This window comes from Stygiolobus caldivivus, from assembly GCF_019704315.1.
GTDB classification, from domain to species: Archaea; Thermoproteota; Thermoprotei_A; order Sulfolobales; family Sulfolobaceae; genus Stygiolobus; species Stygiolobus caldivivus.
In genome coordinates this window covers 978,749-1,209,434 of the sequence record NZ_AP024597.1, presented here as the reverse complement: position 1 = coordinate 1,209,434, position 230,686 = coordinate 978,749, and the positions used below count along the sequence as shown (strand labels likewise).

Here is a 230,686-nt window from a genome sequence, read left to right as displayed (position 1 = left end):
CGTTCACAGCCGACACTAATATACCAGCGTCTGATGAGTACCATATCGTGTATAGTAGCCCAGTACTAGGGTCATAAACTATGGAGCAAATAGTGGAACCATTAAACAGCGTCCCGATTTTCTGCCAATTCTGGTTGAGTACCTCTACATTACAACTATAGACAACGTATATGTAGCCGTACTTAGATAAGAATACTTTTATCGGGGAACCGCCAACGTAAATCGTCTTCACCACCTTGTTAGTACCTGGGTCTATCACGCTAATCGTCCCTGAGCCCTTATTAACTACGTAGAAGTAACCGTTGAAGTACGTAATGTTTGCTGGGTTGACGCCCACAGTTATTGCGCCTACAAATGAGTTGTTATAAGGGTCGAATATCACCACGTCGTTCTGGCTTGGATTAACGGCGTAAATGAAGCCGTTGCTTGGGTCAACCGCGGCCGAAACTAATGAACTAATTTCTGGGCCCGCGTAGAGCTTGATAACTTGTACTGGAACAGTCTGCATAGTCTGGGAAGTTACTTCGATCGTAGACGGTGCCAATACAGAGAGCAACAATAATATAGATAATATAGTATTCCTCATCTTAAGCTATATAACTTGGTAAGCTTTATAAGTTTTTCGCTAAGAGTGTGGACAACAATTTAGTTAATCTGAAATAAATTATATTAAACGTGGTTTCTCTTCTTGAAGAAGAGGAAAATTCTTCTTGAGGAGAAACTACATAATACTTTTTTAGGGTGAACACGGGAGTAATACTCGAGGTGAGGACATGGGGACTAGGTGGAAAGTCCCAGTGCTCACCCAAATGATATTGAATGGAGTATATTAACCTTAACCCGAGGTTTTTCTCAAGAGAGACAATAGCTCACGCCCTTGCCGAGTACTTAGCAGGGCTCTCCTCATGGAGGACACACCTACCCCACTCGACACTGCTCTACTATTTCAGGAGGTTGAGCTACGTGAAGTACGTCGTCCCCTTGAGCGGGAAATATGCGATTGACGAGACTGAGGTGAGAACCGTGAAGGGCGAATACTATTACGTGTGGGTGGTGAGGGACGTTAATACCAAGGTAGGGACGTTAATACCAAGGCTATACCCTTCTTCATGGTCACTAGCTTGAGGAGCGGTGTACACGTACTCGTTGTGCTCGCAAGCATGGGTGGGGTCGAAGAGGAGGCGAGGAGGGTATTTAACGTGAGGGTCGACAAGGTCGTCTACCTGCACGACGGTGCCACGGTATATAACGCTTTCTCGTGGCTTAATGTGGAGCACAAGAGGGTGAAGTTCGGGGAAAGGGATTATGCGGAACAAGGGTTCAGGAGTTTGAAGCATAGGTTGTCGCCCATGGACTCCCACTTCCCTTGGGACGCAAATAAGTACACGTTGGTGAGGTGGTTGTCTGTGTTTTTCATGGTGTATAATGTGCTTTACGCTCCTGTGTATTTGTTAGGCAAGGGGGTGATGATAAATGTAAATATTTCAAATTAATGAAATTGTTATCCACGCTGATAGTGTCGTTATTAAGCTATAAACTAAGCATGAAATGGACCTCATCCAGGACCTGCGATGCGGGACAGGGACTTAACACGCCTTAAGCAGTATAAAGAGACTTTATAGCTCAGTGACGACACTATCTCCACGCTCATTATAAATAACTAAATATTGTAATATGACTCTATAATGAATATTTGTTTTATGTTTATGTCCTTTTATGAGAGAATTTTTGCACTATACTAAAAAGTTTTTATGTATTATGTTTTATACTTTGTCAGGAGCCAAAGGGCAACGTCAATTTCACTCGCTCAGCAAATTTTTACCTTTACACTAACGGCACTGTTGCCCTTCATTAACTGACGGGGTATTAAAAAATAAAAGCTGTTTATAGTCTATAATAATTTAAGTGATGTAATATGGTAGTGAAAATAGATAATCTTCCTGCCGAACTATTATGCCCGTATGAAGCTGCTAGAAATAATGAAAATATTATTAGTCTAGGGATGGTGATATATGAAAAATATGGGAAAGATTAGAGAAATTATTAAGGCTCTTGAAGTGCTAAAACAAAACGATACAGTAAAGGTTCTTTTTATAACTCAACTATTACCCGTTAATTTAATACTTTATTATTTGCTGGTAGGCTATATCTATCTTTCTTCTAAGAGTTTAGTAGATATAGGGTTAATTGTTGTTACCTCATTAAGTGGAATTCCATCTTTTTTACTCCCATTTTCCTCTGCAATAAATAATTCTGTAAAAAATTTGAAGAAATACGATCTTACAGTAATTTTATTACAAATTATTACTTTGGCATTTGTTGTAGGCCTAGTTATGGCTAATTATATTTTTGCTCCTATTTATGCAATACTTCAAGGAATATTTGCTTCCCTATTTATACTTAGAGAACCGGTCAACTTATATTTATTAAAAAGTACAAATATTAATTTTGATAAACTAAGAAATCTTGAGGGAATCTTAAGCTCCTTACGCCAAATAAACCAGGCTATAATAGTTATAACTATAATTTTGCTAGAGAATATATACGGGTTATTAATTTTTAGCGTGGGATTTGCATTATTACTAATTTTTATGATAATTACTCTTTTCTTTAAATTAAAGTTACGTTATCCTACTGTAGAAAGTTCCACTATTATTTCTTCATTTATAAGCCAGTTTAAGTCACTACAGAAGATGAACAATACTGAAAAACTTTTCCTTGTGAGCGATTATATAGTATATCCTGTTATAACTTCAGTATCTCCTATCATTTTCTATCTATTGGGTATTACAAATATGTTCAATTTTAGCTATTCTATCTATCTTATATTCTTATCCATATCAATGATTTTAGCTACATATATTTCCAATATATTAAACGTTAAGACATTTAGCGAATATATATTATTTTACAGAATTAGTATATCTATATTATTTATATTATTATCTTTAGTTATCTCTGTCTTCCCCATATTCATGATAGGAGTATTTACAATACTTACATTAGAGAATTCCTCGTTTATTTATCTAAACTCCTTTTTAATTACGCTCATCGAAAAGGAGAAGATACGCACCATAATACCATTTATGGAGTTTATTTTCTCACTAGTATATTCGATAGCAGTAATCACTGTTTCGGAAATAGGCTCAGAAATTGGAATATTAAACATTTTAAGATATATAGGAATTTTAGGTGTAATAATTTATACAATGTTGTTCGTGAAGGCTAGGAATATTAAAGTAATAACTAAATAAATGTTATCTTTTTATATTTAGAAAGATTTAACGTGCTATTATACCCGGTCAAAGTTTATAAGGCAAGGTAGCTCAAGAATATCAGTTATATTTACGAGAAGACCAATGGGAAGACCTTTGCCCTTTAATACCTGACGAAGTACCACTATTAACAACTTTACTGTGATAACTTGTTCCCCTAGGGAAATCACTGAAAGGCCTTTGTGACGTTCCCTGAGGCACTAACGGGGGACATACGCGGAGTAACGGGCTATGCCCATAAGAGTGGAGGTGACGGGGTGTGTGCTACCACCAGCCAACCTCTGAGGGAGAACCGTGACGCTCCCTCAGCCCGTGTATACCTTTACTCGGTTCACACAAGGCGGTTGGAGCGAGAGCGTAGAGACAAACGGTAAGACGCAGATAAATTCGGTCGGGGAGATACCTTCACATACGATGACGTGCTTATTTGTCTTAATAACTCATTATAACTTATGAGGTATAGTCACGATGAGGTACTCATCCATGTGGATAGGGCTTTGTTAAAAGTCCTTGAAGAGGTAATAGACGAAGACAAGTCGACGGAAATTAAAGTACTGTTAAAGCAGAAGAGATACGAACTGGTGAGGAGGGTTAACGTATCTCCCAAGAAAGACACCAGCTTAGACAGGCCCGATATATGGTACTTTAACGGGCAGGTCATAGTTGAAGTAAAGACCAGTCAAGCCGAGTTCGAACAAGCCCTGGCCCAGCTGAGGAAATACGTCCAACAGTTCTTTAGAGAGACTGCGAGGTACTGTATAATTACAGACGGGCTCAACTGGGACATAAGGGACGCAAACCTGGAGAGGGTAGCGTTTGTAAAGGTGGACGAGAAAGCTTACGAGGCCGGCGCGCTTGAAGAAGCCATAGCGTCATCGGAGGAGTTAAGGGGAGTCCTAACGAAAGCCTTCAGCGAAATAGACTTAGGTGTCGAAATAGACCCGCCTTCAATAAGTAAAGTCTTTTCGCCCGTCCTAGGCTACACTGACTTTATAGCCCGTCTCCTTGAGGGGTATAAGGACCACCCCCTCTACTTGTCATATAAGGACATAATGCTGAGGTTATACTCCGGGCTGAAAGAGGAAGAGGTGACTAAACTCTACGCTATACACACACTCCTCCAAATGGTAGTTAACTCCGTCTTGTCCAAGACTTTAAACAAAGACATAACAGACACTTTAAAAGTCTGTTCGGGAGAACTACTCCAGCCATATGAGACCTCACTCCCCCAACTGGTCTGGTGGAACTACGGGGAGACCAAGGAACTGGTAAAACCTGTCTGCGACGAGATAGTCTCCTACCTCTACATATTTAACTGGGGGAGTAAGCCCAGTATAGACGTCTTCAGCCACCTCTACGAGGACTTTGTGGAGAAGTCCCTCAGGTATAAAGTGGGGGAATACTATACTCCTTGGTGGTTGACGGAGTTAGCCCTAAAAGAGCTTAAGGAGATGGGTGCCCCCATAAGGGGCGGGATAGTCTTAGACCCCTCTTGCGGTAGCGGTAGGTTCCTGGTCTCAGCTTTTTATAAGAAAGTGAAAGAGGAGGGTAAAGACCCTGACGAAGCTTATTACGAGATAGTTGGTATAGACATAAACCCTTTAGCAGTAGCCCTAGCTAGGGCTGAGCTTATCATATCGTACATCTACTTACAGAGGGAGAAGGAAGGTATCTTTAAGTTCTCTCAGCCCAAATTACCGCCCGGTACTCCCTTAATATTCTGGGGGGACTTCATAGGGCCGGTAGTAAAGAGTTATACAGAGGTAGTCAAGGAATTAAAACAGATCATGTCATCGGTTACAAACCCCCTGTTGAGGACTGCCCTTATTGACAAGGTGAGGAAATTGAAGAAGAGCGACGCGCTAAAGGCGGTGATGCTCTTTGAGATGGTGATTTCCGAGTACCTGAGTAAGGGCGAGTTAAGGGCTTGTAAAAAGGTAGAAGAGGGAGATAAGCCGTTGGCTACAGCTTGTGAAATAGCGTCAAACTTCACTTCAGGTAAGGTCTCAAACTACTTGAAGGAGCTAGTAGAGAAGTACGGCGACCACGTGTGGGGGATCCCGATAACCTCCAGCCTGTTTATTGACGTCTTTCTACCCGCTATACAGCCGGAGGTGGTGGTCACAAACCCCCCTTGGATAGTCATAAACACCCTACCTAAGGGGTCTAAGTGGGCTGAAGGCGTAAAGGACTACGTGAAGAAGAGCATGTTAAGCGGTATTAAGATCCCGGGTACGGCAATCTCAAAGGGTGACGTGTCAGCGGTCTTCTTGGACGTAATACTTTCCTTAATGTCGGGCGGGGGGTATGTAGGTATAGTCTTACCTGCGGGGCAATCTTACAGCGGGTTTTCCACGTCGCACGGTGCCGGAAAACTCCTGACATTTAGGGTAATGAAGAGGTGGGACACTAAGGGCGAAATAGTCTATCTAGGAGACGTATTCGGCCACGGGGTCCCCGCCAGCCTCGCAGTCCTGAAGAAGGGGGAGGGCTTCGACGTCAGGTGTAAGAGCGTCTCGGTCAGGTTAGACAAGGACTCACACTTAGACCAAGACCCCAACTTGAAAGACGACGGCATATCTATTGAGGACCACGTATTAAACGTGGACGAGTACTTAGAAAAGAGCAGGGAAATACGCCTCAACGGGGTAGAAAATATCCGGTTAGAAGGTGACGTGATTTCTCCTACCTTTTCCGGTGGCCCTACCGGCTCCACTAAGAAGGACGTTATCCCGCTGACCGTTACGGTCAGGGGGTACGACGAGACCACCAGGAGGGCAGCGATCTCTCCCTTAGGGTTCAAGGGTTCGGTGACCTATTTCGGTAAGGTAGAGTGGGTCACCTCTTGGTATATCCCGTTGAAAGTGATCTACCCCTTTGCTATCATAAGGGCCTTTAAGCTCATAACTAGGAGGGAGACCCTAGAAGAGCTATATAAAGGGTGGGAGGGGCTTAACGATACCCTCCGTGTACTGAAAATACCTAAGAAGCCAACTATAAGCTGTGAGGAAAAGGCTAACCTACTACTGTACAGGAACCAGAGGACTTTCGTCTCTGCCGTCATAACGCAGGAGGTACTCGAGGACATGTGTAAAAAATCCGACGGGGTGTTTATCGACCACCACGTAGTTGTCCTGGAGAGTAAGGACAGTGACGTCGTGTACTATTATTCGGCAGTGCTGAACTACATGGTACATAAGGTAAAGGAGTTGGAGTTAGGCGGGTTTAACAGGGACCAGTTCGGGAGGCCTATAAAGGCGGTGTTAGAACTGGGGCTGGAGTGGAGAGGAGAAGAGTGGCAGAAGAAGGTCTCGGAGCTCTCAAAGTCAATTTCGTCGAACTTCAGGGAGAAAGTGTTAGTAAAGATGAAGCTTAACCCTAACTTACCCGTATACGAGGTCGTAGACATGGGGCGGGACGAGGTCGTAAACGAGGCTTTAGGCCTTAAGGTGGAGAAAGTCTTGGAAGACCTGAGGCTGTTAAAGGAGTTCACGGAAATCGTCAAGGAGCTCGACACCAAGGTTTCAGGTAATGTCAGGGAAGTGTTGTCCAGGAACGTTATTGAAAGCAGGAGGGGTTGAAATAATTGGCGCGGTGTAATTAACGGGCTAGCCTACAACGCCGTCGACAAGAGAAGGAGGGCTAGTCTGTAGCCACGGGCAGACGGTTATACTTCAAGTTATGGCTGGTGTTACCCTCGTTTGTGGGCCCCCAACTCTAAGGCACTTAATATAAAACGGGGTGTAAATAGGACTTAAGCGTTTAGTGTAATACCCTTCCCCCCCCCCCACGGCTTTCAACACATCGCGATTTCCCAAAAACCCCTTAAGCCTTACCGGTTATGCAGGTGATCCTTTCCAGTTCAGCCTTCATCCTAACCCTTATATCGATCTCGGAGGGTAACTGGAGGGTATTTATAAGGGTCTTAAACCTAGAAGTTATCCAGTTAAGGTAGAGGAGGGAGTAAAATACCTTGGACTTGTCCTCTTCAGCTACTATGCCCTTTACCTTGTCCAGTATGTCGCCGTACTCCTCACATACTAACTTAAGCCCGTATTTACTGCAGAACCCTTTAGGGTCTTCTACCATTTCCCTTAGGGGGTTTACTTCGCCCCCTATTAACGCCTTAAAGGGGAACACGTCTTTACAGCTCCTCCCGCCACAGTCACCGTCGATGATGAACGATACCTTATCCATTACATCGATCAGGCCTTCTACCCCGAGCGACTCGACCTCCTTGACCAGCCCGTCTTCCATCATCAAGTTCCCCTTTACGTCCTCCGCCAACAGTACGTCTACCAACTTTATTATTTCAGTATACTCTTTCCTTATCTTGTCCGTCTCTTCTAAAACTTCACAGTCACTACCGGTGTTTGGGGAGTAAGGGAGGTCACACAAAGCCTTAATTATATCTTCAAGGAACGCCTCGTAGTTCCTAAACCGCTCCTCGTTCACCCTCAGGCTCTTTAAGTCCCTTAACAGCCTTTGTACCTTCTCCCTGAAGTCACTGAACTCCTCGGGTTTAGAGAACAAGTTGTGGACGTAAGTCATGCAGGATATAGGTGAGGAACATAACTTATTTATCTCTTCCCTGAAGTTGTCTATTTCGTTTACCTCATCGACCATCAACGGAGTTAAGACCTCGTGTAGCCTTATCGTCGAGTCCCTCAGCTGTAGACACTCTTGGACTGAGGACTGTCGTTTCATTTCATCAATCTGCGTCTTTAATAACTCAGTCTGTTTTCTGTAATAATATATAGTCCACACTAATGCTACCGTAGAGACTAACGAGCTTAGGCCTGACGCTAGACTTACCACCTGCCCTATCACTGACATAAGAGTATATATCGTAGCAAACAAGAAAAAAGTTGACTATATGGACAGTGAGCCTGCCCTCCACGTTTAACCCCGTAAACCACATTTTACATAAGGTCGAGGTTCTCACCCTTTTTAAGGCGGAGATCAACATTTAAATTACCCTTTCTAACGGTAGCCCAACGGCTGGGGTGGAGGGGGAGCGGATAAAAAAGAACCCGATCAGGGCCACAGTTCCCACGGAGGTCGGTGTGTCAGACCCCTTTAGCCCTTATTAATAAATATGTGGGTTGACAAATGTGTGGGCTTAAGCGTATGAGGTATACTTGACGACTTAACGGTTTTCCACGAACACTATACAAAGTCTCCGCCTATGTCCTCCCTCTCTCCGCTGCTCCCAATGCGGGTTTGATCCCTAAGGAAAAAGCCGGGGCGCTCACGGCTTGTACTATATATCCTCTATATGTCTATTATTTTTATTGTTCATTAAATAGACTATATACGTTATATTTTTAAAAAGAATCTCGCATTATGTAAGCGGGTAAACATGGACTTAAGGGACTTGTTCAAACCCCTAGACTATTCTAAATTTAACATATACCATGCAAGGAGCTTGCTGATAACTACTCTGGGAATGTTTACAATAAGCTACAACACTACCTTCGTGTCCATAGCACTGCATACACTGTCAAAGCAGTTCCACATCCCGGTAGGGTCACTACTATTCGACCTCTTAGGTACAGCGTCCCTCTGGACAGCGGTAGCTGGTGCACTGTTTTTCGGCATAACAGCTAACTTCAAGGGTAGGAAGTCAGTATACGGGTATGAATGCCTCCTATTGGGGATAGGCTCACTGTTAGGTGCGTTTGCCCCCAACGTTTACTGGCTGATCCTCACCCAGATGATCTTCGGCGTAGGGATAGGCGGGGACTTCGTCCTGTCACCTATAGTCCTAGGCGAGTTCTCTAACGCTAAAGACAGGGGGAAACTGCTGGCGTTTGCTGTAGGAGTTACGGGGCCTTTAGGTTCAATAGCCAGTGCCCTGACTTTCTTAGGCTTAGACGCGGTTGGTATTACCGGGTCATTGCAATGGAGGTTGGTGTTAGCGTTAGGCTCAATAATACCCTTGTCAGTAGTGTACCTGAGGAGGAAAGTGCCCGAGTCACCGAGGTACTTATTGAGGATTAAGGGGGACACAAAGGAGTATTCGCAAGTTGTAAAGACGGTAACGGGGAAGGAAGAGAACGTTAACGTCAACGCAAAGGACAACTTCCCGGTAATGAAGTACCTGAAGAAGTACAGTTTCGCGATATTTATTGCAGGTCTTCTCTGGTTCCTGGACCACATGGTGAACCCCGGTGGGGTATTCGAAGTAGACTTGATAGGTAGGGCATTAGGCTTTACTAACGGTGCGATATTCAGCCTCCTGATCACCTTAGTTGCCTCCATACCGGGCGGGATAGTGGCGTTACTGCTGATAGACAGGTGGGGGAGGAAGCCTTTAGAGTCCGTTGGTTTCTTAGGTATGGCCGGGTCCCTGATACTCTTTGCCTACTTCTTCAAGATAGGTAACTTCCCCACCTCGCTTTTGGACTCCTTGGGTTTCCTGCTGATCTTAATGTACCACTTCTGGCACAACGTGGGCCCCGCTAACGTTAGTGCGGCCGGTGTATTTAACGTAGAGCTAATCCCCACGAAGATCAGGGGTATAGGGTCTGCTATAGTAGTGGCCATAGACAGAAGCGGTGCGTTAGTTAACTCCGCCATATTCCCGTTCCTTTTCACTAATTTCGGCCTCGGTGTGGCAGTGGGTGTAGGGGGTATGATGGGCGTCATTGCGGTCATCGCTACACTGTTGCTGGTCAAGGAGACGAAACAAAAGCCGTTAGAAGAATCTTCGGAAGAGTTCATGTTCTTCGGAGTAGAAAACCCAGAGTAATTTTTCCTAATACTACTTTTATCTGAACTGAGAAAGTGACCAAGCTTTTTTGGGCCTTCACGGCCCTTGTGTGAGCCCTATTTGTCCAAATAAGTAGGTTTTATATTAAGAAAGTAAAGTTATACTAGGTCAGTCTGGGAAGAACAACAGTAACTTAGCGGATACGTCCCTTGGCCATGTGAGAATAAACTTTCTGGCAATAAGCTTTCCCTTTAGTACCTCACAGTGTATGACAAGGGGTTTCAATACGCAGTTAATGTTCCTTACCCAACGACTTCTTATATTTTTCTAAGGCAGACAAGTATTTTTCTACTATTTCCCTGCCCTTATCGGTTATCATTATCATTTGTTTAGGCCTGTGCTTGTCTAATTTGTATTTTATTTCTATCAGGCCTTCAGCTTCTAACGTTTTTAGGTTCACCGAGAGCGTCGACTTTTTTATATCCAATGCCTTCTGTAGCTCTGTAAAGTTAACTTCTTTAAACCCCATCAACGCCAAGAGTATAGTCAACCTGACTGGTGAGGAGAAGGTAGAACTCGAGTACGCTAACTTTAGTATTTCGCTTAACTCTTTCGTTATTTCCCCCTCACTCATATGCCCTCACCAGCGAAATTACCCCCGCGACTATCCAATTCGCACTAAAGTATATGGCTGCCAAGTCGAAAAAGGGTATGAAAGGTATGCTCAGTACGGAAATGACGGCTAACCTGTCTTCAGGGCCCATTCGCACCCTATTATACACGAATACACGGTAGAGGTAATACTCCAAGAACACCGTCGGTAGTATAAAGACGATAATGGAGTCTACGGCGACCTCTATCACGGCGACCGTTATTATCACAATGGACAGCACCATGAGGTCAACAGGGTAACCCCCGACCGTCAAGTAGAACGGGTATTTAGGCACGTCACCAGACGTTATACTGTGTAGCCTACGTAATAGTACCGACGCCTTACTGAGTTTCAGTTCCGCATAGACGCAGAACAGCACTATGGAGAGGAACAGTGTGTTTGTAGTTAACCCGGTGTCCAAAAAACTGAGGTCGGATAGTGACAAAATGATCACTATCGGGAAATATACCCCCACCGCCAAGTATATAGCCCCTAAATATTTCCTCATTTTCAGGGAGTACAACCTCGTAAGCCCTTCCTCAGCTCGTCTGACTACCTCATTAGCTTCCATTACTAATAATAATGGGGAGACTTCTAATATTTTTTTCCTCAGTCAGGAAGAAGGGGTCCAGACTTCATAGGGCTTCATAATACTTCATATTAACCCTTAACCCCTTGTACCAGAGTAGCGTGGTATATAGCATAAAACGTCAGTGTCTACGGAAAAAACCGTGACAGTTAGGATTACCGCAAATGCTTACGCACACTCACGTTTCGTTTCACGCTAAGTTTTTGAGCCCTAAGCCTTTAATTGTGATATGTAATAACACACGACACGCCTAAACCGGTAAAAACACGCCGATACGAGGTTTTGGGTAAAACGGTGTCGGGGCTCCGGCTCTCTTATACCAGGATCGTCGGGGCGATTAAAGTCCTGCTGTGGACATAGGCCAGACCCTTAAGCAGCTTAGCTAGATCACCTTCTACATAACTGTCTCCCAAGTCCCCGAAGTATTCGCTACCTATCCTCAGTATTGTCGCTATCCTCTTCGGTTCAAACTTGACGCTGTCACCCAAGGCGTTCTTCATCGCCGTCTTGCCCATATTGATCGCAACGTCAGCGGACATGGGGACCTCGCCGTCTTCAAAAGTGGCACAGTCACCTGCCCCGTACACGTCCTTATGGTCAATAGACCTCAACTCCTTGTCCACTATCATCCTGTGGTTTTTATTAGAATGGCCGAACTCGTCTATAATTTCGGGACCTTTAAGACCTCCAGCAAAAATTGTGAGTTCTGAGGGCACTTCACCACGGTTAGTCACCACTGACCTAGCCTTCACCTCTTGTGCTTCAGTCTCGAGCATCACGTTAACACCTACCTCCTCGAGTACCTTCTTAGCCTTTTCTGACGAGGAAGTGGTCATAGTAGGTAATAGCCTATTCCTCCTCTGGACTAAGGTCACATTTACGCCCCTGTTGAGCTTTAGGTTACCCGCCAGCTCTACACCCGTAGCTCCCCCACCGATGACCACCACGTCCTTGACTTTCGTGACTTCTTCTCTGATCTTCTTAGCGTCTTCAAAGGTCTCTATCTTTAACGCGTAGTCTTTAGCCCCTTTAACCCTAGGTAAGTTCTGCCTATGGCCCAAGCAGATCAGGAGCTTGTCGTAGTTAAATTTCCCTTTATCCGTCAGTATTACCTTGTCCTTAAAGTCGGGTTTTACCCAGTTAATTTTCACCGCGTTATACCTCCTTATCACGTAGTCCTCACCCACACTACCGCAGGCATAGTCAATTATCCAAGGTGTTAAAGTAAAATACTCTTTCCTATCGAGGACTACAGCTGACGGGAACTGAGACAAGGCTGATAAGCCCGCAAACCCCCCGCCCAGCACGACGATCATTTATTATCGCCCTCTGTTATTTCCTGCCATTTCTCCCTGAAGATCGATATCACGTACCCTTCAGCCTGTTTGAACGTAAGCTTCGGTGGCATCGGTCTCTCATCGGGGTTGACCACTGCATCGAGGACTGCCCCACCTTCTGTACTAAGGAACTCTTCTATCACGCTTTCGTCTCTAGGGTCTTCCATCCTGTACCCTTTAAACCCTACGGCTTCAGCTATTTTCACGAAGTCCGGGTTATAGAGGTCCACACCCCATTCAGGGTACCCCATCACTTCCTGCTCGAACTTTATCATACCCAGTTTTGAGTTGTTATACACGACCACTTTGATGGGTACACCGTACTTCTTTGCGGTTATTAACTCCATCATTGTCATGGTAAAGCCCCCGTCGCCTGCGAACACTATAGTCTGTTTACCTCTAGCGAAATAGGCACCTATCCCGCCCGGTACCCCGATACCCATTGAACCTAGCCATGACGAAAACACGAACGCTTGCCTACCGCTAGCCCTGAAATGCCTCGCAGTCCACATGGTGACGTTGCCCACATCGGTGACTATAGTAGCGTCGTCGTCGCACTTTTGGGACACTAAATATGCTACCCTTTGGGGCCTCATGGGCTTAGACAAATCGTTCTCCTGCTCTGATAATTCTTTTAACCAGTCTTCCTTACTACCCCTCATCTTATCGTAGTACTTTTCAGCCTTCTCATTAACTTTAGACCTTATCTTTAGGAAGTCCTTGATCGGTACCGGGAAGGCCACGTCCACTTGGACTCTTTTACCTATATTTGAAGGGTCGGTATCCACCTGGATCACTTTTGTGTCTTTAGGTAGAAAACTGACGTAAGGGAAAGAAGTGCCTAAAAGGATTAACAAGTCTGCGTCGTCTATAGCCTTTACTGAGGGCTTACTGCCTAATAGTCCCAGCCCGCCCATGACCTTTGGGTCTTCGTCGGGTAAGACGCCCTTACCGTTTAGTGCGTATATCACCGGTGCGCCTATCTTCTCTGCGAAGTCGTTGAGCTCCTTAGCTACCCCCCTAGCTCCTCCACCTATCATTATGACTGGCTTCTTACTCTGGTTTATTAACTCTATAGCTTTAGAGAAATCAGGTAAATAGTCTATTGGGGGAGTGAAAGTCTCTTTCCTACCCTCATATTTAGCGTCTTTTCTCAGGACGTCCACGGGTAAGTTAATGTGGGCTACTCCCCGCTTAGCCCTCGCTTCCCTGATAGCCCTCCTTACTAAATACTCAGCACTTTCAGGGTTCACCAGGACTTTGTTAAAGACTGCGACGTCGTCGAAGAGCCTAACTAGGTCGACCTCCTGAAAGTAGTCCCTCCCTAACATATCGCTTTCCACTTGGCCGGTAAAAGCGATGACCGGTGCGTGGTCCATCTTGGCGTCGTATAAGCCGTTCAGTAGGTGTATCGACCCTGGGCCCGATGTACCCATACACGCTGATGGCTTGTGAGAGAGCTTGGCCTCGACTGACGCTTCAAAAGCCGACCCTTCCTCATGTCTGCTCTGGACGTACTTTACGCTCTTAGACTTCCTTATTGCGTCTACTAACGGGTCTATTGAGTCCCCCGGTATCCCGTATACCCTTTCTATCCCTTCATCTTCTAATACTTTTACTATTACTTCAGCTACTGATGGCATATAATACTTGGTAGTTTGAAAGTAATATTCGCAATTTATAATAACACTTAGGTAGTATAAGCACCTATTTTTTAATAGTTCTATAAAGAAAAAGGGTATACATATGCAGGCTCCTCTACGAGAAAAGTACTTAAACGCCCCAAGGACTGACGTCAATGTCGTAGAGCCTTTTACCCAAAACCGTTGCGTATACACGTTTGAGGGCGGACACAGTACCGTTACTAAGCTATAAAGTAAACGTGATAGGGGCCTCTACCCCGACGCTACGGTGAGAGATAAGGACTTAACGTGTCCCAAGTTAGCAGTCTATTCCGCTTTATCGTGACTTAAAAATTTTTATCAGAGCCCGTGCATCTTATAAACAATTTTCAACAAACTAGAGAAGCTCCTACACGCTCTTCAGGTTAGTGAGCTCCCCAATGCTGAACTCGCCCTTTGCAGTATCCAGCTCCTTTTAGTACTTCACATTTTTTAATAAAACCGATGTGGATCTAAAAATTTTATCAGCAATACCGGTAGTTTGGTATTACCAAGGAAAGGTAGAATAACTGTTGCTCAAGTAATATAAAGAGACTTTGTAGCCCGGTGACGACACCATATGCCCTCTCTCACAAGCTTCTATAAACTAGACGCATAATTTTACATTATTTACGATCGAGGCTCCAGGTTTTGAGTAAAATAAAGTGGAGCGCAGCTATAATAACAAGGATAGTATTCATTGGAAAAATCGTGACAGCTGGGTATTACCCTAAACATTTACGTGAATACTTATACACAACCTTCAATGAACGTTAATCATATCTGAGACCCGAATCGCTTAAAGGTTTCCCCAATCGAGTCATGATAAAAAATGTAGCCATGTAGAGTAGTGGGGGGCCTTACCCAGTAATGAGTACGGTATTTAATGTCACCCCTTTCTGACGGTTATTTTAAAAGGAGGAAACGACCTTAAAGAGCGACTATTTTCATAGAGACTGATACCTTTTAAGTTTAAAAAAAAGCGGTTTGGCGTAAAGGAGTTACTTCCTCTTCCTTAAAACGAAAACTCCTACAGCTATTACTACCACTATAACGACCGCTACTACGGCCAACATAGTAGTGGGGATACCCGAGGTGGTAGGAGGTACCGTTGGAGTAGACGTTTTGCTCGGAGCGGTAGTAGTTGTAGGTACTGCCGGCTTGGGGAAGTTTACTTCATAGACTTGTACCTGAGTCTCACCTTGTGTGGGCTGTACTATGTTAGTACTCGTCGTGCTAGAAACACTGAAGTTTGAGTGGGCTTTAACTACATAATACGTGTAGGGGTCTTCCTCTACCACGTACACGTTAGGCGACGTTATGAGGCTAAACACCGAAGACACGCCTATTTGCCCTATACTCACATTACCCCTGACCGTGCCGTTATCGTTTAGGAACACTAAGGCGTAACTGTTACTGTCATTTACTAATAAGGCGTAGTTTTCAGGCGTGACATCGAAGTCGGTAAGGTTACCGCTCAGGGTATAAGTCGTAACCCCCCCAGCGTATATGTCTGTCACATTAATTCCCTTTACAGTAGGGTTAGCCACTAAGAAGTATTTCCCGTAAGTGTAGAAGAAGTCAGTCTCTACTTTCGTTAGGTTCCTTGTGATATTTACCGGGCCGGGTATGGTTATCTGCTTTACTTGTACGGTTAACGGTATTTTAGCTACCGGTGTCAGACTACTACCGTTATATCTCTCTACCGTTACTTCCTTACTACCCATTATAGTAACGTATAACTGGCCCCCTATGTTCTGTACCAGTATTTCGGGCGAGACATTTGACAAGTGTATGGTAGTAGTTACTTCACCGTTAGACAAGTCTATCCCCAACAATGTCGCGTTGACCGTAAGGCTCTGTGCGGGCTGTTGTGAAAGCGAAGTTAACGGTAACGGTGTAGTATTGACTACGAAAAGCTGGTCACCCACTACTGAGGCAGACCCTTGTAAATATAGCGTCAAAGAACTGAGGCCATTAGACATGCCAACAAATGCACCGGGTATAAAGCCTAATTCTAAGTAATTAAGCAAGGGGTAAACTTTACTCCAGACTATTTTACCGTCGTTGCTATACAAGGTGAAATTGAAAGGTACGGCAGATGGAGACATGGATATATTAGAAATGTTTTCTACCCCTATTAGGTCACCTTGTGGTAGCTGTAGCTGGATCACCGGTATTGCGTCCACCAGAGTGATGTTCGTGTTGTTAAGCATGATCGTGAAATTATAAGAAAGGCCAAGTGCCGTAGGCATTGACGATGTAGGTGCTGAAAAACTCACTCTCTCAATTTCCAGTGCTGACAAGTTCATAGGTGGGGCGTGTCCGTCTTCATTAGCACTTACCAGTAAGCCGTTGACTGTGTACGTGTTCACCAACCTCAGACCGCTGAACACGTATACGTAAGCCTCGTACGATGGGGTAACTGCCAACGGTTGCATGGCATAAGATGGAAATGACACGGTATCAACTATCACGTAGAGGTCCCCGTTTTCAACAAGTGCGTAAACTTGTGATATACTCGTCAGTGTTGACTTATATAAGATAGTGCTAGTGGTGCTGTTGAAGAAGTAGATGTACAGTGTAGATGAAGGCTTGGTATTGAAATTCCCTAGGGAGAAGGAAAAGTTAATGTAACTCATCGCTACTACTACTCCATGGTCGTAATAAGTCACGCTATTTATATTCAACCTAGGTGTGTCGATTGTCGTTGACGCTACCTGTTTGACCTGAGGAGTTGATTGTGCAGTAGTTACTATTATACTCAGGAAAAATAGGGAGAAGAGCAGCAGAGCAATAGGTGTGTATTTTTTCATAAAAAGATGTTATTGACGTAGTTTAAAAATCTTGTCCAAATAACGGGATAGGGGCCCTAAGCACTAACCGAGTGTGGTGATGCAACACGTCTGAGAGGTAAATATGTTTAGGGTGTAAAAATACCGTTTATTGGTATTATACGTGTAAATTCGAGTTAGAAAGTGACATTGAGTTAAGGCTAAGGCTATAATGAGGACATATCACGTCTAAAGACGAGAAACTTTCCACCTGAGCGGAGGCACTGCTATACCCGTTAACGTTTGGTAAAAACCTTTGATAGCTAGGTGTTATCCTGCACATTTACCTTTACATCTGGGAAGGCCCCATGTTAAGTGCTTTAGACCTCAAAGCCCTGGTCAAAAAAGCCAATTTTATAACGTGCGGTTTATAAAAAATGAGAAAAGCGGGTATTGGGTTTTCACGGCCCATTTACACGTTATATACAATATACAAAGGCTATTCTGCATTAACCTAGTTATTAACACGTCACTTTACGTCTTTACACGTACTACGTATTAATATTACTTAGTGTAAATTTAATGTGATAACCTCACTTTGTTTAGACAAATATAAATCGCAACGTAGACGTAACCGACCACCTTTACTCGCTAAAAATTTTTAACATTTTATGCAGATTATATCACAAAGGAGACAATAATGGACGACTCAGGAAAAGACGACCGTGGGGAAAAAGGCGGTAGTGAAGTCAATACGACGGGAGATAAAAGGGACGGCTGTGACGATAACTCAAGACCCAAAGTGGGGTGGCATAAAAGGACCCCCTGCACCCATGCACGTGTAGGACTGGAAAGTACCGACCGCGGGCTCGCCTTAATAATTGACGGCTTTACGAAGTTTACGGAGCGAGACGAGTATGTCTACCATGAAGCGCTGGTACACCCCGCCATGTCAATCGCTAGAGAGCCCAAAACAGTACTCATAATAGGCGGAGGGGACGGGCTGGCACTCAGAGAAGTCCTGAAGTGGGACAGCGTCAAGTTAGTTTACTTGGTGGACACAGACAAGTGCGTAATACGTATAGGTAAGGAGCTTTCCCTTAACGACCGGTCACTACACGACAGGAGGGTACGAAAGGTAGTAGGTGACGGGAGGGAATTCCTCATGAAGCAAAACCGGACGTTTGACGTCATAATCGTAGACGTCATAGACCCCAGTTACGACTTCAACGCACTCCACCTCTTTACACTCTCATTTTACGAGCTTGTGAGGAGCAGGGTAAATAAAGCGTTCGTCACGGTGGCGGGAGAACACGGTTCCGAGGAGGCCCGGAGGGTTTACGTTACGGTCTCAAAGGTGTTCCCTTACACTTCAGCCTACCACGTCAGGCTACCCTATACGGGGTCAGACCGCGCCTTAGTGTTAGCCTCCTTAAACCGGCTTTTCCCTACATCGTTACCGGAGGGGCTGAAGTTCGTCAACCGTTACTTCCTCTACCAAGCTACCGAAGGCAAGCCCTTTATTGACAGTGCTGACGTGATCACTGAAGAGTACCCCTTGAGGCTTAGGTACTTTGCAGGGGTAGGACTCGACGAGGACGAGGACTTAGTAAAGGGTATTGTGTTAGGGCCACAAATAGTGGGGGTCATGAATAAGAGGGTCATAGTGGTAGAAAAGGGAAGCGGTGACGTGAAGAGCGCAGTACCTGAGCGGGTCTATACGACGGACGTGAATGTGATGGACAAGTTGAAGGTAGCTATGGCCGTGCCGCTACTCCCATTGGGGCTGTTCAGCCCAGTGTTGCTGGGGATATTACTAAACGACATGAACTTAGGGTTATTAACACTACTTACCTTTTTCCTCTCTATCTTCGGGATGGCTGTCATAGAGAACAAATATGTGTATAAGGCTGAATACATTGATGTGAACTGCGGTGAGTTAGAGATATTAGACGACACCGGTAAGGTATTCGGTGCTATAAGGGAGGTATTCGATTAACGTGATGTCCGAAAAGGCCTTACGCCAATATTTTTTAACCGAAACCATATTAATTTGTAAATACGTGACATATACCTACAGTGTTTTACGTAAAACCTTTTGCCTACACGTTTTTATTAATTAGATGCGTAAATTGCATGTCTCACCACTAAAAGTGAAGGGCTATAGAGTATTTAACATGAGTTAAGCATAAGTCCTTACGTAAATGTTTATTCTAATACTCAGTTACCACGGTTTTTCAACAAACGCTAATATGACATGGGCACGGGGGTGATAGTTTAGCGTAGTACTCGTCCTTTAACTTTTCTGGCCACTACCTTGGATTTGGGGGTTTTCCCTCTACAAGCTTTATTACTCACCTAACTACATGACGACCTTATGCCCTAGGTCACAAAAGAAAATATCTTATAAAGTGGGGTTACCCCTCACGGGAGGGACTCCACCTCACCTTGTTCTGTTAAATGTCCTCCTTCTTGAAAGCCAAATACCCTATGAGCAGAGGTACCACTACCCACAACACCGACGAGGCTATACTTAACGGTAAACTTACAGTCGGTATACTGATAGGGACGCCTTGGCCTAAACTGAAGACCGGCACACTAGTCAATAAGTAACTGGATATGTATTCCCCTAATGCTGAAGGTGTCAAGTAAATCAGCCAAAACAGGGAAGGGTTAAAAGCGGTCACTGCCCCTATCGACACGGACACGAAATACATCGCTATAGGGATAGCTATACTTAGCTGTTTATACCTAGATATCCCTCCTCCCATGTATGTCAAACTGAGGAAAGCCGCCATATACGCTGACAAGCTCACCACCTCCAGTGTCATGACCGTATAAAGGGGAGGTAGGCCAATGAAAGACGTAAACACCAGTAGTGCCGCCAAGTTGACTAACAAGGAGGCTATAACTACAGTGAGTAAGTTAGACAAGTAGCGGTTGAAGTACAGTTCCCTTTTCGTTATAGGCCTCGCTAGGAGGAACTCAAGGGAGCCGTTATTCCTCGGGGTAGAAAACATTGAATAGCCCAAATATGCTACTACAAACGGGAAGAACGACGAGAAGAGGCCCAACGCAGTAGGGTACTCGCGCACTACGTAGTCCCCTAACAGCGTGTAGGGGTAAACTGTGATGTTATATGCCATACCCGGCTTCCCGTCCGGCAAAGTGACGGAGCACGTCACGTATTTTGTGTTATGCGGGACGGGTAGTGTGAGCACCTCGGGCTTTAAGGCCGTGACCTCGACAGTGCGGTTGGCGAGGAGCCCCGAAGCCGAGTAGTACTCTAAGTGCACTGTCGCGTTCTCCATGGGGACTATCACCAAGTGGTCTCCGAATTGGGCTAAAGCCCCCAGGCTCGATAGGCTAAAAAAGTAGTAGAGGTTGCTGATACTATCGATAGATGAAAACCCCGTGTTAAATGAGGGCGGTAGTCTGAGGTGGAACTCCCTAGAGACCCCGCCGTACTCTACCTTACCGGTAAGACGCACTGAAGGACGGGTTATGTGGACCAACACTGCTCCGTTACTACCTGAGGTCGTAGAGGCGACCGTCTGGCCCCCGTTAGAGACAGTGACCGTAGCGCCCGGGATAGGTTGCCCTTGGTTGTTGAACACTACACCGGTGATCGTGGCTGAGCCGTTGACGACGTAATAATAGCCCATAAAGTTGAGGTCAATGTAAGACCCGCTCGAGACCCCTAAGAACTGGAGTGTGAAGAAGCTAAAGGCGACCCCTCCCGCGGTGAACAGTATGAGCGTGAGGAGTACGCTCAACCTTATAAAACTCCTCTTAAAGTCGTAGAGTATTACTGAAACCGTCTCAGGTCACCCTGAAGTGAGTTTAAAGAAGTAGTCCTCCAAGCCCCCGGTCACCCACCCTATTTCGAGGACTTGGAAGTTACTGAGTGCCATAGATACAGCCTGTAGGTCAGCCTTACAGTCCCTGATCACGAGCGTGTTACCGTTTACCTCTACAGTACCGAACTTCTCGGCTTCCGAGATGGCCTCTTTCGTCACTTTACCGAGGACTACCCTTAAGTTACGGGTCGATATACTGTTCCTTATCTCGTCCATTGTCGCTATTTTAACGACCCTACCTTTGTGGATGAACACTACCTTGTCTGCGATCGCCTCTACCTCAGACAGTATGTGGGAGGAGAAGAGGATCGCCTTTTTCTCCTTTTTCATCTTCAGTGCGACTTCCCTGAAGAACTGTATACCTTGGGGGTCCAGGCCGTTAAGCACTTCGTCAAATAAGAAGTTATTCGGGTTTGAAATGAGGGACACAGCGAGGGCGAACCTCTTCTTCATGCCCTGCGAGTAGTTCCTGAGCTTGTCCTTTTCCCTGCCCGACAGTCCTACTTCTTCAAAGAGCCTCTTACCCATTTCCCTCGCCTCTCCGCCCGGTATACCGTAATAGCCAGCAATATAAACGAAGTAGTCCAGTGCCTTCACGTCCTGTTCAAAGATGGGCAGTTCGGGCACCCAGCCCAAGTACTTTGAGGCGACCCTCTTTTCCTTTGTGACGCTGTGACCGTTTATTAATACGTCCCCTGAGTTGGGCTGTATCGTGCCCGCGGCTATCCTTATTGTCGTGGTCTTCCCCGCACCGTTTAAGCCCACAAAGCCCACTATCTCGCCGTCCTTGACGTCAAAAGAGACGTCTTGGAGGACTTGTCTTTTACCAAATCTTTTCGTGACATTTTCTATGCTTATCATATGGGGCTATGTTTTTTAGGGTTTTTAAGTTTTTTCCGAAGCTCTTCTAATACCCTCGGTTTACCTACCGGTCCGATCAATCCCTTTAGCCTCGGTCAGCTTTCCGAACACCCGTCTTACACCCCTTCCAAGTTAACCGGATAACAGTAGTAATGCCTCTAACGGGTCTAAATTATAGTGTGCTCCAGAGGGGTCATAGCGTCGTTATTAAACTATAAATTGCACACGAGAGGGACCCTGTCCTGTAGTAACGGTGTGTGATAAGGACTCAAGACGCCTTAAGTTCAGTGAACGGTCTTTATAGCTCAGTGACCACACTGTGTCCACTCCCATAGTGTAGTTATAGAGCTATTTACACTTCCAAAAATTTTTGGCAAAATGTAAATATACTCAATATTTATACTGCTTATGAAGAAAGATCATCAGTAAATTTATAGACGATAATGTTAACGGGAATTCCGCCCAAGTTTTTACGTTTTTATATGTTTATAACCGGTCTAACGCAGTAAAATACCCTACCGTTGGTAATATGGGAGGTAACATAATGGGATATAATTACAGTTTCGTTATTAGCAATACAAAGAGTAAATATCAGTCTACACTTATCGCTTCTAATGGAAAAGACCTAATCTATATTTCTACAAAGGGGCTATTGGTTAACCAGCCTCTATTGATAGAATTGCTTAAGACTGAAATTATTAATTCAGATAGTTTTGTTCTAGAATTTTTTATGCAACATTTGCTCTCATCGGACTGGTTAGGGTCTTTCATGTGTCTTTTGCGAATTGTGAGATCCTCTGCCAAATTAGTACCATGTATAATTAACAGTTAAAATACCACTTCAATAAGGCGAATAGAAATTGCAATGGACCTGTGAATAACCCTAATATTTGCGAAGCTCTAAGAAAGCTCTCCTTAGGTGACCGGCTCTAACATGGAGCGAGGTTAGCGGGGCACCAAAACCCGTTCTAGAAATTTAACGGTCCACTATTAGATGCGCCTTTCATATAATTGTTCACATCATAGGTTAGTTGTAACAGTATATTGACGGGGTCTTTGTAGTAATACATGATATCGTTCCCCTTGTCCTTACTGGGGTAGTTTATTACGACTATGATGTGGGAACCGATTACGTCTACGAACTCCGCGTAAGTCCCGTTATTGGCGTAATAGTAATAAACTTTTCCCGAGTTTAGAACTGCTACACTAGCGTCCTTAAAAGTCGCTAGGATCACGTCTTTTAACTCACTCTGCGTGAGACGTGTAGTGTAATAGCAAATAACCAGTGTCTGAGCCGGGACGTCAATATGGATACCGTACACCGAAGTTATGTTTACGACCTCGTAACTACTATACTCGTAGCCAGGGTAGTAGTAAGTCCAATAATAGGCTTTACTTATTTGCCTTGGGTCCATGTGTGACAGGAACGTTATGTTAAACGAGTTATAAGGTAACACTGTGGCAGAGCCGTTGTAGAAGTATATGACGCAGTAACCTAAGACGTCGTAGGTAAACTCTCCGGACCCCACAAGAGATATTTGCCACTGTGGCTTTACGGTGACATAGCTATTGGTCCCAAGTCCACTTGTAAAATTAATTGCTGGGAGGTCTATGACGTTATTCGGCAGAGTCACCAAGGGGTACATTAGCCCTGAAGGGGCTACTATTTGAGATAACGCTATTAGTATTACCGCGAACAAGACCGCTATCAGGGCCTTACCGTACATCCAGACTACCCCATTGCTAACTCGTATTAACAAAGATAAAGTTATCAGCCCCTTTTATAATACTGTTAATAAAGTCGAGCATGAAGTCAGTCTTTGCGAGTTTTCTACTCCTAGGTAAATAGATGTCATATATAACCCCCACGTTATACTGATTAAACTCTTGCCCTAAATAGTATATTTTTAATACAAGGAGTGCTGTTACACCTTCGGATCCAAGGACAAAGCCTGCTACTGCTTCGTATGGGTCTGTATTTACCTTAAGTAATGGTTTCTTGACGTAACCGTACCCCCTGCGCCGCCTACCCGACATCCCCCCTCCTAATAAAACTGCAGGGCCTCCAGTCCCACCGCCACCACCATGACTGCCACCGTGGGCACCACCGTGATGGCCCCCGTGCCCACCGCCACCATGTCCCCCTCCGTGGTTAATAATTGGGACTCTTAGTGCACCCATCCCTCTCCCCCGTTTATTTACCTTCTTAAAACTGTCCTCACTGAGCAGGCCACACCTCATAGGGAGAAAATATTGGCCCAGCTCCCCGTGACTGTAATGCCTCCAAGAAAGTATAACTTGGGGGATTTTTTTCTCACAAAATATGCTCACCCATACCTTGGGCCTCCTAGACCTCCCGACACTTATTGAAATAAAGCCACCTATAAAGCCTATAACGTAGAATACCCAAAAATTCACGTTATTATAGCCAATTATTGCCACCGCTGGGCCCAGGACAAAAAATAAGACCAAATATAAGGAAAGAATCAGTTTAGAGTTATCTACCACTAAACCAAAATAATAACTAATAATAAAAAACATTAAGAGGAAAACTATCTGGAACGGGACAAAAGGCGATATAACGCCTAGTGACCCTAAAAACAATATCGGGTAGAACAAAGTCACTAGGGTCTTAGTCAGTAAACCGGCACTCGTCTTTTCATACCAACTCTTATACAGCGGGGGTATTGATGATAAGGAATATATCGAGATAGCACGCCTAGCTTGTGACTCAAACATAACTCTACTCTTATAATCGGCTAGGAGGGCCGTATTCGGGACTGAAGGGAGTTTATTACCACAATTCGTGCAAAAATTAGCGTTATCTGCGTTCGCAGACCCACACACAGTACAATATTTTACCATAATTAACTTATTTTATTACTAAAATATAAAGATTAAATATAAAGGTTCACATAAATAACGCAAGTGAGGTCAACAATTCCATTGTCCTAGTCAGTTAATAAAGGGCAACAGCACCATTATGTAAGGCCAAAAAACATGTTAAACAAGAGGATAGTGTGTTCAGCAGGGTATAAATTTATTAATTGATAAAAACCTCTACATAGAGAGGACGCTGAGAAAAGGCTTTATACGCTATATCGCGAGAACGGAAATATAAATACATAGTGGCGACATTATGAACAGGAGAATGATCGTTACCCTTTAGTACTTGACAAATATAACTGACAGAGTTTTAGTTCCAGGTCTTTTTTCTAAGAATTCGATGGCCCGTTATTAGGCTCTTTTTCCATGTAATTGCATACGTTATATGTTAATTGTGGCAGGACGTTGACGGGGTCTTGATAATAATATACGATGTCATTACACCTAGCAGAGTAGTTTATTACGACTACGGTGTGGGGCTCAGTTACGTCTACGAACTCCGCGTAAGTCCCGTTATTGGTGTAATACTGACTTCTTCCCCACCTTGGAAGGGTGAGGTCGTTAAGTAATAAACCTATATGTGTTCCCATCCAGAAAGCGTTATAAGTCCTGTTGTCCCATATGAGTCCAATATTGTCCTTTTGGTAATTATTTTTGCTAGTTAGGTCTTAGACTGACCGTTAAGGTAGGGGAGTCAGGTAAAGTGTAGGCAGAAATCTGGGTATGTAACGCCTTTGACCCAGACCCGGTTGAACCGAAAAGTTTTAATATTAACTTTACTAAACTAAAGTTAAGTGAAGTAAAAATGAGTGGAGAAAACCCGTTCGACAACGCGTTCAATAGGGTAAGGGATATGCTTAACAGGGTTGACCTCCAAAACCAAGTGGTCAAAGAAGTCACCGGGGACGGCTGGAGGGTGAGGGTCATAGAGACGAAAATAAAGAAAAATAACGGCGAGGAGGCAGTATACGAGCTATACGGGATTTACCTCGGGGACAAGTCGGTAGCTATAAGCGTTTCCAAGGAGGGGAAACTGAAGCGCGTGATATTGAACGGGGCTATAGTAATGGAAGAGACTGACCAGACAGTGAAGAAGCGAAATAGCGGGCTGATACTGGACTATGAAAACCGTAGGGTAACCTACACTGAAGGTGAAGTGGAACTATGGAAGGGCAGGACGGGGTTCGACGCGATAAAGTCCTTTAAGGTCTTAAAGAACGAGAGCAGGGAGCTACAATGAACGCGAGTAACTCCCGTAGGCCTCATGCCGCGAAGAGGGACCTAATCCTTGAACAGTGTAAGACTCCCAAGTCCTTTACCGAACTAAAGAAGTCTACGGGTATGTCAGACGCGGGGCTTTCCAAGGCACTTAACGAGCTCGTAAAGGAGGGGTACCTACAGAAGACTTCGGACGGGAGGTACGTGATCACCGATAAAGCGTTACAAGGCTATAAGGAGAGGACAATAAACGGGGTGTGGTTTAGGTACCAAGGGGTCCCAGACGAAAAAGTCGAGAAGATAGCCGAAATACTGAAGGACGAGGGGGAATTTTATATTATCGCGTCTAAAGGTGGGGACAGGACGGAAGACTTAACACTACTACTCCAGTACCTACTCCTGCTTACGTAAACCCCGTGCACGGTAAGTTAGGGAATAGAGGCCACTGGCCGTAAAACCAGAGAGCGGACAACAATTTAGTTAGTGTGAAAAAAAGTTATATTAAATGCCGTTTCCTCTATTACGGACAAAATCATAATCCACAAAGTACGCGTGAAAGGCTGTAGGAACCGGTCGCTATATATTGTCTTGAAAACCAACCTAGTAGTGTTACCGCTAGGTATTAGTATTCCCCTATTCGCATTAGGACTTATAAAACCTCCTCTCAGCATATTCTTTTTGTGTAAAGATTTTCACTAATTAAAAATTATACCTCTTAGAAGGCACTATGGCTACCCTAGGAGTATTTAATTAAATTAAAATAATAATGTATAACTTATTAGTATTACCATAACATTTACGTCAGCGCTTATATACTCCGTCTCATGGTGAGTACATAAGGTTTTGGGCCTAGCCGTGAAGTATTTAGTGACGCACGTCAAATTAGTAAAAACATGTCAAACGTGGAGGGTTTTGTGCAAACGTTTTATGATAGGATAGACTAGAAGACCCGTCGATAAAGTTAGGGGCTGGGTACCGGTGACGGGGACTAAGTGCCGCGTCTTTACCGGCCTTTCTTAGTTCTTTGCCCTAACGGTCTGACCGCAGACCTAGTACATGGCTAAAGGATACACACGTATTTTGCCATATTTACGAACCTGAAACCTAGCTGAGCGTTTCCTCGTGTAAAAAGTGCTTGTAAGACTGTACAGCGAGAAGATGTCCTGAGAACATGTCTAGAGCTCGCGTCGGATTAAAAATGATTATTGAAGATTACAATAATCACGGTGACTACTAGTAATGGTCTCTTTATTGCAAGCCAATCTAGAAATATTGCTGTAATAACTTAACCATTACATCAGAAGACTAAAGCGGAGTTTTTCTAAAATATTCTTTCCCAGCCCATAACTAAGCCATATCGGAGTATAGTTAAGGCGACCGATAAGGCCGTTATCTGTGCCTCTTAATAGTTAGTCTTTAGACCGTGAAGAGGTATTCACATATTAGCCTTGATAGTCCTTAGCCGCAACTGTACCGGACTATAATATATGACGATTTTTTAATTAATAATTATATACACACAATATACATAACATATACAAACAATGAGATATAGACTATAATAACAATAAAAATTTATTCAATTAGATAACGTGTTTCATTAGCCGTATAATGTCACCTCTTAGTTAGAAAAAGCCCTAGACAAAGAGGGATAAAAAACACCTTTGAAAAACGTAGTAGGGTAAAATTACTAAAGGAAAAAAATTTTATAGTCTGACTTTTACTACGACGCAGCCGTGCTATTCCCTACGTAGCTTACCGCAACTTGTACTACCGCACCGTCTGACAGTCCAATCGATACTTGGTAGGTCGAGCCTGGCTGCGGCGTGAAACTGTTGGAAGGTGGGAAGTATAGTGTTATGGTATTATAGCCTGCAGTGAGGGTATAATTAGAGACACTTGTAGCTGAGGCTGTAGTACCTACTATATTAGCACTCTCTATCGATACGGTGGCGGTGGAGTGGAGCACAATTGTAGCGACGTATTCTCCCGAAGTACTGTTATAGAAAAGTGTCCCCGTACCTACTTGGGTCACCGTAGGGATCCCACCGGGGGCCGACCCTTGGTACTTCACCGGCACTATTACGCTCTGCCCGTTGCTCAACTCTAGCACGATATCATATGTGTGCCCCGGGATCGGGGTAAACGGGTTGTTGACCGGGAAGCAGATCGTCACGAGATTCCCCCCGGGGTTTAAGCTTGGGTCATAGATCGCCGTGTCCTTTACGTTAGTCCCGTATATGTATGCGGACAGTACTTTAGTGTAAATACTCGAGTTGAGGTCTACTGTCACTTGGTACTCCCCGTTAATACACTCCATTTGTCCCACTCCTATCGGTTTAACAGAGGTGCTACTTGATAACCCTCCGGGCGGCATGGTATAGTTACTACTCGACACCGTAGGTGTAACAGAGGTACTCGCGCCCTTACCTGAAAGCAACACGACCGCCAAGACCGCGATGATGACTATTGCTACTACGGCTACAGTTATACCTATAATGCCGGTGGTGCCGAGGCCTTTGACTAACCTTCTGCTACTCTCCATCTCTAAGGTACAGAACGCAAAAACATTAATATGCATTTCGCGTGTCCTTACTACGCGGGTGGGAGTGCCGTTCACTAAGTGCCGAGGGCGGATATTACCCTAAACACTTACGTCAATACTTATACTCAGTTTTACGTTAAGGTCTAAAGAAATAAGGTATCAATTATAAAAACGTCATATTGTACCTTACACTCTTCAATAAAAACGTCGTACAGAAAAGCAAAACGTTACCTATTACCCGGCCTTCTCCGAAGCGAGGTAGGTTAGAACAGACTGGCTAACCTTATCAGCTGGTTTTGTGGTATTTTAGAAGGCCCGAATACCTGCACTTCCTTTATCACACTACCGTTCAGTACCATTACCTCCGATACATAGGAGTGGAAGAAAGGGCTGACGTAGTACTTTATGAACTCGTGACTCGATATTATAACTACAGATAGTTGGTGCTGGGGGAGTGTACACCTCATGCCCGTAAACCCCTTCATGTTAAAGTAGACCAGTGCGTCATAAGAATTGTTAAAGTATTGCAGGCTAAAGGTAACGTTATATACGCTCCCGTTTATGACGCCGGTCAAGCTCTCTGTAGGGCCTTGGGCCCCCAAAGTCTGTATAGTGGGGCCACCGACTAACTGGACCACCGAATAGTTAGTGCCGAGGACTATCACAACAGGGTCCCTTATACTGAGGCCTAATATCTTGAACCCAGTCGACCCTACCATCTTTACCTCCCACTTACCTCCTAGAACCGCTGAGACCTGCGACGGGGTGACCAATACCTCATTGGGGGACATATAATAAGAAAGCACAGATAAGCTTATGAGTGATAGGAGGGACACCCCGAAGATGACCCCGGCGATGAGGGATAGATGAGACGGCTTTTTAGAACTGTCGGGGGGAGACGCGCTAAGTGGCGTACCGCATTTACAGCAATAGGCTGATTCATCGGGGTTTTGTGAGCCACACCGGGGGCACCTCTTCATATGCTATACTACTCCTATTCGTATAATAAACTTTTCTGTTCCTAGGTAGAGAATATAATAGGGTTCGGGTTTAGGGCATGTAGTCGCTCATCGCCATCACCCAACTTGTTAAGTGAGAAAAAAGCTGGAGGGCATTGGCTACAGTCAGGGTGTTAATGGAGTCACCGTAACTGGGTTGATGGGCAAGTACTGCGGAGGCCAGATAATACATTATCTCGGGAGTCAGGGGGTAAAGTCGACATGTGTCTCGCCCGCTAAGCCTGATATAGCGTGAAACTTATGTATAAAACTTAATAACAAGTTATTTTATAATTAATATATGTTTAAGAAAACGTCAATACTTACCATAATTTTGTTAGTCATAGTAGTTTTAGAACTAGTTGTCATAGTCTCCTTTAAAGTAAACTCTACAAGTAATTTAGACGTGACCGCTCAGGAGACAAAGTACGTCTACCCTTACGGTTACGCGGTGCTATGGCTGGGTAACGTAATATGTGTCATACCCCCCAATACTGTCGCACAGATAGACGGGAAGAACTACACTACGTTTAACGTCACGCTTATGTTGTTAGGTACAAAAGGCTTTGCGTTAAGTGTTGACGGTCACACACAAGGGGTGAAGTTGTTCAGTAAGGGTGTAAAGCCGTTTTTCGTGGTCTTCGGCCCCACCACTCTATCGGTAGAAAACGTGAGTTACGGCGGTTTTAACGGGGACGCGTTCGTCGGCGTCAACCCGGGGCAATTACAGCACGTCTTATACGGCGACGGTGTGTTAGCCCTCTTGAACGTGACTTCGACCGGTGTGTGGGAGTTCGTGACGTCACAAAAACCTTTCGGTTCACCGCCTAAGGAGGTAAACGTCCCGGTATCAGACTACGGTAACCTGACCCCCATAAGTGCTAAGTCATTTGAGATCAACGGTAGTGACGGGGGAGTGACCGTAGACGGTAACCTGATAGTCATAGTCCAACCCGGTACATTACAGAAGTTCCCTAACGAGACGCTGTCCGTGTATAACCTCTCACTGGTCTATTACTCTCCCTATGACGTCCCCTTGCCACCTATATATAACCAATACCCCGAAGTGGTGTTTGCTTATGCTGTAAACGGGATAATAACGCCCGACGAGAAGTCCACTAAACCCTATATCACGCTAATACTAGCACCGTCTTCCCAGCACGGCTACATGTGGGACTACTACATCATTAACGGGAAGTTACAGTATAAAGAAGACCCTGCCGTGTTAGTAGGACAAAAGGACGACCTCAGCGTGATAATAAACCTGACCTTTAAGAGGCCGGTGCCCTGGGTCTATTCTATACCGTCGGTCTGATGGCTATGAAGTCTCCAGTGCGATAAGCGTGATCAGAGACTTCTAGCCCAGTAAGTCCACTAAGACCGTAGTTTACAGTCTGCGTGTACAGATTAGATCCTAAGGTGTCTCTCGGTGTCGAGTATTTACGTTATTTGATTAGGCGTGAGTGTTGTACCTTTTCAATGTAGTACGGTGTCAAACATGTTTCTGTTTCGTTAGGCCCTACTTTGTAGACGCTGTCCTAATTGCCGTATACGTATTATGATAAGGCTCTATACCCGGCAGGCCAATAAGGGGGAACAGTTCTGTTATTATATTTAGGGAAAAATTTGCTAAGTAAGGGGGTTGACACTGTCCTCTAGTCCATGACCGAGTATAAGAACCTTTACGGGAACGTGTTTAACGAGAGGTGTTTCGAAAGAAAAAACGTAGGTGCCTTTAACGTGTTCATAACTTTGACTTAGGACTGAGCCACTATACGTCCTAAGGCTTTTCTACACTGATATTAGAGGCAAGGGGCTTTGCGTAAACCTCACAAAGGGTACAACGCAATTAACTTTTATTCCCCCTCAATTAAGGATCATTTATGGAAGAGCTAATAAGAAGGGCTGAAGAGATGGGGATAAACGTGGAAGATGTACTGATAGGCCTTATAAGCAAAAATGATCCAAAAGAAGAGGTCAGGCTAAGGCTTGAGGTAGCTAGGAAGTATATGGCTGAATGTGACAAGTATTTAAAAGGAGGTGACCCGGTACAAGCATCAGAAAAAGCTTACAAAGTGGCTGAAGAACTGGTCAAAGCTTTAGCAGAGAAATTTAACCTTGAAGAGTACCAAAAGGCGTTAAAAGAAGGCAGGTGGTACGTCTACTCGTTGGGCTCTGCCGCGGCCAAGCTTTCCCAGGTAGTAGGGGACTGGGTCATGGCCGGTTGGGACTCGGCTTATGCCCTCCACGTCTGGGGGTTCCATGAGGCTAAGTGGACTATCAACGACATACGAAGCCGGGTAGAGAGGGTGAGGAAAATGCTGGAGGAGGCTGAAAAGGCCCTCAACACCTAGTCATTTTGTCCGTTTTCATTTCCACCGTCAGTAGTTATTTTACTCTAACGTGTCTTATAGGTTTTCACCAGAATGACGCATCTTCTAAACGATTTCTAACAAATTTGAGGGGACATCGTCCATATCCATTAAGGTAGGTGAGCTCCATGACCGTTGGGCTGGCCCTTAGCAGTGTTCAGCTCCTTCTGGTATTTCATATCTTTCAATAAAACCGACGTGAGTCTAAAAACTTTACTATAAATGTGAATATCTTGGGTTACTAAGGAAAAGTTAGGATAACTGCTAGACCGTCTTATCTCCGTTCGTGACCGAGAGCGTGACCCTAGCCCTTAACTCCCTCCCACGGTTACAGACATAAGCCTTTTAGAGGCATCAGTGTGCAGTGCATTACCAGGAGCCCCCTCCGCGGGCTCTTACGGGCTCAGGGCATGCTTATGGATGGTCACATATGAGAATTCGATAATTACCCGGACCGCACGGGCTCCCCCGCCCAAGGCGTACGTTTTAAACTATTGCCAATCAAAAAAGCTTTAACCCGACTTAAAACAGAGGCTTATGGTCGGTTTTGTTAGCGAGCACTACCTCAGCGTGTGGGCTAAATAATTCACAGAGTGACGTCACCCGCCCTTAGTGTCCTCTAACTTCTTCAGGAACAAGGCTGCTGGGAAAATAAGGTTGACGATGTCGTAGACTGTGTATATCAAGTGGCCCATATCCGGTATTAGGTGCAACTCGTACCTCTTCCCCAGTTCTTGTAACCTTAAACAGTACTTCAGTACCGGGACCGCGGGAGTCCTGGTGTCGTTTTGCGATTGTATAATACAGAGGGGTGCTTTGACCTTCTCCACATAAGTTACCGGCGACCTGTCTTTCATAAGGTCTACGTTATGTCCGTTAAAGAGGACGTCTATGAAGCCCTTGAAGAAATCGTCACCTAGCTCATACATCTCCACCCAGTCAGCTACAGCAGCACCTGCGACACCGAACTCCCATTTATCCGGTTCCTTACCTACCGCAAGGAGGGTCATATAACCTCCGTAGCTGTACCCCATGACCCCCACCTTATCTACGATCCCTTTCTCGATGACATAGTCCCTGACCTTAACTATGTCGCTCAAGTCCCCGCCCCCCACGTCCCCTATGTCCATGAGCATAAACTTATTACCGTAGCCTGTAGACCCCCTGAAATTAGGGGCTATTACCGTATAACCTAAGTACAAGAGTGATGAGATAAATCTGTCCCAGCAGTTGTCTATTTCAGACCAGGGCCCGCCGTGCACGTAAACTACCCCCTCTTTCTTACCGTTATTAGGGGTTATGATGAACGTAGGGACTTCAACATCACCGTTTTTGACTTTTACAAAGTCCACCTTACCGCTTATAGGGCTCTTAGAGTCTATTACGACTTCCAATGAGTTGCCCCTTAACTTATATACTTTATGTGGAGAAGTCAGGGAAGAGTGGGAGAAGTAGACTTCATCACCGATTACCGTGGCACCGTTCACTACTCCCTCAGGAGTGTCCAGCATCTTGTCACCTAAAAACAGCCTAGTCTCCCCGTCTTTCATAGCAAATACCAGTTGGGTGTACGGGTCGTAATATAGGTCTGTAGGGCGGAATTCCTCCAGGTTTTTGAGGACTACTTTTTCAATATTCCCGTCCTTTAACGAGTAACTGTAGATCCAGCTCCTTTCCCCTGAGAACTCATAATCGCTTGTAAAGTAAACTTTACCACCGTAAATTAAAGGTAGCCAGTTTACACTACCCTCTTTAGGTGTCACGTACTTGACCTCACCGTCTAAGGTAAACAGGACGATCTCACTTGCCCTTAGCCCCCCTCTGAAAGCCTCTGCCCCCACGACATATTCCCCGTCCACGTCAGAGATATATAAGAAAGGAGGAACGTCGGCGAGCTTCCTTTCCTTTCCCCCTTCTATTACATAAAGGGAAGTGGACTCGGCTGACGACGCCGTGTACACTATAGTCTTTTCGTCATAAGCTATTGAGGTGACCCTCTTCCTCGGAGAAGAGACCTCAGACTCCTCCCCTTTTAAGTTAACAGTGTATACCGAGTGGACTTCTTTCCCTTTCTCGACGTCACGGGTAAACGGGACATAGTCCAATTGGGGTTTAGGGGACGCTACATCTATAACACTTTTAGCAAGGTTTTCAAGCTTGCCTCCCTTAAGTACTGATAAGTTAATTGTACCTTCAAGTGTAGTGATGAGTACCGGTGTCTCCTTGAGCTTCCCCATGACCTTATAGTAGTGGGTCTTAACTATCTCTTCTAGCCCTTTTACCAAATCTTTATAATCCATACTATACTGTCATTAAAGTAGACTAAATATTTTCCCTAAAAATCCCTTTAGTTTGTTAAAATTTACGGGAAAATAGGGCGAGGCTGCCCACGGATCCGTTGCGATTTATGTTTGTCTAACTATGGTGAGGTTATAACATTCAACATACACTTAAACAATTAATAAATAGTATGTGCAAAATGGTATATCTGTATACTATATTATTTATCCACGAATTATATTAATTTAATAAAGAAAATTACAATTCGTAATGGAGCCGTGAAAGTCCTTGACAAAGTTTATCACTTTTTAAAAATAATTTAATTAAGTTAAAAATTATAAATAAATCAACTGAATATTCTTGAACTATAACACTATTATCGGGAGGAGAGGGGAAACGGGTATTGTCACAGCTACCGTAGTAAGAACTTCCAGAGGGGCTCAATTTCCACCTTTTTCCCTTCAACTTTGACCTCCCCCTCGCTGTCCCACGTGACGACCTTCAGCCTCCCGATCCCGAGCAGTGATGAAGCCTTTACCAACCCCCTGATTTTCCTGTCCCTTATTTCGTCATCGAAAGTGACTTGTATTAACTCGCCGTTTACCTCATCGTAAAAGTCCACTTCGTAGTCCTCCCCCTTTACGTAGTATATTCCCTTAAATTGGTTCTTCCTAAGTAGGTGGACGGCGACTAAGTCCTCTATTATCCTCCCCTTGTCCTTCTTTACCACTACCTCGTGGATGATCCCCGGGTCTGTGACGTATACTTTCTTGTTTTCACCTAAAGAGCTTACCTTCGCCGAATACCTCTTTACAATATGGACTAAATAGCTCTCTACGATACCCGAAAACCACTCGTCCGCAGTCTTATAGTCTACTTTAATGATCTTAGCCAGCCTGTTTATAGACACCTCTGACGAGTACAGAGATACGACAGCCGAAGCAAAGTCCTTAAACCTCTCTACCCTCTTTACCTTGAGCCTGGACACGACGTCCCTAAACAATATGTCGTTATAGATGCTGTTTAACATTACCCTGCTCCCCAACATCAGTGCTTCCGGGAAGCCCCCTAACTCCAAGTACTTCTCTAAGTAGCCCTTAACTAACGCCCTTTCCCTGGTCGTCATTACGTCTCCGGTTACTACCCCGTTAAACCTGAGGTACTCCTTAAACGAAAAGGGGAACAGGAAATAGTCCACGTGTCTGCCCGTAAGTGATGTGGCGAGCTCACCGGAAAGTAACTTGGAGTTACTCCCGGTTATTATCACCCTCTTACCTCCCCTCCTGAGCCTACTCACAAAAGGCTCCCAGCCCTTAACGTTCTGTACCTCGTCGAATAAGAGGTAGTTTATGTTTCCGTAGAGGGAATATATCGCCTCCTCGAGCCTACTGAGGTCTTTGAGCCCCCTGAGCCTCTCGTCGTCGAAATTTACGTATGCGAAGTCCTTCCCCCTGAGTAATAAGAGGGAGAGGGTAGACTTACCCGACCTCCTCACCCCCAGTATTGCTAACACGTTGGGTATTGACAGAAAGGACAGGAGGTCTGGGACCTCCCTCAGTATTATCCTCTCGTTCGAGATGAGCTCGGTCGCCTCTTCCCTCAGCTCTTTTAACACCGATTTGACCTCTTCCACATTCATTGGAGTATACTCCATAAGCTGAATAATAAAATCTTGGAGTATACTCCTAAACTAATTTGAGGTAATTCTTCTATAAAAACCTCAAATTATGACGTCCCGCCTTTAGAGGCCTGATGACCGGGGACAGTAAGAGTGGCCCCTTTGACGACGCTAGTGACACCATTCCTGACCCTTTACGGTTTGGGAGGCTATAAACCGTGTGTTAAAATATAAGGCTACCCTTACTACCCTTTCGTGAAATAGGTGAGACCCACACCTTACGTCTAAGTCCTACCCCGGGTGAGCACACGTCCCCCGAGTTCAAAGGACTTTCAAGCATGAGGGGTTCTGTCACCTCAGACGGGTGGATAAACCGCTGAATATATTCCTCTAAGTTCACCGTAACGTAACGCCTGTGGTCGAGTGTTAGCCAAGGTCGTCCCGTTAGGGGAGAGAGTGGGGAGAGCCACGGGACTTTAATGAAGCTAGAGGGGTGAGGACTAACATGGAATATTATGAAGTACTACGGGCTAAACGCCTTGAATAGGCTGTGACGTGAAGCTAGTCCTTACCCCGTCACGCTACCAACTTCGTCATGACGTCACTAACCTCTTTAGCAGTAGGCCTCGTTATGGGGTCGGGGTCCAGCATAGACTTAACGATAGGCTTTACTTCTGCCGGGACGTTGACGTCCCACTGCCTTAGCTTCTCTTGGGCGAGCCTTACCTTATCTTTAACACAGTAAGCATCGTTTTTCAGGTAACAGTCGAACGCGTCGTTCATCTCCTGCACGTCAGGCCTGTCCATCTTCCTCGTCAGGAGGACATAGGTGGTCATGCCCAAAGCGAAGACGTCCAAATAGGGCTTGGCAGTACCTAAGTACACTTCTGGGGGCGCGTACTCTACAGTAAGCTGTGTTACCTTCCCCCCGACCCTCACCGCACTACCGAGGTCGCCCAGCTTAAAGTCGACGGTAGGTAACTGGTCGGGGTGCTTAGGCTTATTCGTCAAAAATATGTTGTGGGGTTTTACGTCCATGTGTACGTAGCCCGCTGAGTGCATGTGGGCAAGTGCCCGGGCTACAGTAGCTACAGCCCTATATACCGTCTTTACCCACCTTGAGGAGTAAAAGAAGGCGTCGTCCTCGAGCAGGTCATGGAGGGTCCCCCCTTTCATGAGCTCCATCACTATCATGGGCGGGCTCATCGTATATAATGCCAGGTTACCGCTGAGGATACCGTTCAAGACCAGTCTGTCCACGTAGATAGCGTAGATCTTAACGAAGTCCGGGTCGTTGGACACCGAGGTGAGGTTATTCGCCTCAGCTACCAAAGTGTCGAAGTAGTCGTCAGCCACTCCGCTCTGTACCTTCAGGACCTTAATCGCCACTTCTTCCCCGTTTGGGCCTACCCCCTTTAATACGTACCCGTTACCCCCTTCCCCTAATAGGTCGGTCACCTTATACACAGAGAACGTACTCCCTACCCATATTTTAGGGTCCCAAGAAGTGAGTTTAAGTTTGCCTAAGGTCCTTGAGGGGGCCTTCTGGACTTGTCTTTGGGGTAGTTGGCCGTATTGGGGCTGTAAGTTCACCTGAGGTATTATTAGTCCCGAGAGCTTTGTTTTCACGAGGGGGCTATAGACCACTTTGTCTATGGCAGTATAGACGATAATAGCGTCTTTCCTCCTCTTCTGGAGCTCTAAGACCTCTGCTATGAACAGCATGGCCAAGGTATTGTATCTGTCCACCTTGACCGCGCTTTCTAACGTGAGCAGCGCGTCGCCGTATAGCCCCTTCCCCTTCAATATAAGCCCTTTCTCGATCAGCGCGTCCACGTTATAAGGCTCAGCCTGTACGATTGGGTCTATATCTGTCAGTGCTTGGTCAAACATGTTCCTGAACCTGAATATGTGGGCCCAGACTAGGCGGGACAAGGGGTTTGCGTGACCGATTGTGCCCACCAGCCTCTCAGCTTCGTTTAGCTCCCATAGCTCGGTGTGTATTAACGCCTTGAGGGCCGTTACTTTTGCCATGTCTACCATAGGCCTAATATTTTTAAGTCCCTCTAATGCCGCCATAAGTGTCGAGGTCTTATAGTCTAGGAAGAATGAGTAGTAATACCTTGCTAGGGAGAGGTAATAGACTACCTCAGGGGGCTTCTCGTTTGTATTGTCGAGGACTTGCTTCAAAGTCCTTATGGCCTCGTCGTACCTACCCAGCTTGACCTCTGTGACCCCCTTCCACCTCATCGCGTCGATGTATACGTAAACCCCTTCGGGGGAATTTGCCTCATCGCTCTGCTGGTAGAGGGCTGTGGCGTTGCGGAACTGTTCGTGGGCCTTTTCGTAGTTACCGTAACGGAAAAGCTGGACCCCTTGGATAATGAAAGGCTTTATAGACGCCATTATACATGATCAATACGGTCGGCCGGGCTATTAAATTATTGTATTATCGTGGCAATGACCCAGCTTTACCAAAGCGATCACCCCTAAAGTGCCTATGTCGCCTCGAATAACGTTTTTGAGGGTGTATCGAGGCGGGCGGGACGTCATTCTGGTGTTTTGGGTAATACCATTACGTCCGGCATGTTTTTATTTAGCGGAGATGACGTATACGTCTTCTGTCTTAACCTTAATATTATGCATTTAACATCAGGTGAAGTATGTTATACTCAGTCAAGTACTAAAGGTCACGCCTATCGTCGGGGACTCGTGTTGGTTAAAGCTGCTGTTACCCATTATAGGCTGACCTAGCATAATTGACGCTGTGCTCTACGTAAAGCCCTTGCATCGAGGTGCTCTTACTGGCTTAAGTATATGATATAACGTTCTTTACGGTCAAGGCTTTAAACTCTCTGAGTTTTACGTAAAATAGGTAGGTATTAACGTAAGAGTTTAGGGTAATACTTAACTGCCATGATTTTGAATAACTGTTAATTTAGACGAATATTTTAAGGGGATTCTCCTCTCCCGCCACGGTTTTCTCGTAAATGCCGTGTGTAGCGTTTAACGTCTGGAACGTATTGTATACAAGGGTTTTCAAGCCAACCTATTGCACATGCTAAACGTTAAGAACGTGAGCGTCTCACAAAAGGGGGAGTCTAACATAACGTAGGGTCTACCCTTTTTATCGCGTCGATTACCTCTTTAGCTGTAGGCCTCCTCCTCGGGTCGTCTGAGAGCATCAGCTTAAGCAAGTTGTCTACTTGCGGGTCTACGCTCACGTCCCAGCGAGACAGCTTCGCCTTAGCCATAATCACCTCGTCTTTTACACAGACAATGTCATTTTTTACGTAACAGTTAAAGGCGCTCTCCATCTCGTTCAAGTCAGGCCTGTCTATTTTCCTCGTCAATAAGGTGTACATAGTCATACCCAGTGCATAGATATCGAAATAGGGCTTGGCCTTCTCTACGTAGACCTCAGGAGGGGAATATTCAACGGTCACTTGTTTTACATCACCGTTCACCCTCACCGCACTACCGAGGTCGCCAAGTTTAAACTCGACGTTGTCGAGACCTGAAGGGTCTTTGGGCTTTTCGTTAAGGAAAATGTTTTGCGGCTTCACGTCCATGTGTACAAAACCTTGGGAGTGGACGTAGTCCAGCGCTTGTGCGACTTCACACACGGCCTTTAACACGCTCTTCTGCCACTTGGAGCTATAGTAGAACATGTCGTCGTCTAATAAGTCCTTTAACGTACCCCCGCTCATGAACTCCATGACTATCATCGGCGGGTCCTTTAGGTATAAGTCAGCCCTCCCCCTTAATACCTCGTTAATGACAAAAGTGTCGACTTTTACAGCGTAGACTTTCACGATGTTTTTGTGGTTGGACAAGTTTACGAGGTTAGACGCCTCAGTGGCCAGTTCCTTGAAGAAGGCCTCGGGGTTACCGCCGTAGAGTTTAAGGACTTTTATGGCCAACTGCTTCCCTGAGTAGTTAGCCTTAAGGACGTAACCGTTACCTCCCTCCCCTATGACTTTCTTTACGTTATAAACTGAGAGAGTGCGGCCCACCCACACGTTCGGGTCCCAGTTGCCCAGGCCCTTGTTTGTCAGGGGCCTTGAGGGGGACTGAGGTATGGTCTGGCTAGGGCCGTGTCCTTGAGGTGCAGGTCTGTAGGTTATTATCACGGAGCTACCTAAATCGGCTTTACCCCTCTGTCTGTCAGGTAAATACGTGGTCGCCCCACACGTCACTGCCCCAGCGTTCCAAGTACAGCCCTCGTGGAAGTAGAACACGTAATCTCCTTGGAAGTACTTTTTAGGCTGGTACCTCTTACCGTTTACGTGGATTACGGGGTAACACCCGGCCGGTAAGCCCCTAAAGATGAAAGTTACGGAAAGCGAGCCGGTGTTTGAGGGCTGGTAGGGCATTTGCGTGTAGCTCGGGTACTGCTGTACTTGGGGGTAACTGAGCTGTGGTGTGTATTGCGGTTGGGCGGCGTAGTGTTGAGGTGTAGATTTTTGGCTCCTCGGTATGCCGTAGCCTAGGGACCTCAGGGTCGAGAAACTCGCGGGTATAAATAAAGGGTTTAGGAGCAACGACCCGACGGTCTGTCGGAAGGAAGCCGGGGCCGATAACCAAAGGAATATACTAAAGGGGAGGTACAATGATACTAGGAGGATGCCTATTACGTTAGCGACTTCTTTTCCTCTGCCCCTATAAATGATTAAAACGGAGGGTATGAGCCCCAATAAGGAAAGCACTATTTCACGGATTATTATGGATGTAGAGGCGTGTCCGCTATAAAAGTATTCATAAAAGGGGTAGTACAAAAACGTGATTAACGGGACGAAGGATGAAGCCCTGCTCTGCTTGAGGTAGAGTACTGTAAACACGACCGTGCTGAAGAGGTAGAGTGATGAGAGGACAAGTTGGGAGGCGGAAAGTCTCATGGACAAAATATATATTAGCCCGGTGAAGGAGAGGTTCAGAATATAAATACCTTTACCCACACTATCCATTACACGTGGACTTAAATAAGGATTACGTACGGGTATTCCAGAGTTTATCTACAAACGGTTCGATAGGGTTGTGTCCTTTGGGAATTGAAATATTTCCTCTCGGATAATGTAATTCGTGGGAGCAGTACAGTGTTGTCAATATGGTATTTGTGTATCTCTGTTCACATTAGGGCGTATAAAAACTCCTCTTAGCGTTTTTCCCTCTAGAGATTTTGTTAATGGACAAATTTACACCCTATTGAAGACATTATGGGAAATAACATAGTGCCGTTATTAAGCTTAACTGGACATGAAAATGAACTTATTCAGGGCCACGGTACGGTACAAGGGCTTATTATGCTTTAAGTACTGTGGAGGACTCTATAGCTCGGTGATCGCGTTATGGGAAATACTACACCACGCGTAAGTTAATTCTGTGTTAATTTAGTAAAAATTTAAGTCCCTAGCAGGTTGTTTACATCTGATAAAACTCAAGTCGCTGTATTGTGCGGTCACGCCATTAATAAAGCTCAGGTAACAGCTTAAAAAAAGAGTTATAATACTTTTAGCACTTTAAGAGTACGTGACTTGTGCGCTTATTGCTTGCCCTGTTGATAAATATAGCTGTATCGTGTACGTGTTGTAAGGCTTAAGGTCAGGCCCAATTGAGAAATAGATCCTTATATTATTATTACCTACTTCGAGGTAATTTGGCGTTATACTGCTCGTAGCATAGCTAGTCCCTACTATGCTAGCTTGGATAACCTGTACTCTATAGGGAGAGTATATAGTGAGTTCGGCAACGCCGTTACTATAAAGCCTTCCCGTACCCGTTTGGTATGGTAAAGAAGTAGGCTGTTGCCCCGTAGGCGGAGGATAGTTAGGTTGTGTTGGTGGGTAAGTTGGTGGAGTAGTACTCTCCGGGTTATAATAGGGTTGCCCGTAAGGTTGTTGCGTATAACCTTGTGAGTACCCGCTAGGGGGCTGGTAAGTCTGACTGTAAGGTGAAAAACCTCCCCCTAACTTGTTTATTATCCTACCCAAGCCTATGACGTTGAGTATAGCGCCAATGAACGGTATGAATATCAGTAAAATCCCACCTATACTCACTAGGTTATCGTCGTATTTACCCCCTACTCTGTGGAACCCTATACCCATCATAATTACTCCTATGAAATAGAGTATACCTGCTATTGGTGCCAAAAACAGCATCGGTAATATCAAAGCTATAATACCTATGAAGGCGAGTATCAGAAGTATGGAAGCTACTAGCGCTATCAATGCACCAGTGCCGCCGATACCGAACTGCGGGTCAAAAGCCTTTAGTATACCGAAGCCTTTCCTTATCAAATATATTGCAAAAATTTCCAATACAATACCCACAATTGCGACTACTCCTACTATCGTCACACCTGCTAGAGCACCCGTTGCGGAGCCGCTAACAGACCCTGAAGCAGCACCAGCTAACGCACTACCTAGCCCAACAAATACTCCTACCAGAATTAGGATAGGTGCTAGTATTATTATTAAACTACCCGTTCTTAGTTTTTTTAACCCGTCTATTTCTGTACTACTCATAATTGTAGTATGATGAGGGCTTATTTATAAAGATTTGGGTTTTATTTAGGTTTTAAACATTGGTCATCTATAAGTAAAATCTGTTTATAACAGAGAAAGTTTCTATATCACATTCTGTCGGTAAGAAATTCTATACTCAATATTTGCTCTGGCCTAATCGTCGTGGTGTTAGGAAAGAAATCCCCTTCACCGAGTTGAAAAATCGTGGCAGAGAGTTTTTTACCCTAAACACTTTCCTCAAAATACTTATAACTTATCTTACGTTAAGTGTTTGGGGATAACTGTCATTTCGGAAAAATACACCGCATACACTCAATAAAGACCAGACGTGACGATTTTACATAAAATGTCGTAGACTGCGCGGAGTAATACTAACCGTAAATCAACGTAATAGAACCTAAGCTTACCGAGAAGATACAAATAACCCCCGTAAATCCTCCTCAAACAAACGGTGAAAAAACGGTTAGGGTTGAGACCTACCTTCTATGTCTATGACGTAGTTGCCCTTTCTACCCCTTATGAAGAACACCTGCCCGTTAACAGTGTTGACTTCTATCTGGTAACCGCTCTGCACCAAGACGTTTACGAGCTGCGTGTGTTCAGGGCTCCCTCCTTGTGGGGTAGGTTGGTAGGGTTGCTGAACTTGGGGCTGTAACGTCTGTGGGACTTGCGGTGGGGGCTGTACCTGAGGGGGCATAGGTGGGCGTTGGATCTGTTGTTGGGGTTGGTAAGGTTGCTGTGGAAACGGTGGTTGCTGTGTAGGAGGGTACTGCATAGGCGGAGACTGTTGCTGTGTGAGTTGAGGCGGTGTTTGCACAGGCCGTTGGTAAGGTGCAACTGTGCCCTGGTTTACTACCGGTTCGGCTATGTTCATCAGCTCCCACTCCAGTGCACCGTGGGTTATCAGCCTTACTGTACCCCAGTCGTTAAATAGTTCTACTTCCCCGTGCTCTTCTCCCCTCCTTACAAATATCTTAAAACCGTTGTCTCTGGGTTCGTCTCTATGTATTTCGAACCCGTTATTTTGGAGCTCGCCCACTAACCTGTCGTGTATCGTATATACATCTACGTTGTCCATCTGGAAGGTCTTTTCCATTGCCGATCACTGATCTTTCTCAAGACCTATTTTAAACCTTTCTTGTAATTATATAAAATGGCTGTGTTTATTGAAGAATTAATTGAGATGAGAAGAGAAAATTACAACATTGCCTTGAGTTATGCCTACCGCAAACGTTATTGGTACACGCAGATATGCACATAGGGTAATTCCCGTGTTAGTCCTTAGTCTAAACCCAGTCTGCTGCTCACTAAAAACGACCTCATTTTATCACAATTGAAAGTATAGTTAGGTAATATCTAATATAATATATAATTAGGTATACGTCATGTTATTTATACATAGTACCGTACAAAGCCGTAAAGTAAGGGATTAGTAACGCAGTTTATCTAAATGGATTTGCGCAATACTTTACTACTCGCCCACGGGTTATACGACGGGAGAGAGTGGCAATTTACGACGAGTGCCTTACTGACTCCCTCTCAGTTCCCCGTAAATTTTAACAAACTAAAGGGATTTTTAGGGAAAATATTTAGTCTACTTTAATGACAGTATAGTATGGATTATAAAGATTTGGTGAAAGGGCTAGAAGAGATAGTTAAGACCCACTACTATAAGGTCATCGGGAAGCTCAAGGAGACACCGGTACTCATCACTACACTTGAAGGTACAATTAACTTATCAGTACTTAAGGGAGGCAAGCTTGAAAACCTTGCTAAAAGTGTTATAGATGTAGCGTCCCCTAAACCCCAATTGGACTATGTCCCGTTTACCCGTGACGTCGAGAAAGGGAAAGAAGTCCACTCGGTATACACTGTTAACTTAAAAGGGGAGGAGTCTGAGGTCTCTTCTCCGAGGAAGAGGGTCACCTCAATAGCTTATGACGAAAAGACTATAGTGTACACGGCGTCGTCAGCCGAGTCCACTTCCCTCGGGTTTTCCATAAATATTATACATCAAAGACGTAATGAGGTTTGAACACAAGGTGGTCTCATTATGAAAATGCCTAAGGAAATAGGGAGTGTAATACTTTTGGTCACTCTCCTTAGCTTCGTAGACGTATTTATAGGGTATTATTTCGTAATAAATACCTACCTAGTTTATAAAAACCTGATACTCTCGGCGTTAATATTGACTTTATTAAATGCCTCAAATGTCCTCTCACTACCTCTGCCCTATATTTATAAAAGGCTCAAAAGTGTAAAGGTTAATGTAATAATATTCTCTATATTATCCTTCCTTATAATTTTCACTTTAAGTCTAGACTTAACACCTTTAGGACTGGTCCCCTTAATAGCCCTTTACGACTTCCTAATTGTAGCAGTATTCAGGTCATTAGGGTATTATGCGAGGACTTTACTAGACAAATATGGTGAATTCATAGATTATAATTCTATCCGGGAAATCTCCTTTTCAGCCACTTCTATCATCGCATTAGTACTGGTGGGGTTATTTAATGCGTACTTGTCAAAGACTTATCTACCGATTATAGGAGCCCCTTTGTTAGTAGTAGCACTCCTGTCCATAAAATTAAATGACGTTAAGATGACCCTCTCCGCTACTAATCCCTTGAAGGTGTGGTCGCAATACATAAAGAGTAACCGCGTGTTCAAGTTCATGGAAACACGGATATACCCAGTTATAGGCTTAGCCGGTGCGTCGTCTGTTTTGTTCCTTAAACTCGTTTATGTAAATGAGGGGACTTTCCCGGAGTACATCAGTACTGTCTTAATAGTGAGTATATTAGCCCAGATAATTGGTGCCGTTATTGCCCTGAAGTGGAAGTCAGAGACCGCGAAGAAGTTCCTGCTCTTATCGCTCCCCGCCATATTAATCGAATACGTGTTCCCCTTCATCCGAGGCGACATAATACCTATTTCTGTCCTAACTTTCTTACAGACGGTGCTAGTAGCTTACGTTTTCGTCCATATTAATTCTGTCTACCAATACATCGTCAGCAAAGACGCTTACATTAACGTCACGATCACACAATCAGTTTTAACACAGCTCTCGATATTCATAGGTAGCGTCTTGGTATCGGTAATAGCTACTCTCGTGGGGATTACATACACTTATGTAGGTGTTGCATCATTAATGCTATTCATAGTGTTATTTACAATATCCTCCGACACGACAAAGGACATAAGGGCGGGCCAGTAAGGTAGGCCAATTGCTAGTGTCTTTACTAGCCATCTGACCCCTCCACGTCTAGGAAGGGCTCACAGAGAGTTCATTGTCCCCGCCCCCGGTTCGGAGATAAGGCGGTCGAGTGTGGCGGAGTACCGCTACCTGCCTGAAAGGAGAGGGGCTTTCACCCATAACATCCAGTCCCTTAAGGGAGGGGAGTGAGTCCCCTCTGACACCCACATTAAGCCATCAGTGGAACCAGGGAGGAGCGTCATTAACACCGCTGAAAGGTATATCGCAAAGCGGCAATTAATATAAACTGTTTATCCCCTCAGCGGGGCTTCCCACCCCTCCCCCTTAAACTCCGTTTTGTAAATACTCGACTACTACTGCGAGGGTTTTTAAGTAGACGCTAAGCGTTAAACTGCCCTCATTTAACATGGGAGGTGCGTAATACCCCCTCAGATCCTCTTACCCTTAGTCTCTTTTATAAGGGTCAAACTCACAACTGTGACTACCACGTAGGGTAAGGACACTTGCAATACCCCGTAACCGCTTAACCTAAGTACCACGGGAGCTAACGTACCCCCCAAAAGGCTCGCCACTTGGTAAGAGAAGTTAGACGCAGTGAAACGGTATTCCCTGTTGAAGAGCTCGGTGAATATTGAGGACTGCGGTGCGTAGAGCGAAGCGTCCGATATGGAGAGGACTACCTCTCCCAGAGTGAGGTTTGAAGAGAAGAGAAAAGAACCGAGGGCCATTAGGGCTGCCCCTAAAAACACGACGGACTTCCTGCCTAAGACATCGCTTAGGTAACCGAAGAGGGGTAGGAGGAGTAACTGGATAGCGACCGCGATCGCCACTAACGTAGAGACCTCATTAGTCCCGACGGGCTCTGAGAACACAAAGGAAGTGAATATGTAAAAGTTAGCACTTTCACTAACTTTTATACCTATTGCTTTAACGATGTCTTTCCAGTCATCCCTTATAGCGTTAATTATGGGGATACCGGTACCACCCTTCACGCTTTTTACGTCCTTTATAAATAACGTGGAGAATATAGAGAGGACTACGGGAAAGACCAAACAGAACCTCCAGTCCGAAAGGGAGTAGAAGGAGAGGAGGAAGAGGGAAAAAGAGGAGAGTATCACCGAGATAGGGACGGCTAACTGTACTAGTGAAGCGAAAAACCCCCTGAGTCTGGACTCGCTGTACGCCTCTATTACAACTGTGCTCGCACCACCCCACTCACCGCCCAGGCTCAGGCCTTGTAAGAGCCTGAAAGCGAGGGTAGTGGGGTATGTATAGTAGAGTATTACCATTACCGACGAGAGGGCCAAGACCACAGTGGTGAGGGTTAACGACAGCTTCCTGTCTACTTTATCACCTATATACCCGAAGAGGACACTACCCAGGATTCTCCCTACGAAACCCAGAGCAAAGACCAGTACCCCGTATTGGGGAGGGTAGAGGAATAAGGACAACTGTGAGAGGAGGAAGAAAGCGTACCACTGTGAGACGGTCAACAACACGTTTCCTAAAACGGTCTTCACAAAGTATAAACATAAATAGCGGTTAATAAGCTCAGGCAACGGAAATACGGCGGGTAACAAGACGAGGCGGAGTCTGGTCACGTGTCAGTGCGCCATTTAAGCCCATAAAGCGAGACATCAGAGGGCGTGAAATTGGCCCGCATATCCATCGCTTAATACTGAAGCCGGATGTTACGGAGGTCAGAGGCAGTGTTCCCCGTAAACCCTCATGTCCTTTTTCCCCGTGGCTATAATGTTTAATATCGTGACAATGTTAATTACGTGTTTTATGTAAAGGGGATGTGAGACGACCGAGGAGTCTACATTTTCATAGTTACGAAGGGTAGTTTAAGAGACGTCGTCTTAAAGTATTGGCTCGTCTTCGGAGAGACTGTCGTTGAGAGTCCGGCTTAAGGAAAGTTTAATTTGACTCGGTTCATGGCTATTTTTCATAACAAATGCGGAGGCAACCCTCTTTGACTTAACAGATGTGTCCATATGGCACAAATTACAAGCTCCGACACGGTTAGGTACATGTGTCCCCCCCCCCCATTATGGCTTAGAGGAACCCAAAGTCAGATAGAAAATAGTGTGTAAGCTCGACTTTTCATTCGAGGGTAATGCCCTACTAATGATGCGTTTTTTAATACGATGTCACGGTGCAGCTGTGGGAAAAAAGGCGAGGTGAAGATAAAGGACAAATAAAAAGAAAAATACAACCCCCCGTCTTTTCTCTTTTTTAAATAAAAAACTTCACATTTATCTTTCCTTCTTCCTCCTCTTCTTTCTTTCTTTTTTTCTTAATTAATTTTAGAGGTAGCCTCTCTCCTCTCTAACTGCTCACAGTGACTCTCTCTTCTTCGCTTACTTCTTCCAGCGGTTTCCCTTTAGTTTCAGGTACCCCGAACCATGTTAACGCAGTAGCGATAAACATCAATACTGCAAAGAACATCATCGCTACCTCTTTACTTACTGAAATGAATAGCACCGGGAACACAAACGAAGCGATTGCCGCACCCGTCCTACCAGAGGCGACCGTTATAGCTTGTACTATCCCCCTTACTTTAGTCGGTGCCAGTTCCACTCCTAACATACCTGCTGTGCTAATTATACCGGGCCCGAAGCTACCCATAAACTCGTGCAACCCGTATATCAACAGTAAGAGGCCGGCTGGTAAATACGGCTCGCTGGGTAACAGTAAAGCAAATGCTGCCAAGAACACACCTTCACCCAGAGACCCTACTGCTTGGAGGAACTTTCTACCCATCCTATCTACTTGGGCTATACCGAAAGCCTTACCGGGGAAGCCAAAGACGGCCGCGATTATTAAGGAAAATATCGCCGGGTTATATATCCCTATAGACCTTGCTATCAGAGTAGGGCCGAAGAGCCCGTTAGCATAACCCGTTAAGTCGTAGAGGAACCATAATATCGCCGCTACAGCGAAGACCCTACCCGCTGTCCTTAAATAAAGGGTCATAGGGTTACAGTCCTTCAATTTACCTTGGACGTTAACCTCCTTACCAGTGACCTCTTTCACTACCCTAGTAAAGTGGGTATTATCACCTTTTATCCTTAATAAGTAGCGTGGTGTCTCAGGTACCTTCCTCCTCAAGTATATCACCGACGCTGCGGGGACAGCACCAGCCGCGAGGATGACCCTCCACAGTAGGTCATAGTTGACTATGGGAGAGAGCGCTAAGTACAAGAGCGACGCCGTAACTGCTCCCAAGCTCCACATGAGCCCGAAGCCCACCGCTATTAGCTTCCCCCTGTCCTTCGCGTTTGAGTGCTCTGCCATTATCAGGGGCGAGAGCACATAGTCTGCCCCAGTACCTATCCCCACCAGGAACCTGACTACAGCCAGCTCTGCTGGAGACGTAACAAACGCTTGTAAAAGTGCACCTACGGTCATTAAGGCGACGTCTACACCATAAAACGTCTTCCTACCCTTATTGGAGAGGATACCGAAGACTATTGCGCCTAAAGCAGCACCTATAAACACTGTCCCTGCTAGGACGCCTAACCAGAAAGTATAGAGCGGACTACTCTTGGTTATATTAAAGGTCTTTAAGACGTCCAGCAGTACCAGGCTAATGGAAGACAATAGGTAGCCGTCTGTAAATACTCCCATCCCGGTAGTAAACAAAGCTTTTATGTGGAACATATCGAACTTTTTATCGTCTACGGGTTTGAAGACATCACTTAACTTCATAAGTGTCTTATAGGTCTCATGTTTTTTAAGAATTTTGAATATAAACTATTTATTACTAAATATTACTAAATAGTTTACAAAAGATTGAAAGTCTCGCCCTTTATGGTGCTTCGCACCCTATTTAAGGGACTAGACGTAACGGTTAAACGTCCTCTTCGGGGGAGTCCTCTAGGCCTCTCGACTGACCCTCAAATGTAGCCCCGAACCTATGGGGGACGGTGAACCGTTCCGGACGTGAACACATATAGGTTGAAAGGGACCACGTGGTGACCTTAGCTGGTACTATGTTTCAGATTCAACAGAAAGGTCTATTACTGAACACCCTCACCCTTCCAGTGTGGGGAGGGAGTCTGGCCTTTGCTAAAAGCGATTCCTTAACACCGGATTATTATACACGGCGCTAGTGACCTGTGTACTACCCCCCCCCCCGTTCTTCAACCCCCGTGGAAAACTGTCTCCAACACCTCGTGCCCCCCACCTCATTTCCCTAGGTAAGTTTTATATATTATGGCAATTTTTTCTCAACTTATGATAGATATAACCCTTCAGGGGTTTAACGTACTACACGACCTATGGGGCAACGCACAAGGTTTAAAGGTCTTTATGGCCGGGAACCAGTGGTTTGTAGTCCCGGAACTTTTAGACCTCTTAAGCAAAAACGGTATCTCGGCGTATGTCGAAACACTCCCCCCGGGCATAGTAAAAGAACACTCAAAAGGTAACCCGATAAAAGTCGGTAACTTGGTAATAGATTTTAAGCCCGAGCTGGTTTCCCTTCCGCCTTCAATGGTCAAGGAACTAGACGTAGTAAAGGCTTTCGACTACGTCAGTAACTCTATTGCAATAGTATATAATAAGGAGAAGGTGGAGATAACCGGTTGGTGCTCTTTAAAGGGTCTAAAGGTCGCAATACCCAACCCTATTACTGAGGGAATAGGACAATTATTTAAAGAGATATATGAAGAGGCCTGCGGTAATTATGAAGAGTTGACAAGAGGAGTATACCTCACTAAGGTACACCATAGGGAAATACCTGAGATGTTGAAGAATAATGAAATAGACGCCGGTGTGGTATGGCTTACCGAGGCCCTCTACTGGGGGTTCAAATATTCTGTCCCTTCTCCCAACAAGGAGGGCAGGCTAACTTTCGGGCTCATGAGAGAACACACCGAAACTGCCGAGAAGGCTTTTTCGCTCCTGAGGTCTGAAAAGGTAAAAGAGATCTATACAAAATACGGTTTTAGGTGGATCGCGTGAAGGTGGTGGTCCAAGTATCTGACAGTGATAAGGTAGCACAAGCTGTCAAGTCAGTGGTAAACCTAGTGAACGACTTAGGAGAGGAACTGGAAGAGGTCGAGGTGGTATTTCACCAGTCAGCAATAGTTGCCACGACGTCAGCGGAAAGTGTTAGGCCCCTCCTAGACCGTGAAAGAGTAAAAGTAGTCGCGTGTCGTAATTCGTTAAAAGCTCAGGGGATAAGCGAAGACTCTCTACCTAGAGGTGTAAAAGTAGTTACTTCAGGAGTAGGGGAAATAGTTAGGAGACAGAAGGAGGGCTGGATCTACCTAAAACTATAGGCGATGACCCCCTCCGGACATATACGGTAAGGGGAGTTAGACCCGGTATAATACCTTAGACAGTGTAGGAGTAGTTAGGGCCGTGTTTAATGTTTATAGTGGACATAGTTTCCTTAGGACGAGGCCTACACACGTCGTTCATCACCCACGGCTTCACCATAACATAATGTGTTATCGTAGAGGGGTTCGTTTCAACACTTTACCTAAAACCCCTAAAACCTCTGGTATTCTTTCCAATAAGACGTTTAATACATTTTGCTATTATATCGGTAAGCTAATATGGGCGAGAGGACTTTGGTATAAAACGTACACGTCTTCCGGGCAGGAAGACGAGGTCTCGCCCTATAGTGTCTGACAGAGTATATTAGTAGCCAAGCCGAAGAGTTGACCTACGAGTCGTCGCGTACCTACGAAACCTTAAAAATACTCACAAAGTAAAAAAATATTATGTTGGTCTTAAATGAGAAAGTCCCTGAAAAAGTAATCCTAGTAGAGGAGCCCGAAATCGCCGAGTTAATTTCTAAGTACATGACGACAGTGAAGTCCGTGAAAAGGCGGGGCTATTCAGTCTATATCGGGATTTACGGGGGCTCACCGATAGCTATAGCCTCACACGGTGTAGGAGGGCCGTCCCTAGCACTGATCCTTGAAGAATTAATACAGTACGGGGCAAGAATAGTCCTCAGGTACGGTACAGCTGGAGCTACGGAATGCAGTAACGTGGGTAAATACCTGATACCGGTCGGCGTATCACACCACGTCTATAGCTCCCTATACCAGAGGTCGAGGGGTGACACCTCGCTCTCCCTCTACCCGGACTTGGAAATGGCTTACAAGCTGTACAGTTTCCTGAAGCAGAGGAGGAGGAATGTGATCTACGGTTCTGTATTCCAGAGCGACGACTTTTACGCAGAATCGCACATAAGCAGTGACGACGCCGTAGACATGGAGACGGGGACCCTCTTTTTGGTCTCACGCCTTAAGAAGGTCAGGTCGGCCTCCTTAGTCATCCTCGCTAACTGTAGGGGGAGGGACTGGATAGATTACGAAAAGCTATATGAGACTGACGCACAACTAGTCCTCGACTTTATGTCCTCGTTTGAAGGCGAGGCTGAACGTATCTAAAAACCCTCTCGTAAAGACCTTTCAGTAACCGCCGCTGAGAGTATAACCCACTCTGTGAACTACCCCTGCCTCACGGACGGGACACCTCGCGTTAAAACCTCAACTCCCACGGTTGCAAACCCAAGTCTGTTAGAGGCGAAGCATGTGGAGCCTACTTATTGGTCGTGTAAAAATTCCGCCAACGAAGAGGCAGAGGTACGTTAAGTAAAAATAGGGGTGATTAAGGGCCTCGATAAACTGCCCCCTAAAAATTACTCAAAGAAGGCCCACTCAGGGCTCAGCTGGTGAGGCCTCATGGGAAAGCCGTCGCTTACAGTAGTTGGCCTCGGAAAAAGTGCCGGTGGGACAAGAAAGGAAAGGAGTGGTATAGGAGGACGGCTTTCCACCCCACTACAGCCGGACTTAAGGTCATCACACGGAGGTTTAACCTGACGTGGGGTTTCCATATAATACCTTTAGGGCCCCACAGGTTATGTCACCTAAGGGTTTTAATACCCATACCGGTTGTTTAACTCTACATAGAGTGTGTGATGGGCCGTATCACCGTAATTATCAGCACTTATCTCGGGCAGAACGGTCTCCCAATTACTCCTCGTCTCGGAGGACACAGATGTTAACTACCGGACACCTAAAATCCCGTAAATGTACCGACAGCCCAATGACGGCTTCCCGTAGCGGAAATACTTCATGTAGTGTATATATATGTTTTTATATTTCGTAACTTAATAACAACGGATGGGGCTCGTCCACCAATCCTTGGCTACGGTCTCAGTCCTCCTGTTCGCCCTCTCTGTATCGTTCCTTTTAGCTAGGAGTTTAAAAAGGAGGAAAAGAAAAAGATAATATATGGACTTAGAAAAGCTAAAAAAGGACGCACTTGAGGTCGAAGATAAAATAGTCCAGATCAGGAGGAAAATACACGAATACCCTGAACTGTCTTACAAGGAGTATAACACGGCAAAGCTGGTAGCTGATACACTCAGGGAACTAGGGTTGGAAGTTAAAGTAGGTGTGGGACTACCCACAGCGGTAGTCGGGACTTTAAGGGCCTCGAAGCCGGGTAAAGTCGTAGCGCTGAGGGCCGATATGGACGCCCTCCCGGTGGAAGAGATGACCGACTTACCCTATAAGTCTAAGGTAAAGGGGGTGATGCACGCTTGCGGTCACGACGCACACGTAGCCATGCTACTCGGTGCGGCTATGCTCTTGGTGAAGAATAAGGACATGCTCTCAGGGGAAGTGAGGTTCCTATTCCAACCTGCTGAAGAGGACGGAGGACTGGGCGGTGCTAAACCCATGATCGAAGCGGGGGTCATGGACGGGGTGGACTACGTGTTCGGGTTACACGTCTTTACAAAATACCCTGCAGGTGTGTTTGCGACAAGGAAAGGGCCACTCATGGCTACTCCGGACGCGTTTAAAATCAGGGTGCACGGGAAAGGGGGCCACGGTTCAGCCCCCCATGAAACCGTAGACCCAATATACATATCACTCCTGATAGCTAACGCTATCTACGGGATCCCCTCGAGACAAATAGACCCGGTACAACCATTCGTGATCTCCATCACCTCGATCCATTCAGGGACAAAGGACAATATAATCCCCGACGACGCGGTAATGGAAGGGACTATAAGGAGCCTGGATGAAGGGGTTAGGAAAAAGGCGTTGAGTTATATGGAGAAAATAGTAGAGTCCATCTGCGGTATCTATAACGCTGAGTGTAAGGTCGAGTTCGTCCAAGACGTCTACCCCATCACTGTTAACGACCCGGAGGTCACGGAGGAGGTAATGAAAGTCCTAAGCGACATCTCCAAGGTGGAGGAGACGGAACCGGTGTTAGGGGCTGAGGACTTTTCACGGTTCCTACAGAAGGCTAAGGGGACATACATCTTTTTGGGGGCTAGAGACGAGGTATCGGGCTGTGTTTACCCCAACCACAGTTCGAGGTTCTGTATAGACGAGAGCGTGTTAAAACTGGGGGCCCTAGCCCACGCAGCCTTGGCGATAACTTTTACGAATAAGAAATAGGGACTGTCCCCGAAAAGGCCACTAAAAGGCTCATGTCCTTCTCGACACGGGCTCTTTTTGCTCAGGACTACAACGTGAAGTGTTTATTGAATGACAAGGGTAAGTTTCCCTAAACACTCATGGTAATACCCCGCTTTATGCTACAAGTGAAGACTTAAAACCCTAACAGTAGTCGCACTAACATGCACCTAGTCAGGGGCTGAAGGGCGAGGTACTGTCCTACTGCATATCTAATTTTTTAGCCATTTACGGCACTATCCCATAACTGGATGTGCAATAACACGCCATCGTGTGTGTTATAGGTAGAAAAACACTTCGTTCAGGTCGTGCGACTTTTTACCGAAAGAGTAAACTGTGACCTACGAAGCACCTTACATAGCGTGAAAGAAATCAGGGCCACACCACGTTATTTTCACACCTCTCGGTACACGTCGATAAACTTCGAATACCACTCCTTGTACTCCTTTTCGTTCACCACGTGGACCTCAAAGGGGTTCGGGTTACCAATAGCTTTATTGACCTCATGGTAGACCTTGAGCCTGTCCCACTCGTCCTTCACATCAGTAATAACTAGGACGTCAATGTCACTGTCCGGTCTGAAGTCCCCCCTGACGTAACTTCCGAAGAGTATTACCCTAGCGTGCGGGTCGATACTCGTAGCTACTTCTTTTATCTTTTTCAGATAATTGTCGACGTCTTTTAGGTACTTTTGCCTAGCCCTCATGTTATCCTCGAGGATGTCGACTATAGACATTTTAGCCACCTCATTAAGTCCTCCACGAACTTTAATGCTTTTTCGGCACTTTCTTTTGAGAAGGTGTAAGGGAGGTAACGTGAGGAAATATAGGACTGGGTTAAGAAGTCCAGCATTAGCTCGTCGACCTCTACCGGTTCGAATTTCTTTAGGTCGGTTATTAACTCCTTAAGGTTATGGGTCTTAGGAAAATCACCTAAGTGAGTATAAAGCTTATATTTGATACAGAGCTGGAGTGCTTGTTCTGAGTGGAACACTGAGAGGTTCCAAATGCCCTCTTCGAAATCCCTTTTAGCGTCGTGTAAGAAGGTCTTAGCGTTGTTTAAGAGGAAGCTCATAAGATAAGATGTGGTCACCAGTATATTATGTGTTAATGGGTCATCAGCGTATGTCTTGTCACCCATTATTATTCTCTGACTTAACAGAGGCGGTACTACACCTCGTTGTAAGGCATTCACGTCTAGCGAGTCAGGGACATTTAGAGCTAAACAAGGCTCGGTATGCCTATTGGTGAGGTCTGTTAACCGCACTTTCTCGTACTGTGCCCTCTGGTAGCTGGTACTGCCTAACGTGCACGCCCCAAGGAGTTCTCGAGGTGTTTGGGGGCCTATCCACGAGTAGACCATTGAAGTAAGGTATGCAAAACAATTCCCCGTCACTTATACTTAGTCAAGCGCTAAGGGGGCAAGCCCTTCATCGCATTCACAGCGAATGTGTATACTTTAGGCTAAAGCACCTGTCGTCCTTTACGAACTGACCGGGCATAAGCCCCACGCAAACACCATTGTAAGTCACAGCTGACGAGGTCACTCACCTTTCCCGTCACGACCTCAACTTCTTCGTGACTTCGCTGGTTACTTCTTTCGAAGCTCTGTTCAGGTCGCTGTTTCCTCCCAAAGTCTGCTGTAACTTTCGGGTAGTTTCAATGAGGTTGGTCTTCCTCGTCTGTTGGGCAATTTGTTGCATCTGCTGTAGTGCCTTAGTCGCACCCGTAAGGTCGTTTGTGTTCAGGTCAGACACTAGTTTTTGCATCAGGGAGTAATATTGGTATTCACTCAACAAGTCGTTGTTCACCCCTCTCAGGAAAGTGTTTTGGTCGTTAGTGGGGCTTATGGCGACCTCCCGAGTAATTGAGTCTTTCTTACCGGTCACCGGGTCTTCATATTCTACACTCACTACCATCACTATCCCGTTATATTGAGGTGGGACTGTCAGTTCTCCGAGTATTTTTACTACGCCCTCAATAGCCCCCAGCCTTACTGGCGGCCCAGGGTAGTTTAATAACCTGACGGGGGACTCCGAGGCTATGGTGACAGTGACGTTCTTGGCCCCTACGTTGGAGACCACAAACTGGGGTAGTACGTTTACTACTTCACTAGGGTAGTTGATGTGGTTTACCACACCCCCTGTCTTGTCGGCTAAAAGCTTAAGTATCTCTTCGATATAGTCGTCCCCTATACCGAACGATATCACCTTAAACCCCGGGGGTATGGTTAGCGCATCGAAATACCTCAGTACCTTGTCCCTGAACATCTTGTAGTAGATGAGGTAATTTCTACCGGTCAAGTTAGCCACGGAGTTGAGAGGGGGCACGTCTGTGGGCTGACCGTCCGTTAAGAGTATGATATAGCCCGGTGCGTCGTACTTACCCGCTATGTTTATTGCCTTTTTCAGGGCCTTGTACAGTGATGTGCCTCCTTCCACGCTTACGTCCCTCACTAACGGGATCAAGAGACGCGGGTCTGTAAACTCCCCCAACACTCTGACGTAATCTGAAAAGGTAATGAGAGTAACGTAGTTACCATCAGGGATCCTGTTGAGCAACTCTATTACCCCGTTCTTTGCCGTGTCAATTTTTTTCCCTTTCATTGAGAGAGAGTTATCCAGTAAGATTATGTAGTGGAAACCGGTAGCCTTTGCCAGTTTTTCGGGTACAATTATCGCCCTGAAAACGGCCCTTATTGGTGAGGTAAAGGAGTACCTATGGCTGAACTCTACCTTAGCCGAAATAACCATTGAGTAGTGGTATGTATAGAAGTATTTATGTTTTTACGTGATGTGGTATCGTACTCTTTCCAAGCACTACGACCGTTACGGTGCCACTGAGAGGACATGCGTGTAAAAGTACAAATGCGTTTGGAGGACTTTTTAGCTCCGCCTTAAGACGGTCGTAAACCGGGTAAGGTTATGCGGTCCAGCCCTATTGCCGGTCGCATTTAAGGTAAAACCGTCGAAATAAAAGTGTAAGGATTACGGCGCCAGAACTACCTCACTGTTTGTTCTCCTTTTCCTCATAAAGTTTTTTAGAGTAGTCTAAGACTTCCTCCGCCATCTTGACGGACTGCTGGGCGTCGTAGTCGGAGTACAGCATTTCAGGCGGAGTACCAGTCTCCTCGTCGCCGTACATTGACAGTTCCCTCTCTTTGCGCAAAGACCTTGAATAAGACGCAAAAACGTCTATTTTTTGTCTAAACCATTCAGGGAACTTTTCAGCATTGGCCTTGAGCAGTGGCCCTACGTCGTGAAATTTGGGCGGTTCGATATTGACTAAACGTAGGCAAGCCTTAAGAGCCAACCCGACAGCTTCTTGGCAAAGCCTTACCGTGATATTATACTTCTTCCTCTCATACTCCAGCTTAGCCAGCACTACCCTCTCCTCTGCCTGCGAGATATACGAATACGCTATAGTGTCAAAGTTCAACAGTCTCACCGAACTTCGAGCCTTTCTTTAGCACCCAGTACCACCTCTTACCCATCTTCACCCTTTCAGCCCCCAGTTCTTCTAGCCTCTCCCTTAACTTCTGCAATATTCTGGTGAAAAATAGGTCTTTGTCGTAGAGTATTATAGCGTCGTACACCATGTCTAAATAGAGGGGAGAGAACTTCTCTGCCTCCTCCGGTGTCTTTAAAACAGGAGAAAGGGAAATATAATACCCCTTACTCCACAGCTCCTCTAAGCCTAACCGGTCCTCTACCTTAGTCTCAAATAGCCTTATCCTCTTCAACATACTGTCCTTAGGTAGGCCCTTTATCACTACCAATAAGTCAACGTCACTATCTCTCCTGTTGTCCCCCCTAGCCACGCTACCGTAGAGTACCACAGAGACGAGGTCGTCCCCGAACTCCTCTTCCAATATTTTTACCATCTTGTTGAGCAAAGTAGCGTAGGGCTCCTTTAACATTAGGAATAAAGTGGTCTTGAGGGGTAAATAATGTTGCGATGAGTCCACGGCTCGATACAGCAGGATTTATCGGAAAGATCGTGTATCAGCGTATTACCCTAAATATTTACGTGAATACTTATACACGACCTTATGTTAGTAGTCAAAACTCTTAATTTCCGACCGTGGAGTACGCGATGGCACACATGTAATCGGTAAAAACACGTCAACGCAAGGGTTTTAGGTGAACCCAAGAGGTTTTATACAGCTTTACCCGGTTACTGACAAAATCCACTACCCCCGTTAAGCCCTTCAGTGAACGGTTTAACTGCGTATAGTACGGAGGGCTGTGACACCCCTCAGGGTAGCGTAAGGAATACCGCGTTACCCTTGTACCAGACCTGCGTTTATATATTACTATTAAGTTTTAAATTCGTCCAATATAAATTTAAATACAATAATTGCGATTATAATGTATAGAGAGAAAATGGTCAGGATCATTGTCTCTATAAAACAAGTCCCTGACGCTGACGATTTGAGGATAGATCCGGTGACAAACAACCTCGTCAGGGAAGGAGTACCTTCCGTGATCAACCCGCCAGACTTACACGCGATCGAGGAAGGTGTTAGGTTAAAGGAGAGGTACGGAGGAAAAGTAACGGTATTAACAATGGGCCCGCCCCAAGCTGAAGCTTCCCTGAAGGAAGCAATAGCGATGGGCGCTGATGAAGCGTACTTAATAACGGACAGGGCAATGGCAGGAGCTGACACGTGGGCTACTTCTTACACACTCTTTAGGGCAATCGAGAAAATAGGGAAGGCAGACATATACTTGTTCGGGAGGAGGGCCGTAGACGGTGAGACCGAGCAAGTAGGGCCACAGACAGCGAAGTGGTTAGGGATACCCGTAGTAGGTTACGTAAGCGAGATCAGGGAGGTATCGGACGGGAAGGCTACAGTAGTGAGGACTACGGAGGAAGAGCAGGAAGTAGTAGAGACGCCCCTCCCGTCAGTCTTCACGGTAATGGAGACCATAAATAAGCCCAGACAGCCTACAATAGACGACCTGATCAGGGCAAAGTGGGCTAAAGTGGTGAAGCTCACTAAGGACGACATAAGGGCTGAGCCCGACAAGGTCGGCTTAGCAGGTTCCCCCACGCGTGTCATAAAAGTGAGCCCTCCACCGAAGACCAGGAACGCCGAGTTATATAGGGGTAACGACGCCGGGGAATGGCTGTACGGTAAGATAGTCAAGTCACTGAACGAGGTAAACGAGGTGAAGTACGAATACACTAGGCCTGCACCTAAATACAAAGCTAAAGGCGAGGTGTGGGTCTACATAGACCACCTTGGGGAGGAGGTCAACAGGGTCTCATGGGAAATTGCCTCTGAGGGGAGGAGGATAGCGGACTCTATGGACGTCAAGTTAGCGGGAGTAACCGTAGGGGATGACGTCGAAGGGGTAGTCAGACAGGCCTTCGAGTTCGGCTTTGATAAGGTCTACCACGTTAAAGTCACGGGGTATGACTATTACGTGAACGACGTTTACACTAAAGCCTTGTCAAATGTCATAAAGAAGTATAGGCCTGAGGTAGTCCTCTTCCCGGGCACCAAGAACTCCAGGGAATTGGCCTCAACAGTAGCTATAGAAGTAGATACGGGTTTAATAGCTGACTGTGTGGACTTCCAAGTGGACGAGAAAGTGGGGCTCCTATCTATAAGACCTGATTTCGGGGGCAAGGAGATGAGTACCATAATCTGTCCTAACCGCAGGCCCATAATGGTGACCGTCAGGGGAGGAGTGTTTTACCCTACGAGGTTAAAGGGAGGTGATGAGGTAGTAGTAGAGAAGGTCGACGTGCAGGGTAGCTGGTATAACGTGAAGTCCCGTTCCAAACTGGAGAGACACAACTTGTTAGCAGAGGCCGACATAGTCGTCGGTGTAGGTAGGGGGATAAAGTCACCTGAAAACATAAAGCTGGCGGAGGAGTTAGCGGGGGTCCTCCACGGCGTAGTGGGCGTGAGTAAGCCCCTAGCTGACATGGGCTGGTACCCTAAGGACAGGCAGATAGGACAGACCGGGACGAGCATAAGGCCCAAACTGTACATCGCACTAGGTATATCCGGTGCCGTACAGCACTTAGTAGGTATCTCAGGGGCGAGGAGGGTCATTGCAGTCAACATAGACCCGGAAGCGCAAATATTTAAGAACTGTGACTACGGGGTGGTCGGGGACATATTTGAAGTCGTGCCCGACTTGATCAGGGTGATAAAAGAGAGGGGAGGTGTCACTCCATGAAGTTCGACGTGGTAGTAGTGGGGGCCGGGTGTTCGGGTTCCGTAGCAGCCCTGAACTCTGCAAAGAAGGGCTATAAGACGTTATTGGTAGAGAGGGGGCCGGAGCCCGGTTCTAAGAACGTGTCAGGCGCTATGATAAGGGAGTCAGACATATCAAGGTTTGTCGACATTGACGGCCTGCCCTTCGAGAAAGTGGTCAAGAGCGTTAAGCTGGTGTTTTCCACAAAGGCTAATTCCGTCGAGCTGAGGATAAGGCCTAGGGACAAGTTATACACGGTCTCAAGGCTTAAGTTTGACAAATGGCTCGCCCAAAAGGCCGAACAAGCAGGGGCTTTATTAGTGACCAAGACTACAGTGACCGGCGTGGAGGGTAATAAGGTCATAACTGAGAGGGGAGGAGTTGAGGCAGATTACGTCATCCTAAGTGAAGGTGCTAACGCGTTACTCTCCATGAGCTTAGGTATGAGGAGGGAACTCAAGCCTGAAGAGGCCGTGTTAGGGCTAAAAGAGGTATATTCCATGACTAGGGACGAAGTGAACAAGAGGTTTGGCCTTCAGGGCGATGACGGAGAGGCGTGGCGTGTGATAAGCGATAACCCTATACCGTTTGCAGGTTTCGTCTACACATATAAGGACTCCGTGTCACTAGGAGTAGGCGTCCCCCTGAGTAACGTAAAGGGGTTGAAGCCGTATGAAGTCTTAGACTCGTTTAGGTCTAGCTTGTCTGAGCTGGTCAAAGGCTCTTCTTTAAGGGAGTACTCAGCTAAGGTAATACCAGAAAACGGCTTCCCGTCCTTTAAGGCGTGTAACCAGAGGGTATACGTGACGGGGGACGCGATAGGCTTGGTAGACCCGTTGACCTTTAACGGTATAGGGCCTGCCATAGCCTCGGGCTACTTGGCTTCTGAAAACTTAGGGCAGTGTGAGGGTTACGAAAGGGCGTTACTCCAAGAGGAGGAGGTCTCGAGGATAGTGAGGTCGAGGACGTTAGTGAAGGAATTGTTAAAGGAGGAGAACTTCAAGTTCTATGTTAACCTCATTGTAGACCTCTTTGAGGGGTGGAGTAGCGGTGACTTATCGAAGCTCAAGTACTATAAGTCTAACTTATGGGCTATGTTAAGGCACTTGACCTTAGGGTTAGGGGTGGTAGGATGAGGATAGAGGAAAGGTTATACACTTTAAGGTATAAGAGGGACGAACAGCCCCACTTAATGGTCAAGGACCAGGAGCTCTGTAAGAGGTGTAATGAGGAATACGGTAGCCCTTGTATAGGAGTGTGCCCCGCTAACGTGTACTCTTTTGTCAAGGACAGACTGGTGGTCTCATATGAGAACTGTGTGGAGTGCGGTGCTTGTAAAATAGTCTGCCCGTTTAATAACATTATATGGAAATACCCGAGGTACGGGTTGGGTATCGCTCTGAGGTACGGATAAAGGTAAGCTATCTTTTATTATCTAATGTTTTTTGTAAAGTAAAATTTAATATCTTATGTTTCGATAATATATATTATGATTGTAGGCCAATTGGTGGGTGAAAAAGAGTTAGTGTCCCTTTCTCACAGCTCGAGTATAAGGGAAGTAGCTAAGGTAATGGAAGAGAACGCTGTAAGCTCTGTAGTCTTAAAGGAAGACGATAAGATAGTGGGGATAGTGACAGAGAAGGACATAGTCAAGGCTGTAAGCAAAGGCCTAAGCTACGACTACCCGGCTTATGAGATCGCAAGTAAAAACATCATAAAGATCGACTACCACAAGAGCGTCTACGACGCTTATGACATGATGATGAGGAACAACATAAGGCACCTCGTGGTGGAAAAGGACGGTAAGTGTGTAGGGGTCTTGTCGATCAGGGAGCTGAGTAAAGCCTTATCACTTATGTTAGCTGAAAGCATGAGTTATTAGGGAAAAAGCTGTTCACTTAATTTCTCTTCCTTTTTTTTTGTCCCCTTCTTTTTTCCCATTTGACCTCCTTCTGAGCCTTTCCGTTTCCTTCCCGACAAGGTCTCAGGGAACTCATTAGGGGTTATGTCTTCCTCCACCTAGGACTAGAGGCGAAATAAGCTGCCCGTAGACCTAAACGAGACACTTGGGGCCACAACTTGACCCTTTTTTACCTGAAACACAAAAAAGAGGGATGGGATGGAGAAAAGGGGTACATGGCTTTAAAACGCCTTTTCCTTTTATATTGTCACGAACGCGTCTACCTTGTCGGCGACCTCCTTATAAAAGTCAGGGAAACAACCCACCTTGGCCTCTTCGATTAAAGACCCGGCTAAGTTCCTCATGTACGTACATTGGTCGCAAGCTTGTAAGTATATCTCCTTCTCTCTGTGTAATTTAGCCAGCCTGTCAGCCGTATCTGTGCCTTTTACCAACATGTACACGTTATCGTGGATGAAAAATATCCCCTTGACCTCTACTCCGTGCACTCCCTGCTCTACCTGGGGTATTACCATGTTGACTAAGATGTACTGTGCTAAGTTAGTCAGGGCCAAGTAGGCTACTCTTTTCAATGCCCTTCCCCTTCTATCGCTTCAAATACTTTATATACTAGGTCTACCACTTCGTCGTTTACCTTATACCCCCTAATTTGTTGGAGCTTCTTAACGGCTTCTTCAGGTCCTTTAACTTCTCCGTTACACACCCACTCACACAGCGCTTCCAACGCTACTTTGCTCGTCAGGCAGTTCACTCCCCTATACCTTAGGTCCAGTTTATCTCCCTCTTTTTTCCAGAGGACTTGTATGATACCTCTGTTGGTCATTATTGACTTTACTTTATACCCTATTACTTTATTTGTCGAATACATGGGCTTCATTAGGAAGTCCGCGGCTGTAGTCCTCTTTACATTACAACAATTGTCTTTTTCAAAATCTTTCATTTAGGGTTACCCTAAAAAGGAATTACAACAATAGTATATAAAATTTTCCCTAACGCCTCCACCGTCAGGGGCACTGCCACGAGTTATGGGCATATCAAGTCCTAAAGACAACTTGTCCCTATCATAAACGGTAAAACTCCTTCCGTTCTTATACACAAACTAACTCCTTTCCCTTACAATAAAACTTAATAATGAGTGGAATTCTATATTATTCAATGACCAAACACTGTGATAAGTGTGGGATAGACTACCCGGACGAATACCAGTTCTGTCAAAAATGCGGCTCACCCCTCAGGCCTATCTGGTACCAACCTACAACTGCAGCCACACCGCAACCTCCTCAAGGTCAACCCCCCAATAAGGGGTTCGACTTTAAGGTAATAGGTGGGCTTTTAGGTGCTGTAATCGCCGTAGTCCTAGTCCTTATCGTACTTTTCGCCCTAGGCGCCCCGTCAGCAACAGCCTTATCTGCGGTGGGGACAACAGCACAGCAAGACTTCGGGGGCTCTTGGTCGGTAATGAAAAACAGTACCGGGGTTGCCGTCTACATAGGTAACGGGCTGTATAACGTGACACTATTAAACGGCAAGAAGGAGACCGTAAGTTATTCTGACCTCTCATCGCAGTACCTCGGTGTCCTAAGCTATAGCACGTTCCAGCCAAGCGGGGGTAACTACCGGTTTATGCCCTCCTTCACAGTCTACCCAACTAAGGTAGACTTTGTAGTAGCCAACGGTACAGTCAACGGGCAGAATACGTTAATAATAGGTGTAGGAGTCTATTATAATACAACACCTAACCCCGCTTGTTACGTTTACAACTTCACCAACTATATCATGCAGAACTCGACGTTCTCTAGTTTCATCTCTTCTATCTCCGCTAACGCCTCTAAATACGGCATTAACTTCCAGGTAGGTTCGTCTAACGGGTTCGACTATTACTTCGTGTCCACTACTAACCAGACCTTCCTCTCTACTACTCCAATATCAGGCTTCGCCTCACAGCTAGGGTTTATCAACATCACCGCCATAGGCACTTACGGCGAAGTGTCGACAAACGAGGAGATAGGTATCATAATGATCAACGTACCACCTACTCTGTCCCAAGCACAAGGCATAGCTTCGGAGGTAGAGGGTAGTCTGTAGACCCAAATAAAATGTTTTTTCTTTCTCTTTATTCTATATCTTTATTTTCTTATTAATTTTATTTTTCTGTATATCATGTATAATAAATGTATATTATCTTCCTCCCTCTCCTCTCTCACGACTCCCTCCGGTAAGCTTAACCAATTCATTAACCTTTTTTATATCCATTCATAATTATCTAGGGGATGATACCAAGGAAATACAGAGAGTTTGCCAAGGCCTTTTACTCAGTCGCCGTTAAGGACCACCAGAGGGCTAGACAAGCCTATGAGGCTAAGGACTACCCTGAGTGTTTCTTCTATTCCCAACAGTCGGTAGAGAAGGGCGTTATAGCTATGCTCGAAGTAAAATTAGTGTATAAGGAGGAACACGACGTAATAGCCGAGGCATCAGCCCACTTACAAGAGCTGGGAAATGACCTTGACAAGGTCTTAGAAGCTTTAGACTACCTATCCGGGGCATGGACTACATCAAGGTACCCGGTCCTGAACGGCTTTGACGTGAAGACACCGGAGGAGGTGGTGACGGAGGAGATGTGTAAAAAGGGAATAGAGTACTCAGAGGAGGTGCTCAAGGTTGCTGAGTCTTTCCTCCGAAAATATGGAGTTATTTAGCTTGGCTACGAGGATGTTATTAAACGACGACGTCTTGGCCATAATCTTTTTCGGTAGTAGGGTCATAGGTAAGTATAGGGACGACTCGGACGTAGACGTCATCGTAGTGGTCAGGAAAGGCGGTAAGAAGGACTTTTCGAGAGAGAGGATTTCCTTCTTGAAGGAGACTGGCGTAGTGCTCGACACCACGGTAATGGACGAAACAGAGTTCGAAGACAACTTAACACTCGGGACGGTCATGATGGGGGTCTCCATCGCGTACTGTATAACATACGATAAGATAAACGCTTTCAGGAAGCTGGAAGAGTTTGCGGGTGAAGTTAGGAAGTACAACGCGGTGTTAATCCTGCCCTACGGGAGGTTTATAGTAGGTAGGACGATAAGGAAATGTATAAGCCGAGGATCGTTAAGGGGGAGTGATAGCGGACATTACGATAAACAGGTAACGTAAAACCACTATGTCTGACACTTTTTTTGCTAATTAGTTATTACCATTACACAATTCATGGCCTGAGCTCCTAGTCCTCAAACATTTAACATAAAATAGGGTACAAACATAGGCTTAAGTGTTTAGGGTAATTTATGTTCGCGGTTTTTCGATGATATGAACGCGAGCCTCGCCTTTAACCGTGAATAATCTGGACTTACGTCTCAATAAGGGCTTACGCTTGCAAACGAGGCCCTTAACCCAAGGTGGCAATAATACGTAGTGTACTGTTATGAAATATGTGGGGACTGTGAGGGCGGTAAGTATAGGCGGGTGGGTAAGCGGACGGGTGGTAAAAAAGACCTACTGGCTTATCGACAGTATGAAAATAAGGACTTTACTTATAGAAGGCCCTCATCTACTTTCCGCAGAAAGTCATGCCGACACGAAACCCATGCTCCTCAGTCTCGCTATCAACTCGTCTCCTTTATGTACCTTACTGAACCTCAGTAACTCCATACCGTTCTGTAGGAATATCACGTCTTGTACGACGTGCTGTCCTGCTAACCTGGTCTCGATGTACTGCGGGTTTACGAGGGACACTTGGAGGTTAGGCGTATTAAGGGGGACTTCCCTTACTACTTTTCCGAACTTAAGGTGCATTGCCCTCCTGTTGGTGACCACGTATTGGTTAGCAGACCTCAGCAGGAAGTACATTACTAAACCTATAACTATGAACATCACACCTAAAAAGGCGAAGATTACCGTTAGCAGGAATATTACGCCGAGGATGGAGAGCCCTATTGTGGCATTCCTTCTGTATCTGCTCATAGGAAATTCACTCCAAATTACTTGTTCTCCGGGTTCTAATTGCATGGATATAAATAGAATATAATACATTTATAAGCTTTACTTTTCTTGATTATTTTTCTTTAATTTGAAAACAGGACAAACCCCTTTCCGCTCATTCTGAATAGAAAAACACGTACAAAGCCTTGGTAATAGAGGGAAAGCCTCAGGCCTGAGTATTCTGCTTGTTTGAAAACCCAGTACGGCCTCTTTTCACAACTAGGATCTAGAAATATATTATATGATGGCTACTATTGAGGGCCCAACTGTCCGGTCTACCGATATCAGTTCAGATTTTTTAAAAAAAAAGTTACAGTAGAACGTATTACTCCAAACAATAACGTGGTCGCTATATTTTGCGTTTAATACTCGAGGACCCCCAAACCCTTTGTAAAGTGCTTATACTCGGTCAATTAACAGGGGGGTACTCCCATGTAAAGCGGACGCATTTATAAAGCAATCTGTGAGGGGCTCTTTTTTGGGACCCAACAAAGTTCAATAGCACGCCGATCCAGAGAAAACGTATTCACTTAAACATTTTGAGAAAGCTACCCAGCCTGAGGGTGGGAAAGGTTTAAATCTATGTGTTCCCACTAATACCTATGGAAGTTAAGACAGCGGACTCAAAGGGGAGAGTCTACCTAGGTAAGTGGTATGCCAATAAGCAGGTCTATGTAGTAGACCTAGGTGGAGTTATAGTCCTGACTCCATATACCGCATTTGCGGAGGAACTAGAGAGGGTGAAGGACATGGAAGAATTGACGGAGTTCCTTAGGTCAATATCACCAAAAGAGCTAAAGGAAGCGTTTAGGGAAGCGGTTTGGGAAAAGACGAAATCTTAATAGATACGAGCGCGTTTATATCCAAGAAGACTAGGAAAGGGAAAGTGAGCGTAATAACGCTAATAGAATTTATAGACTGGGCATTAAAAAAATACATGGAATACAGTAAAAAAGGAGAGAAACTGAGGGCTCTAGGTTACCTCAACCTTATAACCTCACTTCCGTTAACCGTAGACGAGGTAGTGGAGGTAAAAAGTGACGAAATAAGGGACTTAGTATATTTTGTAGTAGAAAAGGACTTAGACCCCGCCGACGCTTACCTCGTAGTTTTAAGTAAGAAATTTAAGATGCCCTTAGTTACTACAGATAAAGACTTTGAAAGGGTTAAGGACCAGATAGAAATTATAGACCCATGAAATAAACGGTCCAATAGTGGCAAGGACGCCTGATATAAGACCTTTAATGACGTTGTGTGCAAACCCCACTGTAACTTAGGTAGTCCCTTTCAGTTTTTCGGGGCCATCCCTCTCCGACGTTTAATGCTACTTACCATTACAGACCGTAGTAAGAGAATTAAAGGAGTTTTTCCTGATAAGCATGAAATATAAAGGTCTTTTGACAAAGGGTAGGAAAGTCTCGCCCTTTAGGGCGGGGTAATGCTTTTTAATCTTAGCTTAAAACTGTTAATAAAGTGCGGGGAAGCCCACCTTGTGGGCATAGCAAAAATGAGTGTCCCGCACAGGACTACATATCCCTGAGTCCCTAAGGATCAAGAGTAGGGGTCAACTATTGGTGAGGGATAGGGGTAACGGGCTGAAGGCCCAGCCTGTGGTCTACCACTGGACGAATGGAGCGGGGTAGGTAAACTCCACCAGCAATGAAGTGATGAAGATGAAGGCGGTGAACCGCAAACCTATGATCCGCCCTAGGGGAACCCTCGCCCTTTAGGACAGGGAGGAGGTCAGAAAGCTCCTCTAGTATCGTGTATACTACTTTACTTAAACCACAACACCTAATTTGTCCCCCACGAATTCGGTAGAGCCTAAGGAGTGAGAGTCCTATACAAACTCATTCCGGGAATCTCAGACCCCTTCAAGGTTTATAACCGCTCAGGACTAAATAATGTCATGCTACCTTCAAGGACCACGCTGGTCTTAGGCCTTACCTCCGCGATACCTACTTTCTTCACCGCGTCGTGGGTATTCTTTTTGCCCCTCATCTTTAAGCAACTCGGGTTTTCCCCGGTCACAATAGGGACGTTTTACGGCGTAGCTACGTTGCTTTCCTCCGCTTTCTCCCTCATAGCGAGGAAAATGATACTTAAGCTCGGCCCGAAGGAGGGGTTAGTTTTAGGAGGGGTCATCAGGTCGGTCTCAGCCCTCATGATATACACCTTCTCCCCGCTATTCACACCCTCGGGCTTTATAATAGATTTAGGGGTAGGCCACCCGCTCTCAAACACCTCAAGGCAGTACTTGATAATGAAGGGGGACAAACAAGCCACGAACATGGGCTGGTTCATGACGATTGCCGGTCTACCTGCGGTATTTTCTCCACTGTTAGGCGCAATAACGGGAGTTGACAGGCTTTTAATACTCGCCACATCAGTGACGACTTTTATAGCCACTGTAACCAGGGCGTTAGTCCTAGACGAGAAAAAGGTAGAGGAAACACCCTCTATGAACTTCTCTTCGGTATTTTCGGCTATTGTGTTTACCCTTTTCTCTTTATTAGTCACGGTCGACTCTTTCATCGTCCCTATCTTTTCCCAACAGGTCATCGGGCTGACGTTAAGTGAGGTCGGGCTCCTTTACTCTATTAGGGTTTTAGGGGAGAACTCGCTGGCGTTCTACTTCGGGCATTTAGCAGACCGTTTAGGTGTCATGAGGGTCTTTACCCTAGCCGTGGTCATAGGTTCTGTGTCGATGCTGTTATTTTCGGTCTCCCGCGGGGTGTCCTCGATAATAGCGTTCCTCTTTTGGTCTTTGACCTCGTCGATGTCCATACCCTCTTCGCAAGCGTTGTTTTACCAAATTAATAAGAGTAATTACGTCACAGCATACAGCGTGTTTTTGCTAATATCCGGGGTACTGTCCTTGCCGAGTGACCTTATAGTCGGGTCCCTTTTTGACGTTAACCCGTACTTGCCTTTTATATTACAGTCTTTAGGAAACTTGATAGGGTTGCTGGTCATAACCAGAAGGGTGAATTAGACGCTTTTCTGTCCCCAACACACACCCTACACAAGGGTTAAAATGTGCTAAGCCTTAGAGAGCTAAATGACATAGTAATTCTATTTATAGATAATTCCATTCCCCCAACAGCTGTCCCAAAGTCTAAACTGTAAAAGGAGTAACATGACGTGACTTTTATAATAGGGTGTGTTGAGAGCTCCAAGGGGCTTTTTAACTTAGGCCAAAATAACTGAAAGAAGGGTGTCTTTCACGGCCCTTTTATGACTCCTTATCTGTAATGCAAATTATCACATTAAATATACACTTGACAACATGGTACATACTGTGTGTAAAGCGTATAACAAGGGAGGTCATGACACGGATGCTCAGGGTAACCCCACGTACACCATATCATTTCGTATACTGAATTGCACCGATTTCGTGGAGAAAATTACAGTCTACAAAGGGCACGTGGGAGGCCTCGGACGAGTTCCCTCACTATTGATGTCTATACATATAATATTATTTCTATATTGATACTATATTTGTAAAAATAAAAACACAAAAGGTTAACAACCTCTTTAACTTATTGGGTTTTGGGGCCGGAAAAGTTAGGTCTTCGCCGGGGGGTGAGGCCGTGCAGGACGGCAGTAAACTTACCTCGTTATTAACACATGTTACTACACAACTATAAAAATAAAACTTTCTTTACTGTGTATTGTAAAGGAGGCCATTTGCCCTTATGGTCCCCTTACCCGGAGTCAACTAACTTGCACCCATTCCTTTGTTCGTCCGGGTGTTTAGCCCCTATAGTTTCCCGACATCATAAACTGGTTAAGCAGTGAATCAATTTTCTCTGAGACCTCTTTTACCTCAAACTCCGGAAAATACGTGTTAATAGCCCTTTTTGTCCCCATTACCACCGTGAGCAAGTCCTTTAGTACGTCCTCCCTCCTACTGTACCTACTAAACCCGGGCTCAAAACCGTTATACTGGTATTCATGGAGGTTTAACGCATAGTTGACTAGGTCCAGGACGTTAATCCCAGCCTCTTTTAGCATATGTGCTAAGGCGTACATGCTATGTGTAGGGACTGTATGGGCTTTTTTCTTAACCCACTCTTTTTCCTTATCGTCTTTTGCTAAGTTCAGCAGTTTGTCTTCATTAACGACTATTAGGGCACTGAGCAACGCCCTCACTGCGCTGAAAGCCTTCCCTGCAGAGTTCCTAGTATATCCTTCCTTCCATAAAGTAAGGGAAAGAAATAGGTCCGATAAACTCTCAATTAGCCTGGCCTCGACATAATCTCGGTCAACAATATAAAGGTCCTTTTCCATAACTACTACCTCTCTGAACTTCTTAATAAATACTTGATGTAGTGTTCGCTCAGTCAGGGTTTACACGGGGGCTCTAGACCTCAGCTCCAAGTGGTACGTCACGTTCACACCACGTAAGGCAACGGACAGACGGCCATCGGTACGACGGGCTTGATCGCGACTTGTCCATAGTCCACAGTCTCATTGACGTGGGGGAGGACAACAGTTTTGAGACGTAGTCGTCGACCTCGGAGGACACGTACTGTATGAGCCCGTCGTCTCCCTTTAAATTTAGATAATTAGTCCCGAGGATAGGCGCCAATCCTATCGCGTTATTGGTATTGACCCCTGCACGGTCTGCCAGTCCGTACAGTAGTGTGTGGCTACTTCGAATTTGCCATCGACTGTTAAGTCTTAACTCCTTTGTTGCCCAACATAACGAGGGGGCCTAGTAATGTTAAGGACAGGGGGTTCACGTCAACTCGACCTGTGTAGAAAATACGACTCACTGCGTGTTATTTTTAAGGTAATCCTCTGCTTTAACGAAATTGGCACCTCCCTTCTTAAATGCTTCAAACAGTGAGGGGGTGAAGAAGTGGATTTCTAACGGAAACCACCAAGGTAACCCATTACTTTCCAGAATTTCGAACACTTTGTGGACGACCTCCTTCCTTTTTTCCGGTATTTTATCTACTAAGACCGCGACGTCGATGTCACTCGCCACCGTAAACTTCCCCTCTATTATTGAACCGAAGAAATATACCTCACCTTTGACGTCGTAGACCTCAAGGGCCTTTTTGACCGCCTGATATATCAGGGGGGACATGCGGGGGAAACTTGAGAGGATTTCCATCTTCTCTTTAACGAACTCTATGTAAGGTTCAAGGTTCATACCACGACTAAATTAAACAACTCTTCCATTATATTTAAACACTCCTTGGCGTCCTCCTCAGTGTATTCCGTGGTGCCGTACCTCGTTTCAGTGTACCCCTCTTCGAGGTCTTTAAGGCTACTCCTATTCCTATTTACGAACTCCCTCACCCTCTCATCATTCGTATATTTATATATAGTTGAAAGTAAGTCCCTAACGTCGTGGACCCTCGGCATGAACCCTAAGTTTTTTAACATGTACGCCTTAATCCTGAGCTGTACAGCTTGTTCTGCATAGAAGCAAGCGATATCATAATAACCTTCACTACAAGAACTAATTGCATCTTTCCTAAATTTCTCAGCCCTCCTCAGCAGCCTGTTTACCTCGTCGTAACTACTCATATTAGTAAGTTAGCATAAAGTGATAAAAAGGTTTACGAAGGGACTTACTTGTACGGTCACGGGTAAGCATTTGCTATTTTTTCTTTCTTCACTGCTAACGCTTATTATACCTCCGAAATTTTAAAGGGCAACGTGATCCTCCCTGACGTACTGAGGGACTTTGGAGACCCGTTTGTACGTTGTATAACTAGGTATAACTTTTATTTTCAAGCGGCATTGAAAATCTCACTCTGCTAGTCCTTATAATTTACCGATCAGTCGAGCCCCTGAGGTGCCCCTATCCTCATCATTGCTATGATGTGCTCGCCCTACACCAAGGCGTACTACTCTACGGTTTTATACTCCTTGCGGCTTTAGAGATCAACACGACCTCATCTAGACGTCGAGTGAGTCCGTTAACTTCACCGTGTCCTGAACCGGGACTAGCTTTCACTCGGTCAGTTTGTAAAGGACAGTGCTCCTAATTTAAAGCACGTACCCCTTTCGTATATGACGGGGGAATTGCCCTTTAGTACAGGGTCGCTCACGTTCCCACCCAACTGAGTAAAATAACAGTATTAAAATTTGAGAATTAATAGGCTCTTTGGACCACCTTAAGTATGAGGTAGGCCACACACGGAATAGTCACCGGTTTCCATGGGACTAGGTGCGATGGTGGGGACAATTTTTCCTCATAAACACCTTCTACTCTCACGACCCTTTTACCGTGGTTGTATAGCTCTAAGTAAGGGAACATCAACATGAGTTCGTAAGCGAATGAGACTGAAGGGGAATTCAGGTGTTGGAAATACTCCCTACTCACTTCGAGGTGGGGGTCCACAAACCCGTCGGGGTATATCCTGACATGTACTTCCCAGACCCCTATCCTCTTAGTCAGGGAGTAGCTCTCCCCCTTCCTAATTTCTAGGGCTGTCTCTTTAAAGCCTCTACTTTTCAAGTCCCTCAAAAACTTTTGGACGTCTTTAGTGAAAAGCCTCAAATTCCCCTCAGCTTTTACATAGTCCTTAGCTAAAACCTCAGAAGTGTTGTCTGAGTAAACGACCCTTTTAGGTAACCTGACATTCATTAAGTTAGTGTTGTGCCAGGCCGTGAAATAGTTTTCCCCGTCGAAAAACCAGGGACTCGTGGGCTTGTGTAGTCCGTGAGGTCAAAACTAGACGACGACGTGTTGTACCCGTTCAGTTAATAAAGGGCAACGGTACCTCTAGCGTAAGGTTAAAAAAAGAGGCGGGCATAGCCCTTTGACCCCTTACGAAATAAAAAACATTAGTTTAAACACGGTAAGGGCTATCACGGTTTCGGGAGGGGCGTATAAGCTCCTAGTCACGAGAATAAGGGAGGGTGGGACTTTTCTGGTGTTATGATAAGGTCGGTAAAAAATGGTCGAAAGGGTGTTACCATGAACTGTGCCGGTATTTGGGCTGACATTCGCGATGGGAAGGAGCGGACTACCCGAAGGCTTAAGGGAGACGTGGAAAAGAAGGGCTGTAGGTGGTCGGGTTTATAAGTGACAAAGGAAAAAGCGGTAGAGTACTAAACCGACTCTCTCACAGCCCTAAGGGGCGAAGCTTTCGACCTTTTGTAAGGTAGAACTACGACAATTAACGCATTGGTCATAATAAGTTCTATTGTAATGTCCAAAAGCTGTATTATAGCCACCGAACTAGCAAAACCCGGAGCCGGAAGTTGGAGACCTGGCAACACTTATTAACACGTTGACTAAATGTAAATTATGGAGTCTCAGTTACCTAAATTCATTAAGGAACCGGATAAGTATTCCGGGCTGAGGTTGCTCGAGTCCTTGCAGGAACTTTACTTGAGTATTGAAATGCTTAAAGAGGGGTATAGCAGGAACTCTGCGAGCAAGTTATTCCTCTCATGGAAAGCGTTATTAAGCTCAATTGTAGTCTCTAATTTTAATAAGATAATTGAAAAGAAGAGGAAAGAAGGGAAAGAGGAAGAAATAAAGTGGTATTTGAGGATAGGTTATTCAGCACCCACGACCGGGTTAGTAGGTATATCTAAAGGCCTTGAAGACCTTGGCTTTAAAGGGCTTGTTACACTTACTACTGCAATGTTAGGGGTATATAGATACGCATATAACGGCCTCGACGAAGATATAAGCCCTTTCCACACTAGGGATGAGGCTATGACCTCTATGAAGGAGTTGATGAGGGCTGAAGTTGAGTTAATAAGTTCGATGAAACTTAATGATGAAGAAAAGGAACTTTTAGAGAAGATAAAGAGGAAATTGAATGAGGTTTAAACTCGTTTTAAATTTTCTTGTCATTAAATCAGGTAAAACAAAATTGAGAAATTTTGTAGTAAACATTTTAAACCTTTCTATATAACGTACAAGGCGTGCGTTTCTAATACGTGTTTACTTCCTGCTTCTTATACTACCAATGTATTTAGTGTTTGTCGTGGTCGTTATCACTTCTGGGGCTTTCCTATCTAGGTTTCCCCTAAGTTCTCCGGGTCCTCATGAATCTGCACGTTTATGGGGAGTTGACAGTAGACATTAACTTGGACGCTTACCTGAGCACTATACTTCGAAGTTAAACACTTAAGGGAACCCGACCCCTACCGTAAATTATGTAACAACCTCTCCGGTTGGTGAAAACGTGTCGACGTTAAGGGTCTTACTAAAACGTGATTAGGCCTCAGCCACGAACTATCATAATAAAGGCTTTGAGGGGCCTGATATTAATTAGACACCGCCCACGTGTTTTCTATCAGTGTAAAGCCTACTGGTGGGAGGGAGAGGCCCCAAGGTATAACGACGTTTATTTACTTAGGCTTTGTATAATAACCCCGTCCTTATCGATCTCTTTTAACTTTTCGTCTAAAGAGAGTAGCTTAAGGCCGTAGGCTTTTGCTGTATAGTAAAGGACTAGGTCTATGAGGTCATTATGTCTCTTATCGTTCAGGGCGTTTATATAAGCCCTTGCGGGTATTTTCAGCGGGTGATAAGTCTTATTTATGCTTTTCAACCCGGCTCTAACTGTACTGAAGTCCACTCTGACCCCTTGTTTTACCAGCCTCTTGAGCACCCACATCGCTTCAAGTAAGGACAGCTCCGTAAAGTAGACCTCATGTCCATAAAACTCCCTTATGAGGTCCAGTACTCTTTCGCCTACGTCTATGCCCAGGGGTGGGAGTATAAAACTAGTATCAATAAGGATCCTCATACTTACCCTGTTCCTCTTCGCTTATCTTTTCTACCTCGTCTATTGTGACCTTGGCGAACTTCTTACCCTTTAATGAAAGCAGTATAGCGTCGTTGTGCTCTAAAATTATCTTATTACCCTTGACGTTTAAGGATAAGACGTCGCCTTCCTTGATGCTGAGTTCTTCAGCTACAGCCTTGGGGATATGGATTGTGAGCTTCTTACCGACACGTATTTTAGTCTTCATAATTTGAAATGAGTAAGACTAATATAAAAATATTCTTACACGCCACGTAAGTCGTGGAAGGCAATTTAGTCAACTTGGTATAGAATTATACAAAGTGTGAACAGCAGTTATACATCATGGTGCCTATTCCACTTGCGAAAACGGTAGGAGGTACAAGGGCTATAATACCGTACCACTCTGCCGTATAAAAACCGCCGAGGATCTGGGGACTTTAGGGGGTTCTAAGGTGCCCCATTATGGGTAGTAAGTACATAAACGCTGTCCCCAGCCTAATGCACACGGGTTTAACAATAACCTTTTTATGAAGATGAGCCCATGAAGGCGAGTAGTAACATCGTCATATACGCTTATCCCCTCTCAGGATATTTTATAAATTAATGGGAGTCCGTGATTTCGGACTGGGCTCCCTATAGTTAGCCCAGCAGGAGGTTTTTTGTGTCACGGGTCTATGGTTTTCATTTCGTCCTTAACCCTTTCGAAACCCTTATCTCTCGTGACTATGGGCGTCTTAAGCCCCTTAAACTGCGAGGTAAGCGTCTACATGTCCCAAACTTTTTTCTACGACGTAATAAACCAAGTCTTTTATCTCATCCCCTTTTATCTTAATTACTTCGTCTACTGTAGTCGGAAGTGATACTATAAGGTTCAAATAACCTAAAGCCCTAGCCCCCTCACCTTTTTTACTATACTCGTTGTAGTTTCTAAGAGACCATTCCGTGATTTCTATTAGTGTTACTACACTAACTTTCCCTTTTCTACTCTATTTCGGTGTAAATGCACTAGCACTTGTTATGACTTCATCTCCATCCATACAGCCCCCCAAACGCGTCCTTTACCTCCTTTGGCGATATTGACTTGAGAAATTCTATTAAGTCCTCTGGGCTCTTCATTTTTCCTAACCCTTCAGCAAATGCAGTATATGGAGTTAAGACTATAACTCCGCCTAAGTCGACGATGTAAACCTTTTTATTAGCATATTATTTACCTAAGTAAACCCTACCTTTCGAGTCGGCAAACTTTACCTCTATACTTATAAGTGGGAATTCATAGGTAAAAATCTTTACCCAACTTGTCCAATTTTTTATTAGAGCCGACCCCACCCTACTTTCAAATTAGCCCTTGATTTCGGATGTAATTTATCAATTCAAGGCCTAAAAACTGAAGGATCCGGAAAGACAAGGTTTACACATAGTCACTTGTTTAGCACCTAGACCCGGGAACGGGCTTTACACGATAGGGAGGCAACTATAGCGGGAGTGCCCTCAAACAGCCATCAAATTCGATAAGTATTTGTAAAAATATCACTGTATTCATAAAAATCTATTCCTGATGTGAACCAAGTTTTTCCACGGGATCATTATGGTTACCATTTGTCTAAGTATAGTGAGGTCATCACACTAAATATACACTCAGCGATATTAATACGTAGTATGTGTAAAAGCGTTAAGTGAGGGTACATAATTTAGTTTATACGGAATAACCTTTGTGTACGCATTATTTGCCCGCTAATTGTATTAATTTAAGGGAGATAATTACAATCCACAAAGGGCCCGTGAAACTCATGAAGGGGGTAGAGAACATTAGGAAACAAGCTGGTATAATATTCAAGAAATTATCGGATTTCGTGACTGTTTGAGGACACCCCATGGGAGAGGTCTAAAATAAGGGAGGTTAGGAACAGTGACACCCCTCTCTCTACTTCGTCACCTACATGACCGGAGACGAGGCTACCTACAACCCTGCCGAAAAAACCTTTAGCAAACACGGTCACGCCGTAAACCGGGGAGATTATAAAGGAGAGCTGGGAGAATAGGAAGAGAGCGTACCATTGTGAAATTGTGGATGAGAGGTTGCTATTACCACCCTCAAAGAGATAAGGTTTTGTAGTTTTAAATCGTTCTCTCCAGCTGAAAGGGTCGTTGACGAAAAGGCAATAGCTCTCCCTCGCAGAGTAAATTACGCTAACCCGAGGAGGACCAAGACCACGGAAATAACGAAGACCGCTAAGAGGGCTATGAGGGTTATATTGGCTATAAGTTTTATATTAAAAGTCTTTTTTGTAGGGTACTTTACGTTGACGTTAAAGTTGTAAACTATAGCTTTGTAGATTTTAAGCGAGTTATCAGACACTTTTACGGTGTCGTTGATCACTGTAAACAAGCCCGAGCCTAAAGAGTAAAGGAAGACGCCTACTGCAGTAACGGGGGCAAAGACTAAACCCACGCCGATCAGTGCGTAGAAGGCGTGAAAGGCTAACACTAAGGCTAACGGGATCCCGAGTGGGAACAGTAAGGTAAAGATGAGCCCTATTATAGACCCGCTCTGTATTATTTCCAGCTTCTCCGGGTAGATACTCCTACAAGCCGCAAAGTCCTCATATATAATCCTCTTATTAGTTATATAAAGGGTACCCCTAGTCACGGTGTTCAACCCTTCGATACGGACCATGACGTGGAAGGACTCTATAACGTTCTCTCCCGGCATCATAACCGGTTCCCCGTGTTTAGGTAAGCACCAGGCTATAGACCTTATGAAGTTTTCGTCCACGAACCACAAGTCGCGGGGTAGACTCCTGAACCCGTGGAAGCCCTCCTTCGAGACCAATGTGAAGTTGACCTTCCCCTTACTCGGGACGTCAGCGAAGTAAGTGATCATGTAATTGTAGTTCCGTACTTTATTTGATTCCTGATCGGTTATAGGTTGTAAAACCCCTCTCAGTGCGCGGTCATCTCCCGCGACCACTAAGGCCTTTTTGGCCGTGTACACAGCGGTCTTGTAGAACTCCTTGTTTAAATTAGTACTCCCGTAGTCCACTATTATTACGTCGAACTTAGGCCCCTCCTTTGAGAGGAACTTTGTAGGGTCGTCTACCACTACTTCTACTCTCGGGTCTGAAATGGAGGAATTGTTCAGGTATGACAACACGCCCTTCCCTAACTCGAGGACGCACTGGTCGGGCTCCACTATATATACCTTTTCTATACTTTCCCACTTCAGCACTTCCTTTAATGCCATACCGTCACCGCCGTTGACTATTAAGACTGTCTTCGGGCCCGTTAAGTCCATGACTGGGTGCACTAGCGATTCATAATAGACGTACTCGTCCTTTTCCGCGAACTTTTCTACATCGTTAATGTAAAGTGAACGTCCGTATACAGTGTCTACCAATTTCACATGATCGCAAGCCATAAGATCTTACCTATTTCTTCTTTAAAAAGCTTTACCTTGTTACTTTAAAGTATTACGGTGTCAGAGAGCGAGTTCGGTTCAGTTGACCCCCGAATTACAATACGCTGACTGTCTCCTCCGTGGATAACAGTAACTTTCGTCGCTCCAATAACGCTGACTGTATTAGAATAAGGGTTAGTCAAATATAAGTAGCCGTTATGGGGTCAAAGGTGATTCCGCATGACACGGTACCTATCGCTAAGCTCCCTATAACTTTGTCAATTGAGGGGTTAATAACAGATATCCAGAGCATAAGTTCGCCACGTACACATAACTATCATAGGAGTCATAGGTAATACCGAAAGGTGCCTTAACCCCGCCCCCCGCTGTATTAGCTACCACCTGATTCGTTGGGGTGTTAATAACAGAGGCCATACCTTTATCCCCTAGTGAAGCCAAGACAAGGCCTAAAAGCGTTGTCACTATCGCGGAAACAGCGAAGTAGTCCATGAGAAAAGGCTTCCCCAGTCGCGACTTGTGGTAGGAAATGAAGGGAGGTATAGCTAAAATCCCGACAGCCCACATTATGGCCAAAAAGGGCATTGAAAGTGCGTATCTGGCCCCTTTTATGTCGAGTATTATGAGCCCGACTAGGATTATGAGGGACGCTATTAGGCTTATTACGTCCCCCCAGGTAAGGCTTTATCTTTGTTTATTTCCGTAATTTTAAAAATATATAAATTTGTTTAGGACATGGGGATATAATACCTGATCAGTTAATAAAGGGCAACGGCACCATTAGCGTAAGGTTAAAAAATCTGTTAAGTAAGAGGTGGGCGTTGCCCTTTGACCCCTGACAAAGTAAATTATCGGTAAAATACGGTGTTTATGAAGGCTTTCCTCAGACTAGCGTTTCATATCCCCTTTGACGTATATACGTACTCCTTTACCGTTTGTTCTCAAACACGTATTTCGATATCCTCTCAACTATGCTCAGGCTCCCTTTCGATTTGATCTTTTTGTATTCAATTATATGAGGCAAACTTTTCCTTTCTGACGTTAAGGGCTGTAATATACTCGCATACGAGTACTTTTTTACACTCCACACTACTGCAGAGGTTAGATAAAGTGTGTGTAGTATTCTCGACTTGAGATACTGCGTCATCAAACTTACCTGAACTCGGGTCTAACCTCTCTTTCCTCTCAACTACGTATACAGTTACTTTATTGCAGTCATGTATATGAAAGCATATGCTGTCAGCCTTGGGCATATTACCCTCACACGCTTTGTCGTAATCTAAACACGCAAATTCCTCCAACTTATTCACCGTAAATCTCCTTTATCTGTTCCCTTATCACATCTGTAATAGTAGGTATTGACTCTACGTCACCCTTTTCCGTATACTCAACCTCTTCCATAGTCCCGTTATTGAGCAAGTATATCTTGAAAGGTTTGTCCTTACCATTCCTTACGTGGTTTACAGCCATCTGAACGGTAAATATGTCACTGTGCGTAGTGAGAAAGAGCTTCTTGCCTCTCTGTACCAAGTTGCTGAGGTAGTCCGCCATATCTCTCTGTGCCCCTGCGTGAAGGTTAAGCTCGGGTTCCTCTATCATTATAAACTCACTTTCGCTTGCCATAATGTCAATGGGGATAACTTGTGAATACCCGGAAGAGAGGAGTGAAACGGGCACTTTATGCCCTTTTTCGTAAATCTCAAGGACGAAAGGCTCCAAGACCTTATACCTTAAGTCTATATGACCCATTTTTAGAGAAAATTCCTTACCCCTCAACATTTCCATCTCGAACAGTAAGTCTCCGATAAAATACCTAATTACCGGCTTGTCAGAGGCCGTGTTTGACAAAACACTAGCGTTCAAGTAGCTTAACAAATTAACTACGACCAAGTTCCTTTCAGTAGGTAGCATGACTACTGGGATATAGTCCCCAAATAATAACTCACCTAGATAATTAACTAACTCTGATAAAACTGACCCAGTACTTATATCTGACATCTCCGACTTTTTTCTAGTATACACATTTACTTCGATTTCCTCATTCTCTATATCGATCTCAGAACTAATCTTGAGTCGGTTAGCGGGAAAGTTATCCATTTCAATGACGTTAGTTACCACTTTAAAGTCCTTGTTTAACACTATTTTAGCCTCGAATTTTTCACTCATCTTTATCTCTAGACCCCCTATTGGGCTAGTAAAAGATACCTTGGCCTCTTTACTGTCGTACGAGATAAGCTCTTTATATTTTACGCCGAAAAGTATTTCCAACCAACCCTTTAAGTCTTCCGATAATGCCTCATTTATGGCTTTAAGATATGAACTCAGTTTTGCTTCCGGCTCGACCTCATAACCTCCACGTATCTCTCTTATGGAAGGTGATACGGCCCTAAGGACTGAATAAAGGAGGGTGGAGATGAAGGATTTACCAGAAGCGTTAGGGCCAATAACTATCGTAGTATCACATAACTCAAAGTTTGCACTCCTTATAGGGCCGAAGTTCTCTATCGCGACTCTCATATTAATTATAACGTTAGGCAAGGTAAAAAAAATGTATATAGCCCACCGACTACGGAGTTCATAACTCACTTCCTCTTTAAGTACTTGTAGTACTCTCATTTTCAGTGAAGAAAAGACGAGTATTATACCCCAATTACGGGACGAATAGGCATATCGTCAGTGAACATGCCGGATAAAATATATGATCCGGTGGGTCCCACCCCGGAAAGTTAGGGATACACGGTACAGTAGTTTGTGTCGACTTCGATACGTGTATCACAGACGGACCATGCATTAACACATGTCCCGTAAACGTGTCCCAATAGTATGACACACCAGATCAGCCGGCATCAGAAAAGAAGGCTGACCCGGAGAAAGAGCGAGCTTGTATATTCTGCATGGCTAGTCTAAACGAATGCCTAGTAGCAGCGATTGACGTAAAACCGCCATAAAAGCAACTCTACCTTTTTATATCTAAATTTATTTTAAACTATATTTTGCATCTGCATATTATGAGGCGAAAGATTTATTATTAATATTTCCGAAAGTTTCTAGTTTCTGTTATGATAACCGACCCTATCTCATTACTCAAATTCGAGCATGCAGTCCTCAGAGTTAGGTTTCAGGTAATTAAGGACTGCTTAAGTTCAGAGACTGGCTGGGAGATGCTGAGGACTACTCACTACTTTATCGTCAACTGGCACGCGAAAATAGAGGATAAATACGTGTTCCCGGTCTTGGAGAAGATGGGGATAAACGTTAAACCCCTATCTAACGACCACCTACTCATCGAAAAATACGGGGGCTCGGTGTTAAAAGAAAGGAGGAGGGATTGGGCTGAAAGGTATATCCGTATAGTCATCGACCACAACCTTAACGAAGAGAAAATATTTCCCAACCAACTGGGACGTGAAATTTTAAAGGACATCATAAACGATATGAAAAAATTTGAGGGGTATTCCGAATTTACTGGGTTGAGCGAATACGACTTGTATATTGAATGAACACAGTGAGTTTTTCCGAGTATTGAATTATAGCGCATAGTAAATACGACCACAACCAAACGTGGACTAAATTAGGGTAGTCGCATGGGTTAACCTACTTATAACCGGTACGGATAGGTCATTACCTTTAACTCCATCCTTGACTACTATAAAAAACTGTAGATGAGACCTTACCTATTAGGTGTTTTAGTTTTATTACATGAAGAGGGGATTAAAACTCATGATAAAAGTAAAGAGGGTTTACGATCCGGTAGAAAAGGGCGACGGGGTCAGGATATTAGTAGATAGGTTATGGCCGAGGGGCATTAAAAAGGACAAAGTTGACGTTTGGCTTAAAGACATAGCCCCTAGTGAAGAATTAAGGACGTGGTTCGGCCACGACCCCGACAAGTGGGAGGAGTTCAAGAGGAGGTATTTCGAGGAGCTCAGCAAGAACCCCAAGCTAGATATTTTATTGCAGTTGATCAAGAAGGGTGAGGACGTAACGTTACTTTACGCCTCTAAGTCCCCTTACAATAACGCGGTTGCCCTAAAGGAATTTATAGATAAAATATTAAACCGAGATGACGAGTAGTCTGTATGCCCAAGTTACCTTTTAGAGTCACGATGTTGATTGAAGATCACCCTTGCGAGGTAATGAAGCTCATAACCGTAATGGGGCTTAAGGCGAGTGTAGAGAACGTTAAATTAAGGGAAAGTGTGACCGACCACGTGCTCCTATTCGAGTCGAAGGTCAAGAACGAGGACGCGTTTAAGCTCAAGTCATCTAACGTTAAAGTATTAAGGCTGACAGACAGCAAGATATGGGTCAGGACTAACGGGTGTGCAGTGTGTAGAGTACTTTATACTTCAGATGTAGTGATAGAGAAGATAAAAGTAGTGAAAGAGAAGACTTTGCTATACACCTTGTTAGTCCCTAACACTCAATCGTTAAAGGATTTTCTGTCAAAGCTCACTAACCAAGGGATTAAGGTCACAGTAATAAACACCGACGAGATAAGCAGTAACGAATTGACTGAGAGGCAGATGGAGATATTAAAATTGGCTTATAAGCTGGGTTACTTTGACGACGAGAGGGGTATAACTTTAACCGAACTCGCTAATAAGTTGAATATTTCACCACCAACTTTAGAGGAAATATTACGAAAAGCACTGAGAAAAGTAGTCAAATACTACTTGGACAAAGTAGGGTAAACCCTTCAAGGACATTATAATGACTGAATGGATTTACGCCCACGTCCTTGATATCCCGCGGGTGTGGGTTATCCCGCCAAAGGGGCGGAGGGGATGAGTGGGGCAATGCCCCGTGACTCTGATGGAGTCCAAGGGCTGAGGGTTGATACGAAACGTTATGAAATCCCTATGAAGCTAAACCCCTTCAAAACGGTTCTCGTCAACTTCTTTATGTAAGAGCGGGAAGCTTAATTTGTAAAAACCACGCTTACAGGCCTCGGGCAGACGGTGGTAGGTGTGTCCTCGCATCTAGCTGTGCATCATTGTGTACACCAGAGCCAAGAATAAAGAGGCTTCTTTTTGACGAGAGACCGGACGTCCGGTCAGCTTACTGAGGGTATGTGGCGGTCGCGATGCCGAGAGCGGTAAACCACAGACTTGTGAACAAGACCTTCGGTATGAGGTCGGACTCCCTAATACTTTAGGTGTACTATATTAAACCTCTTTATTCGAGTTTAATACATATGAGGATGCCGTTACTCTTAATGGTTTCGGGGATAGCCCTCCTATTACTTGGAGGTATACCAGCAGTATTTGAGTTCATGGAAATGCAAGGATTCCCCATTGACCCGACGAGTAACATATTCCCAGCACACTGGTTTATAATGATATACGGCTTCTTTGGCTCACTAATAGGAAATGAGGTTTTAGTAGCCTTAAGTGCGGAATGGAGCGGAAAAATTGCGAGTAACGGTTTAATAGGGTTTTATTTAGTACTCCTAGTCCTAGGGGTAACCTCGTTTTTCTATAATCAAGAACTGGGGCTCGTCTTTGTCCTCATCGCAATGGCAATTTTACTCTATTACTCTCGCGTGTACTTAGAAAGGTCGAGGTTGGGACTTGAACCGACAGTATATAACTGGTTACTTTTCTACTCGCTGATAGCCACAATCTTCGTCCTCTCAACCCAGATCGGGTTAGGATACACAATCCCGTACTTGAACCTACTGTTCCCGACAAGTATGGTATTTGCAGTAATGACCAGGGACGTATCGCTAGTTACAAGAGTTAGGGTATCCGGCTGGGAGAACGTTTTAGCCTTCATATTTCTAGTCTTAGGGGTGGGGTTCGAGCAAGGTGCCTTAATGCTCCTAGCTTGGGCGCTCTCATTCCACGCCTCGGGGCTCTATAAAGCGAAAGGGAGGAAGTACCCTATAATACACTTGGTGACGGCGTGGATTTACTTCCTGCTCGGTTCAGTCTTCATTTCAAACTACGACGTTTTCATCCACTCAATTGCAGTGGGCTTCCTCTTCAACACGGTCTTCGGTGTCGACGTAGTCTTAATGGACTTGTTCATCAACGCCTTCCAGAAGAGGGTCTCCGTAAGGCCGTCATATATCCCGTTTTTCTTACTTAACACCGGGTTAGTGATGAGGCTACTTTACGATTTTGGCGTCTCCTCACCGGTTTTCTTGCTGTCTGCTCCATTACAAGGAATAGGGATCCTTTCCTTCTTCCTACTTACCTTAAGGCAGGTGATGTTTAAATGAGTAAGAGTAGGGTTAGGAACCACGCACTTTACTTTCTGGGAGTAGCCTCTTACGTAGTCTCCCTTATACCTTTCGTGAAAGTCGACGCACTGAGGGCTCTAGTACTGGTACCGATAATAGCTTACACTTTACCTGTAATGGAGTACGTGCAACCTAGGGTCATGTCGCTAAAGCTGGGATATAAAGACGTCGTCCTCATTATACCTGCACTCTTGCCATACGTCTTTATGAAACCAAACATTTATATCTTAATACCGGCCTCACTCCTAGTCCTCACCTTCCTACTTTACTTCACTAAATTAACGATGTGGGGAAACGTGGTGGGCACTGCGTTTGAGGCCTCGTTATCAATGGTCTGGGGGACGTTTGTAAATAACCCGCTGTTCCTCATCCCGTCCCTCTATTGGTTACTTTACATCTTTAACGGTGCAATTTACGTCGAGTATAAAATACCTTTCAGGAAATTGGACAAGAGGGTTGTACAAGTCAGTTGGCTCACCTCGCTACTGTTAATGTTGTTCATAGGTATGAGGACTCCCCTACTGTTCTTAACCCTAATTGAGCCTACGATAAGGTATTTAAAGCCAGGGGAGAAGTTAAAGTCCCCTAAGGAGATTAAGGAATTAGGTAGAAAGGGCTCGAGGAAGGACATGGCTTTTCTAGCAATACTAGCTATATCTTATTTCGTTTCGGTAAGCCTGTTACGTTAATAGTTACACAAACTATATTCTGTCAGGAACCAAAGGTGAACGTCAGTCCCCGCCAAGAAAGACCACCGTACCCCTCTTGCAAGTCAAACAGAGTAGTAAAGGACGATCAGCTAGAGGGAAAACACAAGTACAAAACCCGCGGGAAGACGTCCTACCAGGCTACTAACCACAAGGTGGGTAAAGAGCAAAAGGAGAGGGTATTGAAAGAGTACACGGACTGGGTGAGCATGAGGGAGACAGCAGTCGAAAGAAAACCGTTAACTACAATACACAGCCTCATAAGGAGGAAAGGGGTAGAAGCGTATGCTTACCTACTACTCTTACAAGAACGACTGGAGGATTTCACGGCAAAAACCACAGTACTTGACGAGAGTTGGACTTACGTGGGGGCCAAGCGTGGGCGAAAGAGGGAGGACTTGCGGGTATGGAACACGTTAGCAGGTGTGCCCTCCTCTATCACGGGTGATAGGGGTTTTAGGGCTTTCAGCTACCTATGGGACCCCCTACCCGAGAGTAGGGTATACTACACTGATGGTCACTCGGTTTACCGAGTACGACCACGTAGTGGGTAAGAGGTACACTTATACTGTGGAGAGTTATCATTCTTACTGTAGGGCCCACCTGGCTAGGTCGACAAGGGACACGAGGGCTGTTAACAAGGGTGTGTAGATAGTCGAGTATAGCCTTGCCTTGTTGAATGTCATGTACCCGGTAGTTTATTCAAGGGAGAAGACTCCGTTAAACGGGGCTTACTTGGAGGGCGTACAGTATATTAGGAGTAAACTGATATAATATTACAAACACTTATCGAATTTCATGACTGTTTGAGAACACTCCCGTTGGGTCTTCCGCTTCTTCATCTTCGTCCTAGCAATGCTCGTCTACACCCTTTACCTAATACTCGCAAAGGGGAGGACAAGTAGGGAGTCCTTCAGGCTGCTCTTGTTGGATAATATTAATGATTTGATTGAATATTCAATTCAATTCTTGAACATACTTTTAAATTCATTTGAATTAAATTCAGGGTGATGATTTTGGGGTCTAGGGTAAATTACTAATCAAGAGTGGAATAACCGCTGATTAATACCAAAACGCTTGTAGGACGGTAATGAGAGGCCGTAACTTTAATTAATAAAGTAATTAATGTATATTTTATTATTTATACATTAAATTATACTAATTCCATAGAGGATGTTTCAATTTACGATAAAGGCGTGAGCGGTAATGTTCCCCCTTTGCGATTTCTATCCACCTACATACGGTGAGACCACGACTATTAATTAAACATAGGCCATTAAATATACACATAGTTACACTTTGTCAGACCCTATAAGCAAGACCTCGTCCTCCTTCCCACAAGGAGAGTACGTCTCATGCCACAATACTCTTGCCCTTTATTATAGGCCTTGGTATAGCACACTCTTCGCTTTTTCCAACATTTTCTTTACTTTTTCCATGTTTACTGTGATCTTGTCCACGCTCAGTTTACCCTCATGGAAACCCCATACGTGTAATACGTACCCCGCGTTCCAACCTTCTGCGACCCAATCACCGAACCTCTTTGACAACTCGTTAGTCGCACTGGCTAGTAAGTATGTGTACCACCTACCTTCAGCCGACGCTTGCCTGTATTCGTCTGTTTTAAACTTTTCAGCTAACGCTCTAACTACCTCTTCAGCGACCTTGTAAGCCTTTTCAGAAGCTTGAACTGGGTCACCCTTCTTCAAATAATCGTAAGCTTCGTTCATGTAACTTTCCGCGATTTCCAACCTCAATTTAACCCCTTCTTGAGGGTCGTTCTTAGCTATCTCTCTCAGGAGGACGTCCTCTATATCAATACCCTTTTCCTTAGCCCTCTTTATTATCTCTTCCACAACTACATTACTGAAAAACGAGGTTATTAAACCTAACACGAGGTCTTCTCTGAGGACAATCCATGTAATAGCTCTGTTAAAAGCTATTGAAAAGATTATAACTGTGAGTCCACAAACCCCGTTAAATTATTTTTACTATTAGCTTGGAGTTTTTGAAAAATGTTTAATAAATTAAGGATTATATTATTTTTATTTTTCCTACACTGTCCACATACACGTAAATAATACACGTTATAGGGAGTTTTAGCCCACTGTTATGGAAGGCAGTGAACATCGTGACGGGCTAATACTTGTGACCCGTTATGGTAAGTATAATACAAGTCCCGTTTTGTAGCCTTGACGCAACCCCACCTATATAAAATTACTGCCGTAACACTGCCTAATAGAACACCTTCTCTGACGATATGAGGTAGAGGAAGACCGACACCGGGACCACAGCTTTTCCGCCTTCTATCCTGAAATCGTCTAGGGATAGGACGTACCCCTTACTAGTCCTCAGGTCTCTCACGTCTCCTCTGCCCCACTTAACTTCTACCCCTATGTCCCCGATGACGAAGTCTACCTCCTTACCCCCTTTAAAGAAAGTGTACCCAACACTGCTAAGTTCCCTAGCCAAGTGTTCGCCTACAACCCCTTCGATCACCCTAGGCACTTCGCCCTCTTCGATTCCCCCCTCACCTTTAGTATACCTTTTCATAACGCGGTATATGAACGGGTCGGTGAAGTACACCTTCTTGAATGAGCGGTAATTGACCCCCTTATCCTCTACTTTGTAAAAGGCCCTGAGGACGAATAAGTCCTCTGCTAAGGACAGATAGGAGGCTACCGTGTTATGTGACCCTATTCCGGTCTCTTTTGCTATAGTGTTCTCAGACACCCTACTACCGTAAAAGTCTATGACTTTTTCCACCACCTCCCTGAAGGCCCTCTCGTTCTTGCCCAACTTCGCCATGTCGCTAAGCACTGCGTCCTTGTATACCTCGTATAAGCTGTTTAACGGGTCACCGTCCGTATAAGCCGTAGCTAAGAAACCCCCTCTCTTTACGTAATCGAGGAGCCCCCTATTCAGCTCGGATAAGTAGGGGGCTAACTTGGCAGAGGCGTTAAAGAACCCCTTTACGTCTGAGGGGGACAGTGTAGGGGCGTTCAGTCTCTTATAGAACGTGTTGAAGAACACGCGGAAGTTCAGGGGGTAATATACTAACTTCCTTATAGGCCTGCCCGGTAATGTCTCTTTCTTCAGCGATACCGAGGCCGAACCGCTTACATAAACTACAGTGTCCCTGAAGTACCCCGCGTTAAATAAGTGGAGTAAGCCTACGTTCCAGTCCTCCACGAATGTCACTTCGTCAAGAAATATAAACCCACCTTCACTGTTTATTAACGAACGGTACTGTGATAAGAGGGAGACTAAGTCTTCCTTTGTCTTTAACGCGTCACATGAAAAGAAGAAAACTTTCGTGGGCTCAACTCCCCGCTCCAGTAGGTTCATTATAGTGACCTTGAGGTATGTGGTCTTTCCTACTTGTCTAGGGCCTAAGATTAACGAACTCTCCCCGATAGGCGGGACTAAAAAACGGGGGTTTGATGAAAGTACTTTTCTTACGTGACCGTCGTCATATATCTTTCCCTTGTCCGCCCACCACGGGTTTTGGAAACTCATTTGTGATATGAGTGACACTTGTCATTTTATTGACAAGTTTTATTTAAATTTTGTCATTTATTTAACAACTCTTATGTCAAACTTGTCACTTTACTGACAAGTTTAAGGTTTTTGACGGGACTGACCGCACACACGTCTAGTCCACCGTGTAACATTCACTGAAAAACCGTGGGCTAAGTATTACCATGAGTGTTTATGAGGAAACTTTCACTTAATTTGCGTTAAACGCTCACTAATCCATTGCTTTTACTCATGAGGTATAAGATGTTACATGTTTAATTAGTAAAAACACGCCCTCGTAAGGGTCTAAGTAAAATGCTGACGAACTACGGGCTATGAGTCCTTTGCTCCGCTTATAGTTTGTCAGGGGTCAAAAGGCGACGTCCCCCACTTTTTTAGCAAATTTTCACTCCTACACTAACGGCACTGTTGCCTTTTGTTAACTGACCGGGTAAGGTTTTACCTATACGGTGTTTACCTGAGGCCGTAACTTACTCTTTACTTTTAGTTACCCTCCGCGGGGGTCTATACGAATGTCCGTTATACTTTGTCAGACCTTAAAGGACAAGGTTTATCATTGATGACCAACAACAGTAACGCCTACATCTCCTACACAAACGTGAGCGAAATCTCCTTATTTATCCGTTGACGAGGGTCTGCAACATAGAGGTGTACTGGCGTTAAGTCTCCTATACTCACGGGTCTCCGGATCACTACTAATAACATCGCTCCTATTACGTCATCTATAGGTACCCCGTATAGCCCTTTACGTAAAAACCTTACGTATAACATGTTTTTACTAATTAGATTGGACTATTACATATTTCACGATCAGGAGTTTGAGACCCTTGAGCGTTTAACACAAGATTAAGTATAAGTATTCACATAAATGTTTAGTGTAGTAATCGGCTACACAATATCTTAATAAGTGTTATCCGTGGTAGAAACCCGGTAGAACCAGGCACACGAGTAGGGTAGCCTTAAGTCCGGTATCTTGTGTATCACGTCTTCTAATGTAGACCCGTAGACGAAGTACCATAAAGTCTCTCAAGAAAGGAGTTCCCCCGAAAGCTAGGTAAGCAGGGTAAACGAAAATGACTGTACATTATCATGTAAAAGTTGAGGGAAACCGTGAGCGTGAATATTTCCTTCATCCGTTCAGGTGATATCAAGGTTTCGGAAGGATCCCATATAGTCCCCAACTTTGATTGGAAGAAACGCGAAGAACGTAACTAATAGTACCCCCCTCCTTACTATCATAATATCTTGGTTTCCTTTTTTTTTTTTCAATAATAAGTATAGGGCATTGGTGTTACATATTAAAAAATTACTCCCTTTCTATGTTCACATATACGTTATTGAACACGCTCAAGTACACTATCCCCCAGTTCCAGTAAGAGTTACCAGTACCCGCGTTAACCTCAGTCCAGTAATAACCGGGTTTAGGCACCGTGAAGTTAGAGTACAGAGGCAACTTCAGCGTTATTACACTCGACGTGTTTAAGTCCACCGCCTTAGCATAAAGCGTGTTATCGTAACCGTCGTAATTCGCTTCCACCTCTATCAAGTCCCCCGGTTTTAAGCCAGTGATCGAACCGTTCCCTCCACCACCGACCAACATGTTGATATTACTCTCGCTCACCGTACCGTTAGGTGAGGGGTTTACTACCCAGACGTTAAACTCACCTGTAGTCCAGCTGTCGTTAGCCTCGTGCCAGTATGGCTCCCACTGGACTACAATATACGGGGTCGTCGAATACGGGTAGTATATCTCACCGGTCAGTTTTACATGCCAGCCCTCCATACCCACGTTCAGCCCCTCAAATGTATAGTTGGTACTCTCGTTTACCGGTGTTTTAGGCGGGGTTATGAACATCATTACAGTAAACCCGTCTGCGGGGTAATCCGGTATGTAGACCGAACTGCCGTGGGAGAAAGTCCCTATTAACATCACGGTATAATTACCCCCAGTATAGTGAAGCCCGGTAGTGTTCATTAACACTGCAGTCGCCACGTGGTACTTTGCAGGGACGAGCCTGAGGACAGCTAAGTCGTATGGCAGGTACTCCTTACTCCCCGGTGGAAAGACCTTCACGAAATCCCCTTTCTCTATGTAGTATAAGTAACTGTAGTTAATGAAGGTCGTCGGGTCGTTAACGGTGCCGAAGACTAGGAAACCGCTACCACTTGTCCCGTTCAAGAGCGTGACTCTGTAGTTATTGCCCAAAGCATCAGTAAGGGCGTTATACGCGTCTAAGCTATTGGGTAAGACGTAACTCGGCACTGCTGGTGCTGACACCCCTTTTTGATATAAGAAACCGCTGTAATATAAGTAGCCACCTACCGACGCTATGAGTATTACTAAGACGAGTGCCGCTATTATCGGTGCTTTACTCTTTTTCTTACCAAAAGGCGGTGTGTAAGGGTTGTACGATAGGGGTGGGAACTGATAGCCACACCTCACACACACCGTACTCAAGTCGTCGTTTATTGTACCGCACCTTGGGCAGACTTTTACCATGAACGAATTTCCACATACGGCTATTTAAAAGTTTTCGTTTGGTGAAACTCAGGTGACGTTTTACGTAAAGTCCTTACGCCCACATTTTTTATTTGTTAACTAGGTGCACACGCTATCACAGATCTTACAAATAGGGAAAGGTGCTGTGGACTGTTTAACGCATTGTATAAGGGGAGTGTCCTCAAACAGTCATCAAATTCGATAAGTAGTTGTAAAAATATCGCGGTATTCATAAAGACTATCCTTTCTAATACTACTCGCGGGAAAAACATAACGGTGTGCAGAGCAAACAATACTTTAGAAGCATTTATCTGCAGTGCTCATGGCCCCTTTATACGGTCACCTAAAGGAGCACGGTCACTTATCGTCGCGTGTCCCTGACCAGAAGACAGCCCTAAATTACGTCCGTTCAAGCGCGGTTAAACATATTGATGTTAATTTGATATAATATTACAAACACTTATTAAATTTTATGACTGTCTGAGAACTCTTATATAAAACATATTAGTCAGGCCTGAGTAATACAGACCCCCTAAAGGGGTATGTTAAAGTTAGAGGTACTACGCTCTCTATAGATTGACCGAGTTTATAGTGAAAGGTATAAAGTTTTAGTATCGCGGACGTAAAAACTCTTAACAGATAGTCGGGTCGAGTCCCTTTATCATACTTACTACATCCCTCGCCCTCGGTCTCTTACCGGGGTCTACCGAGACCATGGACCTTATTATAACGTCCACCGAAGGGTCTATATTAAAGTTCCACCACATTAACTTTACCTTAGCCTTTTCCACCTTATCTCTCACACACGCCATGTCTTTCCTAATATAACAGTCTAAAGCGTCGTTCATCTCGTCTAAGTCCGGCCTGCCTATCTTACGGCTTAACAGGACGTAAGCGGTCATCCCCAGTGCAAATATGTCGAGGTCTTGGCTTGCTGTACCCCTGAACACGTCGGGCGGAGCATATTCAGGTGTTACCTGCTTGATCCTGCCGTTTACCCTTACCGCGCTCCCCAAGTCCCCTAGTTTAAAGTGTACTGAACCTAAGCTATACGGGTCTTTGGGCTTGGAGTCGAGGAAGATGTTCTGCGGCTTTACGTCCATGTGGACAAAGCCCTGAGAATGTATGTAGTCCAAGGCCGTGGCTACTTCACAAATAGCCCTTAGTACTGCCCGCTTCCACATAGAGCTGTAGAAGAAGTTGTCGTCCTCCAAGATGTCCTTAAGAGTCCCCCCTTCCATTAACTCCATGACTATCATAGGCGGGTTGGACAAGTACAAGTTCAGGTTACCCTTCAGTATATCACTGATGATAAAAGAGTCTGCATCAACGGCGTAGATCTTCACGATGTTCGAGTGTCTGGAGAGGTTTATCAAGTTTGAGGCCTCGCTCGCGAGTTCATTGAAGTACTCGTCGGGTGTACCGCCGTAGAGTTTGAACACCTTTATGGCTACGTTTTTCCCGTTCACTTCGCCCTTTAACACGTAGCCGTTCCCCCCTTCCCCTATCACCTTTTTTACTTGGTATACTGAAAGCCTACGGTTTACCCATATTTGCGGGTCCCAGTCGTTTAAGCTCCTTATCCCGAGGACTTTAGACGGAGTCGTTAGGCTAGTACGTGGTTGGGGGGTAGGTTGCGAGCCAGGTGTCAAAGGGATGTAGTTGACTATTGTGACTTTACCTACCTCAGCCCTCACGGAAGTCCGGACAGGGGTATAAGTTACACCTTGGCACACAGTAGGGACTAAAGTTATTAAGGTGTCGGTGTTGAACTCGAGCACGGGGCCATATTGGGGGTCGACGACAGGGACAAAACTAGTCCCGTTTACGTATGCTACAGTCACACAGTTAGGGGGCAACCCCAATATCACCGTCGCTTTCTGCGGGTTACCCCTTACTTGTCGGGGTTGACCCGTGGCACGGGGTCGGGCTTGTCGGTATCGAGTTTGTTGGGCTGGTACTAGTATAGGAGACGCTGCCGCTTGCTTAACGGAGAGCCCAGCCGTAATAAACATCGAGTTAAGAAGGACAAAATCAGGGAACGTGATACCCGTAAAGCCCTCAATAACCATGTTTGCTATAATGTTAAATAGGGTGAGCGAGATAGCTAGCCTTTTTAATATCCCCTCTTTAGTACTGTTACCCTTATAACTGACCATTAAGCCGGGTATGAGCCCCGGGACTGATAGGACGGCTGTCAATTCCGCTACGTATCGGGCTATACCGGGGTCTGTAAATAAAACGTATAAGAGCGGGAGAAGGTAAGACACTATTAGGGTGGAGGCTATCAACGTTACTCCTTTACGTCCTAAAGAATCCACCATTACAGCCATGGATAAGACTACAGCAAACAATATACCGTAAATCATGCTCAAGTTTGACGGGTTTGGCACCCTTAACTGTGTAGACACTAGTCCTGCCCATAAATATAGCGCCAGTCCCAGTGAGAAACCTCCTATAAATGCTCCAGTCAGTGTATACTTCATATAGATGGTAAGGAATAGTAGGATAAAAACTTTGGTGTCTCACCTCACCTTAAACCGGCAGCGTTAGGAAAGTGTGCTTTACCCTAAGGCTTTCCGTCAAAATTCCGCTAAGACTCAAACCGTAGTAGTTTTCATGGACACCAGTGCCGAACTCCCTTACTCTTAAAAACACGTTAACGTAGAACGAACTGCTATGAGTTAGAGGCCTCGCTAGCAGTCTCTTCAAAGAACTCCTCTAGGTTCCATTAGAAAAGCTTAAAAACCTTAGTAGCCATTTCTTTCGCCCTGCACGACCCTCTAAAACGTAAACGTTCCCCCTTCACCCACCAGCCCCTTAATACTGAAAACCTACAATTTACCCAAACGTCGGGGTCGTGGTTAGTCAGGCTCGCCTTCACTGAGGCACCTGAGGGGGGTACTGCTTTTTAGGTAACCGTATTAGGGCTGAAGATGGCTAATACGACGTAACCGACCATGGCTTTGACCTTTCTTTTATCCGGGGTATAAGTCACACCATAACATATGGTATCGCTTAAGGTTATAGTAGCGTTATGTGAAAGCTCTAGCACGTAATCCCCTTGTGGAGTAGCTTTTGCGAAGAGTGGCGTCCCGTTCAAGTATGCTATCGGGGGGCAACCTTGGGGCAAACCCTTAATTACCACGGTGGCGACTCCGCCTTGGGGCATTTTGTTCGCTGAGGAAGAGAGGGATGAGGTAGTCCTAGTCACACTATAGGCAAAGAGGGCGTCTGTGATGAACATCGAGTTAAGGAATGTGAAGTCCGCTATTGACACCCCCGTAAAGATCTCGAGGATTAAGTTGAACACCACATTAAAGAACGTAAGTGAGACCCCGACCCTTTTTATTATATCTTTTCTACTCATGAGTAGCAGGCCGGGGACCAGGCCGGGGACTGAGAAGATCGCCATAAGCATAAGTGCGGAGTAGGTCAGCCTAGGGTCTGTTAAAACAACGTATATAAGCGGGTTAAAGTACGTAAGTAATGAGAAGTAAGCTAATAGCTTCGGCTTTTTATCGAGTATAGCTAAATCTAAGAACATTATTGTAGAGTAAATAAAGATCCAAATATATACATCTGGTGCGGGTAGGTACTGGATCAAGATCACATCCCACACATAAAGTAGAGCAGCGAATAGGAAACTAACCATGACCCTTGAGCGTTTCCTCATATAAAATATTCTCTACAAGCGGAGTTAAAAGCTTTGTACGGGCAACCCTTTAATAACCCACTCGAACCCGTCCCACGTCAACTGAAAAGGGAAAAGGCCTTTTGTGAGAAAACCGTTAGAGTGGGTATTATTACCCCCTCGTTTTCTGAGTACCACTAGACGGTACGAGTAGCTTTCGGCACTATTCCTTGGGTCAAGGTAGACCACACCCTTAGCCCTTATTAAAAGTAAACGCGGAGGGAGTTTGACATCCGCTTAGCTGTAGCAGTGCGGCTCGACCCACTCGTACCTGTCACTGTGGGCTTAGCTAGCCTTTTTCACCGTCTTGAAACTACGATAAAATAGTAGGTATTACGCGCTGATTACACGCCCTCTCGTGGACCCCTAACTGACTCAAAGGCGTTTAAAGCATAAAATCTTTTACCTTATGGCTGAAAGTTTACCAAATAATTATACTTTGTCAGGTACTAAAGGGCAAATCCCTTATTCTACTCCTTGGCAGATTTTACCCCTTACCAACGGCACTGTACCCCTTGTCAAGTGACTTGGTATAATAAAGTTCAAAAGAGGGCTCACCTCCTCGCTAATATGACTGCTACGACGGCTACTACTACTTCTGCGACAACTATAATTATATACGTTAGGAGCGTACTTTCAGGGTACTTTGTGGCAATAATGCTGATGGTACCTGATTGCGGGTGTGTGACGTATAAGTACCCGTTGGAAGGGTCATAGAGGATAAAAGACGAGCCTGACCCCACCGGTATGTTAGCTATGACTTTATCCGTTGAAGGGTTTACGACAGAGACAAAATCAGACTTATAATTAGCAACATATAAGTACCCGTTCGAGGGGGCATAAGCCACCCTTACAGGGGATATCCCTAAGCTGTGTATAGTCCCCACTACTTTATCCGTTGACGGGTTAATAACGGCTACGACGTTACACTGCGGGTCCGCTACGTATATGTAACCATTAACATAAGTGATCCCAATAGGATGTGGCATTGTGAATTGTATATTCCCCTCAACACTGTTCGTAGAGGGGTTTATGATGGTGATACAACCTATAAAATAATCTGTTACGTATAAGTACCCGTTGGAGGGGTCGTAAGCTATGCACCACGGGTTAGCCCTTACTGTTATGTTAGATACCACTTTGTTTGTCGACGGGTTAATAACAGAGACCGCGTAATAGTGGAGGTCCGCAACGTAAATGTACTTGTTAGACGGGTCGTAGGCTATGCCCTCAGGGTTAGCCCCCAACCCGTGTATCGTAGATATCACTTGGTTCGTAGAGGGGTTTATAACAGAGACCGCGTTAGAAGCAGTATCAGTCACGTATATGTACCCGTTTGACGGGTCGTAAATGGCCCCGTAGGGGTTACTCCCCACTTGTATTTCCGTCACCACTCTGTTAGTCTGGGAGTTAATGACGTACACGTAACCCGGCGTAGTACAGCTGGCTACGTATAAGTACCCGTTAGAGGGGTCGTAAGCTATGCCCTTCGGTACGGTGTAATGGCTTTCTACCGCCACGTTCCCCGGTAGTAACGTGTTGTTGTAAAGTACTAGCGTATATTTTACATAGCCAGTGCTCGGGATATTAATTGTTTGTGCCACGGCCATTGTAACCATTACCGAGTTAAGGCTCGTCCCCAAAAAGACGAGTAACAAAGCTGTCACCAACACCCTCCAGATACCTACCACCTACGTTTATTTCGAACATTCTACATTATAAGTCTTATGATATCAGGAAGTGAGAGCGGTCTGTGCTCCTTTTGCTGTTCCTTTTTAGACCCCGCAGAGTACACCATCACAGTCAAACACACACTGAAAATATACTACCGCACCAGTATTGTTTTTTTAGTGTATGCTCAGCGTATTATAAGGGGTATAATTTAGGCCGCAGACGGTAACTCGACATATACCGTATAGCGTTTTGCCTAAAACCCTCACGCCCTTTATATATTTTTAACTAATGACGGAATATAAGTGCCCGCGTAAGTGCCCGGGTTATACCCGAGATTTGGGGATATCCTCAAACTGCCGTCGAGTTCGATAAGTTTCTGTAAAAATATCGCGGTATTTATAAAAACCGTCCTTTCCAAGCCACCCGTGGGAAAGGGGTAGCGGTGTGGAGGCGAACATTACAGACGCATTTATGTGCAGTGTCCGTAGCCTCTCTGCACTGTCACCTAAAGGAGCACAGTCGTTCATCCACGCGTGTCTTCTACCGGTAGACAACCGTAAATTAGGTTAGTGCAAGGGCGGTCAAACATGTTGATTTCAATTTGGTATAATACTGTAAACACTTATCGAATTTCATGACCGTCTGAGGGCACTCCCGACACTTAGCTCAGTACTCGCGGAGGTGAGCACGTGGTCAATTTTGCGTTATATTTGACTCATTTATGAGTCAATTTTGCGTTATATTTGACTCATTTATGAGTCAATTTATTATACCACCCCGTTTGATCAATACATGTGGACAGGGAAAAACTGGTGCAAACACTCGCGGACTGGAACTTCTGGTATAGACAGCAGTTCACCGGGGTGCCCAGGGAGTACACCGAGGAGGTTGTCAAGGTCTTAGAGGGAGGGCTGGTGTGTGACATAATAGGCGTTAAGAGGTCAGGCAAGTCGACTATAATAAACCAAGCTGTGAGGAAATTGGTCGAGGAGAAAGGCGTAGACCCCCTCCTCACCCTCATCGTGAACTTTGAAGACCCCAGGCTGTCCGAGATAGACAGCGGGGAGAAGCTCTTTGAGCTGTTTAACACCTACAAGGAGGAGGCGGGAATAAAAGGTAAGCCTTACGTCTTCCTGGACGAGGTACAGAGGGTGAAGGGCTGGGAGGGGTTTGTAAGGTCTTTAATAGACAGGAAAGAAGCGTTCATAGCCGTCTCGGGCTCTACGTCCAGAGTAAATAAGGGTAGGGTAAAGGAAGTGTTAGCGGGCAGACACGTGTCGGTAGAAGTCACGCCCCTCTCCTTTAAGGAGTTCCTCGACTTTAAGGGAGTGAAGGTAGAAAGGCCCATCGACTTATTAGCTAAGGGTAGTGAAATGAGGTCGCTCTTTTCGGAGTACCTCAAGTACGGGGGTTTCCCGCTCGTCGTTAACAGCAACATCAAGGAAAGCATAATCCTACAGCTCTATGACGACATTATAAGCAAGGACGTGATAGAAGACTGCGGTATAGTGAAGGCCGATAAGCTCAGGGCGTTAGCCTTATTTTATGTGTCTAACATAGGTAACCGCATATCGTTCAGGAGGGTGTCCCGTTCCCTCCAGATCCCTTTGAGGACGGTGGAGAGGTTCACCTCGTGTATCGAAAACTCGATGCTCATACACTTCGTCAAGCCGCTCTCCCCTTCCCTCTCGGAGATGGTAAGGGGGGAAAGGAAGGTCTACAGCGTCGACACCGGGCTGTCTAACGTGGTGGGGTACAGGCTAAACCAGAACTTGGGCTCACTCCTCGAAAACATGGTGTACTTAGAGCTTAAAAGGCGTTACGGTAGCGGGTCTATTTACTACTACCGCGGTAAGAACGAAGTAGACTTCGTCATAGTGAGGGACAACGAGGTCACGGAGGCTTACCAAGTGACTTATACGCTCAACGACGAAAGGGAACTGAAAGGGCTAAAAGAGGTGCTGAGGAAAAAGAAGGTCGACGCGTACGTCCTGACCTTCGACGACAAAGAGAGGGAAGAGGACGGGGTGAGGGTACTTAAGGCTTGGAGATGGGCGTTAGGGTACACCGGTAACGAGTAGGGTCTTTACCCGTAGGATACGCGTGACGCCTCTTCCTTACTACTAATTATACCCGGTCAGTTAATAAAGGGCAATAGTACCGTTAGCGTAAAGGTAAAAATTTGCTGAGCGGGAGAATTGACGTTGTCCTTTGATACACGATAAAGTATAACAATGTTATAATTTCTCCGGTAAATAACTCCATATTACCTGCTCGGTGAGGCCTCTGTCAAAGGGCCGTCCCTGCGACTTTAGGCGGTAAGATGGAGACCCTATATGGAGCCCCCTTTTTAGACGGCTATATTTTGGACGGATCACCGATTATCTCGACCATCAGGTCAAGCCCTATAGGTATAATAATGAGAATGCCTAATATTACCGAAATCCCCCAACGATAGCCAAACCGAGGTTATACCCTGAGTTAATATGGAAGCCGAAAACAATTAAATCGATACCGATAATGAAGACTACGTTCCCCGTTACAAAGTCTTCCACCGCGTCCACTACTCCCCTCGCCTTTATAACTCTCCTCCGGTAAAAATACCTCAATATGCGGGGCCCACTCGGGGGGTTGACTTGATCATAAAAGGGACTGGACCGGTACACCACAAACACCATGGCCCCTAAAGCGGAGTCTACCAACTCTAACATTATAAAAAATTTCGTTATAGGGGTGAGAGCTCCCAGTAAATTACGGGCCTCGGGTTCGTAAATAAAATAACTACTAACGTACCGCAGCTGATAGCTTGTACTACCATGGAAGTTGCCATCGATAAACCCATAAGGACGTCCTTTGACGCCACCTAGTCCCTATTACCTCGTTGTGTTGGGCCCCTTAAAAATTTTTGCGTAATCCTCTACCTACGGGACAGCCGTCATGTTTATACCTTTACGGCAGACCTCCTCGCTTAATGGGGGTAATGGGGGGTACTCGTAGAAATATCGTGGCGGCTGTGTATCACCCTAAGGTTTTGATCCATGCCTATACTTAATTTTATGTTAAATCTTCCAGAGCTAGACCCACCCCACTCATAACGTGGGTCATCACTCTGTAGCAGTTAGTCTACTTTAACACGTCTTAAAAGTTTTCACCAACATTGGTAGATTTCCTTAATGATTTTCAATGGGCCTAAGGGACTCTTACATACCCTTCAGGCTGATGGGCTTCTTGACCACTAGCTCACACTCAACTGGGCCCTACCCCATTTCATACTCCACATTTTTCAATAAACAGGACGTAAAACATAAAAACTTTATAAGTATTACCGAGTATTTCGTATTACTAAGGAAAAGTAGGATAACTGCTGACTCTGCTTAAGGCCCCGTGACGACACGCCTTCGCTAATTAGGAGCGTGTTGTCACACACTTCAGGGTTTAGGGTCGTAATTTCCAGTTTAACGTATAATGGGGCGTAAGTACCCACGTAAATGTATTTGGTAATACGCAGTGAAATCGTGAGGTCGCACCCATGTCCTCTTCTAGGGAGGCCGTGGAGGAGGTTTTAGGAAGAAAAAAGGGTTTTTACTTTCTCATGGCCAAGACCAAGGTCAGTGCCACGACTGCCGCAATGACCACTATGATAAGGACTAGTAATAGCGGGTTTTTAAGGAACACATTGAATACGTTTGACGTGCTCGTCTGCGGTGGGACCACTATTTCAGATGTCGTAGTGTAAGAGGGCGGTACAGTAGAGGTACTCACAGATACTGCAGGGGCTGTCGTAGACGTAGTGTGTGTAGTGCTGGTCACGGTAGACGTGTTAGTGCTCGTAATAGTCGAGGTGGTAGTAGACGTCGTATTCACGGTACTCGTAGTCGTGGCGGGCGGTACTGAGGTAGACGTTGTAACCTCCACCCAGGTTATGTTGAGTGTAACGATGCTGATGGCCCCCTCGCCTTCGTCCATGACGAACAAGGTGCCGTTCGGTAACTCTGCTAACGAGCTGGGAGTCACGCCTACTTTAATGTCCGCGACTACCTTTAAGTCGGTCGAGTTTAGGACGGTCAGCGTACCCTGGCCCCGAGTGTAACCATTTCCTAGCCCGCTCTGTAACACATAAACCGCGTCCCTCTCCTTGTCGTAGTAAATGTTGTAAGGTAATGAGGACATGGACATGTTTACGACGTATTTACCGTTACTGAGGTTATAGACGCTGAGGGTAGGGAAAGTGTAGCCCAGTAAGCCAAGGTCTCCACCCGCGATGAAGAGGGTGCCATTTATGTACTTTACCGTCACCGGGTTAAAATTGACCTCAATCGAGCCTACTACCGAAGTGCCGTTTATAATGCAGACGTTCTCTCCGTTCACGTCGGCGACATAGACCTCTCCGTTACTCGGGTTATAAGTCAAGAAAATGGGATCTGACCCGACCTCTACTCCTGCGACTATTGAACCGTTGTTCGGGTCTACTACGGTCACTGTATCAGACCTCTCGTTGGCCACGTAGAGTAGGCCGTTCGCCGTGTCATAGACCACGTCCATCGGCCTCTTCCCTACAGTCGTGTTCCAGATAATTTGCCCGTTATATGGGTTTTCCTCTACCAGTGCGTCCCACTTATAACTCGTCACGTACAAGTAACCGTTCTCGGGGTTATAAGTAATGGCACTGGGCGTGAAAGTAGTATGCAGGATTTTTTCCACTTGCCCTGTGTGGGGGTTTATCGCGTATATGATATCAGAGTAGAAGTCCGCGACATATACCATCCCCGTTACGGGGTCGTACACACCAGACCTGTCCTTTACGTCTTCACCTATCCCCATGAAAGAGTGTGTGGTCGTGTTTATTACAGCGACGGGGTTCGGGGACGCCCCAGTAGATATTAACTCCCCGTTATTTGAGTCTATTAGCAACGTATAGTACTTGGCAAACGGGTACCCAAGGCTATACATGTCGGGAAAGCTCAATATCGTTTGTACACTGTCGTTGTTGAAGTCGGCCATATAGAGGGACTCGCAACTGTAATAGCACCCTAGTGTGTATACTATCCCGTCCTTGTAATATACCGCAGCTTCCACCTCAATGCCTTTCGCGAATTGTACGCCTGAAGTCACGTTAAGGGTGTACGGGTTAAACGCGAGGACGTGGTATGAGCTCACTCCGTAAATTACCCCAGTCTTGGGGTTTACTGAAAGAGCACATATCTCACTTATGAGTGAGCCATTGAACTCGACGTCAGTGTTTTTAGCCACTACCTTAGTGCCCTCTACCGCGTATATGTTACCGAACGTGTCGCTAAACACCACATACCCCGTCACGGGGTCGTAGACTGCGGCTTTAAACCTGTACTCTAGGGGTATCTTGGCGACCACGCCTTTGTCGTTGACTGCTTCCAAGACACAACAGGCTCCACTACTTTGATAGTTGAAGACGTAAATGTAACTGTCGTTAGGGTCGTAGACTAGGGCGACGGGGCAACCCCCTACGTATATCGAGTTCACTACCTTTTCCGTCACGGGGTCGATGACAGAGACCGTAGCCGTTTCTTCATTTGCCACGTATAGGTAGCCGTTAGAGGGGTTTATTGAAATGGAGACGGGGTCTTTACCTACCGTTATACACCCTATATAACTATCGTTCTGGGGGTCGAATACTACTACCGAGTTCAGGTCAGGGTTCACGGCGTATACATATCCCGTCACAGGGTCGAACACTGCACTTTTCAGCTCCCATCCCTCACTGGGAGTTGCTGTGCAGGCCCCGTTATACCGCTGACCGTCGTAAAGGTAATAGGTCTCTTGTGACGCTGTGACCTTATACTCTACTAGAGTGTGGGCAGTTACGGCGATCTCTGATAAGAACAAGATAACAAATAACAGAGATATGGCAACAGGGGTCTTCTTCAATATATACACCTCTAATAACTTAGGAATAAACCTTTATAAATATTTCTAGACCGGGATACATTAACTTACCCTCTTGTTAGCCCTATAGGTGGTGTTAGAGCCGTCATAGTACTATAATTATCATTAAAATATAACTATATATTTTATTATTTTTTATTTATTTATATATATAATGTACCACTATGTTGGAAAAACTAGTAGCATTTTACGTAAAGTCCTTACGTAGGTGTGTCTTTACTAAATTAGACGTGTAATGTTGCATGCTTCACGGTTAGGAAAACCGGATCTTTTGATATTTAACGTAAGGTATTTAACGTAAGGTAAGGTATAAATATTTTAAGGAAAGCGTTTAGGGTAAAACTCGGCTGCCCCGATTTTTCAATAAATGCTAACCGGGAGTTTATCAAGGAAAAACGACGATGTCATACAGTTTTGAACCTCGTATGCAAAGCACAGAAGTCAGCCACAATTTATGCCGGGTTTATAAATTAAGTAAATTATTGACAGGAAGGGAAACAAGGATAAGTGTAGAAGACTTTTTTGAATCAATTTTATACGTTTCTTGGGCCATTATTATCTAGGCATTGGTACTAGCACCCTGAAGTAGGTGCATACATAAGAGGGTGACGTGGTAATAGTACCATTTTCTCCTCCCCCGTATTCCACTATTAATTCGTATGTCCCTATACCGTTATTGAGTATTACTGGACTAGGTATTGATATCGTCAACTGGTGCCCGTTCTCTGTGTAAGTGTTCTCCCAGACTAAATTATCTCCTTTGTAAAGGAAGGCGGTCAATTCCCCAAACATTACGTTTAAAGTGGACGGGTTTTGACCAGAGGGGTAGAAGTTTACATCTACGTAAAATACAATGCAGTTTGGAAGGCTGTCCACGAAATATTCTGTATTTCCGGTTATATTAATGAGGGTGTGGTAAGACTCATAAATCTGACTAGGAGAAATTTCAAAGTAGTAAACCGGGATCTTGAACATGAAACCGTCAAGGCAGTAAGAGATTGAACTGCTAGCAATTGAAACTAAAAATTGCTCGTTTACCGGACATTTTATTGAGAAAACATTAGTAAACGCTACCGTACTTTTACTGTTCTGGGCTATTTCGAAATCTAGTCCCGCAGACGATAAGATTAACAGTAATGCTCCTTGAGGTGCTCCAGAAAATAAGCCCAAAGCTAGGGCTACGGCACCTATTGTGAAACCAAACCCGGAAACCAACTACTACTTTCTTCATATTCTGATGTATAGAATTAAAAATTGAGAAGGTTGGCTTTGCTTTGGTTCAGCACAATAATACGGTAAAAATTGGATATTTTCTAGATATTTTATCAATATTTTATAATATTTCGAATTAGGGTACGCATAAGATAGAGTATTGGGCTGTAAGCATTTTATAAACGTAGTCACAGTATAATTGTTTAATGGCTGTTCTTTGTTTCCCCCGTTTTTAAAAGCTTGAAATACTACAGCTTCTATTTTTCCCATAACGTAGATAAATCCAGAATTCGGGTCAACTTCCCCATTTGGGTCAGACACGACTTTAGGGCGTTAGAAGTGACTTCGGTAACAGGCCCTTCAACAGAATATTTAGCTTCACCATATTCATTCTCTAACGCTACGGAACCCCATATGCATAGGTAGTTTGACGATTCTATAAAAATAGTCGCCGCATCACTTATACTAGCATATGTTGTCGAATTTATAAATGCTAAAGGTATGGGAATTAATTGAGAAACATTACAAAATACTGGGGCCCACCTAATATCTAAACAACACGCATTATATTCTATGAAATTGTTAAGATTTACGTTAATTACTGGAGGGGTGAAACGACCATTAAGGTTTATAGTAGCACTCCTCACTGCATAGTACATTTTATTTCCTTTAACATAACTTATGAAGGATATTAAAGAAGGAGTAGTGGGGACTCCTTGCCACGCAGAAAGCAAACCGGAAAGTTGAAAAGATTGTAAAGAAGCATAGCCTAAAAGAGTGCTCAAGGACGCTACTTGAACTATTTTACTACTTGTAAGGATAATCTGAGAAAACTTGGACTTCCGCACCGGTGACCGGGGTCGAATTAAGGGTTACGTATATCCTGAGTTTTCCATCAAATGGCACAAAATTGATAAAAGAGTTAAAAGGGGGTATGATGGAAAGTACCTCATTATTATAATGGATATGACTGCAATGGAGGCATATTTTATTATCTTTTCACTTTTCATAGGCGAAATAGTTACTAACCATTTATTTAAGCGTTTTAACATTAAGTTTAAAAAACCGATAAACTGAAGAATTAAAAAATTAGAAGAATTAAAAAATTTATAAGGGATTTCCGTCTTATAACCGGTCAGTTAATAAAGGGCAACAGTGCCGTCAGTGTAAAGGTAAAAATTTGCTAAGCAAGAGAATTGACGTTTCCCTTCGATCCCTGACAAAGTATAACTAAGTACAATGTTATACTCTGTCTCAGTCTTTCATGATATTTGCAAAAAGGTAGCCCAGGAGGAGGAGTGATGGGGCTGAGCAACCGCTAGTCACGAAAAGTGTTAGTTACGATAAAAACCGGACTCTTAAATACTGCTGTCTTTAAGGCTACTTGAGGCGTCATCTCAGCCTATTAGCGACTTCCAGTGCGGTAGGCCTCTTCGCAGGGTCTGGTTCTACCATAGCTTTAATTAAGCTCTTATAAGGTTCCGAAACTTGCGGGTCCCAAGAGGCCAGTAAACGCTTCGCTTCCTCAACTTTGTCCTTGATACAGTTCACGTCTTTATTAACATAACAGTCAAAAGCCTCGTTCATCACCTGAAAGTCGGGTCTATCCACCTTCCTAGTCAACAGCACATACAGTGTCATACCCAGCGCGAAGACGTCCATCAAAGGCGACGCCTTACTCGTAAACACCTCCGGTGGAGAATACTCTAAAGTCACTTGGCTTATGTCCTTCCCAAACCTGGTCGCACTACCTAAATCCCCTAACTTAAAGTCGACGGAGGGCAACTCCGACGGGTACTTAGGCTCCCCAGTCAGGAACACGTTCTGCGGCTTTACGTCCGAATGTACGTACCCCCTACCGTGGATGTGGGCCAAGGCCTCTGCTACTTGCCTCACCGCCTTCCTGACGGCTACTTCCCAGTTCATCGAGTAAAAGAACATGTCGTTGTTTAGGTACTTCTCCAGGCTCCCGCCCCCCATATATTCCATGACTATCCTGGGGGGGTCGGCGTAGTAAGGACTAAAGTCCCCACTCAACGCCCTATCTATTACGTTCAAGTCCACGTTTACTGCGTAAATCTTGACTATGTTAGGGTGGTTGGACAAGTCCACTAAGTTGTTAGCCTCATGGAAGAGCCCTTGGAAGTACGCCACCGGGTCGCCCTTGTCCACCTTAAGTACCTTAATCGCGTAATAATCGCCACCCAACTCACCCAAATAGACGTAACCGAACCCCCCGCTACCTATTATAGACTTGACCTTATACACACCGAGCCTCCTGTTTAGCAGGGCGTTCGGGTCAAAGCTCGTAATACTGACTTTCCCTAAGGGCCTTGAGGGGGCATAGGTATAGGTCTGAGGGGGCTGAGCTGGGGGCTGGACCTGATACGGCAAAGCAGACGGGACGTAGTATACCGTTATTACGTCTCCCGGGTTGGCATAGCCCGAGCCGGGGTTGGGGTAGTAAACGTACTGCCCCACTTTTACCGGAAAAGCACTCCAGTTCCCGTACCCGTTGCAGTCTATTAACGCGTCGCCGTCACACGTGACGTTCCCCACCGCTATTACTGCCCTAACCATCGGCGGTAGCCCCTTAAGTATGAACCTGACTTGTGGGGAGAACTGTTGCACTTGTGCAGGCCTTAAATACTGCTGTTGGGCCAAATATTGGGGTTGGGCCGGGACCTGTGTCTGCACCGAATACAGCACGGGGGGACTCCAAGGGAAGAAGAAGTCTTCGACCGCGGGGCTCTTAGGGAGCGTCGTCATGACTACGAGCCAAGGGTCGATAGCCGCGAAGTAGAAAGTCGTATTGAAATAGGTCAGCAAAGCAGCGGTTATCCCCAAGAGTATCGGGGTGAATAAGAGCGCAAGCGATGTATATGGTCTGATAAGGAGTGCGGGGAGGTAGAAGACCAAAGCTAGGGAGCCGTAAAAGAAGAGGTCGTAGGCGTTAATGAAAGTTGCCGCGTAATTTACGGAGCATGCGAGCTGGGAGTAGAGGACTATAGGGGCGAAGTATGTCAATATCGCGGAAGCCACGAAGGGCCAAGCCGATTTCTTTCCCCTTAATTTCATCACGATCCCCGCGAATACGAGGGCCATAGCCGAAAGGTACATTAAGATGCCGAGTGGCGAGCCCGTGTTAAAGGCGATAAGCGGGAACGGGAACAGGAGGAGTATTATGAGCGCTATTAAGTCGACTGTGTCTATGTCTTTTTGGCGCATCAGTTCGTCCTTTGCCGACCAGTAAGCCACTGCAATGGGTATTAAGAGGAGGAAGGGCACCCAATACCCGGGGTAATTAGCAGACGCGAGGGCGTAGATAAAGGACACGAACACCCCAGCACCTACTAACTCCCCGACCCCTGACGCTATGAAGGGGACTACTGCGTATAACAAAAGGAAGAGCCCGATGGGGACACCCGACGATAAGTAAAAGTCGATCGCACACGAGCCGAGTAGTGGGGTTATAACAGCTAAGGGGGAGTTAGCCTTTTTCGGTAGGTAAATTGCCGCGAGGGCCAGGGAAAGCGAGAGCAAGGCGAGCCAGCCCGACGTCGTGAGTCCCGCCGAGCTTATGTGGGCTAAGTTGAGTCCCCCAAAGTCCACTAAGTAAATAAAGTAAAAGATGAGGAGTAGTGATGTCGAAAGTGCTGTTTTCCACGTCTTAGTCATTATAGTAAATTGAAACGGGCTTAACTATAAACTTTTCTGGACTGAGTTTATACTATTGCGCAAGAGCGTCCAACACGTAACTAAACTTGGTCAAAGTTTAAAGGGCAAAGTTATGCCAGTTAATAAAGGGGGCGGCACCGTTAGCGTAAAGCAAAGAAATTGTTAGACAAGAAAGGGGGCGGCACCCTTTGGCCCCTGACAAAGTATAACTCAAAACTATCGGGTTCTATTAACGAGAAGACCTTGCCCTCCAACACCTTACAAAGTATAACGTGAATGGCCATTTGATAAAGAAAAAGTCGTACGCACTTATTCTACTTTTCTTTGGTAATATAAAACCACCGGGATTGTTGATAAAGTTTTTAAATGTACGTCCGGTTTATTAAAAAATGTAAAGTACGAATAGTGACTGAGCACCGTTAAGGCCGTGCTTAGCAGTAAGAGAGCTCGCCGATTGGAGGATGTAGAGTAAAGGCCCTCAGGTTTGTTGAAAGTCATTTAGGAGATGCACTGTCCTTGATGAATAACTTTGAGACACGTTAAAGTAAAATAAACCGACAAAAGTTATAGAATATCATCCAAATTGCCCAATGAAAGTCACCATACGTACATAAAGTCCTCACGCAAGACCTTATCGGTAGCCCATACAGCTTGAGACCAGACCGCCTATCCCTACCAACACGTCATAATAAGTGATATTTAACTAACCTAAGGGGAAGTTATCGGTCTCTTATCGCGTATGTGTATCAGCCTTAAGTTAACGATAATGTCACCCATTATAAACTCACCGAGTATAAACGTGAATACGGATAAAACCTTTTTTGGTCGTCTGTTTGTTGGAAAAATGTACTTTGGTATAAAACGTACACATTTTCTGGGCAGAAGGACTAGGTCTTGCCCTACAGTGTCTGACAAAGTATATTATATACCCGGTCAGTTAATAAAGGGCGACAACGTAGCTAGAGTAGAGCTAAAAAATTACTAAGCGAGAGGATAAGGCCTCGCCTTTAGTCTCTGATAAAGTATACTACTAAATATCTTGCATTTACACACACGCTGCTTTTAACGTAAAGGCGGTTATTGTAAAACAAGACGGGCTCACCACCTAACTCCAAAACGTATATAACATCTATATATCAGAATATATATATCAGTTCTTATAATTTGTTGTGATGAGGAGGTATAACAGTGTCAGGTTAGTAGCCATTAAGGCGTTAATAATAATAGTAGTAGTATTGGCCCCTTTAACGTTGTTACCTAGCTTGGGCATATTAACAGTACACGGTGACACAAACAATACCCCTGATATCGGGTATGTAAAATACACACTAGTTTTGTACGACGGGACGTTATACCAAGGTAACGTAGTCAATAATAACAATCACGGCGTGACTGCGAACCTTATGGCTTACGACCCGTCCAACGGTTACTTATACGTGACAAGCGTTAATTCTGATAAAGTTTATGTAATTAACACGTCCACTAACCGAGTAATAAACACTATATGCGTTTGTAATAACCCGTTTGGCATCGCGTATGACCCATCTAACGGCAATGTATACGTGACGAACCTAGAGTTTGATGTAATTTGTGTAATTAACACGTCCACGGATAAATCCGTAAATCGCATACCCGTAGGTAGTAATCCGTGTAGGGTCGCTTACGACCCTTCAAACAGCTACATATACGTGACAAACTGTGGTTCCAATACGGTTTCGGTAATTAACCCGTCTACAAACAAAGTCGTGAATTGTATATGTGTGGGTAAAAGGCCCATAGGGGTCGCTTACGCCCCTTCAAACGGCTACATATACGTGACAAACTGTGTTTCTTGGACAGTTTCCGTGATCGACCCGTCTACAAACAATGTAGTAGCATCAATACCCGTAGGTAAATACCCGTTTGGCATAGCTTACGACCCTAGTAACGGCTACTTATACGTGGCTAACGGCGGTTCCAGTTCAGTTTCCGTGATCGACCCGTCTACAAACCAGGTGGTAGGGACGATACCAGTAGGAAATAAACCGCTCTGTATAGCGTATGACGCCGGTAACGGTTACTTATACGTGACAAACTATGGGTCAAATACGGTCTCAGTAATTGACCCGTCTACAAACCAAGTGGTAGGGACGATACCAGTAGGGAAAGGCCCATTTGGTGTCACTTACGACCCCTACAATGGTTATGTATACGTGGCAAACGCTGGGTCTGGGTCCATTAGTATTATCCCTACAGTACCGGCGAACTCTTCGCAGCTAGCGGAGCTTACCGCGAAAAGTCCGTCGAATATTACGGGAAAGATACCAACACCTCCGGCTCCACCCACTACGACTTCTACCGGTATACCTCCCGTGTCTCTCGCAATAATCGGGGTCGCAGTTGTTATTCTAATCGGTATAGTGGTAGCGTCAATCAGGAAGAAATAGTTTTAATGTTAACGGGACTTTTTGATAGTTTTTCTCTCTTTCAACTAAGTTTCTGGAAGGGTAAGGTTCCGTTCCAAGGGGCTATACCGTGCAGTCCGCTGGAAAAGCCCTCCTAGCCTTAATTATCTAAAAACACGGTGTTGTCCACGACCGCATTTAATAAATTGTTTTTCATTAATCTTTTCTAGTAAGAGTGAGCGATCCTAACATGTTTATGAGTTTTTACTTTACCATTATTCACGTTAATTACACACTGTGTACTCTCTAACCGATAAGATTATAGTTTGTCAGGGACTAAAGAGCAAGTCCTTATTCTCTTCCTTAATAAATTTTTTACCCCTATGCCAACGGTACTGATGCCCTTTATCAAATAACCGGGTATAAAAAATTTTAGAGATATATCTCCCCTTCAATCTGCACTACGCTAGCATTAGCCATCATAATGTTAAATTCTACTGGGGCAGTGTATATACCTTCGTCCTTTAGGTGCTCAAGGTAATTGTAGACCTGTACTACCGCCGGGCTGTTACCTTGCAATACGATGTAGAACTTCTCGGAGTTTGCACCGTCTATACTGATCTCTTGGTACAGTGGGATTACGAAATGAGTTTGAGTACTATTTGCGAAAGTTATATTCCCGCTAATGGACAACAGAGTGTAAGTCCCGGGGGTCACATTGCTCGGTGGGTAGTTAAAAACCCCGTTTAACACTATTACGTAACTACTCCCGTTAACGCCCATTATCTCCTTCGCAAAACCGCCGAACACTACCTTATACTCGAGGTCGTATAAGCCCCTCTGTAATGGGGCATTAACTGCCGTATTGGTGGTCACTAATGTTGGTGATGCCCCGCTATTATTGTGAAGCACTACACCCCACACTATAGCGGCTATTATTACTGCTAAGAACACCGCCGGAATAACTTTGTTCGCCTTCATCAAAAATAACCGGATTTATAAATACCGTAATTTGTGGTATGAACAAGTTAAAGAGGGTGTTCTCGGCAAACCGTGATCTGTCTATAATACCGACTAAAGGGGATTTAGTGATGTTAGAACTTACCGCGTTTGCTATAATTTTATCCCTGTTAGATTACAGACTAGTATTCCTAGACGTTGTAGCGATTTTGGGGTATTACTTTATGCCCAAATACGGCTATGACGGCTCGGGTATCTGGAGGCTGATCGGGAATAAGAGAAGGCTCTATTTCATGTGGAAGGACGTGAGAGAGTTAGTGTTAAATAAAGACACGTTATACTTTCTCCTAAACGACGGTAAGGTTGTAAAAATAAGCGGAGTAAGAGACCCGTACCGCGTGTACTTAAAGCTAAAAAAATACTTAACTTAATTTTTTATCATCATTATCTGATTCAGCCCCGATCTTACTATTCTCCTCGTCATCATCCTTCTTAATCATTATGATCTCCAATTTCTCCCTTTCATTATGACGACTAGTTATTCGATTCTTTAACTTCTTAAATCCAAGCTCAATAGCTCCAGCAGCTTCGGGTGCCTCTCCAATGTCACCGATATCGTCGGGTATATCGGGTGTATTACCAGCCGAAGAAGAACTGATCTTTGTTACAGGTTGTAAAAACGTACTAATGTGATGATAGACTATATTATAATAAATATTTACAGTACCTAATGTCATTCCTATCCAGACTGCGATGAAAAAGGGCCCAGCAAACCAGAATAAAAGCCCACCAATAGCTATTAAGAGCCTTAAGACCAATGCGTCGATTACACCACTAATTACGAAAGCAAGTCCTACACTCAGTATCATATCAGCAAACTTTCTAGTCCAATCGAACAACCAGAGAACTGCTATGAATGGAATCAGCGCAGCAAGCGCATATAGAATCAATTCCCTAATTGCACCAGCAAGGAATATTGCTACAGTCAATTGTAGTAAAAACTTAAATAATTGAGATAACGGGCCACCGAAGACATCGGCTGCACTACCAGCTTCATAGAGTGCTCCAGTTAAAGTAAGCTGACTTGAAAGATCGTTAGCTAATTTTATAACATCACCAGAGGGAAGTATTTGATTTACTAGATTGTTTAGTATATAAGCAGACTGGTTCCATATCGTTATTCCCGCATAAGTAAAGACCCAGTAAACCCCTAACTTATATATCAAGTCCCTTAGGAGATCGTAGAAGTCCCCGTATTTGCCTAAGAACGCGTTAAGCCCTACATTAGCGGCAAGGAATAGCAGTGCATAAGTGCTGGCAAAGCTCATAAAGACGCTTTTATATAAGAATTTAGCAGTGTTACTAGCAGGACCGTAAGAAGCATGATAACTAATAATTGGAACGTATAATATACCCTCAATAGATTTAGTTAATCCAGACTTTATTAAAGGAAGGGCACCTACTCCAGACTCAAAATAACTCGATATAGCCTGAAGGACACCGTTAAATATTCCTCCGAGACCTCCCGGTTCAGCAACTAAAGCCATTTGCCCAGAGCCATAATAGATAGTAGTAATCCTACTATTATTCACTACGGCTTGCACGGTAACTACGATATCGTACCTACCCTGCTTCGGTGTAAAACTCGTTACATATACATGATGAAAAGTCAATTGGTGCCCTGAAGGCCCTATTACAGCAGTTGAACTATACGGGACGTTGAGTTTCACACATACATATCCGCTAGGCTCGTATATTTTTACAGTGACGTTAGCCATACTCCCTAAATTATAATTTCCACTAATTGAAACTACAATATATGCAGGGCAAACTCCCGGATCAAAGATGTTATTAGGTGCTACATTCCAGTGAGCAGTACTCAGAATACAGCCCGGATACCACTGATATACCTCGACTGTTACTTCAAGCCGGTGAGAAACTATTATACTCCCCTGATAGTTATTGCTGTTATAGCTGGCAGTAAGTAAGGCTACTATAACCCCAGCAACTATAAATACCATTCCGTATGTGAAGTCCTTTCTTATTACTACTAACGCCATCGCCTCGAGTAACGCTGCTAGATAGCTAAGAAACTGTGCGAAGTCCTTTACCGTGTTATTATTACTACCAGGACTACCACCAGTACCTGCTAAAGTTATTAGACTACTATTTATTGCCAGAAGTAGGGGTATTAAAAAACTATTGAGAATACCTTTATTCTTATCTCCCTTCTCATCAATAATTTACTTATTTATAAATTCGGCATAAACTGTTATATTGAATATTGAACTTGGCCCATAAGGTACAAAAGTGTATCCTAATGTCGCTTTTCCTTCATAAATTCCCGGTGATGGCGGTGTAGTCGGCCCCGTAGCATAAACTATTAAATAACCGTTCTCAAGCGCCGGTGTACCACATATCGTATACGGGCAACAAACTACCTTATAACGAACACCGTTAATGTAAAAATAAGATATACCGTTCCAAGAGATGCCAGTTCCATTAGTCAACTCTGTAGCATATCCGGTTGAAAGGCAAAATCTCATGTTATACCACGTGAAGTTGTCAAACATAGTAGCGTTAGGCGGTAACTCAAAAACATAATAAGTCTTATTATACTTGTAGAACTTGATTAAGTCCTTAGAAGGCACACTAAAAGGAGAAATACTCTGAACAACACTAGTATGCGTACTACTGCTGGTCGAAGTAGGTACACTAGATGTAGTTGACGTAGTAGGCGGGACACTAATGGGTGTCACACTAGTAGGGGGGACACTACTTGTACTCCTAGTCCTCAGCAAGAACAACCCGGCAATAACACCCACAACGACTATCACAGCCACTACTACACCGATAACCACTTTATTCACAAGATACACCCCTTCAAAACAACTAGAAATTGGGGGTATAAAACTATTTCTGTATGCATTAATTACAACTGGAAATTAAAATAATGGGGAGGGAACCGACCCGCGTTTCTTTTACGGTTGCAATTTTTCTTAATAAAGTGAAATTTTATCTATCAAATACACGTTAAATAATGTTAAAAACTCAGGCGTATTAAGACGTGCGGTAAGGTCGTTATAATTTAGATAACAGAGAACGGCTCAATGGTATTACGTCGTTTATACCCCGAATTAATAGATTTAGCGTGGGTACACCACGACCTGCGACAGACCCACCCACGCATAGGAGGAGAACAGTTAGTTTAAATTTCATTATGCATTTAATTTTTACAAAATTCATATATAAAAAAGGAAATATAGCTTTATTCTATTTATGTATTCAATTTTTAGGCTTTTTCATCATTTTATGATCTAAATTATAAATAATGTATTTATGTATTCAATTTTTAGACCTTCAGGACCTTCTGTACCTTAACGTTTTTACCCAGATAGTGCTTCTGGTACCTGTACATACCGACATAGTGTACTACTACGTAATAATAGTATTTACGTTGGAACTCCATAAGCTTCAATACCCCTACTTGCCCGCACTTAGGACATATAACGTGGTTCTTATCATCGACCGCGGTAACGGTAATACCGTCGTTCTTCTTCCTCACCGGGTTCCTCTTTATAGAGCCCAGTAGTATATTAATCCTGGTCTCGATGTTCTTGCCGGAGAAAACCTCTTCCTCCTTTAACTCAAAATATTTCCTCTTAAGCTCCTCAAAATTATCGTACTGTTTCAGCTTTTCGAGTACAATAGCGTCTATGTCCTTCTTCCCCAGCCGCATGTGCAATAATTTCTTAGCCTTTCTGAACTCTAACTCACTTACATTAAACTCCTTCCTTAGGGCCTTTGTCTTTATTGATAAACCTTGCCTGTAATGGGCTATTGTAAAAGCGGCTAAAATACCCGGTCTACCGTACTTCTTCATCTCCTCTGCCCAAGCTATGAAATTCTTACGTATGTTCTCGTCTTCAATTCTGGAATAGAGAATGTTTATTATGTCGTCTAACTCACTTCTCCTATAATCCATGTACTTGATATATCTCATATATCTTTCCTCGTCTGTATTACTAAATTTCCTTGTATTTATGGGAACTAGATAGTCGTACCTTTCGAAACAAAACATCAGTTCTTCACTAACCACTTCACCTATTTCAGGATCTACTAATTCTCCCCTATCGTTCAGTATGTACATCTTTATTCAATACTAATACTATATAAAAATTAACATTGTAGAATAAAATTGTCATATACACATTATTTTCTTTTGCTAAGACAAATACCAGACTGAATATTGAGCGTGAATTAAACTATTTAAAAAAAGTTTTATTATGTGTCGTGAAATAGCCATTTAGTCATAAAGCTATTACCGTTAAGACAGAGTACTGTTGTCAAAATCTCTTTTTATTAAGGTTAAAAATGAGGCTAATTTTGCCGATCTATTAAATAGGTTTCCATCATTTCACTCTACGTTAAACATTTTTAAATCCTTAATTTATTTGATTTATTCTCCTTATTATCAAATAGACCTACTATACTCTATAATTTCTAAGGAGTTCAGTTCAATTGCTGAGCATTTTTATAATCTAAGAGGCGGGCGGGCGTTATGATCAGTAGATTTTTATCGGTAACCCTATATCTGATATATTTTTATTAAATAAGCGTTTAATATTACTTATTATATATTTTATTCCGCGTATTAATTAAAAATAAACGTAAAATAAGATATAAATATTCACATAGATTCTTGGATAAATACTCCTCTATAACGGTTTTTCGAGAGTGGACAACAATTTAACGTAAGATCATCTTGGATAGCCTGAATTATAACCTTATTATAACAAGTTTTTATACGTACTATGTATTAACGTTGTTGTAGTGTAACCTTGTTATTAGTTATAATCTCACTTTGCTTAAACAAATAGAAATTGCAATGAACCCATGAAATGCTCTGAGGTGGTATTTTAACGGTGGTCGTTCACATATCCATTGCGATTTCAGTTTGTCTTATTGAAGTGTATTTTAACTGTTAATTATACGTCAAGTAAAATTAATACTAAAAAGCTTGTAGGACACATGACAAGGGTGATATAACTTTAATTAGACAGAATGTTTAACACATATTTGGACTATTTGTACTATAGAATTATACTAATTTAATAGAGCATATTTCAATTTACAATGGAGACGTAAGCGACCCGTGAGTAATCTTAGATATACTGGCATTTATACAGCTAAACGTTGCTAGTATACCGTTATCATAGGGTACGACGCTGTACACGTTTACGGATTTGCTCCTAGCTGTGATTGTAGTTACTTGGCTGACTTGTGAAGATGCAATTACTGATAAAAGGAGTAGGACACTTATTGAAAGTAGTAGTAGCCTTTTCATCATAATGTCTATTATAAAAAATATATTTTAAAAGGTTTTTCCAGAGAGTCTAGACTTGTTTAAAAAAGTTAAAAAATTATTTTTTCACTTTTAAAATGAATACTAAAGCGAGTATTATAACTAAGGCTACTGCCCCTATTATTACACCACTCCACGTAAACGGTGTCGAGGTAGTAGTATTTGTTACTGATGGTGTAGTAACCTGTGTCGACGAGACGATATGTGCTGACGGTGTATTAATGTACGTTACTGAAATATTAGCGTTGTTCTGGACTGTAACTTCATCTACTATTACCTCAGCCTCCACAATACCCTTACTACTCACGGTAGGGACGACCTTGACCACATAATACACGTTTGGAGTAACATTTGCTATATAAATATCAAGCCTCTCAGTCTGACCTACTATAAATGGAAGGCATTCAGAAATCGTTAAAACCTTACCCACACTTTCAATTCCCCTCACAATACCGTTACTGTTTAAGAAGGCTAATAGGAAGCCATTACTATCATTTAGTATAATTACGCCAGTGCTCGGGTAAAGTGTTACATTTCCACTCAACAAGTAGTTTACAACACCGCCCTTATACACGTCCGTAACATTAGAACCCCTAATAGTAGGGTTAACGACTACAAGGTAATTCCCGGGGTCATAGAAGAAACCGGATATAGGCGCAATAATAGGAAGACTAGCATTACCGGGTAGTCCACTGGTTCCACTGGTCCTTCCAACAACTTTTTCTACAACCGGTATTTTAGTTACTAGCGTCAGCCCACTACCATTATACTTCTCCACAGCGAGATAGGCATGACTATGAAGTAATATATCGTCTATTATTTTGCCCAAATTAGCACTCTTGTTTAACTCGACTTTATTTGTCGTAGTATTAAGTATTACCGCGTACAAATTACCGCCTATGTTTAATAATGCATCTGAGTACGCTGGGACGTTATCTAACTGTATCTTACTGACTACCTCACCGTTACTTAAATTAATACCTATAATACCTAGGTTAATATTAACATCAATCTTTCCCGTAGTGCAGGTAACGTTATAAATATACAACGTGCCACCGACTACTGTAGCGTAACCCCAGTGGAATAAACTGTGGTATAAACCGTTAAATTCACTGCTAACCCCTGCCGTTACTACATTATCTGCTCTTATATAATCGACATAATCCTTAGTCCATATTACCTTACCGTCATAACTGTACAGTGTAATGTTGATCACGTGACTTAGACTTAATGAATGATAAGGTGGCTTATAGTAGCACTCAATAGCCGTCCTCGCACTACTGCTTAGGTTTTCAGAAACTACTAAAATCCCTTTAGGTAATTGTAGCATTGCTATAGGCCAGAGTTTAATCAGGGTAATGCTACTCTTGTTTAGAACTATAGTGATGTTGACGATGTGCGGACAGTCTATATACGTTATTACTGGTACTGTTAGGTTGAATAGTGTGCCGTTCCAGAGCCCGAACGAATGCTTTACGGTAAACGTGTTTACTAGCCTTAAACCCTCGAAGACATACACTGTAGGCCCTATTACTAAGTAAAGTTTTCCGCCACTTACGAATGCGGATGCAGACTGGATATAGTGGAACGTTGCTTTATACAGTAACAGTTTATTAGTAGAGTTTATGAAATAGACAAACAAGGTGGAATTATAACTCGCATGCACTAAGTGATTAATTGTGTAGAAGGTGATGTTTGTACAGCTGTATGTCAATATTATACCGTTATCATAGGGCGTCACACTGTACACGTTCACAGATCTGTCCCTAGCTGTAATTGTGGTCACTTGGCTGACTTGTGAAGATGCAATTACTGATAAAAGGAGTAGGACACTTATTGAAAGTAGTAGTAGCCTTTTCATCATAATGTCTATTATAAAAAATATATTTTAAAAGGTTTTTCCAAAGAGATATAGCAGGTCTTAAATCTTCAAAGAGATATCTTAATCAAATCTTGGTTAGGGGATGCTTTCTAATAATTAAAAGCCGACTAACTAATTATAGCTGATAGAGGTAATAATCACGTATTAAAAATCTAAACTTTTAAAGTCTATTTGACATATCATGACAAAAATTTTTTAATTAAAAATAGATTATAGAAAAGACAAAATATAAGCTTTTGCACAAGATATTTAAGGTGTTTAAAAATGGATAAGTCTATAGACAAAAATTTACAGACCAAAAAGAGTTCAAAAAATAAGACTATATCTTTTCACATTTCATTAGAAGAGTATGAAGCGTATAAAAAACTGTCTATCGAGCAAAAAAGACTCATTAGAGCTATCGTTAAGATACTAGTTAAAAACCCACAACTACTAGAAGAATATAATTATGTTTACAAGTTCCTAACCGCAAAGTCGATAAGCCCTTATGTTTGTCCGCTTTGCTTAGTTCCTTTTTCGTCATTAACTGCATTAAAAAACCATTTGCGATATGCGGAACATACGAAAGTCTGCCCCATTTGTCATAAGGAGTTTACTTCAACCGAGGCCACACTAGATCATGTCTGTAAAAAACATAACATCTGTATAAGTTAAAAACTGTTTAAGGGCTCATACAGCAGTGGTTAGACTTTTTAAAAACCCTTATTTTCTCTTTTACATAATGACAAGGAAGTTAGTTGCCCTATTAGTCCTTACCATACTACTAATGCCAGCAGCAGTACTAGCTACTAATACAGCAGCACAATCGAGCTCACAGAATTACGATTGGGCCATATCAGCATACAATTCAAACTTAGCTAACCATTCAGAATACGAAGCATACTTTATGAACTTCTCTTATTTCGGTATTCATCCGTCTTCTAGCTTTTATTCTATTGCGGAAATTCTAAACATACCCTTACAAGTCAGCGGGTGTATATTAATTGATGGTATTCCGTATTATTCAGTTAATTACATTCTCCTACAACTTGGTGTAGTATATCTTAGTAACGGCTCGGCATTATTAGATACTAATTATATAGTATTTTATAGTGGTGGCCTTCTTCAAATAGTATTTCGGCCAGTGATGATTACTAGCTCCAGTATAACGAAACCTTTTGATATTCTTTCATTATATCAGGGGTTTATTCAAGGTTGGATCGGTCACTTCTATAACGAAACTACTTGTTTAATTTTTCCAGGGACTCCAATCTATGCCGGCGAAGAGTTTTCTCTTGCAAGTAACGTAGAATTATACATTGCATCTGTGTCTAGTGTATCGAAACCTATAATAATTAGCTCTGAATACGTGATGTATCCGAGTGTATCATTAGAAGTACACGCACCGTCACAATATTCATTTACTGATTGCTGCCCATTCTTCGTCACGTTATTCAAATTATATGTAAATGGTGAGCCATATAATGCACCAACAAACGGACAAAACTTAATATCTGCTGATTCTGCTAGTGCTGAAGCCGATTATGGTGCAGAAATAGGAGAATCTCCACCACCTTACTGTGTAGCTTGGGGCGCAGTGCAATCCAATATTACTTATAATGTCCGGTGGTGGATGCTAGGCACAATCTACGGAATAATATTTTATCCTACACAGCCATATCAGATAATAAATTATGTAACTAGTCCTCAAGAACCAATTGCAAAAAGCTAACTTAATCAAGGCAAAACCTTTTTTATAACTTATTAATAAATAGTTTAGGGTATTTATATTTCTCTAAAAATTAACATTAGGATGCATAAAACGTTTTCTTAATGTCTTCTCTAGGTAAAGATTTTTATTAATTAATAAATTTATACCTTAATGACTGCACATTACCTCCACACTCAAAAGGACCGTCATAAAAATTATATTACCTTCTTCTCTCTACAAGTAAGGCTACTAACAAAGCAACTATTACAGCTGCAGCTATTATAACTAATGTATTATAAGATACAGGCGTCGAGGAGGAGGTCTTTGTGTGCTTAACACTAGACACTGTCGTCGTAGTAGTAGGGCGCTGGATTGTCACTTCGTAAACTACAACTTTACTTTCTGCTACACCCTTACTGTTTATTACAGTGAAAGGTTTTACTACATAGTACTTATAGGGGTTTACTTCTACGATGCGTATTGAATACGGGAACCTTGTGGTATTACCTAAATTTGTTACCCATCTAAGAGTACCGTTTGTGTTAAACATGAACAAGCATAGTACCTTACCCTTTTCTATTAGCATTAAGTCGTTATTCTTTACCACTATTTGAATAGGGGTTATGTTAAAGCCCATCAAATAATGTGTTACACCTCCGTAATAGACGTCAGTGACGTTGTCCCCTTTTAGTGTCGGGTATGTTATCAATATGAACTGACCGTTATTGTAGAGTATATGAGTAAAGTCCCTAGTTACGTTCATAGTAGTATTTACGAATTTAAGTTTAATTCCCCCGTTAGGGCACTTAATTATTCTAGGCATTCTAACCTTCACGTGATAAATTCTTAAAACCACTGGTACTTTAGCCACTACTGATAGCCCACTGCCGTTATACTCTTCGACTATTACGTCCTCCTTGCTCTTAAATACTAAGTACAGCTTCCCGCCGATATTTACGAGGTCCTTTAAACTCTGGTTTAAACTTATCCTCGACGCTATCTCACCGTTATTCAAGTTTATCCCTAACACGGTACTGCCGTTAACGACGAACAGCTTGTCCCCCACAACGGTACCATGGATACCCTCTAACATGACGGGTTGTAGTGCAGGGGCTCCGGGTTGGGCCAGAGGGGTGCCGAAGTATATAGGTGCCCGCTCCGTCGAGATTAGGTAGCCTCTACTCCATATTACCTTACCGCTATAGCTGAACAGCGTAAAATTAACGAATTTGTTAAGACCGGAGGGCCCCGTACCGTTTGCGTAGGCTACCAGAATACCTTTAGGTAACTGTAGCTCTACTAATGGGCTATTAACGGTTATGTTGGTGTTGTTCAGTAAAATTATGTCAGCCCCGCCCAGTAAGGTCACGATCTGCGGGAACGTGAGGTTAAAGAGTGGGGGGTTATACACCTTACGTAAAGACCCGTTGATAACGTAAGTGTTAACGAGCTTAAGCCCCTTGAACACGTATACAGACGACTTACATACGGCGTTACGCAGTACGACCGGTTGGTAAGCGGGGCCGTTATATGACGTGTTTACTACTTTTATGCCAGTGTTAAAGTTGAAACGTATTTCCGATACCACTACGTATAACTCTCCGCCCTGAATAAAGGTGAAGATGAAGGGTACACGTTTTAGTGTCGACTTGTAAAGTAATAACCGGGTGGTAGAGTTTAAAAAGCAGACATTCACTGTCGTGATGGCGTAGTATTTGTGTATATTACTTACCGTGAAATTCGTATAGCTCATGGCTATTACTATACCGTGGTAGTAAGGTGTTACGCTGTCTACGTTTAATGAAGGCGTTTTAAAAGAGGCCGTAGCCACTTGTTGGACTGTTTGCCCGATAGAGACAGAACTCAAAAAAGCTAGGATAAAGACTGTTAACAGCATTAGACTGAGTTTTACACTCATTTTTATCAATATAATTAGTGAAAATACGCTTTAAAAACATATTCCAAACAGCCTAAAGGAAGCCGGGGCGTAACTCCCCCTTTCCTCCCATACGGGCAGAGCACGTAATCGGTAGACGGTGTTAACACCACATAAAAACGTGACAAAGACGGGAAAAGGCGGTTGAAATAGGTTTGGACTAGGACACCTTGGTGTGACGTTTACCGCTAGCTAATGTAGGGAACGTTTCCTCTTCAGAAGTAACGTTATGGCGACCACGATTACCATTGTGATATAGGGATAACTACCGGGAAACTATGAGTCGCGGTAATACTGCTTGCCACCTTCGGCTGACTATTCGCCGTTTCGTACACTATGACCTCGGTCTTATTGATATTCCCGGAGTTATACCTTAACAACGTAATACTCGTGATTAGTTTCGGCCACGTAGACCTCCGGGTGTTCTACGGACATAAAGAACGGTGGCAAGAAGACACTGGCGTTAGGGAGTGTTCTCAAACGTCATCAAATTCGATTAATAGTTGTAAAAATATCACAGTATCTATAAAAATTATTTTTACTATCTTGTACTATGGAAAAGACATAGAATTGTAAAGGGAAAATATTGTTTTTTAAAACATTATATGTATATAAAGGTTGTGATGTCCTCGTAGGTGAGTCTAAAAAGTACAAGTTATTTACCCTTGTGTTTCCTTGAGAGGGGATACACCCTTAAATGAGGTCATTTGAAGACGATTAAACACACTGCGTTAATTTTGTTATAATATTACAAATAATTTTCGAATTTCACGGCTGTTCGAGGACAGCCCCGTACCATAACACCCCTTCTCTTTATCAAAAGACTGTACTGAATAGAGGTTTTAAGGGCCATAAAATGAAAATTTTATCGACACTATAAGCGAATAAAAGTGTTTTTGTTACTCTCTTAAAAATGTCTTTTCGGCAGAGGAACAGGGCGATCCAGTCTTTTTACGATCTCTATTCACATAATTATAACGGAGTTTTTCACCGTTAATCACGGTAACGTTAAAATAAAATATTTAATGTATAAAATAGAATAAGTTGAGGGATTAATAGTTTAGGTCATTCACACGTGCCGCGTTGTTTGCCCATAAACTATAATCCGGTAGCGGACGTTTAAATTTACGATAAACGCCCAATTACCCGTTTTTCACTCAGTAGTAAGCTAGTGAAAACCGCTATTATCAAACCATGCAAGAAAACATAGAAAATTGAAGACAGAGCAGCATTAACACTTAGAGCACGGCTTTTGTGGAACCCATAGGGGCAGAGGGGGCCCGCGACCTGGGTCTGTCCGTGAAGATTACACGCGAGGTCATACGCCTGGTATATTTTTACTAAATACGTGGTGATATTTTACACTTACACTAAATATCACGGAACATTAACCACATAAGATAAAAACTAAATTTAAACATTAACATAGATGATAAGGTAATATTTTACCACGTCTCTGATAAACATTAACTGCCGCTATCGTCACTCCCTCCCCAAATTTAGCCCCAAACGGCCGGTATAATGACTTATAACTTACCGTGATAACTTTTAATCATGATACTCGCAACACTGGGTTCAAACAAGCTGGTCACTACAGTCGACGCAATAATGACTGAAATATTTACCGGGGTCAGGCCCGACAAGGTACTAGTACTCTCAGAAGAGCCCAGGATTGTTGAGCTGGGGGAAGTGTTTAAGGCTTTCGGCCTTGACCCCCAGACCGAGGTGAAGGCACTAGGGGTGGGGGTAAAGGAGTGGAGGGAGAAGTTGAAGGAGATAGACATAGACGTAGCTGACATAACTCCCGGGAGGAAATACATGGCGGTCTCGGTGTTAAATTACTCTAACGCTAAGGAGGTACGTTATGCCTACTTAAGGGAAGAAGGGGAGGGGTACAGGGTTTTCGGCTACGTCCCCCTTAAGGAGATAACAGTGTATAACGTCAGGACGGGGGAAGTAGTACCCTTTGAGCCCCCTAAGACAGTTAACGGGTTACCTAAAAAAGCGGAGATAGGGGTAGAGTCACTTAGGGCCCTTTACAACTTGTACTCCCAGTTAGGGGACGTAGATTACGACGAAATAGGTGACGAGGATAAGGACAGGATGTGTAAGTTCAGGGCCGGGTTCCTGAAGTTTAAGGAGGAGGAAGAGGTGAGGAAACTGGTGTCGCAGGGCTACTTCTTATTGGCAGACACAAACGTTTACATAACGCTCGGTGAAAGGCTGGGCCGCCTCTGCTGGAACAAGGAGTTGGGTTTCAGGCTCCTCGCATCGAGGTCTACTTACGGCGAACTCTTGAACTACACTAAGACCACCCAGAAAGGGGAAGACCCGAAGTTCTTCCTCGGGATGAGCGCGTATAGGCATATACACAGGCAGCCCCCGGTGGGACAAGTAGGTGGGTCGGACGTGAAGTTCATCGAAGAGGCTAAGGCTTTAAAGAAGGAGATCCCGGACCCCCTCGCTGTGATAACGAGGGACCAAGGTGTCAAGAGGTCTGCAGACAGTCAGGGGGTTAAGGCGGTACTACTGAGCGAAACGAAGAAAGGTGAGGGGGACATCGGGCAGTTGCTCTTCTGCGAGTCGTTTTACAGAGACGTGGAGATAAGGGTTAACGGTGAGCTTTTCGCTAAAGTGCTCAAGAGTAAGTTCCCCGAGGAGAGGAAGGTCGAGGTCGAAGTGATGAAGGCTGAATATAACTACCCGTATGTGTTGAGCAAGTTAGAAGAGGTGTTGAGGGGTAAGGACTCCTGACGTATACGCTTTTTTGTACTGCCCCTCTAGCTGGTCACCACACGTAGCCCTAAAGACCTCCCGTAACAAGACCTCTCCCCGGTCTTTAGAGAGGACTTTGCTTACTCGCTTGTTGCTCAGTCTTAGTTTAGCTTTAAAGTCACAGAGGTGTGAAAGGGACGGGCCAACTGCACGGACGAGTTAGCCGTCTACCGCACTATGGCGGACGTCAGGTCAATTCCGCGTAGTATTTAAGCCGGAGAAGCGTGACAGTTAGACACCACCGTGAACACCCACGTGAATACTCCATTTAAGTATTATAGTGGCTTAAACTCCTAGTCTTAGTTGGTGTAACGGCTCGTCAATAAAGACGTGTCGACACAAGGGTTTTACGTGATGAGTAATTCCCATGAAGGACCGTGGCAATTACACACTACCCTGCAATTACGGTAGTACTCGTATCCTTTCACGTTAAGTTTTTTAGAATTTGAAGCCCTTTCATTATATTTAAAGGACACGATAGGAGTGTTTAGAGCGAATAGCTCCAGACTTAAAGAACCCACAAAGTTTATATTTTGCATTATAGTTAAGTAACATTAAGGATGGTATAATGTATAGACATATCAGGACCGGAGCCAGTAACTCCCTCGTAATCGGGATAATAGTAGTAGTATTATTAGTCCTAGCTATAGCAGGGTTCTTTCTATACCCCGTAATATTTCATAAGGCCCCTAAGACCGTGACGTTAACTAAGCTGAGCACAGTCAGCTCTACTGTCACGTCGACGGTCACGACTACGTCCGTCTCAACGACTACGATCACCTCGACGACTACGTCGACATCTGTCCTCACTTCCACCGTCACGTCGACGGTGACCCAGACGCAGACCGTAACGTACACACAGACTAAAATATCGTATGGTACCACTCCCAATAACATTGACATATATAACGCACTTACCACTACTTTGGGTAACGGTTACCAAGTGACGCTCTTGAACGGGACTAACGCTAGTGGTATGTTAATGTTCGGCAATGTGGGGGACCCACAACTGTTCATAAACTACAGTTACTTGTACTTTTTACAGCACGGTGACTTAATTAAGGTATACCCACCGGGTAGTACCCAGTACTGGGGTAACTTATCTCTAGACCTAGGAGTACTAAAGATAGTCCCCGCTAAATACCACGTTTCTGCAGCACTGATGATAAACACTACGGGGCTCCGTTATACTGGCGGTAACTATACTGTGATGCTCGTGGGGACTTTTTCCCACGGTAGTTCAATATATGTGCCACCTTACCCTGCTGACGGGTACTCAGTCATGCTATTTGTGACACCGCCCAAACCCTTGGTCAACAACACGGCGAACTACACTGATGAGTTATTAAACGTAGGTATGGGACTATGGAAGGTGAAACTTTCAGGTGAAATATATTACCCTTACTCTACTACCCCTTACATAGTCGTACAATGGGAGCCTTACTGGAACGTTGCTAGAGACCCGTGGACTACAGGTGAATTTAACGTCTGGGTAGTCCACCCCTCACCTGACGGCACTGTGAACGAGAGCGACATTACTCTGTTGGTAGGAGGCGGGGGGAAAGGGTTTATAAAAGGGCTTAGCCCAGGTGACCTAATAGAGATGAAGGTCACTTATGACGGTTATAATAACACTGTATACGCGGAGGTCACGGACCTCAATACGTCGAGTACCGTAACGTTAACTCTGCCCCTCTACTCTAATTTTACAGTCCCTAAAGTAGGTAGTTATTGGACGGAGGTCAACGCGGGTACTGGGAACTCTTTCTGGAACTGGGGGATAGTATACCTCAGCGTGTTTAACAACGTGTATGTCCAAATAGATAAAGTTTTTTAAGGTAGTTTTTTCTACACGTGTCCCACAGTCTGTTATAACGGGCCTAACCTCATGTCCTTTGCGAATTATAATGTTTCCCCGTTTGAATTAGTATATTCAATGTACAAATAACAACGCAGTACACACAAGGATACCGCGTGTAAACTGAGTTAATGGCCCGTCACCTTACACTTTATACGGTGAGCGTTTCACCTAAAACCCTTACGACTGGTATATACTTACTATTAAATGCGTGTCACTCACGACCCGTAAATCGAGGTTCCCTGGATGCCCGACATCAAGGTCGAGGACGAGCACCAACGTAAATGTTAAGGGTGCTTTACGGGCACGGTTTTTCTGAATAGTGTACGGTATCATGGATTAATACTATTACACGCCTTCGTGTACATATCTATTTATGAAGAAGTTAATACTGCAGTCACCAGGTGAGCTTTCTCACAGAGCTCGACACCACAAGCCATATATAGCGTAGTCACGACGCGTAACCGATGAGGGCGACTAAATAAAGAAAAAACGTGTTAACTTAGGGCTGAACTTACTCGTTACAAAGGAGCTAGAGCCCTGCCCTTAATGAGCCTGTCAATACAGCAAAATGAGCAAAAAGCACCTAATACGGGGCGAAACAGTGGGCAGTGCTGTGTAGTCCCACCAAAAGCTGTAACTGGCGGTAAATTACCCCTTTAGTCCTCCTCTTTCCCTCCCCTTCTACTCCATCCCACCGGCCTTTCAACCTCCCATCAGGCGCCCGTACCACCTACCCTTTTAGGGTCCCTCAGCGTCAGGACTACCTCACCCAGCCCTATCCCCCTGCTCTTCCCTACCCCTAAGAGGGACGCCACCAATAGGTACTTACTCACGGCCCTCTTCAGCCTCTTGTCACTGATGTCAAACTCCACCCACCCCACAAAACCCCTAGTAGCCCTCACCCTGCCCTTATCGTCCCTACCTATCACGACAGTCTCCGGCCTCAGGTCGTACCCCACGACCTTAGAAAGCGCGTTGCCCAAGACTCCGAGCTTATACGCCTTGACGTCATACTCCACGTTACTGGTGTCGCCTGTCAGGGCCCTGAAAGTCCTATACGCGTAGCTTAAGACCAGCCCCACCGACGGGATGAGCGTATAGCCCGCGTTTACCCCCTTATACTTCTCTCTCAGTGCAGGGGGTAAAAGTACTTTAGACGAGAGTAGCGTAGGCGTCTTGAAGCCCACGAGGAAGTTCTTACCCCTCACGTCTACTCCCCCCAGCTCCGTTAAGTCCACGATGTGCGTCGCCACAGGGTAGACATAAAACTTCCCGTAAGGGGTGTCAAAAAAACCCGCGTGCACTTCAGTGAAAAACCCGTCATAGTATGGGAAAGACACATAGAAGTCCAAAGACTCCCCGGCCTTTACAGCCTTCGGCTTTCCCCCCGTACTTAACAGCCTCTTCCCTTTCACCCCCATGTTAGAAATGAACAGCGGCTTGTTCTTTGCCCCGCTCTGCACTAAGGCGGAGAGCGACGGGAGCACCTCCCCCGTGAGTATTAAGTTCTTTACCACCTTTGAGCTCAGCGGGGGTAAGACTACGTCGTTCTCCGGGACGGCAAAAAAGTCCACCCTCACTACCTTATCACGAGCAAACTCCACAACCAACGCGGGGGCACCTCACGCCTTTTGGACCTCTCCCAGTAGCCTCTGTGCGTAGTAATAAGCAGTACAGTAGGCGGGGTAATCGTGACAGAACTCACCGAACTTCCCAGACGCCACCTCCATGGACACGTACCTGTTGGCGAAGTACACTAACTCCTCTACTTCCTTGGACCCGTTCAACACCTCATAGGCCTTGTTTACCACTACCGTAGAGAAATCGTTGGTCTTACTGTCGGGGTTCAGTGCGTCGTTTGCTAACCTCACCAGTTCGTCAGTTATCAGCTCCCTCTTCTCCAACAGCCTGGTAAAGTCCACGTTAAACCCCCCCAAGACCACGGTGGGGTTCTGCCCCCCGCCGTCCGATACTAAGTACACCCTCGCCGACGTAATATTGGAGTTCGACTCAAGCACCCTCTTAGCTAAGAGGATGATGAACGCCGTCTCCGGTTTCACCCCCGCAAAGTTACCGTAGGTGGTGTAGAGCATGGACTTGGTCTCCGTGAAGACGTTGACCCCTATTACGTCCTGCCCGACCCTGGCCGTACCTATCCTCGACAGTAGCCAACCGGCTATAGCGACCACAACGTACCTCGCGTCCGCCTTTACCTGCATCTTCCTCCCGCCGGGCTTCCCCGGTACCCTGACGTATTCGTAGAACTCGGGCTTTATAAACGACGGCAGGTTATCAACAGTACACTCCTTGCTCTTCTCTATGTCGAAGTTCTTCAGCACCTTGGAAACGGGGTCGGACGGAGTGAAATTAAAACACCTCAACACCTTCTCCAACACTTTTTTGTCGTTAGCGGTGAGGGGGATGACCCTCCTGTTCTTACTCTCGAATTCCGAGGCGATCTCGCTGGCGGTATCGAAAGTGACCCGTAAGTCCTTGTCGTCGATGTCTAAATAAGGCTCACCTTTAAGTGAGACCACCTTATAGTTCACACTGTTTACAGCTACTTGTCTTACTAAGTAGTCCCCGAATATGTCATATAAGGGGATTATCAAGGGCTCACACCTCCTAGTTCTTTTTCCAACATACGGATAAACCTCCTCCTCTCTTCCTTACTCCTCGCGTGACTACTGTCCAAGTTGTCCCCCACTATGACGGGGGCTAAAAAAAGGGAATATAACTTGAGGTAGGGCTCGTTCACTCTGGACAAGTCTTCCAGCATTTCGTTATAGTCGTAGAAAGTGTAATCGTCTACCCTGAACCCGCCCACGGGGTACTCACCGCTTAGCTCCTCCAGTAGTACCTGCCCGTATTTCCTCAGCTTCAACATGCCCTCGTCGAACTTTACGGGGAGTTTAGCCGGGTTGAGCTGGGAGACCCCCCTCACAGCGTTCAAGTGGTTAAGCTCGGTCAGTGTGACCAACGTCCTCAGCCCCTCGTCCTTTACGTTTTTGTAAAAAAACAGTGCCGAACCGATTTCGTGGTATATGAACGTCGGGCGACCGCGTAACGGGTTACAGCCATCGTCGAACTGCCCTTGGTAGTACTCCGCGGCCTTCCCCATGTCGTGTAAAAGTACGGCCACCTCCATGTCCTCTTTCGTCACCTCCACCCCGAACTTCTCGAGCCTCCTCTTCGTTACCCTGAAGTAGGAGTCACTCAACACCTTTTTAGCCCACTCTAAGGAGCCCTTTGAGTGTTCCGCCAGCCCTTGGTTAGTGAACGCACACGGTTTACCCACCTAGACCACCCCGCCGACCTCTTTATCGTAACCGCTTATTACCACCCCGTCCACGCCGTCCCTCAGGAACGCCAACTGCAGGCACACGTCACGCGGTGGGGTGTAGCCACCTACCTCCTTCCCTCCCTTTACTACGCCGTTCTTTTTCATAGCGTATAACGCCTCTTCTTCGGTAAGCGGTACTGCTGAATCAGCGTCGTATTCCCCCCGGGGGAAGCCCATGATGATCGACGTCTCCCTCACGATGTTACAGACGCTCTGGTAGAGCCTCTTCGCGGTGTTATAGTCCGTAAAGACCGAGTGGTCTATGGTAGCGAGGTTGTTGAGAAGCTTGGACTCCACAGTGTACTCCCTGTCCCCCAGTTCGGGTAGCCTTTCCCCTAACGACTCCCACACTGCCCTGACCTCTTTTTCGTCGTATACCTTACCCCTGAAGGGGAAGACATAGACCTCCCCGTACCCGCCGTACCTCGCTACCCTCCCCGCCCTCTGTATGAGGTTCGGGGCGGGGCACGCCTCGGTCACTAAGACGTCGAAGCTGGTGTCTACCCCCGCCTCTATCACCTGCGTAGAGACCACCAACCTCTCCTTAAAGACCTTAGAGACTAACTCCGCCCTGTCCCTCCTGTTGAACTTACTGTGGACTAAGACCGGGTTTAACCCCCTGTCCTTCAGCTCCTTGTAGAAGTTTACGGCTTCGACCCTAGTGTTGAACACCACCAACACCCTCTTGCCCTGCCCGTATTGGTTTACGACAGTCGACACGACGTCCTTGTCCCCGATCCTCTTCACCACCACTTCCCTGTCTATGCGGAAGCCTTTGTCTTCCACCACCGTGAAGTCCCTGCCGTACTTCTTTATCAGGGACTCCAACGCCTTGTCAATAGTAGCGGACATCACTATTACCGGTACACCCGCGTCTGTGAGGGACTTAACAGCGGCGAGCCCCGCAGTCAGGGGCCTGCCCTCTTCGCCCAAGAGGTGGAACTCGTCCAGAACTACTATAGAGGAATATATCATACCCCGCGGTAACTCGTAATGGGAACCGTAGTCCTGGAAGACCTGCCTAAGTTCCACCGCGGGGAGCTTAAACAAGTTGAGTATGAAGGTGTCTAGGGTAGTCACAGTGACCTTGCTTATGAAAAACGGTGAGTCGGCGAAGTCCATGTCTTGGGCCGCTATGCTCTTCGTCTTTATCACGCCCTTTTCGCTGTCCGCCTTCAACTTAGTGTATAAGTCTTGTACTATAGACCTTAAGGGGAGGACGTGGATCACCCTGTCGAAGTACTCGTCGTCGACCGCGTTAGCTAACACCTTTGTGAGGGTGGTCTTACCGTAACCCGTAGGTGCCTTGAGTATTACGTTCTTGCCCCTCTCCAGCTCCTCTACGGTCTCCCTTATCGCCTTCCTGTCTTGGAGCCCGTTGACGGTTATAAAGTCTTCGTAGGCCTTTGAGAGTGTCCCGGGGCGGACTACGGACACGGCTAAACTACCCCCTCACTGCCACGGCACCACGAAGGGCGGACGAGGGGACCCGCAGCGGTGACAGCCCGTAGCACGCTTTCGTCACCCGCTCAGCCGAACACAACGTATTCCCCTCCCACTTCATACGCCTCCTCCGCCTCTACTTCCACCTCCCTAGTCCTTAAAGGGTAACCGACTACCGGTACCGAGTACATCACGGTGTTACCGCTACTCCCCCACCCGTACCTGCCTTCCCAGAAGTCCACGTTCTCTACCCTACCTGACACCACTTTTACGCTGGCGGGGAAGTAATAAGGCGTCTTTACCCTCCCCTTAACAGCTTTAGCTTCGCCTACCTCTACGTCCTCGACGCTCACCAAGCACTCCTTACAGCCCAGCCTCGTTATAGACCAGCTGAGCCTCTCTAACTCCTCCTTTCCCATGTCCGTAACGTAAACCACTTTTACTACTTGGTTGGGGGCGTAGACCTTGCCCGTGGGGACGACGTTATACCTATACCGCGGGTCCATCCTCCTCTCCTTCCTCTGGAAGTACATTATCACGTTCCTGACTATGTCTTCGCTGTAGCTCCCGGCGAACTCCTTGGCAAAAGTAGCGGCTGCCTTCACTTTGAATTCCCCCGCCGGGCTGCCCGGCTTGCCCTTGAAGAGCTTAGTGTCCGTCCCCCTGAACTTACCGTAGCTCAGCGCCCCTACCAGTGTAGTAGGAGGGGGTAGGTAGAACGAGGGCTTGGCCTTAGACGCTTGGGGGTAGGAGACGTAAAACCCCCAGTGGAGCTTTAAAAAAACCTTGGAGTACAGCACAGCTTTTGCCCCTTATCACTGTTTCAATGCTACCTTCAACAGTTCCTCGACCAGTTCTTCCGCACTGGCTAACTTCTTAGCCCCCTCACCGCCTCCTAACCCCTCGTTGTCTATGACGTAAGCCTCGCCCTTACCGTTCATGATCGACTTCGCCTTCTCCAGCCTCTTGATGCTCGAGGTTATGTAGTCGTTAGTGTGGCCCGGCTCCGGCATGAACGGGAAGTCGGTTACCGTCACTATACCCGACATCAACTCCATGTTAGGTAAGAACCTAGCCCTCCTGCCCCCGAAGTTACCGGTCAGGACGTAGTATAACGCCTTGAGGGCTACCTCAACCCTGTCCTTCCTCTGCTTCTGTAGAGCCTTTTCGCCCTCTACTTCTTTCCCTTCCGTCGACGGGACTGCGACCAGGTCTTCGTCTAGGGAGAAGGACATGGTGTACAGTGCTGACGACACCTCGACGTTATAGATCATCTGCCCCTTAGTGCTACTCCTCACGTGGAACTGGCTCTCTAACTGGGCCGGTATGTCCTCACCCGTCAACGCAGGTATCATGTAACCGAACTTCACCCTCGAAGTCCTCCTCACCGGTGTACCCCCGGCGTACATGAACCCGCCTATATCGGCTACTACGTCCTTCAGCATCACCTCCACTTCGAACCTCCTGGCGTCCTCAGCGTCCTTTGGCTCCTTTATACCTTCGTCCTTTAAGACCTCTTCGGACGAGAACTTAATGAAATCGTACTTAGACGAGTACACGCCCACCGGGAGTTTGTACTTCTGGGCTAAGTCCACTACCGCGACTTGGTAGGCGTGGGCCAGTGACTCACCGGAGACCGCCGGGACGTAGCGTATGAGGTAACCCGTCGGTGTCTTCAGGACTACGGGTGCAGTCCTGTGCCTCGCTAAGTTACCTACGGTCTCCACACCGTTGAGGCTCTCGGTGTTTATCAGGAACCTGAAGGAACCGCTTATCACTTCACCCACCACCCAATAAGGCCTTATTCGCTACGGACATGGCTAACGCACCTGCCTTCCTTGCGTAATATATGTCCTTCTCGATGAGGCTGATGAAGTCCTCTATGTCCTTGTCCGTAGGCAGGAACCCGATTATCGCGTATTGCTTGTCCTCCCTGCGTATTATTATCGCCGGGTAGACGTTTTCTCCTTCTTTCTTGTCAGTGGCCTTTACTGCCCTACCGGTCACCTCCGCGTTGCCCGTCTTGACTTCGCCGTTGGTTATCCCGATCTGTAAGACCCTCTGGGACTCGTAGAGTACCCTGGCTACCGCTTCCTTAGAGAGGGCGTTCGCGAACCTGTCCACGTAAGTGGGGGACCCACTGTATACGAACACGCTCGCCAACATGTTCGCTACCCTCTTTAATACTCCTTCTACGTCTACTTCTTGTCTAGACTGCAAGGCTATCCACATAATATAGATCCTTCGAGGATATTAATATTCTTTGCGGTCTGGTATAGTTTTCCGTTCAAGTGAAAAAGAAGAAGTGGAGAGTACCAGCTCCCCCCTGAAAGTAACCCTCATGTTTTCGTCCACCAGCCCCATCTCCTTCAGGTCCTTCACCCTCCTCCAGACCGTGGAGAGGGGCAGGTCTAAGTACTTGTGTATGGAGTTCACCGAGTTGTAGCCCGCCTTTACGGCGCTGAGGACCTTCAGGTGTTCTTCCGAGACCGAGAGGGGCCTGAAGTCCCTTACGTTGAGGGTAGCCAAGTGCCTCATGTCCTCTGTCTCCACCTCGACTTTAGCGTCCACGTCTTTGAGGGACAAGACGAGGAGGACGGTTAACGAGATCACCCTCATCCCGCCGGAAAGGTTGAACACCAGTTCCTTACCCTTATACTCCTCTATCTTACCCCCTATTTTGACCACCATGTCTACGGTGTCGTAAGGGTTGACCTCCAAGACGTCGTACTTTACGTTTGCCTTATTGGCCACGTCGAGCAGGGAGTTAAGGGCTTTTTTCGCCCTCTCTTCACTAAACGAGCCTATGACTACGACGCTTTCCAGTTCCCTGAACCACCTCATAAAAGCCCTTACTTGGAACTTCTCGTCGAAGCCCAAGGTGGTGAACAGGACTACCATGATCCGCATTAGCGGAAATGCCCTAAAAAACTTTTTCGCTTACCCTGAAAAGGGTGCCACGTTATTAAATATCATGGATTATGCCGGATTCGGAAACTCCCTTCATCTCCTATATGCCACTGTTCACTCTTACGAAGGGATTACGCTGGACCCAGAAACTCTCTGCTCACCCTGAAAAGGAGCTACGCTTCAACCGCTGCGTTCCCGTAACTGGACTGAATGACGGAGTTACCCTAAAAGGGGGCGCCTCCATGAGCACAGCATATTTAACCGTCCCTCTATCCCTCCACCGCTTAGCTGGGTTTCTCGTACGAAAATCCACCAGGGCGTCGAGCTGCAGGACATTTGAATGTCTCGATTACGTCAAGACGTGAGGGGCTGAAGGGGCTGAGGAGGAAGAACGTGTAACCCTCGTCTCCGAGACATAGAATAGAAACCGACGCCGATAACAGCGTTCTCGATCCCTTCTGTCTTAATTGTGTAAAGGCGTTGGAAGTGGTTTGCTCCTGATACAATGGCCCTCTAAGCGTAACAAGTAGATAGAATTACTAACATTTTTTGTCTATGTGATATAGACTATTTCGCCCTTATAATTCCCGGTTTTCAGCGGGAATTACTTTCAATTTGTCAGTGAGCAATAAAGTTCTTTAGGTGGAGTACGTAAGACGTAAATCTCTTTATCAAATTCCCGAAATTTCAAGGGAGTGACAAAAATTCAGTCATGATAAAACTGTAAAGCACAGTAAAGCTTATATAAGAGAAGAGCAAAATTAAGGATAGACATAGTATAAAAACATTCAGTTAATCCTTCATGGAATTGAAAGTCTTCCTAGCTCTATGCGGACTTTCTTCCTCCTGCTCAAGTTAATCCTTCATGGAATTGAAAGCGCTTATACTTCAATGAATATGTTGAAGGGATCCTAGCTTGTGTTAATCCTTCATGGAATTGAAAGAGTCGTTTCATGCATCCCGTTCTTCCTCATCTTTTTTCGTTAATCCTTCATGGAATTGAAAGCAATATTGTTAGTTTTCATTGTCTCACTAGTAACTATTGTGTTAATCCTTCATGGAATTGAAAGTACAATATAATGAAAATACGGAGTCTAAGCGGGGCCTTAGGTTAATCCTTCATGGAATTGAAAGCCTAATTGACGCGTTAAGACCTTTGCACCTATGATTGCGACGTTAATCCTTCATGGAATTGAAAGCTAAGACCCTCACTGGGGGACACCCCCAGACCCCCAATGCTGTTAATCCTTCATGGAATTGAAAGAGGTCAAGAGCCCCCCCACGGAAGCGAGCGCAAGAAGAGCGTTAATCCTTCATGGAATTGAAAGTTAAAGACTAATGGTTTGTCCAATTTTAACGTAAGTAGAGTTAATCCTTCATGGAATTGAAAGAGTTAATTATGTTGGAAAATAGTAAAAATATTCCAAAGATGAGTTAATCCTTCATGGAATTGAAAGATGGCACTACATTATTTAAATCAAGGTAATAGTTTAGTAAGTTAATCCTTCATGGAATTGAAAGCAAATCAGCATTAACATAAACGATTTACGCATTGCCTCGGTTAATCCTTCATGGAATTGAAAGACGTACAGCACAGTTTTTCCGTCCACAGTTATAGAGTTTTGTTAATCCTTCATGGAATTGAAAGGCCCATATGCACTGGTTATTAGGCGGTGCTGAGGCTTGGGTTAATCCTTCATGGAATTGAAAGCTTAACACGCGGGTAGACTTCTTTTGACTGAATGTTGAGTTAATCCTTCATGGAATTGAAAGAAATAAATTTTCTTGTTATCATCTATCTTCAAATAAACTTTAGGTTAATCCTTCATGGAATTGAAAGATATTGAGGTTTAATGTAGGTAACGTCATATTCGCCGGTATTTGTTAATCCTTCATGGAATTGAAAGCCCCTAATAGCATTGGGGGTCTTAGGGGGTACCCCCCCTGTTAATCCTTCATGGAATTGAAAGCCCCTTAACCCCGCCTGCATTGCATTTTGCATTAGCATGTTAATCCTTCATGGAATTGAAAGATGCTCGCATCTGATGTAAGCATATTTAAAGAAAACGCATGTTAATCCTTCATGGAATTGAAAGCCAGACGTGCTAGGACAACTGATACTCTATGCAGCTTTCGAAAGTTAATCCTTCATGGAATTGAAAGTACAACACGACTACTTTAACTGCTGGAATTTACTGTACATGTTAATCCTTCATGGAATTGAAAGGACCAACCTTCTCGAACTTATACAACACAAACCCGCAATGCGTTAATCCTTCATGGAATTGAAAGCTGTTGAGCGTTATGCAATAAACCTCACTACTCAGAGTAGGTTAATCCTTCATGGAATTGAAAGTAACATTGCTAGAAGCTGTCAGCCCGCTCTGTGCCGATACCCTGTTAATCCTTCATGGAATTGAAAGCCTTTTTCCTTATATCGTCCTCGCAAGTTTCGTTAAAGTCAAGTTAATCCTTCATGGAATTGAAAGCACCTACCACCCCTACGGATTAAACACCCCAGTTTAATCGTGTTAATCCTTCATGGAATTGAAAGATTTAAAAATCTTTCGTTTTGCGGAATGCGTAATAAGATAGTTAATCCTTCATGGAATTGAAAGTATATTTGGCGAAGACGTTTAAGAAGTTATCGAGAAAGAGTTAATCCTTCATGGAATTGAAAGCCACTTCTTCCTATTCATGATTAACGGGCTTTCGACTATAAGTTAATCCTTCATGGAATTGAAAGTGGCAGGACAGTGGGGGTTAGCGGGGAACATCGGGTTAGAGTTAATCCTTCATGGAATTGAAAGACAATTGAACGAAGCTTTAGCCGAGTTTAATCCTTCAGGTTAATCCTTCATGGAATTGAAAGATACGACGCAGAAGCGTCGTACCCTTGTTTCATAGTCTTGTTAATCCTTCATGGAATTGAAAGAGCCTCTTTGAGGACGATAGGTCCTAGCCTCATACGTCTGGTTAATCCTTCATGGAATTGAAAGTCTCGTCTGCCCACCAAATGAGAGATGTAAACCCGAATCAGTTAATCCTTCATGGAATTGAAAGATTTTATTCTCATAAGTTACGAAAAGAATAGAAGATTGTTAATCCTTCATGGAATTGAAAGTTCTATTATCTGTTCAATTGAGATATTTGCGTCTTGTAGTTAATCCTTCATGGAATTGAAAGAACTACCACATACTGCTTTGAAACGATATCACTCATAGTAGGTTAATCCTTCATGGAATTGAAAGGCCCCTAGAAGTCCCGCTCCTAGCCCTGCGCCTGCGCCGATGTTAATCCTTCATGGAATTGAAAGCTGAATTCAGTAGTGAAAAACATATACGCAAACGCAAAGGTTAATCCTTCATGGAATTGAAAGTTTAATATACAGTTCCCCCAACCGTATATCCCATCATTGAGGTTAATCCTTCATGGAATTGAAAGTTCCCGTCAACTTTCTACATGCAAGATAGAATTCAACAGGTTAATCCTTCATGGAATTGAAAGTTTATCTTTATTACTTTCGACACAGGTCTATTATTCTGTCTTGTTAATCCTTCATGGAATTGAAAGTTAGAAGAGTTTTAGTTAATAGTAGGTCCTTTTTAGATAAGTTGTTAATCCTTCATGGAATTGAAAGTCAACTTCACCGAAAGAAGTTAGATTGTATATTAATAGTGTTAATCCTTCATGGAATTGAAAGTCAAATTGGAGAAATTCGTTCTATTTAGAATTATATCGTTAATCCTTCATGGAATTGAAAGCAGATACGTGCAAATTTCTATATCACTCTCCTTACAAATCGTTAATCCTTCATGGAATTGAAAGATTCAACACCTCTGATTCAAACGCTGAAAAAACATATATTGTTAATCCTTCATGGAATTGAAAGAGGATACACTATATAGCCAGAAATGTCTTTCAACTTATTGAGTTAATCCTTCATGGAATTGAAAGCTATAACTTTATTATTATTATTTTTTCTATATACTCTGCCGGTTAATCCTTCATGGAATTGAAAGTCATATGACAAGTTGAAGGTCTGCACTAAGTTGTATGGGGTTAATCCTTCATGGAATTGAAAGCATATGCCTCTAGTAAATAGTCATACGTTTCTTCGTCCGAAGTTAATCCTTCATGGAATTGAAAGCTTCTTCCCTTTCACATTTTTTATGAAGTCGTCGACCCCGTGTTAATCCTTCATGGAATTGAAAGTTGACCAGAGTGCTGAGGTCAATCTATTTAAGCGAATTTTGTTAATCCTTCATGGAATTGAAAGGATGGTTGTTGAGATTGATTAGAAGATTGAGATTGCACTTGTTAATCCTTCATGGAATTGAAAGCTAGTTATTTTATGATTAAGAATCTCAGTATCATTAACAAGTTAATCCTTCATGGAATTGAAAGTTACTGTCGCATATTTCTGACGTTTCTCATCGCTAAGTTAATCCTTCATGGAATTGAAAGATCTCAATCCAAGAATAGTTCACCTAGCCAATGGGCAGAGTTAATCCTTCATGGAATTGAAAGTCTTGTCTGGCCACCAAACGAGGGGTGTGGTTGAGAGTTGAGTTAATCCTTCATGGAATTGAAAGTCAGAACAAACAAAGAGCGGGGTAAAAATACTACCAGGACCACGTTAATCCTTCATGGAATTGAAAGACAGTCTTGAAGATAATTCTTTATTTTTTTCGTTGATAAAGTTAATCCTTCATGGAATTGAAAGCGCAGTAAAAATGGCGACGCTTTTCAGGGACGACGTACTGAGGTTAATCCCTCATGGAATTGAAAGAATTTGAATTCAACTTCAACCCTTACATTTTTCATTATGTTAATCCTCAATGGAATTGGAGACAGATACGATGCACTAAGGCACTAAACGCTACAGAGTCGTTAGGTTAATTCTGGATGGAATTAAAAGTAGTGCAGGATATGCCTTTCCCGCGGTATGCAAGTTCGGTTTAAAGTTAATCCTCCACGAAATTGAAAGACAAACCTAAATTAATTCTAAATTGTTCTTGGTTTGGCGAATCTCCAATGGAATTATGTATTTCTCGCGTTCTCTACTTACTTTATAATTTTAATCCTAGTCGAGTTCAAAATTTTATCTTATTATTATTATTTTTTCTAATGAGATGTTAATTAAGAAAGAATAAAAACAGAAAGGTTTTTAAATACTTACTTCTATTTCTTTTAACGTGGTCTGTGAGAAGTAGGAACTGAGATTTTTAATGAGGAAAGCTAAAAGTTATCAAGAGCTAGTAGACCATATCGCCAACAAGTATAACGATAAGGTAGCAATGCTTATTTTCGAGAAAATAGAATTGATTCAAAACGATCCCTTTAAATATCCTAGGGAAAAATTAGGAAAGGACATTTACGGTAACCCCATGTTTTCCATAGAAGTTACGGGCGATATAAGGGTACTATACAGTGTGGACACGAAAAACTGTATCGTATTTATTTGGGAGAACGGGTCTCATAAGGAGGTTTACGGGCACTAGCCTTCTCCCTTATCCTCCTCAAGACGTCTTCCTTAAACTTCTCTAAGTCCTCTTTATCCTCGATGACTAAAAACCTGTTCCCGTGCTCGTCCTCAACAATTCTCATAAATATATACTAGTTACTAGTATTTAAAAGGGTATTTATGCCGGTTTTTCCCTTTAGGCCTTGAAAGACTGCTGAGAGGAGTAGGTAAGCAGTGGTCGTCATTCCAGTGAGAAAAAATTGTGTTGTCCACAGTTCACTGGGAAAAATTGATTGTGTATTATTATTATCACTCTTGTCACCCCCTAAACTATTAAACAACCCGACACCCCTCAAGGGCCCTTTATTGAGGCCGTGTCCCCCCATTCCTTAAGTACCTCGGCTGTCTCGGTGTCGGGAATTTTTCCCTACTGATGACGGCGGACACCCTTCTTGTAAAAATCGTGTAACTCACGTAACACGACACAGTAACCCCACTACCACTATGAACGTCTTTAATGGGCCCTCATATCTCCCATACTCTCCACTCCACTCCTCTAGTACAGCCCACGTCTTCCATCCTGTTACGAATATTATTATACCTAATTTTATGCTGGTTTTTCTCCTTCTCGGTGTCGATGATAAATCTTACTAATAAAAATATTACGTAGTGTATAGTCCATATGACCAGTTATGTTAATCCCTAATGAAATTAAAAGGGCTTGGGAATTTCATAAAAGAAAGGAGAGGTACGGACTAGGGAGCGGCTGTGTCTGGGACTTCGTAAACCGAAAGCGCGGTGTCGCCCCCCAAGGGCTTTGCGTTCCGCTTACTTGCTCCTTCCTAATTTTAACTTCCATTAGCTCTAGCTTAACTGAAAGACTAACCCTCAGTAGACCCTCCACACTGCGACGTCATAAAACGACCTACACACCCCGCTGACTACCTCCTTTGACGGTGACGTCAGGACCACGATGTTTTCCTCTGCTTCGTCCATTAAATAAGACGTAAGTATTTCCTTTGACTCGTCGTCTAAGTTCGCGAAGGGTTCGTCTATTAATAATAACTTATGGGGTTGGGAAATTACCAGTTCTAAAAGCAGTTTTTTCTTAGTCCCTTGGGAGAGTTTGGAAAACCTGGTGTTTTTCCACTTGTCGTAAACCCCGAATATGTCTTTTACACCGGTCTTGTACAAACCCTTGAATAGGCTGTAGTAGTCGTTTACGGTCAAGTGGCCGTAGGGCTCCATCCCCTCTACATAGAAGCTCACCTCTCCTTGGCCCAATTCCCTCCCAGCAAACTTCATTTCCCCTTCAGCGGGGACCACTTTGGCTATAGCTAACAGTAGTGTAGTCTTACCGGCGCCGTTATTACCTATCAGACAGACGGGGTTACTCTCTTCGACGACGATGTTGACGTCCTTAAGTATCGTCATACCCCCTCTCTTTACCGTTAAGCCCTTTATTTCAACCAAAGGTGCTCGCACATTTATATTTTCTACTCGACGTATTTAATAACACGACAAAGTCTGAGTTTAAGACTTATTACGGGTCTTATAACGGCGAGCGCCAATACACGTGTATGTGACCTTTGTCGGTTTGTAATTGACGACGGGGGGAGGGGCTTTAGCCTGGAGTCGGGTACGACAAGGGGCTTGCCCTTTAGCGCTCGACTGAGTATAATTTAAAGCGTGTGTGACGATTACTTTACCCGGGGGATTTGTCCGAAAGTATAGTGTACTTAGTCCACCCGCATATAAGCTACGGTAGACTTGGACTAAATTTAAACTTTTTTATATTATATAATAATTTATGCTAACTTAACGAAATATCAGCAGTGGGGGCTAATGCAGGCGTTGAATTTACTAGTTGCCTTTCCTCCTCAAGTTGGTTTCTATCCCTATGACCATGAAAATTATTGACACAATAGAGTACAACAGCAAAGTGTTTAATATTACGTTATAGTCGACGTAAGGTAACGCTACTCCGGAAACCTCGTTGTATGCAGTTTTAGCTTGAGCATACACTTCACCCCAGTCGTGCAGGGCTGTAGGTAAATATATCGGTAAAGTAAATAAGACGTATGGTGTAGCGTTTGCAGCGTATTTTACTAAATAATAACCGCCCATAAACACGTTGACGAAAAAATAGATTGCTATAGTGAAGAGTAGGGCAACCTTTTCGTCCGGGACGAAACTCGTGAAAGCTAACGTTGACGCTACGGGTACTGTGGACAACAAAAGGAATAACACCAAGAGCCTTTCATAATCGCCGACAGTGAACGACTGTATTGGGGGAGATACCAAGACGAAAAGGAGTAGCGAAGATGTCGACCCTAAAACTGTTAGAAAAGCCAACACTGTTATTGCCTTATACCATACGTATTTACGGAATAAAGACTTGTACACCGACTTCAGGAATATATAATGCGCTTCTTTACCTATGTCTTCCGGAATTACTGTGGAACTGTATGCACTAAAAAGGATCGACGTTGAAAACCAAATGTTGTATGACGCCAAAATGAGGGTAAAGAGGAGTACGTTTTTGAGGGGACCTACGTCCGCATAAAATTCCGTATAATATTTAAAGGAGACAAACAGGGAAATAGAGAAGAGCACATAAATTAACGTGAATATTACGAATTTCTTTGCGAAAAATAGGGACCTTAGTATAAAACCCATCATGTCACTATTAAAATGTGAGCGTGATATAATATAAGTGGGGGGAAGTCTGGTTTTACGACTTAAACCAAACTAAAAATACGCGCCTACCCCTGTGCCGGTTAGGCAAAAGACCGGGTAAAGTACAGCCCGGCGACGGTAACACCTCCCACGTGTTAAACACGCCTTATTTGGGGCCTTTATTTAAGTGGGTTTAGACGTGAAAAATTGTCCGTCAAACGACACGCTTACCTTCATGTCACCACGCCAGCTGGTGAGGCCAATATGCCAGGCCGTGGGGACGGTACACGAGTTAAACCCCATTGAAAGTGTGAAAATAGGCCTAGTAGTGTAAGGAAGGCCCACGAAGCCTCGGTAAAACTAGCTCCGAAGGCTTACTAGTTCACGGTGCAGGTAAGGGTACTGAAGGCAAGTCGACCGGAAGGACTTTGAGGGCTTACCCCCTACTTGGCACGTCATCCCCGGATCACCTATGTCAATTAACGTAAACGGGTTAAGGGAGGGGACCCGTTACCCCGACCCCGACGACTTGTCTACAAATTTACCCTCGTCGGTGGAGAAGATCGGCCTGCCCTGAGTTTATGGGCGAGGTCGTGGCCTCTGAGGCACCTGCTACACACACTACCGACAACGTTTTGAGGACGGGCATAAGGTGTGGTGGGTTAAGGGTTTAATCATCGTTAATGGGGCGGACATTGGCCCGGGACATCGTATTAACCGCTACTGCTTTAAGGAGAAAGTGTTTAATTTATGAGTCTTTTATAGCAAACTGGAAAAAGGGTTTAGGTAGATTCACTCAGTTTACTTCGACTACCACCTATTAGCTCAATTTTCTTTACCTATTTTCATTAGGCTGTAAATTATCGGGATTACACCTACGGCCAGGTTAATTAAAATACCTAGTATAATTTGTGATAACGATATCGATATATGGGGAGCAGTACCACCTATAACCGAAAAGAGTAAACTAATGGGCCGGTTTTCTACATTATTCATCGTGAAAAATTGAACTGATACGACGAGGTCCAAGTAATAATGGCTAAAACCGTGCTCCAGTATGTAAATGAGTGTACCGTTATAAAATACTGAATAAAAAAGGAAATTAAAGACGATACTAATTTTAGGGTTATTAAATAAGGAACCTAACCCGACCATTTGTATATTAATTACCACGAGTATTATGGACAAAATAACTGAAATTTCCAGCATTTGCAAAGAGGATAGACCTACTAAGTAAAAGTTGATGATTTCAGTTAAGGTCAGGCTAAGTGTTACGGAAAAAACGGACATCACAATTATCGCTGATAACACCTTTGATAATAAGTACCTCTTAGTGTTGCCCTTAAATAACGATTTTAAGAAAATGACCCTTGAGGAGTCCTTCTCTTCGGACACTATGTCAGAGAGGTATAGAGGTAGGATATAAAAGACGTCAGCCAATAAAAGGGACTCTACCGACGGGAGTACGGCGTATTTATATATCCTATTCAAGGAGACCAGTCTTTGGTATGACCCTATAGTACTTGATATAAATAATATATTTAAAACAACAAAAATTATTACTATTATATAAAACCTCCTCCTTGAGAATATTATACGCGTACTTTCTCGTATCATTGTTATTATTAGGGGCACTTTAACTTATTAAGGGGTGGTAAAGTCTGAAAACGAGACCTTTAGTCGGGTTAATATATCACACCGTGAAAGGGGGGACGAGGCCGGTAAAGGGGTAAAGACTAAAGGCCTGAGCGTTCATACTGTAGTAGTCACGGTATGTCCGTTTTTGTATTGTACGTAGGGGAAAACGCTCTCGGACGAATAAGCAAGGTCTTTAAATTACCCCGGTTTTAAGACATACCGTAATTTACTGACGCCGTTTATAGTACTTAAATTAGAGGTTAAATTTACATGTAAAAGGCTTCACAGACATTTTTTGGTTTTATAAGGGGTGTGGTATCCTACTCTATGGAGGGAATATACTGGCGGTGTCGTGTCGACTTACTACTAATTTACCTTGTTCTGTCCCGTCTCTATGTAGAAATAAATAGTTTAGGCCTACTCTCTTGTGGTATACGGGGGATTCTGTATGTGCCGTACATTCTTTGTTTTTTACTTTTTATCATCTTTTTTTATTAATTCGTTCAAATATTGTAGCTCCTTAATAGTATTAAATAACTCCTCCTTACCCCTTTCGGTTATTTTGTAAATTACCTTTTTCCCGGTGATAAAATAAAAGCTCTCCTTACGTTCCACTAAGCCTTCCCTTAACAATATCTTAATGTGCGAGTCCAAGTTCCCTTTAGTTATCCTCTCCTTTTTTTCGATGTTATTCACGTCGTTAATCATATTTAATAACTCGGTAAACGAGAGGGGGCCCCTTATATAAAGGAACACGAGCACGAGGGTCTTAACCCTATCTAATAGCAATATATATCCCTCCCGCCAGTAAAAGTATAGAAGCTACGAGAAAGGAATTGGCTACCCCTACAAAATAGTAGACAGGGGAAATGAGGAGATAAGTTAGGGAGAGCAAATAGATACCCCTGTTAAACCTATTCGTAACCGGGCTCCCGGGGGGTAACAACAAGAGGACAGGGGCTAACGGCGTCGCTATAGTCTCGAATAGAGGGACACTATAGTAGGGCAAAAACCTATTGATTAAGAAATAAATCACAAGTAAAATTATTTTAAGTAAAGAATAGTTTAACATGTTTTTAAAGCCTAAAAACAGCTTGTTTAATTTAATAAATTGTATTGATATGAGGAATAAAATAATGTAGGAGCCTGCTATGACACCTGTAATAGCTTCACCGACAATAATGCTAATAGTTAAATTTTTTAGAGATATGGAAAGGTAATCGGTAAGTGTTGAACCGGCAATTAGGAAGAAATATATTGAGGAAAATTTCACATACCTGCTCATAAAAACCGTATATATCGCTATTATGTCGTCCTTGGTGAGTTTTTCACTCATCAATTTTATACTATTAAAGTGAATTCAAAACTTTTTCTATCTCGAGTGTGCCCGGTAGTTTTTGTCTTTAACGGAGCGAGGTCTGTAATACTTGTGAGATAACTAGGTAAGTATATTGAGCCGCATTACCACTCTTTTGACTAGATGTTTTCTGCTTTAAAGCCTTTTTCCTTCACTTTTACACGTGAAGAGCCATAGCCTCGCCAGCTTATTATTTAGGTCCCCCCATAACACCGTTTTCACAGTGCACTATCATATCAAAGGTAGCTCGTTACACTTCTCTTACACAGCAGGCAGAGACGATGTCGGTCAATGGTCTGCTTTATTGGCTGCGGGTTATTAGAGGTCTGAACAAGTTATTAGAGGTTTGGGTACACGTAGTCATGATCAGGCTAGGGGTTTACTTTATGTCATCCCCCCAGGTATCACTTTCAACACCTCCTCTTTTTGTTTTTAAGGGCCTTTCTAAGTCTAATACCTCCGGTGACTAAGGGTAACCGATCTTTTAGCCGACCAAACGTATGGGACGTCTTAAAGCGATACTCCATAACCCACTGCAATATATAGGCATGACTGCAGTGAGTAAGGAGGTCGCTGGTTTCTCCCATGACGGAATGTCCCCACACGGGCACGCTTACTCAGTACCGTTAGTTGCAGTCCCAGCATTGGTCGAGGAGTATAAAAGGACGGACATGTTAGACCACGTAGAGGCTGGGGGGAGGGGAGAGGCTATTCAGGTGAGGGGGCATAAAGGAGGGGCATAAGGGTGTCGAAGACATAAGGGGTTAGGTCTAACCTGGTTTTGGAACTAGTAAAGGGTAGTAAGAACACCTCCCTTTTATAACATATGGTAACGGGGGGGGGGGGGGACTACGTTTACCGACTGCTTAGCGAAGGGGTGACTTGATGTAGGACTACGTATTTGACGGTGTAAACTAAAGTAAGGAGGGAGGTGTTGGAGGAGGCCAAGAGGTATGGCGTCGATGTGTCTGAAGTATTGAGGAACGCGTTAGAAGAGGAGGTCAAAAGGGAGGAGGAAGAAGAGGCTAGAGGGGCCGCGATTAGGATAGCTAACGAGTTAAAGGTCTCAAGGGAGGAGGTAGCTAGGCTGATAGGGGAGGACAGGGAGAGATGAAATACGTGCTCGGCCCGTCCGCTTAATAAACCTGGTACTCAGGTTAAAGGACGGTGTTATACCGGTCTTTAGGTAGGGTTTCGTCTTCCAGCCCCGCTTTTCATGAGGAAGGACTTCTTTCGGAAAATTAAAAAGACCGGACTGGTAGGGGACTTCATAAAAGCCGTTAAGTTTGTCGACGTCGAAGACGTGGGCTTTCAAAAGGAGTTGGGGTTAACACATTTTTCTCTTGCTGGAATGGCGACTGGTGCTTATCTAATTTCCCTTAACAGTTTTAGTAATTTTTCATTTAGTTTTAATTAGATACGCCATAATTACCTAATAGGTGACTTCTTTACACTTTTTAGTGACTTAGTTGATAATTAGAGAACTAAAGAATTTTTGATAATGCGAGTTATAGTTTCTCGGTTTTAAAAACCTAAATGCTTCTATAGGCTGTAGTCCCCAAAATGTCTTATTTTCTCTGGGTTCCTCGTTCTTAATATGTAATATCCAACTATATGGAGTAATAGGACGCCCCACGCTGCATATACTGCTATATTGAGAGGAAATGCTGGAGCTGGATAAGTACCAAAATATATTACTGCTAAATATAATCCTATGGAAATTAATGGTACTACTATGTGTTTTACTATATTTGCCTTTCTTAACTTTATCTTGTGTGATATTAGCCCGATTGCAACAAATAAATGCCCTAAAGCTACATAAAACGAACCGAAGGTTATCAAGAATATACTAGCTTCTAACGGCCCTAAAATATACCCGCTAATAAGGCTAACCAAACCAGTGGTTATGCCAGTTAGTATTATAGCATTACCTGGAACTCCGTAATGGTTAGCCTTAGAGAAAACTCCGGGGTAAAGTACTCCATCCCTAGCCATCCCGAATATCATTCTACTACCACTTGTAGCAAACGCTAAAGCAGAGGAGTTAAACATAAACGCTACTAAGAATATGAGGAGACCAACTACGATGGGGTTAAAATACTTGCTATATATTATAATCATCGGATCTGGTAAATTAGCATACTTAAACATATTATTTATCCCATAGACTACCGTTTGGGCATAAGAGTTAAGAATTAACCCAATTCCCAAAAGGAGGAAAGTTATGAGGAGTGCTTTAGGTAAAGTTTTCTTAGGTATTTTAGCTTCTTCTGCGACTCCTATTGGTGTAGTAGCTCCGCCGAATGTCGTTATTCCAAATATCATTGCAGTTAGTACTAAAGCCCAGTCGTTATTAACTGGGACTGCAGTAAAGGGGTAGATAGTATTCTTAGGACCCGTTATTATAATTAAATATAGCGAAGTTATTATTAAGAAAACTATTGATATTAGACCTATAATAAGATTGAGAACTCCGCCCGGTTTTACTCCAAGCCACATTATTAATGTGATTTCAGCCGTGACTACAACTACAATTAAAGCCCATAACCATGGCATTGTTGACTGTATACTAGGAGAGATTAGGTAAATGAACGAGGCTAACCCTAATATTCCAAAGCCAGCTGCACCAGAAATAAGATATTGGTAAACATATCCGTAACCTACAGTAAACGCCGCTAAGCTACTATTAAGGCCCTTCTTTATCATAGCGACATACCCGTAAGAGGCTGCGATATCTTTACTCCACTCATAAATTACTACTAAGGTGGTAGCATAAATTAAATATGAAAGGAGGACTGTAAGTGGCATTGCCCCGCCAACTAGCCCAGCTAAACCTACAAAATAGAGTGTTGCGACTGCTATTGGTGCATTAGCTGCTATACCGTAACTTGCAACTAACCACGTTCCTAGGACACCTCTCTTAATCCCAGGTTTTTGCAAATCACCCTTTTTATCTTCCATAAATATAATTAGAGACGGCGGAAAGATTTTTCCTTTTTCACCTTAAAATAACCCTATCACTTTTGTTTATTCTTTTAACGGGGTTAAAAGAAAAGTTTATAAGAACACAAGTTATTTGTAATTCACTTCACACGACGTTTTTAAGTATAAGATGTAATAAACAGTTTTCGAAATGTTAATCGAGATCGATTGAGGAGACTAATTTATTAATTGAATTTCTTAAATGATAAAGGAAATCTTGTTTGCTTATTCCCAATTTTTTAGCTACATCATTAGCCTTTACTGCTCTAGGATAATTAAAATATCCCATTGAAATTGCGTTTTTAAGAACTAATAACTCCTTTTCAGATAGACCGTAATATAGTATATCTGAGGGTTTTATTTCATTAATAGAAATACTATTAATATTAAATTTTTCAGTTAGCTTATTAATAACAGATTTACTTAGCGAAATTATTTCCCATTTTTCTAATTTCTGTCTCACAATATTTTTGTGATATAAGACGTTATTATCAGATAATAAATACCCAGATACTGTACTGTCTATTTCCTCAAGAAAGTCAATAATATAACCTCCTTTAATCGTCCTATATTTTAATATATCATATACATTTTCGGATTTCTCTAGGTCTTTTATTAATAGTCGAGGTGATATTATACTAACTTTTATCTTATTATTATTGTGTTTTGATATATTTAGTGTAACTACCTTATCCTTAACGTTGCTTGTCCAGCAACCGTCATGTAATGTTGAAAAGTTGATCCTATATAGTTTCTTCATCCTAACGGGTTATTGGCAAGTTCTAATAATAAAGTTTTTTACTTACTTCTTAAAAATTTTTCAATTTTATCCTTCTTCTCATATCACGTATTTTTTAAACTTTTTATTTTTTCTCTCAGCAGGCACTCATAGACCGAACTAGTCTTTTCAATGTTTTTTAGTTCTATATATTCATTCACGACATGCGCCTGTTTAGGATCTCCGGGACCAAAATTGACTGAGACAGAGTCTTTGTAGAATACCGCATCGTATCTTAGACTACTGATAGACTTTTCTGGGTTTATATTTAAAACAGATTTGACGCAATACTCTAGTTGTTTAGTCAGATCCGACTCTTTAGAGATATGACCATATACTATAGATTTTATTTCGAATTCGTAATTTATTCCCAACCCTTTCGAAACTTCTTCGATAATCTCTTTATCAAAAAGCTCTCCTTCATTAGGTGAAATAGCCCTATAATAACTAAAGGCAAAAAACCCTGGTACTATTCCGTCACTATTAGAAGAATTAATAGTATATCCGCCTAAATTAATATTATATTTCTTACTCAATCCTTCATTTAATTTAAGGGCAAGCCTTGACGCTTCAAGAAATGCGTTTACGCCCTCTTTCGCCATACTTGCATGGACCTGTTTTCCGAGTACTTTTATAATACCCCTCATTATACCGTAATGCCCAACGTAAATGTTTGGAAAGCTAGGCTCTCCAAATACTACCTCTTTGGGTTTAATTCCGATTTCCTCAGTTAAATACCTAGAACCGATTCCGCCGCTCTCTTCATCGGGAACAAAGGCTATCTCTATCGGTGTCTCATTGAATCTTGACAGAGCTAAATATAAACTAACTATAGCCCCTTTCATATCCGATGTCCCTCTGCCAAACGCTTTGTTATCAATTATCTTCAGTTTAAACGGTTCTGTTACCCAATTATCCCCGGGTGGAACTACGTCATAATGAAAATTAAAATGAAGTAATGGTTCTCTGGAATTTTTAGCAATCAGTATTACCCTTTTATACCCTTTATGTTGAGGAGAATAAATATAATTTTTATCGATGTACTCTTCTGGAATAGTTATAAGCTCAGTTTTAAATCCTAATCTAGAAAATAAATCCTTCAAATAGCTTACAATCGTTTCATATTCTTTTCCCGGAGGGTTTACAGTCTGAATCTCTACTAGATCTCTCAATAACGGGACAATCACCGCTCTACACTCTCTTGGCCTTAACCAAATTTGATTTACCTAGTTTGCTCTCTAATTCCATTAACTCGTTTTCATCATATACTTTTCCGCCCTTTTCTAAATACTTTATAAGTTCGGTGCAAAATCTCGATGCATGTTCTAACATTATTAGGTTTTGGACTCCAGTCTCATATCCGGGTATCACCTGTTTAGAAACCGTAGCTAAGCCAATGACCGGTGAAGAAGTATACAGCCAAGGGGAAATCAAAGTACTAATATGATATACATTATAGTCTAGAGGTGTAAGATCACCGGTAGTAAGAGGTACCATATAAATTTCGTGTTCAGTAACTCTATTATAGATATCGATGACGTTATCATGCAATTTCAATATATAACCGTCTTTAATAACATGTGTTAACGCAAAATCGTCGTATTTTGCTAACCTATTCCCCTTAGTAGAATCTATAGATAATATAAATGAAGCTGTAGGGTCTACTTCAATTTTTAATGCGTCGTCTAGTCCCATTAATGGGATCATAAAGTCAAACGGTCTGTGAGGGATCAGCTTAGCTCTAGTAGCTAAATTTGTAACAAATACTATATCAATATCAAATACAATTCCTTTATCCATCAGGTCAAGGAGTTCGAAAAGTGTAGTTAACGTGATAACGGCACCATCAGCGTCAGAAACTAAACCCTTATTCGTGTTAACCATCTGTATTGCTCCTAACCTCCCTAAAATTTCAATCTTGTCCTTCCCCCCACCTTTATATACGGCTTTAATATAAGGGACTTCTCCCACTATCGTTTCCTCATACTCAACCTTATTTTCTAATCTCTTTCTAATCGTCTCTAGCGGACTCTTAGATTCTAAGATACCAATTACGTCAATCAGCGTCTTCAAAATCATATTCTCAGCTTCCCTGGGTTTAGAATATCATACGGATCAACCATTTTCTTTAGTTTTTTCATTAGTTCTAGTCTATATTCCTCATCAACTCTGTCATTCACTGCCAGGGAATGTATTTCAAACGGTATACCCTCTTTTATCATTATTGAATCTATTAGTTCGAAATTGCTTTTATCTGACATGAATACAGTATAGATTATCGTTTCCCCTCTTAAAGTCATGACATCTCCGTGAATTAATACGTTTGGACCTAGAGCTTTCTTTATTTGACTTACGACACTTAGAAAACTATTTAGGGGTAGCAATCTTACTTCATAGAAATAGTTTGGAAATCTAGTTAGTTTACTCATAGTCACGTAAATCGCTGCAAACGCTAATTCGTCTAAAAACCTCATATTTATTTCTTCTCCGAAACTTTTAGTACTAGCTAATATAACGTTCCATTTACCCGGTCTAACTCTACCTTGAGAGACCAAAGTGAAAGCTTCTTCGTCTTCTATTGTAATTCTCCTTATGTTAGGCCTTTCTTTTTCCATATCTTTTAAGAACTTGACTACCCCACTGACGTCATTGAAACGAACTAATTGGTCTTTCCAGTCTTCGTAGTCAATAACAGCTACTTCGGCCCCAGTTATAATCCCAGTAGCCCCGGCAGCTTGAGCTACGGCTAAAGTCATATCTCCAGTAAGTTCTTGAAACCCATTAGGACCTACTATTTTTACACGTCTAATCCCATTACCGTGGAAGTGGTACCCAAACTGGTAAGACCCTATTCCTACATCACCACCGGCAATGTAACCTCCTAAGGTAGATATATAAAAGCTACTAGGATATACCCTTAACTCCTTCCCTCTTTTTCTTAAATAGTTAAGTGATTGCAAGACTTTAACCCCCGGAGATACTTTTAAAAATCCCCCATCAAGTCCCAATACCTTGTTCAATTTCTGAATATCAACAACTATTGAGGGAAAAATTGGCAAAACTTGACCAATTGTCGAAGTGCCAGCACCTCTAGCCAATAGAGGAATACGATATTTACTACAGACTTTAATAGTATATTCGATGTCGTTCTCGTCTTCAGCTATTACAGCACCTAAAACCCTTTTACCCATTTTTGAAAGAATAGGTGAAACTAAGTAAGGAGATTTTGAATATTCATCTATAATTTCTTCGGTATCAATAAATTTAGAACCAAATTCTTTTTCAAATTCTTTTTTAGCCAACAAAAAGGTCTCCATCAGGAGTATTTTTAAAGTATTTGTATTAAAGAATTTCCTTTAACTTAGTTAAAAAATATTACTTAATTGTTTCAACAACTTAACGCAGACCATAAGCCACTAACTCCCCTTTTGAGTTTACCGCCCTAACTCCAGTAACGCGATCCCATACACGAATTCACCTATACTGCAAGACCACCGCTGAAAGACCCTCCAACAGTAGTGCCTTCGTTAAACGTCGATGGATAAACTTTTGCCGTTCAAACGAATTGTGACGCCGGTTCTGCTTCTATCTCGTTAAAGGATATCCATCTTACTTAAGCCCATTAAAGTTCCTCCTTTAAGAGGGATAACCCCACCTATGTTATCCTTACCCCCAGCTCTAGGTACTATGGGTACTTGGTCTTCAATAGCGATCTCTACAATTTTTATGACGTCTTCCTCTGATTGTAAACTAAAATGCCGGCGGAATGTTTTACTGACAACCCTATAAGGAAGGGCGATGCATGGCTGAAGCCCTTTGATTTTTCCTTAACCAGTTTAATATCGTCGTAAACCTCTTTATTGACTATTTCTTCCTTGTTCTTATATCGTAGTTTTTACTGTTTCTTGCCCGTTTATAAATTTTTCATAATCGTTATTAGTTGACACTGTGCTTCCCTTCTCTGTCTAACATGCGTACACATAAAATTACTATACTTTACAAGAACACGACAGATAAGATGTAACCCTGATAATTTCCTTAAAAATTACTACAGTCACCCCGGATTTCATGCCCGCGGTTCCTCTTCAGTTATCTAGAATTAAACCTAATATTTGTCTACGTAGTGGTACTACTAATCATATAACTCTAAGTAAAGGAGGTGCCTAAAGGCTTCAGAACTGTTACTTCTATGAGGCATCAGCTTCAGATAGTGAAGTTTAGGCCCAACTTTCCCTAAAAGACTGCTTTACCATTGAGGATTAACATATTTTGTTATGTTAAGTCTAGGGGGCGTTGTATTGATCGGCTTTCAATCCCATGAAGGATTAACAGACAGTGTGGAAAGTACAGCCTGGAAAGTGTTGCCGTATCTTTCAATTCCATGAAGGATTAACCTACCTTAGATGGAGTCACTCGAAATCTAAGACTATTGTTTTACTTTCAATTCCATGAAGGATTAACTTTCAGCTTCTATAAACTCCTTGATATCGAACTTATATCGCTTTCAATTCCATGAAGGATTAACTCTGAAAACATCCCTATCCCGTCTCCATTTCTTATTTACTTTCAATTCCATGAAGGATTAACTTAATTTTATACAAGACATAAGCATAATCTCTTTCTTTCGTTCTTTCAATTCCATGAAGGATTAACAATTTTCCTCACGCCCGCTCGCTTTCATCATTTTATGGGGGCTTTCAATTCCATGAAGGATTAACGTGAAGTAATATGTCCCTATGGTCTTCTCTTCTAATTCTACTTTCAATTCCATGAAGGATTAACCTAATAAATGAGAAGCGGTGAACGTTATAAAGATGTTGTTAAGACCTTTCAATTCCATGAAGGATTAACAACTTTATGATAAAAAAAGCAATTTTGACGTTAATAGAGAGTTCTTTCAATTCCATGAAGGATTAACAATATCACCTGTGTCTCCTGCATACCATTCGAACTGGTATCCTCTTTCAATTCCATGAAGGATTAACCACGGAATGTTGATCCGTGTGGGGTCTTTTGTGAAACTTTCAATTCCATGAAGGATTAACATACGTACAGCATAATTGGTGGCGTTTTAGGTGGACTGATCTTTCAATTCCATGAAGGATTAACACAGGTCAGTTTGTTATAGGTAATGACATCCAGAATATTATCCTTTCAATTCCATGAAGGATTAACATCGTACACGACTAGCTTCGCCATGCACTCGAATATGTTATTCTTTCAATTCCATGAAGGATTAACGCAGTTCCGGGTGGTAGACCAGCGTTTTAACGATTAGACTTTCAATTCCATGAAGGATTAACGTAAGGTTGAGAAAGCCGAAAAAGGCCAAACAACCAATAAAATACTTTCAATTCCATGAAGGATTAACTAGCTCTTAGGAACAGACTCAGGGCATTAGTAGACGATTATACTTTCAATTCCATGAAGGATTAACTGTCCGCCCGCGTGTTTGGTGGGCAGAGCCTCACTCTCCCCGTCTTTCAATTCCATGAAGGATTAACAAATAATAAAGGCATACAGGGCAAGTTCGACCAGGGCATCGCTTTCAATTCCATGAAGGATTAACTAAGTTTTACTACAAAATGCTACCCATCTCCACCTTTGACTTTCAATTCCATGAAGGATTAACTATTAACATAAGACCTTTCGAATCAATAGAGAACAAGATTACTTTCAATTCCATGAAGGATTAACACTCTTTTCTCTTCTCTCCTTCTTTCCGTCTCCTTACTCTTTCAATTCCATGAAGGATTAACAAAGCGAGCTGGGCTGTTTCACAGTTTGCTTAAGCATTTTTACTTTCAATTCCATGAAGGATTAACTTAAGACCTCCTTTAGTTGGGAAGAATTAAACAGGCTAACTTTCAATTCCATGAAGGATTAACAACGATACGTTAATCCAATTTACGGCACCGGTCGATGAAGCTTTCAATTCCATGAAGGATTAACTTTATGTACAAGAGCTCATATACGAATATCTCTCAATTCACTTTCAATTCCATGAAGGATTAACAATGAGTCTCCAAGTAGTGCCTCTCAGGGTCAGAGTGAACTTTCAATTCCATGAAGGATTAACCAACTACGTGTTCCTGAGGGACGCCCTGGGCAAAGAGACTTTCAATTCCATGAAGGATTAACCAAAAGAGATACCTCCTATTTAGTCCAGAGGGAGAAATACCTTTCAATTCCATGAAGGATTAACGTCTCGCCTTTAGGCCATGGACCAGATACCTGAATATAACTTTCAATTCCATGAAGGATTAACATGAGTTTCGCTTCGATTCAGCCGCCTAGCATCGCTACACTTTCAATTCCATGAAGGATTAACTGAATGTTTTTATACTTTGTCTATCCTTAATTTTGCTCTTCTCTTATATAAGCTTTACTGTGCTTTGCGGTTTTATCATGACTGAATTTTTGTCATTCCCTTGAAATTTCGGGAGTTTGATAAAGAGATTTACGGTTCACGTACTTATGGTAGAGAATTTCTCCACTCACTGACAAATTGAAAGTAATTCCCGCTGAAAACCGGGAATTATAAGGGCAAAATACTCTATATCACATAGACAAAAAATGTTAGTAATTCTATCTACTTGTTACGCTTAGAGGGCCATTGTATCAGGAGCAAACCACTTCCAACGCCTTTGCACAATTAAGACACAGTGAACCGAGAACGCTGTTATCGGCGTCGGTTTCTATTCTATGCCTCGGAGACGCGGCCACTAGTCCGTCCTCCTAAGTCCCTTCAGCCCCTCACGTCTCGACACGATCGAGGCACTTGGGCTTTCCCTCCCCCTGATGACCCCTTCATAGCCTAACGCCTCGGCACAAGAACCCGTGTGTCTTTACCTATGACCGGTGTTGACACTCTCCGATTAACGGATCCTACTTCCTAACTACCACGCCGCTGATAAATACTGCGTCTATTAAGCAGTCCCGCGTCCACGCTATAACACGGCACCCGTGTCGTTGAACTAGCGGCGTTGTCCCCCTCCCCCCCATAAACTAAGTTATCGTCCCGTGGCTTTACGTTTTTTCACGGTGTAACGTGTTTGACTACTTTTGAATACATTTAGTGTGATATCCCATAGTGTGATAATCATTCCCCCCAGACCGTAACAACTTTATGTAACTTTTGAACTCCCTTAAACGCTCTTCAATATGACCTTCATCACCATGGTCACGTCTGTAGAGTATTACTTGGGTACTTAGATAACCTCCCTACAAGTGACGGGCCATGCTCAGGGGATAGGGGGTGGTGTAAGTAAGGGTGGGAAGGTAAGTGTCTCCCTCCTCTCCGCCCCCATATAGACGAGGTTAATAAAACAAAAACGGTGGATATGTCATCTTCCTTCTCCGACATGGTAGACCTCGGGATGGACTTCTTCTACCGTATGTAGACTTATCATCTTCCTTCTCCCCACCTCCCGGTTGGCCCGACAAATCTGAGGTGACGGTGTACGGCCCGTTAGGGGTGCCCCGTGGCGGGAGCAGAAGTTAGGGTGGGTCACGCCACGGGTAAACGCTTATCCGTAAGGGATGATCTCGTTGCGGAAAAAGAGAAGGGGGAGAAAATAAAGAAAAAAGAGAAGAAGGCTAATAATATCTGACCGGGGTGAGGCTCTCTAATACTTCAAAGTCGTCGAGCGGTAGTTTTCCCGTGATTATCCCCGCCTCACAGTTAGACGTGTAAGCGGGGTGTTTTATAATTTTTAGTAAGAATTGACGAGAAGAAGCCGCGTCATACTTTTTAGGGTAACTCTAAATGTGGCCCACCGGTTACACCGAGGGGTCTCTCACGGCCTTTACGGTCCCCGTTTGTCTAACCGTGACCGGGTGAAGCAGTTAGCCCGCATTAAGCGATATTAATACATAGCACGTGCGACGTTTTACGTAAGGCCGTCGCGTCTACGTGTTTTTACCGGTCATGTGTGTGCTGTTACGTACTCCGCGACTGGAAATAAGGGTTTTTTGGTAATTTAACATAAGGTCATGTATAAGTATTTACATAAATATTTAGGGTAATACCCGGCTGTAAGGACTTTCAATAAGTGTTAGCGTGAAAAGGCGTAAAGGTGACGGGTTAATAATTGATTTATATTTAGAACAGTTTTTATATATATTATATTCTTTTAAAATTACTTTATCCTTTTAACACTTTTCAAAGTGGGAGATAAAGTATTATGACCGGTCAACCTTTTGGAAATAGTTCTAAAAGAATGAGCCATGCTTTATAGATAATGCAAATTTAAAGTCTTCGAAGGGGTATTGCGAAAATACTTTTAAACTATGTGTTTTAAGTTGTTTATCATGAAGAAAATAGACGTATTAAGTCTAATATTACTAACACTTTTTATCATAGTAGTCCCGGTCTCAACGGGGCAGACACCACAGTCGTTATTTAAAGAACAGCGAATAGCTACCCTCGTCTTCAAAGACGTACCTTCAATACAGATAGACAGCGTAACACATTACGACCACGGCTTGGTAATAGCAGCAACGTATACTAACGTGACAATATCTAGTAGCTCACATAAGGGCCACTTACAGACGGGGTTCTACTCCGTAGCACGTATCTACTTCGTTAACAGTAGCCTCGACTTGGAGCTGTACAAGTTGGCGTTAACAGGTTATTCGATATTCAGCACCTTTGTCATGAACGGGGAATTGTACGTCTTGGTCTCGGTTTATAAGTTTGCACAAACCGGCAATACCTACGTGTATGTGTTTAAGGGCTTAACTCTAGTGGACACCTACACTATGGAAGGGGACATATTTCATGTGGACTTAAATAACCTCACCGCCCTAGCAGCTTTTAACAATAACTGCACTATCATTATGTTAAATAACACTAATATTACATTAAGGGACCTCGACCCCGTAAGGGCAGTGGAATTACCTCAAGGTATCTTGACAATCTCAAACGGGAGTGTAGACCCACACTTGTTTAACATAAGTATGTTCACTCGTACTGGTAAGGTGATATGGAGTAAAAAGTACTACGTCTGCAGTAACTTATTTTCTAACACCTTAGTAGGGGACCAGTTGTTCATAGTCGTTAATAACACCCCCATACCGTATTCAGAAATAGAAATACCGAAGGCCCCCGTTAACGTAAGTATACTAGGGATAAACTTGGAGAACGGCGAAGTCACTACTAGGCTCACGCTAACGAGTATAATACTGAAAATTTACCTCTTAAATATCGGCGGCAGTTTGTATGTCGCGTTAATTGGTAGGCACTACGCTACTCTAGAGAGGTATAACGGTAGCGGGTTGGCCCCCGTAGCTAAAATACCGATAAAGACGGAAACTGAAGTTATACACTTCCAAAACTATTTCGGATCAAATGTTAGCATAACCCAGACCGTGGTTGTCTCCCAGTTCTTCTCTAGCTGTAGGGGCTACTTCCTTGTGGTCAACCCTACGCCGTCTGGCTCTAACGTTACCGACGTTTATTCCGGCGGGGTGACACACTACTTTATAAGGGGGAACGTGTCGAAGTTTATCGGAAATAACGTACTGTTGTTTGGTGACGACGGTAACTTCTCGTTGGTGGTCCTGAACAATAACGGTACTGTAAGGGGGACAGTGAATATCGGTACTTCGTTGTTCAGGTCTCCGCACGTCAGGTTAATTGAAGCCGACCCCTATGAGTACTACCTAGTGGAGAGTAACAGTACTGTGAGTAGTAACGGTACGGCAGAGAGTGAAGTTATGGTGTATGAGCTCACGTTAGCCCTCGTGGGGACTACGTCACACGGGGAGAGTGCCGCACGCCCTGCTGGTGTGGGAGTCACGGTGTCCCCTGTAGTGTTAGTGGGGATCGCTATAGTGGCTGTTATCGCAGTAATTTTACTCCTGAAGAAGTTCGCTAAGAGATAGCCGATAAAGACGAACCTAAACCGATAGGCGTTAAAACCCCTTATGCTATACTTGTTTTTTTTTTTTACCCTTCATATTTTTCAAGTCCTGCGTTGATTAGGTGGTCTTTCGCGTGTCCTTTGCAAATTATAATTTTCTCTATCAAATTAGTATAATTCAATGTTTATATAATACAGTATACGCGAAACCACCCTGGATAGCCTGAATTATAACCTTATTATAACACGTTTTTATACGTACTATGTACCAATGTTGTTAAGTGTAACAGTTGTTATGCGTAACAACAGTTATCCCACTTTTCCTTGGTAATACCAAGCACCAGCAATACTGATAAAGTTTTTAGATTTTACGTCCGGTTTATTGGAAAAATATGAAGTACTAAAAGGAGCTGGGCATTACTAAGATCTAGCTCAGCATCGGGGAGCCCACTGACCTAACGGGCGCGGAGGAGAACTCCTCAAATTCGTTGAAAACCGTCTAGGAGGGGCACCGGTCCTGATGAAAACATTTAAGACGCGTTAAAGTAGGATGACTGCTGTGACAGGGTTAACTCAGCACCACACGGGGCCTCATCGTACTGGCGAGGAGGGGAAAGGACTCCACGACGCTTACACGCGTGCGAGGCCCGGACTTCGTAGGTAAAATACTGCTGTCGTAAACCACGAATTTAGTTCGTGTCACCTCACCGCGAGCCCGGACACCGGAATTTCAAGGCTTAGTCCTATATTTTGCACAAATGTGAAATTATCTACTTTTAGTTCTTCTGAAAAAGTTTATATAATATCATCTAAAGGAAAATGTTATGTTATGCCCTTCGTGTAATCAAGAAATCCCAGACAGTGTCCCCCAGTGCCCTAATTGTGGGTACCAATTCGCAAACGCCGACCAACCCGATATGAGCCTATTACAACAAGTGGACACTAGTAACCCCCCGTTTACTCCGATATGCGGAGAACAAATAATACTCGTAGCGAGGTATATGCAGCAGTCGTATATAACGCAAACATACTACCAGCAGACCCCGGAATTCAGCATCGGGGGGTTTATAAACATAGGTGAACAACCGGACTATAATAACCCTCAGTATATTTCCGCGACCATGTACGTCTACGGAGCAGTTTACATAACTAACATGAGGGTGGTATTTCACGCCCAAAACTATTCGTGCCCGAGGTGTATACACCAGCCCCCTTTTAACCCGTACGTAGACTCTATTTGGTACAACCCGCAAGCAATAGACGTGATGATCCAGACGTATAAAGGACAAGACCCGTCCCTAGTAAATAACGTAGACGTGAAAAACTATAACGGCCACATAACGGTTCAAGTTTCAAAACAATTTGATTACGACACCAGCAACGGTAGGGTGACAATTGACAGGGACGTACTCATTATACCCAGCGGGAAGACTGGTCTCTTTGATAGGTTCGTCGATAAGGTCAGGGAAGACTTTAGGAGTGCGTTCGGTGACAAGTACCAGGCTACCATAGACCAGGGGTTGCCGCCAGACCTGGTAAACCAGATATCGCAGATGTCCGCGTGCGTCAATAACAACTACGACAGGTTTAAGCAAGAGGCTTTATCGTAATTTTTTCTATGTAATAAATTCTATATATTAACTTTATATTTTTAAAAATTATAGAAAACTTTAATAGTAATAATGAATAAAACTTTATGAGCTAATATGGAAAAGACCTTCCAAATAGATAATGTAGATATAAATGCCATACATGATAAGTTAGTGAATGAATTACAGAATAGAGGGCTCGAAATTCACAGAGATGAGCCTAGGGACAACGGCTTTAAGGTCTTCGTAAGGAGGGACTACGCACACGGGGAAGTCGAGGTATTTAACGATTGGGGCACGGTCAGGTTAATAACACACGGTGAGCTGGAATGGGATTTAATGAACATCGCCGAACCACTAATAAACCAGCCGCCTTCTATGCCGGAGAGCCCCCCTCAGCTCAATGAGGCCCAAGGGCAGACAGCTGAAGTGCGCCCTATGCCAGAGGCTGCCCCCCAGCCCCCGGTAATGCGGCCGCCTTCTCCGTCACCCCCAATGACCCCCCAGCCGCAGTTCCCGCACCCCGTGCAGTCTGCCCCGCAACCTACTGCCCCACAACCGGCTATGCCCCAGCCTGCTACCCCTCAACCCCCGATGTACCACCCTACGCCACAACCGCCTCAAGGGGGGCTCCCTGAGCACACGCAGTTAGTTAATGTCTTAACTCAGAGCGGGTACCAGATCGAGGTAAATACTACCAACGGCCAAATATTCTTCGTAAGAGGTAGAAAAGGGAATTATGTAATAGATATAGAAGGTAGGCCCCAACCTTAAATCTTTTTTACCTTAGTTAGCGAGTATATACTGAATTAAAAACTTAATCTGTAATAGTTATTTCTACAAAATATTAAGGTTTAGCTATTTCAGTTGGTATTATATTCCCTTTGGCAGCAACTAAGAGTCCACCATTACCGCTATTTTATTACCCTTTTAGTTCCCGGCTAAAAACCCCCAGAAATTTCACTATTTTTCTTGAATTTTGCCTCATTATATAGGCTTACACCCATTTTGACTACTCCCAGCAGTTACCCTATTTCTCCTTGGCTACACCGAGGACTAGTAATACTAGTAAAGTCTTCAGGCCCACGCCCGGTCTCTTCAAAAACGTGAAACACGGGAAAACAAACGACGAAAACGGGCTGAACACCGCGAAAAGCTAACCGAAGCGTACGGCTACTTAGCTGGGACACGCGCGGTAAACGGGCTAAGCAAAGGGTAGCACCGGTTCTAACACTCTCCGGGGAGCGAGCACTCGGGGGCGGTCTCAATCGGCCGTCAAATTCGATAAGTGTCTATAAAACTACCGCGTATCCATAAAAATAATTTTTTCTAGTTAATTCACCGAGAATACATAAAGTGTAAGGGGGAAACCGTTTTGGGGAAAAAACTCATGTGCGAGGGTTACGAGACTTCATTGGGGTACACGAGATGGACCCCGTAACCTTTGCGTAATTCACCCTTGGTTTTGAGGGATTACAAATAATTTTCGAATTCCATGACTGTTTGGGAACACCCTAAAAGGCGGAAAAAGGGCTTTAATTGGACTTCTGACAAGTGACGGAGGACGACAGGGCTGTCCACCCCCCCCCCCACGTTATAAATAATTTAAAATTTTCTTAATTTTATCTCTTACTAACCTCAGTCTTTCCCCTGTTAATACCATTTCGTGGAACCCGTCTACGTGTAGTTCCCAAGCTATATACCAGACCTCTTTAAGTTCGTCACTACCAAGCTCGTTTACAGCGTCAAATAGGAGCCCTGAGGACCACCTACCGTGTCTCAACCTTTTTAAAACACCTAAATTATATTTTCTTGAGAGGGCCTTTATTGCCTCCTCTACTGCCTTATAGTATTTTTCTGAAGCTTGTACAATGTCCCCTTTCTCTAAAAGCTCGTCAGCCTCTTGTAAATAAGCCTCAGCAGACGTTAGCGGTAACACATATTACTCTTTAACAAGGCACTATAAAAATATTTTATACTATGCGACGTTAAAAATTTGGGAAAACGGTTTAGGTCGGTAATTTTTCGTTAAATTCAAAAACCAAGGGTTTGTCCCTTATATCCAGCTTTAAGACCGATGCCGGATCTGGAGGCGGGTAAAGCTCTTAGTACTTAGGACACCATGTAAGAAAGGCGTCCAGCCCAGTGACGGACTTGCAAACGTGTTTATATGGTTCATTGGAGACCGTCTGGGAGGTGCACCGGCCCTCATGCAGGCCTTTGATACGCGTTAAAGTAGGATAACCGCTGAAATAGTATTACTTCCGAGGGCTCTTTACCGCGTCCTTTAACTCTACGCTCTCTCGTCGCAATTTTTAAGCTTTCAAGAAAATAAGGAGTTATGACACGTGAAGTCATTCATACGGGTAACACCTCCACGCGAGGGGACAAGGGGGAGTATTTCGTCTATTATACCGACAGACCTAAGCCTAAGTTAAGGTACCTTTACGTGGGCCCCTCAGAGGAGACGATAGGGGCTTATATTAAAATTTCGGGTAGGTTATGGGCAAAGCCCCCAGTGCGGGGGTGGGGACTACATAGGCCTTCGCCAGCAAGCCTTAGGTCAGGGAGCGGGACTGCCCCAGGACCTCACACGGGGAGGGCGTTTTACAAAGCCCTGCAGGTCGCCTTTACAGCAGTCGACTTCCCCGTAGACTTTACAGTGGACAGGGACGGGCCACGACTACGGTCTTATGAGAGGTGGGGGCATGAAAAAGGAACTGGTCGACGCGTTTAAGGACAGGGCGTTAAGGTTCTTTGAGGAAGCAGTATCGGACTTGGATAAGGGCTGGTACGACTTCGCGGTATTTCACTTAGAACAGTCGTTACAGCTGGCACTTAAGGCGGCCTTACTCGAGAAAAAAGGGAGCTACCCCTTCACACACGACATAGACGAGCTGATAAACTCCCTCGCCGACACGCGCTTGGTAGGCCTGAGGGACAGGAATAGGGAGTTAGTTACCCTACTAAAGGTCGCGTACACCGGCTCCATATACTCCCCGGACTATTACGATAAGGAAGTGGCGGTAAAGTTGGTCGAGCTGGTAAAGGAGTGCCTAAAGGTGTTAGGGGTATGGAAAGGGTAGAGTACTTCAGGGACTGGAAGAAGTACGCAGAGGAGATCTGCACTTCCCTCAAGAAGGTGTTACCGGACGTAATGGTAGTCGTCTTCGGGAGCGTAGTTAAAGGGAATTACATCCCTTCCCTGAGTGACATCGACGTCATGGTAGTGTCCGATAAAGTGGGTGACGTGGTGTGGCAGGCAAATATGACCGTGTACATCACCTCTACAGTGTTTAAGGGCGCGGTGACGCCGTTTGAGTTCCATTACGCCGACCGGAGGGGTTATGAGGAGTTTTACAGGGACTTCCTGAAACCGGTAGTCGAGGTCAGGTGTTAAGGCGGTGGGGCGTTTACGGTGAGTAGTGGGCCAGGACGCCGAAAAGCCACCCTCGGCCAGCCAACAGATGACAACAGTGCGGTTAGTGTAAGGGTGAAAATTTTGTAAAAAAGGGAATAAGGCCTTTACCCCCAGACAAAGTATAAAACTGCCCACGGCCATACCGGCGATCCTCGGGCCTTCCCTAAAGTCCCCGGTCTCTACGTAGTACTCTGTTGTTACCCTCAGCTCTAGCGGTAGTGCCTTTATAAACTCCCGGTCAGCGGTCTCCCTCCCGCCTCCATAGCCTCCCCTTCAGCCTTTTCCACCTTTTCTAAATAATACATTTTGGGACTTAAGTAATAAGAGTTGGGCCTCTAATTTTAGCCCTCAGATCCGCTTTTCGTGAGTGCTTAGTCATGGGGGGTGACACGACTTGTCAGGCCCTAAAGGGCAAAACCCCTCCCTCCAGCCTAACACGTGTGCTTCGCTTCATAAGGGGCTCTGTGCGAAGGCCATCGCCCGTTATTAAATGGCCTAGCGTTATAGTTCAAGGAGTAAAAACTACTACTACTCATGGGTTCTTAAAATTATTATTATAATTAAATTAAAAAAATTAACATAATATCTATTTTTAAGGGCCTTTTAAGGCTCCTTTACGGCCTCCATCTGACTGAGTATGGTGAGGTCATCACGTTAAATTTACACTCGACGACATTTTTACCCGTGATAACGCATGGCGTAAAGTGACGGGTTTACGGTTTAGTTTACGCGGAACGGCCCTTAGTGTATTGCCCTTGTACTTAGAACTATACTAATCCGCTAAGGGACATCTCAATTTGCAACGGACACAAAGGCGTGGAAAAACCCAAATAAAGACTAAAACCGTAACGTCTAAGCCACCGTATGGTAGGCTTACTCACAGACTTAAACTAAGCCCACACCTCATATAATTTATTTCAGGTTAAATAAATTGTATTCCGCAATATTAGCGTCGCCATCCGTATATGAATTTGTCAAACGACCTTCCTTTATAAGGAGTATAAACAAGAATTTACATGTCACTATGTACTAAAAATTTTCAGAAACTAAATAGCTTAATGACGACACTATCACCAACCTCAACGGGCTTAAAAGACTTTCAAAAGCGATGTAGAGTTTCATTTCCAGTAAAGGATAAAGTACGGTAACTGCTACTCCACGTTTATACTCGACCGAGGTGTAAGGGGCGAGAGCCCTCCCAAAATTACGTTTAGCACCCATCGAAAAACCGTGGCGACCGGTATTACCACTAAGTGGGTACTCAGGCTCCACTTTACGTAAAACACTCGAAGAGGGCCATTAAGGGCCCCTGACATTTAATGTGGAGAGCGTAATAGGTACATTAGTGGAAAAAGATGCGGACATAAGGGGTTTACGTAAAAGGCTTCCCGTAGCCATAAAAGGCCCTAACAAATAGGCACTACAGTACCTCGGCCATACGGGATCCCGTCACGTGTAGGGCCTTTTACCTCCGGTACTTACGAGGTAAGGTTTACCGACCGGACGTGTGTCAATACGCGGTGCGTTAATGGGGGGCCCGGCCCTCTAAGCGTTGGGAATAAAGTAGGTTACGAGCACGGTAAGGGGGACGTCCGTGGTGATATCCGGTCACTCCCCTTTTCCAAATGAGAGCCGACCGAGGGGCTCCCCGCGTACTTTCCCCTGCTTTGGTGACGCGTTACCACAACGTTTGTGTCCATGCCCCGCACTACCATTCCCCCTCTGCAGGGACTTTTATCCCCCCGCCGCACAACACCCTCCCCTTATATTTTACGGGGGAGTATATGAGGTACCACGGGAAAGCCTTAACGGGTACGTAAAACGTAGAGGGCTTCCCCTCTTCGTCGAAGCCCTTAATTACGTCCCCGCCCGCACCTACCTTTGACATGACGTTTATTTCCCCACTCCCGCACTCCTCTAACTCCACCTCCCTCAGGTCTACTACTGCCACTAAGGACTCCGAGTCCCCTACCCTGTTCACTAGCCGCAGGGCCTCCTTTAAGGCGTCTATCCCGTGTGACACTACCACGACCTTCCTCTCGTCTAAAGAGTACGCGTATTCCCTCACCATCGCGTCGGAAAACCCCTTGAACTCGTCTAAGGTCTCGGGTAACTTCCCCTCTTCGAGCACCTTCCTCGTCCTCCTGAGTATTACCGGGAACTTAGTTGAATATATGAGCCCGTTATAGGACTCCCTGACCTTAGTCCCCCTGAGTTTCTCTCTACATTCCTGTTCACTCCAACCGTTAAGCACGCACAGCGAGGCACAAATCGAACCGAAAAGGGTAGAAGGCATTAAGAAGCTGTACGTGACCGCCACTTGGTACGTCTCAGGTACCCTGATGGAAAAAAACGGGGCCCTAAAGGAAGCTATGAGTGCCCTCATCCGGTACCCCACAGCCCCTATTTACTGACGGCCCCTATCAAAGCGTTGAAGAACTCTTCAAGGGACTTAGTGTTTACCACTTTCACCCCCTCCGACTTACACTCGGCGTTATAGCATATCACGGTCATATCTGTGTTCGTGGCTTTAGTAAACGCGGCCAAAGTGTCTAAAGAGCCCTGCACGTAGTCCTTGTAACTGCCGTGGACTAAGTTGGGTACGGGTCTGTCCGAGACCGCCGAGACCACCTCCGTGACCCTCGCTACCGGCAGTGCCCTCGCTTGTTTCGACCCTATCCCGGTGAACATGTACAGGAGTGCCAATACCGAGGACTTTTTCCTCCGTTTTACCTCGTCTTGGTCGCATACGACCTCCCCTTCTTCGTACATGGGCCTGCAGACATAGTCTAAGTCCATTACCACATTGAACCCGTAGAGGGGTGACGAAGAGTACTCCTGTTTAAAGACCATCTGTTGCTCCTGTGTAAGCGGGTCTACCCTGTTATGTATAACGGAAAACCTGTTAACGTACTCCAAGACCTCGGCGTCCAGTACAGGTGAGGCTAAGGAGAACTTTACCAGGCTGTCCCTCTTGGTCTGTTTCCCGTTTTTCCTGGTGATCAGGAACCCGTGGAGGTCGTTACAGACGTCTTCTATCGCCTCAGACTCCGACGAGGCGGGTTTAAGCCCTTCAAGTGTAGAGTCGACGGTGTACCCCCTCAGCCCTAACCCCGCCTTACACAGCTCGTTTATTTTACTCCCCCCTAAGTTCTCGTACGCTTTAGCTAAATACACCGCGTGCCAGTGCTTCAGTGAGTTACCCGTCATGATAGGGACGTCGTAGGGCTTGAAGCCTTCCCTTGTGGGTACTACTATCCTCCCTGTGGCGTGTGTGTTGTAGTTCCCTATGTTGTCCGACCCAGTGAGCACGGCAAGCTGTGCTTCAAACCTCCCTGAAACCCTGATGTATGACATACCAAGAGAAAATTCCATCTAAACATATATATCCTTTGCGATAGACGCTTTTATATGGAGCCGCTGAAAATATCAGTCCAATTCCCGGGCTTCATTACGGGCGACCTGGAAGTTAACGGCATCACCGTACTTATGGGACAACCCATGTCCGGGAAGACGACACTCCTCAGGCTGGTCTACGACGTGCTGTACGCCTCGGAGCTGGGCGTCGTACCGGTGGAGGCCAGTGTTATCGCAAAAGAGTTCCTGGACGGCGAGATGAAAGTCTCAGTAGGTAAAAGGGGCGTAAGCGGGGTACTGACCTGCAGTACTTTTGAGGGTGACCCTTCGTGCGATTACAATAAGGAGAAGGTGGGGTATAAAGGGGTCTTTTTCCCTTCAGACATGGAGTATATCTTAAAGTACAACTACTCCCCTGTGTATTACGAGAGTTATTCCGAGTTCTTCACTGTGCTGAACAAACTGAGGGCTAAAGTGGAGGACAAGTATTACGCAGTGAAGTTACAAAAGGGGTTTATTAAATCGCGCCTCATAGCGAGGGACTTCCAACTATACGAAGAGGTAGGGGGCAAGCAGTTCAGGGCCGAATTAGCTTCTTCAAGTAGCCTCAAGCTTTCCTTCCTGGTGTCCCTCCTCGAGAAGGGGCTTTTGGGTGACCCTAAATCGACAGTCCTCCTGTTCGACGACGTACAGGAGGGCCTCCACGCTGAGTACATGTTGAGGCTCGCGTACTTGTTGGGGTTGATGGCTTCAAAGGGCTATAAAATACTGTTGACCACTCATAACGTGGGCTTCCTCTCACTCTTAGCGTGCCTCAGGGGCGTCGCTAAGACCTTAGGGTATAACGACGAATTCGGGCTGGCCCCCGCCCTTTATGTAGTGAAAGACAAGCACATAGAAGAGTACAGTGTCGCTAGTAGCGCGATACCGACGTACACCGAATATTCGTTGAGCGTTTATAAGAACTGCACGTAGGTGGTGACGATCCCGCCTTGTAACTGTATTTGGCCAATAATAATGTATGACAAGTCGGTGGTAGTCGCGCTCTGCAATAACGAGGCCTTGTTGTCCGATGTTAACGAGCTAAACAAGGTAAGGGATTACGTACCGGGACCTGTCAAAGAATATATTTATAAGTACAACTGCAGTGACGTCCAGTCTTGTACTGTCAACGAGAACGGGACCGATTGTACTATAAACTGTGGGGGTAAAGGTACCAAAGTGGAGTTCACGACTTGGGGCGTGATCGTCACGGACTTAGAATCTATGGACAAGCATATTAAAAAACTCGAAAAGGGGGTAGCCGATGTCCTTGTCGTGTACACCCCGGGCGAGGAACGCTTACTGTTCGATATAATAAGGGAGTACAACGACGTGGAAATAAAGGTAGGGGACGTGTTTTCCTTACGTAACCTTTGTTACTCTAGTTACGATAAGGCCGTCTTATTGATAAATATAGACCTCAAATACGCGAAAAGGATAAAGGCTAACGATAAGGACTACTACGTCTTCGTCCTCTAATGGATAGGGGTACTACTAAATGGGATAATTTTTATAGGCCCTTTTTTACCCACATTTCGTGCCTTTAAGTGTTCATACACACTCAGTTAATAGGGGCGACTGCGTGTGGGCAGAGGCCCGCTAAGTGGGGGACGAGGGATCCCCTGAAGCCCCTGATAAAGCGTAATACCGATCACCGCGGGCCCAAGGGGGCGACCCGTCACAGCCGCTAACGAAAAAGGGAGCATATTAAGGGGACTGCGGTCACTGCTTAGTGAGTATTTTCGCGAAGTTCGGTAAGTCCTTGACAGTTAGCTCCCCCACCTCGTCTTTGTTCTTCCTCAGGAATAAGGAGAGTTGCCTCAAGGCCGGGTACGGGTCCCCGTTAAAAAGTATTATGTCAGCCAGTCTGTCCAAGACCACCGCCCCGTCCTCGCTCCGGGACAGCTTGAGCACTATGTTTGTGAAGTAGGGGTAATCTGCCTTGATCTCTGCTACCTTTTTTAGCACCCCGCCGAGCCTGAGGGCCATGGGCTGTAAAGACCTCATGAAGTTCCCGGACCGCTCTAACCTCCAGACCAGCACCTGAGGTGAGTGCTCCCCGAAGGAAAAAAGCGTCTCGCCCACCGACAACACGTAAAGGACAACGGACTTTAACGTAAGCTCAGTGTATAAGCTTACGGACTTACCTTGTACGAACCTCTGGGCCAACAGGAGGTCAGCCCTGTCCATTTCCTCGTCAGGTATTATAGTCATCAAGGTCACGGAAGTCTTGTCCTTACCCGAATACCTCACCACCGCGGTACCGTAAATTAGCCCTATATTAGACAGCGCGAAACAGTGACCGCACACCGAATAGTCCTTAGCGGTCACCGAGTAGTCTGACTGTGAAAACTTCCCGTAGACGAACGACAAAGGGAGGTACAGTAAATATTCCTGCTTCCCTTTCCTCCCCTCCTTTAACTTGTCCTTGTGGTCTACAGTATAGACGTCTGTGATGTCCCCCTCCATTTCGGTCAACGCGTCAGAGAGCTTACCTAACCATTTGGGGGTCACGCTGACGTTTACGTTAGAGTCCGTGACCTTCCCGAGTACAGACGAAGAGCTGAGGACCTCCGGGTGTTTAGAGTAAATCCTGAGCTCTTCCTCCAGTAGGGAAAGCGTACCGCTATCGGGGGTCTCGAAACTACCCATGAGCTTGAACCTCTCCCCCACCCTCTCCACCTTTCGGACGTCGTATAGCTTAACTATACCGTGCATAATTAAGGAGTCTGTGACTATACCGTGCCCGGGGGTATAGATCTCCGCCATCACCACACACCCGGCTCTGCGACCTTAGCCGCTTTTGTCACCCACGTCCCCTCATCCCTACTGTCAGCCCTGCTGGTGTTAGCCGCCACAGAGTCCACCAACACTAAGACGTGCAGTACCGCGCTCACCTTGTTCCTAAAGACCAAGCTGTCCTTCCCTGAACTCGCCCCGACTACCAGCGACTTAACCACGTCGTACACGTCGTCTGCTTTCAGTGAGCTGAGGATCCCCTCCATCTCGTCTATCTCTTTTTCCATCCCCACTTTGCCGTACGCCTCGTCGTCTTTGAGCGAAGCATAAGGCGTCAGCAGGCCTTTAAAGTCCTCCAGTACCGCCCGTACCGTGGACAGCGGTATTATCCTCTCACCGTACTGCCCTGCGTAGACACTGAGTATTATGCTCTCGTGGTGGAGGAGTACGGCGGTAGCGAAGACGTCGCCCGCCCCTCCCCCTACCATCTTGTACAACACGTACGCGCCGACCAACTCGTGCCTGAACTTACGCTTGTCGCGGGTATACGCTTTCAGGAGTTTACCCGCGTCGTGGGCCAGGAACGCCAACTTCAGGTAGTGTTCAGACCCCTTCCCCGCCACCCGGTCCAACGTCTTGACGTAGTACCCCTTTATCCTTTCCCAGACGTCCAGCATATAGCGTATGTGGGTGAGGTAACTCTCCTTACACTCCCCGCCCTCAAAATACGCACAGGGCTTCGTCATTTCTTCCCCCTCCCTTTCTTCCGGCTCCGCTTTTCGCTCCGCCCTTTTTGTCCCCCCACCGCCCCTATTAACCCTTTAAACCCCTCGTCCGGGGAATACGTCTGTCCGTCTACCACTATTATCAACTCGTGGGTTATCCCCTTCACCTTCTTGAGGAAGTCTTTGCTGTATACTGCACCGTTATATACGTCGCCCTTTTCTATGAACGACTCCAACCTCTTCCTATTATAGTCGTCAATGTACGAAATGGGGTATTTGACCGAAGCGTTGGCCATTATGCGGCTGACCTCTTCGACGGCGTCGGCTTTACCCCCCTCGTGGAGGTCCCTTATTTTTTCGTACTCCGCCGCGCTGAGTAAGTACAGCGTCACGTAGTACGAGGGCTTTAGGTAAGGGGTATCTTCAGGGGGGTATGAGAAAAGCGTAAGCCCCTGCAAGTACTCCACCGTACTCAAGTAAAACGTGTCACCTAACTCCGACAGCTTCCCCACTATACTTTCGTCGTACACCTCGTCCACCAGTTTGCCTACGTCACTTGAACTTATAGTACTGACCGACTGCAGTACGTCCCTGCTCCTGTTGACCACGTCGTCGTCATAGGGTAGGCTGTTTTCCACCTCATATACTTCAGCGTCTATCACGTCCTTCCTCACCCTCCCGAACCTCTGTATTAGGCTGTCTATCGGCGCCAGCTCCGTTATGACCCTCTTGAAGTCGTAGTCGATCCCCACTTCTGCGGCCTGCGTGGCTATGAGGGCCTTACCCTCCTCCAGTCCCCTTAACGCCCTCTCCTTATCGTCTTTCCTCATCAACGAGTGTAATAACACCGCGCCTTTGCACCTCTCCTTCATCTTTATCGCCCTCTCGACCGTGTTTACAAATATCGCAGACCCCTCTCCGCACTCTGCCTCGGATATGGGCCTGTTTACGTAACTTACGCGGGCTTCCTTTTTCGCCCGCGGGAAAGGGAGGTCTATTACCTTCGCGCCGTACTTATCGCACTCCTCTTTAAACAGCCCCGCCGTTATACTCGGTAGCGTGGCCGAAGAGAAGACCACTAACCCGCCCGCCGCTACGATACTACATATCACTTTAGACATCACCCTGGGCCCCAAGAACACTTGGTCTTGTATCAGGTGGGCCTCGTCGAAGACGAGGTACGAGCCCGTGAGGAGGCCCGCAGGCATCGAGTACCTCCCGGTCTCATAGTCCCTCTCCCTCCACGTCACCACTCTCTTAGCCGTGAAACCGTAAAATGCGCTGTCCACTGTGGTGAGGGTTATGACGGCTGTGTACAGGTACGTCTTCTTTAGTGTGTCGCCGTAGTCGCTACCCACGGTAGGGCTCGGTGCCACCAATTGTGAGTACACCTTAGCCCTCTCTTCCATCTGTTTAAGTAACGCGTTTACCGGTTCCACCAAGTACATCCTCGGTGCGAACCACTGCCCCTCCACGAACTGGTAGAGGAACGGGGCGAAGAGGACTTCGGTCTTACCGAAACCCGTAGGGGCTCTCAACATGAACAATACGCCTTGGTTGGCGGCCGAGGCCTCCTCGTAGACCCTCCGTGCCAGCGCGAGCTGGTCGTTTAGCCTTTCCGAGTCGAGGGCCACCCGCTTGCCCTTGTGTCGGCCCCACGCGTTTATCATCTCCTCTATGAAGTCCCTCAAAACCCCTACCCCGGTGTCTCACGCCTCGGGCCCGCTACCTTCCAGTGCCCTGATCACCCTGAAGGCGTTGTCGTCGGGGACTATCGAGAGAGAAGTGAACACCCTGACGTACTTGGGGCCGTTTAAACAGTCTTTTTCAAACACTTCTAGGTATTGATCCCACTTACGGATCTGGGCTAAGACGTCCCTCAACCCCTCCCCTCCTCCCTCCTCTACCTTCTTATAGACCTTCAGGACTACCCTTGACAGGTTGGTCAGGAGCTCGAGGACTTTTTTAGGGTCGTCTGCGGCCCTGTTGAGTTCGTCTATTATGTCGTAACTCCTGTCGTAGTTCACTACTACCCTGGCCACCTTGGCGAGTTCGGAGGCCGCCTTTTCACACCTTTCCTCGTCCATAAAATTCTCTCTGGCCAACATATTTATTAACTTTTGGTCGGCTTATAGAGGGGATAACGGCCCTGGCCCGGGGCACGAGCACGCCCGACGTATGCCCCCGTGCCTAACCGGGTAGGGGCACCCCGCGTAGCCGTCGTTGACTCTTAGGGGCCCTTTAGGCCGGTACCAGCTAGTTGACCGGGTGGGGGACCCCACACCACAGTAAAGACTTATACCCGGTCTTGACCCAGACCTATCCTTGTGCCCCTAACACCTTTTCTACTATATTTAATAAAGATCCTCCCGGTCTTGTCGTGGGTCGGAGGGACGGGGGCTACGAGAAGGAATACCTTTCACTACTTTAAATTCTAAGGGTTAACATAACAGACACCACACATATTCCGCGCACTGTACAGTTACTTTCAATTCCGGGAAGGATTAACATATATACAAATATAAAAATAGTACAATATAACGCAATGTGTCTTTCAATTCCATGAGGGATTAACAAACGAACCTAAGTCCTCTCTACCCATACCGTTTATGACACTTTCAATTCCATGAGGGATTAACGCAAAACAGTACAGAGTACATAACTTAGTATTTAAGATATCAACTTTCAATTCCATGAGGGATTAACGTAGACATTATAGTGTTCACTAACAGTTGGGATTTACTTGTCTTTCAATTCCATGAGGGATTAACGCTGGTGTTATAGATTATTATTTCGGCAAGAACAGTAAACTTTCAATTCCATGAGGGATTAACTTATTTCTATGGTTCCCGCGTTCCACGTCCTTGTTATCATGCTTTCAATTCCATGAGGGATTAACAGAGAAGGCTAAGTGGCTATATGAACACGCTTATATGAATGTCCTTTCAATTCCATGAGGGATTAACTCCTCTTCCCCGCCATTCAGCTCACCTTTGAGGAGTTTGACTTTCAATTCCATGAGGGATTAACATACCAGAGTGGTTATATACACCTAGAGAGAGCTGGGATGACTTTCAATTCCATGAGGGATTAACTTAGCGATATACTTATTAAATTTATTACTCACCCACATAACTTTCAATTCCATGAGGGATTAACATAAACTTCATCACTGAAATTTCCAGTTTGTGCAAAGATATCTTTCAATTCCATGAGGGATTAACTATTCAATAGTATTGAGATCTTTAATCATACTATTACTAGCTTTCAATTCCATGAGGGATTAACACGGGGACAAATAAGAGAAGATACAAATTTGTGTTTGAGTATCTTTCAATTCCATGAGGGATTAACGCGAATTGGTAATGGGTACGCCGAGGTCGATGCTTTATAGCAACTTTCAATTCCATGAGGGATTAACTACAGGCTTGCTACGAGAGAAGTCCAACGCATCAAGGACTACTTTCAATTCCATGAGGGATTAACATTATTTCAATGTCTTGTTTAATCCTCTCTTTGTCTTTCCAACTTTCAATTCCATGAGGGATTAACGCTGCAATGGGCGGTGCTATAGCTGGTCTAGCATTTTTCTTTCAATTCCATGAGGGATTAACGTGAGATTATCTGACTTGTAACGTTCAGTTTTCTAATATTCTTTCAATTCCATGAGGGATTAACCCTATTACTTTATGCATTAACATACATATATTTAGCTCAAGTCTTTCAATTCCATGAGGGATTAACCCTATTACTTTATGCATTAACATACATATATTTAGCTCAAGTCTTTCAATTCCATGAGGGATTAACTTCGCATAAGCTTTAACTTCAGCTACATAAAACGAGTACACCTTTCAATTCCATGAGGGATTAACGTAACACTTAGTGATAGCGGGGTAATCAAGGTAGGGAAGACTTTCAATTCCATGAGGGATTAACGTGAAACTCAGGACAATTTTAGGAAAACCGCGGGAGGAGCTTTCAATTCCATGAGGGATTAACCCCTCCTGTGTAACACACCCACCTTTACGAAAAGAGCTTTCAATTCCATGAGGGATTAACTCGCTTTTGCTAGTTCCGATTTTTCTTTCGAAATGTAGCCTCTTTCAATTCCATGAGGGATTAACTTACCCAGATATTTAGGGTCTCTGACTACCAAACTTTCCTTTCAATTCCATGAGGGATTAACTTTGGCATATGCGAAAAAGGGCATGGTTTATGTCTCAAGACTTTCAATTCCATGAGGGATTAACTCGTATACAATTCTACTCTGCAAAACTCGTACATGTACTTTCAATTCCATGAGGGATTAACTCGTTTAAAGAGTATCTTGCTAGGGTGGGCGGAAAATGCTTTCAATTCCATGAGGGATTAACTCTTCGAGTACGACAGTATCATGAACAGCACAAATACTATCTTTCAATTCCATGAGGGATTAACATAGCTTAACCTCTTTCATTTCATCTCACCTCATAGTTCCCTCTTTCAATTCCATGAGGGATTAACGCATACTACAAGTTCATGAGGGGCGAGGCACCGGCGGACGAGCTTTCAATTCCATGAGGGATTAACTGGAAGAACTGGTCTTACTACCTAAAGCGTGTTATAGGGAAGCTTTCAATTCCATGAGGGATTAACACGTATTTTTGAGAACGTTTTATTTAACGCTTTATCTGACTTTCAATTCCATGAGGGATTAACTTAACGGTTACATCTCTACTTCGCCCTCTTTCAATGAGTTCCTTTCAATTCCATGAGGGATTAACACGAGATAAGGACTGATAACTTAGTCAACGCAATCGGTCATAGCTTTCAATTCCATGAGGGATTAACTTCTGGGTACTTCCCTCCTATCCAGGATGCATTATACAACTTTCAATTCCATGAGGGATTAACACAAATCTCCCAAAAGATTTGTACGTAAAGATAAGGGAAAAAGCTTTCAATTCCATGAGGGATTAACTTAAGTATGAGTATGCCCGGGTTTGGAGAAAAGACTCTTCTGCTTTCAATTCCATGAGGGATTAACATGTCAGTCATTTCTTAACCCCATCTTCTCACAAATTTCCCTTTCAATTCCATGAGGGATTAACTAGAACAGCATAAATTACCAAAGGAAATTCGGGCATCGGACTTTCAATTCCATGAGGGATTAACCTTCAAGATGACGAGATTGTAGCAGAGATATCGGCAGTTACTTTCAATTCCATGAGGGATTAACATATCATGAGTCAGGGTGATGTTGATATGATCATCGGTATCTTTCAATTCCATGAGGGATTAACGAAAGTTCCAGGCTATTGGCATTATGTAGGGGTATTTCCTATTTCTTTCAATTCCATGAGGGATTAACAAGAGCTTAAAGCGGTCTTAAATCTAATTCCACAGTCATCTAAAGCTTTCAATTCCATGAGGGATTAACACAATAAACTCCATTGTCTAAAACAGAAGAGCTGTACTTTCAATTCCATGAGGGATTAACGGAGAATGGATGATTGTGTTATTCCTTATTATTACTATTGTGACTTTCAATTCCATGAGGGATTAACGTGGCGTTATAGTAGTTAGACGGCCTAGCAAAAACCTGGTACTTTCAATTCCATGAGGGATTAACTGGGCGTGGATAGTAGCACTAATTATCTACATCGTAGCAAAACTTTCAATTCCATGAGGGATTAACCTGAGTGCTAGGACTAGTTCATAGATATCGGATAAGGTGCTTTCAATTCCATGAGGGATTAACTTTACTACGACTACGGTACACTCCTTTTACTCTTCGAGAACTTTCAATTCCATGAGGGATTAACGGATAATAGAAATAACCTCTAAAGTCACCAGTATAGAATTACTTTCAATTCCATGAGGGATTAACAGGTAGGGACTCCGTTAGCGTACATACTTGACCCAATGTACTTTCAATTCCATGAGGGATTAACATTGTGGAACATTATGAACAGTTTATGGCAGACAAATCTTTCAATTCCATGAGGGATTAACAAGAGTACGCGTTTTTAATTTTTGTATTTCTTTTAATTTATTCCTTTCAATTCCATGAGGGATTAACTAGCGAGGACAATAAACAAACACTCAAAGAGATAATCTTTACTTTCAATTCCATGAGGGATTAACTCAGAGGCTTCGAATACACTGCTGATGTAGTCTATCATGCTTTCAATTCCATGAGGGATTAACGTCAAAGAGGTGACTGCAATGCCGGTCAGGTACACTTGTCTTTCAATTCCATGAGGGATTAACGAGAAATAATAAAAATCAGCCTATACTTACATTTAAACCAGTCTTTCAATTCCATGAGGGATTAACCAACGTCCTAATGGAAATCATCGGTTGTCAAGGCAAGTGCTTTCAATTCCATGAGGGATTAACCATCCACAGGAAAGTGTTAATTCCAGCAGAACATGTATTACCTTTCAATTCCATGAGGGATTAACTTATATTCCAGTAATTAGCTGGGCAGAAGTAGCTCCTTACTTTCAATTCCATGAGGGATTAACGGCTCTGTTACGGCCTTCTTTTACGGCTACAGTATCGCTGTAGCTTTCAATTCCATGAGGGATTAACTTGACCAAACTCAGCTTTTTCATCTCTCTCACCATATACTTTCAATTCCATGAGGGATTAACAAGGCTAAGAACGTGAAGAAAAAGGAGAGGTATATCGATAAACTTTCAATTCCATGAGGGATTAACTTCAAGTCCCGGCCCGAGCCCTTCTTTATGTTCAATTGAACTTTCAATTCCATGAGGGATTAACTTTCTCCTAATTCTCTTGCTAAAAGTTAGGAAAACTAAAAGACTTTCAATTCCATGAGGGATTAACTAGGGGGAGTGTTGAAACAAGAGGTTACACAGAACTTTCTTTCAATTCCATGAGGGATTAACACTATAGGATCCCGCTCATAATCTTCGACGACGCAGGGATTCTTTCAATTCCATGAGGGATTAACCTGGGCAACGTATTTCTAAGACGCTTTGCACTATCTCCTTTCAATTCCATGAGGGATTAACAGACCCTTTTGTACCTTTGTCAATAAATCGTAAGTGTGGGCTTTCAATTCCATGAGGGATTAACTAGAATACTGTAAGGAGTATGGGTATTATGACACTGAGAATACTTTCAATTCCATGAGGGATTAACTTCAGACCTTACTCCTCTTTCTTAAACATCTCTATATGCTTCTTTCAATTCCATGAGGGATTAACTGAATGTTTTTATACTATTTCTATCCTTAATTTCGTTCTTCTCTTATATAAGCTTTGCTATACTTGACAGTTTTATCATTACTGAATTTTAATCACTCCCAAGAAATTTCGGGAGTTTGATAAAGAGATTTACGTCTTACGTACTCCACCTAAAGAACTTTATTGCTCACTGACAAATTGAAAGTAATTCCCGCTGAAAACCGGGAATTATGAGGGCGAAATACTTATTACCACACAGAAGAAATACGAAAAATAGACTAAACTTGGGTCAGGCTGAGTTCCGCCCTACAGAAGACGACGCTAGACGAGGCCCAAGGCTCAACACAAAGGCTGACTTGATAGAGAGTAAGGACGAGCCTTCAGGCAGAGTAACCCTCAGGGGGCTTCACCTACCTTGAAAGGGCCCAGAAAAAGGCAGGTGTTGTAGACCGGGTAACTCCCTGGATAGTCATAGGAAAACGCGTGGACGAACACGGCGGTAAACGACGTAGCCTTTTGGGGAAGCTATTAGGTGTAAGGGGGAGTGCAAAAAACTTTAAGCCTGAGGTTTTAGTACCGTAAACGTCGCGCGGTTTCAGTTAGTGGATTGCCTTCAATTCCTATTTGTGCCCTCTTCGTCACTGCAAATAACACTACTCCAGTTAGGGGAGTGCACTACGGCTTATATAGAGCCCACGGGACAAGTAACACCGTCACCGTTAGGGGGCGCCTCTAGATTATTAAGAATGGTTTGTGACACGAGCATTAGAATACCGTACCCGTTAGGGGAGCACCGGAGGAAGTAAAGGCTGTATACGAGAACGCCTCCACTAATACCGTTCTTGTTAGGGGAATGCTAAAAATTTTAAAGCCTGAGGTCCTAAAGACGCTAGGGGGCCCTAATGAGCCCAAGTCATGCGGCTTGACCGTGTCGCACACCCCTCACGAGGGGCCCCCGACCGTGGGGCCACATAACTCACGTTACACCCCCACCCGACTGCGAAAGGGGCCTATCACCCCTAAACGCCTTCGGTACTCGCGTGTGTGCTGCCACGGTGAGAGAAGGCCAGCACGAGGACTGCCGGAACCCCCGAACCGGGTGGAGTAGACCCGGCTTTTTCAGCGTAACGCCCGTTTAAAGTCCGAGACACGCCCTTTGTCGGTGCGGTACTCGTAGTCGGTCTTGAGTAGCCCCTACCTGAGGCTTGGTGCCGTGACTATTAAGTTAGTAGGAGTAGGGGGAACTCGTGAGGCTTTTACCTAAACCCCGGTAAGCGGGGCCCGTCCTACCGGCACGTTTGCTCCGTCGTGGCCAAGCTCTTCGTACCCCCGACCTCGGACTACGTAACTGCGTCCGCGGTATTTGAGCGGTGTCGGCGTAAGGGCCTATCAGGGCTGCCGTTAAACAAGGGGTTTCCCCCATCGGGCACCCGTGTAGGCGTTTACGCACTAGTCCTCCCGGCCCACGACTGTCGTGATACACAGCTGCGCGTCGGGGCTGTGGCCCCTACTTCTCCCCCCCACCCGGCGCCTTAGGGGGCGGGGTAGCTACGAGACGCCCCAAAGGTACCCCCGTCTTACTGAAAACCTCGGCACCGGTCATGGTAGGCTGTCACTCCACGGGGCCGTGTCAGCCAAACGGGAATCAGATGCGGCGCCCGTTAAGGCCCGCAAAAGATAATAATGTGTGCCCTAGATAGGATTACGGGATGGGGGACGGGGCCTACCTCATTTTCGACCTGCCGTTGAGGGGGTTTTACAACTGGTCCAGGAAGAGGTTAGAGTACCTCGGCTTTAGGCCCGTTATGGCCCCGTATAGGTACGACCACCACATAATGGCTTACGCCTTAATGGTCAACGGGGTAGTAATCACCACGGACAAAGACTTCTTGAAGTTCAGCCGGGCGGTGGTGTTGAAAGTAGACAAGTACGAAAAGATGTACGTGAGGATGCTAAAAGGGGTACGCCAAGTCCTCGACAACGGGTAGGCCAACGGCTGGAAGGTAGGGGTAGGCGTTGGGCACAGACGTGCAAGGCTTTTTCAGCCCGTCACAGCGTAGCGGTACGCACACGTCGTCGCCCTGAAGCCGCCGCTCCGTGTAAACGGCGCCCCACACGCGGTTAGCGGTCAACCGCTCGTATTAACGCCTCGGGGTAAGGGGTCTGACGCCTACGCCGGTTTGAAGGTGGCACCGGCGGGGGTGTCACCCCAAAACGTCGCTGTGCCGTATTGGCTCCACCCCTTTTAGAGGAACTTAGTACCGGACATCTTTACGAAAGTAGACACTCCATAGGAGCAGTACAGCCCAAGGTCCGTCGGAAGGGTTATGTGGTACCGTGTCGAAAATCCCCCCCCCCCCGGTCACGGTTACACCTCTCCGTCAAGACGTGTGTCGGTTTCGGCTTTTACTCTGACGCCCTCAATTTCCAGATCAAAGTCCAATATGGGGCGAAATGATAGAGAAAAGAAGAAAAGTTATTACTCAATTTCCAGATCAAAGTCCTAAGGAAATACACCTTGTCCGGCACTTCGACCCTCACACTTTCACCTTCATTCCTCTTTTTTTTTAATTATAAATTCATAGGCTTCTACCTCGTTATAAAATACCTTTTCACCCTCCCCTTCAACATCGACCTCGTAGTAATTATTTTAGCCCCCCCCCCCCATAGGCTAATAAATACCTAACAGCTTCTTCCTTATCCAGCCTTTTAGCTTATAAGCGCCCTCTCTTTCGGCGAGGTCCCTTTCCTCAAGTCCCCTAACCGGGACACCGGGCACACCCTCAGGTAGTGTATGGCCGGCGTTACCAAACCTGGTTAGCCATTCTAGGTATTTACTTTCAATTCCATTAAGGATTAACAAAAGGATGATGCATTTGTTTTAGTAATGCCAGAGAAAGTACTTTCAATTCCATTAAGGATTAACCAAGCATGGCTGCACTCCAGTACAGGCTCTTAAAGAGGCTTACTTTCAATTCCATTAAGGATTAACAAGAATGTATTAGCGGGTGTAACGCGCAACACCAGGGTGAGCTTTCAATTCCATTAAGGATTAACATCGTTCAATGACAAGCTCTGTAGCCCTGCAAGTCTACCCCTTTCAATTCCATTAAGGATTAACACAATATATGTACTCAAATAATGCCTGACTATTGAAACTACCTTTCAATTCCATTAAGGATTAACGAGGGAAGGGATACCATATTAGTAGAGAACGCATTTAGGAGTATCTTTCAATTCCATTAAGGATTAACAGACCAATGAAACCGTATTCTGGTACATCTAGAGATTTATGCTTTCAATTCCATTAAGGATTAACACAAGACATTTTCACTAATCTTTCGCAACTCTTTACAAACACTTTCAATTCCATTAAGGATTAACTCAAGCGGATATGTAAGTTACTTCTACTACACTGATATAGACTTTCAATTCCATTAAGGATTAACATAGATGGTGAATGTGTAGTGATAGAAAAAACAACACAAAACTTTCAATTCCATTAAGGATTAACGACATTAGTCGGGGGGGGGGGGACAGTAAATTTTAACTTTCAATTCCATTAAGGATTAACCTACGTAAAGAGGTTTTAGTAAACTACCCCGCCCTAAACTTTCAATTCCATTAAGGATTAACATGAATTGGAGTACTATAACTCCTACAATAAAGACTACGTACTTTCAATTCCATTAAGGATTAACAAGATCGTGGATACGTTGCTGAGGATCGAAGCCGACGGACTTTCAATTCCATTAAGGATTAACTCATGTCGTTCAGGTCCTCCAACAAACTTTCAGCTTTGTCCCTTTCAATTCCATTAAGGATTAACGGTACTAATCCAGAAAATCGAAGAAATTAAGAAAAAGCTTGCTTTCAATTCCATTAAGGATTAACATGAGGACTCCTGAGGAGAAACAGGTAATAGATAAATCAACTTTCAATTCCATTAAGGATTAACTCATGTCGTTCAGGTCCTCCAACAAACTTTCAGCTTTGTCCCTTTCAATTCCATTAAGGATTAACTTCAATGAAATACCAGATACCCTTCCTCTTGACCTCCTCCCACTTTCAATTCCATTAAGGATTAACCTTTTTTCTTATTATTTGAAGAAGTATGGACAGCAAAGTCCTTTCAATTCCATTAAGGATTAACTTCTTTTGCGGTGTAGTTAGGGCGTTAGGGGTGTGTACCTTTCAATTCCATTAAGGATTAACGCAAAGTCCTTAAAATCACTTTAATAATGAACAAAACATAAACTTTCAATTCCATTAAGGATTAACACGTATACTTCATCTACCGTATCGCCTTAGAGAGCGGTATTCTTTCAATTCCATTAAGGATTAACCTTCAGTTCATTCAATAGCTTCTTCTTCTGCTCTTCTAACTTTCAATTCCATTAAGGATTAACTCAAAAGATTTATATACTTAAACAAACACATGTTATATTCTTTCAATTCCATTAAGGATTAACTGATGACGGGATGGGGAGCCCACCAAGTCGTAAAGTCTGTACTTTCAATTCCATTAAGGATTAACTACGGATAAATTTATATACCCGTACGGATAACATATACTTCTTTCAATTCCATTAAGGATTAACGTAGGGGAGCCCAGCCACGTTCTGGAACTCGTCGATGTCTTTCAATTCCATTAAGGATTAACATGCTGAGGTCAGGGGTAGTATTGTCGCGGTGAGTTTTGCTTTCAATTCCATTAAGGATTAACCAATGACCCCGTGGTCACCTTACCAACGCCGGCTCGGGCACACCTTTCAATTCCATTAAGGATTAACAGTTTTTTATTTACAAAGTACTGAAAACCCCACGTATATCGCTTTCAATTCCATTAAGGATTAACAGGAGCTAGAAAGCAGTGAAAATATGGAAGAAGCAGTAAACCTTTCAATTCCATTAAGGATTAACTACAAGTTCCGTTTCAGTCCTAGTATATTTTTTCCTTATCTTTCAATTCCATTAAGGATTAACACACAGCTAGCATTACCGTCATATCGGCGAAGAACGCTAACCTTTCAATTCCATTAAGGATTAACAATAATCTAAAGCCCCCCTTACCCTGACCAATCTCATTTTTTCTTTCAATTCCATTAAGGATTAACTACGCTAAAAATTCAGCTTCTATCTTTTTTGCGGATATTTCTCTTTCAATTCCATTAAGGATTAACTTGAGGGTATAAAGATCCACGGTAAAATTGATGCTCTATGCTTTCAATTCCATTAAGGATTAACAAAGTTCCTGCAGCTGCTAAGAATATTGCTGAAGCTAGAGCTGCTTTCAATTCCATTAAGGATTAACGAGGAATACGATTTTGTAGGGGAATGGAAGAAGGCTAATGCTTTCAATTCCATTAAGGATTAACATATTTTGAGTCGCTTCAATATGACCTAAACGCGCGCACTGCCTTTCAATTCCATTAAGGATTAACAGAACCTGAACCCATCTGTGTTACTACTATATACCATGATGACTTTCAATTCCATTAAGGATTAACCTAGAAATTAATTGGTAAATTATCCTTAATGCCTCTAGGTAACTTTCAATTCCATTAAGGATTAACCAGAATTTGGAAAGTCTTTTTCTAGTTTTTGTTTCAACTTATCTTTCAATTCCATTAAGGATTAACTTTCGATTTGTTGCAGAATAACCAATTCAGTTACCAGATCCACTTTCAATTCCATTAAGGATTAACAAGCAAAAACACGCTAACGCTATGAAATAGCAAAAAGAGAGACTTTCAATTCCATTAAGGATTAACTGTTTTATATGGTAACCCGTTATGTGTGGAGGAGGCTGTACAGCTTTCAATTCCATTAAGGATTAACCTAGAAAGGTGACTAATGCCGTTGCACGTATAGACTTGGGTCCTTTCAATTCCATTAAGGATTAACTGTTAATGTATAAGAATGAATTGCGTAGACGGTGTACAAATCCTTTCAATTCCATTAAGGATTAACGTAGCATTGTACGCTAACAGCTGCAGTATTTCCTGCTTAAGCCTTTCAATTCCATTAAGGATTAACTCGGTTTGCCGATCTCTACTACAGAGAATGGAGAGGTAGTAATCTTTCAATTCCATTAAGGATTAACTTGGGAATATTCAAGTTTGCAGTTAGGAAGGGATCCGTATTAGCTTTCAATTCCATTAAGGATTAACCTTTCCCTCCAGTCAGCATCCCATATCATTATACAGCATCTTTCAATTCCATTAAGGATTAACAAATTTATGGGCATGGATTCAAAAAAATTCTGGACATCATACTTTCAATTCCATTAAGGATTAACATGGACTCAAAAGAAACCGCGTTTTTGATTTTCCTTTTCCTTTCTTTCAATTCCATTAAGGATTAACCTTACGGACAGTTGGGGAAGGGCCCTAAGGTCAACACGATACTTTCAATTCCATTAAGGATTAACATAATTTGTGTATATATGTAAAATGAATAGATTGTATCTATACCTTTCAATTCCATTAAGGATTAACTTCCTAAAGAGGCTGAGGAAGAAGCTAGGCATAGGGATAAACTTTCAATTCCATTAAGGATTAACCCACCATTCTTCTTCCGGTGACCAAAGAGCCCCAAATCCAGCTTTCAATTCCATTAAGGATTAACTCAAAATGAGGTGACTTGTATGAAAGGTATTGCGACGTATCTTTCAATTCCATTAAGGATTAACGCACTATTTGAACTACCTGGTTAACCTGTTAGCGTTCTTCTTTCAATTCCATTAAGGATTAACACATATTCGTCATAACTTAGGTATTTTAGCAGTATCTTTCTTTCAATTCCATTAAGGATTAACTAATCTTATTTTCAATATGTTCTGCAGGTCTTAACGGAATACCTTTCAATTCCATTAAGGATTAACTGAAGCGTTACCTTTCCGGAGTGTTATTCCTATTTATTATATCTTTCAATTCCATTAAGGATTAACTTCATAGAGTGATAATACAATATACTTCTTGTCAGGTGATCTTTCAATTCCATTAAGGATTAACGTGAATAATTTACTTTATGCTAACGTTTTAACAATAAAAATATCTTTCAATTCCATTAAGGATTAACAAATTAGAGTGTGCATATTGGCATGAATTCGACTCAGCTTACTTTCAATTCCATTAAGGATTAACATAGGAAACGGACAGTATTATTTGGAAGACCCCGAGGAAGAAACTTTCAATTCCATTAAGGATTAACGCTACTATTAGTCCAACTATAGCATATATTATATCTAAAATCTTTCAATTCCATTAAGGATTAACGTACAGGTTTTGATGAAACTCAAACAAATTCTACAATAATCTTTCAATTCCATTAAGGATTAACTAATCGTCTAGACCGTAAAATGTATATTGACTTAATTTTTCTTTCAATTCCATTAAGGATTAACTAGCTCCTCTTTGTTGTGTGCTTCTATTGCTCCAGTTGTCCTTTCAATTCCATTAAGGATTAACTGCAGTACTCTATGTCTTCCTCACTGACCTCTTTCCTGTCCACTTTCAATTCCATTAAGGATTAACACTAGTATTCGACCTATCAGATATACTCTATGATGCATTAACTTTCAATTCCATTAAGGATTAACATATATTTTTCCACAATTTTTTGACGACAAGAAAAACCTATTGACTTTCAATTCCATTAAGGATTAACTCCTCTTCTTCTTCTAATATTTCGGGTTTTTCTTCTTTTGCTTTCAATTCCATTAAGGATTAACTATTGAAGGGAATCTAACAACAGAATTAAACCTACTGGAAACTTTCAATTCCATTAAGGATTAACATGCGCAATAGATGAAGTAATCAGATATTCATATTAATAACTTTCAATTCCATTAAGGATTAACATGGAGTACCATTAATGATGTCCATAAACCAATACTTACTTCCTTTCAATTCCATTAAGGATTAACATAGTGAACGACATAATTGAAGGGATAAAGACTTTCATCTTTCAATTCCATTAAGGATTAACCTGGATCCAACTAAAGGCTTTGAGCCGAAGGGCAAAGAGACTTTCAATTCCATTAAGGATTAACAAATTCTATACTCTCTCTCGGGCTCCCCGCCCGCCCCTAACTCTTTCAATTCCATTAAGGATTAACGTGAGGTCGAAATCCACGCTTCAACGGGAGGTTCTTATGCCTTTCAATTCCATTAAGGATTAACGGTCTAAATTCCAGAAGAAGAAAGGGCCAAGACAGATGACATCTTTCAATTCCATTAAGGATTAACCTAGTGTCTAGAGCGGGCGTAAAATTTATCGAAGCAGAGATGCTTTCAATTCCATTAAGGATTAACTATGATATCTCATTCCACCCTGGGATATTGTAACTCTGAGACTTTCAATTCCATTAAGGATTAACAAGAGTGCAAATCACTGCAGCTAGAGTGTGATGTCAGGAACTTTCAATTCCATTAAGGATTAACGATAAACGTTCCTAAGGGCTACAGGATAAAAGGGAAAGACTTTCAATTCCATTAAGGATTAACTGTCTCTACTTCTTGTTCTTCTAACACGTGACATATAAACTTTCAATTCCATTAAGGATTAACGAGAGTTTTGTAAAGCAGTAAAAAGAGACAGAAAAGAGCTTTCAATTCCATTAAGGATTAACCAAGGACTAGAAGAGATGTAATCCACTACACTAGGATTGTTTCTTTCAATTCCATTAAGGATTAACTTAAGATGTTCTATGAGATGAACGACGGGGTCAGTGACTCTTTCAATTCCATTAAGGATTAACTGAAGATTTTTATACTTCTTCAAAAATACTATTGACCTTTCTCATTTATAAACTTTACTCCCCCTAAAGTATTTATCATTATTGAATTTTTTCAACTCCCTTGAAATTTAGGGAGTTCGAAGTAGAGAATCATGGACATCATTCTCTTTCATTAGAAGCTGTCTGTTCAAAGACAAATTGAAAGGAATTCCCGGAAAAGGCCGGGAATAAAAAGGCAGAAATACTGTTTTTTATATAGAACTATTAGGAGAAAATTACTTACCTTTACTCACCGCGCCGCCTAACTAAGTAGGGTACACCGGTCCTCCCTCCCAGTGCACCTTCCCCTTCTTAGGCACACCGAGTATGGGCGTTATAGCCTTAGGCACCTTACTAGTCGCCCAGCCACCCTTAGCACCCAGCCTCTCAGTCACTACCTTTAGCACCCCAGTCATTTCATCACCCCCCACCTTGACAAAATTAAAAGGAGGGACTACAAATACGTAAAAATGATCCATAATGCACCACCGCCTTGACGGTACCGAAGGCCCCATAGCGTCGTGATACCGACCATACCGACCTGAAGACCACCTTGACGGAGTTAGAAGACACTCTCCATTGCAGTCATACCGCGTCTAACCCCAGTGACCCCGACCTCGACGGGATTGTTTTAACCCCGGACATCCGGACGTCAAAAGCGTTAATTAGGAGTGACCCTACCTCGTCGGGATTGTAAGACTTTTCAGAACGTGGACCCCTCACGACATCCAGACGGTAGAATTCAAAGTCGAGAACGGGGTTAGTGATGCCACCTTGGTGCCTAAGGGGCCGCATAAGGCGAGATCGAAGGGGGTTTTTACCACACTTACCCCCACCTATCGTCTGTGCTGACCCTTAACCAAGGACAAAGGGACCTTCGATAAAGGGCACCTTATCAGGGAAAAACTCGGAGGTGCAGTCAATTTAAGGTTTAGCCCCCCTACGCTCGGCCTTAGCCGGGGGAGCCGGGTCGTCGTCAGGGGGTACATAAGGGCCTACACCACTCGCACCGGGACTTGACAGGAAGTGAATGAACGGGGGTGTGGGGACAAAAGGCGTAAGCGACACAGACCGGCGAATGCGGTGGGGGACAGACACCATAACACCCGACAGACGCGTGCGTCCCCCGTAGGTCGGCCCCTCGTGGACCTTTAGACCTGTTACGGTGCTGCTGAGGGATCAGACTTGGGAGCAGACGGGGGCATACTCATAGGGGCCTTGAATTATATCCCGCGGCGGGGCTTTATATTTTAAGCCCCAGCCTTTCGTCGGGGGTGATAAACGGGGTCGGTATACTGCCTCCCAATAACGGTCTACGTGAGCTTTTACCCGTGTTAACGCCCGGTTAATTAAGGCCTCACATAGTCCCGGAGGAGAGTTTAAATTCGATGTATAACAGGAAATACAAGTCGTCAATAATTGTGTTCAAGTTCTGTATAATAACGTCCTTACTCTCTGTTTTTCCGTGGACCCACCCACTCGCCAGGTCATAAATACTTTTTAAAGTGTTGTTGATCTCGGTGACGTAGTTCTCGTTTACAGTCAGGGCCCTGCTGACCACCTCCTTAGTCCCCTCGACCCACGCCTTACTCCTAATACCGCTCACGACCTGGATAAAGTTAGCACAGCGCCCCTCTTTTAACTCATTTACTATTTCGTCACAACACCTCTCCGCTATTAACTTGACCACTCTATTGACGTTTATCAACCTCTCGTATTTACCCCTAAATAATACGAGTAAGTCCCCTATTAGCCCCTCGTTCACCCCTCGTCCTCTTACCAGTGCGTTTATCTTCTCTACCTCCCCCCTGAAGTACTCACCTATCTCCCTGGTTACCTCCTCCCTACCCTTACCCAAGTACTTCTCCAGCAGGTTTACTAACGACTCTTGCAACCTCCTCACCTATCCTTATAGCGTCCGTTACTTCACCGGCAGTAGGTGTGTAGTCATAAAGCCTGACAAAGTAACCTTCTCCTATCTGTCTTACCCACGACCCGGCGTACCTGCCGGAACACGATGGGGTAAGCAACTTGGTGACGTTAAGGGGCATATATTCAGAGTCCAGTTTTACGGGCCTCAACGACACGTTAGACTTATAGCCTAATAACAGGCTGAGGAGCGTCCCCCTTACTTCGACCTTCTTCTCGAGGTAACACACCTTTGAGATGTCGAAGAACCGCAAGTATCTAGTGGAGAGTGAAATAAACCTCAGGCTATAATACTCGTCGAAGTGCCAGTTAGATATTATGTCCCTAAAACAGACGCCGTAACCGTCTACTTCCGTAGCGTGGAACTTATTTAGGAAAAACTCGCCTTTTAGGACGAACTTTAAGCCCTCCTTGAACTTCTGCTCGACCTTTTGTTTGTCTACGCCTTTATCACACCTAACCCTGTAGAAGAAGGGCACGTCACCCAGCCACACTACAGTACCTCCCCTAGAAACGAACTTACCTAAGTTATTGTCCAAGCTAAAAAGGTCGGAATAGGGTGAGTTAAAAGCGGTGTAAGGCAGGACGTCCTGTAGGAAGACTATTACGTCCCCCTTACCGTGCTCCGACAACCACTGCCCTACTGTCGAGTAGTCCAACCTTGTCCCGGTGAAGGCTTTCCTCACCTCACCCTTTTCTAAGAACTCCATACCTACGCCCTCAAGCTTTTCGTCGTAGTATACTGCAATGCCCATATGTTAATAAGGACGAAATGGGCTAATAACCTTTGACAGTTGACCAGTCGAGAGGCCCCACGTGCTCCGCCCCTAACAGACCTACGGGGATAACGAGTCCGGTGCGCCCCCCACATGGAAGTCCTCGACGCCCACCCCCTTACCCGTGGGTACTCTGACACGCTCCTTGGTCATACCCTTGTAAACACCGTCGTTTAACACGTGATACGCTATCGAAGCTTCCCGGCGAGCACAAAAGTAGCTTGTCCCACGCTCTTACCTCGGGTTTTACCTAGTTTACTCTGTGGGTGATAGGGACGAGGACACTTTTCGTGAGGTCAAGGACCACTTGCCTGACGACGGTAGGTGGGTTAGTGATGATTACAGTGTTTACTTTTGGTTAAAAAACCACACGGTAGTCTCACCGGTTAACCCCAACGAGTCCTTCCACTCCTCACTGAGGGACAGGCTTGTGCGTTTCAAGAGGGCGACGAAGGCTGTTAACAGGAGTATAAATATGGTGAAGTATTCTATAGCGCTGGCCTCATGGGAGAGAAGGCTAATCCCAGAATTTGTAGCTTAATGACGACACTATCAAGAGCCCCGAATTACCAGGCTATTTTCAACAGGTATGGGGAGTCCTCCTCCACGCACTCTGGTCTGGAGGGCCCCCCGATACCGAGCTAGCCCCTAGTAATGCCCGGCCCCTTTTAGTACTCCATATTTTTCCAATAGACCGGACGTAAAAAACTAAAAACTTTATTAGTATTACCGGTGGTTTAGTATTACAAAGGAAAAGTAGGACAACTGCTGCACGTTAAAGGGTTCAAGCCCCTTAGCGGCCCTAGCAACTAGGTAGAAGGCCTGCGTAAGCACTTATTACCCTTGGTCATACCGAAGCGGGGCTCACTGCCACCGCCCTGCTCGGCCTTGGGTGTTAAGCCTGTGTAAGGTAAGGGGCAGCCACGAAGGGTCTCGCGGGCCCAGCTTAAGGCCTCGTCACCTACATAGGTCGCGTCCGGCAACGCTACTCTTACACACTATGACGCCCAGCTTTGTAGGGTAGACCCCTTCTCCCCTCCCCCTCTGGTAGACCAACCTCTTCTTTTTCAACACGCCCACAGAGTTCATCACCGTCTTCAACTTCTTACCCGTCTTCTCGGCCAGCTCGGAATACCTTATCCCGGGCTGTGCCACCACGTTTGTTAACAGGGCGAGCGCCTCCCCCTTTATGCCCTCCACCGCCGTCCTGAAGTCTTCGATAGAGAAGTAGTACTCCTCGTCCTCCTCTACGTACACCCTACCGGCCCTGCCGTTTATAGCTAAAGACAAGACTACGCCTAGCATCATCGCCTTACTCTCCCCGCCGGAGACGTCTACTACTAACGGGTCTTTGAGGTCGTTAAGTACCCCGGTGACCTCGTCCACCACGTCGAGGATCCCCCCGCTTACCCTCACCTCCCTCGCGACGGCCTCCCTTAAGCCCATCTTAGACATAACAGCGTTTAACGCGTTTAACGCCCTCCTGTTCCCGTTCGTCATGGGGGACCTGAACAGGCACACGACGTCGTCCTCCCTCGCCGCGTTAGTGGACACCAGCCTCCTTATGGCGAAGTCCTCGTGTACCCCCATCGTGAACACATAGGACTTCATACCCCACTATCTCAGGCCACTTTAATATTTATTACACAGCCCGGGAAAACCCCGGTTTTTCCCGCGGTAGACCGGGACTGCGGGGCGTGACCTGGGCCCGTTGACAGTAGGCGGGGGGGGGGGTAACCGCGGCCTGATACGGGCTACCGTTTTTCACTTAAGGAAAACCGGGCCCACGCTGGGCGTGCCGCTGCACACGTGACACAAAACGTACAGTCTGAGGTGCTTCAAGTCCCTAGCCCATCTTGGGCGTGTCGCTGCTCAGCTACCCCATTTAAAGTGTGTTAGGCCCCCGGGCTCACCTCGACCCCACGGAGGGTCCCCCGTCCTCAGCCCACACCTCGTGCCCGGTAAATGCGGCTCCAAGGGCTACACGCGGGCGTACTCCCTCTAAAACCCGGGAATTAGTAATACCAAATCTTGGTAATACTTATCTTTACGTCTTTTGTATAATTATTTATGATCTGGAGACAGCACCTCAAGCGCCTCCACCACATCAGGGAGTCCGACCCGGTCCCCGACGAGCTCAGGGGCTGGCACTATTATTCCCCGCCCGTAAAGCCCAGGGCGTACATGGGGCTTACCATGTCGGACATAGCTTACGACTATTGCCCCACGAAGAGGGACGTCTACCTGAGGAGGGTACTAGGCGAGAAGGGGGCGGAGAGGCCCCAGCTGGCTTACGGGCAGGCGGTACACAAGGTGTTCTCAAAGGCCCTCAACGACGTTAAGAGGATGTACGTGCTGGGTAAGGACCCCTACGACGTGGTGAAAGAGAGTTACTTAGAGCAGGAGTACTGCCCCCAAGACCTGTACGACTACTGCAGGAAAGTTTACGGTAACTTGGTCCTCATATGGTCTTCCCAAGTAGCCGAGGCGAGGGCGTTTTACGGCGGGGACTCTGTGGGCTTCCTCCCTTGGTCTACGGAAGTTAGGGTAGACGGGTCGGCTATAGGGATGTCGGACAGGCTGACCATCGACGCCTTAGGTGAGTTCACCGTCATCGAAGTCAAGACCGGTAAAAAGGAGGACTTCCACAAGTTCGCCCTAGCCGGGTACGCACTCGCCATAGAGTCGGTCACGGAGACACCGGTGGACTACGGGCTGTTGGTCTACGTCAACGGGTACCCCAATAACGTCGAAGTGAGGTTTGAAGGCCATTACGTCTCCCCCGATTTAAGGAGGGCTTTCCTCGACAGGAGGGACGAAGTGGTGGACATGGTGCAGAACGGCAGGGACCCCGGGAAACCGGTAAAATGCCCGGAGAGTTGCCCATTCTACGAGGTGTGTTGGAGGTGAGGCGGGATAAATGCCTTAGCTGAGGCGGTAATTGGAAAACCGGACGGGCTACTGAGGGGTGGAGCGGTATTAAGGTCTTGGAGATAGCGGACTACGGTGTCAGGCTTTCCGTAAAGGGTAACACTTTCGTGTTGGCGAAGAAGGGGGGCAAGGCCAGGAACATCTCCCCTGCAGAGGTAGACCAGATACTGGTAATGACTTCGGGGGTCACCATAACGTCTAAGGCCATCAGGCTCGCCGTAGACCACGGGATAGACGTGGTCTTCCTCGACTCCAGAGGGTTGCCTTACGGGAGGGTCTTCCAGTCGGAGCCCATAAAGACAGTGGAGACCAGGAAGGGGCAGTACCTCGCCATCATCAGGGGGGACAGCGAAATCCCGCGCGAGATAATAAAGGCTAAGGTCAGGAACCAGGCCAACCACGTGAAGTTCTGGTTCAAAAAACTGGGGGTACAAGGTGACGACTACAAGCAGATAGAGGGTAAGACAGATGACGAGCCCACAGCAGCTAGGTATTACTGGCACGCCCTCAGCAGAATCATACCCATGAAGAATAGAGACCCAGAGAGCACCGACGGGTACAACGTGTCCTTTAACTACGCGTACGCGATACTGTACTCTAACGTCCACAGGGCCCTCCAGCTGGTAGGGCTGGACCCCTACGCCGGTTTCGTCCACAAGGACAGGAGCGGCAGGCTAAGCTTAGTCTACGACTTTTCCGAGATGTTCAAGCCCGTCTCCGTGGACTTCCCCTTAGTCTCGCTTTTCGTGGAGGGGTTTAAACCGAAGGTAAAAGACGGAGTACTGGACGCAGAAAGCAGGAAAAAATTAGCTGACAGTGTGATAAACGCGCTCAACTCAAAGGTAAAGGACGAGGCGGGTGAAGTGAGGACGTGCTCACAGGCCATAAGGGCGTACGCCCTGAAGTTAGCGTCGGCCGTGAGGGGTGAGGAGAAGTTCAGGGGTTTCGTCAAGGTGTGGTGAAGTGGGTGGGCCGGGCGTCTGCCACGGTACCAAGAGTAGGGTGGGACACTAATGTGGGTCTTAGTGGTATATGACATATCGGACGACGGGAAGAGGAACAAGGTGGCCAGGGAGCTACAGAGGCTCGGCCTGGGCAGGATCCAGAGGAGCGCCTTTGTGGGGGACTTAGACCCACAGAGGTATAAGGACTTGGTCAGGGTATGCGACAAGCTCGTAGACGGGGAGGGGGACATACTCCACATAATACCCTTGGGCCTGAGGGACTGGGAGAGGAGGGTGGTCATAAGTGGTGACAGTGACAGACGTGAAACAGTACCACTTCTGTAAAGCTATACCGTGGATAAACTACGTGGTCGGGTACAGGGAGCCCCGTACCTTCTCCATGGAGGAAGGAGGTAAGGTGTCCCACGAGGTGGCGGTGAAAGCCCTCGGGTTAAAGGAGCCCATAAGGTATGAGGTGTGCCTGAGTTATAACGGCCTTTACGGCTGCGTCGACGTCTTGTCTGGGGACAAGGACTTCGTCGTAGTAGAGGACAAGGCGTATAAGAGGAGGGACTTCTCGCACTTCAGGTACCAGTTACTCGCTTACGCTTACTTGGTGAGGAAAAGGCTAGGGAGGGTGGAGAGGGCGGTGCTGTTTATGGGCGGTAAGAAGGCTTTAGAGGTAGAGCCCACAGAAGAACATTACAGTTACATAGAGGGGGTGGTGAGGAAGATAGAGGGCGTAATAAATAGCGACAGACCGCCGCCGGTCAACAGGGAGAAGTGTGACTTCTGCCAGTACAGGAGGGTGTGCCCGGTTAGCGTGTACTCGTGAAGGGAGTGTAAGGGGGTCGCGTGGGTATACGGGCTTTTTTCTTTTTAACCCCTGTCTCCTCCTTCGTCCCACCCTTCCTTTCCCGCCCGAGGAGGGGAAGTAACGGTGCCAAATGGCCCGATAAGCGACGTTTTGTCCCCCACCCCCCTTTATCGGTTTAACCCGGCGGGCGGTAAGCGTTTTACGTAAAAACTTGTGACACAGAGGAGAGGGACGGGGCCACGACTACGGTTCTATGAGGCGTTTTACGTAAAAACTTGTGCCGGCACTTTTTTATACTTCAGGATAAAGGTGTTATGTCCTCAGAGGTGGGGGTCGGGTGCTTTAACGTAAAACGGGGTGTTCACCTACACGTCTAGGGCGGTATTTCGGCGCATCGGCCTTTTGATATGTGCCGCCTATTTGCCCAAATAAGGTGAGCCGGGTTACCCTTTGTCTGGGGTGAATTCGGTCTGTCACTAACGTACTGCAGGTCACGGTCACCGCGTCACGCTTTGTCAGGGGTTAAAGGGGGAGCCGTTATGGTGAGTGGCCCGTAGTTCTGGCAGACCGTCCTCGTCAGGGACTAATGGGCAAGTAGCCCTACGTACTACTGCCCAGCAAATTTCTACCTTACGCGAACGCGGTCCGCTTTTTACTCACCATACTAGGCCGTCACGGCCCCACTACCTTATGCGAACGGGGGATGGGGCTCTCTTGAGTGTGACCCAGCTTCCCGCGTTTAGGACATATTACCCCCCTACACGGACTGGAGTTTACCCTTTGATGAGTGCCTAAGTATAAATATACATTTGACAGTATTGATAAGTAGTGTGTTAAGGAGCGTAGGTCGCGGGTCTATAATTTAGTTTATGCGGAATGCTTTACGCACACCGTACTATCTGAGCACTGACTGAACTTGTTTTGTAGAAAGTTACGACCCAGGAGGGCGCGTGAAAGGCCAGGAAGTTAGTTGACTTTCATTTGACCTAATGTGAGGTAGTATTTTTCCACTGTTTACTTGTCAAAGACTCCGTCTCGAGAAGGTGGTCTCTCCCGGGAGTTCATCTGCTAACCTAGGGTCGCGTTAGAGACGCCCTCTTAAGAAGTAGGTGCTTTGCTCGTGTAACGTTTTACGTAAAATCCCTACTATGATATACACGATTTATACTAACCGGGTTTGGGCCCAAGTGATAATGTTACGGTTCAACCTGCAGACTGCAAAATGATTTATACTAACCGGGTTTGAGCTGTGGCGTACTTTTCTGCCACGGATCGGTTATAGTTTATCTTGTATGTCCTCTCACGCGGTAGGACCTGCATACTTTACTGCCACGGATCGGGGACTCCTAAGGGTTAGACGTAAAACGGGTATGAGCGTTTACGTAAAAGTTTCGGGCATTGCTCCAGTGTCATGCTTTTGATAAACGCTACCCTTGAGGTAGGCATTGCCACCACCCGTACTACTCAAATTTGATGCCCAATTTCGATTTGTATTTCCCGAGGTCGACACTGTCATCACCTGAATTGGAAAAAATACTGAAATGATGTCTTACGTAAACCAGCCCTTTGACTGCTGTTTAGCCTCGTTTACCCCGTCATGTGTGTAGGGCATAACCTCCGCCCCGGTCCAGGACCGGTCGTATAGTCTATTTTTCGTACTCCTTCTATGCAATATGAAGTATTTCGCCCTCCTAATTCCCGGATTTTAGCGGGAATTGCTTTCAATTAGTCAGTGAGCGGAAAAATTCTTCACAGAGAGTACGTAAGACGTAAATCTCTTTATCAAACTCCCGAAATTTCAAGGGAGTGACAAAAATTCAGTCATGACAAAACTGTAAAGTACAACAAAGCTTATATAAGAGAAGAGCAAAATTAAGGATAGACATAGTATAAAAACATTCAGTTAATCCTCAATGGAATTGAAAGCAATCAGCATCAGTAGGTGCTTCATCATCAACTTCACTATGTTAATCCTCAATGGAATTGAAAGAAACTACCTATCACCGAAATCATGAATAACCAATACATGTTAATCCTCAATGGAATTGAAAGCATCACTTAAAAAGGGAAAAAAATCAATACTTCTTTGGCAGTTAATCCTCAATGGAATTGAAAGCAAGAAGTGCTGCATATCTAGCGAATGCTAACGCTACGAAGTTAATCCTCAATGGAATTGAAAGCTGACGATGAAAAGGGTATCAAACACAGCGGGCAAACGTAAGGGTTAATCCTCAATGGAATTGAAAGACGATTTTCGCCCTCAAGATCACTTTGTCTTTAGCCATCGTTAATCCTCAATGGAATTGAAAGAGGACAAACTCAAACATCTTCCCACTACCTTAGAAAAAAGTTAATCCTCAATGGAATTGAAAGTACTTCACTACACTCCTCCCCGAAATTGTTTCGATAAAAGGTTAATCCTCAATGGAATTGAAAGGTAATTACGGCTAAGGAACTTTACCCAATAGCTTGCGGGGAGTTAATCCTCAATGGAATTGAAAGTCTACAGCGGGTGTAGAAGGAGTGTAAATCCTGTAGAAGTTAATCCTCAATGGAATTGAAAGTAAGTTTTTGTCTGTCTATTGTTACATGTTTTGGCGAAAAGTTAATCCTCAATGGAATTGAAAGCTCATGAACTGATTAAGAGCCTTCCCTTCCTTCCTTACTCGTTAATCCTCAATGGAATTGAAAGTCTTGATCTTTTGATGAAAATAGAACATGTCCCAGAATCAGTTAATCCTCAATGGAATTGAAAGTTTTCCAGTGCCTTTAATGCCCTCTCAATTACGGCTTCTTGTTAATCCTCAATGGAATTGAAAGCCATACTCCTAATTTATATAATACATCACCAGCTAGATCTGTTAATCCTCAATGGAATTGAAAGTTTCTCACATACTGTGACGCTATCATTTTCGCGTTTAACTTCGTTAATCCTCAATGGAATTGAAAGACCCTCTCCGCCTTCGACCAACTATGGAAGGCAGAAGGGGTTAATCCTCAATGGAATTGAAAGACCTGATTCGGTGACGGAGTGTATATCGTCACTCCCTCCGTTAATCCTCAATGGAATTGAAAGAACACCGCTAACGATCGAAACTGTTACTGCACCGACTACGTTAATCCTCAATGGAATTGAAAGCTACGTACGAGTTTACAGAGTCTTTTAATACTTGAGAAATGTTAATCCTCAATGGAATTGAAAGACTAACCCGCCTCACACACCGTCATTACCCACCACCCCGTGTTAATCCTCAATGGAATTGAAAGAAACCTTTCAAGTAGTTAAAGCATTTAACAGCTTTCCTATAGTTAATCCTCAATGGAATTGAAAGTGCACACGTTCAAACTGTACTACTATAACGACATGGGGCAGGTTAATCCTCAATGGAATTGAAAGTACTACTTCACTATAACCTATAAGTAGAACACTCTTGTTTGTTAATCCTCAATGGAATTGAAAGATAGACGGTGTGACGTAACCGTATGCCATCGCCGGTATTTCGTGTTAATCCTCAATGGAATTGAAAGCATTCAGAAACCTCATATATAATTTTTCTATATCATATGTTAATCCTCAATGGAATTGAAAGTATCTTGTTTTTGACGAGAAAGAAGGAAAGTTCATGATCGTGTTAATCCTCAATGGAATTGAAAGTATAGTCTTTCCCTCCTATGGTAATTAACGCACCACCCTCCTTGGTTAATCCTCAATGGAATTGAAAGTTACCAGATATAGAATATGAAGAAGGGAATGTAAGAAAATGTTAATCCTCAATGGAATTGAAAGTGGTAATCAAAGTTGTGGAATATACCGTTGTTGTAGTGTGTTAATCCTCAATGGAATTGAAAGCTGGTCCTCTTTTACAAGCTTTTCCACTAAAGCTCTATCATTGTTAATCCTCAATGGAATTGAAAGTATAGTACCGTCAAGGTTCCAATACGGTACTTAAATAGTACCATGTTAATCCTCAATGGAATTGAAAGTGCATATCCTCATCCACATACTCGCTTACACACGTTTGTGTTAATCCTCAATGGAATTGAAAGAAGGAAATAACGGGGACGACCAAAGACGGCAAACAGTTTAGTTAATCCTCAATGGAATTGAAAGACAATTATGGTCTAAGTCGCCTACAGGGACCTATGCCTTTCGTTAATCCTCAATGGAATTGAAAGTCAATTCTTCTCTAGTCGGTAAATTCATATCTATAACTGAGTTAATCCTCAATGGAATTGAAAGAAATTTGATAGAGCTCTAGACAACAAACTTCTTAGAAATTGGTTAATCCTCAATGGAATTGAAAGCATCACCAATACCACAACGACGACCGCACCTAGCTTTACAATTCGTTAATCCTCAATGGAATTGAAAGACTTGAACATCGCCGAAATTCCGGTCATAAGGAAGCACTTAGTTAATCCTCAATGGAATTGAAAGGATTTTATATTCTTCATTTTGCAATTTTTCAATATTAAGTTAATCCTCAATGGAATTGAAAGCAGGGTTGCGGCTAAGGGTATCAGAGAAACTGCTGCAAGGGTTAATCCTCAATGGAATTGAAAGGAACGCTTTACAAATATTATACCAGAAGAATCCTGAACCAAGTTAATCCTCAATGGAATTGAAAGTTTTTCTTATCCCCAATTATAACTATGCATAAACCAGTTTGTTAATCCTCAATGGAATTGAAAGTCAGCCATGACTTATAGCTTTCATAGGGTTTCATGATATTTGATATCGACGTTAATCCTCAATGGAATTGAAAGTGCTCTAAGCTTCTAACATTTATGTTAGTCCCGTCTGTGAAGTTAATCCTCAATGGAATTGAAAGCGAATTAGATTTACCGGATTACGTGTTGAATAACACTGTTAATCCTCAATGGAATTGAAAGATTATACTATGTTAATAATCGGTGCAATAATGGGCATAGGGTTAATCCTCAATGGAATTGAAAGAAGAAAAAACAGATACCTCCTGAAAAAGTGAAAGGAGTGTTGTTAATCCTCAATGGAATTGAAAGGACACGATTTTGTCACCAACACGGATCTGCATGTCCAAGTTAATCCTCAATGGAATTGAAAGCATTACTTGCCGTATATGCCCTAAGTGAACCTAAGATACTGTTAATCCTCAATGGAATTGAAAGAAATGGTATTTAGGAATAAGCACATGGAAGGAGGTTAGAGGTTAATCCTCAATGGAATTGAAAGAATATCGGTGCAATTATGTATACGGCTCCACCTAACGTGTTGTTAATCCTCAATGGAATTGAAAGAACCTAGAGGACATAAGCATAAGGCTGAGGAGGGTGAGTTAATCCTCAATGGAATTGAAAGGTTTGGATCTCAAAATTTTTAGTTGCAGTAGCAAGCTCTTTGTTAATCCTCAATGGAATTGAAAGACAAATTCGTTAGGCTTAAGGAATTTAAATAATTGCTCCAAGTTAATCCTCAATGGAATTGAAAGAAAGTTTTATGCTAGGTAACCTAAGTAGATTATCGATATGTTAATCCTCAATGGAATTGAAAGTCATGGAAGGGTGCGATCTAGTCGCCTTTGCGATTTCGTTAATCCTCAATGGAATTGAAAGCTGTTCCGATTTCTTTAGAAACCAGCCTATCGGGTCTTTACTGTTAATCCTCAATGGAATTGAAAGCCGAAACGTTGCTTGGGTCAAATAACGCTATTATCTCGGCGTTAATCCTCAATGGAATTGAAAGACAAGTTTTCCAATATATCTCATAAACCTACACTCGACAATGTTAATCCTCAATGGAATTGAAAGATTCTCTATCGCTTTGCTTACAATGAAAGCACTGACCAATTGTTAATCCTCAATGGAATTGAAAGATCATGGACAGCTATACAATATTGCTTATACTTTGTCAGTCTGTTAATCCTCAATGGAATTGAAAGTTCATAATAACTATCTGACGGGTCACCATTAAACTGGTACGTTAATCCTCAATGGAATTGAAAGAACACTTTGTGCTTAGCTACCCTAAGTGCTTCTTTCAGAAGTTAATCCTCAATGGAATTGAAAGTTAAAAGATGAAGAGTCCTTACAGATCAGGAAATATATCTAGTTAATCCTCAATGGAATTGAAAGGAGAAAAATTGATAAATTTATGGTACGCCTATGCATTCATGTTAATCCTCAATGGAATTGAAAGACGTTTTACAGGGTATATATTCACTTCAGGAACTTCTTCCCTGTTAATCCTCAATGGAATTGAAAGACGGACTGTGAGGGCAATATCTTCAGTAACTCGGTCTTAAACTCGTTAATCCTCAATGGAATTGAAAGTGGGATTAATGTAGAGGTGTGGAAGGCTAAATTATTTCCCTACGTTAATCCTCAATGGAATTGAAAGCATAATTAACACTTACTCTGTACAAACTAACGTAAATGTTCAAGTTAATCCTCAATGGAATTGAAAGGAGGATAAGGCTAAGGTAATGGGAGCGTTATTGAAGGGGTTAATCCTCAATGGAATTGAAAGGAATGCGTCCAGGAAGCCATAGATGACCTCAACAGCGAAGTTAATCCTCAATGGAATTGAAAGTTATTGCTATATTTCTAGTCCATTCAAATATCCAAAGTGTTGCGTTAATCCTCAATGGAATTGAAAGATAAACAAAGACGAGGCTCTCGAATTATTCGAGGCTACGAGTTAATCCTCAATGGAATTGAAAGTTTGATTATTATAAAGACAAATTAACGGATGAAGAAATAGGTTAATCCTCAATGGAATTGAAAGATTAATGTATAATTGCATAACGTTAAGAGTTTTTGAAACCACGTTAATCCTCAATGGAATTGAAAGAAAAAGACGTAGAAAGTAAAGGCGAACTGGAGACGGAAACTTAATCCTCAATGGAATTGAAAGGTTAAAGACGGTAACTGTTATCGGTAACGTTATTTCACACGTTAATCCTCAATGGAATTGAAAGTAAAGTCCCTCATTGAGGAATCTAAATACTTCTGCATGTTCGTTAATCCTCAATGGAATTGAAAGAAAAAACTGCTGGTACCTTGATTAATACGTAGGCCGGTCACCCCTCTGTTACCTAGATGGGCCCTTTAGGCCGGTACAAGACATAAGCGAGTCACCCGTTTTCAGTTCCTTTTTCCGGCCTTGTTTCTAGCGGTTTTTGTGCACGGAGCAAATGTACCTTCAGTATTTATTTATAAGGTCTTTCGAATACTTGGTAGCCTTCAAAACGACATGGCGATTTTATAAATTATACCGTAAAAGTCATGTAAATAACGCTTTATGGTGACGACTGGGGGGACGAGTATCAGCCCCCTATAAACGCGTACTAGGAATGGTGACGTGTACCCGACACACACCGGGTAAAACGATTGAGACAAGTCTAAGGTTAGGATTTTTCCCGTATTTTAACAATTTTAATATTATCAGGACTCGTTTTAATTACATTATTATCCGTATAAAAGATTATCTATAAAAGATTTAGTCGACCTTCTTTTTGTTATAGGGACGTTATTACATATAGCTTCTCTCCAGCCGGCGTTGGTCTACTGCCTACCTCCTATTGTTAGGCCACCGCCTCGTATCCGGGCGCCCCTCTCCAGACCCCAAGCCCTCCGAACCGGGTTTAATTCAGATGCCCAAGAGTGTGCCGGAGAACCGGGTTTGTAATTGATAGTGATATCGCCTTGAGAGCAGTAATGACGGGTAGTGAGAGGGCCGTCACGGGCCGTCGCAACCCCTATCTTTCTCGTTAAGCCGTTTTAACTGTTAATTCTACGTCGAGTAAAGCCAGTACTAGGGCTGGCGGGGAGGGTAACGGGGGCAAAGGCTTAAATTAAATTAGGCGTCCAACGGTGTTTTGCCACTTACACACAAGGTTATACTGAACGGGGAGGGGTATTAAACCCGTAAAGGGGCGTGAGCGGCACTACCGTGTGTGTATTTCCCTGCGTGCTCAGATGAAAATTTATCCAATTTTTTTTCACCCAAGCCTCTCGGGGCACCCGCTCTGGAGCGGGTCAGGGCCCTTAACCGACCCCCCTTGTTTAGCGGGGGCACCGCTACCGACCGCTCCGTCGGGTAGGGCTAAAAAGCTGACCGAAAAATTTTTAAACTTTTCGGTGTTTATAAATTTTGTGCTCCAAGGTAGAGACGAGCAAGTTATTAGGGACGTGTTGGAGGGGCTCAGGCGGGACGGGGTCGACTTGTATTTCGAGACCGAAAAGGTCGGGAGGAAGACCACCTTCTTCCTGTCCGTCGACATGGGCCGCGTCAAGGTCTACTCGCCCCAAGAGTTCACCATAACTTCAGAGAACGGTTACGCCCATTTCCTCTACGGCTCAGCAGTAGCCAAGACGAGACCGAGCATAATCATAAACTTCATAGACATAGACTATAACGGCGTCGAACAACAGGTGGCCGGGTACGCGAACGTGAACGTCATTTACCCTCCCCACACCGAGATAGAGATAATTGTGGGCCACGGGAATATACGCAGGCTAAGGAGGGTGTTCTGAAGCCTACACGAGTTTTACTTCCAATTACCGCCCGCTACCGCATAGGGGGACCGCGTTTTACGCCCCGTCAACGTGGGCCCGTGAAAACTTTGCCTTTTTGATCAAAACTCCAGGGGCCCCCTCCGGGACTAAGGGTACCCGGCTATTCAACGGGTGACGACCCACGGGAGGGTAATACCGGTGGAAAGCCATACGGGAACTTCAGGTTAGTCCGCCACAGAGTTGAAAGTAAACGACGATGCGGTTATGGGGTCTTGCAGGGACGTTGACCTACCACAGGGTTGAAAGTCAATAACGGGGTACCCTTACGTCACTCCCGTTTTTTGCTGTTAGATCACTATAGAGTCGAAAGCGGGTCGCGTCAACCCGACCCTCCGGTGCTATAGTACAAAGTTAACCCTCAGCTAAATTGGAAAAGGGAAATTAACTTTTACGTCGACAAACCCGGTACCCAAGCTCACAGGACTGAAAGGTATGACACCGTCCGGGACTGCTCCCTTTAACCTCTCCTTTTTGCCTTTAACGAAATTGAAAGGAGTGTCACCACGGTTACTTTAGCCGACTTAGGGTTCTGTTTCGTCCCCCGTTATCCAAGAGACCGCCACCGCCACGCCCCCCGCCAGCCCCGTCAAAAGGGGAGTGGGCTACTCCCGCGACGTGGAGCCGGCCTTTGACACTGTTAGAAGCTACGGAGTGTAGGAAAGGGGCTATTATGAGGCGGGGACACACGTCAGCCGGTGAAATGACGTAGCGTCGAGGCTCACCCTCACGTCGCTCACACCCGTTTTGTGCCCGCTCCCCGGATTTAAAAGCCTCGACCGCGGGTACATTATACCGCACCCCTACCGGCAGAGGGTGTAAACGCGGGGGCTTCAGGTGAGGCCCAGCTCACAGTGCTCTAACGTGCCCCCACTGTAAGGCCCCCCACACCGCACCGACTTGGTGGGTTCATATTTCTTTATACACGTCTATAAACCTTTTATACCACTCCTCGTAAGTCTTTCTCGTGACTACGTGGAACTCGAAGAGTGAATACCGCTTTATCCTGTCCCTTATGTAATTGACCAGTTCAGCGTATTTGTGTGGGTCGTCGCCGAACTCGTCGGATATTATCAGGACGTCTATGTCGCTGTCCGGCCTGAAGTCCCCCCTGACAAAGCTCCCGAAGAGGAGGACTTTCGCCCCGGGGTCTTTTTCCAACACACTGTCCTTAACCCCTTTCAAATACTTCTCTATGTTGCCCAGTATTTCCTTTCTCTCCTCGTAGATCGCCCTCAGTACCTTTTCGTACTCTTCACGCATCCTTCAACTAACTTATCAAACTCCTCCCCTAACTTTAAAGCTTTTTCGGCGTCTTCCTCTGAGAACGATTGCGGTAAGTACCTACTGGAAATATAAGACAACTCTATGACCGTGAGGAAGTCCTTGTTACCCTCGTAAAAAGTGTACACGCCGCAAGGGTCATCTACTGCTTTTATAAGCCTGAAAAGGTCTGAGAGCCTGTGGGTCTTAGGGAAGTCCCCTGATGACAAATACAGTAAGTATTTTAAGTTCAGTTGGACGCTTTGTTCGACGTTAAATAACACCAGGTTATAAAACCCCCTTTGCATTGAAAACTTCGCTTGTTCGAGGAACTGCTTGGCGTTAGTCCTGAGGAAGTCCACCATGACAACCTTTTTCCTCCCGCCTTTATTAAAGTCCACGCTGTAGGGGCCGTTACGGTAAGCGGAGCTGTAACGCCTCGGGCTATTACACTCCCCTACGCTCACCCCTCCCCCGCCGCGATAGTTAAGGAGTGTTTAGTCCTCCCCCCCCCCCCGTGCTGAAACTGTGGCAAAGCGGTGCGGATAATGCAGTAGTAGCTACGTTTAGTCCTACCCCCACCCCGTGCCGTAACCCCACTAATTTCTTCTATGTGTCCTTGTAACAGCCCATCAGTTATCTAGCCCCCGCATCGTAGCTCCACTACTAATAACAAGATTGTCAAAGCTTAAATATTAGTTCTGACTAGCCCCCGCATCGTAGCTCCACGGTAAGGCCCCTCTCCCCGGTTTATTACACGCCACCCTGAACAGCACGCTCCCGGGAGGCCCATCACCTGCATTAAGGCTAGGACGACGTAAAGGTAGTGGGAGCGGGCTGTCGCCTGGCCGTAAACCCTATCCGCGGTACTCACGACGTGTAAGCCCTTGTCCTGCACGGTAGGTAAGGGGCGGGACCTCTGCGGCCCTGACCACCCCCTCCCTTCCTTAAATTAATACAGTTTAGCACACCAATAACACGGCGTAAGGCTATTTAATGAGGAATAAAACCATTTAATGTATACCCACCACCGCCACCCCCATCTCCACCACCGTCTCATAGGAATAAAGCCGTTTAATGTATACTAAATCCTACGTAAACCAGGCTATAAAATCCCACCTCACGCCCTTACACACACGCTTAGCGTATTTGGTACCCACGCCCCGCATTATCACCCGTCAAGACTACCGTGTCGTGAAAGGGCAGTAAGAAGGGCGCTAAACCTATTAATATCTTGAAAAGCCATATGTAAGTATGAAGCTCATAGCTAGGTCGTTGGGGCCGATAGACGAGGCGGCCGTAGAGCTGGGAGACCTGACCGTGTTTGAAGGCCCTCCCAGTTCGGGGAAGAGCACGTTAATGAAGGCCATTTACTACTCCTTAACCTGGACAACCCCCGTCCTGATCAACTTCACGAGGGAGGGTGAAGGTAAACTCACTTTTAAAATAGTCCTTGGTGAGGGCTTAAAAGGGCTTAAGGAGCACATGTCCAAGTTCATACCGGACGGGGAGTTCAGGGTCGAACCTTTTGACGTCCAGCTGTTCCTAAAGGAAGCGAGGCTGAACGTGGAGGAAAAATTAGAAGTGAGGCCCCGAGTCATGTTTTATTACGGGAGCGATTGTACAGACAGTGAGGTGGACAAGGTAAACAAAGAAGGTAGGGTAGAGGTAAGTTACGGGCTCCAAGGGCTTTCCGGTTTTGTACAATATGACGCACATCTACCCCAAGTGTCACAAAACTGCGAAAAGTACGTAAAGGAGGTCGTTGAGGGAGATGTAGAGGCGGAAGTAGCAGAGCGTATCGCCGGGCTCTACGAAGAGAAATACCTCGAAGAACTGGGCAAACATTACGGGATACACGATGTTATTTTCGTCCCTTTTGATAGGGCTTCGGTCATCAGTGCAGAGTTGAGGAAAGGGGTTGAAGCAAGAAAAGAGTATAGTTTAAGGGGATACCCCATCCTTAGCCTTATTGGCCCAACTTTGTTGAGCTTAAAAAACGTGGTCGGTGGGACACCATCAGGGTCAGCCCCTTATGTTTTGTCAGATGTCGCAGTAGACTACAGGTGGAAGTTCGAGACCGCGGTGGCCTCACTTTCGTATAACCCAAAAATTTACCGCATGTTAGCCCCTTTCCTTAAGGGAGAAATAAGGGCAGTAGGGAAAAAGCTGGTGTACACGGAAGGTGATAAACCCATAAGTTGGGGGCATGTCTCAGCGTCGGTCCTCGAAATTATGGGCGTCTTACTCTCTATAAGGGAAAAACAGCTAGTCCTCATAGAGGAGCCGGAAAACCAGTTACACGAGAGGCTTAAGATCCTGATGGCTTTATTCCTCTATGCCCTGTCCGCGTCTAATAAGGTAGTGATAACCACGCATAGCCAGACGATCTCCTTCACGTTAGCCCACTTGGCAAAGACCAAGCCGACGAAAGAGGAGGTACTGAAACTGTTTGAGGCCCTCGGGGTAAAGGGGGGAGAAGTACTCGCGGAGGAAGTGGAGAGGGCTTCGGTCTCTAAGGTCAAGTTCTATTACGTCCACGACGGGACTGCAGAGGAAATGAGCTTGGAGGAGGTGTCCAGGGAAATGCCCGGGACTTCTGAAGTAATGGATAAGGAAATAGACTGGTTTAACTCCCTATACGTGGAGAGGGGGTAAGGGTGCCCTCACTGTGTGTTAATAAAGGGGTAATTAAAGAGGGGCCGTGCCAGTTAACGATAAACGGCGACGAAGTCGAGGTGTATATAGACGTCGAATACCTCGTTAAAACAGTCCTGCCCGCATTTAAAAAGGTGATCAAAAGTTGTAGTAGTATACAAGGGGAGTGCAAGGACTGGTCCGACTCGATTAAGGAGTATGTGTCGAAGAACCCCAAGCACGTCGACGCTGCGGTCTTGACCCTTCAGGGCGAATTAAGGCTTATAGAGTTAAGCCGGGACAACGACGTAGCGAAATTAGCGACCGAGTTGAACGAAAAACTCCGGGGGACTTACCTCATGCTGAGCGACCTGAACCTAGTCCCAAACGTTGAACGTGTAGTGTACGTCCCTGTCGTCGGGGACGATAGAGTAGCTGCTGAATTACAGAAAAAGCTGAGTGAGGCGCTAAATAACACGTCACCGTTTACAAAGGTGAGGGACATGGGGTATAACTTCCGGCGTAGGTTACCTCGTTTAAGCGTAGACGTCAAGCCGTGCTGTGGTACTAGTGCTCAGTAAAGGGTGCCGAGAGCCGTACCGGCTGTAAGACCGGACACGCAGTGAGGCGTGGTACCCGAGGGGGACTTAGGTCACCACGGGGTTAGCCGCGTTTGTTAATTCCCCTTTCCCACCTTTTTACTTAGTTTATGGGACTGCTAAACCCAGACGATAGGTACTCTGAGCAGGACAGTATGACACTTTTACTTAGCTTATGGGACTGCTAAACTGCACTGTCCGCCCATGTGAACCGCCCCCACAAAGCCAGGCGGGCTGTAACATGCTGAGTAGCACTCTACTTAAGTCCCCAGTGTCGACGTGTATTTACCAATTACATGTGTGCTATTACGTACCATACAGTCGGAAATAGTAGGCCATTAACGTAAGACCGGTGTTGGCATTAACGTATACGTTTAGGGTATGCACTGCTATCACTATTTTTTAATAACTGCTACCCTAAACCGACAAGTTCCCCGGGCGGTGGCCTTTCAGTCCGGACACGTAAAGCGTCCTTAACGGTGCTTAACCCTTTTTACGCTGGTAGGGACTAGTCGCACCCGTCCGTGTTAGGCCTCTGCAACGAAAACTGCCGCTCTTCAAGGTGTGGGCAGTACTAAAAACGGCGGCCGCGGGGGTTGTGGGTTTTATGCTGTCGGGGGGGGGGGGGGAGCGCGGGACTGGACGGCCAAACTACCCTCGTTTGGGTGCCCTTTTTAGTATTTTACTAAATACTGTGTACCACGCTTCACGGGCCGGTCAAACACATTGAGGCCTAAAGGGGGTAGGGCTACGCTGTTGGGGGACTCCGCCCGTTACCTTCGTAAATTTTCAAGGGCCTCGACTTTCTGAGCAACACAGGACGTGTTGAAAATAGCCCCCGACGTCTACCGGAAAGAGCGTGTCAGTAAGCACAACCTTGAGTGCTTACGCCCATATTACCCTCCTTGTGTTAAGTGCCTGTAGGAGAGGGGCTTTACCCGTGGACTGGTAGCTGCTCATATTAGCCCGATGCGTGACGGCCGCGCCTTACACATTCTGGTGCCCTGAGGGCTCTTACATCAATACCGGAGGCTATCAGCTTTTTGCAGAGTATATAACCTTATATTCTAATGGCTGTTTGGGTCCGTGTTGGCCGTCATGTGTGGGGGACATAACTTCGTCCACGCCCGTTATCGGTCGTATAGTTTATTTTTCGTAGTATTTCTATGCAATGTAGAGTATTTCGCCCTCATAATTCCCGGATTTTAGCGGGAATTACTTTCAATTTGTCAGTGAGCGGAAAAATTCTCTTTGTAAGGTACGTAAGACGTAAATCTCTTTATCAAACTCCCGAAATTTCACAGGAATGACAAAAATTCAGTCATGATAAAACTGTCAAGTATAGCAAAGCTTATATAAGAGGAAAGTTAAAATAAGAAAAGAAGTAGTATAAAAACATTCAGTTAATCCCTCATGGAATTGAAAGTATAGAGAAAATTATATAAAGAGGTTCTGGGGAGGCCCTAGTTAATCCCTCATGGAATTGAAAGATTGGTATTTGCACTTTAGGGCCTATTTGTGGGTTATCTCGTTAATCCCTCATGGAATTGAAAGTATTACCTCTCTTGACAGAGAAAAAGGTTTACATAAATCGGTTAATCCCTCATGGAATTGAAAGCTCCTCTCTTTTTTTCTACTCTTCTCTCCTATTTAAGTCTGTTAATCCCTCATGGAATTGAAAGTTCCTATAACGAGAAAAGCACACCGTTCTATTACCAGATAAGTTAATCCCTCATGGAATTGAAAGAATGGATAGGTGAAGAATTACTAATAGTCAGCACGAAATACGTTAATCCCTCATGGAATTGAAAGCTTTGCCAATTGAGCGTATAAATACAATATCCGTTTTCACAGTTAATCCCTCATGGAATTGAAAGCGCCCTAAAGGACGAGGCTTGCCCTTCGTTTTTGTCAATAGTTAATCCCTCATGGAATTGAAAGTTTTCCTTCATGTTGAAATATTTCCGTTTCAATTCCTCAAAATTGTTAATCCCTCATGGAATTGAAAGACCCTGTATCCCCCTGCTTTCTAGCTGTCTCTTAGTCTCAGTTAATCCCTCATGGAATTGAAAGTTTGACGTAGTCGCATGGGTCTAATGTTGGCACGAGTATGCCGTTAATCCCTCATGGAATTGAAAGCTGTACATTGAGTATGTTCCATGATAAGTTATAACTTGCTGTTAATCCCTCATGAAATTGAAAGTTGAAATGTTGTTGTATAAAATTGTATACGGGAAACTCTGTTAATCCCTCATGGAATTGAAAGGGCTAAAGAAGAGAGGTGTTTAAAGAAAAGTGTTTGTTAATCCCTCATGGAATTGAAAGATTCCTATGATCATCAGCCTCACCTGGACCTTTCACCTTTGTTAATCCCTCATGGAATTGAAAGTAAAGTTCTCTTTCATTCCTGACAAAATCGCATGCTGTATACTGTTAATCCCTCATGGAATTGAAAGTTATAATCATCAGGTATTATACCAATTTGTTTTTTGAAATGTTAATCCCTCATGGAATTGAAAGACCTACCTCCTCCTCATGATTAACCCTTTTTGGTAACTTCAGTTAATCCCTCATGGAATTGAAAGTAGCTTAGTTCTGAAGAAAATCAAAGAGGAAACTGGGGAGGTTAATCCCTCATGGAATTGAAAGAATTAGGCTGACTATTTCGTCCAGATGAGGTTCGAAGAGTTCAGTTAATCCCTCATGGAATTGAAAGAGCCCTGCCACGTCATTAGCTAGCATTTGTGTATAACTTGGTTAATCCCTCATGGAATTGAAAGTAAACACTACTTTTTCTGATGACATGAAAGAGATGCATTTCGTTAATCCCTCATGGAATTGAAAGACTTCCGCCCCACCTCGGTATATCGATACCAACTACCGTTAATCCCTCATGGAATTGAAAGGAGCAATGAGAACATAATCAAACTCATGAGGGCGAACTCTAGTTAATCCCTCATGGAATTGAAAGAAACATACCACGTGAAATAGTAACTTCACTAGACATAAAACCAGTTAATCCCTCATGGAATTGAAAGTCAGGATTTTTAGGTGCTTCATCGTAGCGGTATAGCTGAGTAAGTTAATCCCTCATGGAATTGAAAGTTAGAAGAGAAAGCACAGGTAAATGTTGATATTGATAAGTTAATCCCTCATGGAATTGAAAGTACACTCACTTGTAACACAGTTAGCCAACATGTATCTTAACGTTAATCCCTCATGGAATTGAAAGAAAATGAAAATCCATATTAAAAAGGTAGAAGACGGGTTTGAGTTAATCCCTCATGGAATTGAAAGTTCAAAAAAGGTAGCACCTCCTCCCTTTTGTCCACATCGAGTTAATCCCTCATGGAATTGAAAGTCAATTGTACAAACATGTCATGATAGTCTTTCATTAAATCGGTTAATCCCTCATGGAATTGAAAGATGATAATATGCTAAGCAGTAGTAACGCTACCTTTCTGTTAATCCCTCATGGAATTGAAAGTCATTTGCTCAATTCGGTTTCGCGGTCACTCAAGACATTTTCGTTAATCCCTCATGGAATTGAAAGTCCTGTAGCCTCTTCACGAAAAGTACTATGTTAGCTCCAGTTAATCCCTCATGGAATTGAAAGACTGTAGTTTGACATTTATTTTATCACCTCTACACTTACGAAGTTAATCCCTCATGGAATTGAAAGGAGTGTCTACTACGAAATGACGTTCAAATTCTCTACACAAGTTAATCCCTCATGGAATTGAAAGCTGGTATGTTTGCTGACGCAGTAGGTATTATCGGTGAGCTAGTTAATCCCTCATGGAATTGAAAGTCTACTTCACTTGTATAACTCCTTACTCCTATTATGTCCAGTTAATCCCTCATGGAATTGAAAGTTGTTAAGGTGTTCTTTAACTTACCATAATTCTCCAATCTGAAGTTAATCCCTCATGGAATTGAAAGTTACAAAAAATTTCAGCTATCAGAAACCACAGGTTTGAGCGTTAATCCCTCATGGAATTGAAAGCAGTGTGAGGCTGAAAGTAGAAGAGAAAGCGGAGAAAGTTAAGTTAATCCCTCATGGAATTGAAAGTATTCTTATTGTTGCGGGCATCCCGAACATTGTCGGGCTGTTAATCCCTCATGGAATTGAAAGAAGGTCACTTACGGTGAAAAGGATCTTGTAAAATTAGAGGAGTTAATCCCTCATGGAATTGAAAGGAAATCAGCCTTATCATGTGTTTATCCATCACATATACTCTTGTTAATCCTTCACAGGACTAAAAGACCCGATAAATTGCGTAAAAAATCGTTAACTAAGGTGACCCATCGTCAGTCCTTCATGGCACTAAAGGGTCTACGCTCTAAACGCCGCGCGGGGCTAGGAGTTATGTAAAGTTTTTTAAACATGGCCTCGTAAGGGAGTTATGTGGACAAGTTTCTTACGATCGCCCTTATCGCGTGCATCGTAATAGCCATACCGGCGTCGATATACTTAGTGATAAATTCCGGTCTAGTCTCGGAGAGCAGGGTCTTAACGGTACCGCTAAAGCTCCCGCTTAAGGACGTCGAGATCAGGTCCGGTTTCGCGGACGTGGTGGTCGAGGGGGGCCACGCCCCGGAAATGGCTGTAGAATACGTAGTCCAAGGGTTTTCCCTCTTTAAGCCTACCGTCAACGTCTCCTATAAGGAGGTGGACGGGAGGCTTACCTTGTACGCCGGGGTAAACAGCGGCACGTTCGACTTCGGCACCAGCGTAGTGGTCAACGTCCACTTGTACCTGCCTGCAAACGTGTCGTGCATAGAGGTCAACGACGGGGCCGGGGACGTAAAAATAGAGGGAGTGTCGGTCTCCAACACCGCGGTTATCCGTACCGGAGCGGGGGACGTAAAGGTCTTGTCCTTTTCCTCCAAGTCCCTCGAGGTACAGTCGAGTACGGGGGACATCGAGGTAATAGGCGCAAACGTCTCCACTGTCACCCTGACTGACGGGGCAGGGGACGTAGAGTTAGAGGACACGGTGTTCTCGAACGGTATGTTGGGCACGTCGACGGGGAGTATCGTACTGGTCAACGCGTTAGGTAAGTACTTACACGCCTACTCGGGCACGGGAGACATAGACGTGAGCCTGAGCGAGGACTACGACCTGACCTATTACTTAAAGACGTCTGTGGGCAACATAGAGGTGACCGCCCCGCCCCAGGTACGTGTAGTGACTACGGCTGGGGTGAGCTACCCCCCTCCCGTGATATACGCCACTACGAGCGTCGGGACTGTAAGCGTTAACACGACGTAAAGGGCCGGGCCCTTTTCCACGCTGGTAGGACCTTTTTCCACACTCTTTTCTACGACCGGAACGACCCGTCATTCTGGTGTCGGCTGTGCTTAGGGCGGGGACAAAGCAGGGGCATGACCCCTACGCCGTTAGGCCCGAAGGAGCCCCACGGCCCGCTACTGTTGGGTAACTGAGGAAAAGCCCCTACACTAGGTCGTGATCGGAGATAAAACGAGCGATAGCAGTTATCCTACTTTGACGTGGCTTAAAGATTTTCATCAATAACGGTAAATCTCCTAAATAGTTTTGAACGGCACTGGGGGCTCCCCTCCACGCCCTGCGGGACGGTAACGGCCCTGACGCTGGACTCGCCCTCAACAGTACCCGGTACCATTCTAGCTTCACGTTTTTCAATAAGTAAGGCACAGACCTAAAAACTTTATCCGTAATACGAGTGTTTCGTATTACAAAGGAAAAGTGGAGTAACTGCTGACCGTAGGGATGGCGGTCTAAAGGGGACGACTATCGCGGTAAAGTTTACAAAAAAGGGGACTGGAAAACCTCGCCGAGGGTACGGGTGTCCGAATTTTGTCATAATTTTCAGCGGTGTTAATGACTCTGGGCCACCTAGGTGGCTCGGTGTGGGGAGAGCGTCAGTGCCCTCTCACAAGGGCTGGACGTTACGGGGGGAGCCCTCCTCTTAGGTGACGCCCTTCGTCACCCTAACTGCCCGCTAAACGAGAAGTATAACAAGGGGTCTACGAGGGGGTAGTTGGGAGGGGCGTCATCTCCTCTAAGGCGGTAGTGGGGTCGGGCTTAATTCAGTAGGGGTTGATTTCGCTCGGTTTTATTATCCTGATGCCTAACGACTTAGCTATAGCTATTATCCTCTCCTCGTTCTTGTCGTCGATGAAGGGGGTAATTACGACCACTTCAGAGACTTTACGCCCTTTCTCTTTTTCATATAATTCCTTTTTCTTGCTGAAGGGGACCAAATCGCTCCTCTTCAGCGAGGCCGTCAGTTCGACTAGTATTACCCTGCCGTCACTAATAACCACGTCTATTTCTACTTCCGACGGGTAACCGAAGACTATCCCCTCCTTGTCAAAAATTATTTCTCTGTCTACTTTCCAGTTCGTACCAGACAAGAGCTCCATCATGCCTTTTCTGAACACGTCCTCAGCTAGGATCCCCCACCTGGTGCCTAAGGCGCTGATCATCACTTCTAAGGCCTTTATGTCTTGCTTTGTGGCCATGACTTTCTTAATACCTGCGATCTCCTGCTTGACTTCTTCGAGCTCCTGCTTTGTGGCCATAGTCTTCTTTACTTCTTCTATTTCTTTTTTTGTAGCCATGCTTTTCTTTATCTCCTCTGTATCCTGTTTTGTGGCCAAGTTTTGCCACGGCGTGAGCCTCGCGAGGGCTTGGTAAATAATTTCGGGGTGCGAGGTTAGAACGTCAGCTAATATTGAAGGGTTCTCTGTCAACACTTTCTTGATCTCATCAGCTATTGACATCCTGAGTGTTATCTCGTTTTATTAAAATAAAAACCTTGTTACACTGGTATTACACGCTCCTAGTGTCGTAGCCTAGTCCTATAGAAATATATTTATAATTTTTTTTTAAAAGAGAAAAGAAAAGGAGAGGGGTTTCAGCAAAAAATCTTTATATCGTATTTGAGAGTGTTAGCTCACGGCGTAACTTGCCCTCCAATCCCGCCCCCCTTTAAGGGCCGTACACCCTAACTCCCGACCCGTTGTGGCTAATCGAGGGAACACAACTACCCTTTTATCCATACTTATCACTACCACCCTCATGAGGAATACCCGTCACCAGTTAGGGAGGTCATTAGTAGGAAACGGTAATACGATTAAGCGTTGTCCGGGCTGAAACAGCATTTAGGAATAGTTAAAAAAAAACTAAAAATTACCCAGATTGTTACAGACGTTTTAGGGAATAGACTCCCCCTACTCGGCAGTACGTCCTATGCGGTACTCTTGCCCTTTAATAACAGACCGGGCATAAAACACTCTCCCGCTAAAACTAATGCCTCAACATGTTGCTGTGCTGATAGCGATTACTAAAAAATCGTGTAGCAGTTGAGTTTATCCTAAACATTTACGCTAATACTTATACTCTATTTTACGTTAAACAGTCACTTAACCTCGTCCTAATCCTTAAACTTGTCAGAACACACGTCATATTTAATAAAAACATTTCGGCACGAGGGTCTTACGTAAAGTACTATACTAGCTACGGAGGCCGTAGGTAGGCCTCGACGTAATGGTGTGCCCATCTTAAAAGGGTGGTAGTTTGTAATTTATAGCCTAATACTACTCTATGTCAATAGGCCGCTTTATAATAGAAAAGTTTAATATTGTTTTACACGAAAATATTTCGACCATGGTTAAAGTGTGTCCTAGGTGTAATACCGCAAACCAGGACTCATCACTGTATTGTGCGAGGTGCGGGTACCCACTGACACAGCCCCCAAGCGTCATGCAACCACCTGTAGTACAGCAACCCCCACCAGTACAGCAACCTTACGGTTACCCACAGACTCTACCGCCTTCCCAGCAGGATGCCAAAGCGTTCTTATACTTAAAAAAAGGGGCAGGGCAGTTCGCGGGAGGTCTGGTGTTGGTGTTAATAGGCCTAGTCTTGCTAAACGCGTTACAATACGTCCCATCGGTCAGGTTAGCTGCCATATCCTTGGTGCTGTTAGTAATCGCGGTCAGGTATATGTACAGGGGGCAGAGGCTGAGCAGACTGGGTTTCAAGGCTTTTAGCCCCCTAGGCCTTGGGTACGGCGAAGGAGGAGCAGGTTCCGTACTTATATTCGTGTGGTATACCTTGGACTTGCTATTTGTCCTCTTGTCTGTATTGGCGTCCCTTACTTCTGCCAGTCCTTCAGCTACCGCGACATTAGGCCTCTATTTTTTAGTGTCCCCTTTGCTGTTAGTCATAGGTACAATACTTATTAGCATAGCGTATTTGAGGAACGGAGGGCTATACGGTAACGGTAGCATAAAAGCAGGGAGCGTCTTCGTCATAATAGGGCCTATAATATATTTGTTGGGCGATATAATAATAGGTAGCAAGCTCATTAGCCTCCCCGGTTTATTATTGGCCGCTATCGGGTTCGGAATAGTCGACAGCGGTTACGGTAACCTACTCAGGGCCGCTAGACCGCCCAGTCAAATGGCGACACCAAATATGGCCTTACCTAGCCAAGCAGCTCCGGCAGTTAACCAAAACGTCCCCTACCCTACAAGTACGGGTAATATCTTCCGCGACGGTACTGCCCAAATATACGTCTACTCCCCATACCAAGCACAAGTGGTTAGAGCGGAAATTTTAGGGACAAGCATGGCCACGACCAACATAGTCCCCCCGACACTTAACGTAGGTTATAATAACATAAGGGTACAGTTCGCACTGACTCAAGGGCTAATACCGAATACGCCTTATACCATCCAGTTATATTTAGATAACGGTCAAGTGATAACCACACAAGCGGTATACTCATAAAGGGTTTACCATCTTTTTCCCCTACTTAACGACTTTAGTCCTCCCACTGCTGGACTTAATATCGTTTGATAAGTCGAGGCGAAAGGGTAAGAAGATAAAAACAAAGGACAAGAAGGGAAAAAAACTGATTATTCTATAATTAGTGGCGAACTCCCGTTAGTCATTAGCTCCAGCTCTGGGTTATTATACGCCTGCCATATCCCGGTCGCTTGGTTATACCATTTGCTTGAGGCTATAAACAAGGCAAAATACCCCGGTGGTAAAGGACCACTGGCTAGTTGGCCCACTTGCGACTGGGACAGCACATACGGGTAAACGGCTATAGTGTTAATTGAACCGTTGAAGGGGTACCACTGGCCATTCGTCAAGGGCCACTGATAAGTGTACGCTATCCCGACGAAGTTGTACTCGTAAGGCCCGATAGCCCCGAAGAGTGACGACGCGTTCGCTACAGGTGCGTAGAACTCCGCTATTAGTTCTCCGTTAATGTACCCGGCGACGTACGTGTCATTACCGGTAGTCCACTCCTCAAACACTATCCAGTAAAAGCCCGGGCTAGTTATGTTGACGCACATTGCGGCCTCTCCCCCGTTAACTCTCGGGTATATACCACGACCTACTCCGACTTTAATGAACTCGTAAGCCTTCCCGTTAGGAAAAGACGGCCCCGTATCCGTTATCTCAGCGATTATTAGTTTCCCGTCACTCATGTAGACCAACGGTGACCAGCCTATATAAGGTATGTTAAAAGGTAGCGTGTTTCCAGACAAACCTATGAGGACACCCCTAGTGTTTGGCGTTAGGTAGGCCCTTATGGCTATTGTCTCCTCGTGGTACTTCATGGCCACGTAACTGAAGAGCCCTACGGTCGTGTTTTCGCCGTTGACAGTTACGTTAAATTGGGGAGTGACGAAGTACTGGTCCTTACCGTTAAACGAGACCGCACAGTACTTGTTCGTTGAGGGGGGTGGCGGAGAGGTAGTAGTGGGTGTAGGTTGTACTGTGGTGGAAGTCTGCGGTGGCCGTACGGTAGTAGACATTATAGAAGTGTGGGTAGTCACGACGATCGGGGGGACTACAGGTGCCCTAGCAGGGGTGAACACACCTTTATAATAGAGGTACCCCCCTATCGCCACGACCAATATTACCAAGATCAGTACGGCAACGATTGGCGTGCTCTTCTTTTTCTTACCGTAAGGGGGAGGAGTATAACCTGCAGGGGGTACATACGGTGGGGGGTTATAACCCGTCGGCGGGGGGAACTGGTACCCGCACCTAACACACACTGGGCTGAAGTCGTCGTTCGGTGTTCCGCATCTAGGACATATTTTTACCATGTCTAGTAAAAATTCGCCTAAAGTTATTTAAACATTTTTATAATAGTATGTCCTTTGTAATTCAAGTAAAAATATACCTTGAAGTACATATTATACTAGGTAAGTTAATAAAGGGCTACGACACGATTGGTGTAAAGGTGAAAATTTGTTAAACGAGAGAATTAACGTTGCCCTTTGATGCCTGACAAAATCTAGACCTTACAGATGTATTTCGTTACAATACTCGCATAGATAATCTTTACAAGCGGGAGATTTATTAGTAGATTATACATTGCATTGCGTTAAGTTTGTTTTTAGTAACCTAACGCGCGGTGTTGGACTTTCTCACATTAATTGTGCGGGTTTTTTAAATATTCGACATATGATGAGTATGAAAATCGGGTTAAGTGTTTAATGGGTTCAGTTACTGTGGGGGGGGGGGGACTACTGTGTCCTCTTGATACACGGTAATGGGGAAAGACCGGTTCCAGGGCGCGGTAAAGGCTGTTCAAAAACTGAACTTTTTCGCGTCTTTATAAGCCACAGCCCCTATCATTACTTATGAGGTTACTAAACTACACGGTAAAAAGGCTCTTAACAAACCCGTATATACTCGGTTGGGCAGTGTTATTTACAGCCCTCTGGGCCTTTATGGGGGCGTATATTTTTTCTTCCGGGATAACCGCCCTGAAGTCGTCATTAACACCCACACTTTATCAAGAAGCGGTCTACTATTATACAGCGGGTTGGGCGGGTGGAATAGTCATCTTCTCTCTCGGTGCCTTTTCCACTACCTTAACTTCAGTACTATTCTACCAGACCGGGTCGTTAAGCCACTTGTTCAGGTACTCCAAACTTACCCCTACCTACTACGTGATTGCGATCTACGTGGGGTCAGTCATCGCTTCTACAGTTATAGGAGGTGTGTTAATAGCCTTGGTCTATTTCATGTTTTCCAACGAATTCGGCTTCAGTGTTTACCCTAAGTCGCTGGTGACGCTGTTACCCTATATCTTACTGTCTTCGTTCTTTTTTGTGTCCTTCTCTATGTCCTTAGACTTACTCACGCTAAAGGTCAGTAGGAGGGCCCAGAACCTCATAACGTATATCCCGGTAATACTCGCTTACCTCTTCGGCTACGGCTACCTCTCCGCTAACATGAGTAGTGTAGTCAACCTGAGCCCTTACACGGTAATACAGACACTGATCATGAGCGCCTACTTAGGGAAACCCGCACCCGTAAACTACTCCAGCCTTTTCGTCCTCAACTCGCTTAACCCGTCAGGCCCCACGATCTCCGTCCCGATATCGCTGCTCTCCATATCGGTGTGGGTCGCGGTGCTCACTGTGGTGGACGTCATGGTGTTAAGGAGGCTCTATTACAAGCCCTTAGAGGAGGGGAAGCTACTATGATAGAACTCGTGGACTTGTGCGTGTTTTACGGCAAGCAGGAAATAATAAGGGGGGTCAACGCAAAGATAGAGGAAAAAGTGCTATTACTGGGCCCAAACGGTTCTGGTAAGTCGACGCTATTGAGGGCTATAGCGGGGGTAATAGGCTATAAGGGGCACATATTTATTGACGGGCAGGAAGTGTCGAAGCTGAGGAACTACAATATCCTCTCCACGAACCTGGCGGAGGCATATTACCTCGGGCTGAGCGTTAAGGACACCGTGTACCTTTACGAGGAGATAAAAGGTGTCGACCCGGAGCTGTTCACGGAAATGTTAAACAGGATTGGCCTTAGTAACATAGTTAACAAGAGGTGGTACCATCTATCGGTAGGGCAAAAGGTAATAGCGAGCGACGTTCTGGCCCTCGCCTCAAAGCCTAAAATACTCTTGTTAGACGAGCCCTTTGAAAACGTGGACTTGGGGAAGAGGAGGGTCGTAGCGGGCTGGATAAGGGAATACGGCCGGGAGGGGATAATAGTCACCCACGAGGTGGACATAGTTAGGCTCTTTAAGGACTATAAGGTGTACATGATATTTGAGGGGAGGCTTTTCGGGCCAGTCTCTGCTGACGACTTCCTTAACGCCTCAGTAATAGAGGGGGAAGACCCCTCAGCGGTACTTACTGTGGAGGTAGGGGGCAGGAAGTTCTCGTTCGTAAAGGGGGACAAGGGCTATAGGGTGGAAAACTTAATCAGCCTCGACAGGATATATAACATAGGTGGTTAGGTGGAGGAGAAGGACTTTCTGGTGAAGTCTAAGGAGCTCGCAAAGGCTATAGTGGTGAGGGAGTTCAGGAAGACGTTAGGTAAGTACTACCTCTCTTGGTCTGCATACACTTTCTTAGACGGGTTGGCTTACGTCGTCTTGGACAACTGCACCTATTATTATATCGCTTCGCTAGTGCTGGTGGGGTTTTTTGTGCTCGTGTCGGCGAGGTTTTTCACGAAGGCATATAGCTCACTGCACAGGTTTTTCTCGGCCTTTGAGGTATACGGTAAGTACGCCCGCCTTTTTTACCTGATGGAGAACTTCCTAAACCGGCTTGTGTTCATTACCTCGGTAGTATTACTTATCGTAGGGGGGTCGCTTTCTAATAGCCTTGCCTTTTTAACGGGGGTAGTCTTATACATTTTAGTTGTTGATATTTCCCTTTATATGACGTATGTCGTCTCGGGAGTGAGGTATTACGACGCGATAGCTTTGGTCACGTTCACGGTGTGTTTCCTTTTTATTAATGTGACAAGCTTTTCGCAGGTAGCTGTGCTGGTGTTTGGGCTCTCATGGCTCTTCGCGGGGTATAAGTCGTTAATGGAGGTCGTGGAGGGTGAGTGACGAGCTAAAGAAGTTGATGGAGTTACTGAAAGACCCAGCCTTGTCAAACTCTGTGAGGTTAGGTATCCTACTCTCACTTTACGTTATAGGCAGGACTACGTTTACCGACCTGCAGAGGTCGACGGGGGTCTCGAAGAGCTCGCTCTTTATGCACCTCCAAGTGCTCGAGGAGAGCGGGCTGATAAAAGTGAGGAAGGTGCCTACGCTGTCCGGGCCCAGAACCATAGTCGAGATAACTGATAAGGGAGTGGAGACCCTAAAGAAATACATCGACCTGATAAAGAAGATTGGCTAATATTTGCTGAAAGGCCCAGTGTGAAGTTTATCATTAGTACTTACGTATACATTTATACCAGTCTTATGTTAAGATTTTTGTCTTTTTGAGCTCTAATCGTAAAATTTTTAATACCACATGTCTAGGTTAATAAAAACTTATCAGGCGAGAAGGTCCTAGTAAAATTGTATCACTGTTGAAAATTTCCGAGCTATACTTATACTCTTCAAACTATGGTAAATATGAAATTGCTAGGTTTATAGTTATATTATAATTATGTAGAAAAGAATACTTATAAATGGAAAATAATAATAAAATTCTATGTCCTCAATATCCAAGGTAGCTGTGTTAGGTCTCATAGGCACTATAATAGAGTGGTACGACTACTATCTGTTTATATACGCGGCACTACTAGCCTTTCCTACACTATTCTTCCCGTCAAGTAGTTACTTGGTCTCGATATTGGCTTCAGTCTCGTCATATGCGATAGCGTTTTTTGCAAGGCCGCTAGGTGCTACTGTTTTCGGACACGTGGGGGATAAGCTGGGCAGGAGACACGCGTTAAGTTTCGACTTAATACTCGTAGGTATAGCAATGATCTTTGTCGGGGTTATGCCACCCTTCTCGGCCATAGGTATAGTGGCTCCGATCGCGATATTCGCTTTCAGGTTCCTACAAGGCCTCGGGGTAGGGGGAGAATGGGGCGGAGTGGCGACATGGGTGTCGGAGCACGCCACGTCTAAGAGAGCCCTGATAACGTCATTGATACAGATAGCGTCTCCCTTAGGTTTTATGGGTGCAGCTACGGTGCTTTTAGTGTTCAGTAAGGATTTCGCCACGGTAGGGTGGAGGGTGGGTTTCATTATTGGCGGGAGTGCGGCCCTTTTAGGCGCTTTCCTGAGGTATATGGCCGCTGAGAGCCTGCCCTTCGAGAAGATTAAAAGTGAGGGGAAAATAAGCAAAACCCCTTCAATAGAAGTTTTCAAATATGCGTGGAAACCAATTGTATTGTTGATGCTCGCAGTAGGCGGGGTCTTCATGGCCGTGTATATACCAGCTACAGTGATGCCGAGCCTCTACCTCAAAGTAGCCGGTAAAGCTCTAGGCTATCCACAGTATGTGGACTTCTTAGGGGCCCAGATCCCTCTTACATCAGCACTCATCTACCTATTCTCTATCGGGGGTTCTCTATCGGGGGCTTGGTCTCCACTCCCGTTTTCGGCCTAATAGGGGACAAGTTCGGGAGGAAGGTCTCACTGGTAATAGGGGACGTGTTGATAGCCCTCCTAGCCTACCCTTACGTCTATGGCTTCTTAAGCGGTAACCTGGGGCTTATGTTCAGCATGGAGTTCCTGATAGGTATGGCGGCTTACGGGCCTTACGCTTCGATGGCGGCTTTTTACCCGGAGAGCTTCCCTACTAAGTATAGGTATAGCGGGGCGAGTTACGGACTACAGTTAGCGGCTGCAGTTGAGGGAGGTCTTATGCCGATAATTTTAGTAGGCCTCTTAGGAGTACCCTCACAGTACTTAGAGAACTCATGGGTCGTGACAGCTTTCTTAGCCCTATGGGGAGTCATATCGGCAGTGGCTACATTAGGCTTAAGGGAAACTAAGGGAGCTAAGCTCGTAGAGGAGGACGTCATAACAAGGTAAACTTTTTTGTTTTACTATGTCAGCAACTAGAGGACAAGGACTTATTCTCTTTTAGCAAATTTTTGCCCCTACACTAACGGTACTGTTGTCCTCTATTAACTGACCGGGTATAACATTGTTTTGTTAAATGCTTTAAGATGCTTTAAGTTCAAGCTACTGTTGCCCTTTATGGACTAACCGGGTATAAATGTAGTTGCCTTGCCCTTTAAAGTATGACAAGGTATAACATGTAGATAAAAATAGTCAAAATGAAAAGTATAGGGGCAAAAGGTTAAAACGGTGACTTTAGTAGGATGCTGTCAAATACGCCATAGCCCTAACTTCTCCTTCACGTACTCCAACTTGCTCACAGGTGCTTCTATATCACGTATCATAAAGCTTTCACCGTCATAGGTCATGATTGACCAGTCCCCTAAGTTAACGTAGTATACCAACTGCTTGTCGGCCCTTCTGTCAGTCACGGAGACAGCCTTTATCCTACTCCACGGGGCTATCGGCTTGCTCACGTTGTATAGTAGGCGAGATATGTACTTGCTAAAAAGTCTAGTTATCTTATAGAATAAGATACTACTCACTAATATTACTATTGCACCGGTAAGCCAGTCCACTTTAGGGGACTTAAATACGTACAGGAAAATAACGGATAGGATGACTACTAGGAGTAACAGTGCCAATCCGTAGAGCACTACTGCGAAGAACATGTACATCTTGGGCACCCTACGGATCCCCGTGGAGTCAGCTATGTAAAGTCCCTGAGAGTTAATGGTGATCCCTATGACACCAGTATTATTAAACCAGTCGATAACTTCGTCCATAACTGTTATCAGTTTCATAGAATTAGTTAGGGTTATAAATTATAAATATATGGTTAGTAGGGAATCAACGTGCTATAAGACTAAGGAGGACAATTACAGTCTCTTTCATAATAGTCGCATAAGGGAAAAGAGGGAACGACTTGACTGTGACAGGTAAGTTAAGCCACCCTACTGCATTTGGCAAATGTTAAATCGCCTTCTTTAAGGCAACGTTCACCTACACCACTTACCTGTTGCTTACAAAGGGAGGATAAGCATGGGTCTTTCAAACTGCATTTGTCATTACTACTCTTGTCAGATAATATTACTGATTCGGCATAGTATTCAATTCTTTATACTAGGTAAAGCACTAAAGGGCAAGTCTTCCGTCGCATTCACAGCGATAGCGTATAGTTTAGGCTAAAGCACATGTTTTCCTTTACAAACTGACCGAGTATAGCACAATTCCTAATTAACATGGATCAAATTCAGGGAGGTGAATTTAGGGTTTAAGGTAAAAAGGTGGGGCTTTCCGCCTTTTGCAATTGAATAACGATGACCCTTCTTTACAACGAGTAACGGGGTTGTACGGAGTAACGACTCCTTGGTACTAAGTCCTGAAACTTTTCCCTAAAGCGTGGAGGTAGCACGGAGGTTTAGGCTATAAAACGTACGTCCTTCACTTCATCCACCTGTGTCCCATGGAGGGCCCGCTTCATTGACATCAATAAATGTCGACCTAATTTAAAGCATTACTGGTACATACAAGCCTTAATACGTCAGGTTACCACGACCTATATGTTATAAGCGTAGTTATCTCGGACGAATGTAGTCCTATAAAGGATATTTCACGTTTTTTCACTAAACATTATCCTCTTACGGCATTTGCCGTGTAACCAAAAGTCTACAAATATTTTGGTGGCAGTAACTGATCTGCCTCGTACTTCTCTACTCTATTATTATCGGTGTCGTTCCTATCAAAATGTTTATAAATAAGTGGATTGATATTTTTCCAAATGAAGAAGTGTCCAAGATGTGGGTTCGATAACATAGACACAGTGACATCATGTGTGAGGTGCGGCTATCCGCTGACCTACCAAGGGCCCACTGCCCAACCCACACCGTACCAACCAATGTACCAACCTACACCGCAACCCCCGTATCAAGGGCCGCCCTACCAACAGCCCCCACCACCACCGCCTAAGGGGAAGAATAAACTACTGATACCTATAGTAGGTGCAGTAGGAGTAATAGCAGTAGTGTTAGTAGTAATAGTGCTATTTTCCGTGTTGCACTCAGGCCCCAGCGGGATGTCATTTGTAACGCCATCGGAGGCTTCTTCTGTACTGGGCGGTACTTGGAGCATAAATAACTACACCTCTTATACTTTTACAGTCCATGATGGGATCGCGACTGTGAAGTATTTAAACGGTATGACGGCAAACAGGTCGGTCGCAAGTATCACCCAAGGGGCCCCTACCGTCGGAATAACCTCTGGGTACTACGAATACATGGTAGGCACAGTAAACGGTAAGAGTGAGGAAATAACGATTTCAGGCATAGCGTTCCAGTCGTCTTCGGACGCCGTAAATTTCTTCTCGCAGGTCAAGTCTGTGTTACAAATGTCTGCGGCCAAGTTCAAAACCGTCTCAAGTAACGAGTTTGTAGCCTATTGTTACTCAGGTTCGGATATTGAGTCAATCATTGTAGCCTTAAACGGGAATACGCTATACGGAATTGAAGTTATAGCACCGCAACCTTTGGGGACTTCCCAGCTACAGAGCCTCGTAAGTTATGTGTAATTTTTTCCCTCCTTATGTTTTGTCAGGACCAAAAGGGCAACGTCAATTCTCTAGCCAGCAAATTTTTACCCTTACACTAACGACGCTGTTGCCCTTTATTAACTCCGGATATAACCCTTGGGCCAGTAATCTAAAGTCCTGAAGGACTCGGTACCCCTGAAGAGATAAGCGGCTTTGAGCTTAGGCTAAAGTCCTAGCACGCTACGCAACTAATGCGGTGTCCAGAAGGGGATCAACAAACACCACACTAGACAGGGAGAACACGCCTTTCTGTACAGTCCTTAACACCGGGTAGTGCAGTACCCTTATGGTGATTATAAGATAAGGAGGACCGAACTGCACATACTGTTTTTAAGGCAAAACTTATATCACACGTCTCCTATGTTACACACCTATGAGGTCTTCCATAGCACTGGGCTGGTTTGCCACGTCCCTGCAGCTCGCTCTGAGGTTCAGCTGGGGGGTAGTAGCGGTAGCTTTTGCCTATACCTTGCACCTAAACTCGGTGGAGATAGGCTCAGTGCTTTTCCTCTTCTATTTAGGCTACGTCACCAGTTCCACACCTTGGGGCGTATTCATTGACAGGGTGGGGCCTAAGATAGCGCTGTTTATTTCATCGCTCTCCTCTTCCCTGCTTATCCCGTTTATACCCACCGTCAGGGACGTCTCTACCCTCTACCTCCTCTACCTAGCCGAAGGTGTTTTAACGGCGGGGATCTACCCCTCTTCCGTAAAGATAATCTCTTCGTTGGAGAAGGGGCTTACCCGCGACCTAGCCCTCCTCGACAGTGCGGCCCCTACGGTCATGTTAGCCTTGTCCCTGTTATCACCGTTGATCCTCACTTACTGGAGGCAGTTCTTCTTATTGCTCTCCTCCTCCTTCTTGGTGTCGTCCCTCCTCACGCTGTCCCTGAAAGTCAGGGTAGGGCCCTCGAAGCGGAGCGTTAGGGTGGTAGTCGATAAGAAAGTCTGGACTGTGGCGTTGATCAGGCTGGGCGAACAGTGGGGGTTGTGGGGGACTTCCTCATGGCTCTTCCCCTTCCTGGTACTGTACGACGGCGTGGGGAGGAGTGTGTCGGAAATACTCTTTGTACTGTATGCCGCGGGCCAAGCGACGTCGATAGCCCTTATCAGGGTACTTAAGGGCGACGACGTAAAGTTAGTGGAATTGTCGTTAATCGCCTTTATAGCCTCCCTATTGGTGGTGTCCCTGACTAGGGACCCCTACCTGCTCGTCCCTTTCAGTTTCACCCTCGGTGTGTCGTCCTTCTTGTGCAGGCCACCTACGGACTCCCTCGTGGTCAGGGTAGTGGGTAGCGGGAGTGCAGGTACTTCTATGGGGTTAGCGAACGCCGTCTCTCAAGTGGGCTCTATGGTCGCCCCGCTGGTAGTCGGGCTGGTCTTACACCTCGGTAGCGACGTAGTGGCAATAGACAGCCTGGCTTTAGGCCCTATATTGTCCCTGACGTTAGTGGAGGCGGTGAAACATAACGTTTAGCCTTTGTGCGATTTCCGTCGCCCTCTCGCTTACAGTTCATGTACAGCACTTTTGCCCAGTATACATGAATAACGGGGAGATTTTTACGCAAAGTCCTTACGTATGACGTATTTTATACTAATTAGGTGTGTGTTATACATCCTTCACGGTCACGGATTATTGACTCACGGTTAGAAATCTGATCCGTTAGAGGCGTCAGTGTGTTATGCCTCTTAGAAGTTTATGGGGTGAAAGTATTAGCATAAACGTTCAGGTTAATATACTTAAGCCTTAACGACTTTTCCGATAAACGCTGAATGTACACGTTGTTATTACTGGTCTAGGTTTTTTACGGAGGCTTTCTGAAAAACGGCAACTGACGCTGGAGCAACACGTGGTGCCTTTTAAGGAGTCATAACTCTAAGAGCTTATCGCTATAGTAAAAGAGCTTAGTCAACTTAAGTATCTTCTCGAAACCGACCCCTAGTTTCTTGTTGTTAAAAAACTCCCACCAGTAATGAGAGAAGTAGTCGGCGACTTGGACTGGTATAGATAGGCTTTCGCCTAGCGTGACCTTAAACCCTTTCTTGCCTAGCTTGGTCTTTCTGAACACGTCGTTATCATAATACACGAACGAGTCCGAGAGGTGGGACAGTTTCAATAACTCCTTCACCACCAGAGTTATATCGGTCCTGCTCCTGACCTCCGCCTTGGTCACGAGGACTACAGAAGGGACGGAATGTGAATAAATTATATTAATGAAGACTTCCCTGACCTTATCGCTGTCCCTATAAGCGTGAAAGGTAAAGTCCCTTTTACCCAGTACCTTTCTCCCCTCATACACTACTGAAAATATGTCTTGAGAGTAAGCTAAAGCCACTACGTAATAACCTTTTTCCAAGTTGTCGCCCGAAGTGTCGATACCTACGTGGATCATTTGCCGAGCAAAAATATATACTCCTCCACGTATATATTAATGTGATGACTGTGAAGCGGATCGCCCTGTGGACGCAGGGCGGATGAAACGGAGGAAGCGTAAATGTCTTTGTGCCCTATGACTGTGAAGCGGATCGCCCTGTGGACGCAGGGCGGATGAAACGGAGAAGGGCGTGAAACGGAGTCCCAACAGACAGTCTTCATAAACAGATGCGACAAGCAGTTTAAGGGGTGTAGCTCTGAGGTCTTTATAGAAGAACTGCGTGAACCAGTCCACATCTGGGAGGGACTACTTGTATCGTAATTCACGTAATACCGATATTAGGGTTTCCTTAACCAAGGCAAAGAAAGCAGGGCCTCTTTCTACTTTATTAATTGAGACGTTGAACAGTGAGGTAGTCGTATTCGTTCCGGTCTATTATCTTCCCCGGCCTTTCGACGTCCTTGCGTGTCCAGTCCTTTTCGACCAACACCTTGTCGGTAACCTCAAGAAGGGGGCCGTTATAGTAATTGTCCCAATAGTCGTCATAGAAACAGCCGAAATTTTCACACTTTAGGGCCACTCCTTCTAAGAGTGTGAAGAAGCCCTTTCTAGAGATCTTATGCTCAAAACCCCTTATAACACCAGCGCCTTCTTGGACCGTGGCCTCGTCGACATTACCGTGTATGAAGACCTTCAGGATAGAAGTCGCTAGGACACTATTCCCGTTATAATAATCCTCTCCTTTACTGAACGTGTCGTACCCGAACCAGGCTTTGACCGTTTTCTCATCAAGAGGCTCTCTATTACTGTACATAATACCGCCGTGGTTTATTCAAAGGTTAATTCAGAGGTGCCGTTTTGGGCCGTGTCCTCCTCACATTAACCTACATTCCCACTACCTCAACACAGACCTACTCTGCACTAGACCCTTTTGGTTAAACTACCCCCTCCCCCCATTGTCAAATATTTATTCTCCCAATAAGGTGTATACTTACGGAAAGGTATAGGATAAAGGTTTATAAAAAGGGGCTTGTGGTTATACCTAAAGAGGCAAGGCAAAGGCTCATGATAAAAGAAGGCGACATTTTAGAGCTGGTAGTCGACGTGGAAAAGGTGAGCACAGAGGAGCTAAAAACACTCTTAGACCTTTTTGGTGTTGACGGGGAAGGAGTTGCGGAAATGACTAAACAGCTAATTGAGGATAAGGAGTTAAAAGAGAGATAAGTCCTTGACGCCAGGCCCTTTGTCCCTACTCTTCGCCGGTAGAAAAGCGTGGAGGAAAAAAGTACTTTGAAGGGGTATATGAGGAAAGAGGACTGAAACTTCTCTCAGTGAGGTCAACCTATCAGGGTCTCTCTACCTTTATGTCTTGGGGAGAAAGTAAGGACACCACGTTAGCCAGACACGTTATACTAGGTTCACTTATTAAGTTAGCCCCCTGATAGTAAAGTTCATTCATTCGCCAACACATACCTGTTTAAAAGGACGAAGAAGGCCCCGAACACCAAAATCCCTAACGTCCACACTAAAGACTCAGGGCTCCCGATAAATGAATAATAGAGGGCTTGTGAGACGTAAGTAGTAGGCTCAATTAACGTCAAAAACCTGTATGGTAAGGGTATTAGTGTCGGGGGGAAGTACACCGGGGCGAAGAAACTCAGGACGAAGCTTATAATACTGGAGTACTGGTTCACAGCGTAGATGTTCCTTATCCCTAGGCCTAAGGTCATACCCAACATCGAGCCCATAAATATTGAGGAAAGGAGGGAGACCACCAACAGTGGGACCGACCGTACCTCTACGTGGAGGAGGTAGTGACCTAGGATGAGGATGACCGGTACGACTATTAACGTCGAGATCCCGTTACTCAATGCGATACTTATAGCGTATAGTTCCTTGGGTATACCAGTGGACACCATCAGGGAGAACCTACCTTTACTCCTCTCAAAGGCTATGGACTGGGCTACCGACGTCAGCACCCCTATGGAGATATAAAAAGTGATCGTCCCGGATACTATGTAAGGCGTTAATGAGCTCACCGCTACGTACCCGAACACTAACATTACTCCCAGCGGGAACATTACCGAGAAGAAGACGAATACGGGCAGGTAAGCCTTGATCATCTTGAACTGCATACCGAGTAAATTGAGGAACTCAGTGACGATATTACTCACTCTTTATCACCTCTAGGTATACTTCCTCGAGGCTCGGCATCCTTACCTCGAACTTACCCCTTAAGCCTAATACGACTTTCTTCAGCTCTTCTTCCCCCTTAACTTTGTACACTTTTCCGTTAGTGTAGTCGATGACCTCATACCAGTCGGCGAACTTCTCTTTCATTTGGGCGGGAGTACCTTGGTCTATTACCCGCTTATTTAGGAAGAATATCCTGTCAGCGAGCCTCTCTGCTTCGTCCAAGTAATGCGTAGTGAGTAACATACTCCTCCCTTGTTTCTTCATATCGAGGAGTATTTTCCACACTTCCCTCCTCCCTTCCGCGTCGAGACCGGTGGTGGGTTCGTCTAGTATGAGGAGTTTAGGGTCGTTGATCAGGGCCATTGCGATCAGTGTCTTCCTCTTTAACCCTCCCGATAGTTCCCTGGCCAACGTGTCCCTTTTTCCCGTCAGCCCCAGTTCCCTGAGTAATTCCTCTCCCTTGGCCTTTATGGAGTCTTTTTCCACCCCTTTTAACTTCCCCATATAGTATATGTTGTCCCATACTGAAAGGTCACCGTAAGGCTCACATTCCTGAGGTATCACACCGAGTAATTTCTTGACGTGTCTGTCGCCGGGTTTCTTACCTAAAACTCTAATTTCTCCCCTATCGGGAGTTATTTCCCCGTAGACCTGTTTAACCAAGGTGGTCTTCCCGGCACCGTTAGGGCCCAATAGGGCTACTATCTCCCCTTCTTTCACGTCCATGGAGACGTCTTCATTAGCTATGAGCTTCCCGTAACTTTTCCAAACGTTCCTGACTTCTAATACGCTCATTATATTATTTGTCGGTACTTAAGACTTAAAATCCTTCGTAAATTTTAACTGACAAAGTGAAAATTTATAGACCGTTACAATATTAAGGACAATAGAGCGGGACGTGTGGTCTTGTTTTTTCTAAGGGGTTTCGATCTTTGCTACATTAATTAGCTTTATTATCGTAATTAGGTTTACTTAAGTCAAGGGAATTTATTTAAATAATCAAAAAGAAGTTAATTTAATGAAGGCACTATTATTTGAAAAAAATGGAATAGAGAACCTCAAAGTAGCTGAAGTCCAAAGACCGGAGGTAGGTGCCCATGACGTCAGGATAAAGGTTAAGATGGCTGGCGTAAACCCAATAGACTACTTCGTAGTTACCGGCCTCCCGGTTAAGCCCATGCCCCATATACCCGGGGCTGAAGTGTACGGGGAAGTGGAGGCAGTAGGGGATCACGTAAAGAGTGTCAAGGTCGGGGACAGAGTGGTGGTCTATAACAGGATTTTCGACGGTTCTTGCGACATGTGCTTGTCCTCTATGGAGATGCTGTGCAGGAACGGGGGGATAATGAGTGTGATAACTAACGGGGGGTTTGCAGAGTACTTTACAGCCCCTGACAAGAACTTGTTCAAAGTCCCAGATTACATCGGCGATGAACTTGCAGCGAGTATCCCCGTATCAGCACTTACAGCCTATCACGCATTAAAAGCAGCAGAAGTCAAGGCGACAGATACTGTGGTAGTCTTTGGTGCTTCTGGTAACACGGGCCAATTTGCCGTCCAATTTGCCAAGAGGATGGGAGCTACCGTAATTGCGGTGAGCAGGAAAGGTTGGCTAAAGGACTTTGGGGCGGATTATACAGTAGGTTATGAAAAAGTAAAGGACAAAGTCGCGGAGATAACCGGAGGTAGGATGGCGGATGTGGTAGTAAACTCGGTAGGGTCTTCTGTATGGGACTCCAGCCTCCAAACGCTAGGCCTAAACGGTAGGCTAGTCTTCTTCGGTGGTAT

175 protein-coding genes, 6 pseudogenes and 6 CRISPR repeat arrays (2 of these 187 cut by a window edge) are annotated in these 230,686 nt (G+C 44.6%); of the genes and pseudogenes, 77 read left to right on the top strand and 104 right to left on the bottom strand.

Translation table 11 applies throughout. The features are described from left to right. A protein-coding gene (locus tag KN1_RS05920; protein ID WP_221289984.1) for a YncE family protein crosses the window boundary here: on the bottom strand, positions 1-586 show its start. 1,517 nt of this gene lie to the left of the window's left edge; only the first 586 of its 2,103 coding nucleotides appear in the window; the start codon lies at positions 584-586; its stop codon lies off the left edge, out of view. Between the two features lie 187 nt (positions 587-773). Here KN1_RS05920 and KN1_RS05915 point away from each other — a divergent pair. The 3 genes and pseudogenes from KN1_RS05915 (at position 774) to KN1_RS05905 (ending at position 6,856) form a co-directional block, all read left to right on the top strand. Further along, positions 774-1,493: pseudogene (locus tag KN1_RS05915) on the top strand (IS6 family transposase). Positions 1,494-2,021: 528 nt separating this feature from the next. After that, complete coding sequence (locus KN1_RS05910) at positions 2,022-3,254, top strand: hypothetical protein (protein WP_221289982.1); 1,233 nt, start codon at positions 2,022-2,024, stop codon at positions 3,252-3,254. Between the two features lie 473 nt (positions 3,255-3,727). Continuing rightward, positions 3,728-6,856 carry an N-6 DNA methylase gene (locus KN1_RS05905; RefSeq protein WP_221289981.1) on the top strand — a complete coding sequence of 1,043 codons (3,129 nt, stop codon included), beginning with the start codon at positions 3,728-3,730 and terminating at the stop codon, positions 6,854-6,856. A 244-nt stretch (positions 6,857-7,100) separates the two neighbouring features. Here the strand turns inward: KN1_RS05905 and KN1_RS14705 are convergent, their stop codons facing one another. Then, complete coding sequence (locus KN1_RS14705; RefSeq protein ID WP_225905799.1) at positions 7,101-8,111, bottom strand: hypothetical protein; 1,011 nt, start codon at positions 8,109-8,111, stop codon at positions 7,101-7,103. Positions 8,112-8,637: 526 nt separating this feature from the next. Between KN1_RS14705 and KN1_RS05895 the strand changes: the two genes are divergently transcribed. After that, positions 8,638-10,029: an MFS transporter gene (locus KN1_RS05895; RefSeq protein WP_221289979.1), complete on the top strand. Its 1,392-nt coding sequence runs from the start codon at positions 8,638-8,640 to the stop codon at positions 10,027-10,029. 253 nt (positions 10,030-10,282) lie between these two features. On the opposite strand, the gene KN1_RS05890 is transcribed toward KN1_RS05895, so the two are convergent. The 5 genes from KN1_RS05890 to KN1_RS05870 all read right to left on the bottom strand — a co-directional run bounded on the left by KN1_RS05890 (position 10,283) and on the right by KN1_RS05870 (position 17,045). Next, complete coding sequence (locus KN1_RS05890) at positions 10,283-10,624, bottom strand: ArsR/SmtB family transcription factor (RefSeq protein WP_221289978.1); 342 nt, start codon at positions 10,622-10,624, stop codon at positions 10,283-10,285. Beyond that, positions 10,617-11,213, bottom strand: a complete 597-nt coding sequence (locus KN1_RS05885) for a hypothetical protein (RefSeq protein ID WP_221289976.1) — start codon at positions 11,211-11,213, stop codon at positions 10,617-10,619. Before KN1_RS05885 ends, KN1_RS05890 begins: the two co-directional genes overlap by 8 nt. A gap of 332 nt (positions 11,214-11,545) precedes the next feature. Then, a complete protein-coding gene (locus KN1_RS05880; RefSeq protein WP_221289974.1) occupies positions 11,546-12,547 on the bottom strand; it encodes an NAD(P)/FAD-dependent oxidoreductase in 1,002 nt (333 codons plus the stop codon). After that, positions 12,544-14,211 carry a thiamine pyrophosphate-dependent enzyme gene (locus KN1_RS05875; protein ID WP_221289972.1) on the bottom strand — a complete coding sequence of 556 codons (1,668 nt, stop codon included), beginning with the start codon at positions 14,209-14,211 and terminating at the stop codon, positions 12,544-12,546. Before KN1_RS05875 ends, KN1_RS05880 begins: the two co-directional genes overlap by 4 nt. A gap of 1,019 nt (positions 14,212-15,230) precedes the next feature. Next, entirely contained in the window at positions 15,231-17,045 is a 1,815-nt protein-coding gene (locus KN1_RS05870; protein ID WP_221289971.1) for a hypothetical protein, read from the bottom strand. Between the two features lie 658 nt (positions 17,046-17,703). Between KN1_RS05870 and KN1_RS05865 the strand changes: the two genes are divergently transcribed. Then, positions 17,704-19,002 (top strand): spermine/spermidine synthase domain-containing protein, encoded by a 1,299-nt coding sequence (locus KN1_RS05865; RefSeq protein WP_221289969.1) that lies wholly within the window; start codon positions 17,704-17,706, stop codon positions 19,000-19,002. Between the two features lie 457 nt (positions 19,003-19,459). Here the strand turns inward: KN1_RS05865 and KN1_RS05860 are convergent, their stop codons facing one another. The 5 genes from KN1_RS05860 to KN1_RS05840 all read right to left on the bottom strand — a co-directional run bounded on the left by KN1_RS05860 (position 19,460) and on the right by KN1_RS05840 (position 25,200). Next, positions 19,460-20,779, bottom strand: coding sequence for an ABC transporter permease subunit (locus KN1_RS05860; RefSeq protein WP_221289968.1), 1,320 nt, complete (start codon positions 20,777-20,779; stop codon positions 19,460-19,462). A gap of 51 nt (positions 20,780-20,830) precedes the next feature. Continuing rightward, positions 20,831-21,724, bottom strand: a complete 894-nt coding sequence (locus tag KN1_RS05855) for an ABC transporter ATP-binding protein (protein WP_221289967.1) — start codon at positions 21,722-21,724, stop codon at positions 20,831-20,833. 968 nt (positions 21,725-22,692) lie between these two features. Then, positions 22,693-23,484: a hypothetical protein gene (locus tag KN1_RS05850; protein ID WP_221289966.1), complete on the bottom strand. Its 792-nt coding sequence runs from the start codon at positions 23,482-23,484 to the stop codon at positions 22,693-22,695. Continuing rightward, on the bottom strand, positions 23,468-24,589 hold the full coding sequence (locus KN1_RS05845) for a zinc ribbon domain-containing protein (RefSeq protein WP_221289965.1): 1,122 nt from the start codon (positions 24,587-24,589) through the stop codon (positions 23,468-23,470). The genes KN1_RS05850 and KN1_RS05845 overlap by 17 nt, the downstream gene beginning before the upstream one ends. A 350-nt stretch (positions 24,590-24,939) precedes the next feature. Further along, on the bottom strand, positions 24,940-25,200 hold the full coding sequence (locus KN1_RS05840; protein WP_221289964.1) for a hypothetical protein: 261 nt from the start codon (positions 25,198-25,200) through the stop codon (positions 24,940-24,942). A gap of 215 nt (positions 25,201-25,415) precedes the next feature. Here KN1_RS05840 and KN1_RS05835 point away from each other — a divergent pair, with 215 nt between their 5' ends. Continuing rightward, positions 25,416-25,850, top strand: coding sequence for a hypothetical protein (locus KN1_RS05835; RefSeq protein WP_221289963.1), 435 nt, complete (start codon positions 25,416-25,418; stop codon positions 25,848-25,850). Beyond that, positions 25,847-26,239, top strand: coding sequence for a MarR family transcriptional regulator (locus KN1_RS05830; protein WP_221289962.1), 393 nt, complete (start codon positions 25,847-25,849; stop codon positions 26,237-26,239). Before KN1_RS05835 ends, KN1_RS05830 begins: the two co-directional genes overlap by 4 nt. A 1,312-nt stretch (positions 26,240-27,551) precedes the next feature. On the opposite strand, the gene KN1_RS05825 is transcribed toward KN1_RS05830, so the two are convergent. Both KN1_RS05825 and KN1_RS05820 read right to left on the bottom strand, forming a co-directional pair. Next, the gene (locus KN1_RS05825) at positions 27,552-28,373 is read right to left on the bottom strand and encodes a DUF973 family protein (protein ID WP_221289961.1); all 822 of its coding nucleotides are present in this window, start codon (positions 28,371-28,373) and stop codon (positions 27,552-27,554) included. A gap of 263 nt (positions 28,374-28,636) precedes the next feature. Then, entirely contained in the window at positions 28,637-29,353 is a 717-nt protein-coding gene (locus KN1_RS05820) for a zinc ribbon domain-containing protein (protein WP_221289960.1), read from the bottom strand. Between the two features lie 319 nt (positions 29,354-29,672). Here KN1_RS05820 and KN1_RS05815 point away from each other — a divergent pair, with 319 nt between their 5' ends. Continuing rightward, positions 29,673-30,686 carry a hypothetical protein gene (locus tag KN1_RS05815; RefSeq protein ID WP_221289958.1) on the top strand — a complete coding sequence of 338 codons (1,014 nt, stop codon included), beginning with the start codon at positions 29,673-29,675 and terminating at the stop codon, positions 30,684-30,686. A gap of 568 nt (positions 30,687-31,254) precedes the next feature. After that, the gene (locus KN1_RS05810; protein ID WP_221289956.1) at positions 31,255-31,725 is read left to right on the top strand and encodes a PaREP1 family protein; all 471 of its coding nucleotides are present in this window, start codon (positions 31,255-31,257) and stop codon (positions 31,723-31,725) included. A gap of 617 nt (positions 31,726-32,342) precedes the next feature. Here KN1_RS05810 and KN1_RS05805 read toward each other — a convergent pair. The 6 genes from KN1_RS05805 to KN1_RS05780 all read right to left on the bottom strand — a co-directional run bounded on the left by KN1_RS05805 (position 32,343) and on the right by KN1_RS05780 (position 43,261). Next, positions 32,343-34,043, bottom strand: a complete 1,701-nt coding sequence (locus KN1_RS05805) for a S9 family peptidase (protein WP_221289947.1) — start codon at positions 34,041-34,043, stop codon at positions 32,343-32,345. A 392-nt stretch (positions 34,044-34,435) separates the two neighbouring features. After that, positions 34,436-35,662, bottom strand: a complete 1,227-nt coding sequence (locus tag KN1_RS05800; protein WP_221289945.1) for an ATP-binding protein — start codon at positions 35,660-35,662, stop codon at positions 34,436-34,438. A 555-nt stretch (positions 35,663-36,217) separates the two neighbouring features. Further along, the gene (locus tag KN1_RS05795) at positions 36,218-38,047 is read right to left on the bottom strand and encodes a serine/threonine-protein kinase (RefSeq protein ID WP_221289943.1); all 1,830 of its coding nucleotides are present in this window, start codon (positions 38,045-38,047) and stop codon (positions 36,218-36,220) included. Between the two features lie 695 nt (positions 38,048-38,742). Further along, complete coding sequence (locus KN1_RS05790; protein WP_221289940.1) at positions 38,743-40,599, bottom strand: protein kinase domain-containing protein; 1,857 nt, start codon at positions 40,597-40,599, stop codon at positions 38,743-38,745. 561 nt (positions 40,600-41,160) lie between these two features. Beyond that, positions 41,161-42,165 (bottom strand): DUF973 family protein, encoded by a 1,005-nt coding sequence (locus tag KN1_RS05785; protein WP_221289923.1) that lies wholly within the window; start codon positions 42,163-42,165, stop codon positions 41,161-41,163. 463 nt (positions 42,166-42,628) lie between these two features. Continuing rightward, on the bottom strand, positions 42,629-43,261 hold the full coding sequence (locus KN1_RS05780; protein WP_221289921.1) for a hypothetical protein: 633 nt from the start codon (positions 43,259-43,261) through the stop codon (positions 42,629-42,631). A 519-nt stretch (positions 43,262-43,780) separates the two neighbouring features. On the opposite strand from KN1_RS05780, the gene KN1_RS05775 reads away from it, so the two are divergent. Beyond that, entirely contained in the window at positions 43,781-44,200 is a 420-nt protein-coding gene (locus KN1_RS05775) for a hypothetical protein (RefSeq protein WP_221289919.1), read from the top strand. A gap of 18 nt (positions 44,201-44,218) precedes the next feature. After that, the gene (locus KN1_RS05770) at positions 44,219-45,382 is read left to right on the top strand and encodes a hypothetical protein (RefSeq protein ID WP_225905798.1); all 1,164 of its coding nucleotides are present in this window, start codon (positions 44,219-44,221) and stop codon (positions 45,380-45,382) included. Positions 45,383-45,810: 428 nt separating this feature from the next. Here the strand turns inward: KN1_RS05770 and KN1_RS05765 are convergent, their stop codons facing one another. Together KN1_RS05765 and KN1_RS05760 are read right to left on the bottom strand one after the other, a co-directional pair. After that, positions 45,811-46,902 carry an MFS transporter gene (locus tag KN1_RS05765; RefSeq protein WP_221289918.1) on the bottom strand — a complete coding sequence of 364 codons (1,092 nt, stop codon included), beginning with the start codon at positions 46,900-46,902 and terminating at the stop codon, positions 45,811-45,813. Positions 46,903-47,713: 811 nt separating this feature from the next. Beyond that, the gene (locus KN1_RS05760) at positions 47,714-49,096 is read right to left on the bottom strand and encodes an MFS transporter (RefSeq protein WP_221289916.1); all 1,383 of its coding nucleotides are present in this window, start codon (positions 49,094-49,096) and stop codon (positions 47,714-47,716) included. Between the two features lie 528 nt (positions 49,097-49,624). On the opposite strand from KN1_RS05760, the gene KN1_RS05755 reads away from it, so the two are divergent. The 5 genes from KN1_RS05755 (at position 49,625) to cpsA (ending at position 53,826) form a co-directional block, all read left to right on the top strand. Beyond that, on the top strand, positions 49,625-50,353 hold the full coding sequence (locus KN1_RS05755; RefSeq protein ID WP_225905797.1) for a molybdate ABC transporter substrate-binding protein: 729 nt from the start codon (positions 49,625-49,627) through the stop codon (positions 50,351-50,353). After that, a complete protein-coding gene (locus KN1_RS05750; protein WP_221289914.1) occupies positions 50,350-50,673 on the top strand; it encodes a DsrE family protein in 324 nt (107 codons plus the stop codon). Before KN1_RS05755 ends, KN1_RS05750 begins: the two co-directional genes overlap by 4 nt. Before the next feature lie 447 nt (positions 50,674-51,120). Next, complete coding sequence (locus KN1_RS05745; protein ID WP_221289910.1) at positions 51,121-51,798, top strand: phosphorylase family protein; 678 nt, start codon at positions 51,121-51,123, stop codon at positions 51,796-51,798. 294 nt (positions 51,799-52,092) lie between these two features. Continuing rightward, positions 52,093-52,230 (top strand): hypothetical protein, encoded by a 138-nt coding sequence (locus KN1_RS05740; protein WP_221289909.1) that lies wholly within the window; start codon positions 52,093-52,095, stop codon positions 52,228-52,230. A gap of 414 nt (positions 52,231-52,644) precedes the next feature. Next, the gene (gene cpsA / locus KN1_RS05735; RefSeq protein ID WP_221289908.1) at positions 52,645-53,826 is read left to right on the top strand and encodes a carboxypeptidase CpsA; all 1,182 of its coding nucleotides are present in this window, start codon (positions 52,645-52,647) and stop codon (positions 53,824-53,826) included. 412 nt (positions 53,827-54,238) lie between these two features. Here the strand turns inward: cpsA and KN1_RS05730 are convergent, their stop codons facing one another. The 5 genes from KN1_RS05730 to KN1_RS05710 form a co-directional block, all read right to left on the bottom strand. Continuing rightward, complete coding sequence (locus KN1_RS05730) at positions 54,239-54,580, bottom strand: nucleotidyltransferase domain-containing protein (RefSeq protein ID WP_221289907.1); 342 nt, start codon at positions 54,578-54,580, stop codon at positions 54,239-54,241. Further along, positions 54,571-55,239: a HEPN domain-containing protein gene (locus KN1_RS14700; RefSeq protein ID WP_225905796.1), complete on the bottom strand. Its 669-nt coding sequence runs from the start codon at positions 55,237-55,239 to the stop codon at positions 54,571-54,573. The genes KN1_RS05730 and KN1_RS14700 overlap by 10 nt, the downstream gene beginning before the upstream one ends. Positions 55,240-55,402: 163 nt before the next feature. After that, positions 55,403-56,596 carry a VWA domain-containing protein gene (locus KN1_RS05720; RefSeq protein ID WP_221289906.1) on the bottom strand — a complete coding sequence of 398 codons (1,194 nt, stop codon included), beginning with the start codon at positions 56,594-56,596 and terminating at the stop codon, positions 55,403-55,405. Between the two features lie 253 nt (positions 56,597-56,849). Continuing rightward, positions 56,850-57,281 carry a HEPN domain-containing protein gene (locus tag KN1_RS05715; RefSeq protein WP_221289905.1) on the bottom strand — a complete coding sequence of 144 codons (432 nt, stop codon included), beginning with the start codon at positions 57,279-57,281 and terminating at the stop codon, positions 56,850-56,852. After that, a complete protein-coding gene (locus tag KN1_RS05710) occupies positions 57,271-57,762 on the bottom strand; it encodes a nucleotidyltransferase domain-containing protein (protein WP_221289903.1) in 492 nt (163 codons plus the stop codon). Before KN1_RS05710 ends, KN1_RS05715 begins: the two co-directional genes overlap by 11 nt. A 451-nt stretch (positions 57,763-58,213) precedes the next feature. On the opposite strand from KN1_RS05710, the gene KN1_RS05705 reads away from it, so the two are divergent. From KN1_RS05705 to KN1_RS05690, 4 genes are all read left to right on the top strand, one after another. Beyond that, positions 58,214-60,040 (top strand): FAD-binding protein, encoded by a 1,827-nt coding sequence (locus tag KN1_RS05705; RefSeq protein WP_225905795.1) that lies wholly within the window; start codon positions 58,214-58,216, stop codon positions 60,038-60,040. Beyond that, positions 60,037-61,194, top strand: a complete 1,158-nt coding sequence (locus KN1_RS05700; RefSeq protein ID WP_221289901.1) for an NAD(P)/FAD-dependent oxidoreductase — start codon at positions 60,037-60,039, stop codon at positions 61,192-61,194. Before KN1_RS05705 ends, KN1_RS05700 begins: the two co-directional genes overlap by 4 nt. After that, positions 61,191-61,472 (top strand): ferredoxin family protein, encoded by a 282-nt coding sequence (locus KN1_RS05695; RefSeq protein ID WP_221289900.1) that lies wholly within the window; start codon positions 61,191-61,193, stop codon positions 61,470-61,472. Before KN1_RS05700 ends, KN1_RS05695 begins: the two co-directional genes overlap by 4 nt. Positions 61,473-61,547: 75 nt before the next feature. Then, positions 61,548-61,940 (top strand): CBS domain-containing protein, encoded by a 393-nt coding sequence (locus KN1_RS05690; RefSeq protein WP_221289899.1) that lies wholly within the window; start codon positions 61,548-61,550, stop codon positions 61,938-61,940. 278 nt (positions 61,941-62,218) lie between these two features. Here the strand turns inward: KN1_RS05690 and KN1_RS05685 are convergent, their stop codons facing one another. The 3 genes from KN1_RS05685 to KN1_RS05675 are packed head-to-tail and all read right to left on the bottom strand — an operon-like array spanning position 62,219 to position 63,075. After that, positions 62,219-62,551: a DsrE-related protein gene (locus tag KN1_RS05685; RefSeq protein WP_225905794.1), complete on the bottom strand. Its 333-nt coding sequence runs from the start codon at positions 62,549-62,551 to the stop codon at positions 62,219-62,221. Next, entirely contained in the window at positions 62,548-62,919 is a 372-nt protein-coding gene (locus tag KN1_RS05680) for a hypothetical protein (protein WP_221289898.1), read from the bottom strand. Before KN1_RS05680 ends, KN1_RS05685 begins: the two co-directional genes overlap by 4 nt. Positions 62,920-62,925: 6 nt before the next feature. Further along, positions 62,926-63,075: a hypothetical protein gene (locus tag KN1_RS05675; protein WP_221289897.1), complete on the bottom strand. Its 150-nt coding sequence runs from the start codon at positions 63,073-63,075 to the stop codon at positions 62,926-62,928. A 59-nt stretch (positions 63,076-63,134) separates the two neighbouring features. On the opposite strand from KN1_RS05675, the gene KN1_RS05670 reads away from it, so the two are divergent. The 3 genes from KN1_RS05670 to KN1_RS05660 all read left to right on the top strand — a co-directional run bounded on the left by KN1_RS05670 (position 63,135) and on the right by KN1_RS05660 (position 65,129). Next, positions 63,135-64,064: a zinc ribbon domain-containing protein gene (locus tag KN1_RS05670; RefSeq protein ID WP_221289896.1), complete on the top strand. Its 930-nt coding sequence runs from the start codon at positions 63,135-63,137 to the stop codon at positions 64,062-64,064. A gap of 185 nt (positions 64,065-64,249) precedes the next feature. Beyond that, positions 64,250-64,678 (top strand): HEPN domain-containing protein, encoded by a 429-nt coding sequence (locus tag KN1_RS05665; RefSeq protein ID WP_221289894.1) that lies wholly within the window; start codon positions 64,250-64,252, stop codon positions 64,676-64,678. Then, complete coding sequence (locus KN1_RS05660; protein ID WP_221290571.1) at positions 64,665-65,129, top strand: nucleotidyltransferase domain-containing protein; 465 nt, start codon at positions 64,665-64,667, stop codon at positions 65,127-65,129. The genes KN1_RS05665 and KN1_RS05660 overlap by 14 nt, the downstream gene beginning before the upstream one ends. Positions 65,130-65,540: 411 nt before the next feature. On the opposite strand, the gene KN1_RS05655 is transcribed toward KN1_RS05660, so the two are convergent. Further along, positions 65,541-65,981 (bottom strand): hypothetical protein, encoded by a 441-nt coding sequence (locus KN1_RS05655; RefSeq protein ID WP_221289892.1) that lies wholly within the window; start codon positions 65,979-65,981, stop codon positions 65,541-65,543. Between the two features lie 575 nt (positions 65,982-66,556). On the opposite strand from KN1_RS05655, the gene KN1_RS05650 reads away from it, so the two are divergent. The 4 genes and pseudogenes from KN1_RS05650 to KN1_RS05640 all read left to right on the top strand — a co-directional run bounded on the left by KN1_RS05650 (position 66,557) and on the right by KN1_RS05640 (position 68,949). Continuing rightward, on the top strand, positions 66,557-66,796 hold the full coding sequence (locus KN1_RS05650; RefSeq protein WP_221289890.1) for a VapB-type antitoxin: 240 nt from the start codon (positions 66,557-66,559) through the stop codon (positions 66,794-66,796). Then, a complete protein-coding gene (locus tag KN1_RS05645) occupies positions 66,775-67,152 on the top strand; it encodes a PIN domain-containing protein (RefSeq protein WP_221289889.1) in 378 nt (125 codons plus the stop codon). Before KN1_RS05650 ends, KN1_RS05645 begins: the two co-directional genes overlap by 22 nt. Before the next feature lie 328 nt (positions 67,153-67,480). Next, positions 67,481-67,684: pseudogene (locus KN1_RS14695) on the top strand (hypothetical protein); the annotation flags it as partial. A gap of 179 nt (positions 67,685-67,863) precedes the next feature. Beyond that, positions 67,864-68,949, top strand: coding sequence for an MFS transporter (locus KN1_RS05640; protein WP_221289888.1), 1,086 nt, complete (start codon positions 67,864-67,866; stop codon positions 68,947-68,949). A gap of 761 nt (positions 68,950-69,710) precedes the next feature. Here the strand turns inward: KN1_RS05640 and KN1_RS05635 are convergent. The 4 genes from KN1_RS05635 to KN1_RS05620 all read right to left on the bottom strand — a co-directional run bounded on the left by KN1_RS05635 (position 69,711) and on the right by KN1_RS05620 (position 72,564). Then, entirely contained in the window at positions 69,711-70,247 is a 537-nt protein-coding gene (locus KN1_RS05635) for a PaREP1 family protein (RefSeq protein ID WP_221289887.1), read from the bottom strand. Between the two features lie 484 nt (positions 70,248-70,731). After that, positions 70,732-71,118, bottom strand: coding sequence for a nucleotidyltransferase domain-containing protein (locus KN1_RS05630; protein WP_221289886.1), 387 nt, complete (start codon positions 71,116-71,118; stop codon positions 70,732-70,734). Then, complete coding sequence (locus KN1_RS05625) at positions 71,115-71,498, bottom strand: HEPN domain-containing protein (protein WP_221289885.1); 384 nt, start codon at positions 71,496-71,498, stop codon at positions 71,115-71,117. The genes KN1_RS05630 and KN1_RS05625 overlap by 4 nt, the downstream gene beginning before the upstream one ends. A 571-nt stretch (positions 71,499-72,069) precedes the next feature. Continuing rightward, positions 72,070-72,564 carry a hypothetical protein gene (locus KN1_RS05620; protein WP_221289884.1) on the bottom strand — a complete coding sequence of 165 codons (495 nt, stop codon included), beginning with the start codon at positions 72,562-72,564 and terminating at the stop codon, positions 72,070-72,072. A 666-nt stretch (positions 72,565-73,230) separates the two neighbouring features. Between KN1_RS05620 and KN1_RS05615 the strand changes: the two genes are divergently transcribed. After that, on the top strand, positions 73,231-73,764 hold the full coding sequence (locus KN1_RS05615; protein WP_221289883.1) for a PaREP1 family protein: 534 nt from the start codon (positions 73,231-73,233) through the stop codon (positions 73,762-73,764). Positions 73,765-74,284: 520 nt separating this feature from the next. On the opposite strand, the gene KN1_RS05610 is transcribed toward KN1_RS05615, so the two are convergent. The 7 genes from KN1_RS05610 to KN1_RS05575 form a co-directional block, all read right to left on the bottom strand. After that, positions 74,285-74,689, bottom strand: a complete 405-nt coding sequence (locus KN1_RS05610; protein WP_221289882.1) for a PIN domain-containing protein — start codon at positions 74,687-74,689, stop codon at positions 74,285-74,287. After that, complete coding sequence (locus KN1_RS05605; protein WP_221289879.1) at positions 74,673-74,915, bottom strand: AbrB/MazE/SpoVT family DNA-binding domain-containing protein; 243 nt, start codon at positions 74,913-74,915, stop codon at positions 74,673-74,675. The genes KN1_RS05610 and KN1_RS05605 overlap by 17 nt, the downstream gene beginning before the upstream one ends. A gap of 517 nt (positions 74,916-75,432) precedes the next feature. Further along, complete coding sequence (locus tag KN1_RS14940; RefSeq protein WP_258712590.1) at positions 75,433-75,564, bottom strand: hypothetical protein; 132 nt, start codon at positions 75,562-75,564, stop codon at positions 75,433-75,435. A 1,307-nt stretch (positions 75,565-76,871) separates the two neighbouring features. After that, the gene (locus tag KN1_RS05590; RefSeq protein ID WP_221289877.1) at positions 76,872-78,104 is read right to left on the bottom strand and encodes a spermine/spermidine synthase domain-containing protein; all 1,233 of its coding nucleotides are present in this window, start codon (positions 78,102-78,104) and stop codon (positions 76,872-76,874) included. Positions 78,105-78,350: 246 nt separating this feature from the next. Beyond that, positions 78,351-78,686 carry a YncE family protein gene (locus KN1_RS05585; protein ID WP_221289874.1) on the bottom strand — a complete coding sequence of 112 codons (336 nt, stop codon included), beginning with the start codon at positions 78,684-78,686 and terminating at the stop codon, positions 78,351-78,353. Positions 78,687-79,108: 422 nt separating this feature from the next. Next, positions 79,109-79,411 carry a hypothetical protein gene (locus KN1_RS05580; protein WP_221289873.1) on the bottom strand — a complete coding sequence of 101 codons (303 nt, stop codon included), beginning with the start codon at positions 79,409-79,411 and terminating at the stop codon, positions 79,109-79,111. Further along, positions 79,404-80,618 (bottom strand): AAA family ATPase, encoded by a 1,215-nt coding sequence (locus tag KN1_RS05575; protein ID WP_221289872.1) that lies wholly within the window; start codon positions 80,616-80,618, stop codon positions 79,404-79,406. The genes KN1_RS05580 and KN1_RS05575 overlap by 8 nt, the downstream gene beginning before the upstream one ends. A 104-nt stretch (positions 80,619-80,722) precedes the next feature. On the opposite strand from KN1_RS05575, the pseudogene KN1_RS14690 reads away from it, so the two are divergent. From KN1_RS14690 to KN1_RS05545, 7 genes and pseudogenes are all read left to right on the top strand, one after another. Next, positions 80,723-81,049 (top strand): annotated as a pseudogene (locus KN1_RS14690) (4Fe-4S dicluster domain-containing protein). Positions 81,050-81,160: 111 nt separating this feature from the next. Beyond that, complete coding sequence (locus KN1_RS05570; RefSeq protein WP_221289871.1) at positions 81,161-81,601, top strand: hemerythrin domain-containing protein; 441 nt, start codon at positions 81,161-81,163, stop codon at positions 81,599-81,601. A 220-nt stretch (positions 81,602-81,821) separates the two neighbouring features. Then, positions 81,822-82,175, top strand: coding sequence for a DUF488 domain-containing protein (locus KN1_RS05565; protein WP_221289870.1), 354 nt, complete (start codon positions 81,822-81,824; stop codon positions 82,173-82,175). 5 nt (positions 82,176-82,180) lie between these two features. Beyond that, positions 82,181-82,795, top strand: a complete 615-nt coding sequence (locus KN1_RS05560; RefSeq protein WP_221289869.1) for a helix-turn-helix domain-containing protein — start codon at positions 82,181-82,183, stop codon at positions 82,793-82,795. A gap of 503 nt (positions 82,796-83,298) precedes the next feature. Beyond that, on the top strand, positions 83,299-84,327 hold the full coding sequence (locus KN1_RS05555; protein WP_221289868.1) for a nitric oxide response protein: 1,029 nt from the start codon (positions 83,299-83,301) through the stop codon (positions 84,325-84,327). Next, positions 84,324-85,037 carry a hypothetical protein gene (locus KN1_RS05550; RefSeq protein WP_221289867.1) on the top strand — a complete coding sequence of 238 codons (714 nt, stop codon included), beginning with the start codon at positions 84,324-84,326 and terminating at the stop codon, positions 85,035-85,037. The genes KN1_RS05555 and KN1_RS05550 overlap by 4 nt, the downstream gene beginning before the upstream one ends. A gap of 50 nt (positions 85,038-85,087) precedes the next feature. Further along, positions 85,088-85,829: pseudogene (locus KN1_RS05545) on the top strand (IS1 family transposase); the annotation flags it as partial. A 605-nt stretch (positions 85,830-86,434) separates the two neighbouring features. Here KN1_RS05545 and KN1_RS05540 read toward each other — a convergent pair. From KN1_RS05540 to KN1_RS05510, 7 genes are all read right to left on the bottom strand, one after another. Beyond that, positions 86,435-86,911, bottom strand: coding sequence for a PaREP1 family protein (locus tag KN1_RS05540; RefSeq protein WP_221289865.1), 477 nt, complete (start codon positions 86,909-86,911; stop codon positions 86,435-86,437). Between the two features lie 379 nt (positions 86,912-87,290). Next, positions 87,291-88,574, bottom strand: a complete 1,284-nt coding sequence (locus KN1_RS05535) for an ATP-binding protein (RefSeq protein ID WP_221290569.1) — start codon at positions 88,572-88,574, stop codon at positions 87,291-87,293. 1,327 nt (positions 88,575-89,901) lie between these two features. Continuing rightward, positions 89,902-91,095: a hypothetical protein gene (locus KN1_RS05530; protein WP_221289863.1), complete on the bottom strand. Its 1,194-nt coding sequence runs from the start codon at positions 91,093-91,095 to the stop codon at positions 89,902-89,904. A 632-nt stretch (positions 91,096-91,727) separates the two neighbouring features. Further along, positions 91,728-93,581, bottom strand: a complete 1,854-nt coding sequence (locus tag KN1_RS05525; protein ID WP_221289862.1) for a protein kinase domain-containing protein — start codon at positions 93,579-93,581, stop codon at positions 91,728-91,730. A 49-nt stretch (positions 93,582-93,630) separates the two neighbouring features. After that, positions 93,631-93,807 (bottom strand): hypothetical protein, encoded by a 177-nt coding sequence (locus KN1_RS05520; protein WP_221289861.1) that lies wholly within the window; start codon positions 93,805-93,807, stop codon positions 93,631-93,633. A 199-nt stretch (positions 93,808-94,006) separates the two neighbouring features. After that, positions 94,007-94,771: a hypothetical protein gene (locus KN1_RS05515; protein ID WP_221289860.1), complete on the bottom strand. Its 765-nt coding sequence runs from the start codon at positions 94,769-94,771 to the stop codon at positions 94,007-94,009. A 572-nt stretch (positions 94,772-95,343) separates the two neighbouring features. After that, positions 95,344-96,480, bottom strand: coding sequence for a YncE family protein (locus KN1_RS05510; protein ID WP_221289859.1), 1,137 nt, complete (start codon positions 96,478-96,480; stop codon positions 95,344-95,346). A 427-nt stretch (positions 96,481-96,907) separates the two neighbouring features. Between KN1_RS05510 and KN1_RS14935 the strand changes: the two genes are divergently transcribed. Beyond that, positions 96,908-97,033 carry a hypothetical protein gene (locus KN1_RS14935; protein WP_258712580.1) on the top strand — a complete coding sequence of 42 codons (126 nt, stop codon included), beginning with the start codon at positions 96,908-96,910 and terminating at the stop codon, positions 97,031-97,033. Between the two features lie 224 nt (positions 97,034-97,257). Then, positions 97,258-98,544, top strand: a complete 1,287-nt coding sequence (locus KN1_RS05505; RefSeq protein WP_221289858.1) for an ATP-binding protein — start codon at positions 97,258-97,260, stop codon at positions 98,542-98,544. 354 nt (positions 98,545-98,898) lie between these two features. On the opposite strand, the gene KN1_RS05500 is transcribed toward KN1_RS05505, so the two are convergent. The 6 genes from KN1_RS05500 to KN1_RS05475 all read right to left on the bottom strand — a co-directional run bounded on the left by KN1_RS05500 (position 98,899) and on the right by KN1_RS05475 (position 107,275). Next, the gene (locus tag KN1_RS05500) at positions 98,899-99,174 is read right to left on the bottom strand and encodes a hypothetical protein (RefSeq protein ID WP_221289857.1); all 276 of its coding nucleotides are present in this window, start codon (positions 99,172-99,174) and stop codon (positions 98,899-98,901) included. A 14-nt stretch (positions 99,175-99,188) separates the two neighbouring features. Continuing rightward, the gene (locus KN1_RS05495) at positions 99,189-99,326 is read right to left on the bottom strand and encodes a hypothetical protein (protein WP_221289856.1); all 138 of its coding nucleotides are present in this window, start codon (positions 99,324-99,326) and stop codon (positions 99,189-99,191) included. A gap of 719 nt (positions 99,327-100,045) precedes the next feature. Then, entirely contained in the window at positions 100,046-102,367 is a 2,322-nt protein-coding gene (locus tag KN1_RS05490) for a YncE family protein (RefSeq protein WP_221289855.1), read from the bottom strand. A gap of 573 nt (positions 102,368-102,940) precedes the next feature. Beyond that, a complete protein-coding gene (locus KN1_RS05485) occupies positions 102,941-103,600 on the bottom strand; it encodes a hypothetical protein (RefSeq protein ID WP_221289853.1) in 660 nt (219 codons plus the stop codon). A 254-nt stretch (positions 103,601-103,854) separates the two neighbouring features. Continuing rightward, complete coding sequence (locus KN1_RS05480; protein WP_221289852.1) at positions 103,855-104,445, bottom strand: hypothetical protein; 591 nt, start codon at positions 104,443-104,445, stop codon at positions 103,855-103,857. Between the two features lie 544 nt (positions 104,446-104,989). After that, positions 104,990-107,275: a serine/threonine-protein kinase gene (locus tag KN1_RS05475; RefSeq protein WP_221289851.1), complete on the bottom strand. Its 2,286-nt coding sequence runs from the start codon at positions 107,273-107,275 to the stop codon at positions 104,990-104,992. Positions 107,276-108,447: 1,172 nt separating this feature from the next. Between KN1_RS05475 and KN1_RS05470 the strand changes: the two genes are divergently transcribed. Continuing rightward, positions 108,448-109,701 (top strand): YncE family protein, encoded by a 1,254-nt coding sequence (locus KN1_RS05470; RefSeq protein ID WP_221289849.1) that lies wholly within the window; start codon positions 108,448-108,450, stop codon positions 109,699-109,701. A 390-nt stretch (positions 109,702-110,091) separates the two neighbouring features. On the opposite strand, the gene KN1_RS05465 is transcribed toward KN1_RS05470, so the two are convergent. Next, a complete protein-coding gene (locus tag KN1_RS05465) occupies positions 110,092-110,640 on the bottom strand; it encodes a hypothetical protein (protein WP_221289848.1) in 549 nt (182 codons plus the stop codon). A gap of 38 nt (positions 110,641-110,678) precedes the next feature. Between KN1_RS05465 and KN1_RS05460 the strand changes: the two genes are divergently transcribed. After that, on the top strand, positions 110,679-111,050 hold the full coding sequence (locus KN1_RS05460; RefSeq protein ID WP_221289847.1) for a hypothetical protein: 372 nt from the start codon (positions 110,679-110,681) through the stop codon (positions 111,048-111,050). Here the strand turns inward: KN1_RS05460 and KN1_RS05455 are convergent. The 5 genes from KN1_RS05455 to KN1_RS05435 form a co-directional block, all read right to left on the bottom strand. Next, on the bottom strand, positions 111,042-112,679 hold the full coding sequence (locus KN1_RS05455; protein WP_221289846.1) for a hypothetical protein: 1,638 nt from the start codon (positions 112,677-112,679) through the stop codon (positions 111,042-111,044). The genes KN1_RS05460 and KN1_RS05455 overlap by 9 nt on opposite strands. Before the next feature lie 183 nt (positions 112,680-112,862). Next, a complete protein-coding gene (locus KN1_RS05450; RefSeq protein ID WP_221289845.1) occupies positions 112,863-113,489 on the bottom strand; it encodes a hypothetical protein in 627 nt (208 codons plus the stop codon). Positions 113,490-113,971: 482 nt separating this feature from the next. Then, positions 113,972-114,769 carry a hypothetical protein gene (locus tag KN1_RS05445; RefSeq protein WP_221289844.1) on the bottom strand — a complete coding sequence of 266 codons (798 nt, stop codon included), beginning with the start codon at positions 114,767-114,769 and terminating at the stop codon, positions 113,972-113,974. Positions 114,770-115,750: 981 nt separating this feature from the next. After that, positions 115,751-115,969 (bottom strand): hypothetical protein, encoded by a 219-nt coding sequence (locus KN1_RS05440; protein ID WP_221289843.1) that lies wholly within the window; start codon positions 115,967-115,969, stop codon positions 115,751-115,753. Positions 115,970-116,042: 73 nt separating this feature from the next. Further along, a complete protein-coding gene (locus KN1_RS05435) occupies positions 116,043-117,848 on the bottom strand; it encodes a hypothetical protein (RefSeq protein WP_221289842.1) in 1,806 nt (601 codons plus the stop codon). A gap of 282 nt (positions 117,849-118,130) precedes the next feature. Between KN1_RS05435 and KN1_RS05430 the strand changes: the two genes are divergently transcribed. Together KN1_RS05430 and KN1_RS05425 are read left to right on the top strand one after the other, a co-directional pair. Beyond that, positions 118,131-118,520, top strand: coding sequence for a C2H2-type zinc finger protein (locus tag KN1_RS05430; RefSeq protein ID WP_221289841.1), 390 nt, complete (start codon positions 118,131-118,133; stop codon positions 118,518-118,520). Positions 118,521-118,587: 67 nt separating this feature from the next. Beyond that, positions 118,588-119,577: a hypothetical protein gene (locus tag KN1_RS05425; protein ID WP_221289840.1), complete on the top strand. Its 990-nt coding sequence runs from the start codon at positions 118,588-118,590 to the stop codon at positions 119,575-119,577. Between the two features lie 199 nt (positions 119,578-119,776). On the opposite strand, the gene KN1_RS05420 is transcribed toward KN1_RS05425, so the two are convergent. Next, entirely contained in the window at positions 119,777-121,474 is a 1,698-nt protein-coding gene (locus tag KN1_RS05420; RefSeq protein ID WP_221289839.1) for a hypothetical protein, read from the bottom strand. A gap of 1,572 nt (positions 121,475-123,046) precedes the next feature. Here KN1_RS05420 and KN1_RS05415 point away from each other — a divergent pair. Then, positions 123,047-124,246, top strand: coding sequence for a PIN domain-containing protein (locus KN1_RS05415; protein WP_221289838.1), 1,200 nt, complete (start codon positions 123,047-123,049; stop codon positions 124,244-124,246). A gap of 589 nt (positions 124,247-124,835) precedes the next feature. Next, on the top strand, positions 124,836-126,104 hold the full coding sequence (locus KN1_RS05410; RefSeq protein WP_221289837.1) for a hypothetical protein: 1,269 nt from the start codon (positions 124,836-124,838) through the stop codon (positions 126,102-126,104). Positions 126,105-126,841: 737 nt separating this feature from the next. Here KN1_RS05410 and cas6 read toward each other — a convergent pair. From cas6 to csa3 (KN1_RS05370), 8 genes are all read right to left on the bottom strand, one after another. Beyond that, a complete protein-coding gene (cas6, locus tag KN1_RS05405; protein ID WP_225905792.1) occupies positions 126,842-127,732 on the bottom strand; it encodes a CRISPR system precrRNA processing endoribonuclease RAMP protein Cas6 in 891 nt (296 codons plus the stop codon). An 18-nt stretch (positions 127,733-127,750) separates the two neighbouring features. Next, positions 127,751-128,740 carry a type I-A CRISPR-associated protein CsaX gene (gene csaX, locus KN1_RS05400; protein ID WP_221289834.1) on the bottom strand — a complete coding sequence of 330 codons (990 nt, stop codon included), beginning with the start codon at positions 128,738-128,740 and terminating at the stop codon, positions 127,751-127,753. Next, entirely contained in the window at positions 128,737-129,426 is a 690-nt protein-coding gene (locus KN1_RS05395; protein WP_221289831.1) for a CRISPR-associated endonuclease Cas3'', read from the bottom strand. Before KN1_RS05395 ends, csaX begins: the two co-directional genes overlap by 4 nt. Continuing rightward, positions 129,427-130,908 carry a CRISPR-associated helicase Cas3' gene (gene cas3, locus KN1_RS05390; protein WP_221289829.1) on the bottom strand — a complete coding sequence of 494 codons (1,482 nt, stop codon included), beginning with the start codon at positions 130,906-130,908 and terminating at the stop codon, positions 129,427-129,429. 92 nt (positions 130,909-131,000) lie between these two features. Continuing rightward, on the bottom strand, positions 131,001-131,714 hold the full coding sequence (gene cas5a / locus KN1_RS05385) for a type I-A CRISPR-associated protein Cas5a (RefSeq protein ID WP_221289827.1): 714 nt from the start codon (positions 131,712-131,714) through the stop codon (positions 131,001-131,003). Between the two features lie 15 nt (positions 131,715-131,729). Next, positions 131,730-132,692 (bottom strand): type I-A CRISPR-associated protein Cas7/Csa2, encoded by a 963-nt coding sequence (cas7a, locus tag KN1_RS05380; RefSeq protein WP_221289824.1) that lies wholly within the window; start codon positions 132,690-132,692, stop codon positions 131,730-131,732. A 1-nt stretch (position 132,693) separates the two neighbouring features. Further along, entirely contained in the window at positions 132,694-133,146 is a 453-nt protein-coding gene (csa5, locus tag KN1_RS05375; protein WP_420857159.1) for a type I-A CRISPR-associated protein Csa5, read from the bottom strand. A 21-nt stretch (positions 133,147-133,167) separates the two neighbouring features. Next, a complete protein-coding gene (csa3, locus tag KN1_RS05370; RefSeq protein ID WP_221289823.1) occupies positions 133,168-133,815 on the bottom strand; it encodes a CRISPR-associated CARF protein Csa3 in 648 nt (215 codons plus the stop codon). Between the two features lie 800 nt (positions 133,816-134,615). Further along, a CRISPR array of direct repeats spans positions 134,616-138,616; the repeat unit is 24 nt; unit sequence GTTAATCCTTCATGGAATTGAAAG. 439 nt (positions 138,617-139,055) lie between these two features. Between csa3 (KN1_RS05370) and KN1_RS05365 the strand changes: the two genes are divergently transcribed. Next, positions 139,056-139,328 (top strand): type II toxin-antitoxin system RelE family toxin, encoded by a 273-nt coding sequence (locus KN1_RS05365; RefSeq protein ID WP_221289822.1) that lies wholly within the window; start codon positions 139,056-139,058, stop codon positions 139,326-139,328. Here KN1_RS05365 and KN1_RS05360 read toward each other — a convergent pair. From KN1_RS05360 to KN1_RS05335, 6 genes are all read right to left on the bottom strand, one after another. Continuing rightward, entirely contained in the window at positions 139,285-139,434 is a 150-nt protein-coding gene (locus tag KN1_RS05360) for a hypothetical protein (protein WP_221289820.1), read from the bottom strand. The two genes, KN1_RS05365 and KN1_RS05360, sit on opposite strands and share 44 nt — an antisense overlap. Positions 139,435-140,179: 745 nt before the next feature. Next, entirely contained in the window at positions 140,180-140,764 is a 585-nt protein-coding gene (locus KN1_RS05355) for an ABC transporter ATP-binding protein (protein ID WP_221289818.1), read from the bottom strand. A 390-nt stretch (positions 140,765-141,154) separates the two neighbouring features. After that, positions 141,155-141,973: a hypothetical protein gene (locus KN1_RS05350; RefSeq protein WP_221289816.1), complete on the bottom strand. Its 819-nt coding sequence runs from the start codon at positions 141,971-141,973 to the stop codon at positions 141,155-141,157. 822 nt (positions 141,974-142,795) lie between these two features. Then, positions 142,796-143,587 carry a hypothetical protein gene (locus KN1_RS05345; protein ID WP_221289814.1) on the bottom strand — a complete coding sequence of 264 codons (792 nt, stop codon included), beginning with the start codon at positions 143,585-143,587 and terminating at the stop codon, positions 142,796-142,798. Positions 143,588-144,079: 492 nt separating this feature from the next. Next, on the bottom strand, positions 144,080-144,397 hold the full coding sequence (locus tag KN1_RS05340) for a winged helix-turn-helix transcriptional regulator (protein WP_221289812.1): 318 nt from the start codon (positions 144,395-144,397) through the stop codon (positions 144,080-144,082). After that, positions 144,384-144,944, bottom strand: a complete 561-nt coding sequence (locus KN1_RS05335; protein ID WP_221289809.1) for a hypothetical protein — start codon at positions 144,942-144,944, stop codon at positions 144,384-144,386. Before KN1_RS05335 ends, KN1_RS05340 begins: the two co-directional genes overlap by 14 nt. A 521-nt stretch (positions 144,945-145,465) precedes the next feature. Between KN1_RS05335 and KN1_RS05330 the strand changes: the two genes are divergently transcribed. Together KN1_RS05330 and KN1_RS05325 are read left to right on the top strand one after the other, a co-directional pair. Beyond that, positions 145,466-145,708: a hypothetical protein gene (locus tag KN1_RS05330; RefSeq protein WP_221289807.1), complete on the top strand. Its 243-nt coding sequence runs from the start codon at positions 145,466-145,468 to the stop codon at positions 145,706-145,708. A 188-nt stretch (positions 145,709-145,896) separates the two neighbouring features. Further along, complete coding sequence (locus tag KN1_RS05325) at positions 145,897-146,079, top strand: type II toxin-antitoxin system CcdA family antitoxin (protein WP_225905791.1); 183 nt, start codon at positions 145,897-145,899, stop codon at positions 146,077-146,079. 428 nt (positions 146,080-146,507) lie between these two features. Here the strand turns inward: KN1_RS05325 and KN1_RS05320 are convergent, their stop codons facing one another. The 5 genes from KN1_RS05320 to KN1_RS05300 all read right to left on the bottom strand — a co-directional run bounded on the left by KN1_RS05320 (position 146,508) and on the right by KN1_RS05300 (position 152,042). Further along, positions 146,508-147,926, bottom strand: coding sequence for an APC family permease (locus KN1_RS05320; RefSeq protein WP_221289805.1), 1,419 nt, complete (start codon positions 147,924-147,926; stop codon positions 146,508-146,510). Between the two features lie 175 nt (positions 147,927-148,101). Beyond that, positions 148,102-148,707, bottom strand: a complete 606-nt coding sequence (locus KN1_RS05315; protein WP_221289803.1) for a helix-turn-helix domain-containing protein — start codon at positions 148,705-148,707, stop codon at positions 148,102-148,104. Between the two features lie 83 nt (positions 148,708-148,790). After that, positions 148,791-149,912: a M20 family metallopeptidase gene (locus KN1_RS05310; RefSeq protein WP_221289801.1), complete on the bottom strand. Its 1,122-nt coding sequence runs from the start codon at positions 149,910-149,912 to the stop codon at positions 148,791-148,793. A 4-nt stretch (positions 149,913-149,916) separates the two neighbouring features. Then, positions 149,917-150,804 (bottom strand): DUF1177 domain-containing protein, encoded by an 888-nt coding sequence (locus tag KN1_RS05305; protein ID WP_221289799.1) that lies wholly within the window; start codon positions 150,802-150,804, stop codon positions 149,917-149,919. Continuing rightward, a complete protein-coding gene (locus KN1_RS05300) occupies positions 150,801-152,042 on the bottom strand; it encodes an FAD-binding oxidoreductase (protein ID WP_221289797.1) in 1,242 nt (413 codons plus the stop codon). Before KN1_RS05300 ends, KN1_RS05305 begins: the two co-directional genes overlap by 4 nt. A gap of 989 nt (positions 152,043-153,031) precedes the next feature. After that, positions 153,032-155,056: direct repeats of the CRISPR family, unit length 24 nt; unit sequence CTTTCAATTCCATGAAGGATTAAC. 1,153 nt (positions 155,057-156,209) lie between these two features. On the opposite strand from KN1_RS05300, the gene KN1_RS14930 reads away from it, so the two are divergent. From KN1_RS14930 to KN1_RS05285, 4 genes are all read left to right on the top strand, one after another. Continuing rightward, positions 156,210-156,338: a hypothetical protein gene (locus tag KN1_RS14930; RefSeq protein ID WP_258712570.1), complete on the top strand. Its 129-nt coding sequence runs from the start codon at positions 156,210-156,212 to the stop codon at positions 156,336-156,338. A gap of 700 nt (positions 156,339-157,038) precedes the next feature. Further along, positions 157,039-158,613: a hypothetical protein gene (locus tag KN1_RS05295; protein WP_221289796.1), complete on the top strand. Its 1,575-nt coding sequence runs from the start codon at positions 157,039-157,041 to the stop codon at positions 158,611-158,613. An 802-nt stretch (positions 158,614-159,415) separates the two neighbouring features. Beyond that, positions 159,416-160,201, top strand: coding sequence for a zinc ribbon domain-containing protein (locus tag KN1_RS05290; protein WP_221289795.1), 786 nt, complete (start codon positions 159,416-159,418; stop codon positions 160,199-160,201). Between the two features lie 96 nt (positions 160,202-160,297). Further along, positions 160,298-160,954 carry a hypothetical protein gene (locus KN1_RS05285; protein WP_221289794.1) on the top strand — a complete coding sequence of 219 codons (657 nt, stop codon included), beginning with the start codon at positions 160,298-160,300 and terminating at the stop codon, positions 160,952-160,954. Between the two features lie 820 nt (positions 160,955-161,774). Here the strand turns inward: KN1_RS05285 and KN1_RS05280 are convergent. Next, positions 161,775-162,119, bottom strand: a complete 345-nt coding sequence (locus KN1_RS05280; protein WP_221289793.1) for a PaREP1 family protein — start codon at positions 162,117-162,119, stop codon at positions 161,775-161,777. A gap of 402 nt (positions 162,120-162,521) precedes the next feature. Here KN1_RS05280 and KN1_RS05275 point away from each other — a divergent pair, with 402 nt between their 5' ends. The 3 genes from KN1_RS05275 to KN1_RS05265 are packed head-to-tail and all read left to right on the top strand — an operon-like array spanning position 162,522 to position 163,580. Beyond that, positions 162,522-162,917 (top strand): putative integrase, encoded by a 396-nt coding sequence (locus KN1_RS05275; protein WP_221289792.1) that lies wholly within the window; start codon positions 162,522-162,524, stop codon positions 162,915-162,917. Next, positions 162,889-163,266, top strand: coding sequence for a HEPN domain-containing protein (locus KN1_RS05270; RefSeq protein WP_221289791.1), 378 nt, complete (start codon positions 162,889-162,891; stop codon positions 163,264-163,266). Before KN1_RS05275 ends, KN1_RS05270 begins: the two co-directional genes overlap by 29 nt. Beyond that, positions 163,254-163,580: a nucleotidyltransferase domain-containing protein gene (locus KN1_RS05265; protein WP_221289789.1), complete on the top strand. Its 327-nt coding sequence runs from the start codon at positions 163,254-163,256 to the stop codon at positions 163,578-163,580. Before KN1_RS05270 ends, KN1_RS05265 begins: the two co-directional genes overlap by 13 nt. Positions 163,581-165,309: 1,729 nt before the next feature. On the opposite strand, the gene cas5a (KN1_RS05260) is transcribed toward KN1_RS05265, so the two are convergent. Together cas5a (KN1_RS05260) and cas7a (KN1_RS05255) are read right to left on the bottom strand one after the other, a co-directional pair. After that, positions 165,310-165,987 (bottom strand): type I-A CRISPR-associated protein Cas5a, encoded by a 678-nt coding sequence (cas5a, locus tag KN1_RS05260; RefSeq protein ID WP_221289788.1) that lies wholly within the window; start codon positions 165,985-165,987, stop codon positions 165,310-165,312. 17 nt (positions 165,988-166,004) lie between these two features. Continuing rightward, on the bottom strand, positions 166,005-166,958 hold the full coding sequence (cas7a, locus tag KN1_RS05255) for a type I-A CRISPR-associated protein Cas7/Csa2 (RefSeq protein ID WP_225905790.1): 954 nt from the start codon (positions 166,956-166,958) through the stop codon (positions 166,005-166,007). A 54-nt stretch (positions 166,959-167,012) separates the two neighbouring features. Here cas7a (KN1_RS05255) and KN1_RS05250 point away from each other — a divergent pair, with 54 nt between their 5' ends. Both KN1_RS05250 and KN1_RS05245 read left to right on the top strand, forming a co-directional pair. Then, positions 167,013-167,933 carry an AAA family ATPase gene (locus KN1_RS05250; protein ID WP_221289785.1) on the top strand — a complete coding sequence of 307 codons (921 nt, stop codon included), beginning with the start codon at positions 167,013-167,015 and terminating at the stop codon, positions 167,931-167,933. A 3-nt stretch (positions 167,934-167,936) separates the two neighbouring features. Next, positions 167,937-168,479, top strand: coding sequence for a hypothetical protein (locus KN1_RS05245; protein WP_221289784.1), 543 nt, complete (start codon positions 167,937-167,939; stop codon positions 168,477-168,479). A 243-nt stretch (positions 168,480-168,722) separates the two neighbouring features. On the opposite strand, the gene KN1_RS05240 is transcribed toward KN1_RS05245, so the two are convergent. The 4 genes from KN1_RS05240 to KN1_RS05225 are packed head-to-tail and all read right to left on the bottom strand — an operon-like array spanning position 168,723 to position 172,572. After that, a complete protein-coding gene (locus KN1_RS05240; RefSeq protein WP_221289782.1) occupies positions 168,723-169,769 on the bottom strand; it encodes a hypothetical protein in 1,047 nt (348 codons plus the stop codon). Beyond that, positions 169,769-170,485, bottom strand: a complete 717-nt coding sequence (locus KN1_RS05235; RefSeq protein WP_221289779.1) for an HD domain-containing protein — start codon at positions 170,483-170,485, stop codon at positions 169,769-169,771. The genes KN1_RS05240 and KN1_RS05235 overlap by 1 nt, the downstream gene beginning before the upstream one ends. After that, a complete protein-coding gene (gene cas3 / locus KN1_RS05230; RefSeq protein ID WP_221289777.1) occupies positions 170,482-172,155 on the bottom strand; it encodes a CRISPR-associated helicase Cas3' in 1,674 nt (557 codons plus the stop codon). The genes KN1_RS05235 and cas3 (KN1_RS05230) overlap by 4 nt, the downstream gene beginning before the upstream one ends. Before the next feature lie 18 nt (positions 172,156-172,173). Next, positions 172,174-172,572, bottom strand: a complete 399-nt coding sequence (locus tag KN1_RS05225) for a hypothetical protein (RefSeq protein WP_221289774.1) — start codon at positions 172,570-172,572, stop codon at positions 172,174-172,176. A 377-nt stretch (positions 172,573-172,949) separates the two neighbouring features. Then, a CRISPR array of direct repeats spans positions 172,950-177,684; the repeat unit is 24 nt; unit sequence CTTTCAATTCCATGAGGGATTAAC. Positions 177,685-177,893: 209 nt separating this feature from the next. Here KN1_RS05225 and KN1_RS05220 point away from each other — a divergent pair. After that, complete coding sequence (locus KN1_RS05220; RefSeq protein WP_221289772.1) at positions 177,894-178,082, top strand: hypothetical protein; 189 nt, start codon at positions 177,894-177,896, stop codon at positions 178,080-178,082. Between the two features lie 1,290 nt (positions 178,083-179,372). Further along, entirely contained in the window at positions 179,373-179,651 is a 279-nt protein-coding gene (locus KN1_RS05215; protein WP_221289771.1) for a hypothetical protein, read from the top strand. Positions 179,652-180,069: 418 nt separating this feature from the next. On the opposite strand, the gene KN1_RS14925 is transcribed toward KN1_RS05215, so the two are convergent. The 6 genes and pseudogenes from KN1_RS14925 to KN1_RS14685 form a co-directional block, all read right to left on the bottom strand. Next, the gene (locus KN1_RS14925; protein WP_258712569.1) at positions 180,070-180,204 is read right to left on the bottom strand and encodes a hypothetical protein; all 135 of its coding nucleotides are present in this window, start codon (positions 180,202-180,204) and stop codon (positions 180,070-180,072) included. A 130-nt stretch (positions 180,205-180,334) separates the two neighbouring features. Further along, complete coding sequence (locus tag KN1_RS15090; RefSeq protein ID WP_420857158.1) at positions 180,335-180,442, bottom strand: hypothetical protein; 108 nt, start codon at positions 180,440-180,442, stop codon at positions 180,335-180,337. 58 nt (positions 180,443-180,500) lie between these two features. Beyond that, positions 180,501-186,427: direct repeats of the CRISPR family, unit length 24 nt; unit sequence CTTTCAATTCCATTAAGGATTAAC. Between the two features lie 284 nt (positions 186,428-186,711). Continuing rightward, positions 186,712-186,924, bottom strand: a complete 213-nt coding sequence (locus KN1_RS05210) for a hypothetical protein (RefSeq protein ID WP_221289769.1) — start codon at positions 186,922-186,924, stop codon at positions 186,712-186,714. 878 nt (positions 186,925-187,802) lie between these two features. Then, entirely contained in the window at positions 187,803-188,339 is a 537-nt protein-coding gene (locus tag KN1_RS05205; protein ID WP_221289767.1) for a hypothetical protein, read from the bottom strand. Continuing rightward, on the bottom strand, positions 188,296-189,129 hold the full coding sequence (locus KN1_RS05200) for a hypothetical protein (protein WP_221289765.1): 834 nt from the start codon (positions 189,127-189,129) through the stop codon (positions 188,296-188,298). Before KN1_RS05200 ends, KN1_RS05205 begins: the two co-directional genes overlap by 44 nt. An 81-nt stretch (positions 189,130-189,210) precedes the next feature. Next, positions 189,211-189,392, bottom strand: a pseudogene (locus KN1_RS14685) (IS110 family transposase); the annotation flags it as partial. Between KN1_RS14685 and KN1_RS05195 the strand changes: the two are divergent. Further along, positions 189,389-189,691 (top strand): annotated as a pseudogene (locus KN1_RS05195) (IS1 family transposase); the annotation flags it as partial. The pseudogenes KN1_RS14685 and KN1_RS05195 sit on opposite strands and share 4 nt — an antisense overlap. Positions 189,692-190,107: 416 nt before the next feature. On the opposite strand, the gene csa3 (KN1_RS05190) reads toward KN1_RS05195, so the two are convergent. Beyond that, positions 190,108-190,761, bottom strand: a complete 654-nt coding sequence (csa3, locus tag KN1_RS05190) for a CRISPR-associated CARF protein Csa3 (protein ID WP_221289762.1) — start codon at positions 190,759-190,761, stop codon at positions 190,108-190,110. Between the two features lie 459 nt (positions 190,762-191,220). On the opposite strand from csa3 (KN1_RS05190), the gene cas4a reads away from it, so the two are divergent. The 5 genes from cas4a (at position 191,221) to KN1_RS05165 (ending at position 202,356) form a co-directional block, all read left to right on the top strand. Further along, positions 191,221-192,060 carry a type I-A CRISPR-associated protein Cas4/Csa1 gene (gene cas4a, locus KN1_RS05185; protein WP_221289760.1) on the top strand — a complete coding sequence of 280 codons (840 nt, stop codon included), beginning with the start codon at positions 191,221-191,223 and terminating at the stop codon, positions 192,058-192,060. 77 nt (positions 192,061-192,137) lie between these two features. Next, the gene (gene cas1 / locus KN1_RS05180) at positions 192,138-193,043 is read left to right on the top strand and encodes a CRISPR-associated endonuclease Cas1 (RefSeq protein ID WP_225905789.1); all 906 of its coding nucleotides are present in this window, start codon (positions 192,138-192,140) and stop codon (positions 193,041-193,043) included. Between the two features lie 51 nt (positions 193,044-193,094). Then, positions 193,095-193,370, top strand: a complete 276-nt coding sequence (gene cas2 / locus KN1_RS05175; protein ID WP_221289758.1) for a CRISPR-associated endonuclease Cas2 — start codon at positions 193,095-193,097, stop codon at positions 193,368-193,370. Beyond that, complete coding sequence (gene cas4, locus KN1_RS05170) at positions 193,330-193,860, top strand: CRISPR-associated protein Cas4 (protein WP_221289756.1); 531 nt, start codon at positions 193,330-193,332, stop codon at positions 193,858-193,860. The genes cas2 and cas4 overlap by 41 nt, the downstream gene beginning before the upstream one ends. A gap of 1,884 nt (positions 193,861-195,744) precedes the next feature. Next, a CRISPR array of direct repeats spans positions 195,745-200,863; the repeat unit is 24 nt; unit sequence GTTAATCCTCAATGGAATTGAAAG. 1,112 nt (positions 200,864-201,975) lie between these two features. Then, on the top strand, positions 201,976-202,356 hold the full coding sequence (locus KN1_RS05165) for a hypothetical protein (RefSeq protein ID WP_221289755.1): 381 nt from the start codon (positions 201,976-201,978) through the stop codon (positions 202,354-202,356). Positions 202,357-203,304: 948 nt separating this feature from the next. Here KN1_RS05165 and KN1_RS05160 read toward each other — a convergent pair. Then, complete coding sequence (locus tag KN1_RS05160) at positions 203,305-203,658, bottom strand: nucleotidyltransferase domain-containing protein (protein ID WP_221289753.1); 354 nt, start codon at positions 203,656-203,658, stop codon at positions 203,305-203,307. Then, positions 203,631-204,125, bottom strand: coding sequence for a HEPN domain-containing protein (locus KN1_RS05155; protein WP_225905788.1), 495 nt, complete (start codon positions 204,123-204,125; stop codon positions 203,631-203,633). Before KN1_RS05155 ends, KN1_RS05160 begins: the two co-directional genes overlap by 28 nt. 787 nt (positions 204,126-204,912) lie before the next feature. Here KN1_RS05155 and KN1_RS05150 point away from each other — a divergent pair. The 3 genes from KN1_RS05150 (at position 204,913) to KN1_RS05140 (ending at position 212,169) form a co-directional block, all read left to right on the top strand. Then, on the top strand, positions 204,913-206,316 hold the full coding sequence (locus KN1_RS05150) for an AAA family ATPase (RefSeq protein WP_221289752.1): 1,404 nt from the start codon (positions 204,913-204,915) through the stop codon (positions 206,314-206,316). Positions 206,317-206,318: 2 nt separating this feature from the next. Continuing rightward, entirely contained in the window at positions 206,319-206,876 is a 558-nt protein-coding gene (locus tag KN1_RS05145) for a hypothetical protein (protein ID WP_221289750.1), read from the top strand. Positions 206,877-208,296: 1,420 nt separating this feature from the next. Beyond that, positions 208,297-211,094: a CRISPR direct-repeat array (repeat unit 24 nt; unit sequence GTTAATCCCTCATGGAATTGAAAG). Between the two features lie 208 nt (positions 211,095-211,302). After that, entirely contained in the window at positions 211,303-212,169 is an 867-nt protein-coding gene (locus KN1_RS05140) for a DUF4097 family beta strand repeat-containing protein (protein ID WP_221289748.1), read from the top strand. A gap of 800 nt (positions 212,170-212,969) precedes the next feature. On the opposite strand, the gene KN1_RS05135 is transcribed toward KN1_RS05140, so the two are convergent. Next, positions 212,970-213,665 carry a PD-(D/E)XK nuclease family protein gene (locus KN1_RS05135; RefSeq protein ID WP_221289746.1) on the bottom strand — a complete coding sequence of 232 codons (696 nt, stop codon included), beginning with the start codon at positions 213,663-213,665 and terminating at the stop codon, positions 212,970-212,972. 886 nt (positions 213,666-214,551) lie between these two features. On the opposite strand from KN1_RS05135, the gene KN1_RS05130 reads away from it, so the two are divergent. Then, positions 214,552-215,679, top strand: a complete 1,128-nt coding sequence (locus KN1_RS05130) for a DUF973 family protein (protein WP_221289743.1) — start codon at positions 214,552-214,554, stop codon at positions 215,677-215,679. 128 nt (positions 215,680-215,807) lie between these two features. On the opposite strand, the gene KN1_RS05125 is transcribed toward KN1_RS05130, so the two are convergent. Further along, the gene (locus KN1_RS05125; RefSeq protein ID WP_221289742.1) at positions 215,808-217,016 is read right to left on the bottom strand and encodes a hypothetical protein; all 1,209 of its coding nucleotides are present in this window, start codon (positions 217,014-217,016) and stop codon (positions 215,808-215,810) included. Positions 217,017-217,556: 540 nt separating this feature from the next. Here KN1_RS05125 and KN1_RS05120 point away from each other — a divergent pair. The 6 genes from KN1_RS05120 to KN1_RS14675 all read left to right on the top strand — a co-directional run bounded on the left by KN1_RS05120 (position 217,557) and on the right by KN1_RS14675 (position 221,710). Then, positions 217,557-218,408, top strand: coding sequence for an ABC transporter permease (locus KN1_RS05120; RefSeq protein WP_221289740.1), 852 nt, complete (start codon positions 217,557-217,559; stop codon positions 218,406-218,408). Then, positions 218,405-219,175 carry an ATP-binding cassette domain-containing protein gene (locus KN1_RS05115; RefSeq protein WP_221289739.1) on the top strand — a complete coding sequence of 257 codons (771 nt, stop codon included), beginning with the start codon at positions 218,405-218,407 and terminating at the stop codon, positions 219,173-219,175. The genes KN1_RS05120 and KN1_RS05115 overlap by 4 nt, the downstream gene beginning before the upstream one ends. Then, complete coding sequence (locus KN1_RS05110) at positions 219,176-219,781, top strand: hypothetical protein (RefSeq protein ID WP_221289737.1); 606 nt, start codon at positions 219,176-219,178, stop codon at positions 219,779-219,781. Next, complete coding sequence (locus KN1_RS05105; RefSeq protein ID WP_221289735.1) at positions 219,774-220,076, top strand: transcriptional regulator; 303 nt, start codon at positions 219,774-219,776, stop codon at positions 220,074-220,076. The genes KN1_RS05110 and KN1_RS05105 overlap by 8 nt, the downstream gene beginning before the upstream one ends. Before the next feature lie 300 nt (positions 220,077-220,376). After that, a complete protein-coding gene (locus tag KN1_RS05100) occupies positions 220,377-221,282 on the top strand; it encodes an MFS transporter (RefSeq protein ID WP_225905787.1) in 906 nt (301 codons plus the stop codon). Further along, positions 221,255-221,710 (top strand): MFS transporter, encoded by a 456-nt coding sequence (locus tag KN1_RS14675; protein ID WP_258712568.1) that lies wholly within the window; start codon positions 221,255-221,257, stop codon positions 221,708-221,710. The genes KN1_RS05100 and KN1_RS14675 overlap by 28 nt, the downstream gene beginning before the upstream one ends. A gap of 299 nt (positions 221,711-222,009) precedes the next feature. Here the strand turns inward: KN1_RS14675 and KN1_RS05095 are convergent, their stop codons facing one another. Further along, complete coding sequence (locus KN1_RS05095) at positions 222,010-222,543, bottom strand: hypothetical protein (protein WP_221289733.1); 534 nt, start codon at positions 222,541-222,543, stop codon at positions 222,010-222,012. 977 nt (positions 222,544-223,520) lie between these two features. Between KN1_RS05095 and KN1_RS05090 the strand changes: the two genes are divergently transcribed. Both KN1_RS05090 and KN1_RS05085 read left to right on the top strand, forming a co-directional pair. Continuing rightward, a complete protein-coding gene (locus KN1_RS05090; RefSeq protein WP_221289731.1) occupies positions 223,521-224,306 on the top strand; it encodes a hypothetical protein in 786 nt (261 codons plus the stop codon). 394 nt (positions 224,307-224,700) lie between these two features. Further along, entirely contained in the window at positions 224,701-225,804 is a 1,104-nt protein-coding gene (locus KN1_RS05085) for an MFS transporter (RefSeq protein WP_221289729.1), read from the top strand. 391 nt (positions 225,805-226,195) lie between these two features. Here KN1_RS05085 and KN1_RS05080 read toward each other — a convergent pair whose 3' ends face one another. Together KN1_RS05080 and KN1_RS05075 are read right to left on the bottom strand one after the other, a co-directional pair. Next, positions 226,196-226,720: a hypothetical protein gene (locus KN1_RS05080; RefSeq protein ID WP_221289727.1), complete on the bottom strand. Its 525-nt coding sequence runs from the start codon at positions 226,718-226,720 to the stop codon at positions 226,196-226,198. Positions 226,721-227,090: 370 nt separating this feature from the next. Further along, entirely contained in the window at positions 227,091-227,516 is a 426-nt protein-coding gene (locus KN1_RS05075) for a hypothetical protein (protein WP_221289725.1), read from the bottom strand. Between the two features lie 218 nt (positions 227,517-227,734). Here KN1_RS05075 and KN1_RS05070 point away from each other — a divergent pair, with 218 nt between their 5' ends. After that, on the top strand, positions 227,735-227,926 hold the full coding sequence (locus KN1_RS05070) for an AbrB/MazE/SpoVT family DNA-binding domain-containing protein (protein ID WP_258712567.1): 192 nt from the start codon (positions 227,735-227,737) through the stop codon (positions 227,924-227,926). A 227-nt stretch (positions 227,927-228,153) separates the two neighbouring features. Here the strand turns inward: KN1_RS05070 and KN1_RS05065 are convergent, their stop codons facing one another. Together KN1_RS05065 and KN1_RS05060 are read right to left on the bottom strand one after the other, a co-directional pair. Continuing rightward, complete coding sequence (locus KN1_RS05065; RefSeq protein WP_221290561.1) at positions 228,154-228,867, bottom strand: ABC transporter permease; 714 nt, start codon at positions 228,865-228,867, stop codon at positions 228,154-228,156. A 1-nt stretch (position 228,868) separates the two neighbouring features. After that, positions 228,869-229,693, bottom strand: coding sequence for an ABC transporter ATP-binding protein (locus tag KN1_RS05060; RefSeq protein WP_221289723.1), 825 nt, complete (start codon positions 229,691-229,693; stop codon positions 228,869-228,871). 223 nt (positions 229,694-229,916) lie between these two features. Here KN1_RS05060 and KN1_RS05055 point away from each other — a divergent pair, with 223 nt between their 5' ends. Continuing rightward, on the top strand, positions 229,917-230,686 hold the 5' portion of the coding sequence (locus tag KN1_RS05055; protein WP_221289721.1) for an alcohol dehydrogenase catalytic domain-containing protein. The gene runs 226 nt beyond the window's last position; only the first 770 of its 996 coding nucleotides appear in the window; its start codon is at positions 229,917-229,919; the stop codon falls past the right edge of the window.

Excerpts from the sequence above, each read along its gene's own strand:
- KN1_RS05445 (WP_221289844.1), bottom strand. The coding sequence starts at position 114,769 with ATGTACATACTGAACGATAGGGGAGAATTAGTAGATCCTGAAATAGGT.
- KN1_RS05780 (WP_221289921.1), bottom strand. The coding sequence starts at position 43,261 with ATGGAAAAGACCTTCCAGATGGACAACGTAGATGTATATACGATACAC.
- KN1_RS05275 (WP_221289792.1), top strand. The coding sequence starts at position 162,522 with ATGACACGTGAAGTCATTCATACGGGTAACACCTCCACGCGAGGGGAC.
- KN1_RS05120 (WP_221289740.1), top strand. The coding sequence starts at position 217,557 with ATGAGGTTACTAAACTACACGGTAAAAAGGCTCTTAACAAACCCGTAT.
- KN1_RS05560 (WP_221289869.1), top strand. The coding sequence starts at position 82,181 with ATGCCCAAGTTACCTTTTAGAGTCACGATGTTGATTGAAGATCACCCT.
- KN1_RS05895 (WP_221289979.1), top strand. The coding sequence starts at position 8,638 with ATGGACTTAAGGGACTTGTTCAAACCCCTAGACTATTCTAAATTTAAC.
- KN1_RS05200 (WP_221289765.1), bottom strand. The coding sequence starts at position 189,129 with ATGGGCATTGCAGTATACTACGACGAAAAGCTTGAGGGCGTAGGTATG.
- KN1_RS05305 (WP_221289799.1), bottom strand. The coding sequence starts at position 150,804 with ATGATTTTGAAGACGCTGATTGACGTAATTGGTATCTTAGAATCTAAG.
- KN1_RS05760 (WP_221289916.1), bottom strand. The coding sequence starts at position 49,096 with ATGAAGTTAAGTGATGTCTTCAAACCCGTAGACGATAAAAAGTTCGAT.
- KN1_RS05615 (WP_221289883.1), top strand. The coding sequence starts at position 73,231 with ATGGAGTCTCAGTTACCTAAATTCATTAAGGAACCGGATAAGTATTCC.
- KN1_RS05460 (WP_221289847.1), top strand. The coding sequence starts at position 110,679 with ATGAACAAGTTAAAGAGGGTGTTCTCGGCAAACCGTGATCTGTCTATA.
- KN1_RS05410 (WP_221289837.1), top strand. The coding sequence starts at position 124,836 with ATGTATAGACATATCAGGACCGGAGCCAGTAACTCCCTCGTAATCGGG.
- KN1_RS05625 (WP_221289885.1), bottom strand. The coding sequence starts at position 71,498 with ATGAGTAGTTACGACGAGGTAAACAGGCTGCTGAGGAGGGCTGAGAAA.
- KN1_RS05880 (WP_221289974.1), bottom strand. The coding sequence starts at position 12,547 with ATGATCGTCGTGCTGGGCGGGGGGTTTGCGGGCTTATCAGCCTTGTCT.
- KN1_RS05115 (WP_221289739.1), top strand. The coding sequence starts at position 218,405 with ATGATAGAACTCGTGGACTTGTGCGTGTTTTACGGCAAGCAGGAAATA.
- KN1_RS05805 (WP_221289947.1), bottom strand. The coding sequence starts at position 34,043 with ATGGATTATAAAGATTTGGTAAAAGGGCTAGAAGAGATAGTTAAGACC.
- KN1_RS05425 (WP_221289840.1), top strand. The coding sequence starts at position 118,588 with ATGACAAGGAAGTTAGTTGCCCTATTAGTCCTTACCATACTACTAATG.
- KN1_RS05465 (WP_221289848.1), bottom strand. The coding sequence starts at position 110,640 with ATGAAGGCGAACAAAGTTATTCCGGCGGTGTTCTTAGCAGTAATAATA.
- KN1_RS05150 (WP_221289752.1), top strand. The coding sequence starts at position 204,913 with ATGAAGCTCATAGCTAGGTCGTTGGGGCCGATAGACGAGGCGGCCGTA.
- KN1_RS05555 (WP_221289868.1), top strand. The coding sequence starts at position 83,299 with ATGAGGATGCCGTTACTCTTAATGGTTTCGGGGATAGCCCTCCTATTA.
- KN1_RS05475 (WP_221289851.1), bottom strand. The coding sequence starts at position 107,275 with ATGACTAAGACGTGGAAAACAGCACTTTCGACATCACTACTCCTCATC.
- KN1_RS05610 (WP_221289882.1), bottom strand. The coding sequence starts at position 74,689 with ATGAGGATCCTTATTGATACTAGTTTTATACTCCCACCCCTGGGCATA.
- KN1_RS05220 (WP_221289772.1), top strand. The coding sequence starts at position 177,894 with ATGAGGGCGAAATACTTATTACCACACAGAAGAAATACGAAAAATAGA.
- KN1_RS05870 (WP_221289971.1), bottom strand. The coding sequence starts at position 17,045 with ATGAAAAAATACACACCTATTGCTCTGCTGCTCTTCTCCCTATTTTTC.
- KN1_RS05240 (WP_221289782.1), bottom strand. The coding sequence starts at position 169,769 with ATGGCGGAGATCTATACCCCCGGGCACGGTATAGTCACAGACTCCTTA.
- KN1_RS05745 (WP_221289910.1), top strand. The coding sequence starts at position 51,121 with ATGTTGGTCTTAAATGAGAAAGTCCCTGAAAAAGTAATCCTAGTAGAG.
- KN1_RS05820 (WP_221289960.1), bottom strand. The coding sequence starts at position 29,353 with ATGAAGAGGTGCCCCCGGTGTGGCTCACAAAACCCCGATGAATCAGCC.
- KN1_RS05590 (WP_221289877.1), bottom strand. The coding sequence starts at position 78,104 with ATGGCTTGCGATCATGTGAAATTGGTAGACACTGTATACGGACGTTCA.
- KN1_RS05650 (WP_221289890.1), top strand. The coding sequence starts at position 66,557 with ATGGAAGTTAAGACAGCGGACTCAAAGGGGAGAGTCTACCTAGGTAAG.
- KN1_RS05890 (WP_221289978.1), bottom strand. The coding sequence starts at position 10,624 with ATGAGTGAGGGGGAAATAACGAAAGAGTTAAGCGAAATACTAAAGTTA.
- KN1_RS05855 (WP_221289967.1), bottom strand. The coding sequence starts at position 21,724 with ATGATAAGCATAGAAAATGTCACGAAAAGATTTGGTAAAAGACAAGTC.
- KN1_RS05090 (WP_221289731.1), top strand. The coding sequence starts at position 223,521 with ATGAAGAAGTGTCCAAGATGTGGGTTCGATAACATAGACACAGTGACA.
- KN1_RS05810 (WP_221289956.1), top strand. The coding sequence starts at position 31,255 with ATGGAAGAGCTAATAAGAAGGGCTGAAGAGATGGGGATAAACGTGGAA.
- KN1_RS05500 (WP_221289857.1), bottom strand. The coding sequence starts at position 99,174 with ATGTTAGAGTTGGTAGACTCCGCTTTAGGGGCCATGGTGTTTGTGGTG.
- KN1_RS05570 (WP_221289871.1), top strand. The coding sequence starts at position 81,161 with ATGATAACCGACCCTATCTCATTACTCAAATTCGAGCATGCAGTCCTC.
- cpsA (WP_221289908.1), top strand. The coding sequence starts at position 52,645 with ATGGACTTAGAAAAGCTAAAAAAGGACGCACTTGAGGTCGAAGATAAA.
- csa5 (WP_420857159.1), bottom strand. The coding sequence starts at position 133,146 with ATGTGGATAGCCTTGCAGTCTAGACAAGAAGTAGACGTAGAAGGAGTA.
- KN1_RS05125 (WP_221289742.1), bottom strand. The coding sequence starts at position 217,016 with ATGGTAAAAATATGTCCTAGATGCGGAACACCGAACGACGACTTCAGC.
- KN1_RS05235 (WP_221289779.1), bottom strand. The coding sequence starts at position 170,485 with ATGACGAAGCCCTGTGCGTATTTTGAGGGCGGGGAGTGTAAGGAGAGT.
- KN1_RS05225 (WP_221289774.1), bottom strand. The coding sequence starts at position 172,572 with ATGTTGGCCAGAGAGAATTTTATGGACGAGGAAAGGTGTGAAAAGGCG.
- KN1_RS05575 (WP_221289872.1), bottom strand. The coding sequence starts at position 80,618 with ATGAGAGTCGCGATAGAGAACTTCGGCCCTATAAGGAGTGCAAACTTT.
- KN1_RS05720 (WP_221289906.1), bottom strand. The coding sequence starts at position 56,596 with ATGGTTATTTCGGCTAAGGTAGAGTTCAGCCATAGGTACTCCTTTACC.
- KN1_RS05335 (WP_221289809.1), bottom strand. The coding sequence starts at position 144,944 with ATGAGTGAAAAACTCACCAAGGACGACATAATAGCGATATATACGGTT.
- KN1_RS05250 (WP_221289785.1), top strand. The coding sequence starts at position 167,013 with ATGGAGCCGCTGAAAATATCAGTCCAATTCCCGGGCTTCATTACGGGC.
- KN1_RS05295 (WP_221289796.1), top strand. The coding sequence starts at position 157,039 with ATGAAGAAAATAGACGTATTAAGTCTAATATTACTAACACTTTTTATC.
- cas4a (WP_221289760.1), top strand. The coding sequence starts at position 191,221 with ATGATCTGGAGACAGCACCTCAAGCGCCTCCACCACATCAGGGAGTCC.
- KN1_RS05835 (WP_221289963.1), top strand. The coding sequence starts at position 25,416 with ATGAGTGGAGAAAACCCGTTCGACAACGCGTTCAATAGGGTAAGGGAT.
- KN1_RS05740 (WP_221289909.1), top strand. The coding sequence starts at position 52,093 with ATGGGAAAGCCGTCGCTTACAGTAGTTGGCCTCGGAAAAAGTGCCGGT.
- KN1_RS05815 (WP_221289958.1), top strand. The coding sequence starts at position 29,673 with ATGTTTAAGAAAACGTCAATACTTACCATAATTTTGTTAGTCATAGTA.
- KN1_RS05285 (WP_221289794.1), top strand. The coding sequence starts at position 160,298 with ATGGAAAAGACCTTCCAAATAGATAATGTAGATATAAATGCCATACAT.
- KN1_RS05620 (WP_221289884.1), bottom strand. The coding sequence starts at position 72,564 with ATGAATGTCAGGTTACCTAAAAGGGTCGTTTACTCAGACAACACTTCT.
- KN1_RS05905 (WP_221289981.1), top strand. The coding sequence starts at position 3,728 with ATGAGGTATAGTCACGATGAGGTACTCATCCATGTGGATAGGGCTTTG.
- KN1_RS05080 (WP_221289727.1), bottom strand. The coding sequence starts at position 226,720 with ATGATCCACGTAGGTATCGACACTTCGGGCGACAACTTGGAAAAAGGT.
- KN1_RS05290 (WP_221289795.1), top strand. The coding sequence starts at position 159,416 with ATGTTATGCCCTTCGTGTAATCAAGAAATCCCAGACAGTGTCCCCCAG.
- KN1_RS05330 (WP_221289807.1), top strand. The coding sequence starts at position 145,466 with ATGGGACGTCTTAAAGCGATACTCCATAACCCACTGCAATATATAGGC.
- KN1_RS05840 (WP_221289964.1), bottom strand. The coding sequence starts at position 25,200 with ATGGGAACACATATAGGTTTATTACTTAACGACCTCACCCTTCCAAGG.
- KN1_RS05350 (WP_221289816.1), bottom strand. The coding sequence starts at position 141,973 with ATGATGGGTTTTATACTAAGGTCCCTATTTTTCGCAAAGAAATTCGTA.
- cas7a (WP_225905790.1), bottom strand. The coding sequence starts at position 166,958 with ATGTCATACATCAGGGTTTCAGGGAGGTTTGAAGCACAGCTTGCCGTG.
- KN1_RS05420 (WP_221289839.1), bottom strand. The coding sequence starts at position 121,474 with ATGAGTGTAAAACTCAGTCTAATGCTGTTAACAGTCTTTATCCTAGCT.
- KN1_RS05710 (WP_221289903.1), bottom strand. The coding sequence starts at position 57,762 with ATGTTAAAGGAGCCCTACGCTACTTTGCTCAACAAGATGGTAAAAATA.
- KN1_RS05215 (WP_221289771.1), top strand. The coding sequence starts at position 179,373 with ATGGGGGACGGGGCCTACCTCATTTTCGACCTGCCGTTGAGGGGGTTT.
- KN1_RS05565 (WP_221289870.1), top strand. The coding sequence starts at position 81,822 with ATGATAAAAGTAAAGAGGGTTTACGATCCGGTAGAAAAGGGCGACGGG.
- KN1_RS05705 (WP_225905795.1), top strand. The coding sequence starts at position 58,214 with ATGTATAGAGAGAAAATGGTCAGGATCATTGTCTCTATAAAACAAGTC.
- KN1_RS05060 (WP_221289723.1), bottom strand. The coding sequence starts at position 229,693 with ATGAGCGTATTAGAAGTCAGGAACGTTTGGAAAAGTTACGGGAAGCTC.
- KN1_RS05100 (WP_225905787.1), top strand. The coding sequence starts at position 220,377 with ATGTCCTCAATATCCAAGGTAGCTGTGTTAGGTCTCATAGGCACTATA.
- csa3 (WP_221289762.1), bottom strand. The coding sequence starts at position 190,761 with ATGAAGTCCTATGTGTTCACGATGGGGGTACACGAGGACTTCGCCATA.
- KN1_RS05825 (WP_221289961.1), bottom strand. The coding sequence starts at position 28,373 with ATGGAGAGTAGCAGAAGGTTAGTCAAAGGCCTCGGCACCACCGGCATT.
- KN1_RS05130 (WP_221289743.1), top strand. The coding sequence starts at position 214,552 with ATGGTTAAAGTGTGTCCTAGGTGTAATACCGCAAACCAGGACTCATCA.
- KN1_RS05635 (WP_221289887.1), bottom strand. The coding sequence starts at position 70,247 with ATGGAAAAGGACCTTTATATTGTTGACCGAGATTATGTCGAGGCCAGG.
- KN1_RS05605 (WP_221289879.1), bottom strand. The coding sequence starts at position 74,915 with ATGAAGACTAAAATACGTGTCGGTAAGAAGCTCACAATCCATATCCCC.
- KN1_RS05160 (WP_221289753.1), bottom strand. The coding sequence starts at position 203,658 with ATGCGTGAAGAGTACGAAAAGGTACTGAGGGCGATCTACGAGGAGAGA.
- KN1_RS05700 (WP_221289901.1), top strand. The coding sequence starts at position 60,037 with ATGAAGTTCGACGTGGTAGTAGTGGGGGCCGGGTGTTCGGGTTCCGTA.
- KN1_RS05415 (WP_221289838.1), top strand. The coding sequence starts at position 123,047 with ATGATACTCGCAACACTGGGTTCAAACAAGCTGGTCACTACAGTCGAC.
- KN1_RS05695 (WP_221289900.1), top strand. The coding sequence starts at position 61,191 with ATGAGGATAGAGGAAAGGTTATACACTTTAAGGTATAAGAGGGACGAA.
- KN1_RS05320 (WP_221289805.1), bottom strand. The coding sequence starts at position 147,926 with ATGGAAGATAAAAAGGGTGATTTGCAAAAACCTGGGATTAAGAGAGGT.
- KN1_RS05665 (WP_221289894.1), top strand. The coding sequence starts at position 64,250 with ATGATACCAAGGAAATACAGAGAGTTTGCCAAGGCCTTTTACTCAGTC.
- cas5a (WP_221289788.1), bottom strand. The coding sequence starts at position 165,987 with ATGAGGGCACTCATAGCTTCCTTTAGGGCCCCGTTTTTTTCCATCAGG.
- KN1_RS05435 (WP_221289842.1), bottom strand. The coding sequence starts at position 117,848 with ATGATGAAAAGGCTACTACTACTTTCAATAAGTGTCCTACTCCTTTTA.
- KN1_RS05630 (WP_221289886.1), bottom strand. The coding sequence starts at position 71,118 with ATGAACCTTGAACCTTACATAGAGTTCGTTAAAGAGAAGATGGAAATC.
- KN1_RS05430 (WP_221289841.1), top strand. The coding sequence starts at position 118,131 with ATGGATAAGTCTATAGACAAAAATTTACAGACCAAAAAGAGTTCAAAA.
- KN1_RS05440 (WP_221289843.1), bottom strand. The coding sequence starts at position 115,969 with ATGATGAAAAGGCTACTACTACTTTCAATAAGTGTCCTACTCCTTTTA.
- KN1_RS05865 (WP_221289969.1), top strand. The coding sequence starts at position 17,704 with ATGGACGACTCAGGAAAAGACGACCGTGGGGAAAAAGGCGGTAGTGAA.
- KN1_RS05075 (WP_221289725.1), bottom strand. The coding sequence starts at position 227,516 with ATGTACAGTAATAGAGAGCCTCTTGATGAGAAAACGGTCAAAGCCTGG.
- KN1_RS05875 (WP_221289972.1), bottom strand. The coding sequence starts at position 14,211 with ATGCCATCAGTAGCTGAAGTAATAGTAAAAGTATTAGAAGATGAAGGG.
- KN1_RS05085 (WP_221289729.1), top strand. The coding sequence starts at position 224,701 with ATGAGGTCTTCCATAGCACTGGGCTGGTTTGCCACGTCCCTGCAGCTC.
- KN1_RS05135 (WP_221289746.1), bottom strand. The coding sequence starts at position 213,665 with ATGTCAATAGCTGATGAGATCAAGAAAGTGTTGACAGAGAACCCTTCA.
- KN1_RS05670 (WP_221289896.1), top strand. The coding sequence starts at position 63,135 with ATGACCAAACACTGTGATAAGTGTGGGATAGACTACCCGGACGAATAC.
- KN1_RS05845 (WP_221289965.1), bottom strand. The coding sequence starts at position 24,589 with ATGGTAAAATATTGTACTGTGTGTGGGTCTGCGAACGCAGATAACGCT.
- KN1_RS05660 (WP_221290571.1), top strand. The coding sequence starts at position 64,665 with ATGGAGTTATTTAGCTTGGCTACGAGGATGTTATTAAACGACGACGTC.
- KN1_RS05360 (WP_221289820.1), bottom strand. The coding sequence starts at position 139,434 with ATGAGAATTGTTGAGGACGAGCACGGGAACAGGTTTTTAGTCATCGAG.
- KN1_RS05470 (WP_221289849.1), top strand. The coding sequence starts at position 108,448 with ATGAGGAGGTATAACAGTGTCAGGTTAGTAGCCATTAAGGCGTTAATA.
- KN1_RS05775 (WP_221289919.1), top strand. The coding sequence starts at position 43,781 with ATGGATTATAAAGATTTGGTGAAAGGGCTAGAAGAGATAGTTAAGACC.
- KN1_RS05525 (WP_221289862.1), bottom strand. The coding sequence starts at position 93,581 with ATGAAGTATACACTGACTGGAGCATTTATAGGAGGTTTCTCACTGGGA.
- KN1_RS05800 (WP_221289945.1), bottom strand. The coding sequence starts at position 35,662 with ATGAATGTGGAAGAGGTCAAATCGGTGTTAAAAGAGCTGAGGGAAGAG.
- KN1_RS05680 (WP_221289898.1), bottom strand. The coding sequence starts at position 62,919 with ATGAAAGATTTTGAAAAAGACAATTGTTGTAATGTAAAGAGGACTACA.
- KN1_RS05585 (WP_221289874.1), bottom strand. The coding sequence starts at position 78,686 with ATGCCCTTTTTGGCCATAATGTGGGCTGTCGGGATTTTAGCTATACCT.
- KN1_RS05910 (WP_221289982.1), top strand. The coding sequence starts at position 2,022 with ATGGGAAAGATTAGAGAAATTATTAAGGCTCTTGAAGTGCTAAAACAA.
- KN1_RS05270 (WP_221289791.1), top strand. The coding sequence starts at position 162,889 with ATGAAAAAGGAACTGGTCGACGCGTTTAAGGACAGGGCGTTAAGGTTC.
- KN1_RS05770 (WP_225905798.1), top strand. The coding sequence starts at position 44,219 with ATGAAAATGCCTAAGGAAATAGGGAGTGTAATACTTTTGGTCACTCTC.
- csa3 (WP_221289823.1), bottom strand. The coding sequence starts at position 133,815 with ATGGTAGTCCTGTTCACCACCTTGGGCTTCGACGAGAAGTTCCAAGTA.
- KN1_RS05690 (WP_221289899.1), top strand. The coding sequence starts at position 61,548 with ATGATTGTAGGCCAATTGGTGGGTGAAAAAGAGTTAGTGTCCCTTTCT.
- KN1_RS05785 (WP_221289923.1), bottom strand. The coding sequence starts at position 42,165 with ATGAGTAGTACAGAAATAGACGGGTTAAAAAAACTAAGAACGGGTAGT.
- KN1_RS14705 (WP_225905799.1), bottom strand. The coding sequence starts at position 8,111 with ATGTCAGTGATAGGGCAGGTGGTAAGTCTAGCGTCAGGCCTAAGCTCG.
- KN1_RS05830 (WP_221289962.1), top strand. The coding sequence starts at position 25,847 with ATGAACGCGAGTAACTCCCGTAGGCCTCATGCCGCGAAGAGGGACCTA.
- KN1_RS05365 (WP_221289822.1), top strand. The coding sequence starts at position 139,056 with ATGAGGAAAGCTAAAAGTTATCAAGAGCTAGTAGACCATATCGCCAAC.
- KN1_RS05455 (WP_221289846.1), bottom strand. The coding sequence starts at position 112,679 with ATGGCGTTAGTAGTAATAAGAAAGGACTTCACATACGGAATGGTATTT.
- KN1_RS05515 (WP_221289860.1), bottom strand. The coding sequence starts at position 94,771 with ATGAGGAAACGCTCAAGGGTCATGGTTAGTTTCCTATTCGCTGCTCTA.
- KN1_RS05550 (WP_221289867.1), top strand. The coding sequence starts at position 84,324 with ATGAGTAAGAGTAGGGTTAGGAACCACGCACTTTACTTTCTGGGAGTA.
- KN1_RS05795 (WP_221289943.1), bottom strand. The coding sequence starts at position 38,047 with ATGGCGTCTATAAAGCCTTTCATTATCCAAGGGGTCCAGCTTTTCCGT.
- KN1_RS05730 (WP_221289907.1), bottom strand. The coding sequence starts at position 54,580 with ATGTCTATAGTCGACATCCTCGAGGATAACATGAGGGCTAGGCAAAAG.
- KN1_RS05755 (WP_225905797.1), top strand. The coding sequence starts at position 49,625 with ATGATAGATATAACCCTTCAGGGGTTTAACGTACTACACGACCTATGG.
- KN1_RS05535 (WP_221290569.1), bottom strand. The coding sequence starts at position 88,574 with ATGAGTTTCCAAAACCCGTGGTGGGCGGACAAGGGAAAGATATATGAC.
- KN1_RS05655 (WP_221289892.1), bottom strand. The coding sequence starts at position 65,981 with ATGCAATTAGAACCCGGAGAACAAGTAATTTGGAGTGAATTTCCTATG.
- KN1_RS05640 (WP_221289888.1), top strand. The coding sequence starts at position 67,864 with ATGCTACCTTCAAGGACCACGCTGGTCTTAGGCCTTACCTCCGCGATA.
- KN1_RS05345 (WP_221289814.1), bottom strand. The coding sequence starts at position 143,587 with ATGATACGAGAAAGTACGCGTATAATATTCTCAAGGAGGAGGTTTTAT.
- KN1_RS05530 (WP_221289863.1), bottom strand. The coding sequence starts at position 91,095 with ATGGTAAAAGTCTGCCCAAGGTGCGGTACAATAAACGACGACTTGAGT.
- KN1_RS05095 (WP_221289733.1), bottom strand. The coding sequence starts at position 222,543 with ATGAAACTGATAACAGTTATGGACGAAGTTATCGACTGGTTTAATAAT.
- KN1_RS05210 (WP_221289769.1), bottom strand. The coding sequence starts at position 186,924 with ATGGATCATTTTTACGTATTTGTAGTCCCTCCTTTTAATTTTGTCAAG.
- cas2 (WP_221289758.1), top strand. The coding sequence starts at position 193,095 with ATGTGGGTCTTAGTGGTATATGACATATCGGACGACGGGAAGAGGAAC.
- KN1_RS05885 (WP_221289976.1), bottom strand. The coding sequence starts at position 11,213 with ATGGAAGCTAATGAGGTAGTCAGACGAGCTGAGGAAGGGCTTACGAGG.
- KN1_RS05300 (WP_221289797.1), bottom strand. The coding sequence starts at position 152,042 with ATGGAGACCTTTTTGTTGGCTAAAAAAGAATTTGAAAAAGAATTTGGT.
- KN1_RS05315 (WP_221289803.1), bottom strand. The coding sequence starts at position 148,707 with ATGAAGAAACTATATAGGATCAACTTTTCAACATTACATGACGGTTGC.
- KN1_RS05265 (WP_221289789.1), top strand. The coding sequence starts at position 163,254 with ATGGAAAGGGTAGAGTACTTCAGGGACTGGAAGAAGTACGCAGAGGAG.